Origin of the sequence: Sphingobium sp. EP60837 (assembly GCF_001658005.1) — a bacterium.
Taxonomy (GTDB): domain Bacteria; phylum Pseudomonadota; class Alphaproteobacteria; order Sphingomonadales; family Sphingomonadaceae; genus Sphingobium; species Sphingobium tyrosinilyticum.
This window is the reverse complement of record NZ_CP015989.1, coordinates 1-192,095: the sequence shown is the minus strand read 5'-3', so window position 1 is coordinate 192,095 and position 192,095 is coordinate 1. Positions and strand designations below refer to the sequence as shown.

The 192,095-nt window shown below is 61.3% G+C and carries 187 protein-coding genes and 24 pseudogenes; 113 read left to right on the top strand and 98 right to left on the bottom strand.

The window, feature by feature from the left end:
• Nucleotides 1-342 precede the first annotated feature (342 nt).
• The gene (locus EP837_RS20325; protein ID WP_017501690.1) at nt 343-903 is read left to right on the top strand and encodes a recombinase family protein; all 561 of its coding nucleotides are present in this window, start codon (nt 343-345) and stop codon (nt 901-903) included.
• Nucleotides 904-936: 33 nt separating this feature from the next.
• Here the strand turns inward: EP837_RS20325 and EP837_RS20320 are convergent, their stop codons facing one another.
• From EP837_RS20320 to EP837_RS20310, 3 genes are read right to left on the bottom strand one after another with little or no spacing between them, the layout of a single operon-like run.
• Nucleotides 937-1,557: a histidine phosphatase family protein gene (locus EP837_RS20320; RefSeq protein ID WP_017501689.1), complete on the bottom strand. Its 621-nt coding sequence runs from the start codon at nt 1,555-1,557 to the stop codon at nt 937-939.
• Between the two features lie 2 nt (nt 1,558-1,559).
• Nucleotides 1,560-1,880, bottom strand: a complete 321-nt coding sequence (locus EP837_RS20315; protein WP_026109291.1) for a type II toxin-antitoxin system YafQ family toxin — start codon at nt 1,878-1,880, stop codon at nt 1,560-1,562.
• Nucleotides 1,849-2,130 carry a type II toxin-antitoxin system RelB/DinJ family antitoxin gene (locus EP837_RS20310; RefSeq protein WP_017501687.1) on the bottom strand — a complete coding sequence of 94 codons (282 nt, stop codon included), beginning with the start codon at nt 2,128-2,130 and terminating at the stop codon, nt 1,849-1,851. Before EP837_RS20310 ends, EP837_RS20315 begins: the two co-directional genes overlap by 32 nt.
• Before the next feature lie 415 nt (nt 2,131-2,545).
• On the opposite strand from EP837_RS20310, the pseudogene EP837_RS20305 reads away from it, so the two are divergent.
• From EP837_RS20305 to EP837_RS20295, 3 genes and pseudogenes are all read left to right on the top strand, one after another.
• Nucleotides 2,546-3,177: pseudogene (locus EP837_RS20305) on the top strand (transcription elongation protein SprT).
• A 121-nt stretch (nt 3,178-3,298) separates the two neighbouring features.
• Nucleotides 3,299-3,934, top strand: coding sequence for a nucleotide-binding protein (locus EP837_RS20300; RefSeq protein ID WP_017501684.1), 636 nt, complete (start codon nt 3,299-3,301; stop codon nt 3,932-3,934).
• The gene (locus EP837_RS20295; RefSeq protein ID WP_017501683.1) at nt 3,934-4,218 is read left to right on the top strand and encodes a ribbon-helix-helix domain-containing protein; all 285 of its coding nucleotides are present in this window, start codon (nt 3,934-3,936) and stop codon (nt 4,216-4,218) included. Before EP837_RS20300 ends, EP837_RS20295 begins: the two co-directional genes overlap by 1 nt.
• 44 nt (nt 4,219-4,262) lie before the next feature.
• Here the strand turns inward: EP837_RS20295 and EP837_RS20290 are convergent, their stop codons facing one another.
• The 4 genes and pseudogenes from EP837_RS20290 to EP837_RS20275 form a co-directional block, all read right to left on the bottom strand.
• Entirely contained in the window at nt 4,263-5,366 is a 1,104-nt protein-coding gene (locus tag EP837_RS20290) for a replication initiator protein A (protein WP_004213366.1), read from the bottom strand.
• Between the two features lie 1,071 nt (nt 5,367-6,437).
• Nucleotides 6,438-6,782: a hypothetical protein gene (locus tag EP837_RS20285; RefSeq protein WP_225870703.1), complete on the bottom strand. Its 345-nt coding sequence runs from the start codon at nt 6,780-6,782 to the stop codon at nt 6,438-6,440.
• A gap of 78 nt (nt 6,783-6,860) precedes the next feature.
• A pseudogene (locus EP837_RS20280) lies at nt 6,861-7,076 on the bottom strand (type IV secretory system conjugative DNA transfer family protein); the annotation flags it as partial.
• Nucleotides 7,077-7,109: 33 nt separating this feature from the next.
• Nucleotides 7,110-7,481 (bottom strand): annotated as a pseudogene (locus EP837_RS20275) (recombinase family protein); the annotation flags it as partial.
• A 36-nt stretch (nt 7,482-7,517) separates the two neighbouring features.
• Between EP837_RS20275 and EP837_RS20270 the strand changes: the two are divergent.
• Nucleotides 7,518-8,282, top strand: a complete 765-nt coding sequence (locus tag EP837_RS20270) for an IS6 family transposase (protein WP_006949122.1) — start codon at nt 7,518-7,520, stop codon at nt 8,280-8,282.
• Between the two features lie 80 nt (nt 8,283-8,362).
• On the opposite strand, the gene EP837_RS20265 is transcribed toward EP837_RS20270, so the two are convergent.
• Together EP837_RS20265 and EP837_RS21225 are read right to left on the bottom strand one after the other, a co-directional pair.
• Nucleotides 8,363-9,964: a long-chain fatty acid--CoA ligase gene (locus EP837_RS20265; RefSeq protein ID WP_066532668.1), complete on the bottom strand. Its 1,602-nt coding sequence runs from the start codon at nt 9,962-9,964 to the stop codon at nt 8,363-8,365.
• A 101-nt stretch (nt 9,965-10,065) separates the two neighbouring features.
• A pseudogene (locus EP837_RS21225) lies at nt 10,066-10,158 on the bottom strand (PEP/pyruvate-binding domain-containing protein); the annotation flags it as partial.
• Nucleotides 10,159-10,224: 66 nt separating this feature from the next.
• Here EP837_RS21225 and EP837_RS20260 point away from each other — a divergent pair.
• Together EP837_RS20260 and EP837_RS21750 are read left to right on the top strand one after the other, a co-directional pair.
• The gene (locus EP837_RS20260; RefSeq protein WP_006949122.1) at nt 10,225-10,989 is read left to right on the top strand and encodes an IS6 family transposase; all 765 of its coding nucleotides are present in this window, start codon (nt 10,225-10,227) and stop codon (nt 10,987-10,989) included.
• 54 nt (nt 10,990-11,043) lie between these two features.
• Nucleotides 11,044-11,391: pseudogene (locus tag EP837_RS21750) on the top strand (tyrosine-type recombinase/integrase); the annotation flags it as partial.
• Here the strand turns inward: EP837_RS21750 and EP837_RS20250 are convergent.
• The 3 genes from EP837_RS20250 to EP837_RS20240 are packed head-to-tail and all read right to left on the bottom strand — an operon-like array spanning nt 11,388 to nt 12,715.
• Nucleotides 11,388-12,008, bottom strand: a complete 621-nt coding sequence (locus EP837_RS20250) for a histidine phosphatase family protein (RefSeq protein ID WP_015063474.1) — start codon at nt 12,006-12,008, stop codon at nt 11,388-11,390. The pseudogene EP837_RS21750 and the gene EP837_RS20250 overlap by 4 nt on opposite strands.
• A gap of 6 nt (nt 12,009-12,014) precedes the next feature.
• Nucleotides 12,015-12,293 carry a toxin-antitoxin system HicB family antitoxin gene (locus EP837_RS20245; RefSeq protein WP_020817757.1) on the bottom strand — a complete coding sequence of 93 codons (279 nt, stop codon included), beginning with the start codon at nt 12,291-12,293 and terminating at the stop codon, nt 12,015-12,017.
• A 2-nt stretch (nt 12,294-12,295) separates the two neighbouring features.
• The gene (locus tag EP837_RS20240) at nt 12,296-12,715 is read right to left on the bottom strand and encodes a putative toxin-antitoxin system toxin component, PIN family (RefSeq protein WP_020817758.1); all 420 of its coding nucleotides are present in this window, start codon (nt 12,713-12,715) and stop codon (nt 12,296-12,298) included.
• Between the two features lie 502 nt (nt 12,716-13,217).
• Here EP837_RS20240 and EP837_RS20235 point away from each other — a divergent pair.
• The 3 genes from EP837_RS20235 to EP837_RS20225 all read left to right on the top strand — a co-directional run bounded on the left by EP837_RS20235 (nt 13,218) and on the right by EP837_RS20225 (nt 14,861).
• Nucleotides 13,218-13,853 carry a transcription elongation protein SprT gene (locus tag EP837_RS20235; RefSeq protein WP_020817759.1) on the top strand — a complete coding sequence of 212 codons (636 nt, stop codon included), beginning with the start codon at nt 13,218-13,220 and terminating at the stop codon, nt 13,851-13,853.
• Nucleotides 13,854-13,933: 80 nt separating this feature from the next.
• Nucleotides 13,934-14,569 carry an AAA family ATPase gene (locus tag EP837_RS20230; RefSeq protein ID WP_015063478.1) on the top strand — a complete coding sequence of 212 codons (636 nt, stop codon included), beginning with the start codon at nt 13,934-13,936 and terminating at the stop codon, nt 14,567-14,569.
• Nucleotides 14,570-14,594: 25 nt separating this feature from the next.
• Nucleotides 14,595-14,861: a hypothetical protein gene (locus EP837_RS20225; protein WP_020817760.1), complete on the top strand. Its 267-nt coding sequence runs from the start codon at nt 14,595-14,597 to the stop codon at nt 14,859-14,861.
• A 64-nt stretch (nt 14,862-14,925) separates the two neighbouring features.
• Here the strand turns inward: EP837_RS20225 and EP837_RS20220 are convergent, their stop codons facing one another.
• The 4 genes and pseudogenes from EP837_RS20220 to EP837_RS20205 form a co-directional block, all read right to left on the bottom strand.
• Nucleotides 14,926-15,450 (bottom strand): GNAT family N-acetyltransferase, encoded by a 525-nt coding sequence (locus EP837_RS20220; protein WP_011607966.1) that lies wholly within the window; start codon nt 15,448-15,450, stop codon nt 14,926-14,928.
• A gap of 2 nt (nt 15,451-15,452) precedes the next feature.
• A pseudogene (locus tag EP837_RS20215) lies at nt 15,453-15,800 on the bottom strand (recombinase family protein); the annotation flags it as partial.
• 48 nt (nt 15,801-15,848) lie between these two features.
• Nucleotides 15,849-16,169: pseudogene (locus EP837_RS20210) on the bottom strand (IS6-like element IS6100 family transposase); the annotation flags it as partial.
• A 57-nt stretch (nt 16,170-16,226) separates the two neighbouring features.
• Nucleotides 16,227-19,184: a Tn3 family transposase gene (locus EP837_RS20205; RefSeq protein WP_008829513.1), complete on the bottom strand. Its 2,958-nt coding sequence runs from the start codon at nt 19,182-19,184 to the stop codon at nt 16,227-16,229.
• A gap of 139 nt (nt 19,185-19,323) precedes the next feature.
• On the opposite strand from EP837_RS20205, the gene EP837_RS20200 reads away from it, so the two are divergent.
• Complete coding sequence (locus EP837_RS20200; RefSeq protein WP_013039114.1) at nt 19,324-19,917, top strand: recombinase family protein; 594 nt, start codon at nt 19,324-19,326, stop codon at nt 19,915-19,917.
• 32 nt (nt 19,918-19,949) lie between these two features.
• On the opposite strand, the pseudogene EP837_RS20195 reads toward EP837_RS20200, so the two are convergent.
• A pseudogene (locus tag EP837_RS20195) lies at nt 19,950-20,399 on the bottom strand (IS6-like element IS6100 family transposase); the annotation flags it as partial.
• A 61-nt stretch (nt 20,400-20,460) separates the two neighbouring features.
• On the opposite strand from EP837_RS20195, the pseudogene EP837_RS20190 reads away from it, so the two are divergent.
• Together EP837_RS20190 and EP837_RS20875 are read left to right on the top strand one after the other, a co-directional pair.
• Nucleotides 20,461-20,979: pseudogene (locus EP837_RS20190) on the top strand (helix-turn-helix domain-containing protein); the annotation flags it as partial.
• Between the two features lie 63 nt (nt 20,980-21,042).
• A pseudogene (locus EP837_RS20875) lies at nt 21,043-21,327 on the top strand (Tn3 family transposase); the annotation flags it as partial.
• 104 nt (nt 21,328-21,431) lie between these two features.
• Here the strand turns inward: EP837_RS20875 and EP837_RS20185 are convergent.
• The 5 genes and pseudogenes from EP837_RS20185 to EP837_RS20165 form a co-directional block, all read right to left on the bottom strand.
• Nucleotides 21,432-22,344: pseudogene (locus tag EP837_RS20185) on the bottom strand (replication initiation protein).
• A gap of 920 nt (nt 22,345-23,264) precedes the next feature.
• On the bottom strand, nt 23,265-24,932 hold the full coding sequence (locus EP837_RS20180; RefSeq protein WP_020817742.1) for a type IV secretory system conjugative DNA transfer family protein: 1,668 nt from the start codon (nt 24,930-24,932) through the stop codon (nt 23,265-23,267).
• 1 nt (nt 24,933) lies between these two features.
• Nucleotides 24,934-25,852 (bottom strand): annotated as a pseudogene (locus EP837_RS20175) (HEPN domain-containing protein).
• Nucleotides 25,849-26,076 carry a conjugal transfer protein TraD gene (locus tag EP837_RS20170; protein ID WP_020817744.1) on the bottom strand — a complete coding sequence of 76 codons (228 nt, stop codon included), beginning with the start codon at nt 26,074-26,076 and terminating at the stop codon, nt 25,849-25,851. Before EP837_RS20170 ends, EP837_RS20175 begins: the two are co-directional and overlap by 4 nt.
• A 37-nt stretch (nt 26,077-26,113) precedes the next feature.
• Nucleotides 26,114-26,419, bottom strand: coding sequence for a conjugal transfer protein TraD (locus EP837_RS20165; protein WP_020817745.1), 306 nt, complete (start codon nt 26,417-26,419; stop codon nt 26,114-26,116).
• A 173-nt stretch (nt 26,420-26,592) separates the two neighbouring features.
• Between EP837_RS20165 and traA the strand changes: the two genes are divergently transcribed.
• Nucleotides 26,593-29,646, top strand: coding sequence for a Ti-type conjugative transfer relaxase TraA (gene traA / locus EP837_RS20160; protein WP_066532666.1), 3,054 nt, complete (start codon nt 26,593-26,595; stop codon nt 29,644-29,646).
• Between the two features lie 13 nt (nt 29,647-29,659).
• Complete coding sequence (locus tag EP837_RS20155) at nt 29,660-30,361, top strand: DUF6118 family protein (protein ID WP_020817747.1); 702 nt, start codon at nt 29,660-29,662, stop codon at nt 30,359-30,361.
• 72 nt (nt 30,362-30,433) lie between these two features.
• On the opposite strand, the gene EP837_RS20150 is transcribed toward EP837_RS20155, so the two are convergent.
• From EP837_RS20150 to EP837_RS20140, 3 genes and pseudogenes are all read right to left on the bottom strand, one after another.
• Complete coding sequence (locus tag EP837_RS20150; RefSeq protein WP_020817748.1) at nt 30,434-31,093, bottom strand: TetR/AcrR family transcriptional regulator; 660 nt, start codon at nt 31,091-31,093, stop codon at nt 30,434-30,436.
• 9 nt (nt 31,094-31,102) lie between these two features.
• The gene (locus EP837_RS20145) at nt 31,103-32,626 is read right to left on the bottom strand and encodes a DHA2 family efflux MFS transporter permease subunit (RefSeq protein WP_066532663.1); all 1,524 of its coding nucleotides are present in this window, start codon (nt 32,624-32,626) and stop codon (nt 31,103-31,105) included.
• Nucleotide 32,627: 1 nt separating this feature from the next.
• A pseudogene (locus tag EP837_RS20140) lies at nt 32,628-32,966 on the bottom strand (HlyD family secretion protein); the annotation flags it as partial.
• Between the two features lie 69 nt (nt 32,967-33,035).
• Between EP837_RS20140 and EP837_RS20135 the strand changes: the two are divergent.
• From EP837_RS20135 to EP837_RS20115, 6 genes are all read left to right on the top strand, one after another.
• Entirely contained in the window at nt 33,036-33,800 is a 765-nt protein-coding gene (locus EP837_RS20135; RefSeq protein WP_006949122.1) for an IS6 family transposase, read from the top strand.
• An 87-nt stretch (nt 33,801-33,887) separates the two neighbouring features.
• Entirely contained in the window at nt 33,888-34,397 is a 510-nt protein-coding gene (locus EP837_RS22135) for a hypothetical protein (RefSeq protein ID WP_420228687.1), read from the top strand.
• 476 nt (nt 34,398-34,873) lie between these two features.
• Entirely contained in the window at nt 34,874-35,248 is a 375-nt protein-coding gene (locus tag EP837_RS20130; RefSeq protein ID WP_013041565.1) for a type II toxin-antitoxin system RelE/ParE family toxin, read from the top strand.
• Nucleotides 35,245-35,571, top strand: coding sequence for a helix-turn-helix domain-containing protein (locus EP837_RS20125; RefSeq protein WP_006964370.1), 327 nt, complete (start codon nt 35,245-35,247; stop codon nt 35,569-35,571). Before EP837_RS20130 ends, EP837_RS20125 begins: the two co-directional genes overlap by 4 nt.
• Nucleotides 35,571-35,813 carry a hypothetical protein gene (locus EP837_RS20120; RefSeq protein ID WP_013041566.1) on the top strand — a complete coding sequence of 81 codons (243 nt, stop codon included), beginning with the start codon at nt 35,571-35,573 and terminating at the stop codon, nt 35,811-35,813. Before EP837_RS20125 ends, EP837_RS20120 begins: the two co-directional genes overlap by 1 nt.
• On the top strand, nt 35,806-36,105 hold the full coding sequence (locus tag EP837_RS20115) for a hypothetical protein (protein ID WP_013041567.1): 300 nt from the start codon (nt 35,806-35,808) through the stop codon (nt 36,103-36,105). The genes EP837_RS20120 and EP837_RS20115 overlap by 8 nt, the downstream gene beginning before the upstream one ends.
• Nucleotides 36,106-36,125: 20 nt before the next feature.
• On the opposite strand, the gene EP837_RS21740 is transcribed toward EP837_RS20115, so the two are convergent.
• On the bottom strand, nt 36,126-36,299 hold the full coding sequence (locus EP837_RS21740; RefSeq protein ID WP_019054792.1) for a hypothetical protein: 174 nt from the start codon (nt 36,297-36,299) through the stop codon (nt 36,126-36,128).
• Between the two features lie 206 nt (nt 36,300-36,505).
• On the opposite strand from EP837_RS21740, the gene EP837_RS20110 reads away from it, so the two are divergent.
• Nucleotides 36,506-37,270, top strand: coding sequence for an IS6 family transposase (locus EP837_RS20110; RefSeq protein WP_006949122.1), 765 nt, complete (start codon nt 36,506-36,508; stop codon nt 37,268-37,270).
• A 135-nt stretch (nt 37,271-37,405) separates the two neighbouring features.
• Here the strand turns inward: EP837_RS20110 and EP837_RS20105 are convergent, their stop codons facing one another.
• Nucleotides 37,406-37,636: a hypothetical protein gene (locus EP837_RS20105; RefSeq protein WP_004213230.1), complete on the bottom strand. Its 231-nt coding sequence runs from the start codon at nt 37,634-37,636 to the stop codon at nt 37,406-37,408.
• Between the two features lie 59 nt (nt 37,637-37,695).
• On the bottom strand, nt 37,696-38,106 hold the full coding sequence (locus EP837_RS20100; protein WP_225870701.1) for a hypothetical protein: 411 nt from the start codon (nt 38,104-38,106) through the stop codon (nt 37,696-37,698).
• Between the two features lie 138 nt (nt 38,107-38,244).
• Here EP837_RS20100 and istA (EP837_RS20095) point away from each other — a divergent pair, with 138 nt between their 5' ends.
• The 4 genes from istA (EP837_RS20095) to mobC all read left to right on the top strand — a co-directional run bounded on the left by istA (EP837_RS20095) (nt 38,245) and on the right by mobC (nt 42,362).
• Nucleotides 38,245-39,738: an IS21 family transposase gene (istA, locus tag EP837_RS20095; RefSeq protein WP_011950768.1), complete on the top strand. Its 1,494-nt coding sequence runs from the start codon at nt 38,245-38,247 to the stop codon at nt 39,736-39,738.
• Entirely contained in the window at nt 39,735-40,502 is a 768-nt protein-coding gene (istB, locus tag EP837_RS20090; RefSeq protein WP_007686288.1) for an IS21-like element ISSsp5 family helper ATPase IstB, read from the top strand. The genes istA (EP837_RS20095) and istB (EP837_RS20090) overlap by 4 nt, the downstream gene beginning before the upstream one ends.
• 95 nt (nt 40,503-40,597) lie before the next feature.
• Nucleotides 40,598-41,620 (top strand): ParB/RepB/Spo0J family partition protein, encoded by a 1,023-nt coding sequence (locus EP837_RS20085; RefSeq protein ID WP_066532658.1) that lies wholly within the window; start codon nt 40,598-40,600, stop codon nt 41,618-41,620.
• A gap of 190 nt (nt 41,621-41,810) precedes the next feature.
• Complete coding sequence (gene mobC, locus EP837_RS20080) at nt 41,811-42,362, top strand: plasmid mobilization relaxosome protein MobC (protein ID WP_066532656.1); 552 nt, start codon at nt 41,811-41,813, stop codon at nt 42,360-42,362.
• A 435-nt stretch (nt 42,363-42,797) separates the two neighbouring features.
• On the opposite strand, the gene EP837_RS20075 is transcribed toward mobC, so the two are convergent.
• The gene (locus EP837_RS20075) at nt 42,798-43,562 is read right to left on the bottom strand and encodes an IS6-like element IS6100 family transposase (RefSeq protein ID WP_001389365.1); all 765 of its coding nucleotides are present in this window, start codon (nt 43,560-43,562) and stop codon (nt 42,798-42,800) included.
• A gap of 200 nt (nt 43,563-43,762) precedes the next feature.
• On the opposite strand from EP837_RS20075, the gene EP837_RS20070 reads away from it, so the two are divergent.
• The 7 genes and pseudogenes from EP837_RS20070 to EP837_RS20040 all read left to right on the top strand — a co-directional run bounded on the left by EP837_RS20070 (nt 43,763) and on the right by EP837_RS20040 (nt 54,301).
• Nucleotides 43,763-45,898 (top strand): TonB-dependent receptor, encoded by a 2,136-nt coding sequence (locus EP837_RS20070; protein WP_066532655.1) that lies wholly within the window; start codon nt 43,763-43,765, stop codon nt 45,896-45,898.
• Nucleotides 45,899-46,260: 362 nt separating this feature from the next.
• Entirely contained in the window at nt 46,261-48,276 is a 2,016-nt protein-coding gene (locus tag EP837_RS20065; protein ID WP_225870700.1) for a hypothetical protein, read from the top strand.
• A 298-nt stretch (nt 48,277-48,574) separates the two neighbouring features.
• A complete protein-coding gene (locus tag EP837_RS20060) occupies nt 48,575-49,339 on the top strand; it encodes an IS6-like element IS6100 family transposase (protein ID WP_001389365.1) in 765 nt (254 codons plus the stop codon).
• A gap of 53 nt (nt 49,340-49,392) precedes the next feature.
• A pseudogene (locus EP837_RS20055) lies at nt 49,393-51,423 on the top strand (Tn3 family transposase); the annotation flags it as partial.
• A gap of 142 nt (nt 51,424-51,565) precedes the next feature.
• Nucleotides 51,566-52,432, top strand: a complete 867-nt coding sequence (locus EP837_RS20050; RefSeq protein ID WP_006961816.1) for a recombinase family protein — start codon at nt 51,566-51,568, stop codon at nt 52,430-52,432.
• Complete coding sequence (locus EP837_RS20045; protein ID WP_171010093.1) at nt 52,323-53,048, top strand: phospholipase A; 726 nt, start codon at nt 52,323-52,325, stop codon at nt 53,046-53,048. The genes EP837_RS20050 and EP837_RS20045 overlap by 110 nt, the downstream gene beginning before the upstream one ends.
• 692 nt (nt 53,049-53,740) lie before the next feature.
• The gene (locus tag EP837_RS20040; RefSeq protein ID WP_017501690.1) at nt 53,741-54,301 is read left to right on the top strand and encodes a recombinase family protein; all 561 of its coding nucleotides are present in this window, start codon (nt 53,741-53,743) and stop codon (nt 54,299-54,301) included.
• A 33-nt stretch (nt 54,302-54,334) separates the two neighbouring features.
• Here EP837_RS20040 and EP837_RS20035 read toward each other — a convergent pair whose 3' ends face one another.
• Genes EP837_RS20035 through EP837_RS20025 form a run of 3 tightly spaced genes read right to left on the bottom strand, consistent with a single transcriptional unit; the run spans nt 54,335 to nt 55,528 of the window.
• The gene (locus EP837_RS20035; RefSeq protein ID WP_017501689.1) at nt 54,335-54,955 is read right to left on the bottom strand and encodes a histidine phosphatase family protein; all 621 of its coding nucleotides are present in this window, start codon (nt 54,953-54,955) and stop codon (nt 54,335-54,337) included.
• Nucleotides 54,956-54,957: 2 nt separating this feature from the next.
• The gene (locus EP837_RS20030) at nt 54,958-55,278 is read right to left on the bottom strand and encodes a type II toxin-antitoxin system YafQ family toxin (protein WP_026109291.1); all 321 of its coding nucleotides are present in this window, start codon (nt 55,276-55,278) and stop codon (nt 54,958-54,960) included.
• Nucleotides 55,247-55,528, bottom strand: a complete 282-nt coding sequence (locus EP837_RS20025; RefSeq protein WP_017501687.1) for a type II toxin-antitoxin system RelB/DinJ family antitoxin — start codon at nt 55,526-55,528, stop codon at nt 55,247-55,249. The genes EP837_RS20030 and EP837_RS20025 overlap by 32 nt, the downstream gene beginning before the upstream one ends.
• A gap of 415 nt (nt 55,529-55,943) precedes the next feature.
• On the opposite strand from EP837_RS20025, the pseudogene EP837_RS20020 reads away from it, so the two are divergent.
• From EP837_RS20020 to EP837_RS20010, 3 genes and pseudogenes are all read left to right on the top strand, one after another.
• Nucleotides 55,944-56,575 (top strand): annotated as a pseudogene (locus EP837_RS20020) (transcription elongation protein SprT).
• Between the two features lie 121 nt (nt 56,576-56,696).
• Nucleotides 56,697-57,332 (top strand): nucleotide-binding protein, encoded by a 636-nt coding sequence (locus tag EP837_RS20015; protein WP_017501684.1) that lies wholly within the window; start codon nt 56,697-56,699, stop codon nt 57,330-57,332.
• On the top strand, nt 57,332-57,616 hold the full coding sequence (locus EP837_RS20010; RefSeq protein ID WP_017501683.1) for a ribbon-helix-helix domain-containing protein: 285 nt from the start codon (nt 57,332-57,334) through the stop codon (nt 57,614-57,616). Before EP837_RS20015 ends, EP837_RS20010 begins: the two co-directional genes overlap by 1 nt.
• A gap of 44 nt (nt 57,617-57,660) precedes the next feature.
• Here EP837_RS20010 and EP837_RS20005 read toward each other — a convergent pair whose 3' ends face one another.
• The 4 genes and pseudogenes from EP837_RS20005 to EP837_RS19990 all read right to left on the bottom strand — a co-directional run.
• Nucleotides 57,661-58,764 (bottom strand): replication initiator protein A, encoded by a 1,104-nt coding sequence (locus tag EP837_RS20005; RefSeq protein WP_004213366.1) that lies wholly within the window; start codon nt 58,762-58,764, stop codon nt 57,661-57,663.
• A gap of 984 nt (nt 58,765-59,748) precedes the next feature.
• Entirely contained in the window at nt 59,749-60,180 is a 432-nt protein-coding gene (locus EP837_RS20000) for a hypothetical protein (protein WP_017501681.1), read from the bottom strand.
• 78 nt (nt 60,181-60,258) lie between these two features.
• Nucleotides 60,259-60,474, bottom strand: a pseudogene (locus EP837_RS19995) (type IV secretory system conjugative DNA transfer family protein); the annotation flags it as partial.
• A gap of 33 nt (nt 60,475-60,507) precedes the next feature.
• Nucleotides 60,508-60,879: pseudogene (locus EP837_RS19990) on the bottom strand (recombinase family protein); the annotation flags it as partial.
• A gap of 36 nt (nt 60,880-60,915) precedes the next feature.
• Between EP837_RS19990 and EP837_RS19985 the strand changes: the two are divergent.
• A complete protein-coding gene (locus EP837_RS19985) occupies nt 60,916-61,680 on the top strand; it encodes an IS6 family transposase (protein WP_006949122.1) in 765 nt (254 codons plus the stop codon).
• Between the two features lie 25 nt (nt 61,681-61,705).
• Here the strand turns inward: EP837_RS19985 and EP837_RS19980 are convergent.
• The 9 genes and pseudogenes from EP837_RS19980 to EP837_RS19940 all read right to left on the bottom strand — a co-directional run.
• Nucleotides 61,706-62,623 (bottom strand): annotated as a pseudogene (locus EP837_RS19980) (DHA2 family efflux MFS transporter permease subunit); the annotation flags it as partial.
• A 53-nt stretch (nt 62,624-62,676) separates the two neighbouring features.
• On the bottom strand, nt 62,677-63,825 hold the full coding sequence (locus EP837_RS19975) for an HlyD family secretion protein (RefSeq protein WP_066532650.1): 1,149 nt from the start codon (nt 63,823-63,825) through the stop codon (nt 62,677-62,679).
• A 576-nt stretch (nt 63,826-64,401) separates the two neighbouring features.
• Nucleotides 64,402-64,875 carry a hypothetical protein gene (locus tag EP837_RS19965; protein WP_066532717.1) on the bottom strand — a complete coding sequence of 158 codons (474 nt, stop codon included), beginning with the start codon at nt 64,873-64,875 and terminating at the stop codon, nt 64,402-64,404.
• 149 nt (nt 64,876-65,024) lie between these two features.
• Nucleotides 65,025-65,603, bottom strand: coding sequence for a DUF4142 domain-containing protein (locus EP837_RS19960; protein WP_225870697.1), 579 nt, complete (start codon nt 65,601-65,603; stop codon nt 65,025-65,027).
• Nucleotides 65,604-66,003: 400 nt separating this feature from the next.
• Nucleotides 66,004-66,588: an ABC-type transport auxiliary lipoprotein family protein gene (locus EP837_RS19955; RefSeq protein WP_225870711.1), complete on the bottom strand. Its 585-nt coding sequence runs from the start codon at nt 66,586-66,588 to the stop codon at nt 66,004-66,006.
• Nucleotides 66,589-66,698: 110 nt separating this feature from the next.
• The gene (locus EP837_RS19950; RefSeq protein WP_066532643.1) at nt 66,699-67,628 is read right to left on the bottom strand and encodes an MlaD family protein; all 930 of its coding nucleotides are present in this window, start codon (nt 67,626-67,628) and stop codon (nt 66,699-66,701) included.
• Nucleotides 67,628-67,825 (bottom strand): annotated as a pseudogene (locus EP837_RS22130) (ABC transporter ATP-binding protein); the annotation flags it as partial. The pseudogene EP837_RS22130 and the gene EP837_RS19950, both read right to left, overlap by 1 nt.
• 12 nt (nt 67,826-67,837) lie before the next feature.
• Complete coding sequence (locus tag EP837_RS19945; protein WP_066532640.1) at nt 67,838-68,779, bottom strand: IS110 family transposase; 942 nt, start codon at nt 68,777-68,779, stop codon at nt 67,838-67,840.
• 319 nt (nt 68,780-69,098) lie between these two features.
• A complete protein-coding gene (locus tag EP837_RS19940; protein WP_066532636.1) occupies nt 69,099-70,337 on the bottom strand; it encodes an integrase in 1,239 nt (412 codons plus the stop codon).
• A gap of 148 nt (nt 70,338-70,485) precedes the next feature.
• On the opposite strand from EP837_RS19940, the gene EP837_RS19935 reads away from it, so the two are divergent.
• Nucleotides 70,486-71,508 carry a hypothetical protein gene (locus tag EP837_RS19935; protein WP_082919885.1) on the top strand — a complete coding sequence of 341 codons (1,023 nt, stop codon included), beginning with the start codon at nt 70,486-70,488 and terminating at the stop codon, nt 71,506-71,508.
• Between the two features lie 60 nt (nt 71,509-71,568).
• Here EP837_RS19935 and EP837_RS19930 read toward each other — a convergent pair whose 3' ends face one another.
• From EP837_RS19930 to EP837_RS19920, 3 genes are all read right to left on the bottom strand, one after another.
• On the bottom strand, nt 71,569-72,585 hold the full coding sequence (locus tag EP837_RS19930; protein WP_066532633.1) for a ParB/RepB/Spo0J family partition protein: 1,017 nt from the start codon (nt 72,583-72,585) through the stop codon (nt 71,569-71,571).
• A gap of 46 nt (nt 72,586-72,631) precedes the next feature.
• Complete coding sequence (locus EP837_RS19925) at nt 72,632-73,834, bottom strand: AAA family ATPase (RefSeq protein WP_066532631.1); 1,203 nt, start codon at nt 73,832-73,834, stop codon at nt 72,632-72,634.
• Nucleotides 73,835-74,025: 191 nt separating this feature from the next.
• Entirely contained in the window at nt 74,026-75,120 is a 1,095-nt protein-coding gene (locus tag EP837_RS19920) for a replication initiation protein (protein WP_066532710.1), read from the bottom strand.
• A 753-nt stretch (nt 75,121-75,873) separates the two neighbouring features.
• Between EP837_RS19920 and EP837_RS19915 the strand changes: the two genes are divergently transcribed.
• The 8 genes and pseudogenes from EP837_RS19915 to EP837_RS19885 all read left to right on the top strand — a co-directional run bounded on the left by EP837_RS19915 (nt 75,874) and on the right by EP837_RS19885 (nt 85,996).
• A complete protein-coding gene (locus EP837_RS19915; RefSeq protein WP_066532626.1) occupies nt 75,874-76,194 on the top strand; it encodes a single-stranded DNA-binding protein in 321 nt (106 codons plus the stop codon).
• An 84-nt stretch (nt 76,195-76,278) separates the two neighbouring features.
• Nucleotides 76,279-77,178: a DUF7146 domain-containing protein gene (locus tag EP837_RS19910; RefSeq protein ID WP_066532624.1), complete on the top strand. Its 900-nt coding sequence runs from the start codon at nt 76,279-76,281 to the stop codon at nt 77,176-77,178.
• Between the two features lie 69 nt (nt 77,179-77,247).
• Nucleotides 77,248-81,465, top strand: coding sequence for a strawberry notch-like NTP hydrolase domain-containing protein (locus EP837_RS19905; RefSeq protein WP_066532622.1), 4,218 nt, complete (start codon nt 77,248-77,250; stop codon nt 81,463-81,465).
• Between the two features lie 123 nt (nt 81,466-81,588).
• The gene (locus EP837_RS19900) at nt 81,589-83,643 is read left to right on the top strand and encodes a ParB/RepB/Spo0J family partition protein (RefSeq protein ID WP_066532619.1); all 2,055 of its coding nucleotides are present in this window, start codon (nt 81,589-81,591) and stop codon (nt 83,641-83,643) included.
• A 139-nt stretch (nt 83,644-83,782) separates the two neighbouring features.
• A pseudogene (locus EP837_RS22125) lies at nt 83,783-84,096 on the top strand (ArdC-like ssDNA-binding domain-containing protein); the annotation flags it as partial.
• A gap of 27 nt (nt 84,097-84,123) precedes the next feature.
• Entirely contained in the window at nt 84,124-84,396 is a 273-nt protein-coding gene (locus EP837_RS22120; RefSeq protein WP_443019165.1) for a zincin-like metallopeptidase domain-containing protein, read from the top strand.
• A pseudogene (locus EP837_RS21725) lies at nt 84,386-84,954 on the top strand (integrase); the annotation flags it as partial. The gene EP837_RS22120 and the pseudogene EP837_RS21725, both read left to right, overlap by 11 nt.
• 169 nt (nt 84,955-85,123) lie before the next feature.
• Nucleotides 85,124-85,996, top strand: a complete 873-nt coding sequence (locus tag EP837_RS19885) for an ArdC family protein (RefSeq protein ID WP_066532614.1) — start codon at nt 85,124-85,126, stop codon at nt 85,994-85,996.
• A 3-nt stretch (nt 85,997-85,999) separates the two neighbouring features.
• Here EP837_RS19885 and EP837_RS19880 read toward each other — a convergent pair whose 3' ends face one another.
• On the bottom strand, nt 86,000-86,371 hold the full coding sequence (locus EP837_RS19880) for a hypothetical protein (protein ID WP_225870696.1): 372 nt from the start codon (nt 86,369-86,371) through the stop codon (nt 86,000-86,002).
• Nucleotides 86,372-86,448: 77 nt separating this feature from the next.
• Nucleotides 86,449-87,228: a DUF2243 domain-containing protein gene (locus EP837_RS19875; RefSeq protein WP_225870695.1), complete on the bottom strand. Its 780-nt coding sequence runs from the start codon at nt 87,226-87,228 to the stop codon at nt 86,449-86,451.
• A gap of 443 nt (nt 87,229-87,671) precedes the next feature.
• On the opposite strand from EP837_RS19875, the gene EP837_RS19870 reads away from it, so the two are divergent.
• Complete coding sequence (locus EP837_RS19870) at nt 87,672-87,890, top strand: zincin-like metallopeptidase domain-containing protein (RefSeq protein ID WP_237234909.1); 219 nt, start codon at nt 87,672-87,674, stop codon at nt 87,888-87,890.
• A 362-nt stretch (nt 87,891-88,252) separates the two neighbouring features.
• Here the strand turns inward: EP837_RS19870 and EP837_RS21720 are convergent, their stop codons facing one another.
• Nucleotides 88,253-88,414, bottom strand: a complete 162-nt coding sequence (locus EP837_RS21720; RefSeq protein WP_225870694.1) for a hypothetical protein — start codon at nt 88,412-88,414, stop codon at nt 88,253-88,255.
• Here EP837_RS21720 and EP837_RS21715 point away from each other — a divergent pair.
• The 9 genes from EP837_RS21715 to EP837_RS19825 all read left to right on the top strand — a co-directional run bounded on the left by EP837_RS21715 (nt 88,413) and on the right by EP837_RS19825 (nt 96,178).
• The gene (locus tag EP837_RS21715; protein ID WP_225870693.1) at nt 88,413-88,655 is read left to right on the top strand and encodes a hypothetical protein; all 243 of its coding nucleotides are present in this window, start codon (nt 88,413-88,415) and stop codon (nt 88,653-88,655) included. The two genes, EP837_RS21720 and EP837_RS21715, sit on opposite strands and share 2 nt — an antisense overlap.
• A gap of 25 nt (nt 88,656-88,680) precedes the next feature.
• Nucleotides 88,681-88,947, top strand: coding sequence for a hypothetical protein (locus tag EP837_RS19860; protein ID WP_066532608.1), 267 nt, complete (start codon nt 88,681-88,683; stop codon nt 88,945-88,947).
• A gap of 604 nt (nt 88,948-89,551) precedes the next feature.
• Nucleotides 89,552-91,411, top strand: coding sequence for a reverse transcriptase domain-containing protein (locus EP837_RS19855; protein WP_225870709.1), 1,860 nt, complete (start codon nt 89,552-89,554; stop codon nt 91,409-91,411).
• Between the two features lie 123 nt (nt 91,412-91,534).
• Nucleotides 91,535-91,843 (top strand): DUF6927 domain-containing protein, encoded by a 309-nt coding sequence (locus EP837_RS19850; protein WP_156518809.1) that lies wholly within the window; start codon nt 91,535-91,537, stop codon nt 91,841-91,843.
• Nucleotides 91,836-92,759 (top strand): hypothetical protein, encoded by a 924-nt coding sequence (locus EP837_RS19845; RefSeq protein WP_066532598.1) that lies wholly within the window; start codon nt 91,836-91,838, stop codon nt 92,757-92,759. The genes EP837_RS19850 and EP837_RS19845 overlap by 8 nt, the downstream gene beginning before the upstream one ends.
• Before the next feature lie 27 nt (nt 92,760-92,786).
• On the top strand, nt 92,787-93,233 hold the full coding sequence (locus EP837_RS19840) for a hypothetical protein (RefSeq protein ID WP_066532594.1): 447 nt from the start codon (nt 92,787-92,789) through the stop codon (nt 93,231-93,233).
• 243 nt (nt 93,234-93,476) lie between these two features.
• On the top strand, nt 93,477-94,424 hold the full coding sequence (locus EP837_RS19835; protein WP_066532591.1) for a DUF2493 domain-containing protein: 948 nt from the start codon (nt 93,477-93,479) through the stop codon (nt 94,422-94,424).
• Nucleotides 94,425-94,651: 227 nt separating this feature from the next.
• Complete coding sequence (locus tag EP837_RS19830) at nt 94,652-95,281, top strand: hypothetical protein (RefSeq protein ID WP_066532588.1); 630 nt, start codon at nt 94,652-94,654, stop codon at nt 95,279-95,281.
• 483 nt (nt 95,282-95,764) lie between these two features.
• Entirely contained in the window at nt 95,765-96,178 is a 414-nt protein-coding gene (locus tag EP837_RS19825) for a single-stranded DNA-binding protein (RefSeq protein WP_066532583.1), read from the top strand.
• 129 nt (nt 96,179-96,307) lie between these two features.
• Here the strand turns inward: EP837_RS19825 and EP837_RS19820 are convergent, their stop codons facing one another.
• The 3 genes from EP837_RS19820 to EP837_RS19805 all read right to left on the bottom strand — a co-directional run bounded on the left by EP837_RS19820 (nt 96,308) and on the right by EP837_RS19805 (nt 98,041).
• Nucleotides 96,308-96,736, bottom strand: a complete 429-nt coding sequence (locus tag EP837_RS19820) for a thermonuclease family protein (RefSeq protein ID WP_066532579.1) — start codon at nt 96,734-96,736, stop codon at nt 96,308-96,310.
• Between the two features lie 394 nt (nt 96,737-97,130).
• Complete coding sequence (locus EP837_RS19810; RefSeq protein ID WP_066532575.1) at nt 97,131-97,610, bottom strand: RES family NAD+ phosphorylase; 480 nt, start codon at nt 97,608-97,610, stop codon at nt 97,131-97,133.
• A complete protein-coding gene (locus tag EP837_RS19805; RefSeq protein ID WP_066532706.1) occupies nt 97,607-98,041 on the bottom strand; it encodes an antitoxin Xre-like helix-turn-helix domain-containing protein in 435 nt (144 codons plus the stop codon). Before EP837_RS19805 ends, EP837_RS19810 begins: the two co-directional genes overlap by 4 nt.
• A 290-nt stretch (nt 98,042-98,331) precedes the next feature.
• Here EP837_RS19805 and EP837_RS21470 point away from each other — a divergent pair, with 290 nt between their 5' ends.
• Together EP837_RS21470 and EP837_RS19800 are read left to right on the top strand one after the other, a co-directional pair.
• Nucleotides 98,332-98,496: a hypothetical protein gene (locus EP837_RS21470; protein WP_170271947.1), complete on the top strand. Its 165-nt coding sequence runs from the start codon at nt 98,332-98,334 to the stop codon at nt 98,494-98,496.
• 111 nt (nt 98,497-98,607) lie between these two features.
• Nucleotides 98,608-99,129 (top strand): hypothetical protein, encoded by a 522-nt coding sequence (locus EP837_RS19800; RefSeq protein WP_066532573.1) that lies wholly within the window; start codon nt 98,608-98,610, stop codon nt 99,127-99,129.
• Nucleotides 99,130-99,270: 141 nt separating this feature from the next.
• Here EP837_RS19800 and EP837_RS19795 read toward each other — a convergent pair whose 3' ends face one another.
• Nucleotides 99,271-99,648, bottom strand: a complete 378-nt coding sequence (locus EP837_RS19795; RefSeq protein ID WP_066532703.1) for a hypothetical protein — start codon at nt 99,646-99,648, stop codon at nt 99,271-99,273.
• A gap of 275 nt (nt 99,649-99,923) precedes the next feature.
• Between EP837_RS19795 and EP837_RS19790 the strand changes: the two genes are divergently transcribed.
• The 6 genes from EP837_RS19790 (at nt 99,924) to EP837_RS19765 (ending at nt 104,499) form a co-directional block, all read left to right on the top strand.
• The gene (locus tag EP837_RS19790) at nt 99,924-100,319 is read left to right on the top strand and encodes a DUF3768 domain-containing protein (protein WP_066532700.1); all 396 of its coding nucleotides are present in this window, start codon (nt 99,924-99,926) and stop codon (nt 100,317-100,319) included.
• Between the two features lie 326 nt (nt 100,320-100,645).
• Nucleotides 100,646-100,825: a hypothetical protein gene (locus EP837_RS19785; protein ID WP_066532566.1), complete on the top strand. Its 180-nt coding sequence runs from the start codon at nt 100,646-100,648 to the stop codon at nt 100,823-100,825.
• Nucleotides 100,826-100,838: 13 nt separating this feature from the next.
• Entirely contained in the window at nt 100,839-101,603 is a 765-nt protein-coding gene (locus EP837_RS19780) for a ParA family protein (RefSeq protein WP_066532699.1), read from the top strand.
• A complete protein-coding gene (locus tag EP837_RS19775; RefSeq protein WP_066532561.1) occupies nt 101,603-102,538 on the top strand; it encodes a ParB/RepB/Spo0J family partition protein in 936 nt (311 codons plus the stop codon). Before EP837_RS19780 ends, EP837_RS19775 begins: the two co-directional genes overlap by 1 nt.
• Nucleotides 102,539-102,839: 301 nt before the next feature.
• Nucleotides 102,840-103,376, top strand: a complete 537-nt coding sequence (locus tag EP837_RS19770) for a plasmid mobilization relaxosome protein MobC (RefSeq protein ID WP_066532559.1) — start codon at nt 102,840-102,842, stop codon at nt 103,374-103,376.
• Complete coding sequence (locus EP837_RS19765) at nt 103,369-104,499, top strand: relaxase/mobilization nuclease domain-containing protein (RefSeq protein WP_066532557.1); 1,131 nt, start codon at nt 103,369-103,371, stop codon at nt 104,497-104,499. The genes EP837_RS19770 and EP837_RS19765 overlap by 8 nt, the downstream gene beginning before the upstream one ends.
• Before the next feature lie 495 nt (nt 104,500-104,994).
• On the opposite strand, the gene EP837_RS19760 is transcribed toward EP837_RS19765, so the two are convergent.
• From EP837_RS19760 to EP837_RS19750, 3 genes are read right to left on the bottom strand one after another with little or no spacing between them, the layout of a single operon-like run.
• The gene (locus tag EP837_RS19760; protein ID WP_066532553.1) at nt 104,995-105,492 is read right to left on the bottom strand and encodes a hypothetical protein; all 498 of its coding nucleotides are present in this window, start codon (nt 105,490-105,492) and stop codon (nt 104,995-104,997) included.
• The gene (locus EP837_RS19755; protein ID WP_066532550.1) at nt 105,489-106,475 is read right to left on the bottom strand and encodes a hypothetical protein; all 987 of its coding nucleotides are present in this window, start codon (nt 106,473-106,475) and stop codon (nt 105,489-105,491) included. The genes EP837_RS19760 and EP837_RS19755 overlap by 4 nt, the downstream gene beginning before the upstream one ends.
• A 19-nt stretch (nt 106,476-106,494) precedes the next feature.
• Nucleotides 106,495-106,938 carry a hypothetical protein gene (locus EP837_RS19750; RefSeq protein ID WP_335676428.1) on the bottom strand — a complete coding sequence of 148 codons (444 nt, stop codon included), beginning with the start codon at nt 106,936-106,938 and terminating at the stop codon, nt 106,495-106,497.
• A gap of 155 nt (nt 106,939-107,093) precedes the next feature.
• Here EP837_RS19750 and EP837_RS19745 point away from each other — a divergent pair, with 155 nt between their 5' ends.
• Genes EP837_RS19745 through EP837_RS19730 form a run of 4 tightly spaced genes read left to right on the top strand, consistent with a single transcriptional unit; the run spans nt 107,094 to nt 113,414 of the window.
• Complete coding sequence (locus tag EP837_RS19745; protein WP_066532549.1) at nt 107,094-109,097, top strand: ATP-dependent nuclease; 2,004 nt, start codon at nt 107,094-107,096, stop codon at nt 109,095-109,097.
• Entirely contained in the window at nt 109,094-110,818 is a 1,725-nt protein-coding gene (locus EP837_RS19740) for an ATP-dependent helicase (protein WP_066532546.1), read from the top strand. The genes EP837_RS19745 and EP837_RS19740 overlap by 4 nt, the downstream gene beginning before the upstream one ends.
• Nucleotides 110,819-110,870: 52 nt before the next feature.
• Nucleotides 110,871-111,479, top strand: coding sequence for an abortive infection system antitoxin AbiGi family protein (locus tag EP837_RS19735; protein WP_225870708.1), 609 nt, complete (start codon nt 110,871-110,873; stop codon nt 111,477-111,479).
• A 9-nt stretch (nt 111,480-111,488) separates the two neighbouring features.
• Nucleotides 111,489-113,414, top strand: coding sequence for a hypothetical protein (locus tag EP837_RS19730; protein WP_066532539.1), 1,926 nt, complete (start codon nt 111,489-111,491; stop codon nt 113,412-113,414).
• Nucleotides 113,415-113,448: 34 nt separating this feature from the next.
• Here the strand turns inward: EP837_RS19730 and EP837_RS19725 are convergent, their stop codons facing one another.
• Both EP837_RS19725 and EP837_RS19720 read right to left on the bottom strand, forming a co-directional pair.
• Nucleotides 113,449-116,934 carry a YhaN family protein gene (locus EP837_RS19725; RefSeq protein WP_066532534.1) on the bottom strand — a complete coding sequence of 1,162 codons (3,486 nt, stop codon included), beginning with the start codon at nt 116,932-116,934 and terminating at the stop codon, nt 113,449-113,451.
• Nucleotides 116,921-118,198, bottom strand: a complete 1,278-nt coding sequence (locus tag EP837_RS19720) for a metallophosphoesterase family protein (RefSeq protein ID WP_066532530.1) — start codon at nt 118,196-118,198, stop codon at nt 116,921-116,923. The genes EP837_RS19725 and EP837_RS19720 overlap by 14 nt, the downstream gene beginning before the upstream one ends.
• Nucleotides 118,199-118,637: 439 nt before the next feature.
• Here EP837_RS19720 and EP837_RS19715 point away from each other — a divergent pair, with 439 nt between their 5' ends.
• Nucleotides 118,638-120,893 (top strand): AAA family ATPase, encoded by a 2,256-nt coding sequence (locus EP837_RS19715; RefSeq protein WP_066532527.1) that lies wholly within the window; start codon nt 118,638-118,640, stop codon nt 120,891-120,893.
• A gap of 96 nt (nt 120,894-120,989) precedes the next feature.
• On the opposite strand, the pseudogene EP837_RS21710 reads toward EP837_RS19715, so the two are convergent.
• The 21 genes and pseudogenes from EP837_RS21710 to EP837_RS19615 form a co-directional block, all read right to left on the bottom strand.
• Nucleotides 120,990-121,227: pseudogene (locus EP837_RS21710) on the bottom strand (integrase); the annotation flags it as partial.
• A 156-nt stretch (nt 121,228-121,383) separates the two neighbouring features.
• Nucleotides 121,384-122,217 carry a nucleotidyl transferase AbiEii/AbiGii toxin family protein gene (locus tag EP837_RS19710; protein ID WP_066532525.1) on the bottom strand — a complete coding sequence of 278 codons (834 nt, stop codon included), beginning with the start codon at nt 122,215-122,217 and terminating at the stop codon, nt 121,384-121,386.
• Nucleotides 122,217-123,047 carry a type IV toxin-antitoxin system AbiEi family antitoxin domain-containing protein gene (locus EP837_RS19705; protein WP_066532521.1) on the bottom strand — a complete coding sequence of 277 codons (831 nt, stop codon included), beginning with the start codon at nt 123,045-123,047 and terminating at the stop codon, nt 122,217-122,219. Before EP837_RS19705 ends, EP837_RS19710 begins: the two co-directional genes overlap by 1 nt.
• A 254-nt stretch (nt 123,048-123,301) precedes the next feature.
• Nucleotides 123,302-124,261: an LPD7 domain-containing protein gene (locus EP837_RS19700; protein ID WP_225870707.1), complete on the bottom strand. Its 960-nt coding sequence runs from the start codon at nt 124,259-124,261 to the stop codon at nt 123,302-123,304.
• Nucleotides 124,248-126,206, bottom strand: coding sequence for a type IV secretory system conjugative DNA transfer family protein (locus EP837_RS19695; protein WP_066532696.1), 1,959 nt, complete (start codon nt 126,204-126,206; stop codon nt 124,248-124,250). The genes EP837_RS19700 and EP837_RS19695 overlap by 14 nt, the downstream gene beginning before the upstream one ends.
• A gap of 19 nt (nt 126,207-126,225) precedes the next feature.
• Nucleotides 126,226-127,230, bottom strand: a complete 1,005-nt coding sequence (gene virB11, locus EP837_RS19690) for a P-type DNA transfer ATPase VirB11 (protein ID WP_066532515.1) — start codon at nt 127,228-127,230, stop codon at nt 126,226-126,228.
• 2 nt (nt 127,231-127,232) lie between these two features.
• A complete protein-coding gene (gene virB10 / locus EP837_RS19685) occupies nt 127,233-128,450 on the bottom strand; it encodes a type IV secretion system protein VirB10 (protein ID WP_066532692.1) in 1,218 nt (405 codons plus the stop codon).
• Between the two features lie 5 nt (nt 128,451-128,455).
• Entirely contained in the window at nt 128,456-129,313 is an 858-nt protein-coding gene (gene virB9 / locus EP837_RS19680; protein ID WP_066532513.1) for a P-type conjugative transfer protein VirB9, read from the bottom strand.
• Nucleotides 129,310-129,999: a virB8 family protein gene (locus tag EP837_RS19675; RefSeq protein WP_066532690.1), complete on the bottom strand. Its 690-nt coding sequence runs from the start codon at nt 129,997-129,999 to the stop codon at nt 129,310-129,312. Before EP837_RS19675 ends, virB9 begins: the two co-directional genes overlap by 4 nt.
• Before the next feature lie 322 nt (nt 130,000-130,321).
• Nucleotides 130,322-131,266, bottom strand: a complete 945-nt coding sequence (locus EP837_RS19670) for a type IV secretion system protein (protein WP_066532508.1) — start codon at nt 131,264-131,266, stop codon at nt 130,322-130,324.
• 18 nt (nt 131,267-131,284) lie between these two features.
• The gene (locus EP837_RS20825; protein WP_082919884.1) at nt 131,285-131,512 is read right to left on the bottom strand and encodes an EexN family lipoprotein; all 228 of its coding nucleotides are present in this window, start codon (nt 131,510-131,512) and stop codon (nt 131,285-131,287) included.
• The gene (locus EP837_RS19660) at nt 131,509-132,219 is read right to left on the bottom strand and encodes a type IV secretion system protein (protein ID WP_066532504.1); all 711 of its coding nucleotides are present in this window, start codon (nt 132,217-132,219) and stop codon (nt 131,509-131,511) included. The genes EP837_RS20825 and EP837_RS19660 overlap by 4 nt, the downstream gene beginning before the upstream one ends.
• Nucleotides 132,220-132,223: 4 nt before the next feature.
• The gene (locus EP837_RS19655; RefSeq protein ID WP_066532501.1) at nt 132,224-134,641 is read right to left on the bottom strand and encodes a VirB4 family type IV secretion/conjugal transfer ATPase; all 2,418 of its coding nucleotides are present in this window, start codon (nt 134,639-134,641) and stop codon (nt 132,224-132,226) included.
• On the bottom strand, nt 134,634-134,969 hold the full coding sequence (locus EP837_RS19650; RefSeq protein ID WP_056769051.1) for a type IV secretion system protein VirB3: 336 nt from the start codon (nt 134,967-134,969) through the stop codon (nt 134,634-134,636). Before EP837_RS19650 ends, EP837_RS19655 begins: the two co-directional genes overlap by 8 nt.
• A 10-nt stretch (nt 134,970-134,979) precedes the next feature.
• The gene (locus EP837_RS19645) at nt 134,980-135,321 is read right to left on the bottom strand and encodes a TrbC/VirB2 family protein (protein ID WP_066532498.1); all 342 of its coding nucleotides are present in this window, start codon (nt 135,319-135,321) and stop codon (nt 134,980-134,982) included.
• Nucleotides 135,318-135,992, bottom strand: coding sequence for a lytic transglycosylase domain-containing protein (locus EP837_RS19640; protein WP_066532496.1), 675 nt, complete (start codon nt 135,990-135,992; stop codon nt 135,318-135,320). The genes EP837_RS19645 and EP837_RS19640 overlap by 4 nt, the downstream gene beginning before the upstream one ends.
• Complete coding sequence (locus EP837_RS19635) at nt 135,989-136,351, bottom strand: hypothetical protein (RefSeq protein WP_066532494.1); 363 nt, start codon at nt 136,349-136,351, stop codon at nt 135,989-135,991. Before EP837_RS19635 ends, EP837_RS19640 begins: the two co-directional genes overlap by 4 nt.
• Before the next feature lie 130 nt (nt 136,352-136,481).
• A complete protein-coding gene (locus EP837_RS19630; protein WP_066532687.1) occupies nt 136,482-137,390 on the bottom strand; it encodes a phytanoyl-CoA dioxygenase family protein in 909 nt (302 codons plus the stop codon).
• Between the two features lie 17 nt (nt 137,391-137,407).
• The gene (locus tag EP837_RS19625) at nt 137,408-138,037 is read right to left on the bottom strand and encodes an acyl-homoserine-lactone synthase (RefSeq protein WP_225870706.1); all 630 of its coding nucleotides are present in this window, start codon (nt 138,035-138,037) and stop codon (nt 137,408-137,410) included.
• Nucleotides 138,038-138,102: 65 nt separating this feature from the next.
• Nucleotides 138,103-138,849, bottom strand: a complete 747-nt coding sequence (locus tag EP837_RS19620) for a LuxR family transcriptional regulator (protein ID WP_066532491.1) — start codon at nt 138,847-138,849, stop codon at nt 138,103-138,105.
• An 18-nt stretch (nt 138,850-138,867) separates the two neighbouring features.
• The gene (locus EP837_RS19615) at nt 138,868-139,626 is read right to left on the bottom strand and encodes an autoinducer binding domain-containing protein (RefSeq protein ID WP_066532489.1); all 759 of its coding nucleotides are present in this window, start codon (nt 139,624-139,626) and stop codon (nt 138,868-138,870) included.
• Nucleotides 139,627-139,890: 264 nt separating this feature from the next.
• Here EP837_RS19615 and EP837_RS19610 point away from each other — a divergent pair, with 264 nt between their 5' ends.
• From EP837_RS19610 to EP837_RS19600, 3 genes are all read left to right on the top strand, one after another.
• Entirely contained in the window at nt 139,891-140,457 is a 567-nt protein-coding gene (locus EP837_RS19610; RefSeq protein WP_066532488.1) for a hypothetical protein, read from the top strand.
• 144 nt (nt 140,458-140,601) lie between these two features.
• A complete protein-coding gene (locus tag EP837_RS19605; protein WP_066532485.1) occupies nt 140,602-142,020 on the top strand; it encodes an ISNCY family transposase in 1,419 nt (472 codons plus the stop codon).
• Nucleotides 142,021-142,270: 250 nt separating this feature from the next.
• Entirely contained in the window at nt 142,271-143,275 is a 1,005-nt protein-coding gene (locus EP837_RS19600; protein ID WP_066532482.1) for an IS30 family transposase, read from the top strand.
• A gap of 124 nt (nt 143,276-143,399) precedes the next feature.
• On the opposite strand, the gene EP837_RS22115 is transcribed toward EP837_RS19600, so the two are convergent.
• From EP837_RS22115 to EP837_RS19560, 9 genes are all read right to left on the bottom strand, one after another.
• Complete coding sequence (locus tag EP837_RS22115; RefSeq protein WP_066532480.1) at nt 143,400-143,618, bottom strand: hypothetical protein; 219 nt, start codon at nt 143,616-143,618, stop codon at nt 143,400-143,402.
• Nucleotides 143,537-143,755: a DUF2474 domain-containing protein gene (locus EP837_RS22110; protein WP_443019164.1), complete on the bottom strand. Its 219-nt coding sequence runs from the start codon at nt 143,753-143,755 to the stop codon at nt 143,537-143,539. The genes EP837_RS22115 and EP837_RS22110 overlap by 82 nt, the downstream gene beginning before the upstream one ends.
• Nucleotides 143,650-144,657 (bottom strand): cytochrome d ubiquinol oxidase subunit II, encoded by a 1,008-nt coding sequence (gene cydB, locus EP837_RS19590; protein ID WP_066532479.1) that lies wholly within the window; start codon nt 144,655-144,657, stop codon nt 143,650-143,652. The genes EP837_RS22110 and cydB overlap by 106 nt, the downstream gene beginning before the upstream one ends.
• Nucleotides 144,658-144,662: 5 nt before the next feature.
• On the bottom strand, nt 144,663-146,066 hold the full coding sequence (locus EP837_RS19585; RefSeq protein ID WP_066532476.1) for a cytochrome ubiquinol oxidase subunit I: 1,404 nt from the start codon (nt 146,064-146,066) through the stop codon (nt 144,663-144,665).
• A gap of 157 nt (nt 146,067-146,223) precedes the next feature.
• Nucleotides 146,224-147,000: a sulfite exporter TauE/SafE family protein gene (locus tag EP837_RS19580; RefSeq protein ID WP_066532679.1), complete on the bottom strand. Its 777-nt coding sequence runs from the start codon at nt 146,998-147,000 to the stop codon at nt 146,224-146,226.
• 5 nt (nt 147,001-147,005) lie between these two features.
• A complete protein-coding gene (locus EP837_RS19575; RefSeq protein WP_066532474.1) occupies nt 147,006-148,691 on the bottom strand; it encodes a bifunctional protein tyrosine phosphatase family protein/NAD(P)/FAD-dependent oxidoreductase in 1,686 nt (561 codons plus the stop codon).
• Between the two features lie 21 nt (nt 148,692-148,712).
• Nucleotides 148,713-149,153, bottom strand: a complete 441-nt coding sequence (locus EP837_RS19570; protein ID WP_066532472.1) for a DUF6691 family protein — start codon at nt 149,151-149,153, stop codon at nt 148,713-148,715.
• Nucleotides 149,150-149,581 carry a YeeE/YedE family protein gene (locus EP837_RS19565; RefSeq protein WP_066532677.1) on the bottom strand — a complete coding sequence of 144 codons (432 nt, stop codon included), beginning with the start codon at nt 149,579-149,581 and terminating at the stop codon, nt 149,150-149,152. Before EP837_RS19565 ends, EP837_RS19570 begins: the two co-directional genes overlap by 4 nt.
• Entirely contained in the window at nt 149,581-150,489 is a 909-nt protein-coding gene (locus EP837_RS19560) for an MBL fold metallo-hydrolase (protein ID WP_066532674.1), read from the bottom strand. The genes EP837_RS19565 and EP837_RS19560 overlap by 1 nt, the downstream gene beginning before the upstream one ends.
• A gap of 104 nt (nt 150,490-150,593) precedes the next feature.
• On the opposite strand from EP837_RS19560, the gene EP837_RS19555 reads away from it, so the two are divergent.
• Entirely contained in the window at nt 150,594-151,265 is a 672-nt protein-coding gene (locus EP837_RS19555) for a peroxiredoxin (protein ID WP_156518805.1), read from the top strand.
• Complete coding sequence (locus EP837_RS19550; RefSeq protein ID WP_082919881.1) at nt 151,262-151,642, top strand: ArsR/SmtB family transcription factor; 381 nt, start codon at nt 151,262-151,264, stop codon at nt 151,640-151,642. Before EP837_RS19555 ends, EP837_RS19550 begins: the two co-directional genes overlap by 4 nt.
• A gap of 86 nt (nt 151,643-151,728) precedes the next feature.
• Here the strand turns inward: EP837_RS19550 and EP837_RS19545 are convergent.
• Together EP837_RS19545 and EP837_RS19540 are read right to left on the bottom strand one after the other, a co-directional pair.
• Nucleotides 151,729-151,938 (bottom strand): annotated as a pseudogene (locus EP837_RS19545) (peroxidase); the annotation flags it as partial.
• An 84-nt stretch (nt 151,939-152,022) separates the two neighbouring features.
• The gene (locus EP837_RS19540; RefSeq protein WP_011607925.1) at nt 152,023-152,592 is read right to left on the bottom strand and encodes a recombinase family protein; all 570 of its coding nucleotides are present in this window, start codon (nt 152,590-152,592) and stop codon (nt 152,023-152,025) included.
• A gap of 140 nt (nt 152,593-152,732) precedes the next feature.
• On the opposite strand from EP837_RS19540, the gene EP837_RS19535 reads away from it, so the two are divergent.
• From EP837_RS19535 to EP837_RS19490, 10 genes are all read left to right on the top strand, one after another.
• A complete protein-coding gene (locus EP837_RS19535; RefSeq protein WP_066532466.1) occupies nt 152,733-155,702 on the top strand; it encodes a Tn3 family transposase in 2,970 nt (989 codons plus the stop codon).
• Nucleotides 155,703-156,180: 478 nt separating this feature from the next.
• The gene (locus EP837_RS19530; RefSeq protein ID WP_021319980.1) at nt 156,181-157,956 is read left to right on the top strand and encodes a ParB/RepB/Spo0J family partition protein; all 1,776 of its coding nucleotides are present in this window, start codon (nt 156,181-156,183) and stop codon (nt 157,954-157,956) included.
• 483 nt (nt 157,957-158,439) lie between these two features.
• Entirely contained in the window at nt 158,440-159,312 is an 873-nt protein-coding gene (locus EP837_RS19525; protein ID WP_004213405.1) for an ArdC family protein, read from the top strand.
• A gap of 147 nt (nt 159,313-159,459) precedes the next feature.
• Nucleotides 159,460-159,720: a hypothetical protein gene (locus EP837_RS19520; protein WP_006968047.1), complete on the top strand. Its 261-nt coding sequence runs from the start codon at nt 159,460-159,462 to the stop codon at nt 159,718-159,720.
• Between the two features lie 3 nt (nt 159,721-159,723).
• Nucleotides 159,724-161,004 (top strand): Fic/DOC family protein, encoded by a 1,281-nt coding sequence (locus tag EP837_RS19515; RefSeq protein ID WP_006968049.1) that lies wholly within the window; start codon nt 159,724-159,726, stop codon nt 161,002-161,004.
• 327 nt (nt 161,005-161,331) lie between these two features.
• The gene (locus tag EP837_RS19510) at nt 161,332-161,721 is read left to right on the top strand and encodes a DUF3768 domain-containing protein (protein WP_013054018.1); all 390 of its coding nucleotides are present in this window, start codon (nt 161,332-161,334) and stop codon (nt 161,719-161,721) included.
• Between the two features lie 11 nt (nt 161,722-161,732).
• Complete coding sequence (locus EP837_RS19505; RefSeq protein ID WP_006953883.1) at nt 161,733-162,020, top strand: hypothetical protein; 288 nt, start codon at nt 161,733-161,735, stop codon at nt 162,018-162,020.
• Nucleotides 162,017-162,283 carry a hypothetical protein gene (locus EP837_RS19500; protein ID WP_004213311.1) on the top strand — a complete coding sequence of 89 codons (267 nt, stop codon included), beginning with the start codon at nt 162,017-162,019 and terminating at the stop codon, nt 162,281-162,283. The genes EP837_RS19505 and EP837_RS19500 overlap by 4 nt, the downstream gene beginning before the upstream one ends.
• Before the next feature lie 12 nt (nt 162,284-162,295).
• Nucleotides 162,296-162,505: a hypothetical protein gene (locus tag EP837_RS19495; RefSeq protein WP_004213310.1), complete on the top strand. Its 210-nt coding sequence runs from the start codon at nt 162,296-162,298 to the stop codon at nt 162,503-162,505.
• On the top strand, nt 162,502-163,035 hold the full coding sequence (locus EP837_RS19490; protein WP_007016089.1) for a hypothetical protein: 534 nt from the start codon (nt 162,502-162,504) through the stop codon (nt 163,033-163,035). Before EP837_RS19495 ends, EP837_RS19490 begins: the two co-directional genes overlap by 4 nt.
• Nucleotides 163,036-163,076: 41 nt before the next feature.
• Here EP837_RS19490 and EP837_RS19485 read toward each other — a convergent pair whose 3' ends face one another.
• Nucleotides 163,077-163,295: a hypothetical protein gene (locus tag EP837_RS19485; protein ID WP_225870705.1), complete on the bottom strand. Its 219-nt coding sequence runs from the start codon at nt 163,293-163,295 to the stop codon at nt 163,077-163,079.
• A 537-nt stretch (nt 163,296-163,832) separates the two neighbouring features.
• Between EP837_RS19485 and EP837_RS19480 the strand changes: the two genes are divergently transcribed.
• From EP837_RS19480 to EP837_RS19435, 10 genes are all read left to right on the top strand, one after another.
• Nucleotides 163,833-164,069 carry a hypothetical protein gene (locus tag EP837_RS19480; RefSeq protein ID WP_006953891.1) on the top strand — a complete coding sequence of 79 codons (237 nt, stop codon included), beginning with the start codon at nt 163,833-163,835 and terminating at the stop codon, nt 164,067-164,069.
• A 135-nt stretch (nt 164,070-164,204) separates the two neighbouring features.
• Nucleotides 164,205-164,351: a hypothetical protein gene (locus EP837_RS21465; RefSeq protein WP_006953893.1), complete on the top strand. Its 147-nt coding sequence runs from the start codon at nt 164,205-164,207 to the stop codon at nt 164,349-164,351.
• Between the two features lie 117 nt (nt 164,352-164,468).
• On the top strand, nt 164,469-164,729 hold the full coding sequence (locus EP837_RS19475) for a hypothetical protein (RefSeq protein ID WP_006953895.1): 261 nt from the start codon (nt 164,469-164,471) through the stop codon (nt 164,727-164,729).
• A gap of 496 nt (nt 164,730-165,225) precedes the next feature.
• Nucleotides 165,226-165,474 (top strand): hypothetical protein, encoded by a 249-nt coding sequence (locus EP837_RS19465; RefSeq protein ID WP_006953897.1) that lies wholly within the window; start codon nt 165,226-165,228, stop codon nt 165,472-165,474.
• Nucleotides 165,471-166,280, top strand: a complete 810-nt coding sequence (locus EP837_RS19460) for a hypothetical protein (RefSeq protein WP_006953899.1) — start codon at nt 165,471-165,473, stop codon at nt 166,278-166,280. Before EP837_RS19465 ends, EP837_RS19460 begins: the two co-directional genes overlap by 4 nt.
• An 11-nt stretch (nt 166,281-166,291) precedes the next feature.
• Nucleotides 166,292-166,912: a DUF6884 domain-containing protein gene (locus tag EP837_RS19455; RefSeq protein WP_007016086.1), complete on the top strand. Its 621-nt coding sequence runs from the start codon at nt 166,292-166,294 to the stop codon at nt 166,910-166,912.
• A gap of 256 nt (nt 166,913-167,168) precedes the next feature.
• Nucleotides 167,169-167,426 (top strand): hypothetical protein, encoded by a 258-nt coding sequence (locus EP837_RS19450; protein WP_006953903.1) that lies wholly within the window; start codon nt 167,169-167,171, stop codon nt 167,424-167,426.
• Nucleotides 167,427-167,647: 221 nt separating this feature from the next.
• Entirely contained in the window at nt 167,648-167,965 is a 318-nt protein-coding gene (locus EP837_RS19445) for a hypothetical protein (protein ID WP_006953908.1), read from the top strand.
• Between the two features lie 297 nt (nt 167,966-168,262).
• A complete protein-coding gene (locus tag EP837_RS19440) occupies nt 168,263-168,484 on the top strand; it encodes a hypothetical protein (protein WP_004213291.1) in 222 nt (73 codons plus the stop codon).
• A gap of 62 nt (nt 168,485-168,546) precedes the next feature.
• Entirely contained in the window at nt 168,547-168,786 is a 240-nt protein-coding gene (locus EP837_RS19435; protein WP_006953912.1) for a hypothetical protein, read from the top strand.
• 17 nt (nt 168,787-168,803) lie between these two features.
• On the opposite strand, the gene EP837_RS19430 is transcribed toward EP837_RS19435, so the two are convergent.
• Both EP837_RS19430 and EP837_RS20800 read right to left on the bottom strand, forming a co-directional pair.
• Nucleotides 168,804-169,064 (bottom strand): hypothetical protein, encoded by a 261-nt coding sequence (locus tag EP837_RS19430; protein WP_225870704.1) that lies wholly within the window; start codon nt 169,062-169,064, stop codon nt 168,804-168,806.
• 32 nt (nt 169,065-169,096) lie between these two features.
• Nucleotides 169,097-169,354: a helix-turn-helix domain-containing protein gene (locus EP837_RS20800; protein ID WP_081215339.1), complete on the bottom strand. Its 258-nt coding sequence runs from the start codon at nt 169,352-169,354 to the stop codon at nt 169,097-169,099.
• Nucleotides 169,355-169,480: 126 nt separating this feature from the next.
• Between EP837_RS20800 and EP837_RS19425 the strand changes: the two genes are divergently transcribed.
• From EP837_RS19425 to EP837_RS19360, 16 genes and pseudogenes are all read left to right on the top strand, one after another.
• Nucleotides 169,481-170,164: a recombinase family protein gene (locus EP837_RS19425; protein ID WP_066532672.1), complete on the top strand. Its 684-nt coding sequence runs from the start codon at nt 169,481-169,483 to the stop codon at nt 170,162-170,164.
• A gap of 393 nt (nt 170,165-170,557) precedes the next feature.
• Nucleotides 170,558-170,872, top strand: a complete 315-nt coding sequence (locus EP837_RS19420) for a single-stranded DNA-binding protein (protein WP_066532670.1) — start codon at nt 170,558-170,560, stop codon at nt 170,870-170,872.
• 107 nt (nt 170,873-170,979) lie between these two features.
• Nucleotides 170,980-171,231, top strand: a complete 252-nt coding sequence (locus tag EP837_RS19415) for a helix-turn-helix transcriptional regulator (protein WP_066532463.1) — start codon at nt 170,980-170,982, stop codon at nt 171,229-171,231.
• A 140-nt stretch (nt 171,232-171,371) separates the two neighbouring features.
• Nucleotides 171,372-172,892, top strand: coding sequence for an IS21-like element ISRsp3 family transposase (istA, locus tag EP837_RS19410; RefSeq protein WP_032490240.1), 1,521 nt, complete (start codon nt 171,372-171,374; stop codon nt 172,890-172,892).
• Nucleotides 172,882-173,661: an IS21-like element ISRsp3 family helper ATPase IstB gene (istB, locus tag EP837_RS19405; protein ID WP_006955904.1), complete on the top strand. Its 780-nt coding sequence runs from the start codon at nt 172,882-172,884 to the stop codon at nt 173,659-173,661. Before istA (EP837_RS19410) ends, istB (EP837_RS19405) begins: the two co-directional genes overlap by 11 nt.
• Nucleotides 173,662-173,831: 170 nt before the next feature.
• Entirely contained in the window at nt 173,832-174,260 is a 429-nt protein-coding gene (locus EP837_RS19400; protein ID WP_197486443.1) for a GMC oxidoreductase, read from the top strand.
• A 70-nt stretch (nt 174,261-174,330) separates the two neighbouring features.
• Nucleotides 174,331-174,642, top strand: coding sequence for a YdhR family protein (locus tag EP837_RS20795; protein WP_082919880.1), 312 nt, complete (start codon nt 174,331-174,333; stop codon nt 174,640-174,642).
• Nucleotides 174,643-174,894: 252 nt separating this feature from the next.
• Nucleotides 174,895-176,415: an IS21-like element ISRsp3 family transposase gene (gene istA / locus EP837_RS19395; protein ID WP_032490240.1), complete on the top strand. Its 1,521-nt coding sequence runs from the start codon at nt 174,895-174,897 to the stop codon at nt 176,413-176,415.
• The gene (istB, locus tag EP837_RS19390) at nt 176,405-177,184 is read left to right on the top strand and encodes an IS21-like element ISRsp3 family helper ATPase IstB (RefSeq protein WP_006955904.1); all 780 of its coding nucleotides are present in this window, start codon (nt 176,405-176,407) and stop codon (nt 177,182-177,184) included. The genes istA (EP837_RS19395) and istB (EP837_RS19390) overlap by 11 nt, the downstream gene beginning before the upstream one ends.
• Before the next feature lie 153 nt (nt 177,185-177,337).
• Entirely contained in the window at nt 177,338-178,657 is a 1,320-nt protein-coding gene (locus tag EP837_RS19385) for a metallophosphoesterase (RefSeq protein WP_066532454.1), read from the top strand.
• A gap of 88 nt (nt 178,658-178,745) precedes the next feature.
• Nucleotides 178,746-180,629 carry a CehA/McbA family metallohydrolase gene (locus tag EP837_RS19380; RefSeq protein ID WP_156518803.1) on the top strand — a complete coding sequence of 628 codons (1,884 nt, stop codon included), beginning with the start codon at nt 178,746-178,748 and terminating at the stop codon, nt 180,627-180,629.
• 32 nt (nt 180,630-180,661) lie between these two features.
• Nucleotides 180,662-181,426, top strand: coding sequence for an IS6-like element IS6100 family transposase (locus EP837_RS19375; RefSeq protein WP_001389365.1), 765 nt, complete (start codon nt 180,662-180,664; stop codon nt 181,424-181,426).
• Nucleotides 181,427-181,507: 81 nt separating this feature from the next.
• Nucleotides 181,508-183,034 carry a GMC oxidoreductase gene (locus EP837_RS19370; RefSeq protein ID WP_066532450.1) on the top strand — a complete coding sequence of 509 codons (1,527 nt, stop codon included), beginning with the start codon at nt 181,508-181,510 and terminating at the stop codon, nt 183,032-183,034.
• A 70-nt stretch (nt 183,035-183,104) separates the two neighbouring features.
• Complete coding sequence (locus EP837_RS20790; protein ID WP_082919880.1) at nt 183,105-183,416, top strand: YdhR family protein; 312 nt, start codon at nt 183,105-183,107, stop codon at nt 183,414-183,416.
• A gap of 349 nt (nt 183,417-183,765) precedes the next feature.
• Entirely contained in the window at nt 183,766-185,286 is a 1,521-nt protein-coding gene (gene exaC / locus EP837_RS19365) for an acetaldehyde dehydrogenase ExaC (protein WP_066532447.1), read from the top strand.
• Nucleotides 185,287-185,382: 96 nt separating this feature from the next.
• Nucleotides 185,383-185,754, top strand: a pseudogene (locus EP837_RS19360) (DUF779 domain-containing protein).
• A gap of 25 nt (nt 185,755-185,779) precedes the next feature.
• On the opposite strand, the gene EP837_RS19355 reads toward EP837_RS19360, so the two are convergent.
• The 3 genes from EP837_RS19355 to EP837_RS19345 are packed head-to-tail and all read right to left on the bottom strand — an operon-like array spanning nt 185,780 to nt 187,170.
• Complete coding sequence (locus tag EP837_RS19355) at nt 185,780-186,274, bottom strand: hypothetical protein (RefSeq protein ID WP_066532446.1); 495 nt, start codon at nt 186,272-186,274, stop codon at nt 185,780-185,782.
• Nucleotides 186,271-186,837: a TetR/AcrR family transcriptional regulator gene (locus EP837_RS19350; protein WP_066532444.1), complete on the bottom strand. Its 567-nt coding sequence runs from the start codon at nt 186,835-186,837 to the stop codon at nt 186,271-186,273. The genes EP837_RS19355 and EP837_RS19350 overlap by 4 nt, the downstream gene beginning before the upstream one ends.
• 54 nt (nt 186,838-186,891) lie before the next feature.
• A complete protein-coding gene (locus EP837_RS19345) occupies nt 186,892-187,170 on the bottom strand; it encodes a hypothetical protein (RefSeq protein ID WP_156518801.1) in 279 nt (92 codons plus the stop codon).
• A gap of 39 nt (nt 187,171-187,209) precedes the next feature.
• Here EP837_RS19345 and EP837_RS19340 point away from each other — a divergent pair, with 39 nt between their 5' ends.
• The 3 genes from EP837_RS19340 (at nt 187,210) to EP837_RS19330 (ending at nt 191,745) form a co-directional block, all read left to right on the top strand.
• Nucleotides 187,210-190,119: a Tn3 family transposase gene (locus tag EP837_RS19340; RefSeq protein ID WP_006961814.1), complete on the top strand. Its 2,910-nt coding sequence runs from the start codon at nt 187,210-187,212 to the stop codon at nt 190,117-190,119.
• 142 nt (nt 190,120-190,261) lie between these two features.
• Nucleotides 190,262-191,128 (top strand): recombinase family protein, encoded by an 867-nt coding sequence (locus EP837_RS19335; RefSeq protein ID WP_006961816.1) that lies wholly within the window; start codon nt 190,262-190,264, stop codon nt 191,126-191,128.
• Nucleotides 191,129-191,256: 128 nt separating this feature from the next.
• Nucleotides 191,257-191,745 (top strand): phospholipase A, encoded by a 489-nt coding sequence (locus EP837_RS19330; RefSeq protein WP_335676408.1) that lies wholly within the window; start codon nt 191,257-191,259, stop codon nt 191,743-191,745.
• Nucleotides 191,746-192,095: the final 350 nt, after the last annotated feature.

The following is a 192,095-nucleotide window of genomic DNA, read 5'->3' as shown; positions in this document are numbered from 1 at the left end:
CGCGAAATCATGGAAAGGCAAGGTATCTGTCCCCCACGCGAACCGGCGAATAGCCAAGCCAATTCAGCGCCCCCGCCTCGAGAACAACCGACGAGCAAAAACCGTAAAAAGGGCAAGTGTACCCGTACCGTCTGGCAAACTCGTCATATAGCGAGCGCAGGTGGAGGCCCAATGAATACGATTAGGGTGCCTGTCTGCGTGAACTAAGCGAGCGACAGCAATGCTGGTGTGTTCGGTTATCCCGCCAAAGGGCACACAGGAAAAGCTCTGGTGCGAAGTCAAAAGTTTCGCATCAAACCAAAAGCCGCGCTTTTCCGTGCCCTTCCCTGATGCAAAAATCTGATGCAGAATCGCGCCATGATTTACGGCTATGCGCGCGTCTCCACCAACGGCCAAGATTTGGCCCAGCAGCTCGCCCAGCTTGAGGCGGCGGGCTGCGCGAAGATCTACCGCGAGAAGATCAGCGGCGCGTCGGCCGAGCGGCCCCAGCTCAAGCGCGCGATCGGCGCGCTCGATCCCGGCGACGTGCTGATGGTGACGGCGACCGATCGCCTCGCCCGCAACACGCGCGACCTCTTGAACATCCTCCATGCGGTAAAGGAGGCCGGGGCCGGCTTCCGCTCGATCGCCGAACCGATGGTGGACACGACCTCGCAGCTCGCCGAAGTTGTGATTGCCGTTCTAGGCGTCGCGGCCAGCTACGAGCGCCAGCGGATCGCCGAGCGCACCAGCGCTGGCCGCGCCCAGGCCAAGGCGCGCGGGGTCAAGTTCGGCCGCAAGAGCGCCCTCACCCCGCACCAGCAGGCCGAGGCGCGGCGCAAGCTCGACGCAGGCGACACCCAGCGATCGGTCGCGGCGCTGTTCAACGTCAGCCAAGCGACGATTTCGCGGCTACAGGGGTGATGAGCGACGCCCCCCGCCCTCTCTGGCGTTGATTTAGGCGGCGATCGCCGGCGCACATTCCCAGCGCCTGCCATGCCAGCGGAATCCTACCCGCTGCGCGTTGCTGATCGCTGGCGGCTCGCCCTTGCGCCAGAAGGCGCGCATCTTTGCCTGATCGTCAAGATGAGCGTCGGCCACGATCGCGCGCGCGGCCTGGATGAACTGCCCATGCCCGAACACATAGACCAGCGAGGCGGGCGGCATGGCGGCGAGCCGCGCCAGCGCGGCCTCGCAGCGCCGGAGCAGGGTGGCGAAGCTCTCCGCCCCTTCCCCGTCGCAATAATCAGGATCGGCCGCGCTCCAATAGCGTTCGAGGTGCGGCATCCGCTCCGCGCTGCGCGTGCCGTTCCAGCGCGCCGGTTGCAGATAGGTGAACTCCTCTATCGGCCACACTTCCACCGGCACGCCGGGAAAGCGCGCGATCGTTGGCGCAGCCGTCTGCTGCGTGCGGGTATAGGGCGACGTGACGATGAGCGCGGGCGCTTCTATCCAGCTCGCCGCGACTTCGCGTGCCTGTTCCTGGCCCAGCTCCGTCAGCTCGATCGCGCCGAGATCGTGGCAGGGCACGCCGGCGTTGCCGGTAGATTCGCCGTGGCGAATGAAGATTACGCGCATGGCTATTCAAACAGTTCCGCATGAGTGCCGGCGCGCACGAAGTTCACCAGATTCCCCTCAATCGTATAGATCAGCAGGAAATCGCCGCCGATATGGCACTCGCGATGATCGCTCCAATCGCCTTTCAGCGGATGATCCAGCCATTCCGGGCCTAACGGCGCGTCGTTGGCGATGAGCATCATCATCGCCTCCTTGAGCTGTTTCATGTTGTAGCGCCCGCTGCGCGACAGCCGCTCCCAATCCTTGACGAACCTTTTTTCGTAGGACGCCTCTCTTGGGAACGCCGCCCGCTTACTGCTGGCGGGCTTCTTGGTCGAGGGCATCGAACATTTCCTGGGCATCGGTGAAACGGGCGCGGCGAGCCTTCATCGTCGCGCGGGACGCCTCGATCGCGGCGCGCGTCTCGGCGTTCGGCACCTTCAGCTCGAACGGCAACGCATGATCCTTGGCGACCCGCGTGAGGGTCATGCGGACCACATCCGAGACGGTCAGCCCCAGCTCGGCCAGCACGGCGGCGGCTTCATCCTTCAATGTTTCGTCGATGCGCGCGCGCACGAAAGCGGTAGCGGCCATTGGAACCTCCTTAGTCAAGCCGATAATGTAGCTCAGTTGAGCAACAATTTCAATCCAGGCTAGGGGGCGGCGCCTGCCGCTGGCGCGGCACCGTGGCCCTACTCGCTTCGTTCCCCAAGCCCGCAAGCGGTCTTGGCCCAAGGTGACGACCCACATGGCGGGGGCGAGATCGCAAGCGGGTCTCGCTTCATGGTGCCGGCGTGCGCCGGCGTCGATCCTGTTTGAAGGGGGAAAGGCGGTCCCGGCCGCCTCTCCCCCGCAACGGGATTAGACGGGGCCGTGCCTCGCTGCGCTGCGGCCGCACCACCCCCATCGAATCCCGCTGCCCCCCTCTCTCGCCGGCGTTCTTGGGCGTCCGTGTTCCGGCCGATGGCATGGCCATCGCCGAACAGGCGATTTGAAGGGAGTAAGGACGATGACCCACGAAACCCGCGAAAGCTGGCTCAATGCGGTGGCGGCGGGCATGGCCCCGCTGTTCGAGGTGCTGGACGCCCCCCTGCCCGACCGCGTGCGCGTGGCGATCGGCTTCACCAGCAGAGGCGCGAAGGCCAAGGCGATTGGCGAGTGCTGGGATAATCGGTTGAGCGCGGACGGGCATTTTGAAATCTTCATCCGCCCGGACCTGGCGCACGCGCCCGACGCGATGCCGGCGCAGATCGCAGCCATCCTCGCGCATGAGCTGGTCCATGCCGCTGTCGGCATCCCGGCAGGGCATGGGAAGACGTTTAACGGGTCGCCCTTGGGCTGGGGCTGGTCGGGCCGATGCGCGCCACCACCCCCGGCGAGGCGTTCCTTGCGGCCATCGCGCCGATCCTGGAGTGCGTTGGCCCCCTCCCCCATGCCCGTCTCGACACGGACGGGGAGTCGACCGCGCCCAAGAAGCAGAAAACCCGGATGCTCAAATGCGAGTGCGCGACGTGCGGCTATACCGTGAGGACCGCGCGCAAATGGCTTGAGCAGGCCGGAGCGCCGCTTTGCCCGATCGAGGATCACGGCCAGATGGAGCATGAGCCGCTGGACGATGACGACGCCGAACCGGAGGAATGATGCGGCGCGCTTTCGTCATTTCAGATTCAGCGCCTCCCTATCGTCATTTCGGGAACGACAGGGCTTCCCCTCCCGGTCTATTGTGTATACAAGTATAGGATTATACGTGTAGGAGTGTAGCATGAAGGTTCTCGCCATTCTCTCACAGAAAGGCGGCGTTGGGAAAACGACGCTCGCGACCTGTCTGGCAGTCGCGGCCGAGCAGGCGGGCAAGGTCGCCGCGATCATCGACCTGGACCCGCAGGCGACGGCCTCGTTCTGGAAGGACGTGCGCCAGCTCGACACGCCCGCCGTGGCGTCGATTCAGCCGGTGCGCCTGCCCGCTATGCTCAAAGCCTGCGAGGACGCCGGCACCGATCTTGTCGTGATCGACGGGGCGGCGGTCGCGCGCGACGTGGCCTATGAGGCAGCGCGTCACGCTGATTTCATCCTGATCCCGACTAAGACGGCCGTGTTCGACACGATGAGCATGACGCACACCCTCGACGTGGTGCGCCAGCTCGACCGCGCCTTTGCCGTGGTCCTTACCTTCGTGCCCCCGCAAGGTCAGGAAACTGGCGATGCGATTCAGGCCGTGGCGGAGCTAGGCGCGACGGTTTGCCCGGTGACGATCGGCAACCGCAAAGCCTTTTTCCGCGCCCAAGCCGCAGGCCGGGCCGTGCAGGAGTTCGAGCCGCATGGGCCAGCGGCCGACGAAATCCGCCGACTATACGAGTATACAAATATACGCCTATACAATCAGGCGGAGGTGGCGTGATGGCGAAGGGCGGAAACAGTCTGCAAGCGGTGCTGAACCGCGCCAAGGCGGACGGAGACGCGGCCCCGGCCCCAGCGTCGGCGATCGAGCCGGTAGACGTGACCCGCAAGGCCCCGCCGAGCGGCCGACAGGGGACCAAGCTGATTGGCGGGCATTTCCCTCCCGAGGTCAGCACGCAGCTTCGCATTATCGCGGCCGAGGAAGGGACGACCGTTCAAAGCCTGCTGGGCGAGGCGCTGGACGACCTGTTTGTGAAGAAGGGAAGGGGGCGCATCGCCGGCTAGTATAGATGTATACAATTATACACCTATACATCTATACACCTATACTAGCGCAAGGGGGCAGTCTTGTGCTTGTTGCGACAGAAGCCGATGAAGGCGGCGCGGGGGCTTTTCAGTTCCGGCCGCCCGCTGTCGATCCACCATGACACCCATTGGTCATAGAGCGCGTAAACGTCATAGCCAGGCGCAACGCTCTTGGCGTCGTGGAAGCCTTCGGGGTCGATATAGGGCCGCTCGGGTTCCGCCTCGATCGCCTCGACCGTATCCAGAGCCTCGCGATTGCGGAACGTGACCGTATCGCCGTTCATTTCCACGGCATAGTCGGGCAGATGATCGTGCGCGACGAGATCGCGCAGCATCGAGCGGAACACGCGCAAATGGCTACTCGCGCCGGTCTTTTTCTGTAGCGTTTCGACCGAGATCGACCATTTTTCCTGCGCGCCGCAATGCTTGCGCGCCAGCTCGTAGATACGCCGTTCGAGCGGCTTGCGGAGGCGGAAATAGTCGCGATGGAGCGTCAGGACGCTGCGCCCCTCAACCATCTTGAACAGCCAGTCGGATAGCGTGACCTTGATTTCCGACATTTGGCCGGAGCGGGTTTGCCGCACGATCCGCCATTCATTGATGAGGCCGAAACCTTCGGTGATTTCCTCGCCATCGGCCTTGATATTCGTGGTGATCCGCGTCCCCGACAGCCGCTCGAACGCGCTCCGCAGCCGGTCATAGCCGTCGCCATCGGTTTGCCGGTTGGTCCACACCAGTAGATCGCGAGCAGTGAGGTGCAAGGTGCGGCTCGGTCGCTCCCCCTGGTTCATCTTCCCGATGAGCTGGGAGATGCAGTAGATCAGAATATCCTTGTCGTGGATCGTCGCCAGCCCTTTGACGCTGGGGACGATTTCGAGCTTGTTGCCGTTATGCTCATAGCGGAACACGCGCCGATCGGGCTTGGTCGCGAGCGAGAAAATCGGATGCTCCATCGAGGCCATGTCATCCTTGGGGATGGCGTCGAGAACATCGCAAATGAACAGATCGGGATCGGGGTAGCGAACAGGCAGCAGGGGAGGGCGTCCCTCCGCGCCGTTCGGGGTTTCATTGACGGCAAGCGGGAGTTCGGGGTTTCGTTGACGGTCAGGCTCGATTCGGGGTTTCATTGACGCGCACCGTAGATTCGGGGTTTCATTGACGCAACGGAAAAGTTCGGGGTTTCATTGACGGGTGATCGCGATTCGGGGTTTCGTTGACGCAGATTCGGGGTTCTGGAGTCACCAGATTCGGGGTTCCGTTGACGCCGAGGGCAAAAAAACGCCCGATTATTCTAATATTTTCAGTTGCTTATGAAACCGCCAAAATCCCGTAACACGACTCTTTAACCCATATATTAACACTAGGCCGACCTGTGGATAACTTTAACCGCAGCGCCCACTCGACGCCGGATCATCGTGGTTTCACCCACCAGCGTCCCGCCAGATCGAACAACTTGTCCTGATTTTCGGGACAGAGGCAGCATGATCCACTCGCGCCGCGCTACCGGCACCGGTCAGAGGGAAGAAAAGCGCCGCCTCTTGGGGGCTTCGCCCCCGCCGGCTCGCGGCCTTCGGCCGCCCCGGATCGCTTTGCGATCCTCCCACCCGGCATCCCCATGATGAGCCGGCTTCGCCGGCACGCTTTTTGCTAGATTGAGGATCGTTTAAACGCCCCGCTTCTATCGACACCACAGCGCCAGCGGCACCGTCGCAATTGGCTTTCCAGGAAAGCCAGGCGGATAGGGCGGTGATCGAGCCGAGAGGGCAGGGGAGGCGGAAACGTCGCAGCAGGGGCGATTTCCGGGCCGCTGGGCTTCATTCTGGACGTTTGGCAGGCCGGGGAGGGTCCAAGCGGCAATGGCGCTCTACGGGCTTCCCATGCGGCCGATTTCTGGAAAGCTAGATCCTCGCGAGGTCGGGGATCGAAACGGCGAGCCTCAAGGTTTGTGCGCCAGGCAACGATTTCACGGATTTGGCCCCGAACATTGCTGCGGGAGAGGGCGGAATCCTACGCCAAGAGCCGGCAGGGCAGGGCGCGGAAAGTCCGCTAAACAACGCCAAGGGCGAACAGACGGCGAACATGTATATTTGTATACGCCTATACATTCGCGCCTAGTGGCGCGTCCGCTTCGGTGGCGTCGCGCGGCCATCAGCTCATCAAAGGCGGAGTCATCGCCCAATGCGTAGCGGCGCAGCGGATCATCCTCGGTCATGGCGGCCGGCCTGGACTTCGCGCCATGTCACATATCGCAGCCGGCTCCGGTCCAACGCGCCCATCGACAAGACATTCCGCGCGCAGGAACATCCATATCTGCCCTGCCGGTGCTGGGCGAAGGCTTCAAGATCGCCGTTCGTCTCTTGGAGATGCACCGCCACAAGATCGCAGACGAGATTGAATATCCGCATGAGGCCGAGCCGGCTTTCCTCATCGGTGATCGCTTCGTGCAGCTCCAACACTTCGTCGCGGATCGCCGGAAGAGGTGCGGAACCGCTCTCTCCATAGGCCATGAGCCGGTCCCAAAGATCAATGACGCGTTGGTCCATATTCTATCCTTCCGCCCTTGGCGGCAGTTCTGACACTATACAGCAAACGGCCTTTTTCACTTCGTCGATAGTGTCCGTTCACGCCTTGTCGAACTTCCCGGCGAACTCGCGATCGGCGTAGTAGCGCAGCTTGGCGGCGACGATCGGCCGTTGCCCCGCAAGGAACAGGAGCTGCAAATCCTCGCGCAGCGTGCGGACTTCATCCGGCGTCAGCAACGGCCGCGCTACATGCTGCGATCCGAACGATATGCCGGTTTCCTCCGCGTCGATCGCGCGGCTCATCGTCTCGAACACGGGGTGACTGCACGAAAGTGACTTATCTGCACGCTAAGAGCGAACGGACCGGGAACGCTGGGACTTTGTGTTCTTCTCCGTGGCTTCGAGGGCTTTGTAGAGGGCGGTTTTGCCGATCTTGAGGCGCGCGGCGGCCTCGCGAACTGTGAGGCCGGAAGCGATATGATCGCGCGCCTTGCGGAGCTTGTCAGGTGTGACCACTGGCCGCCGCCCACCGGGGCGACCTCGCTCGCGAGCGGCCTTGAGGCCTGCATGGGTGCGCTCCCGGATCAGATCGCGCTCAAACTGGGCAAGCGAGCCGAAGATGTTGAACACCAGCATCCCGCCCGAAGTGGTGGTGTCGATGTTCTCGGTGAGCGAGCGGAACCCGATACCTGGCTCTGTTGCAAACTCTGACACGGTTTCCAAGATTGGGCTCATGTACTGTCAAGGTCAGTTGCGATGAACGATTTCAAAGGACGGCATTTTACCGGCGAGGTCATCCTATGGGCGGTGCGCTGGTATTGTCGATACGGCATCAGCTACCGTGATCTCGAGGAAATGCTGTCCGAGCGTGGGATCGATGTCGATCATACGACGATCTATCGCTGGGTGCAGCGCTACGCGCCGGAGATGGAGAAGCGTCTCCGCTGGTTCTGGCGGCGCGGCTTTGATCCGAGCTGGCGTCTGGATGAGACCTACGTAAAGGTGCGGGGCAAATGGACCTACCTGTACCGGGCGGTCGACAAACGGGGCGACACGATTGATTTCTATCTGTCATCGACACGCAGCGCCAAAGCGGCGAAGCGCTTTCTGGGCAAAGCTCTTCGTGGCCTGAAGGACTGGGAAAAGCCGGCCAAACTCAATACCGACAAGGCACCCAGCTACGGCGCAGCAATCGCTGAGCTGAAACGCGAAGGCAAACTGGCGGCGGAAACCGAGCACCGGCAGGTGAAATATCTGAACAACGTGCTCGAGGCCGACCACGGCAAGCTGAAGATGCTGATCAAGCCGGTACGTGGCTTCAAGTCGATGCCAACGGCCTACGCCACGATCAAGGGCTTCGAGGTCATGCGCGCCCTACGCAAAGGACAGGCCCAGGCATGGTGCCTGCAGCCAGGTATCATGGGGGAGGTGCGCCTGGTTGAAAGAGCATTCGGAATTGGACCCTCGGCCCTGACCGAAACCATGATTATGCTCAATAAGCATTTCGCCAATGCTGCCTAATCCCCCAACTGGGTGACGCCGCGCGGCCGTGCCCCATGTTTGCAACAGAGCCTGAGAATATAGGATCGCTGCGGCCGGCCTCAGGTCGCCGGTTCGGCCAGTACCTGGCCATATTTGTCGCGGATGGCCTTCTTGTCGATCTTGCCGGTGGCGGTGAGAGGGACGGCGCCCAGGATGATGCGGTCGGGCATCCACCATTTGATGATCCGCGGTTCGAGCCACTCGCGCATGGCATCCTCGGTCACCGATCCTACCTCGAGAGGCTCGACCAGCATGATCGGGCGTTCCTCCCATTTGGAATGATAGACGCCGGCCACCGCCGCCACCTTCACGCCAGGGCATCCTGCCGCGATGTTTTCCAGGTCGATCGAGCTGATCCATTCCCCGCCCGACTTGATGACGTCCTTCTTGCGATCGGTGATCCGCATGAACCCGAACCGGTCGATGGTCGAGATATCGCCGGTATCGAACCAGCCCTCGGCGTCGATCGCGGAGGCATCGGCGCGGTAATAGCGTTCCAGCACCCAGGGACCGCGCACCATCAGCGCGCCGGACTGCTCGCCGTCATGCGGCAGGGCATTGTCGTCATCATCGACGATCTTCATCTCGATACCGAACATCATCCGGCCCTGGCGCGTCCAGATGACCTCGTTCTCATCATCCTTGCCCAGCGCTGCCAGCGCGGGGGTGGGGGTGGAGACGACGCCCAGCGGACTGGTCTCGGTCATGCCCCAGATCTGCTGGACGGCGACGCCGAGCCGGTCGAAGGCCACCGCCATGTCGCGCGGCACAGCCGAACCGCCGATGATCACGCGCTGAAGCTTGCCCGGCGCCTCCCCGGTCTTCGCCAGATGGTCGAGATACATCGTCCAGATCGTCGGGACGCCGCCAGAGAAAGTGACGCCTTCATCGGCGATCATCTGCTGGAGGCTCGCGCCGTCGAACCTGTCGCAAGGGAAGACGAACTTCACTCCGTTGATCGCGCCTGCGAAGGGAAGCCCCCAGGCGGTCGCGTGATAGAGCGACTGGCAGGGCATCACCACATCGAAGGCGGAGAAGTTGAGCGCTCCGGGTAGTCCGGCGGCCAGCGCGTGCAGCACGACCGAACGATGCGAATAGAGTACGCCCTTGGGGTCGCCTGTCGTGCCGGAGGTGTAGCACAGGAATGCGCCTGCATTCTCGTCCAGCTTCGGCCAGGGATAGTCCTCCGCCTCTGCGGCGATAAGACTCTCGTAGCATTCGAAGCCGTCTACCATGCGCTCGGCGTCGCTCAGAACGACATAATGCTGCACCGTCTCCAGCTGGCCTTTGATCCGGTCGACGATCTCGGCCATGTTGCGGTCGAGCAGCAGGACCTTGCTACCCGCGTGGTTGATCGTGAAGACCAGATGATCTTCGGGCAGGCGCGGATTGGCGGTATGCAGCACCGCGCCCATGCCCGGCACCGCGAAGAACAGTTCGAAGTGGCGATGCGTGTTCCACGCCAGCGAACTCACCCGGTCGCCCGGCTCGACGCCGAGTGTGGCTAAAGCATGCGCGGCCTGTGCCGCACGCCTCCAGGCCCGCGCATAATCATAGCGCCAGACCGGCTCGTCGACATTGCGCGAAACAAGCTCCCGGGAACCATGCGCAACCGATGCAAAGCGCAGAATGTCATGAATGTTGAGCGGCGCATCCTGCATCAAACCCTGAAGCAATTGTTACTCTCCTGTCCGTCGTCAGAACATTTGGCACGACTCGCGGCGTAAATTAGCGGAGTGCGGGCCTCGTCAGGGGATGGATGTTAAGCGGCGAGCTTGCGGTGTTGCAAGCGCCGATATTCGATGGTCTGTCGTTTGATCCTTTCACGCTGTTTGATGATGGCTGGTGCCCTGCCGGGCTCTGTTGCAAACTCTGACACGGTTTCCAAGATTGGGCTCATGTACTGTCAAGGTCAGTTGCGATGAACGATTTCAAAGGACGGCATTTTACCGGCGAGGTCATCCTATGGGCGGTGCGCTGGTATTGTCGATACGGCATCAGCTACCGTGATCTCGAGGAAATGCTGTCCGAGCGTGGGATCGATGTCGATCATACGACGATCTATCGCTGGGTGCAGCGCTACGCGCCGGAGATGGAGAAGCGTCTCCGCTGGTTCTGGCGGCGCGGCTTTGATCCGAGCTGGCGTCTGGATGAGACCTACGTAAAGGTGCGGGGCAAATGGACCTACCTGTACCGGGCGGTCGACAAACGGGGCGACACGATTGATTTCTATCTGTCATCGACACGCAGCGCCAAAGCGGCGAAGCGCTTTCTGGGCAAAGCTCTTCGTGGCCTGAAGGACTGGGAAAAGCCGGCCAAACTCAATACCGACAAGGCACCCAGCTACGGCGCAGCAATCGCTGAGCTGAAACGCGAAGGCAAACTGGCGGCGGAAACCGAGCACCGGCAGGTGAAATATCTGAACAACGTGCTCGAGGCCGACCACGGCAAGCTGAAGATGCTGATCAAGCCGGTACGTGGCTTCAAGTCGATGCCAACGGCCTACGCCACGATCAAGGGCTTCGAGGTCATGCGCGCCCTACGCAAAGGACAGGCCCAGGCATGGTGCCTGCAGCCAGGTATCATGGGGGAGGTGCGCCTGGTTGAAAGAGCATTCGGAATTGGACCCTCGGCCCTGACCGAAACCATGATTATGCTCAATAAGCATTTCGCCAATGCTGCCTAATCCCCCAACTGGGTGACGCCGCGCGGCCGTGCCCCATGTTTGCAACAGAGCCATCTTGAGCATTACCTGGTCGAATATATCGACGGGTGCGGTTTGCGCGAGGACCGCAAAGGGCCGCTGTTCCGCACCATCGCGCGCGGCACTAAGCGACTAAGCGATACCCCCCTGCCCCAAGCCAATGCCTTCGCGATGGTGCGGCGGCGCGCGGCGGCGGCCGAGATCGGCACGGCGATCGGCAATCACAGTTTCCGCGCGACCGGGATCACCACCTATTTGAAGAATGGCGGCACGTTGGAGACGGCCGCGACGATGGCGAACCACAGCTCGACGCGCACCACCCAGCTCTACGATCGACGGCCTGATGACGTGACGCTGGACGAGGTGGAGCGGGTGTTGATCTAGGCGGCGACCGCTGGCCCACAGGCCCAGCGGTCGCCCTGCCAATGAAACCCCACCCGCTGCGCGTTGCCGATCGCGGGCGGCTCCCCCTTGCGCCAGAACGCGCGCATCTTGGCCCGGTCATCCATATGAGCGTCGGCGACGATTGCGCGTGCGGCCTGGATGAATTGCCCATGCCCGAACACATAGGCCAGCGAGTCAGCAGGCATGGCGGCGAGACGCGCCAGCGCGGCCTCGCAGCGCCGTAGCAGCGTGCCGAAGCTCTCCGCCCCTTCCCCGTCGCAATAATCAGGATCGGCCGCGCTCCAATAGCGTTCGAGGTGCGGCATCCTTTCGGCGCTGCGCGTGCCGTTCCATCGGGAGGGTTGGAGATAGGTAAATTCTTCGATCGGCCACGTCTCCACCGGCACGCCGGGAAAGCGCGCGATCGTCGGCGCGGCCGTCTGCCGGGTGCGGGTATAAGGCGACGTGACGATAAGCGCGGGCGCTTCCGTCCAGCTCGCCGCGACCGCGCGGGCCTGTTCCTGGCCGCGCTCCGTCAGCTCGATCGTCGCCAGATCGTGACACGGCACGCCGGCGTTGCCGGTGCTTTCGCCGTGCCGGATGAAGATGGCCCTCATGCCGGATTACTGGCGCAGGCGATCGAGCGTCCAGCCTTCCGGCAATTCGTCGCCGGCTTCGGGCGGCCGATTAGGCACCTTGTCGAGAATACGGCCCAGGCCGCTGCCGGTGTGGCCCTTCGCGCGGCGCGTGAAGAACTCGGCCGCCGTCTCGACCGCGCCAATTTTCTGCGCGACCGCCGTTGCGATCCATTGATTGAGGCTAACGCCATCTTCCTTTGCCAGTCGCGCCGCTGCCGCCTTGATCGAGGTTGGCAGCTTGAGCGGGTAGGTCGCCTTGCTCATTGTCATAACTCCTTCAACAGATCGGCGGGCTGCATCAACCGGATTCCGAAGCGCGGGGCTGCGCCCCGGAAATCGCGGATATTATAAGTCACAAGCGCATCGGCCCGCCCGTTAATCGCCGCTTCCAACACCATTTCGTCGTCGGGGTCGCGTAGTTGCGGCCGCCACAGCAAATGCACCTCCACCGGCTCGATCAGCGCCGCCAGCTCGCCAAGCAGTTCGTCCACGGCCTCCAACGTCAGCCCCGACACTTGCCGCTGCTCCGGTCGTTTCAGCACGTCCTCATATTCGAGGAACAGCGACGGCGTGGCGAGTATCTTCAAGCGGCCATACTCGACGGCGCGCAGTAGGGCGAAGCTCGCTCCCGTTTGGCTCCGCAGCGCCGTGGCGATAACCGAGGTATCTAATACGACTCTTTGCATCGCGCTTAATATAACATCCTATGGGATGTTTTTCTAGATGGCTCTAGTCCGCCACTGGCGAAGCGATGAGCCGGCGACAAGGCGAGTAGAAATCAATCATCTGTATATCATAACGCTATCGTTACGCTGTCATATGGACATTAAAAGGCAATATCGGGCGCGACCCTTCGGGCACGGCTCTATCTCCGCGTGACCGCTCCGACCAAGCCCGCAAGCGGTCTTGGCGCATAAGCGTGACGATCCTCGCGTGAGGCAGGGGCCTTGCCCCTGCCCTGTCGTGCCGGCGTGCGCCGGCGTGTCGTTTATTTGCGTGGGGAGAGGGCGTTCCGTCCCCCTCTCCCCAGCAACGGGAATCAGCGGGACCGGGTTGGCGCGAAGCGCCCGCCCGCACCACTCCCGCAGATTCCCGCTGCCCCCCTCTCCTGTCGTCGTTCTTGGGCGTCCGTGTTCCGGCCGATGGCACGGCCATCGCCGGACAGGCGATTTGAAGGGAGTAAAAACGATGACGCAGGACAACCGGGAAAGCTGGCTCAATGCGGTGGCGGCGGGCATGGCCCCGCTGTTCGAGGCGCTGGACGCCCCCCTGCCCGCGCATATCCGCGTGGCGATCGGCTTCACCAGCACGGGCCGCAAGGGCAAGGCGATCGGCGAGTGCTGGGACAACCGGCTTAGTGCAGATGGGCATTTTGAAATCTTTATCCGTCCCGACCTCGCCCACGCGGCCGACGCCATGCCGGCGCAGATCGCGGCGATCCTCGCGCATGAACTGGTCCACGCGGCCGTGGGCATCCCGGCAGGGCATGGGAAGGCGTTTAAACGGGTCGCCCTTGGCCTTGGCCTGGTCGGGCCGATGCGGGCGACGACACCGGGCGAGGCGTTTCTTGTCGCTATCGCGCCGATCCTAAAAGCCGTTGGCCCCCTCCCCCATGCCCGTCTCGATACGGACGGCGAATCCACCGCTCCCAAGAAGCAGAAAACCCGGATGCTCAAATGTGAGTGCGCGACGTGCGGCTATACGGTGAGGACCGCGCGCAAGTGGCTTGAGCTGGCCGGAGCGCCGCTTTGCCCGATCGAGGATCATGGCCAGATGGAGCACGAACCGCTGGACGACGAGGACGAGGGGGAGGGCGGCGAATAATCGCCGCCATCAAATGTATATCGCCTAGCATTACAAACGCTGCTATATAGCGCGCACATTGCCAGCGGAGCGAGAGCGGAATGATATTGGCGGTCGGAAACACCAAGGGCGGCGTCGGCAAGACCACGCTCGCCGTGAACCTCGCGGTCGCGCGCGCGCTTGCGGGCCGCGACCTTCTGCTAGTGGACGGCGACGAGCAGGGAACCGCCCTTACCTTCACGGAGCTGCGCGCCGAGCGGCTTGGCGAGGCTGGCTATACCGCCGTCGCGCTCACTGGCGCGGCTCTTCGCAGCCAGGTCCGCCAGCTCGCCCCCAAATATGATGACATCATCATCGACGTAGGCGGACGCGATACCGGCTCGCTGCGCGCCGCGCTCACCGTGGCCGACACGCTGCTGGTGCCGGTGCAGCCGCGCAGCTTTGACGTGTGGGCGCTCGACCAGGTGGCGGCGCTGGTGGCCGAGGCGCGCGAGATCAACGAGGGGCTGCGCGCCGTCGCGGTCCTCAACGGCGCGGACCCGCAGGGCGGCGACAATGAGGCGGCCTTGCAGATGATCGGCGATATTGAGGGGATCGAGGTGCTGCCCACGTCGATCGTGCGCCGCAAAGCGTTCCCGAACGCGGCGGCCGAGGGCAGGGCGGTGGTCGAGCAATCCCCGCGCGACGCCAAGGCGATAGACGAGCTGGCCGCATTGGTCAGTGCGGTATTTGTATAGCATAATGATAGCGGAGTGAATGAAAATGGCTATCGCTCGTAAACCGAATAGCAAGCCCAAGCCGCCCGTTACCGACGACGCGGCCGACGCCTTCATAGCCGGTGCCGCGAAACCGACAGCGCCGGCGATCACGGAGGCGGCCGAGGACGGGCCGCGCAAGTCGCCGGTCATGTTGCGGTTCGATCGCGCTTTGCTGGCGAAGGTCGATGCGGCGGCGAAGCGGCGCGGGATCAGCCGCAGCGCATGGATTCAGTTCACGGTGAGCCGCGCGCTCGATGCTGGCGAGGGATAGGGGGGCGTTTGCGGGAGGGGGCGGAATCCTACGCCAAGCTCGCCCAGATAGCCGGCGCGAGATCTTACTTGTTGCTGCCTTCTACGGTCGCGCCAGAAAGGCGACGGCTCAGTTCTATCCGGCGATGGCTACGCATTTTGAAGGTGTCTGGCCCAACGCGCCGATACTCAATGAAGCCGAGAGAACGCCAAAATCGCTCTGCCGCTTCATTCGCTTCCAGCACGGCCAACCGAATCTCTGTGGCACCTCTCGCAGCGGCCCAGCTTTCGACCGTCGAGTAAATTGAGCGTCCGACGCCACGACCACGCTGTGCGGCATCTACGATCATGAAGCCGAGATACCATGTGCCATCACGCGGATAATCGCGGAGGATGGCCGCGATTGCATATAGGCCGCCAGGCCCCTTCCATCCCAGGACAGCTTGATTGTGGGCGCTCTTTTCGGGCGGCACATCGGAGAAAAGCTCGCGAGCATCGTCCAGCGTGGGCGCGGCCCCGTCCTGCAACAGGAAATAGTCGCTGCAACGGTTGTACAGGTCTGCAACGTCTGCGGCGTCCGCTTGGGTAAGTTTGATCGGGGCTCCCGTCATCATCATCGCGTTTTGGCAGCAAGCACGCGCTGACCGTAATCCCGGAGTTCCCCGTTGGGACCGACATAGCGGTAGAGAGTGACGCGCTCGATCCCGAGTTCCTTGCAGAGGTCGGAAACGGACGTGTCGCGTTGGGCCATAGCAGCCTGAGCGAGCCGCACCTGGGCCTTGGAGAGGGCGAACTTGCGGCCACCCTTGCGTCCCCGCGCGCGGGCAGCGGCCAGGCCAGCCATGGTGCGCTCGCGGATCATATCCCGCTCAAACTCCGCCAGTGTGGCAAAAATGCCGAACACCATCCGGCCCGATGGCGTCGTGGTGTCGATCTGCGCGCCCTTGCCGGTGAGGGCTCTGTTGCAAAGATTGGCGGCAGTCAGAGGTAGGCTGTCGCTCTGCGCCGATCAGGCGGCTGCTGCGAAATGGTGGTTGAGCATGCCCATGGCCTCCGTCAGCGCCGAGGGCCCAATGCCAAAAGCTCTCTCCACAAGGCGCACCTCGCCCCTGATGCCGGGCTGCAGGCACCAGGGGCGAGCCTGTCCTTTGCGCAGGGCTCGCATGACTTCGAATCCCTTGATCGTGGCATAGGCCGTGGGGATCGATTTGAAACCGCGCACCGGCTTGATCAGTATCTTGAGCTTTCCGTGATCGGCCTCGATCACGTTATTGAGATACTTCACCTGCCGGTGGGCCGTCTCCCGGTCCAGCTTTCCTTCGCGCTTCAAGGGGTGACTACACGAAAGTGACGTATCTGCACGGAAAGGGCGAACGGATAGCGAACGTCACGCGGCAAGTAGGGAGTTGACGGCGCGCAGCGGTCGCAAGGCGTCCGGATCGGGTTGATCTTCAACATTCCAGCTATAGTCACCGGTCAGCGAGATATGCTCCCAGCCCAATGGCGCGATGTGGCGTGCGATTTCGTCGGCTGTGCCGATGTCCGCCAGCGCCATTTCGAGATAGCGAGTGTTCCACAAGATGATGGCGGCGACGAGCAGGTTGAGGCCGGAGGCGCGATAGGTCTGGTTCTCGAACCGACGATCGCGCAGTTCGCCGAGCTGGTTGAAGAAGAGCGCGCGGGCGAGCGCGTTGCGGGCTTCGCCTTTGTTGAGGCCCGCCTGGGTGCGCCGGCGCAGGTCGATGTCGCGCAGCCAGTCGAGCATGAAAATGGAGCGTTCGAGGCGGCCCAGCTCGCGTAGTGCGAGGGCCAGTCCGTTCTGTCGCGGATAGGCGGACAAGCGGCGCAGCATTGCCGAAGCAGTGACGGTGCCGGTGCGGATCGACGTGGCGAACCGCAGCAGTTCGTCCCAATGCGCCGCGACATGACCCAATGCGATCGGTTCGGCCGTCATGCCGGGAAGCAAGGGGCCGGATTCTTGGCCGGGAAGGAGGTGTAAACGACGCTCCTTGATGTCGCGCAGGCGCGGCGCGAAGCGGTAGCCGAAGAAGGGCATGAGGCCGAACACATGGTCCGATGCCCCGCCCGTATCGGTGTAGTGCTCCTCGATCGTCAGGCCGGTCTGGTGATACAGCAAGCCATCCAGCACATAGGGCGCTTCGCCAGCGGTCGCCGCGATCACCCGACTTGCGAAGGGGTCATATCGATCCGAGACATGGGTGTAGAAGGCAACGCCTGGTTCGTTGCCGCTGCGCGCGTTGATGTCGCCGATCGCGGCCCCACGGCCCCCGGCATGAAATTGCTGTCCGTCGCTCGACGAAGTGGTGCCGTCTCCCCACAGCGCGGCGAGCGGCATGGCGCGATGGGCGTCGATCAGCCTTCCCAACGCTTCGCCATAGGCGGCTTCGCTGATGTGCCAGTCGTGAAGATGGGCGAGCTGACGCAGACTTGCGCCCCGGCAGGTTTCCGCCATGCGTGTGAGGCCGAGATTGATGCCATCGGCGAGGATGACCGTGAGCAGCGCATTGCGATCGTCGGCTTCCCGGCCCGAACGACGATGGATGAAGCATTCGCTGAACCCGGTCCAGGCATCGACCTCCAGCAGAAGATCGGTGATCTTCACGCGCGGCAGTCGATCATAGGCGGCGCGACGGGCAATCTCGGTGGCGGGCGGTGTTGCCGCCTTCAGCGGCGAGATGATGAGACCGTTTTCGTCAAGCTTAACCTGGGGCAGCTCCCCTTGCCGTGCAAGGACCGTTACCTGCTCGATCGCCGTGTCGAGCCTGGTGCGCCGTTCCTCGATATGGCGCTCGAAATCCGTTTCGATGGCGAGCGGCAACGGCCCCTTCTCGCGCAGCGCCGCAAAGGTCGCCGGCGGTATGAGATAGCTGTCGAAATCGCGAAACTGCCGGCTTCCCGCGACCCATATATCCCCGGCTCGCAACCGCTCGCGTAGTTGCGACAAGGCGCATAGTTCATAAGCGGCACGATCAACGATGCCATCCCGCAGGACGAACGGGCGCCATGCGGGCGGCACAAAGCGTAGCGGCACGCGATCAGGCAAGCGCCGTTTGCCGGTCCGATATAGCTCCGCGATGATGGCCAGCGCTGACAGGAGCCCCTGAACCGCGCCGGCGCCGCGAAACTCGAAGGCGTTGAGAAAAGCGCCGACAAAGAGCTTCACCGTCCGATGCCGCTCGATCAATTCGGCGGTGCGATCGACGGTTTCCGGTCGCCCGAGCACTTCGGCCTGCTCGACGGCCACGGCGAAGTGCTGCCAGTCCAGCGCCTCGATCTGCGCCAGAGAATCCACGCCCTTGCTGCGCGCGTCGATGAGGAGGCGGCAAGACCCCGTGAGCGTCCGGAGGTGGCCTTGCAACTCGCGCACCGTCTTGAGGGCTTTGTCGCGGGTCCGGTTCTCGGCGCGGCGCGCCATGCTGCCCAACAGCTTGTCGAACATCGTCAGGGTGGCGTCGGTCAGGCTTTCCTCAAGCCGGATGCCGGTTGCCGCCAGCGTCGCATGGCGGCGCAGGGCATTGAGTTCGCCAAGGTGCTGGGGTGTGATGCGGCTGCCTTCGTCCGCCAGCCTGTCAAAAGTCAAAGCCGGGATCATGTCGGCACGGGCGCGATCGAGGCCCAGCGCGCGGATATAGGCGAGCCGTTCGATCAGGCGCAGGATGTTGCGCGCTGCCGGCGATTGTGGCGCATTGCGCATCCAGGATAGCCATGTCGCGACCTGCCCCGGTCGTCGGGCCAGCAAATCGTCCAGGCCCTGAAGGGTGTCAGGCAGCAGGCCATTCGTGAGCACTTCATAGGTAAGCTGTTCGGCTTGCTGGCGCGCCCGCCGCAGCACCGCTTCGAGAATCGACGGAGAAGGCAGGAGGATCTGCAGGCGCCGGAGTTCATCGACGATGACGTCTGCCATCTGGCCGGGGTGTATGATGGTCTGCGCGATTGGGACCGAGAAGGCGACAACTTCACGGAAAGCGTTGCGGTCAAAAATCCTGAACCCGTGCGATCGTCGGATTTCGACGAGATGCTCGCGACGGGTCTGGTCCCGATGGGCATAATCCGCGAAGGCTGCCGGCGCGACGCCGAGTTGCTGCGCCACATAGGCGAGCACAGGAGCGGGCGGGACTTCGCCCGCTTCCAGCGCACGGCCAGGCCATCTCATATATAGCATGAGCATCGCATAGCCGAGCCGGGTGGCATCGCCGCGACGGCGGCCGACAATTTCCAGGTCGTCGCTGGTCAGCGTATAATGACGCGCGATCTCGCGCTCATCGAGCGGCGCGCCATAATGCCTCGCCCAGATTTCCAGGCTCACCAGTCGCCGTCTCGCCAAGCATCATCTCCTTCGCTTTGCGTGTCCGTCAGACGGTCCTCTGGCGGCCAGCAGGAATATGTCCGTTAACTCTGGACCTATAACGGCGATTCGGACAAGATCAGATAATGATGGGAAAACGGACAGGATTGGGCTGCATGTGGCGTTGATCGGCTATGCGCGCGTCTCGACGGCAGACCAGAAGCTCTCACTCCAGCTCGACGCGCTGAACGCGGCCGGGTGCGACCGGATATTCGACGATCACGCATCTGGTGCAAAAGCCGATCGGCCCGGCCTGGCCGAGGCGCTCGCCTATCTGCGCAGCGGCGACACGCTGGTGGTTTGGAAACTCGACCGTCTTGGGCGCTCGATGAGCCATCTGATTGAGAAGGTCGGCGAGCTAGCGACGCGAGGTATCGGGTTCCGCTCGCTCACCGAGAACATCGACACCACCACTTCGGGCGGGATGCTGGTGTTCAACATCTTCGGCTCGCTTGCCCAGTTTGAGCGCGATCTGATCCGGGAGCGCACCCATGCAGGCCTCAAGGCCGCTCGCGAGCGAGGTCGCCCCGGTGGGCGGCGGCCAGTGGTCACACCTGACAAGCTCCGCAAGGCGCGCGAACATATCGCTTCCGGCCTCACAGTTCGCGAGGCCGCCGCGCGCCTCAAGATCGGCAAAACCGCCCTCTACAAAGCCCTCGAAGCCACGGAGAAGAACACAAAGTCCCAGCGTTCCCGGTCCGTTCGCTCTTAGCGTGCAGATAAGTCACTTTCGTGCAGTCACCCCTTCAATTCGGTGATCGCTGCACCATAGCTCGGCGCTTTGTCGGTATTGAGCGTGGCAGGCTTTTCCCAGTGCTTCAGGCCTCGCAGGGCCTTGCCCAGGAACCGCTTCGCTGCCTTGGCGCTGCGGGTCGGCGACAGGTAGAAATCGATCGTGTCGCCCCGCTTGTCGACTGCCCGGTACAGGTAGGTCCACTTGCCCCGCACCTTGACGTAGGTTTCATCCAGGCGCCAGCTCGGATCAAAGCCACGCCGCCAGAACCAGCGCAGCCGCTTCTCCATCTCCGGGGCGTAGCACTGGACCCAGCGATAGATCGTCGTATGGTCGACCGAAATGCCGCGTTCCGCCAGCATTTCCTCAAGGTCGCGATAGCTGATCGGATAGCGACAATACCAGCGCACCGCCCACAGGATCACATCACCCTGGAAATGGCGCCACTTGAAATCCGTCATCGTTCCGTCCGTCCAATCTCCGCCAAGCATGCTCAAGCTTCACGATTTTTGCAACAGAGCCGAACTGACGTTCATCAAGGACCGGCAGCGCGCCGGGATCGAGGCGGCGCGCGCCGAAGGCGTCTACAAAGGCCGGAAGAAAAACATCGATGACGATGAAATCCGACGCCGGATCACCGCCGGCGCGAGCAAGGCCAGCGTCGCGCGCGACCTCAAGATCTCAAGAATGACCGTCTATCGGGCGCTTGACGTCATTCCTTCAAGGATCGGGCTGCCGGAAAAGCCGCCTTCTGTCACCATCGCCCTGCATCTGACCATCGAGAACTTCAACAAGCATGGTCGTGGCAGAAAGCCCGCTCGCGAGCGCATTGAGGCGATGCTGGAGCGGGATTACCAGATGCAAAAGACCGGGAACTGCGATTACACGCTGACCGTCGCCTATGATCAGGGTGCCGATGGCGTCAGCCTCGATGATGAGATCGCATCTCTCCAGACAGAGATGTTCAACATCGCAGAGAGCTACAGGTGCTCGATCGAGACCGATGTTTACGAGATTGGAGGACAAGAGCGAGCCTGGTAGATCGCCATGTTCAATCTTTGTTCTTCAACATGGCCAAAATCGCAGCTTCGGGCCGACTGGGCCAACAAGGGTGAGGCCCACCACGCCCTAAAGCGCGCCATCAGCTTCCACCGCCGAGGTGAAATCCGGGATCGATCCGGCGAAGGCCAGCACTATCGCATCGCCGGAATGAACCTGCTCGCCGCCATCATCATATTCTGGAACACCATGAAGCTCGGCGAGGTCGTCAATACCCGGGCCGCCAGCGGTACCCATATCGAGCCTGATCTACTCGCCCACGTCTCGCCGTTGGGATGGGAACACATCAATCTAACCGGGGAATATCGCTGGCCCAAATCCTTAGCGTAGGATTCCGCCCCCTCCCGCAAACGCCCCCGATAGGGCCGGCGAGGAGATGGGCGTCGCAGGCTAGGCAGGCGCAGCGCGCGAAAAGTGAGTTTTGGGGTAGGGCCTCACCTTTGGGCCGCTGGCGCGCTGAAATCCACCAGCACCGGCATTTCGGGTATGTCTCCGCGCAGCTTCGCCCGCCGCACAATGCTATGCTGGTCGATCAGGTTTTGCGCGTCGCGACGGCCGCTCATGGTCTTGGGAAGCCACATCATCGAAACCCGCTCGACCTTGCGGCCCTTCTTGATCGGGGTGAACTCGACCCAGAAGGGGCAGAGCTTGTTGATTTCCTCTTGAGCGACCTTGAGGCAGTATTTGTTGAAATCGGCGAAGCGTTCCAACTTGCCTTCCGGCACGTTGAGCAGGCCGCGCAGCTCCGCGATAGTGAACTCCTCGCTTTGCTTGTATTCGAGGCCGATACGGCGCTCGATCATTTCATAGAGGCAGAGCGCGTATTTCGACTCGAAACAATACATCACTTGCGTCTTGAGGCGGGCATAGACCTCGCTGTTACGCAAAATCTCAATCAGTTCTTCGGGGATGCGGTAATGCAGGAACCCGTCTTTTTCGAGGCTTTCATCGCTGGGGCCGAGAAGCTGGACGCGGCGCTTAAAGCTCTTGCCGCCCTTGCGGATCGTGACGATCGCGATGGTGCCCATCAGGCGCAGCAGCGAGCTTTCTATGCGCTCATTGCCCTGGTGCGTGCCTTTGAGCGCGCTTTTCGGGATGCGGTGGATGACCGGCTCGCCGATCCGCTCCCAGGCGTTGGCGATCAGCAGGTTATAGATTCGCCGATCGGCGAGGGTGAGGGGGGGACAGCTCGACAATATCGACCAGCTCGCCGGGTTTGACAATTTCTCCATAATTGGCGGGATCAAAGGGATTGCCGCGTCCCTTTTGCGCGAGGGTCAGAGCGGTGTCGCCGTCCAGGGCAACCTTTGCCTTTCCGCCATTTACAGGTGAGGTTGCATGATTCATGCGCTCACCTTAGCAATTAAAGTGAGCTAGGCAATTCTTAAAGCTCGCCGTTCGACCATAGGGAGGGGATACCCCAAAACTCACCGATGAAAATGCCCATACCCCAACACTCACCGGACTCGACCCCAACACTCACCTTTACCGACCCCAAAGCTCACCGAAGGCTACCCGAAAACTCACGCGACTCGACCCCAACACTCACTTTTCGAGGCCATTTCTCTAGGTTTTCTGCGGGTTTGAGGCACCCTGAATCTTGAATCTAAGAAGAATCTTTGAATCAGAACGCGAACGGTGAGCTTTGGGGTAGGTTCGTCTGTGGATAACTCGCCACGCTATCCCGCGCCGCTGCTGAAGAAGAAGAAAAGCGCCGCCTCTTGGGGGCTTCGCCCCCGCCGGCTCGCGGCCTTCGGCCGCCCCGGATGGCTAAAGCCATCCTCCCACCCGGCATCCCCCATGATGAGCCGGCTTCGCCGGCACGCTTTTAATTATAAAGGGAGATTAGTCGCACCGTAGCGCCCAACCTTCCAGCACCGCGCCCAGCTCCACTGTCGCAATTGGCTTTCCAGAAAAGCCAGGCGGATAGGGCAGCGATCTATTCGAGAGGGCAGGGCAGGCGGAAACGTCGCTACTGGTGCGATTTCCGGGCCGCTGGACGGCATTTCGGGCGTTCGATAGGTCGGGGAGAGTCGAACGTGCTAAGCCGCTCTATGGGCGTCCCAGGGCAGGATTTTTCTGAAAGTAGATCCTTGTCGCCTCGCCGCGCCGACCCGCGAAAAGTGAGCCGATACCCCAAAACTCACCTTTCGCGCGGCAGCGGTAGATTTTCAACGCTTTCGGACGATTTCACGGATGCCGATATATGGCGGAACGCCATCGGTTAGATATACAAATGATATTATGATGCTTGCGCTTGAAGCCGTTTAAACGGGCTGCACCGGATCGAACCGTCCCGCGAACTCGCGATCGACATAATAGGCGAGCTTGGTGGCGACGATCGGGCGCTGGCCGGCGAGGAACAGGAGCTGCAAATCGGGCCGCAGGGTGCGGACTTCATCGGGGGTCAGCAGCGGGCGGCCGACATGTTGCACGCCGAACGAGATTCCGGTTTCGTCGGCATCGAGAGCGCGGCTCATCGTCTCGAACATCACCGTTTCCTGGCCGAGCAGATCGGAGACGAGCTTGGCGCTGTCATGGTCGTTGACGCCGAATATCTGTAACGCCCCGGCATTGGAGAAGAAGGTGCCGGCGCGCTCGCGGTAGAGCGTGCGGAGCTGGTGAATATCTTGGCAAATCGGCCAGAGCTGGACGCCGTAGCCGGCCATCAGGCCCATAGCGCGTTCGACCGGATCGAGGCGGCCGAGCGCGGCAAATTCATCGAGCAGGAACAGGACGGGGCGGGCAGGGACCGCGCCGCGCGACAGATCGGTGAGGGCTTGCGCGATCATCAGGCGCAGCCAGCGGGCATAGGCGGCGATGCGATCGGGCGGCAGGACGAGGAAGATTGTCGCCGGCGACGCCTTCATGTCGGCGAACGCGAAATCCGAGCGGCCGAGAACCCGGCCCATGCGTGGGGAATCGAGGAAATGGGTATGGCGCTGCGCGGCCGACAGCACGCCGGAGGCTTCCTTGTCGGACTTGCCGAGATGGCGATTGGCGGCGCGCGCGACCAGGCCGCCGCAGCCTTGCATGTCGGAGAGCAGGGCGGCGAAGGCTTGCGGGGCGAGCGTCAGATGATCGCGCAGCGTGGCGAGGGTGCGGGTCGCGGGCGGCTCGCTGGCGACGATATGGAGGATCAGGCCGGCGATCAGCGCCTTGGCTTCGTCGTTCCAATGCGCCTCGCCCGCTTCGCCGGGAGCGTCATAGACCAGCGCGTCGGCGAGCGTCATGGCGTCGTCGGCGAGATCGAGACCGGCGGGGTCGATCCGATCCAGCGGATTGAAGGCGGCCGAGGGCAGGCCGGTGATGCCGAACGGATCGAGGATATGGACCGGACCGAACCTGGCGCGCTCGCGCGCGGTGACGATGGCGTTCTCGCCCTTGGGGTCGATGCACACGACCGGGCCGGGATAGTCGATCAGGTTGGGAATGATCGTGCCCACCCCCTTGCCGGTGCGCGTCGGCGCGATCGTCAGCAGATGGGCGGGGCCGGGATAGCGCAGCAGCTTGCGGGTTTTCATGTCGCGGCCGATCAGCAGGCCGGTATCGGCGCGGGCGAGGGCGCGCGTCTCGTTCGCCGTGGCGAAGCGGGCCGAGCCGTGCGTGTCGTCGCCGTCAAGGCCACCATAGCGCAGGATTAGCGGTTGAAAGAGGGCGCGCAGGACGATGAGGATGACGACTAGGCCCGTCAGCATCATCAATGCCTGGTAGATCAGGGAATCGCGGGGCAGGCCGAGCAGCTTTTCCGCGATGAGCGGCATCCCCAGCCCCAGCACCAGGGCGACGATCAGGAACAGGGCCGCGACGCGCAGCAGATGGCGAATGAGGGCGATCGGGCTAAGGGTCAGCGCCGTGATCGCCCATATTGGATTGCGGCGCGACAGGCGGGCGACGTTGCGGAGCGCGCGGCCGAGCTGGCGGAACCATTCCATGTCAGGCCGTTCCTTTTCCGTTGCCGGCGAGGTGTTCCGCGCAGATCGCGGCTGCGATCGCGTGGAGATGCTTCACGCGGTAGATGATCCACGCCAGTTCGTCGGGGGTGATTTCATAGGCCGGGGAATAGCGTGCCTCGACATAGGCGCGCTGGAGCTGCGCGAAGGCGCGGCGAGCGGCGCGGGTGTCGCGCGGCCAGGCTTCGATCAGCCGGGGGTCTAGGTTTTCGGCGAGCGAGCGCAGGACGGTCAGGCGGTGCGACTTGGGGCTGTAGAGCGTCAGGACGAGCAGGAGGCCATGATAGGCGCGCTCGACGGCCTGGGTGGAGCATGAAGGCGGCATGGTTGGTCTTGCCGTCGCGGATCGCATATTCGGCGAGCGTCAGGCAGTAAGCGGCATCGGGGAGCCACTTGTCATAGTGCGCCATGGCTTCGGCGTGGCGTTCCTCCGCGTAGAGCTGGCGGGGCGCAGCGAGGCGCTGTCCCGGCGCTTCGTAGAGGGCGATGCCGTCGCGGGCTATGTCGGCGAAGAAGGGACGGCCGCGCGCGAGCTGGTCGTTCACGTCCATCAGCGAATGAACGATGAAATTGACGGGGGTGGCGAGGTGCCTGGTGACGGTCAGCTCGCGCACCAGATGATCGTCAGCGGCCGCCCACCATGTTTGCAGATCGGTGAAGGTGTCGGAGTTGACGACGATGAGCAGGTCATAGTCGGAAATATAGCCGCTGGCGCGATCCTCGACCCAATCGCCGCGCGCATAGGAGCCGAACAGGATCAGCTTGAGGATGCGGCCGCCCTTGCGCTTGTCGGAGAGCTTGGTTTTGACAGCATCCTCAAATTCATCGAACAGGACGCGGGCGACCCGTTCCAGCTCGCGGCGCTTGACGGCGGGAAGATGATCGAGGCCGTCGCGCATCATGTCGGACCCGCCCCGGCGTTCGCCTCCGCGTCAAACGCTCGCTTGCCGCGCCGCTTCCAGAGCGCCAGCATATTGCTGGCGTCGTCACCCTGGACACGCGCGGCGAGGTCGAGCATCGCACCGTAAAGGGTGGCGCGGTCGTCGTCGGTCAGATCGACAAGGCCGGCTTTCTGGACGAGGCCGCCCAGCTCTATGAGATGGCGGGTGCGTTCGCGGCGGGCCACGACCCATCCCCTCGTATCGGTGCGGCGCTGCGCGGCTTCAACGCGGCGTCTCGCCTGCGCCAGTCTCGTGTCCGCCTTGAGTGTTGCCGCCAGCGCGTCGGGAAGCCTTGCGCCCGCGTCCCTGAAAGAAGGCCGCGCCCTTCACGCGCCACGCCTCCCTTTCGTCCGCGTTGGCGCTTTCGGTAGCAGCGAGTAGCGCGCCCGCCAGCGTGTCGGGGTCGAGTGCGTCGGCCCCGGTGGACGTGACTAGCTCGCCGAGCTGCTGAACCTTCTTCGCCTTGAGCGCGCGCGCCTTGTCGTTCAGCGCCCGCAGCTCCGCGTCATAGTCGCGCACCTTCCGCATATCCTCTCCCTCGCGCCCAGGATCAGGGACGCAGCGTAGCACGATCGCGCGCGCGAGGAACGCCCCCGGCAGAAAAAATGCGGCGAAGTCAATCACGCGAACGTCAGAGAGTGTGAGTGCGCGCTTATACGTCGTTGCCGACGTGCGCTAAGAAAGGCAATATAGCGGCCGTCATGGCGATCTACCATTTCTCGGCCAAGGTCATCAGTCGCGCCAACGGATCGAGCGCCGTTGCCAGCGCGGCCTATCGCGCGGCGGAACGGCTGCACGATGACCGACTCGGGCGCGACCATGATTTCTCGAACAAGGCCGGAGTCGTCCATTCGGAAATCATGCTGCCCGAAGGTGCGCCGGAGCGTTTAAACGATCGCGCGACCTTGTGGAACGAGGTCGAGGCGGGAGAGAAACGCAAGGACGCCCAGCTTGCCCGCGAGATCGAGTTTTCGATTCCGCGCGAGTTGAACCAGGCGCAGGGTGTCGCGCTCGCCTGCGAGTTTGTCGAAAAGCAGTTCGTCGAACGCGGCATGGTCGCAGACATGAACGTGCATTGGGACAGGGGGAAGGACGGCCAGCCCAAACCGCACGCGCATGTCATGTTGTCGATGCGCGAGGTTGGCCCCGAGGGCTTCGGCCAGAAGGTGCGCGAGTGGAACTCGACGCAGCTTTTGCAGGAGTGGCGCGAGGCGTGGGCGGACCATGTGAACGAGCGCCTAGCCGAGCTGGATATTGATGCTCGCATAGATCACCGGACCCTGGCGGCGCAGGGCATCGACCTTGAGCCGCAGCACAAGATCGGGCCGGCGGCGTCGCGTATGCCCGAACAGGGGCTTGAGGCCGAACGGGTCGAGGACCATGCCCGGATCGCGCGCGAGAATGGCGAGAAGATCATCGCCAGTCCCGAAATCGCGCTCGACGCCATCACCCGGCAGCAGGCGACGTTCACGCGCCGCGACCTGGCGCAGTTCGCGTTCCGGCACAGCGACGGCAAGGATCAGTTCGACCAGGTGATGAGCGCGGTGCGATCCTCGCCCGAGCTGGTGGCGCTGGGGCCGGACGGGAAGGGCGAGGATCGGTTCACGTCGCGCGACATGATCGCGGCCGAGCAGCGGTTGGAACGCGCCGCCGAAGGGCTGGCGATCGACCGGGGGCATGGCGTCGCCGATGCCCATGTGACCCGCGCGCTGGCGTCGGCCGAGGGCAGGGGGCTGGACCTGTCGGCCGAGCAGCGCGGGGCGTTGGCGCATATCACCGGCGACAAGGGCCTGGCGTCGGTCGTCGGCTATGCCGGCAGCGGCAAGTCGGCGATGCTGGGGGTGGCGCGCGAGGCGTGGGAGGCACAGGGCTACACGGTGCGGGGCGCGGCGCTGTCGGGCATCGCGGCCGAGAATCTGGAAGGCGGGTCCGCCATCGCGTCGCGGACGATCGCCAGCCTTGAATATCAATGGGAGCAGGGCCGCGAGCTGCTAGGCCCCCGCGACGTGCTGGTGATCGACGAGGCCGGCATGATCGGCACGCGCCAGATGGAGCGCGTGCTGTCCCATGCCGAGCAGGCCGGGGCGAAGGTCGTTCTTGTCGGCGACCCCGAGCAGTTGCAGGCGATCGAGGCCGGCGCGGCGTTCCGGGCCGTGACCGAGCGCCACGGTTGGGCCGAGATCACCGAGATACGCCGGCAGCGCGAGGACTGGCAGCGCGACGCGACCAGGGCGCTGGCGACGGGCAGGGCGGGCGAGGCGATCCATGCCTATGAGGCGCATGGAATGGTGCAGGCGGCCGAGACGCGCAGCCAAGCCCGCGCCGACCTTGTGGACCGCTGGGATGCCGAGCGCATCGCCGCGCCGGATCAGTCGCGGATCATCCTCACCCATACCAATGCCGAGGTGCGCGATTTGAACCTAGCCGCGCGCGATCGGCTGCGCGACGGTGGCGAGCTGGGGCCGGACGTGCGCGTGTCGGCCGAGCGGGGCGCGCGGGCGTTCGCGAACGGCGACCGCATCATGTTCCTGAAAAACGAGCGCGGGCTAGGGGTGAAGAACGGCACGCTGGGGAAGGTCGAGCAGGTCAGCCCCGAGCGCATGGCCGTTCGCCTTGATGACGGCCGCAGCGTCGCGTTCGACCTGAAAGATTATGCCCATGTCGATCACGGCTATGCCGCCACCATCCATAAATCGCAGGGCGTGACGGTCGATCGGGCGCATGTGCTGGCGACCCCCGGCATGGACCGTCATTCCGCCTATGTGGCGCTGTCGCGGCACCGCGACGGGGTGCAGCTCCATTATGGCCGCGACGACTTCGCCGATTATCGCCGGCTTGTCCGCACGCTGTCGCGCGAGCGGGCGAAGGATATGGCGTCGGATTATGGCCGTGCCCCTGATAGTCGTGATCGCGACGCCGAAGCGCGGGCCTTCGCCGATCGGCGGGGCCTCTCGGGCGAGATCCGCTTGCCGGATGCGCCCCGCGAGGCAGGGCGAGATCCGCGCGCGGAGATCTCGCCAACAGAGCGAGGATCTTCCGCAGCGCCCGAACGGGGCATGTTCGCGGGTTTCACGCCGCGCCCGATCGAGCGCACGCCCGCGGCCGAACAGACGCCGCGGCGCGGCATGTTCGACGGCTTGAAGCTGTCGGCCGAGCCGGCGAAGCCTGCCCCGGCGCGTGCCGATCGCGGCGAGGACCGCGCTTTCACGCGCGCGGTCGAGCGCGCCTCGCGTTCGGCCGAGGCGGTGTTGCAGGCGCGCGCATCAGGCGGGCCGGTGCTGGAACATCAGAAAGTCGCGCTCGAACGCGCGACGGAGGCGCTGGACCAGATCAGGCCCGGAGCCTCGCGCGATATGGCGTCGGCGTTCCAGCGCGACCCCGCCTTGCTGCGCGAGGCGGCGGCGGGGCGCAGCGGCCCGATGGTCGAGGCGATGCGGCATGAGGCCCGCGTGCGCGCCGATCCTGCCCTGCGCGCCGATCGCTTCGTGGAACGCTGGCAGGCGCTTCGCCAGGACCGCGACCGGCTTTATCGCGCCGGCGACATGACGGGGCGCGAGAAGGCGGGCAAGGAAATGGCGGGCATGGCGAAAAGCCTTGAGCGCGATCCCCAGGTGGAATCGATCCTGCGCGGCCGTGTCCGCGAGCTGGGGCTTGAGATCGGCATGAACCGCAGCCGCGACATGGGGCGGGGCGATTTGGGCCGCCAGTTGACGCAGGATTTGGGGATAGGCCGTGATCGTGGATTGAGCCGGTAAGGAGAAAAGAACGATGGATGAGGATAGCCAGGAGCGCGACGACCCGGCGCTGGCGTTCGAGCGGTTGCGCGGCGAGGTGTCGTTGTTGCGCCATGCGGTCGAGGCGCTGACCACGGCGCGCGAGTCCATCGACATTCCCGATTACGAGCCGACGCTAGAGCGCACCGAAAAGGTGCTGGGTATCCTGGTGCAGCAGATCGACGGCGTGCGGAAAAGCCCCGCCATGACGCTCACCCCGGAGAATATGGGGGGCCGTTTAAACGCTTCCGTTGCCGAGGCGACCCGCGAATTGCAGCATCAGGTCCAATCCACGAAATCGGCCTTGTCGTCCGCGACCTTCGACTTGCAAAAAATGGTCGCGTCTGCGCGGCGCGGCGATGTGCAAAATCGCTGGCTCGCTATCGCCGGGGGCGGTGGCCTGGTGCTGGGGCTGTTGCTCTATGCGCTGCTCGCCGGCCCGATCGCCCGGATGATGCCGGCGAGCTGGCTTTGGCCCGAGAGCATGGCGACGCGGGCGCTTGGCGAAAAGTCGGCATGGGATGCGGGGCAACGGTTGATGCAGACGGCCGCGCCGGAGAGCTGGGGCTTGATCGTCGCGGCCGCCCCGCTCGCCGATGGCAACCGCGAAGCGGTGCAGGCGTGCCGCGAGCAGGCCGAGAAGGCGAAGAAGCCGGTGCGCTGCACGATCGAAGTGAGGCCCGCGACCGCGCAATAGGTGGAGTTTTCAAGCCTGTCGCCGCCGCACCTGCCCCCGTCATGCGGGATTCACGCCCCGTTCCGCAATGGCTCACCTTGCTCTCCGGGGGCGGGAGCCATAGCCATGCAAGAACATGTCCACGGCCTCGGCCGCTTCTCTGGCGATCGCGTCGGCCGAGCTGTCCAGTTCCAGCCCGCACACCCGCCGCACCAGCAACCGGCACATGCATATCTCCAGAAGCTGTTCCGCCGCCCGCAAACTGGACGGCGCGCGCGAGCGGGGCAAGAGTCGGCCTGCGCGGAGCTGTCCTTCCAGAAGCTCGGACAGCATCAGATGATGCGCCAGTAGCACCCGCCGATAATAAGCGCGGCCCAACTCTGGAAAGCGTTGGCCCTCCGCGACGATGAGGCGGAAAATCGTCTCGGCCACCGGCGTCAGCATGGCCGACATGAACGCCGTGCAATAGTCGATCAGCCGTTGCCGCGCGTCGCCCTGCGAAGGGGCGACGCTGCGCGGCTCGATTTCGTCCAGCCAGGCGGAGAGGGCGGCCGCGAACAAATCCTCCTTTGATTGGAAATAGGCCCAAAGCGTGGCTTTGGACCCGCCAATCTCGGCCGCGATGGCGGACATGGAAGCACCGCCGAACCCATGTTCAGCAAAGTGCCGCTGCGCGATCGTCACGATCGCGCAGCGGCGCTCTTCGCGTTTGATCCCGCGCCGGGGTGCCTCGCCATCAAGATTGCGCGGCACGGAACCGCCTCAATGGCTGACTTGTTGGAGCGGTCCTTTGGGTCGTTTCGCGAGCCAGATTACCCCTGCGAACACCAGAATAAGGATCGTCGCCATCGCATAGAAATCGTTGGTGGCGAGCATCACGGCCTGCATGTCCACCATTCGGGAGAAGGCGGCGAGGCCGGAACCGGGCTGCAATCCGGGCAGAGACGCAGGAGCCATTGTCGGGTCAATGATCGCGACCAGCTCGGCGCGATTTCCTTTCGTCGCATTCTCCCAATAGGTCGAAGTCAGCGACGCGCCCACCGCCGTCGCCATGATGCGGATGAAGTTTTGCAACCCCGAACCGTTGACGATCTTTTCGGGGGGAAGCTCCGACACGCCCAGCGACGTGAGCGTGACCAGACAGGCCGGCACACCAGCGCCAAGCACGAACATGGGGATCGCGACCGACATGAAATCAGCCTGCGCGTTCAGCAGCGCGCGCATGAAGAAGGAGATGGCGAGAACCACCATACCATAGGTGACGATCAGGCGCGGGTCGATCTTGCCCATGAGCCGCCCGACGATCGGGGCCGTCACGACCGCCAAAATCCCCATGGGCGCGGTCGCAAAGCCCGCCCAGGTCGCGGTGTAGCCCATCATCTGTTGCAGCCAGAGCGGGGTCAGCACGATATTTCCGAAGAACAGCCCGAACATTAGCCCCAGCGATAGCGTGGAGATGAGCCAGGTCCGGTTTTTGAACACCGAAAGGTCGATCACCGGATCATCGTCGGTCAGCTCCCACAGGATCAGCGCGCCGAGCGCGATCGCCGCGACGATCGCCATCCAGACGATGAAGGAGGATGAGAACCAGTCCAGTTCGCGCCCCTTGTCGATCATGGTCTGGAACGCGCTCACGAACACGACGAGGAGAAGGAGGCCCACTATGTCGATCCGGCTGCGCGAGATCGGCGTTTCGCGGTTGTGCAGCAGCCACCAGGCGACGCCGCTAACGGCAAGCCCGAAGAAGATGTTGATGTAGAAAATCCAGCCCCAATGATAATTGTCGGAGATGTAGCCTCCGAGGATAGGGCCGAAGATCGGGGCCACCACGGTCGTCATGCCCCATATCGCCAAAGCGATGTTGCTCTTGTCCTTGGGAAAGACCGAAATCAGCAGGGTGGCCGATAGCGGGATGATCGGGCCACCCGCGAAACCTTGCAGGATGCGGAACAGCACCAGGAAGCCGAGCGAGCCGGACAGCCCGCAAAGGATCGAGCAAATCACGAAGGCGATGACGCAGGCCGTGAACAGCCGCACTTCCCCGAACCGGCGCGAGAGCCAGCCCGTCAGGGGAACGGTGATGGCTTCGGCGACCGCATAGGCCGTGATGATCCACGTCCCCTCTGTCGTTGAGACACCAAGATCGCCCGAAATCGTCGGCATCGCCACATTGGCGATCGTCGTATCGAGCACCACCACGAAATTGCCGAACGACAGCGCGGCCGCCGCCATGGCGAGTTTCGCGCCTGTCAGCGGCGGATAACCCTCAGCACTATGTGCGGACATTTCAGCGTGCCCCGGAAAGATCGACCGTTGCGTGCATCGACAAGCCGACGCGCAGCGGATGCTCTTTCAGTTCCTTCGGATCGAGCCGGATGCGAACGGGAAGGCGCTGGACGACCTTGATCCAGTTGCCGGTCGCGTTCTGCGCGGGGATCGCGGCAAAGGCCGAGCCGGAACCGCCTGCGAACCCTTCCACGCGGCCATGATACACCACGTCCGAGCCGTAGAGGTCCGAGGTGAGATGCACCGGCTGACCGGGCTTGACGCCGCGAAGCTGGCCTTCCTTGAAGTTGGCATCGACATACATATCCTGCACGGGAACAACGACCATCACCGGCACGCCTGGCGGCTCTGTTGCAAACTCTGACACGGTTTCCAAGATTGGGCTCATGTACTGTCAAGGTCAGTTGCGATGAACGATTTCAAAGGACGGCATTTTACCGGCGAGGTCATCCTATGGGCGGTGCGCTGGTATTGTCGATACGGCATCAGCTACCGTGATCTCGAGGAAATGCTGTCCGAGCGTGGGATCGATGTCGATCATACGACGATCTATCGCTGGGTGCAGCGCTACGCGCCGGAGATGGAGAAGCGTCTCCGCTGGTTCTGGCGGCGCGGCTTTGATCCGAGCTGGCGTCTGGATGAGACCTACGTAAAGGTGCGGGGCAAATGGACCTACCTGTACCGGGCGGTCGACAAACGGGGCGACACGATTGATTTCTATCTGTCATCGACACGCAGCGCCAAAGCGGCGAAGCGCTTTCTGGGCAAAGCTCTTCGTGGCCTGAAGGACTGGGAAAAGCCGGCCAAACTCAATACCGACAAGGCACCCAGCTACGGCGCAGCAATCGCTGAGCTGAAACGCGAAGGCAAACTGGCGGCGGAAACCGAGCACCGGCAGGTGAAATATCTGAACAACGTGCTCGAGGCCGACCACGGCAAGCTGAAGATGCTGATCAAGCCGGTACGTGGCTTCAAGTCGATGCCAACGGCCTACGCCACGATCAAGGGCTTCGAGGTCATGCGCGCCCTACGCAAAGGACAGGCCCAGGCATGGTGCCTGCAGCCAGGTATCATGGGGGAGGTGCGCCTGGTTGAAAGAGCATTCGGAATTGGACCCTCGGCCCTGACCGAAACCATGATTATGCTCAATAAGCATTTCGCCAATGCTGCCTAATCCCCCAACTGGGTGACGCCGCGCGGCCGTGCCCCATGTTTGCAACAGAGCCGCCGATCGGTCTAATTTTGAGAAAGGAGCATTATCATGAGCACATTCCGAGCAGTCGTGATCGAAAAGAACCACACAGGCCAAACCGTCGCGCTGACGGATTTCAGCGAAGCCGATCTGATGGAAGGCGATGTCGAGCTTCGGGTGACGCACACCACGGTCAACTACAAGGACGGTCTGGCGGGACCTGTTGCAACACCTTTCGCCGCTCGGATGGCAGCACATCAACCTCACCGGGGATTATCTTTGGACCGACCCCGATGCGCCATCGTCCGCCCTCAGGCCGCTTCGCCAGATGCACGCCGTCGAAGGTCCGGCGAAACCTTAGCGTATATCTGGGTCCGTTCTATGTACCGACCCCGTTCTGCCGATGCAGGAACAAGACGCGATCGGTCAAATGTGGCAATTCATCAACACAATCCCAAAATTCATCTTCGGGAAATGTCATGCGCGGTGACGCCATGCACGTATCTATTGATTGTTGCAGATAACAATCTGCGGCTGAATCATCGACCTCAACGAGTATCGCAAGAGCTTTTTCCATGAACTCTAGGGCAACCGCTTTCTGTTGCTCTCGATAGATATTGGAAGAATCAACCATAGCCTAGTCCTCCTTTCGGTCGCTGTAGGGAGGACGATGACTCAACAATAGGGAAATTGCACGCGCAACTAGGGCCAGATTGAGCAGTAATTTTATTACAACGGCAAGCAGCCCTCGCCTGCCCGGACAGGGGCGGCGCGTGGCATCGGCTAGATTGTTTGTTGGTCTTCCGACGATGGCTAGTCCTTGCGGGCCATCGTCGGAAGTGGACGGCCGCACAAATTGGGGGGCGTGGGCCGCGCCGGGCCTCTAGCATAAAATTACGGCCCTGCATCCCCGGCGTTGATACATTCGTCGCGCAGGGCGCTCGATTGAGCCGCCCCGATCGCGGTCGCCTCAATCGGCATAGCGAGCTGGCAATATGCACATACGCGCATAATTTCCGCTTGCGGGCTATGTATATTTGTGCATAATAGCCGCGATGGATACGGAACGGCCGGTTCGATGGGTGGCATCGTCAAAGCGCGATTTTCGGGAGTTCCCGGACGATGTGCAGGACGTAATGGGCTATGCCCTGCACCTTGCGCAGCAAGGCGGGCAGCACGCCAGCACTAAGCCGTTGAAGGGCTTTGGCGGCGCTGGCGTGGTCGAGATCATAGACGACCACCAAGGCGATACGTTCCGCACGGTCTATACGGTCAAATTCGCGGAGGCGGTCTATGTCCTGCACGCCTTCCAGAAGAAATCCAAGCAGGGCAAGGCCACGCCGCAGGCCGATATGGATTTGATCCGAACGCGGCTGAAATCCGCCGAGGAGCATCACCGGCAACACCAGACCCCGCGAGGCACAGCATGAGCGCACAGGACGAAATCATTGAGGAAGGCAGCGGCAATGTCTTTGCCGATCTAGGCTTTGCCGACCCCGACACCCACCTTTTGAAAGCCCAGCTCGTTACCCGTGTGGCCGAGGCCATGCAGGAGCGGAAGTTGACGCAGATCGCCGCCGCCAAGGTTACGGGATCTACCCAACCGGAATTGTCGCGCATCCTGCGAGGCCAGTTCCGCAGCGTCTCGGTTGAGCGGCTTCTAGCCATGCTCACCCGGCTTGGCTGCAAGGTCGATATTGTCGTGCGCCCGCAGGGGCGGACCACTGAATCGGCCGTGATCCACTTCGCCTAATGTGCGATGATTTCGCGCAAGCCCGGCTCGATATGTTCGAGGCCGGGCTATTCGGCCAAGGGCCTGCCTTCTGGCGCTGGATCGAAACCGACGCGGCGCAACCCTATCTTGCCGCTTTCGCCGCCGATCGACGGCCGCCCGAACCCGGCGAACCCTTCGCTATCGACCTTGCGGCCGACGACTTGCTTGCTCCCGATCGCCTCGCCCAGCTCGCCCTACAGATCGAGGCCGACCATGCTTGATCCCAATCCGTCCGTAGCCGACCTTGACGCATTGCTAGATCGCCACCGCAATGACGATGCGGCTATGGAAAAGATCGTTCGCGGGTATCTCCGTTGCGCGATCTACAGCTATCAGAAGCATTGCGTTTGGCGCGCCTTGCGCCACATCGGCAAGGACGATTGGAGTTTCAAAGAGGAAGACGTTGCCGCCTTGAGGGCCGAAGGCGCGAAATCCATTTCGGACTTTCGAGACTGGCTCATTGAGGAGCTGGCCGGGATGGGGATCAGCGCCCACACCGGCTTGCCGAATTGAGCGCCTAGCGCGCCGTCGCTTCAATTGCTGGCGGTGATTGTGCGCGGAATAAATCGCGGGTCCGCCGTGGGATCGGTAGGCGAAGGATGCAGCATGTCGCGCCGGAAATTCACCGCAACGGAAATAGGCGCGGCGTTCGGCCGAGCCGCCATGACGCGGGCTTGTGGAGCTGGCGCAGCCTCATAGCTGGCCATCGGCTGCACGGCCGCCGAGGTTAGGCCCCCTACCCCGCGTTCCGCTCTGGCGACGACAATTTGAGCGCGATCGAGCGGCCGAGTCTGATCGCCGGTATAGAAAGCCAGATGCCAATGATCGGCATGGCCCCGGTCCCCCGGGGCTCTGTTGCAAACTCTGACACGGTTTCCAAGATTGGGCTCATGTACTGTCAAGGTCAGTTGCGATGAACGATTTCAAAGGACGGCATTTTACCGGCGAGGTCATCCTATGGGCGGTGCGCTGGTATTGTCGATACGGCATCAGCTACCGTGATCTCGAGGAAATGCTGTCCGAGCGTGGGATCGATGTCGATCATACGACGATCTATCGCTGGGTGCAGCGCTACGCGCCGGAGATGGAGAAGCGTCTCCGCTGGTTCTGGCGGCGCGGCTTTGATCCGAGCTGGCGTCTGGATGAGACCTACGTAAAGGTGCGGGGCAAATGGACCTACCTGTACCGGGCGGTCGACAAACGGGGCGACACGATTGATTTCTATCTGTCATCGACACGCAGCGCCAAAGCGGCGAAGCGCTTTCTGGGCAAAGCTCTTCGTGGCCTGAAGGACTGGGAAAAGCCGGCCAAACTCAATACCGACAAGGCACCCAGCTACGGCGCAGCAATCGCTGAGCTGAAACGCGAAGGCAAACTGGCGGCGGAAACCGAGCACCGGCAGGTGAAATATCTGAACAACGTGCTCGAGGCCGACCACGGCAAGCTGAAGATGCTGATCAAGCCGGTACGTGGCTTCAAGTCGATGCCAACGGCCTACGCCACGATCAAGGGCTTCGAGGTCATGCGCGCCCTACGCAAAGGACAGGCCCAGGCATGGTGCCTGCAGCCAGGTATCATGGGGGAGGTGCGCCTGGTTGAAAGAGCATTCGGAATTGGACCCTCGGCCCTGACCGAAACCATGATTATGCTCAATAAGCATTTCGCCAATGCTGCCTAATCCCCCAACTGGGTGACGCCGCGCGGCCGTGCCCCATGTTTGCAACAGAGCCGCGCGGTTGAAGCGTGTAGCGTAGCCCATGTTCCGCTTATGTCCGAGAAATCGTTGTCTGGCGAACAAACCTTGAGGTGACGCCTACTTGCCGTGCTTGGTCCAACCAACGCTGTTTGCACGTTCCAAAGCGACCAAGGCGTCTGATACCGCCTTCTGCGCGACTAGAAGATAACCTTCGGCAATGCTGGGCCATGTTAGCTCATCGAACGGATTTGTGACGTTGCCGCTGAAATAGTCGAGAGCTTCATGGGCGCGTGCAGCCGCCTCGATTACCTTGGCGGTATGTTTCTTTGCCCTGTCAGATTTCTTCATCGTGCCTCATGAAGCCATAGCCCATCAAGAGATCGCAAGCGGTGGCAGCTGCCACCGCTCTACCTTCCGTCAGTTTTGAGCCTGTCACGATCTACGGACAGCTGGGGTAGGACCGGATACTTTAAGGCTTCACGCTCCCGCGCCCGACCTTCATCTATCCCGTATGATGTGCCAATCATCAAACCTACGAAGAACACGGGGATCAAGAGCAGAAGCATCGAGCCGAAGCGTGTTCTACGGCGAGAGCTTTGGATCGCGAGCGCATCACGTTGCAGCTTGAGAGCTGTTATGATCGTCTCGGTAGCAAGGGTGATTTCATGGGCGTCGTCGCCCACATTTGTAAGCAATTGCTCAACGTCCGTCAGAGGGCGTTCCACCTGTTTACCCACTTCGCTTAGATCAGACCAAGCGAGGTTTCTGGAATGAATCACGCGAAGCAAGGTTTCAATGTGACGATCGAGATCGGACACGCCTCTCGATGGCACCGGTGAGAACGGCGGAGCAATATTCGACCACGGTAGCGGCGGGATAGTCCTGCTGCGGGCGGCGTAAAAGTCGTCCACCTTGAAGCCTTTCTGCCGAGTCAGGGAGGTGTGGGGATCTACAGCGTGGAACTTTATCTTCAGGTCCGTCTGGCTTGCGCGGATGGCATGAGCCAACGGGCGGCGGCGAAGCGTTTCAATGTGTCGCGCGAAACGGTACGCAAGATGCTGTCGTTTTCATCGCCGCCGGGTTACCGGCGCCAGTCCGTACCGCAGCGCCCGAAGCTGGACGGGTTTGTGGCGATCATTGATGGATGGCTTGAGGGTGACCGCAGTGTCCCGCGCAAGCAACGCCATACGGCGAAGCGGGTATTCGACCGTTTGCGCACCGAGCATGGTTTCACCGGCGGCTATACGATCATCAAGGATTACATCCGGGAGCGCGAACAGCGCAGCCGGGAGATGTTCGTGCCGCTGGCGCACCCTGCGGGAGATGCGCAGGCCGATTTCGGGGAAGCGCTGGTGGAGATCGGCGGGGTGGAGCAGAAGGCCTACTTCTTCGCGCTCGATCTGCCGCACAGTGATGCCTGCTATGTGCGGGCCTATCCGGCGGCGGTGGCGGAGGCCTGGGTGGACGGACACGTGCATGCCTTCGCGTTTTTCGGCGCGGTACCGCGCTCGATCGTCTATGACAACGATCGCTGCCTTGTGACGAAGATCCTGCCCGACGGCACGCGGCAGCGTGCCACGCTGTTCAGCGCTTTCCTGTCACATTACGTGATCCGCGACCGCTATGCTCGCCCGGGCAAGGGGAACGAGAAAGGCAATGTGGAGGGGCTGGTAGGCTATTGCCGGCGCAACTTCATGGTGCCGATCCCGAAGTTCCCGACCTGGGAGGCGTTCAACCTGTGGCTGGAGGAGCAATGCCGCAAGCGCCAGCAGGACAAGGTGCGCGGGCAGAGCGAGACGATCGGTGAGCGGCTGCAGCGCGATCTCGCGGCCATGCAGCCTCTGCCCGCTACACCCTTCGAGGCCTGCGATCAGAAAGGCGGGAGGGTCTCCTCGCAATCCCTGGTGCGCTACAGGACCAACGATTATTCGGTTCCGGTGGCCTGGGGCCATCAGGAGGTCTGGATCAGGGCCTATGTCGATGAGGTGGTGATCGGCTGCCGCAGCGAAGTCATCGCCCGTCATCCTCGTTGCTATGCCCGCGAGGAGGTTGTCTTCGACCCGCTCCATTATCTCCCGCTGATCGAGCAGAAGATCAACGCATTCGACCAGGCTGCGCCTTTGCAGGGCTGGGACCTGCCCGAAGCGTTCACGACACTGCAGCGGTTGATGGAAGGGCGCATGCACAAACATGGCAGGCGCGAATATGTGCAGGTACTGCGCCTGCTGGAAACGTTCACCCTCGCCGATCTCCAGGCGGCGGTCGAACAGGCCATCGATCTTGGCGCCATCGGCTTCGATGCCGTCAAGCACCTCGTCCTGTGCCGGATCGAACGCGTACCGCCCAGGCTGGACCTGGACGTCTATCCCTTCCTGCCACGCACCACGGTCGAGAAGACCTTTGCCAGAGCCTATCTGAGCCTGCTCTCCGACCGGCAGGAGGCCGCATGAGCGATCAGGCCCCGGAGATCCTTCTCGCTCACCATCTCAAGGCGCTCAAGCTGCCTACGTGCCTGCGTGAGCATCACAAGCTCGCGCGGCAATGTGCCGCTGAAGGCGTCGATCATATCCGCTTCCTCGCCCGCCTCGTCGAGATGGAAATGATCGACAGGGAGCGTCGCATGGTCGAGCGGCGCATCAAGGCCGCGCGCTTCCCCGCCGTCAAAAGCCTCGACAGCTTCGACTTCGCCGCCATCCCCAGGCTCAACAAGATGCAGGTGCTCGAGATGGCGCGCTGCGAGTGGATCGAGCGGCGTGAGAACGCCATCGCTCTGGGGCCATCAGGCACCGGAAAGACGCACGTAGCGTTGGGGCTCGGACTGGCAGCATGCCAGAAAGGACTGTCGGTGGGCTTCACCACCGCGGCAGCGCTGGTCAGCGAAATGATGGAGGCCCGCGACGAGCGCCGTCTTCTGCGCTTCCAGAAGCAGATGGCCGGATACAAGCTGCTCATCATCGACGAACTGGGCTTTGTGCCGCTCTCCAAGACCGGCGCCGAACTGTTGTTCGAGCTGATCTCCCAGCGTTACGAACGCGGCTCCACCTTCATCACCAGCAACCTGCCCTTCGACGAATGGACCGAAACCTTCGGATCTGAGCGTCTCACAGGCGCGCTCCTCGATCGCCTGACCCATCACGTCAGCATCCTCGAGATGAACGGCGAAAGCTATCGCCTCGCGCACAGCCGGGCCCGCAAGGCCAAAACCAGACCCTGAAAATTACACCAATGCCGGGGGGAGTGGCCCTCGGGCTACGCCCTCACGCCACTCCCCCCGGCATGTAACACGATGGCCTGGTTTTACGCCGCCGAATGGCCGACTTTTGCTCCGCCGTTGACAGCTTCGCCGATTTCAACATGGACGATATGGATTTCTCCGCCGTCCCTGCAAACACTGAGTTCAAGGCGGCAGGACGGTTCCAGCGCTTGCCTATCGCTGACATTGATCCAGACCCTTCGCAGGTTCGTCGCGACTTCGACCAGTCCGAGATTGATGCGTTGGCGACGACGATCAAGGAGCGTGGGCTGTTGCAGCCAATCGTGGTCGCACCGACCCCAAATGGACGCTACATCATTCGATATGGCGAGCGCCGGTATCGCGCTTGTCGCCAGCTCGGTTTCGATCAAATCGACACCGTTCTCGACCAAGCCGATGATGAGCGCGACATTGGGTTGGATCAGTATCTTGAGAATGAGCAACGGCAAGAGCTTAGCCTGGCCGATCGCGTCCACTTCATTGCGGCGCGAGTAAGTGAAGAGCTTTCAACAAAGGATCTAGCTGCGCGAATTGCAAAGCCGCATTCGGAAGTGAAGCGGCTATATTCGCTTCGCACGTTGCCCGACGACATTCTTTCAGCGCTTGCAGGGTGCTCGCCCCGATCAGCTGTTGCCATCAAGCACGCCATGTCACTGGACGAAGAGGCGGCGCGCGGATTTCTGGCTGCGAACGAAAGTCCTACTGCCGCCGAGTGCGAGAAGTTTCTTGCCGGGCTTCAAGGTGGAACGGAAAGGGCAGGGGAGCCGCAGATCGCGCCCGTCACCTCCATGCCCGACCCGCAGGCAGAGGATGAGCAACGGGTGCCGGTGGCAGCTGCCACCAGCGCGCGCATCGGGCAAATGGAGCAGGGCGATCCGAACGAGCATGATGGCGATCGGGAAGGGCAGGGGCAGGCATCGAACCAAGATGCCATGCGGAGGCATCGCGCGACCCGTCAGCCAAAGGAGGCGAATGACGCACCGGCCATCATCATTCAGGGCCGTCGCGGTATTGTCCTAAGCGGCCAGGTCACGGTTCAGTTCGACGGTGAGAGTGCGCCCCAAGCCTTCGACTTTTGATAACATTTACCTGTCAACGGTTGTCCGTTTTCCGGCATCTTGGAAATTTGAAGCGGTGGCAATTGCCACCGCTTTCTTTTTTGGGGGGTAGGTATTCATGTATGGCAGGATAAGCCTTGCGGCGGCGAATGTTAACCGTTAGGCTCAATCCATTCGGATCGCGCTTAACGGTTGGAGATACCTACCCCCCATGGATAAGACGCTGGGCTTCAAGATCGAGGCGGCCAAACTCGCCAAAGTCGATGCCCTCGCTCAGCCGAGGGGAGGGCGCGGACCTTTCATGCGCCAGCTGGTTGATGCCGTGCTCAGGCAGTCGGGTGCCAGCGACGCGGCGGAAGAAATGGTCGACCGGGAGACAGCCGGTGCACACCGCGTTTATCTTCGGCCGACCCAAACGGAGATGGCCGTCATTCGGCATCGCGCGCAAGAGCAGCGGATGACCCCGGCGACCTGGGCCTTGTCGCTTGTGCGGCGGCACCTTGGCATTGCAGCGCCCGTCGATCGCGAGTTGCGTGAAGAGCTATTGAACTGCCGACAGGCGTTGCAGCGTATCGGTCGCAATGTGAACCAGATTGCTAAAGCCGCGAACAAGATGGCGCTCGCGGATAATGCGGCCGAGATCGCGGGTGAACTCAAAAAGGTCAACGAGCTGCGAGAGGCCATCGGCGCAGCGGTTGAAGGCATCGGCGCTGCGACAAAGGCTGATCTTACCTATTGGGAGGTTGCCGGTGAGCGACTTTGACAGCAGCTTTGAAGCGGGTCAGGTCGCGGCGCTTTTCAAGCCCAAGATCACCGCTGACCCGAACGGACGTGGGGCTAACCAGCTGTTGCGCGGCCTGTCATCGGGCAAGGCGCAACGTGCTATTAGTACGCGGGCACGTCTTGCCCGCGTCGTCGGGCGCGCTCCGGAGGTCATGGTCAAAGTGACAGGGCGGCCCAAGGGCAAAAGCCATGCGGCGGCCCATTTCGATTATATCGGTCGCAAAGGCGACGTTCCGCTTGAGACGCGCGACGGCGATATTCTCTCTGAGAAGGACGATCGCGCCGCTCTCGCGCGTGATTGGGGCGATCCTGCCTACTGGCGTGACAGTTCGACCGTTGCCGCCGTGAGCATGGTTTTCTCGGCTCTGTTGCAAAGATTGGCGGCAGTCAGAGGTAGGCTGTCGCTCTGCGCCGATCAGGCGGCTGCTGCGAAATGGTGGTTGAGCATGCCCATGGCCTCCGTCAGCGCCGAGGGCCCAATGCCAAAAGCTCTCTCCACAAGGCGCACCTCGCCCCTGATGCCGGGCTGCAGGCACCAGGGGCGAGCCTGTCCTTTGCGCAGGGCTCGCATGACTTCGAATCCCTTGATCGTGGCATAGGCCGTGGGGATCGATTTGAAACCGCGCACCGGCTTGATCAGTATCTTGAGCTTTCCGTGATCGGCCTCGATCACGTTATTGAGATACTTCACCTGCCGGTGGGCCGTCTCCCGGTCCAGCTTTCCTTCGCGCTTCAATTCGGTGATCGCTGCACCATAGCTCGGCGCTTTGTCGGTATTGAGCGTGGCAGGCTTTTCCCAGTGCTTCAGGCCTCGCAGGGCCTTGCCCAGGAACCGCTTCGCTGCCTTGGCGCTGCGGGTCGGCGACAGGTAGAAATCGATCGTGTCGCCCCGCTTGTCGACTGCCCGGTACAGGTAGGTCCACTTGCCCCGCACCTTGACGTAGGTTTCATCCAGGCGCCAGCTCGGATCAAAGCCACGCCGCCAGAACCAGCGCAGCCGCTTCTCCATCTCCGGGGCGTAGCACTGGACCCAGCGATAGATCGTCGTATGGTCGACCGAAATGCCGCGTTCCGCCAGCATTTCCTCAAGGTCGCGATAGCTGATCGGATAGCGACAATACCAGCGCACCGCCCACAGGATCACATCACCCTGGAAATGGCGCCACTTGAAATCCGTCATCGTTCCGTCCGTCCAATCTCCGCCAAGCATGCTCAAGCTTCACGATTTTTGCAACAGAGCCCGATTGACTATATCCTCAGTGCGGCTAGTGTGTATGGAAACACTGGGAGGATGATATGAATTTTTGGGGTGTGTCGAGCGGCGCGTTTATACTTTTCTCATGTGCGCTGGCAGCGTCTGGTGCAGGGGCTCAGACTCCCGTGGCTGCGGGTGCCGGCGCAACCGAGCCCGGGTCGGCCGCGTCAGAGCCTCAGGCCCCGCCGTCGAGTGGCGGCAATGACGGCTCCGACATCGTCGTGACCGCGCTGAGGCGCAGCGTCAGCGTTCAGGATATTCCCGCTTCGATCACCGCCGTGAGTGGCGACACCCTTCTCAGCCGGGGCGTCACTGATACCATAGCCCTGGCCAATGTGATTCCTGGATTGGTGTTCGTCCCCAACTTCGGCAACACCATTGTGACTATCCGCGGCGTCGGCTCGACCAGTGTGGCTGGTTCGTCCGAACCGACGGTCGCGATCTATTCGGATGGCGCCTATTTGCCCCGGCCTTTCATGGGAACCCTGCGCGCGGTCGACCTCGATCGCGTCGAAGTCCTGCGCGGGCCGCAAGGGACTCTCTATGGCCGCAATGCTACGGGCGGTGCGGTCAACTTCATCTCCGCTAGCCCAACCAAGACGTGGACGGGGCGCATCGACGCTATTGTAGGAGGCCGCAATCAGGTCGGTATAAGCGGGTTTGTCTCAGGGCCACTCTCCGATGGCGTGCAGATCAGGCTCAGCGGCGGACGTGAGAAGCAGGATGGCCCGGTCGAAAACATCCTCAGGCCCCTTAACGTGGTGGAGCGTATTGGCGGCGGAACGGACGCCAAATATGGCCGTGTCGCGCTGCGCCTGACACCTACGTCTAGCCTGACGGTGGACCTGTCGCTCCGCTATGATGAGGACAATGCGGCCAAGACCGACCAGAGCCCGGTTGGGCCGATCAGCCTCGGGGTCGAAGGGGTGGATTGGACGAATGAGCCTTGGAAGACGATCTCGAATCGCCCGCACAGTGCGGTAAACAAGCTGCTCATCGGCCAGGCAGGCGTGACGTGGGAGGCGTCCGATGCGATCACCGTCAAGTCTCTGACGAACTATATCCTTGGGAAGACGCGGGCCGCCAACGACGACGATGGCACCGCATTTCCCTACCTCTATACGGCGATTTACCCGCGTCGATCCGAATCGATAAGCCAGGAGTTCAACCTGTTCGGAAATTTCGATAAATTTAATTTCATCCTCGGGGCCTTCTATTACCACGAGGAATATAAGAGTGTTATAGATTACATCATCGAGAATCCGGATCCGGCGGCGGTCCTGACGCAAAATCTTGGCCAGCAAGCCAAAGTGGACAATTTTGCGGCATACTTCGACGCGACCTATTCGTTCACGGACGCCTTGAGGCTGAATGTGGGTATGCGCCTCAATTACGACAAGAATGAGTATGAGTCGATTTCGGGCCTTGAACCCCTCATCCCTACGGTAGCAGTCGCGGGCGGCACCATCAAAAAAACCAAGTTGCTCCCAAAGGTTGCCCTTCAATATGATTTCACGCCAGAAATCCAGAGCTACATCCAGTGGAGCCGCGGCTACAAGGGCGGCGGCGGCAACGTGCCGGCAAGCGATGGCTCCGCGCCGGCTTTTGGACCGGAGACGCTCGATTCCTACGAGCTTGGCGTGAAGTCCCGCCTGCTCAACGGCAAACTGACTGCTAACTTCGCGGCCTTCTACTATGACTATTCGGGCCTGCAGGTCGAAAAGCTGGTTCCCCCGAACGACGTCCTCACGGACAATGCGCAAGCGAAGGCGTATGGCGCCGAACTTGAGATCCGATACAGCCCAGTCCCCGACCTCACCTTCACCCTTGCGCCCACATACGTGCACACGGAGTTCACGGAGTTCACCTCGACGGAGCCGCTGACGCTCGTCCCCTACGATCTCGCTGGAAAGACGTTGAATTTCGCGCCGAAGTGGACCGTTAACGCGAGTGCATCCAAGCGTTTCGATCTTGGCGGAGAACTGTTGAACGAGCTAGAACTCACCGCAAGTGCGCGGCACAATTCGACCGTCGTCTTCTCCTACTTCAACCTCGACGCCCTTGACCGACAACGGCCTTACACCGTGGTTGACCTAAACGCGACGATCTCCGATGTGGACAGGAAAACCACGCTGTCGCTGTTCGTCAACAATTTGGGCAACAAGGCATACAAGACTATTACGGCTAATTTCGGGTTTGGATATATCGGTCACTGGGGTGCCCCCAGGACGTGGGGCGCGCGCCTCAGCCGCTCCTTCTGATCCGAGCGAGCGCCATGCGGGCAGGGTCGTTCGGATGAGCGATCCTGCAAGCTCAAATCAGTTAGATGTTTGATCGCGGGGTTTGATGGTAAAACACCCACAGAGGTGGGTCGGGAAATTTGACCAGCGGGATGAGTGGGTCGCCGGCCTGACGACAGCCATGGTGGTGGCGGCACAGGAGGCCAGATGAGTAAGCGACCCCGCCGGAATCGCCGTCTGGCGTTCAAGGCGAGGGTTGCATCGTCGCCCGCAGGTACGCGCGCGACCTGGAAGATTACCTCGGACGCCCCTTTTCGCGGTGAAGCGGCGCGCGCAACCCGTATCTGTCCCAGTATATTCAGTTTAGCATCAAGGATCCTCATATGCATCGCTCGGGCATCGAACTCATCAACCTGTACTGGGAAGAAGTCTGGAACAACGGGAACCTGGAACTGATCCGCGAAATCTGTGCGAGTCCTATCGTCCGGCACGACGCTAATGAGGTTACGAGCCTCACGCACGATCAGCAGATCGCGCGCGTCGCGGCGCAGCGGACAAGGCTTCCCTTCTTCACCCATGAGGTGCTGGTCGCCGACGAGCATCATGTCTGCTCAGTCTGGAACATGACGATCCGGGAGGGGGGTGAGTTGAGGACGCGCCAAGCAAAGGAGAGAAAGATGTTGCGGATGTTAAGCGAAGCGCATGGGAATGTTGTTCTTGCCGATGATTTGCCCGCCAAACCGGTCGGCGTCATGAAGCCGGGCATGGTCGAGATCGGGGCGGCGACGCACGATAGAGCATCGCGGCGTTCACCGACGATCCGCACCACAGAGGCTCTTTCGCGCCTGACTGCGGTGACAGCCACCAAGATTCGGAGGCTCGCGGTCGTTGCCCCGCTCGGCCTAGCCTGTCTGTGTAGCGGATGGCCGGCGTCTTCCCAGGTCGTCATTGGTCCCGGCGATCGCCCCGAAACCGGGCTTCAGGGCCAAACCACGATCGAAGACGTGGTGAGCGGCCGGTCCAAACTTCCTTATCATGCTGGCGTTCGCCTCGTCGGTCGCACGGACATCTGGAACCGCGGCGGCAATATACAGCTCTCATGGGTCGATCAATGTGCCTATGTATCCACCGTCAAGCAGACAGGCCCGGCAACCGCCAACAGCCGATCTGCCTTGTTCCTCCGCGAGCCAGCGGGCGTCGCGGTTATCGACGTAAGGGACCCCCGGGCTCCAAAGCCCGTGCGCTTGCTGCGGGACCGGGGCTCGATCGATGCGGTAGAGACGATGCACGCGATTGCGGCACCAGGTCGCAAAGTTCTCGTCGCCGGCGCCTACTCGGGAGGAATTGCTGGCCGGGGCGAGGAGGACGCAGCTTGGCTCAGCATCTACGATGCCTCGAACTGCCTGAATCCCAAATTGCAGAGCGAGTTCAAGTGGCCCGCCAACATCCACATGGTGACAATCTCTCCCAACGGTCGTCGCGTCTACGGTACAGAACTCGTGCCCGGACTCGGTTCGGGGAAGGGTGGCGTGCATGTGCTCGACATCAGCAACATGAAGCGCCCCCGCTATCTCGGCCGCTTCGGCGTCACGCGACCCAATGGATTGACGGCTGGGTTCACGCCACATGAAGTGTCGATCAGCCGTGATGAGCGGCGGATCTACGCGGCTGTCTTCGCCTCCGAAACCGGGGACGTGCCTGTGGAGAACGGCAGCGTCTACATTCTCGATAACAGCGACATCGTCGATGGGCGCTCTCAACCGAAGATGAGGCTCGTCGGCGAAGCCAAGCAAGGCGGTTTGCATTCTGTCGTGCCCGCGTCGATCAACGGAGTTCCACACCTGGTGGGTGCGGCCGAACTGGGCGCCTGTCCTGGAACATGGCCGCGGATCATCAATATCGCGGACGAGAAGAATCCAAAGGTCGTCGGCGAGTTCAAGCTGCAAATGAATATCAAGGAGAACTGCGACGCGATACGATTTACTCCTCGGAAGGAGGATCCCTATGCGAGCTTCCTCATCCCAGACATCACCGAGCGCCTCGGCGCGGTTGCCTCGCATTACAACGATGTCGACGATGCAAGGAACACGAGGCTTGGTCTGTTCCCCTTCTTCGCTGGCGGAGTGAGGATCGTTGATTTGCGCGATCCTACAAAGCCGGTTGAAGTCGGCTACTATAAGCCGGGTGCGAATCCCGATACCCCGCTAAGTGGCAACGGGCTAAGCTGGCTAAACTGGAGGACAGGGTTGAACGACCAGGTAAGCGACGGGTGTGCGTCGCATGTACGCTATGTTCCCGAGTCCGGGCACATCTGGTTCGCCTGCGTCACGACCGGTTTCCACGTTGTCGAACTGAATCCGGACCTTCGCGCTCGCCTCGGCTTCCCGACCGTGAAGTGATAACCTGTGTCGGCCGCTGGCGGCTCGGCTTGAGGGCTGTCGGCGGGGGGTAGATGACGGAGCCCCTTTCGTCGCGGCGAGGCGCAAAACAGTGCGGGAGGCTTGTTCGCGCTCGCCGCGATCATGGCTGGGCGCGTTCTCCGCCTCCCGCCGCACATTGCTGGACCGAGCAACTTGAGCGACCGATCAGGCAATGAGCCAAGGGTCGCTCCAAGGGAGAAGAACATGCGTTACGAAGGCTCTGTTGCAAAAATCGTGAAGCTTGAGCATGCTTGGCGGAGATTGGACGGACGGAACGATGACGGATTTCAAGTGGCGCCATTTCCAGGGTGATGTGATCCTGTGGGCGGTGCGCTGGTATTGTCGCTATCCGATCAGCTATCGCGACCTTGAGGAAATGCTGGCGGAACGCGGCATTTCGGTCGACCATACGACGATCTATCGCTGGGTCCAGTGCTACGCCCCGGAGATGGAGAAGCGGCTGCGCTGGTTCTGGCGGCGTGGCTTTGATCCGAGCTGGCGCCTGGATGAAACCTACGTCAAGGTGCGGGGCAAGTGGACCTACCTGTACCGGGCAGTCGACAAGCGGGGCGACACGATCGATTTCTACCTGTCGCCGACCCGCAGCGCCAAGGCAGCGAAGCGGTTCCTGGGCAAGGCCCTGCGAGGCCTGAAGCACTGGGAAAAGCCTGCCACGCTCAATACCGACAAAGCGCCGAGCTATGGTGCAGCGATCACCGAATTGAAGCGCGAAGGAAAGCTGGACCGGGAGACGGCCCACCGGCAGGTGAAGTATCTCAATAACGTGATCGAGGCCGATCACGGAAAGCTCAAGATACTGATCAAGCCGGTGCGCGGTTTCAAATCGATCCCCACGGCCTATGCCACGATCAAGGGATTCGAAGTCATGCGAGCCCTGCGCAAAGGACAGGCTCGCCCCTGGTGCCTGCAGCCCGGCATCAGGGGCGAGGTGCGCCTTGTGGAGAGAGCTTTTGGCATTGGGCCCTCGGCGCTGACGGAGGCCATGGGCATGCTCAACCACCATTTCGCAGCAGCCGCCTGATCGGCGCAGAGCGACAGCCTACCTCTGACTGCCGCCAATCTTTGCAACAGAGCCAGGTGGTGGGCGATATCGCGAAAGACATCGAGCGGGTCTATGGCAAGGAGCGACTCCTGGTCGAGATTGCCAGCGCTTCGATCGACGATCCATCCGGGCGCATCTGCGATGTCATTTTCCCAATCGCCGGCAAGGACAAACTGGCGGCGATCATCAAGGAAAGCCAGGCAAAGGGCGCCTTGGATCGGCGGATCTACAAGGTGATGCGGAGGTCATGGGCCAATCATTATCGCCGTATGCTGCCAAGCCTGCTTTCGGCACTGGAGTTCCGGTCGAACAACGCCGTGTGGCGTCCGGTGCTGGCGGCCCTGGACTGGATCAGAAGCAAAGTGGATGATGGATGCCGCTACGTGCCGCCGCACGCAGTGCCGGTCGACGAGGTCATTCCGGCGAGATGGCGCAGTTCCGTCATTGATGAAGAGGGGCGCGTAAACCGGATCAGTTATGAGCTTTGTGTCCTCGCGCAACTGCGCGATCGCATCCGTTCTAAGGAAATCTGGGTTGTCGGGGCGGACCGATACCGCAATCCCGATGACGATCTTCCCAAGGACTTCGATGCGCGGCGAGAAGCATATTACACAGGATTGAACCTGACGGCGGATGCGCGTGCATTTTCAAGCGCCATCCGGGAAGAGCTTGCTCAGGAACTGTTGCTCCTCAATGCCAATATTCCCCGGAACGACAAGGTTCGGCTGCTGTGGCGCGGCGAGAACCGTATATCTCTCACCCCGTTCAAACCCTTGCCCGAACCCAGGGGTCTCGCCTCGATCAAGACCGAGATCGGCCAACGCTGGCCGATGACCGGGCTGCTCGACGTACTGAAGGAGGCTGCCCTTGATACGGGACTTCTCGAAGCGTTCGAAACATCGGCCTCGCGTGTTGCACTGCCGAAAACCGCGCTGGATCAACGTCTCCTGCTATGCCTCTACGGCCTGGGAACGAATGCCGGGCTCAAGCGGATCGCCGGCGCCACCCCCGATGTCAGCTATGAAGAGCTGCTGCATGTCCATCGCCGCTTCGTTCATGCCGCGGCGCTCAAGGAGGCGTGTGCCAGGGTTGCGAATGCGACCCTGGCAATCCGCAATGCTGCAGTCTGGGGGGACGCCGGCACGGCCTGTGCGTCAGATTCCACAAAGTTCGGAGCCTGGGATCGCAACCTGATGACGGAATGGCATGCGCGTTATGGTGGACGGGGCGTCATGATCTACTGGCATGTCGAACGACGCGCGACATGCGTCTATTCCCAGCTCAAGCGCTGCTCTTCCTCCGAGGTCGCCTCCATGATCGAGGGCGTGCTGCGCCATTGCACCGACATGGAAATCCAGCGACAATATGTTGATAGTCATGGCCAAAGCGCGGTTGGCTTTGCATTTTGCCGGCTTCTCGGATTTGAGCTTGCACCCCGCCTGAAAGCGATCGCTCGCCAGAAGCTGGCTCTTCCCGATGTCGGCATGCGAACGCGGCTTCCCCACTTGCAGCCGATCCTCTCCAGTCCGATCAACTGGGATGAGATCGAGCAGCAATATGACGAGATGGTCAAATATGCAGCCGCGATGCAGACAAAAACCGCCGACCCGGAGGCGATCCTGCGCCGGTTTAGCCGCTCCGAGGTGATGCACCCGACCTACAAGGCGTTGAGTGAGCTGGGCCGCGCGGTCAAGACGATCTTCCTGTGCCGGTATCTGCGCGAGGAGTCCTTCCGCCGCGAAATTCATGAAGGCCTGAATGTCGTTGAAAACTGGAACAGTGCCAATGGGTTCGTTTTCTTCGGCAAGGGCGGCGAGATCGCCACTAACCGCATCGATGAGCAGCAGCTCTCGGTCCTGGCGCTACATTTGCTGCAAGCGTCGCTTGTCTATGTGAACACCCGAATGCTTCAGAGCGTGCTGGTGGAACCGAAATGGACGGGCCGGATGACGCCGGATGATTATCGCGGCCTCACACCGCTGATTTACAGCCACGTCAATCCTTATGGCCGCTTCGACCTCGATCTGAATAGCCGGATCGATTTTGGGCGGCTTGCTGCCTGACCGGGGCCTTTCCGCTCGCACCATTTGGGTGCACCCGAACGTGACGATCGGAAGTGACATATACGACATGTCACAAAAGGGTGGTTCCGTCACCAATGTTACTGTACGAGGGCAAAGCCACCCTAATGTGACGGATTTGCCCATGACCCGCGTCGGCTACGCCCGCGTCAGCACCATCGACCAGGATCTCGACATCCAGGTTGCCCGGTTGAAGGCAGCGGGCTGTGAAATCCTCCGCTCCGAAACAGGCTCGGGCGCATCGCGCACTGGACGCACGGAGCTTGAGACGATCATGCAGTTCCTGCGCGCCGATGACGAACTCGTCGTCCTGCGTCTCGATCGGCTCGGTCGCTCCACACGCGATGTTCTCAATCTGGTTCATGAACTCGACCAGAAGGGAGCCTCATTGCGGGTGCTTGAGCCGGAGGTGACGACGGCCGGAAGCATGGGGCGGATGGTGATCACCATTCTGGGCATGGTCGCGGACATGGAACTGACGTTCATCAAGGACCGGCAGCGCGCCGGGATCGAGGCGGCGCGCGCCGAAGGCGTCTACAAAGGCCGGAAGAAAAACATCGATGACGATGAAATCCGACGCCGGATCACCGCCGGCGCGAGCAAGGCCAGCGTCGCGCGCGACCTCAAGATCTCAAGAATGACCGTCTATCGGGCGCTTGACGTCATTCCTTCAAGGATCGGGCTGCCGGAAAAGCCGCCTTCTGTCACCATCGCCCTGCATCTGACCATCGAGAACTTCAACAAGCATGGTCGTGGCAGAAAGCCCGCTCGCGAGCGCATTGAGGCGATGCTGGAGCGGGATTACCAGATGCAAAAGACCGGGAACTGCGATTACACGCTGACCGTCGCCTATGATCAGGGTGCCGATGGCGTCAGCCTCGATGATGAGATCGCATCTCTCCAGACAGAGATGTTCAACATCGCAGAGAGCTACAGGTGCTCGATCGAGACCGATGTTTACGAGATTGGAGGACAAGAGCGAGCCTGGTAGATCGCCATGTTCAATCTTTGTTCTTCAACATGGCCAAAATCGCAGCTTCGGGCCGACTGGGCCCTATACCCAGCGCCTGTTCTGGGATCTGGGCGGGGATTCTTCGCCCTTCCGTAACATCGATTTCATGCCCGAACTTTTCTACCTGCTACCGGCCGTATCGAAGGGCACATTGGCGTTCGGCGGACAGGCGGGGCTGCGCCATGAGTCCAACGGCCGCGATGGGTTGGCGTCGCGCAGCCTCAACACCCTCTATGTCCAGCCTGTGGCGACGATACCGATCGGAGACTACAAGCTGTCGCTGGGCCCGCGCTACTCCTTCTATGTCGGTGACCTTGAAGACAATCCGGATGTGAAACGCTATCGCGGCCACACGTCCTTGTTCGCGGAGTTTGGCCGTGACGACGGGCTGCGACTGACTACCAACAGCCGCATTAATTTCTCGTCGGGCAAGGGCGCAATAGACGCTGAGCTTTCCTATCCGCTGGACAAGATCGTTGACACCAACCTCAACGTCTATGTCTTCGGCCAAGCCTTTGCTGGCTATGGCGAAAATCTGCTCGATTATGACCGCAAGGCGACACGACTGCGGCTTGGGGTCGCTATCGTCCGCTAATCCGGAACCGGGCAGAATCTATCGTAAGGTAGCGGGCCCGGCGTTGGACGTCCCCTTACCCTGATGCAAAAGTGATTTATGCATCATCGGAAGGCCAACGGCGTAAGAGTCTGTTTGAGAATTCATGAGATGATCGGGAGATTGCCATGTTACGTATTTTTATTGCTGCCACTACTATGGCAGTCTTGCTTTGGTCGCTGCCTGTATCCGCTGAAGAAATCCCTCGCTGCTCCTCCTCGTCTATTCCCGCAGCAGACAAGGCGCGCCTCACGGCGGAATACAAGCGGCGGTTTCTGGCTGAAGGGAAAACCAAGGCCGATGCCTGGGCCGGTGAGCAGGGAAGGCGCCATCGCGAAATCATGGAAAGGCAAGGTATCTGTCCCCCACGCGAACCGGCGAATAGCCAAGCCAATTCAGCGCCCCCGCCTCGAGAACAACCGACGAGCAAAAACCGTAAAAAGGGCAAGTGTACCCGTACCGTCTGGCAAACTCGTCATATAGCGAGCGCAGGTGGAGGCCCAATGAATACGATTAGGGTGCCTGTCTGCGTGAACTAAGCGAGCGACAGCAATGCTGGTGTGTTCGGTTATCCCGCCAAAGGGCACACAGGAAAAGCTCTGGTGCGAAGTCAAAAGTTTCGCATCAAACCAAAAGCCGCGCTTTTCCGTGCCCTTCCCTGATGCAAAAATCTGATGCAGAATCGCGCCATGATTTACGGCTATGCGCGCGTCTCCACCAACGGCCAAGATTTGGCCCAGCAGCTCGCCCAGCTTGAGGCGGCGGGCTGCGCGAAGATCTACCGCGAGAAGATCAGCGGCGCGTCGGCCGAGCGGCCCCAGCTCAAGCGCGCGATCGGCGCGCTCGATCCCGGCGACGTGCTGATGGTGACGGCGACCGATCGCCTCGCCCGCAACACGCGCGACCTCTTGAACATCCTCCATGCGGTAAAGGAGGCCGGGGCCGGCTTCCGCTCGATCGCCGAACCGATGGTGGACACGACCTCGCAGCTCGCCGAAGTTGTGATTGCCGTTCTAGGCGTCGCGGCCAGCTACGAGCGCCAGCGGATCGCCGAGCGCACCAGCGCTGGCCGCGCCCAGGCCAAGGCGCGCGGGGTCAAGTTCGGCCGCAAGAGCGCCCTCACCCCGCACCAGCAGGCCGAGGCGCGGCGCAAGCTCGACGCAGGCGACACCCAGCGATCGGTCGCGGCGCTGTTCAACGTCAGCCAAGCGACGATTTCGCGGCTACAGGGGTGATGAGCGACGCCCCCCGCCCTCTCTGGCGTTGATTTAGGCGGCGATCGCCGGCGCACATTCCCAGCGCCTGCCATGCCAGCGGAATCCTACCCGCTGCGCGTTGCTGATCGCTGGCGGCTCGCCCTTGCGCCAGAAGGCGCGCATCTTTGCCTGATCGTCAAGATGAGCGTCGGCCACGATCGCGCGCGCGGCCTGGATGAACTGCCCATGCCCGAACACATAGACCAGCGAGGCGGGCGGCATGGCGGCGAGCCGCGCCAGCGCGGCCTCGCAGCGCCGGAGCAGGGTGGCGAAGCTCTCCGCCCCTTCCCCGTCGCAATAATCAGGATCGGCCGCGCTCCAATAGCGTTCGAGGTGCGGCATCCGCTCCGCGCTGCGCGTGCCGTTCCAGCGCGCCGGTTGCAGATAGGTGAACTCCTCTATCGGCCACACTTCCACCGGCACGCCGGGAAAGCGCGCGATCGTTGGCGCAGCCGTCTGCTGCGTGCGGGTATAGGGCGACGTGACGATGAGCGCGGGCGCTTCTATCCAGCTCGCCGCGACTTCGCGTGCCTGTTCCTGGCCCAGCTCCGTCAGCTCGATCGCGCCGAGATCGTGGCAGGGCACGCCGGCGTTGCCGGTAGATTCGCCGTGGCGAATGAAGATTACGCGCATGGCTATTCAAACAGTTCCGCATGAGTGCCGGCGCGCACGAAGTTCACCAGATTCCCCTCAATCGTATAGATCAGCAGGAAATCGCCGCCGATATGGCACTCGCGATGATCGCTCCAATCGCCTTTCAGCGGATGATCCAGCCATTCCGGGCCTAACGGCGCGTCGTTGGCGATGAGCATCATCATCGCCTCCTTGAGCTGTTTCATGTTGTAGCGCCCGCTGCGCGACAGCCGCTCCCAATCCTTGACGAACCTTTTTTCGTAGGACGCCTCTCTTGGGAACGCCGCCCGCTTACTGCTGGCGGGCTTCTTGGTCGAGGGCATCGAACATTTCCTGGGCATCGGTGAAACGGGCGCGGCGAGCCTTCATCGTCGCGCGGGACGCCTCGATCGCGGCGCGCGTCTCGGCGTTCGGCACCTTCAGCTCGAACGGCAACGCATGATCCTTGGCGACCCGCGTGAGGGTCATGCGGACCACATCCGAGACGGTCAGCCCCAGCTCGGCCAGCACGGCGGCGGCTTCATCCTTCAATGTTTCGTCGATGCGCGCGCGCACGAAAGCGGTAGCGGCCATTGGAACCTCCTTAGTCAAGCCGATAATGTAGCTCAGTTGAGCAACAATTTCAATCCAGGCTAGGGGGCGGCGCCTGCCGCTGGCGCGGCACCGTGGCCCTACTCGCTTCGTTCCCCAAGCCCGCAAGCGGTCTTGGCCCAAGGTGACGACCCACATGGCGGGGGCGAGATCGCAAGCGGGTCTCGCTTCATGGTGCCGGCGTGCGCCGGCGTCGATCCTGTTTGAAGGGGGAAAGGCGGTCCCGGCCGCCTCTCCCCCGCAACGGGATTAGACGGGGCCGTGCCTCGCTGCGCTGCGGCCGCACCACCCCCATCGAATCCCGCTGCCCCCCTCTCTCGCCGGCGTTCTTGGGCGTCCGTGTTCCGGCCGATGGCATGGCCATCGCCGAACAGGCGATTTGAAGGGAGTAAGGACGATGACCCACGAAACCCGCGAAAGCTGGCTCAATGCGGTGGCGGCGGGCATGGCCCCGCTGTTCGAGGTGCTGGACGCCCCCCTGCCCGACCGCGTGCGCGTGGCGATCGGCTTCACCAGCAGAGGCGCGAAGGCCAAGGCGATTGGCGAGTGCTGGGATAATCGGTTGAGCGCGGACGGGCATTTTGAAATCTTCATCCGCCCGGACCTGGCGCACGCGCCCGACGCGATGCCGGCGCAGATCGCAGCCATCCTCGCGCATGAGCTGGTCCATGCCGCTGTCGGCATCCCGGCAGGGCATGGGAAGACGTTTAACGGGTCGCCCTTGGGCTGGGGCTGGTCGGGCCGATGCGCGCCACCACCCCCGGCGAGGCGTTCCTTGCGGCCATCGCGCCGATCCTGGAGTGCGTTGGCCCCCTCCCCCATGCCCGTCTCGACACGGACGGGGAGTCGACCGCGCCCAAGAAGCAGAAAACCCGGATGCTCAAATGCGAGTGCGCGACGTGCGGCTATACCGTGAGGACCGCGCGCAAATGGCTTGAGCAGGCCGGAGCGCCGCTTTGCCCGATCGAGGATCACGGCCAGATGGAGCATGAGCCGCTGGACGATGACGACGCCGAACCGGAGGAATGATGCGGCGCGCTTTCGTCATTTCAGATTCAGCGCCTCCCTATCGTCATTTCGGGAACGACAGGGCTTCCCCTCCCGGTCTATTGTGTATACAAGTATAGGATTATACGTGTAGGAGTGTAGCATGAAGGTTCTCGCCATTCTCTCACAGAAAGGCGGCGTTGGGAAAACGACGCTCGCGACCTGTCTGGCAGTCGCGGCCGAGCAGGCGGGCAAGGTCGCCGCGATCATCGACCTGGACCCGCAGGCGACGGCCTCGTTCTGGAAGGACGTGCGCCAGCTCGACACGCCCGCCGTGGCGTCGATTCAGCCGGTGCGCCTGCCCGCTATGCTCAAAGCCTGCGAGGACGCCGGCACCGATCTTGTCGTGATCGACGGGGCGGCGGTCGCGCGCGACGTGGCCTATGAGGCAGCGCGTCACGCTGATTTCATCCTGATCCCGACTAAGACGGCCGTGTTCGACACGATGAGCATGACGCACACCCTCGACGTGGTGCGCCAGCTCGACCGCGCCTTTGCCGTGGTCCTTACCTTCGTGCCCCCGCAAGGTCAGGAAACTGGCGATGCGATTCAGGCCGTGGCGGAGCTAGGCGCGACGGTTTGCCCGGTGACGATCGGCAACCGCAAAGCCTTTTTCCGCGCCCAAGCCGCAGGCCGGGCCGTGCAGGAGTTCGAGCCGCATGGGCCAGCGGCCGACGAAATCCGCCGACTATACGAGTATACAAATATACGCCTATACAATCAGGCGGAGGTGGCGTGATGGCGAAGGGCGGAAACAGTCTGCAAGCGGTGCTGAACCGCGCCAAGGCGGACGGAGACGCGGCCCCGGCCCCAGCGTCGGCGATCGAGCCGGTAGACGTGACCCGCAAGGCCCCGCCGAGCGGCCGACAGGGGACCAAGCTGATTGGCGGGCATTTCCCTCCCGAGGTCAGCACGCAGCTTCGCATTATCGCGGCCGAGGAAGGGACGACCGTTCAAAGCCTGCTGGGCGAGGCGCTGGACGACCTGTTTGTGAAGAAGGGAAGGGGGCGCATCGCCGGCTAGTATAGATGTATACAATTATACACCTATACATCTATACACCTATACTAGCGCAAGGGGGCAGTCTTGTGCTTGTTGCGACAGAAGCCGATGAAGGCGGCGCGGGGGCTTTTCAGTTCCGGCCGCCCGCTGTCGATCCACCATGACACCCATTGGTCATAGAGCGCGTAAACGTCATAGCCAGGCGCAACGCTCTTGGCGTCGTGGAAGCCTTCGGGGTCGATATAGGGCCGCTCGGGTTCCGCCTCGATCGCCTCGACCGTATCCAGAGCCTCGCGATTGCGGAACGTGACCGTATCGCCGTTCATTTCCACGGCATAGTCGGGCAGATGATCGTGCGCGACGAGATCGCGCAGCATCGAGCGGAACACGCGCAAATGGCTACTCGCGCCGGTCTTTTTCTGTAGCGTTTCGACCGAGATCGACCATTTTTCCTGCGCGCCGCAATGCTTGCGCGCCAGCTCGTAGATACGCCGTTCGAGCGGCTTGCGGAGGCGGAAATAGTCGCGATGGAGCGTCAGGACGCTGCGCCCCTCAACCATCTTGAACAGCCAGTCGGATAGCGTGACCTTGATTTCCGACATTTGGCCGGAGCGGGTTTGCCGCACGATCCGCCATTCATTGATGAGGCCGAAACCTTCGGTGATTTCCTCGCCATCGGCCTTGATATTCGTGGTGATCCGCGTCCCCGACAGCCGCTCGAACGCGCTCCGCAGCCGGTCATAGCCGTCGCCATCGGTTTGCCGGTTGGTCCACACCAGTAGATCGCGAGCAGTGAGGTGCAAGGTGCGGCTCGGTCGCTCCCCCTGGTTCATCTTCCCGATGAGCTGGGAGATGCAGTAGATCAGAATATCCTTGTCGTGGATCGTCGCCAGCCCTTTGACGCTGGGGACGATTTCGAGCTTGTTGCCGTTATGCTCATAGCGGAACACGCGCCGATCGGGCTTGGTCGCGAGCGAGAAAATCGGATGCTCCATCGAGGCCATGTCATCCTTGGGGATGGCGTCGAGAACATCGCAAATGAACAGATCGGGATCGGGGTAGCGAACAGGCAGCAGGGGAGGGCGTCCCTCCGCGCCGTTCGGGGTTTCATTGACGGCAAGCGGGAGTTCGGGGTTTCGTTGACGGTCAGGCTCGATTCGGGGTTTCATTGACGCGCACCGTAGATTCGGGGTTTCATTGACGCAACGGAAAAGTTCGGGGTTTCATTGACGGGTGATCGCGATTCGGGGTTTCGTTGACGCAGATTCGGGGTTCTGGAGTCACCAGATTCGGGGTTCCGTTGACGCCGAGGGCAAAAAAACGCCCGATTATTCTAATATTTTCAGTTGCTTATGAAACCGCCAAAATCCCGTAACACGACTCTTTAACCCATATATTAACACTAGGCCGACCTGTGGATAACTTTAACCGCAGCGCCCACTCGACGCCGGATCATCGTGGTTTCACCCACCAGCGTCCCGCCAGATCGAACAACTTGTCCTGATTTTCGGGACAGAGGCAGCATGATCCACTCGCGCCGCGCTACCGGCACCGGTCAGAGGGAAGAAAAGCGCCGCCTCTTGGGGGCTTCGCCCCCGCCGGCTCGCGGCCTTCGGCCGCCCCGGATCGCTTTGCGATCCTCCCACCCGGCATCCCCATGATGAGCCGGCTTCGCCGGCACGCTTTTTGCTAGATTGAGGATCGTTTAAACGCCCCGCTTCTATCGACACCACAGCGCCAGCGGCACCGTCGCAATTGGCTTTCCAGGAAAGCCAGGCGGATAGGGCGGTGATCGAGCCGAGAGGGCAGGGGAGGCGGAAACGTCGCAGCAGGGGCGATTTCCGGGCCGCTGGGCTTCATTCTGGACGTTTGGCAGGCCGGGGAGGGTCCAAGCGGCAATGGCGCTCTACGGGCTTCCCATGCGGCCGATTTCTGGAAAGCTAGATCCTCGCGAGGTCGGGGATCGAAACGGCGAGCCTCAAGGTTTGTGCGCCAGGCAACGATTTCACGGATTTGGCCCCGAACATTGCTGCGGGAGAGGGCGGAATCCTACGCCAAGAGCCGGCAGGGCAGGGCGCGGAAAGTCCGCTAAACAACGCCAAGGGCGAACAGACGGCGAACATGTATATTTGTATACGCCTATACATTCGCGCCTAGTGGCGCGTCCGCTTCGGTGGCGTCGGCGCGGCCATCAGCTCATCAAAGGCGGAGTCATCGCCCAATGCGTAGCGGCGCAGCGGATCATCCTCGGTCATGCGGCCGGCCTGGACTTCGCGCCATGTCACATATCGCAGCCGGCTCCGGTCCAACGCGCCATCGACAAGACATTCCGCGCGCAGGAACATCCATATCTGGCCCTGCCGGTGCTGGGCGAAGGCTTCAAGATCGCCGTTCGTCTCTTGGAGATGCACCGCCACAAGATCGCAGACGAGATTGAATATCCGCATGAGGCCGAGCCGGCTTTCCTCATCGGTGATCGCTTCGTGCAGCTCCAACACTTCGTCGCGGATCGCCGGAAGAGGTGCGGAACCGCTCTCTCCATAGGCCATGAGCCGGTCCCAAAGATCAATGACGCGTTGGTCCATATTCTATCCTTCCGCCCTTGGCGGCAGTTCTGACACTATACAGCAAACGGCCTTTTTCACTTCGTCGATAGTGTCCGTTCACGCCTTGTCGAACTTCCCGGCGAACTCGCGATCGGCGTAGTAGCGCAGCTTGGCGGCGACGATCGGCCGTTGCCCCGCAAGGAACAGGAGCTGCAAATCCTCGCGCAGCGTGCGGACTTCATCCGGCGTCAGCAACGGCCGCGCTACATGCTGCGATCCGAACGATATGCCGGTTTCCTCCGCGTCGATCGCGCGGCTCATCGTCTCGAACACGGGGTGACTGCACGAAAGTGACTTATCTGCACGCTAAGAGCGAACGGACCGGGAACGCTGGGACTTTGTGTTCTTCTCCGTGGCTTCGAGGGCTTTGTAGAGGGCGGTTTTGCCGATCTTGAGGCGCGCGGCGGCCTCGCGAACTGTGAGGCCGGAAGCGATATGATCGCGCGCCTTGCGGAGCTTGTCAGGTGTGACCACTGGCCGCCGCCCACCGGGGCGACCTCGCTCGCGAGCGGCCTTGAGGCCTGCATGGGTGCGCTCCCGGATCAGATCGCGCTCAAACTGGGCAAGCGAGCCGAAGATGTTGAACACCAGCATCCCGCCCGAAGTGGTGGTGTCGATGTTCTCGGTGAGCGAGCGGAACCCGATACCTGGCTCTGTTGCAAACTCTGACACGGTTTCCAAGATTGGGCTCATGTACTGTCAAGGTCAGTTGCGATGAACGATTTCAAAGGACGGCATTTTACCGGCGAGGTCATCCTATGGGCGGTGCGCTGGTATTGTCGATACGGCATCAGCTACCGTGATCTCGAGGAAATGCTGTCCGAGCGTGGGATCGATGTCGATCATACGACGATCTATCGCTGGGTGCAGCGCTACGCGCCGGAGATGGAGAAGCGTCTCCGCTGGTTCTGGCGGCGCGGCTTTGATCCGAGCTGGCGTCTGGATGAGACCTACGTAAAGGTGCGGGGCAAATGGACCTACCTGTACCGGGCGGTCGACAAACGGGGCGACACGATTGATTTCTATCTGTCATCGACACGCAGCGCCAAAGCGGCGAAGCGCTTTCTGGGCAAAGCTCTTCGTGGCCTGAAGGACTGGGAAAAGCCGGCCAAACTCAATACCGACAAGGCACCCAGCTACGGCGCAGCAATCGCTGAGCTGAAACGCGAAGGCAAACTGGCGGCGGAAACCGAGCACCGGCAGGTGAAATATCTGAACAACGTGCTCGAGGCCGACCACGGCAAGCTGAAGATGCTGATCAAGCCGGTACGTGGCTTCAAGTCGATGCCAACGGCCTACGCCACGATCAAGGGCTTCGAGGTCATGCGCGCCCTACGCAAAGGACAGGCCCAGGCATGGTGCCTGCAGCCAGGTATCATGGGGGAGGTGCGCCTGGTTGAAAGAGCATTCGGAATTGGACCCTCGGCCCTGACCGAAACCATGATTATGCTCAATAAGCATTTCGCCAATGCTGCCTAATCCCCCAACTGGGTGACGCCGCGCGGCCGTGCCCCATGTTTGCAACAGAGCCCTCGAGGGCATTATAGTCGGCGATAAGCGACAGGAATTGCGGGATGACGAAGGTCGATCCGTACATCACCATGCCCAGCGCTAGCGCCATTATAACGACGCTGCCGAACTGTCTGCTCATGACGATTCGCAACTTAAGGACGGGCTTTGTTGCCCGGATCTGTCCGATCCCCAACATCACAAACCCTGCTACGGTTATAAACGTCAGCCGGATGATAAGCGTCGATTCGAACCAGTCTTCACGGTGCCCCTCCTCGAGCACGATCGTCAGTCCTCCAAGGCCAAGGATCAGGCCTATAATACCCAACCAGTCGGCCTCGCGAAGATAGACCCAATTCGTACGTTCGTGCGGCAGGCCGAGCAACAGGAGCAAGAGGAGTATCCCGCAGACCGGCACATTGACGAAGAAGGCATAATGCCAGCTCAAATTTTCCGTCAGCCAGCCGCCGAGCAAGGGGCCAAGAACGGGGCCCAAGATTACGGTCATTCCGAAAAGCGCCATCCCGATAGGCTGCTGGGGTGGCGGGAGTCGCTTTGCGACAATCGTCATGGCGGTCGGTATCAGCAGCCCTCCCATAAGGCCCTGCCCGGTTCGTCCGATGATCATAGTCGTAAGATCTGTGGCGATGCCGCATAGGATGGAGAACCCGGTAAAGGCGGTCACGGAAATGAGGAGGAGGGTTCTCAGTCCCAAAAGCCGCTCCAGCCAAGCGCTCAGCGGAATGACGACGATCTCGGCAACGAGAAAGGCGGTGGCGATCCACGTTCCCTCAGTGCCGGTTGCTCCGATTTCGCCTTGGATCGTTGGCAGTGCCGAGTTGACGATCGAGATGTCGAGGGTCGCCAGCAGTGCGCCGAGCGAGCCGGCAGCCACAGCGATCCAAGCGGTCAAGTCCGCACGCGCGGAACGAGCTGCGTCTGGAGATGCTGTGACCGTGACCACTGTCAACGCTTCCGGCTTACGGCCTGACGGAGTCGATCCATCTCTCCTCTGGCTGAACGCGTATCGACCGTTACTCCAACCGACATTCCCGGCACGAGGAGCGTACGCACTTCGAGAGGAGCATCGATTGCAATGCGTACAGGCACGCGCTGTACGATCTTTGTGAAGTTTCCGGTCGCATTCTGGGGGGGGAGCACCGAGAACTGGGCGCCCGTGCCAGGAGCGACACTGGCAATACGCCCGGTCAGTTCGACGCCAGGGAGCGCATCGATTTCGATGCCAACAGGCTGGCCGACGCGCATAAGCCCCAGTTGAGTCTCTTTGAAATTCGCCTCTATGAACAATCGATCGACAGGAACCAGTGTCATCAGGCGCGTACCGGGCTGCACGAATTGCCCGACACGGACAGCCAGGTCGCCCACACGGCCATTGATGGCAGCCTTAAGCACTGTCGATTCGACGTTGACGCGCGCCACCTTGAGTTGGGCACGCGCGGCCTCTGCTTGCGACTGGGCCTGACGTACCTGCGCGCTCAGTGTACCGACACGCCGTTGCGCGGCGATCAACGCGGCCTGCGCAGCATTGGTTCGCTCGCGAGCTTGCCGTGCCTGCGTCTGAAGCTGCGCGAAACGCTCCCCTGGCTCGGCGCCGGATGCGGCAAGCGGCTGATATCGCGTAACCTGCTGTGCGGCGAAAGCAGCCTCGGCGCGCGCCGCGTCGAGCTGGGCTTGCGCTTGCGCTATGGTTGCCTGTTGTTCGGAAATCTGAGAGCGCGTCGTATCCCCCGCAGCCGTTGCCGTTTCGATCTGGCTGGTAATCTGTTCAGTCTGCGCCCGATATTCGCGGGGATCGAGTTCAGCTAGAGACTGCCCCTGCCGAACCGTCTGATTCTCGATAACGAACACCCGTTCAACATATCCGGCGATCTTGGGCGCTGTGATGACGGAATCCGCCGCAACATAGGCGTTGTCGGTCACCTGCATGTATCGGCCCCGGTTCTGATGATCCAAGTACCAGACAAGGCCACCAATGAGCAGCAAGATCGCGCCAATGAGCATCGCCAGGCGAACGCGTGGCGAGTTAAGCGGGGACGCTGCGGACTCGCCGAGGCCCTCAGGATCCGCCGAAGCAGTGGCCGACTTGTCAGCCATATAAATTACAATCCTCCATGATGCGCGGTGCGGTTCTGCTCTTGCAGCATTAAAGGGCGCTCGGCAATTGCATATTATATGGAACCTCAGCGTTTACGCCCCTATCATTCGCTCTTGCCCGACGCCGCTGGACCGGTACTAACCATCAGCCGCCCTATCAGGCTGTAGCTCCCCCCACTTCACGTCAGAATCAGAATATACCGAGGAACGATTTGTTAAGCTGGGGCACAAATTCAGAAGCTGAACGCGCATGATGCCCACCATTTCGGCGAGAAGATTACTGGTGCCTACAGGACGGTCGATAAAAACTGAGCCGAGATCCGATGTCCAGGTTCAATCCGCGCAATGATGGGCTATCGTGATATGAGCAGCGCCATCCGAAAATTGCCGCGCCACTTTGATTGGATGGGTGCCGTCACCTTCTCCGACAGCGATATTATGGGCGGTCTCGACCGCTAGTACTTTCTTGTTAGTCTCGCCGGAGTTATTGCCCTGCAATGCCAAGCTCACGAGATAATGCGCAGCCTCACACAGCGGCATTGAATTCAATAGCGTCAGCAGCGTCAGCTTTCGTCGTTAATTTTTACTGCCCGGACAGCGCCGTGCGAGCGCTGTTCCACGAAGAAAGCCGCGGCGCGCGAAGCCGGCGTCGATTGCTGACGCCAGGCGTCTTTCGGCCGGAGCTGCGCCCGAAATCTCCCGAACTAAGCCCCGAAACGGTATGATTGTGTTAACAATAGTTTTCCCTCCAGCCTCGGCTAGCCGACCAGCCCTGTTCTCTTTTTTGTTGTTGCCGACGGCAAAATCAGGTCCGAGGACGCTATCGAGCTCCGTGGTTGCGGCCTTGATCTGCGCACAGGATTTCAAACCGGAGAGGCCATATGGATTTTCTTGCGCTCTTTCCAGAATAACTGGAATTTCAGTCTTGGCCGCGCCAATATCTTTCGCCGGCTGAGTGACGATTTCCCGACCGCGGTCAACTGTCTCATCTTTTCTGGCGGGTTGCTCGGGGCTTTGTCCAAGAGCCGCCATGGCAAAAATAAGTATCATCATCCGCCCAATATCCTGAAGACAAGGTTGAAAGCATAAACACGACCGCTGTGGGGTTCACTGTTGCCGCGCTTGAAATAACAGCAGTTGCCCACAAGGGCATGACGATCACATTGAGTGGCGCCCGTGAAGAACGGGCGCCACTATGATCATTGACCGCCGGTCAATGCTGAAGGAAGAAGTGCCTTCCCGTTGGTGAGTTCTTGCTCAAGTGTGGGAACGGCGGTGCCCGCGACTTGCTTCAAGGCTGGGTCGGTGCCGTCTTGCGCATAGCCTTTGTTGATGGCCCATGCCGCCTGCAGTACCTGGGCGGACTGGGATAGATAAAGATTATCGAAGCTGCCGCGCGGCGTCTTCTGGAGCAGCTTCACGAGTGCGGCTCTGTCGGAGGAAAGCGATGACGATGGCGCTTTTATCGTCCGCTGATCGTTGCGCAGCGCGGCCATGAGAGCTTTCTGGGCGATTTGCGCTTCTGTCTGAACACGTTTGGCATAAGCCTTCACATCGTCACGCTGGGCCTTGGTCACGGCGAGCTGCGCCGCTTTTATTTGATAGAGGTTCGCATCCGATGCAGCCATCACAAACGCTGGCTCATTCTGTCCAGCTATCGGTGTCGTGCCGGTATCCATACTCGACATTGAACCTGTGTTCGTTGGCGAAACAGCTTGGGCAAGAGCCCCTGAACCTGAAAGCGCTAGCGCGCCCGCGGCCATAATGACTTTCAGCATAGTACCTTCTCCGTAGAATAGATTGCGAGCGGTCAAGTGGCCGCATCACGTTAAACGTGACCACGTCGTAACGATGCTGTTGGATAATCGTTTCACCATCACTCGCATTGCATAAATTGAATTTTCAATTCAATAGCAATTGAATCGGCAGCAGATTCCATTGGCTAATCGGATAGCAATATTACGAATTGCGAGATTTGACTTATCACATGGTCGATATGCTGTCGCTTATTAAGACCTGGAACCCGATATTACACTATCTTACTTGATTTGGCTCCGATCGGGTCGGTCCTTCAAATAAAAACAAAACTCGGAGATACCTACGAAGGTATCCGGCGCATGGCGATTTTGTACATGCAATTACGCCCGAAAGTTGCTGAGATCGGCGACAGGCTCATGATCAATTTATCTCCTGCTTGCGATCCATCCGATCCTTGGATGTATCTAGCGCGCGCTCTGTGGAATGCTTCCGCGCTGTATCCGCGGACCAATCCGTCAATTCTGTGGTTGAGCGAGCTACTGCACGATCGAAAGCGGCGACTATCCCACTTGTTGTATTTGCGGAAGCTGGCTCCTGCACCAAGAAGCGCTTGGCCTCGACGGGACGACGATCAGAAAGATCAAACAGGGTTGCATCGCCTTCGATAATGACAGTGGGCGGTGCTTTTTCATCCCCATCTAGGCCATACCGTGCTTCGAATCGCTCGATATCAATCTGCAGCGCATGCGATGCCCCGGTGGCGTTTCTCACGCCCGTCAGGCGCACGTCAGGTGCCCGCGCCGCATATTGACGCATCAGCGCCTGGGTGAAAAGATCGGGGACCGGCGCCACCCAACGAACGCCCTTGAGGTAGAGCGCACGCTCCCCCCGCGTGGTGAGCATGCGATCGCCCTCCACCTCCTGCGAGAACCGGGGGCGAAGCAGAGATACAGAGCGAGTCGGGAGCGCACCCTGCATCCCGGTGACGGGCGTGGGGGCAACCACGCCAAACCTGAAAAGGTCAGCGCGCTCGCCGCCGCCTAGCAGGTTTCCACAGCTACCCAGCAGCAAGGCGCTCGACAGAAGTGCAAAAGTCCGATTCCTGGTTGATAATGTCACTTAGGCAACTCCAGTTCAGTACCCCGGCTTTTGGCCAGAGCTTCGCGGGGACTTTGTCGGATCCCGCGAATTAGCCCGTCCAGCGATTCAGCTGTTTCTTGCAATGCCAGCATAGTCGCATTGATATTAGGGATCGTGGTCGTGCCGATATCGGCGCTTTGCGTGTCGAGTTTGGCAATCACGCCGCGAGCCTCATGAACTGCTGATTTGAGCTCGTTTGCCGCTTGGGAGATGTCGGCGAAGGCGCGCTTGCCATCGCCATCGGCAATCTGCCGAACGGACGAGGCCGCGCCCTGAATATCGTCAGCCGCCCGATCCAGTTTGGCGAGCGCAGAACCGGCATGGGCGAACATGGTCCGATTGGCCGCCAGTTCCGCCGTAGTCATTCGGACATCGCGAATGGCGCCGCCGATGTTGGCGATATTACGGTCAGACAGGACCTTGTTCACACGGCTCAGTGCCTCGGTCGCGCTTGCCACCACCTGTCCGCCGCCTTGCAGCAACGAAGACATAGCGTTGGGCTTGCTGGGGATGACAGGTCGCTTACCGTGATCATTGGTCTTGAGAAGGGGCTTGCTCGGCGTGCCCGCGCTGATTTGAACGATGCTGACCCCTGAGATGCCCTGACTTTCAGAGGATGCGACCGAATCTTCGCGGACCGGTGTCCCGCGCGTCAGTTCGATATCCGTGATAACACGGTTGGGGTCGCGTTGGTCGAGGCGGATTCCGCCGATTTCCCCGACCTTGATGCCGTTGAACTGCACTTCGCCTCCAACGCTTAAGCCTCTGACCGGCCCATGAAACACGATCTGGTAAGAATCACTTCCTTTGGCCGAACCGCCGAGCCAGACAACAAAAACAAGCGTGGCGATAAGCAACGCGATGGAGGCGGCGCCTACCAGAGCATAGTTGGCATGGCGTTCCATCAGCTTTCTTTCTCTTTTTTGGCGGCACGGCCTCGCGGTCCCAGAAGATAGCTCCGGATCCACGGGTGATCTGACCGTTCAAGTTCTTTGATCGTTGCAACAGCGGCGATTTTCTTGTCAGCGACAACCGCAACGCGGTCGCAAATCGCGTACAGAGTATCGAGGTCGTGGGTGATTATGAACACGGTGAAGCCAAGTTTCCGTTGTGATCAAGCTCGTTTTTCGACCCATAGGCGATCGGCCCTGAGGAGCGCGTTGGCCATCACGATGAGCTTGCGCATGAGCGTGACCACAGCGACTTTTGCCGGCTTCCCGGCGGTGATCAGGCTTTGGTACTTGGCCTTGAGTTCTGGATTGTAGCGGGCTGCGACGAGTGCCGGCATGTACAGGGCTCGTCGTACATTGGCCCTTCCGCCCTGGATGAAGCTGCGTCCTTTCCATTGGCCGGACTGGCGTGTGACGGGAGCTAGTCCGGCGAGCGACGCAGCTTGTTTGGAGTCGAGCGCTCCTAGCTCTGGCATGGTGGCCACCAGCTGATCGGCGGTACGTATGCCTACTCCGGCGATGCTGGAGATGATCTCGTGGCGACGTGCCAATGCGGGATCAGCTGCAATGATCGCCGCTATCGCGGCATCGACCTGATCGATATGCCGCTCGATCTGATCAAGACGCGTTTTGTGCTGACGCTTGAGGAGAGGCAGGGTGAGGTTCTTCGCTTGATTTTGAAGCGCGATCTTATCGCGGACCAAGCCATCGCGAGCGCTGATCATCTCGGAAAGCTTTACCTGTTGAGGCGTACTTGCCGCGCGGACCGGAGGCTGAAGTGTCACTGCCATGCGGGCCAGGATGATTGCATCGATCTTGTCCGTCTTGGCGAGAGTGCCTGCTGCTTGAGCAAACCGTCGAGCGCGAGCTGGATTGAGCTTGACGCATGGTAGATCGGACAAAGCCTGCTCGAGCTGCCGGTGGTAAGCACCGGTGGCTTCATAGGCGATACGATCAATCGGCCATTGGCTGAGCCATTCTATCAGCTCCCCGTGGCCTTTTGAGGAATTGGCGAACTTGCGCTCGCAGTCCGCAGGATGGGCATATACATCAAGAGTCGCTTTTGAGACGTCGATGCCGACAGTCTGGGCTATAGGATTAGTCATCTTCTCCGCTGTCCTACTCTTGTCATCCGGGCCCGAAGCCCTGGTTTCCGTACAGGTCACGTGGAAAAAGAAAGGGGTGATCACACTAATCGACGGTCCGCCACGACCGAGACGACTTCGATCCATCCCCTTCCGCCCGATCCGGGGTGGCCACCCCGGATCGGGTATCTCTCAATGCCCGCAATCGGCAGAGAAGTCATAAGACAAGACAACACCTTGGGGCACAATCTAAGAAAGCCGTTGCACCGCCCCGTGCTGGCACCAAAGAAGGCCTCGAAATACAAAGGGGCTAGGGAGCAGCTGTCGATACCGGGCGCGGTCATTTCAACCTGTCCATCAGGCGGCCGACGGCGCCCGCTTCGGCGGCCAAATTACGGTTGTAGCTCAGGGGCATACGGGGACTCTTCCAGCGCAAAGCATCCATAATTCCGGCAAGATCCTCACCACTCGCGAAGAGGTCCTGGTTGAGGCCGATCCGCGTCGAGTGCGCGCTGATCCCCTTGAGCAGCCGCGCCAGATCCTCGGCTGTAAGATCGGGCAACGCGCCGAGATCGAACGCCCGCTGGATTATCGACCGGAAGATCGGCCCGATCGAGCCGGAATGTAGCGCCACGTTGCCGATGTCGTATTCAATCCGCGCCTTCACGGCTGGCTTGGAGAGTGTCTTGCGCAAATCCCAGGTCTCGCGGCTCGAAATGCTGTCGATCGCCCGACCGCGCACGGCGGCGCGCGCCTTGTAACGCCGCACTTGCACCCGCCGGAACAGCGGCCCCGTCGTGATCCCGGCTGCCTCGGTCCAGGCTGCGATCGCCGCGACGGTGCGCGGGCTGAGATAGGCAGTTGCCCCCTCCCCGTCCTGATCGCCCTTGCTGCGCAGGATCTGGAGCAGCCGCGCTTCGGGATCGATCGCCTCCTCGATATGCTCGACCGCGACCGCCACCAACTCGGACGCGCGCAGCCCGGTGTCATAGGCGGCCGACAGCAGCGCCCGATCGCGCAGCCCCGGCAGATCATCGCCGCAGCTCTCGAGCAGCGCGCGGATATTGAGCCCGCGCGCCTTGTCGCGCTCGACGTCGCGCACCGGCCCCTTGAACCGCAATGGCCGGGCCTGCTGCTGCGCCGCCCCCTTCTCGCGTCGCACCGCCTGCAGCCGCAGCTTGACCAACGGGGCCGGCGTCGGATCCTTGAGATCGAGCAGCTGGTGGATCTTGGCGATCGACGCTTTGTACCGTGAGAGCGACGCCGGCCGGCTCCCCTTCCCTGCCCGCGCGTCGAGATAATCGGCCACCGTCTCTGCGGTCGCTGGCAGCGCGATCCGGTTCGTGCGGCGGCACCAAGCGTCGAACGCCTCGATGTCGGATTTCAGCGCGCGAATGCTGTGGGGCGATGAGGCGGCCTCATAGGCGGCAATCAGCGCCTCGTTGACGGGAATCCGCTCGCCGGCGCGCATCTGCACGATCGTCCACGAAAGGTCGGCCGGCGCCCTGATGGCCGGCAGGGACGCCTCAGACGCGGCTATGGCGGCTTTTGGCCCCTCCTGGGCTGTTTCGGTGCCCATCCTGCGCCACGCTCCTCAGCGGCGCTTGTAGCTCACCTAATAAAGAGAGGTCAATTCCGCTCATGCAATAACTGCAATTATCATAGGTCCATGTTTAACGAGCACAGCATGGTAGACGCTACGGCTACTTTGGGGATATGTTCACGCCATGCCCGTTGCCATCGCAGACCTCTCAGAGCCAATCTGGACCTCCAGGCTCGTCGCCCGTCTAGAGCGGGCGGCAGCGGCGATAGGCCGCCTCGATGCCCGTGTTTCTGCCAGTCCTGCCGCAACGCCGTGGCAGCGACGTGCCACCTGGACCGGCTATACCACGGCGCTGCGGGCGCAGGGCGCTGAGATTGACGAAATTGATATTTTCGGACGGGAATGCGCCGTCAATCTGCCCGGTCGCCGGCAGATGCCGACCAATTTGGACGATCGTGATGCGCTTCCGATTTGGCAGCGGCAATTGGCCCAGCGCGAATCCCGTTATTGGCGAGACGAGCTCGCGATCTCAACGGACGCCCCAGAAGATTGGAGCCAGCGGCCAGCCCTCCTCCGCGCGCTTGAGATTACGGCCCGGCGCTCCCGCGCAGACAGCACGATCACGCCGTGGCTTGCCGTCCCCGGGCTCCTGCGATCGCTGAAAATCACTCAGGCCGTGCTGCCGTGCCTGACCATTGGCGACAAGGCGCTTCGCCTCTCGCCGCGCGACACGCAGGCCATCGTCCTGCGTAACCTCCGGTCGCTCACCGATCGGGCAGAAGAGGGGCTGGTGAGGCTCCAGGCGCTCGAGGAAGACCGCTTACGCGCCGCCGCAGCCCTCCATGGCACGCACCGTCCTGGCAAGCTCCTGGAGTTGCTCAGCCTTGTCCAGTTTGTCCCCGTCGTCAGTCCTCGGATGCTCGCCCGGCGATTGGACGTAACGATCTCTGGTGCCGGCAAGCTGCTTTCTCGCGCGGCAGAGCTGGACCTTCTAGTGGAGGTGAGCGGTCGTCAGGCCTGGCGGACCTATATGACGCGCGATCTGGCTATCGCCTTCGGGTTTGGTGTCCGTCCGGTAGGGCGTCCCCCTGCCCCGCCTCAGGCGCTCCCAGATTTTGTACCCGCGCTCGCAGAGTTTGATCGGGAAATGGCAGAACTCGATTCGATGCTAGCTGGCCTCGGTATCGATGTCTCGGCTCACCACTGATTGAGTTGTAGCGGGGCGTGACCGCTCGATGTCACGCCTCCCGTTCTTGCTTCGCCCACTTCAGGCCCAGTGAGCGTCAAGCACCTCGCGAATGGCCTTCTCGACATCCTCCCGAGAGGCCCCACCCCTATTGAGAAGTGTCAGGCGAATTCCCTTGCGATCGGTGCCCTCGATGCGAAGCACCGCTTTCCCCGTCTCGCTCGATACAATCTGCGCCATTCCTGACTTCTTGGGGGATCCTGACCTTTTGGGGGGATCGGCCGCCAGCGCCAGCGCACGGACGATCTCCGACACAGCCATGGGAGTGTGCTCCCCTCCCGATCGAGCACTGAGCGCGGCCGCTTCGGCAAATACGCGTTGGCGACGATCGTCCGGCTTCAGCAATGGCTTGATCGTTGTGACGTGCTTGATCCGCAAATCCTGAGGATTGGGAAAGGCGACCATCAATTCCACCGGGAGACGCGCGAGATCAAGATAGCGGCTCAACCAGCTTTCCGTGACGTTGATCCGCTCCGCCATGACCTTTTGGCGGCCCTCATAATAGGCATCAAGCGCACGGAGATAGTCGCGTGCCCGCTCCAGGTCGCTGAGGTCTTCGCGGGCTCTGTTTTCGATGTCCGCTATGCGAAACGCTTCTTCATCCGACAGTTCGCGGATATCGACCAGGAACCGGAAGTCAGGGTAATTGTGGCTACGCAGCCAGCTGATCGACCAATGACGCCGCGCGCCGCAGATTACCTCAAAATCATATTCGGGTTCGCCGCGCACGCGACGGACGATCGCGGGCATCTCCTGGCGCCCTTGTGCCTTTATGCTTTCGATAAGATCGGCGCACCGCTCTTCGTTGAGCAAGGCATATTCCCGGTTATGCCCCGCCCACATCCGGCAACGCGCGGGATCCACCAGTTCATGGGTGCGGCTGACGACTGTCCCCGCTGCCAGTTCGGCCAATCGATTTTCCCTACCGGTGAGAACATTGGCGCCCAGCCCAGGCCGACGCGGCGCGGGAGCGCCGTCTTCCGGCGGATTGATGCCCGCTGCCAGCTCTGCTGCGAAACTCGCGTTTTTCCTACTCATGAAGCCGTTCCTTCACCCGGAATTGCACCGGTGCAATTTTCCCGATTCACGCCAAACCTTCCTTGCGCAAACGGCTCAAATGGCTGGGCCACATCGCTCGAATATCCAGCTCGAGTTCGGCATTCACACCGTCGAGATAGGTGAGGCAGCGGTTGCGCACCGCACTGCTGGTCACCGGGCCGTCGAGTTCATAAACCGTCATAAGACGAGCCGTCGCATTGTCGATCTCAGCAGAATCCTTGAGCGGCGTGCGCACCATCGCGTGGCCAAAGAGCGTCCGCATCAGATTGAGCAGTTCCTTCTGCATCGATTTGTTCTCGTCGACCTTCGAGGCAACAAAGCGCAGAAATTTTAGAGTTGGCGCAAAGCCGCGCTCGGCCAGCGTCTCGATCGTCTCGTCAAGCATCGCCAAAAACGCCGCAGTCGAAGAAAAGTCCATGACGGTGGGAGGCACCGGCACGACGAGAGCATTCGCCGCGCGCAAAACCGACAAGGATATAGCACCAAGGGCCGGCGGCGGATCGAGGACGATGACATCGAACCGGTCGGCGATGCTGGCGATACCTTGGGAAAGACGATCGATAAGCCCCCCCTGCCCTCGTGCCATTCGGGCCGCGATCTCATATTCCGACTGGAACAACCGCAAATTGGCAGGAATGAGTTCGAGGCCATCAAAGTGCGTCTTGCGCAACGCATAGTCCAGTGACGTCATCTCCTCTTGGCGAAGAAATGGATAAAGCGTGTCGTCCTCAGTCAGATCGAGATCCGGAACATAGCCGAACAGCGTCGTCGCGGAGGCTTGGCTGTCGCAGTCGATAAGGGCGACGCGGTAGCCCTGGATCGCGAGATATTGGGCAAGGTGGACCGACAAGGTTGATTTGCCGACGCCTCCTTTGAAATTCTGGACAGCCACGACACAACAGGGGTCTTCGGCCGCCCTCCAGGGTCGCGTGCCAAACAGGCCGCGCATATCGTTGAGTTGGGCAAGCGTGTAACCCACTCTACGATTATTCTCGGTTCGCGGGGGAGGCGGAAGACGGCCATCTTTTTCTGCGTCGCGGATTGCAGCGGGCGTTCGCCCGACCAAATCGGCGGCCTTGCCAATCGGAAAGGTCGGCTCCCGACGATCATCCGCTCGGGCGCTGCGCGCAGAATCGCGAAGGCGCTCCAGTACCGATGATGTTCGCTGGGCAAGCGTCGCCACCGACAGAAGATCATGAGTGTCGTCGATGTCTAGTGATGCTGCCACAGGGCGCCCCTTTTTGAAACCAGGGGTATAGTAGCGCTACTTGCGCTTTTTCGTCAAACATAAGCGTTATTTCGAAAGTTACACCTCGCTGTAGAGGCGGATCGTGGCGTTAGGGGCGATCAGCGGCCCTCAAAAGCGACCCATCCTGACTCGGTGGGGGCGCGTAAAAAATTGCACCGGTGCAATTCCCTCTATGGCCGCCCCCTTCGAGCAACGAAACTCTCGCAAAAGCCGGTCCACGAGCTGAGCAATTTGGCACCCTTGAGCTTTGCCAGACGGTCGCCCATCTGCTGGCGATAGGCGTCAGCAATGAGATCGATATCCCAACCGCCCCCATGTGATCGGGCAACCGCAGCCAGGGTCTCTGTGTTGAACCGGATCGTTCCCTGAGGGAAGACGATCTCAGAACTCTTCTCAGGTGCGATCAGCCCGCTGATCGCCGCTTTCACGAATGCTCCGACCTCCACCATCTCGGCGACCGTCTCCACTGCGCCCTCGCGCCGCGCCTTTCGTCCAGTCGCATGCCTCTCAATCTCATCGACGGTTGCGATCTGCGCGGGCGCATCCTTTGGCTCGAAGCGGAATTCTATCTCGGTCACCGTTCGACCCTGCCGTATCTCCTTCCACTCGACGCGGAAGTGAGCCAGCTGATCAATTTCTGCCTTCGCCTTTTCAAGCACCTTGCGGCGGAGTTGCGCGAAATCCTTATACACGTCCGGCGATATGCCCAGCGCTGCGCGCAGCGCTGCCATATCGCCCTTCCAGGTCGACTGGCGACGATGGAGCCGCAGCGATCCAATCTCATAGAGCTTGAGCGCATAGCTCGATCGGAAGCCCAGCACCGCCTGCCGATTAAGGACGGCATAGCTCTCGGATTCCTGGATGAGTTTGCGCGCATCAGGCGTAAACTCCCATTCGATCCAACCCGCATCGGCGCCGTCTGTATCTTCCGCCTCTTCGCGAGACGACGAGATCAGGGAAAAGCGCAGCGTCGCTTTCTTGCCGCGCCAAGACCGGTCGTCGATCGCAAACAAGGTCCGGTGAAGCTCCTCCAACATGTCGGAGATGCGTTCATTACCCTTATGACCGCGGCGAATATCAGCCTTGCGCATGCGATGCGGCCGATCTTGCCAGGCATCGCCGCCTGCGGTTAGGATCATCAACGCGAGCAATCGCGACGCCGTCAGGCTGAGCGACTGGCCTTTCACAAATTTGATCTCAACGATGCTGCCGGGTTTGGCGAATTCTTCGCCACCCTTCGCCTGCAGAGCCGCTGCGACACGCATGGCGCGGCCAGGCGCCGAATCGGCTTGCGCCTCTTGCGCTGCATCGGCGCTTAGATTTTCCGCATGTTCCATGTCATATAGGCCGAACGCATATTGGGCAGATTCGTCTATTTGCTGCCTGACCTGTCCTCGCTCGTCAAGTCAGGGCAGGCTGAAACACTTTCTGTCGCCCCCGTCCGGTCAGGTTAGAACCGTGTGGCACTCCCGCAAAAGCACTGGGATCCTGCCGAGTCGCAATGCGATTCGCGTTCTCTTCATTTTCGACTCGCTCACGCTCGATAAACGCCGCAGAATGACATCATTCCCAGGCGCAAGGCTGCCAAAGACCATCGCCCCCAATCGGTCAGGATAGCCCCAATAGGTCAGCTATCTGCCCCCGATCGGTCAGGTTGATGCCCCCGCGGGGTCAGGCAAAGTCCCCCGTGCGGTCAGGATAAATGCGATAGATCATTGAAATTGCAGAGCTTTTCGGCACTGAATCTGAATCACTTAGAATCATGAATCCTTCCGCTGCGAGCAGCGGCGTTGTTTTAGAATGATTCTAAAGGACCAAGCAGCCGATTCGCTGAGCCCTTGAGGTCGGACAGCGTAACCGACTTCCCCCTAGTTGGGGGGATATCTTCAGACCGGGGTTCCACGATAGGATCACGGTCTCGATCCTCGGCAGCTCCGCCCTGCGACGAGACCCTCAGCGACCCGACAGCAGCTGAATCACCGCTCGTCGCCGCTGGGTAGACGCAGTGAGGAGGTCGTATGATCAATTTTGCCAAATTCGAGATTATCGGACGGATCGGTGAGATCGACGCCAAGCCCAAGGTCACGAGCATCTCAGTATGCGCGAACTATCGCCGCCGGGCAGAAGGCGACCAGTGGATCGAGGATAGCTACTGGAACCGCGTCGTCATTTTCAGCGACGGCCAGCGGAAATATATCGATGAGAAGGCCCAGATTGGCGATCTCGTGCGGATCGCTGGACGGCTCCGTGACACCTCCTACGAGCGCGACGGCACCACCCACTACACAACCGACCGGATCGTCGAAGAGTTCGGTGTGCTCGCGGCAAAGGCCGTCTAGGCCGTAGGAGGCAAGCGCCGATCGGCTAAGAGGGGAGGGGGCATGCGCGGAGCGGACCTAAATCTTCGACAGGAGTTTCGCTTTATGCCAGCCACCATCGACGCAGCGGTTCGCGCCAAGCAGATCGTTGAGAGCCTGGGCGGACGCTGGTCCGGATCGCGCGGCGAGTGCCGCTGCCCCGCCCATGACGATCATTCCCCCAGTCTTTCAGTCCGTCTCGGCACCAAGGCGATCCTGTTCAAATGCTTTGCGGGATGCACATCGACCGATATCCTCAAGGCTCTCGATCGTCAGGGTTTGCACGATCGAGAGCCGGTCCATGTCGAACCGCGCGCGCCGTCACGCAATCTGAGCGGTTTGGCGAAGTCATTGTGGCAGCACAGCATCCCCATCGCCGGCACACCGGCTGAAGCCTATCTTCATGCTCGGGGCCTTTATGCGCCGACGCCCGACCTTCGCTTCAATCCGCAAACAATCATAGGGAAGGGGAAGGATCGGCGCAGCCTTCCCGCAATGATCGCCGCAGTGAGAAATGAGCTGGGCTTGGTCGCGGTCCACCGGACTTTTCTTGATCCCACCGACATTTTGCGACGCCCCTTCCGCAAGCCCAAGCTCGCGCTGGGTCTGCTCGGTTCGGGCAGCGTGCGATTTAGTGAGCCGGATGACGTTCTGGGCATTGCCGAGGGAATCGAAGACGCCCTGTCCGCCATCGATTGGTTCCAATTGCCGGTTTGGGCCGTGCTTGGTGCCGAGCGCTACGCCCATGTCGGCATACCGTCCCATGTGAAGCGCGTCATAGTTTTCGGTCAGCGCAACGAGGCGGCCAAGATCTGCCTGAAGAGGGCAGGGGAGCATCTCAGCGCCAACGGGCGAAGGGTCGAGGAGTGGCTCCCATCCGAGCATGACGACTGGAATGATGCTCTGCGCGATCGGCTTGCCCGCAACGCCGTTCCTCGCACCGTGATCCAGACACACGCCCACTGAAGAGAGGAGAGGGGGCCTCCGGCTTGTTGATCCGGTGATGGGCACCGGACGATACGATGGAGGCCTACAATGCGCACCTCAGCCGCTGCTCTCGAACTCGATTTCACCGAACCATCCATTACCGCCGCGAACGCCGTCTACGCCATGCTGCGCAAAGGCGGCGGCGTGGACCGGCCTGGCCTGCTCCGCGCGATGGAAACCGCCTATCGCTCAACCGCTGCCGATGGGCATTGGTCACTCCGCGATGCTTATGATGTGCTGGAGCTGGCCCAGGTTCTGCACCTCGCCACGCTTGACCTGTCGCAAGAGCCCGCCGAGTGCCTTGCGGCCCTGACCGCGCTCACCGCATCCCTGCCGACGCATACTGTGCGCAGCGAAGAACAGATCGCGCTCCAGCAATTTTCGACACCGGCCGCGATTGGCTACCTTGCCGCACTCGCCGTCCGCATCACCACAGCCGATACCGTACTGGAGCCCTCCGCCGGCACCGGGCTCCTCGCCGTTTTCGCCGCGCGCGCTGGCGCCAAGCTTGTCCTCAACGAGATCGATCCGGCGCGCGCTGACATGCTCCAGGCAGCATTCCCCGCCGCACCGGTCAGTCGCCACGATGGCGAACTCATCAACGATCTGCTGCCGCTGTCGATCCGACCGACCGCCGTGCTCATCAACCCGCCCTTTTCCCGCAGCATCGGTCGACATGCCGACCCGCTTGCCGCGTTCCGCCACTTGCGCGCCGCCCTGAAACGGCTTGATGCCGGGGGGCGCTGCGCCGCTATCCTTCCCGATCGCGTGGATACATCGAGCCGCGCCTGGGCGAAGGCGACCGAGGGCTGTGCGATCACGCTCCACGTCGAACTGCCCGCCAATGCCTATGCCAAACATGGCACCAGCCAGATCGTGAAGCTCATCGTTCTGGAAAAGAGCTTCCAGGATGACATCGCCATCGTTCGGTGCAACTCACTCCCTGAAGCGCTCGCGACGATCATCGCTTCTGCCGCGAGCGTTACGGAAACCCCGCGACTCTCCCCAGCGCGCCTTGCACCAACCCGTGCGCGCGCATCCCTGCTCGGCGGTCTCTCGAGCAGACCCCGGCTTTCGGCCCCGACCAGCAAGGCCGCCCAGTCTCTCAGCGCGCTTGATATCGGTTACGACGTCTTTGCCGAACCTGTACCGACCGGCGAGGCGGTCGGTGTTTACTTGCCATACAGGCCGAGCCGCATCGCCATTTCCTGTGCATCCCCGCATCCGACCGCTCTGGTGGAATCGATCGCCATGGGCTCGATTACGGCACCGCGGCCGTCTTACGTTCCGAAGCTGCCGGCCAGTGTAGTCGACGACCGGGTGCTGTCCGACGCTCAGCTCGAAACGCTGATCTACGCCGGCGACGCTTTCGAGCGCGACATCTCCGGTCTGTTCAAGGCGGCCGAGGAAGGGTTGTCGCTCGCGCTGGACCAGGACGGCCGCCCTTACCGAACCGGATTCTTCCTTGGCGACGGCACGGGTGCCGGCAAGGGCCGTCAGGTTGCCGCCATCATCCTCGACCAGTGGCTACGCGGGCGCCGCAAGCACATCTGGATATCCAAGACCGAAACTCTACTGGAGGATGCACGTCGCGACTGGACCGCGGTCGGCGGTCTCGCGCTCGACATCCAGCATCTCAACCAGTGGAAGCTGGGAACGCCGATCGGCGCGGCCGAGGGTGTGCTCTTCCTCACCTATGCGACGCTTCGCTCCAACCGGGGCGACAAGGGCACTCGCCTTCAGCAGATCCTCGACTGGGTCGGTGATGATTTCGACGGTATGATGGTGTTCGACGAGGCGCACGAGATGGCGGGTGTCGCCGGCGGCGAAGGCCGTTTCGGCACCAAGGACGGCTCCGATCAAGGCATCGCCGGCGTGCGCTTGCAAAACCTGCTGCCCCGCGCCCGCGTCCTTTACGTTTCGGCAACCGGCGCGTCGGACGTCAACAATCTCGCTTATGCCACCCGACTTGGCCTGTGGGGACCGACGACTGCCTTTGCCGATCGCCGCGCATTCGTTGACAGTTTGCGGCGTGGCGGGATCTCGGCGATGGAATTGATCGCCCGCGACCTGAAGATGCAGGGCCTCTATGTCGCCAGGGCGCTCAGTTTCGCCGGTGTCGAATATGACATTCTCGAACATCGCCTGACGCCCGATCAGGTCGAGGTCTATGACGCCTATGCCGATGCGTGGGCGATCATCCACGCCAATTTGCGCACAGCGCTCGATGCCACCCGGGTGACGGACAGCTTCTCCAACGACACCTACAACAGCGGTGCGAAGGCCGCAGCGCTGTCGATCTTCGAATCCACCAAGCAGCGGTTCTTTGGCCAGATCCTGATCGGCATGAAGCTGCCCTCGCTGATCCCGGCGATCCGCGCTGATCTGGCCCGCGGCGAGAGCGTCGTGATCCAGCTCGTCTCGACGTCAGAGGCGATGCTCAACCGGGCACTTGCCGCGCTGAACGCCGAGGACCGGGCGAATCTCGACATCGAGCTTTCACCCAAAGAGTTCGTCATGTCCTATCTCACGGCCGCCTTTCCCGTCCGTCAGATGAAGACCTTCGTCGATGACACCGGCAAGACGCGGTCGGAGCCGATGTCCGACGAGGACGGGCGTCCCATCTTCAGCCAGGAAGCGCTCGAGATGCGCGACAATCTCGTCGAGCGGTTCTGCTCCCTGCCGATCGTGGGGTCCGCCCTTGATCATATCATCGGACATTTCGGGACCGATGCGGTCGCCGAGGTGACGGGACGCAGCCGGCGCATCGTCATCGACGCGCACGGTCGCCAGCGTATCGAGAGCCGTTCGCCGCGAACAAACCTTGCCGAGACCGACGCCTTCATGCGGAACGAGAAGAAGATCCTGATCTTCTCCGATGCAGGCGGCACCGGGCGCAGCTATCACGCGAGTCTCACCGCCGAGAACCAGTCACGCCGCAACCACTATCTGCTCGAGCCCGGTTGGCGCGCTGACGCGGCCATCCAGGGTCTCGGCCGCACCCATCGCACGCATCAGGTAACCGCGCCGCTGTTCCGTCCGGTATCGACCGACTGCCGCGGCGAGCGGCGCTTCATCTCGACGATTGCCCGCCGCCTCGACAGCCTTGGTGCCCTGACACGGGGCCAGCGTCAGACAGGCGGCCAAGGTCTGTTCGACCCGCGGGACAATCTCGAAAGCGACTATGCCAAGGAATCCCTCGAAACATGGTTCCGCCTGCTTGCCGACGGTAAACTGCGCTCGACCACACTTGGCGAATTTCAGACCCTGACCGGACTTGAGCTGGAGGGCGAAGGCGGAGGGCTGAAGGAGGAGCTGCCGCCCATCCAGCGCTGGCTCAATCGTATTCTCGCGCTGCGCATCGCGTTGCAGAATGTGATCTTCGATGAATATCTCGGCCTGATCGAGGCCCGGATCGAGGCGGCGCGCGAAGCTGGCACGCTCGATCTTGGCGTCGAGAGCATCAATGCCGAACGCATCACGATCCTCGATCGCACGGTCATCCGGCGCGACCAGACCAGCGGGGCAGAAACGGAGATTCTGCGCCTCGAAACGGAAGAGCGCTACAAGCCGATGCCGCTCGACCGTGCGTTGCGTATCCTGGGCGATGACGCGCGCCCGATCGTCAATCGCAAGTCCGGCAGGGCCGCGATCCGGTGCAGCACCTATTCGCTCACCGATGACGATGGTGAGATCGTTCGCCGCTACGAGCTGGTTCGGCCGACCCGTTCCGAGCGGATGCGGCAGGATTTGCTGCTCGAAACAATGTGGGAAGAGACCAGCGAGGAGGAATTTTCGGCGCTGTGGCAGGCCGAGGTCGAGGAGATGCGGGACAAGACCCGCACCAGCACGCTCTATTTGGTCGCGGGCCTGCTCCTGCCGGTCTGGGACCGCTTGCCCGACGATCATGTCCAGGTCTGGCGCTTGAACACCGATGACGGCCAATCTTTCCTCGGCCGGCTTGTTCCTGCACCGCTGGTGTCAAAGCTTGCGGACGCCTTTGGGATCAACGCCGCCATCACCGTGTCAGGCGACGATACCGCAAAGCATGTAATGACCAGCGGCGAGATATCGTCCGTCGGAGCCTACCGGCTCAAGCGCAGCCTGGTCGCCGGCCAGCAGCGCCTCGAACTGCTCGATTGGCCGCACACGCGGCTTGCCGAACTCAAGGCGGCCGGCTGTTTCACCGACATCATGCAGCACAGGACGCGGATGTTCGTTCCCGTCACAAATGCCGCTGCCGTTATCGAGCGCATCACCGCCTGACTATGCAGCTCCTCTATCCGCGCCCAGCGCAGGAGAGGGGAGGGGGCCTTCGGCTTTGTGGGCCTGATGAGCAGGCTCGCGTGACCGTCGAGACGGCACGCCAGTTCCAGATGGAGACGAAAGATGATCCAGTCCGTTAAGGTCAAGAACCTCTCGTTGTCGAAGGACAATGTCCGCAAATCGAGCCGTGAGGCCGGTATCGACGCCCTAGCCGCCAGCATCGCAACGCAAGGCTTGTTGCAGAATCTCATCGTTACCCCGCTCAAGAAAGCGGGCCATTTCACCGTCAAGGCGGGCGGGCGCCGGCTGCGCGCACTCCAGAGCCTGATCGAACAAGGCACTCTGCCCGTCGACTATGTCGTGCCCGTCCTCGTCCTTATCGACGACGACAACTCGGTCGAAGCGAGCCTCACCGAGAACTTCCAGCGCGTTCCGATGAACCCGGCGGATGAAAGTACCGCGTTCAACTTCCTCATCCAGAAGGGAATGACCGCCGAGGACGTTGCCAAGCGACAGGGCGTTACCACCCGCTTCGTCGAGCAGCGGGTGCGGCTTGCCGAGCTTGCACCGAGCGTGTTCCAGGCTCTCGCCGCCGGCGAAATCACGCTGGGTGTCGCCCAGGCCTATGCCGTGACGAGCGACATCGATCGCCAGGCTCGCGTCTTCGCACAGATGAGCACCTCCTATTATGGCGATCAGCCCGACAACATCCGGCGTGCGATCCTCAACGGCACGATGAAGGCGAACGATGCCAAGGCGCGGTTCATCGGTCGCGATGCCTATGTCGCCGCAGGCGGCCGCATCGAGGGGGACCTGTTTGCCGCCGAGGGGGACGAGAACTGGATCGACGTCGATCTTCTCGAAGATCTTGCCGGCAAGAAGCTGGAGGCGGCCGCAGCCGAACTCGCACAGGCCGAGGGCCTCGCCTTCGTGACGCCGATCGTGGCCACCCACGTTCCCTATGATCTCGAGCGTCAGCTTCACGAGTTTCACGCGCCCGCGCGGCCGCTCAGCGAAGCGGAAAGCGCGCGCGTCGAAGCGCTTTCGGCCGAAAATGACCATCTCGTCGAACAGCTTGAGGGCGAACTGACAGAGGGGACGCCGGAGGCCGAGGTGGCGAACGATCGCCTCGACGAAATAGAACGGGAGCTTGAGAGTATCGAGGGATCCCGTCGCGAGATCGATCCGGCGGTCCGAGCGCAGATCGGGACGTTCGTTTATATCGGTGGTGATGGCGAAGCCCGCGTTCACACCCGCATGTTCAGTGAGAAGCCGGTTGTCGATCCGAATGCTCCGCCCAAGGTGACGGGCGGTGGCAATGGTGACGACGGCGCCGGCGACATCGACCATGGACCCAAACTCAGTGCTACGCTGATCGACGAGCTGGCGACCCAGCGGCGACAGATCCTCGTCGCCCACATCGCCAGCGATCCGGCGCTGGCGCTGGATCTCACCATCTTCCTGATGGCGCAGAATGTCGTCTTCGAGCAGAACTACGTCCGCAATCACTCGACGCTCAAGTCCAGCGGCGCTCAATTCCCGATCTTCGGCTTCCGCGATGAAGGATCGATGGCGTCGCAGACCATCGAGGACCAGCGCCAGCGTCTCGATACGAGCTGGGCCGGTCACGACACCATGACCGAACGTTTTGACGCCTTTCGCGCGCTCGACGACGAGGCCCGTGGCAGTTGGGTGGCCTTCTCGATCGCACGCACGCTGGAGCCGAGCCTGAATGTTGCCGAAGGCGGACGCTCCAACGGGTTCCATGACCATCTTGGTCGCGCGCTCGACATTCAGGTCGAGCGTTGGTGGCGCCCCACGGCCGAGAACTTCTTCGGCCGCGTCAAAAAGGATGTCATGCTCGACGCGCTTGAGGGCATCGGCGGGCCGATCCTGCGCGGCCGTTACAAGGACGCCAAGAAGGGCGACCTTGCCGCAACCTGCGCCGCGCTGTGCAACGGGCAGGGGATCGTCGAGGCTGAAGTCCGCGAAAAGGCGGCAGCCTGGCTGCCGGATGCGATGCGCTTCGATGCCATCGAAAAGCCCGAGACCATCGCGCTGCGCTCGACCTTCATCGACGAGGGCGATGATGTCGATCCCGGCGATGATGGTGATGGTGAGTCGGACCCCGATGACGCGACGCACGACGGTCAGGAGGGTTTGAGCGAGGCGGCCTGACGCCTGTTTGCACGGTTCGAGGCGACTGGGGGCGGCACTCTTCGCGGAGTGTCGCCCCTCCTTTTATGCCCCGACGGCAGGCTTTCTGAGGAGAGGATGCTGGTCCGGGCTTGCCTCTTCCAGATCAGGAGAACTTGCCGTGGCAAAGACCGCCGATAAATCGTTGCCCGCCGAGCCCATCACAAACGCGATTATCGACAAACTCGAATCCGGCATAAGTCCTTGGGTGAAGCCGCGGCGACCTGGCCTTGGCGGCCGTCCCCTTCGCGCGACCGGTGACCGGTACAAGGGCATCAATTGCTTCTGGCTTGGCTCTGCGCGGAAGGCGCCGGTTATCAGTCGCGCACCTGGACGACTTATAAGCAGGCACAGGCGTTGGGCGGCCAGGTCCGCGAAGGCGAGCGGTCGCAAATCGCCATCTTCTACAAATCTTACAGCAAGACCGTGGAGTCGTCCGTTACCGGGGATGCCACGGACGAAATGCGCCGCGTGCTGCGATCCTACGCCGTCTTCAATGCCGATCAGATTGAGGGGCTGCCGGAGAAGTTTTATCTGTGCCCCGTCAGCGTCGTCGCCCCCCACGACAAGCTGTCGGATCGCGCACAGCGCTTCCTCGATGCCCTTCCGGCGACGGTTCACCAGCGCGGCGATCGCGCCTTCTACGACCGCGTTGCCGACAGTATCACGATGCCCCCCGTCGAGTTGTTCTCCACCCGCGCGTATTTCGCTTCGACGTTGGCGCATCCAGTATAAGCACGCCTCGGTCGCCGCGTTCGAAGGCTATGCCGGGAGCAGCGCATCCGGGTTTCACGCCGAGGTCGAAGCGCAGCGCCGGCTCGGTCAGATTGACGATCTGCTGGACTATTTCGACCGGCGGCAATGCGGCGCATCGCTCGGCGGTCCGGCGGGACCGCGCATCGCGCGGACGCTCGACGATGCCGCCGTCAAGCTCGGGCCCTTGCCCGCTATGATCGCCGATCGGGCCCGTCTGCGCGTCATGCTCGCCAGCGTCGCGCGCACCTTCCATGTCGGCCCGCTCGCGGATTGCTTCTTTGATCCCGCGACTGCGCACTGCCTCAAGCGCGTGACGACCGCCGATCCTGCGCAGCGCTCACCGCGCTGTGCGAACCGACCCGCTGTCCCAACGCCTGCATCACCGCCCGCCACAGGTCGGCATGGGAACGCGCGGCTGCCGATACCAAGGCGCATTTGCGCGAACGGCGCATCTCCAATCTCCATCGTCAGTCGCTCCAGCGCGGGCTTGATCGCCTGACCACGGTGATTGCCGGGATAGATCCTCCCGCGACGTAGACCACCCCGGCTGCTGGCGGAGTCCTGCGCCGGTCGGCGCGCCCGCGCAACGGCTTCGCCGTCCTCCGCTTCGCTGCGGCTCTCACGGGTGCGCGAGCCCCCCTGTGCCCGGCACGAAGTGGCCTCCGCCGCCGGGGATAGTCCCCGGCGCGAGAGCGGAGATCAGATCATGTCAGCATCACCACGTTCAGACGTCTATGCGCGTGTCACCGACGCGATCATCGTCGCGATCAAGGCTGGGACCGGCACCTGGCGCATGCCGTGGCATCATTCCGGCGCCGACGTCACCCGCCCAACCAACGTCTCCAGCGGCAAGCCTTATCGCGGCATAAATACGGTCTCGCTCTGGGCGACTGCCTATGGCAGCGGCTATGCGAGCGGGGTCTGGGGTACCTATCGTCAGTGGCAGGCGCTCGGCGCGCAGGTCCGCAAGGGCGAACATGCCAGCCTCGGCGTCCTCTGGAAGGAGTTTCGCGCGAAGAGCGACGACGCCGACGCCGATGACGATCACCGACGGCTTTTCGCAAAGGCCTTTAGCCTGTTCAACGCCGATCAGGTCGACGGCTATGCGCCCGAACAGGGACCGGTCCTGCCCGAGAGCGAGCGCCTCGCCGCCGCCGAAGCCTTCATCGCCGCGCTCGGCATCGATACCGTCTACGGCTCGGCCAGCGCCTATTATCACGTCGCCGAAGACCGCATCCACATGCCGGATTTCAGCTCGTTCCACGACGCGCACGGATTCTACGCCACCCATATTCATGAGGCGGCCCATGCCAGTGGCGCAGCCCATCGGCTCGACCGGGATTTCAGCGCCAAGTGGACGAGGCACGCACTCGCCATGGAGGAAGCGACGGCCGAGTTGGCCGCATCTTTCCTGCTTGCCGACCTCGGGATCGCGCATGAACCGCGATCCGACCACGCGGCGTACATTGCCTCGTGGCTGCAACTCCTGAAGGACGAACCGCGCGCGATATTCACTGCGGCCAGCAAGGCGCAGGCAGCGGCTGACTGGATGCATTCTCGTCAGCCCAGGACAGGCTGAGCCTTATCCCGACACGGCGGCATACGATCGATCTGGCGCTCCCTCCACGCCGGTGAAGTCGCCTCGCATTGCCTTGAGCGCCATTCTCTCCTCCTCGATCTCGCGCGCGGTTCGAAAGCCCAGCTTGCGCAATATCGGGACGGGCGGGCACCAGCCCTGCAGCGCATGCTGCATGAGGAACCCCGCGACGATCGCCGGCAGGGCGAAGAACCAGGGATTGACGGAGGCCCCCAGAGCCAAGCCCAGCAACGCGATGCCGGCAGCATTCGCTTCTAAGGTCCGCTCGATATCCCACTCCCTGTCGAGCGTTTGAAACCGAAGTGGGATCTTGCTCAAGTCGCTTGCGCAGCCGTGCAAGCGATCGAGAGTCTTCATTCTGATTGCCCGATTATCCTTGGGTGAGGTGTGCGCGGGAACGCGTTCCTCGGTTGCCGGTAGCATCGGCGCCTCCTCTAAGCTCGGCTCCAACTGAAGCACCCGCTTGGCAACCCAGAACCGCCCACGAGAAGCGCCCCGCGCCGGTAAAAGCTCATCCGTTTGTCGGCATCGACCTCCACGACCACGACAGCCATCTTCGGATCGGCCCAGGCGAGACGAGCGTCTGCCGCGACGATCGCATTCATCGCATCCGCTGGTCGTACTCCGGGCGCAAACACCACGGTGGTATACTTTTGGCCGGGAGGTGGTCGAAGCGACCAGGCGCCTAGCCCGGCCGTAGCAAGCCCGACAAGAAGCACGGCCATCGTCGCTCCACCCATGCGGGCCGGCGGAGCACCGCGATTGCGAAGCAACAGCCAGCCCACGATCAGCGGCACAAGGCCAAAGACGGTGAACCAGATCAGATCCCACATGAGCGGGTTTGGACTGTCGAGCTTGATCCTGTGGATGCCAAGCAGCCAATGCGAGAGCACGCTATCGACTATGTGCCACAAGCCGAAGCCTATCAGCAATGCGCCGATCAGCGCTCGACCCCACTGTTCCTGCACCTGAGTTCGAGCGCGCCACAGCCCCCATAGCCCGACGACGGCGATGACGTACATCAACGCGTGAAAGTATCCATCCCACAGTACCTGTCCCCGGATCGTTTCGACACCGGGCACGAGACTTAGCAGATGGTGCCATTGAAGTATCTGATGGAGCAGGATGCCGTCGAAGAAGCCGCCCAAGGCAAATCCCAGGACGATGCCCCATCGGGACCACGAACGGTTCGGCTTCGGCATCGGCTTCGGCACCGGCGTTGCTCCTTTCTGGTGCAAACACCCAATTGCCGGAAAGGCTCCCGTTACTTTGCGAATGATGAGTGGATCGTCACGAGAATTTCATTCTCGGAACGGCGGTGACGCCGCTTTGCACTGGCGCGGGCTATCGCCCGCTTGAACGCGGTCGCCGCTGACGCGGCGGCGCGATTGTTGGACCTCCCAACCATGCGAGGTCTGGTCGGCGCTCCCTGTTAGGCCCGCCACGGCGCGCCGCAAGCCCGGCCTCGCCGGGCTGCTCCATTTCATTCTGCCCCTTCGGGCGCGGCGCGGCGCTTCTGCGGGCCTCTCCGGGCGTTCTCACCGCCCACCCCCCGCCTCGGGGGAGTCATGGGCTTTTTGAGGCAGTGCTGGAAACAATGATAAATTTCTTCTTCCAACCGCCGTTTTGGGCTGGACGGTCACGATATGTCGCCGAGATGACATCCGCCCTGCTTGGCGCGGATCTTGACCTCCCGACCGCCCATATCGACGATCATGCAGCGTATATCGGCTCGTGGCTCGCGGTGCTGCGCAAAGATTCCCGCGCAATCATGACGGCTGCGGCAAAAGCCGAAGCGGCGGCCGTCTTTCTGCTCCGCGCAACTGGCCTTGCCACGTCGGACGAAGCCAAGGAACAGATCCGTGAAGCAGCATGATCGCGGCGATCGCCCGCCACGACCCGGCGCCTACCGCCGGTTCGCCAGAGCGTTCGGCCGCCGCAAGGACAGGGGAGGGGAGGACGCCTTCGGCCTTTTGAGCGCGCCAGAGCGCTCGGAAGGAGGCTCTCATGTTTTACGATACGCTCTACCGCCACAATCAGGCCCTTTCTCCCGCCGGTCTGGACCACCTGCCGGCGGCGCTCCATGCCCTCAACGCCGCCGTCGATGACTGTCAGCGTGCTGGCAAGCCAGTCGCCAGCGACGCAGCAATCCTTCTCCTCATCCGCCATCTGGCAGACGTTGCTGCACGCGATGCGCCCAGCGTGAACGTCCTTCGCCTTCGTTGCAAAGCGGATCGCCTAGCGGTCGAGGCCGCGCCAGCGCTGCTCGACATTGCCGGAAAGAGCGTCGGCGGAAACTACTACGCCAAACGTACCTTCCACTATCAGGCGCGCCGCGCGCTGACGCCTCGCGACGGCAATCGGCCTCGACGCGGACGACGCCAGTATCAACACCATCATGGGTACCGATCACGAAGACGGCACGACGGAACTGCGCCACGCGGATATCGCTGTTCGCGTGGTCCCGCGCGACTTTCTTCCAGACAGCGAGGTATCGATCAGCCGCTGTCGCGACGGGCAGGAGATCGGCACGCCCCACAGCGCGCCGATCTCCGAATTACTCGACGTGGCCGCGTTCCAGCGCCGGCTTGCCGGCATGCTCGGCGACATTGGCGCGGTGCATTTCGCGGCTGCCGCCTGAACCCCGCAATCGCAGGAGATCTCTCATGGGTTGGCTCTTCATGCGCGATATGGGTGGCTACGCCACTCCGCGCTCCTATCTCGACAACCAGTTCACCTATGCGCACGCGAACCATCGTCTCACGGTTCTCGCGTCTTCGATGGTCGGTTCGACCTATTACGCGGCGTGCGAACGGATCGAGGCGTCCGGCGCTCGGGCCGTCTTCGCTGTCGTGTGCCTGACCAGACAAAGCACCGGCGCGCGCGACGGCTGCACGTTCGGCTATAAAGACAGTGCGCCGTTGTGGCGCTGAAAGGAGTGTCAGTAATGATGAGGTAAGTTGAGGAAACCTCTGCCCGCCGAGCTAACCTCGGGTCCAAAAGACCTGAAATCCGGAAACGGACGGGGGACAATAGCATGCTTGGAGTAAGGCCGAATGCGTCCCAGTCGTGAAGGGGCGATGCCGGTCAGGGCAAGACGCGCATGGTGAAGGCTATACTGCTTAAATCTCAGTCTGCAGCGATCTATATAGCGATTCTGGCGAAAGCGACTGACACGCCAGTTCCGGACGATGGCAAGGGTCTCATGTCTTGGCCCTTTGCTCCTCAGCCCGTCCGGCGCGCCTCTCGTCGAGGGGTTCAGTGGATGAACGGGACACCTAACCGCGTCGTATCTCCGATCAGTGTAACTACGGGATGCCCTAAACAGGCGGCTTCGGCCGACCTGCATGGGTACGGAGCCGCCATAGTATTCAAATGCTCGGGGTAATGCCCGGGACAGCTCCCCGCTCGGGGAGACGGTGCATCCGCATAAGGAACGGGCGACCGGACCGAAAACGGGGACCACCGGGAGAAGGGCGGCAGTTGCGATACTTCAACCGCAAATCATGGGGTGTGCTGATGCTACCTGAAACTGTGATGGCCCGGTTGGAGGCCATTCCGACGCTGGCAGCGTCGGGCAAACGGGTGAATGGGCTTCATCGTCTGATGGGGTCTCGGCTTCTTTGGGAGCAGGGGCTCAGCAAGATCGCCTCCAATCGGGGGGCTATGACGCCGGGCATCGATGGAGAGACCTTCGCGGACTTTGGTCCCGATGACCTCGATCCATTGATCGCCAGCGTGACGACCGGAGCCTATAAGCCGAAACCAGTGCGTCGGGTGTTCATCCCGAAAGGTAAAGGAAAGCGGCGTCCGCTGGGCATACCCACGCGCGACGACCGACTCGTCCAGGAGGTGGCGCGCCAGCTCCTCGAAAAGATCTATGAGCCGGTGTTTTCGAACGCCTCGCATGGATTTCGACCGGGGAGATCGTGTCACACGGCACTTGAACATGTGAAAGCCGTATGGACGGGGGTGAAGTGGCTTGTTGATGTGGACGTCGCTGGGTTCTTCGAGAACATCGACCACGATGTCCTGCTCACGCTGTTGCGGAAACGGATCGACGACGAAAAGTTCGTTGGCCTGATCGGCGACATGCTGAAGGCGGGCGTCATGGAAGGACGGGTGAACAACCCGACCTACAGTGGCACTCCGCAAGGTGGGATCGTCTCCCCGATCTTGGCGAACATCTACCTGCATGAGCTTGATGAGTTCGTCGCAGGCCGGATCGCCGCCTTCGAGAAGGGCAAGACCCGCGCCATGAATCCGGAGTACCGGAGATTGGCGGGCCGCCTCGTTAGAGAGCGAAAACGGCTCAAACGTCTTCAGGCCTGCGACAACGCTGACGAAGGCGCGGTGAAGGCCATATTGGCTGACATCGAAGCCACGTCGAAACAGATGCGTAGCTTGCCGTCGCGAGACGGCATGGACGCCGGATACCGCCGACTCCGTTACTGCCGCTACGCCGATGACTTCCTCATCGGTGTGATCGGTAGCAAGGAGGATGCGCGACGCATTTTCGCCGAGGTTGGGACCTTCCTGACTGACGCGCTGGCGCTGAGCGTATCCGAGGAAAAAAGCGGTATTCGCAAGGCGAGCGATGGGGCCGCCTTCTTGGGCTATGAGGTCAGAACCTACACCGGTCGCCAGTGGACGGTGCGGAGCCAGCTTGGCTCGCAGCACTTCAGCCGAAGGCCTCCATCGGAGGTTATGCAACTCAACGTGCCTTGGGAGAAGGTTTTCGGGTTCGCCTCGAAGAAGGGATATGGTGACATGGCCGTGTTGAAGGCCAGCCACCGGAACGCTCTTCTAAGCTGTAGCGATGTCGAGATCGTCCTTGCCTATAACGCCGAACTGCGGGGGTTCGCGAACTACTACGCTCTTGCGAGGGACGTGAAATTCAAGCTCAACCGGCTTGAGTTCATTCAACGTTGGAGCATGTTCAAGACCTTGGCGAGCAAGCACAAAAGTAGCGTGCGTGTCGTCGCCGCCCGCATGAGGTCGGGGCGGGAATATAGCGTCGGCTACGTCGTCGACGGCCAGCCTCGGTCGGTCAAAGTCTGGAAGCTGATGGATCTAAAACGTGATCGGGTGGACCCGGCCAAGGTGGATATCCCGCCTTGGACGCAAATCTACTCGCACTCACGCACGGACTGGGTCGACCGCCAGAACGCCAAGCAATGCGCGGCGTGCGGGCGGACGGACCGGCCTTGTCATGTTCATCACGTCGAAGGGCTTGCCGATGTTGCGCATAATGGGTTCGTCACGATGATGAAGGCCGCACGGGCGCGCAGGACGAAAGTCCTATGCGATCTGTGTCACGCCGACACCCATCGGGGACGCCTGCCCGATAGCCGGAACACGGATGGTATTGTCGCAGCGGAGAGCCGCATGCAGTGAAAGCTGCACGTGCGGTTCGGCGGGGGGATCAGGGCTGACTCTCTGAGCAGCACCAATCCTACCCGACTGACGGAAGCCATGGGACCGTGCGAAAGCGACTGCCCTGCTGCAATTCTCGATGAATTGACCGAGACCGACAGCGCCTACGCCTCCGAATGGCGCGCACGCTGCCGTGCTAACCTGGTTCGCCGCAAGCTCGAACGCGCGAAGCCGGTCCCGAAGCCGGGACAGACCATCGTCTTTGACGAGCCCATCCGTTTCAATGACGGCGAGGATCGCAACCGCTTCACGGTCATTGCCAATCCGAAGGGCAAGGCCCCGCTATTTCGCAATCCCATAACCGGCGCCGTGTGCCGGATTGCAAAGCTCAGGACGCGCGCATACCGGCTTATCAACCCGGCCATTGTCCCGAAGGACTCGACCGATGGTTGAGCGCGCGCCGGTGATCGCGGCCTGGGGCGCGGGCGTCGATTCTACCGCCATGATCGTCGAGCTCGTCGAACGAGGCGAGCCGATCGATATGGTGTTGTTCGCCGATACCGGTTCCGAGAAGACCGATACCTACGCCTTCATCCCGGTCTTTCGTCGTTGGATGGATCGTCACGATGTCGCGTCCGACATCGTCCGCTACGAACCGCGAAATTTCAAGCATTGGCCGCCCTATGATAGCTTGGGCACCAACATGCTGACCAACGCTACCCTGCCGTCCAAAGCATTTGGGCGAGGGTCGTGCTCGCTCAAATGGAAGGTGGCGCCGCAGAACAAATGGACGGCGCAATGGACGCCCGCGATACGGTGCTGGGGAGAAGGCGGACGTGTCGTCAAACTGATCGGCTATGACTGTTCCGGTGCCTATCAGCGTCGCTACGCACATGCCGAGGGATATGCCGACCCACGCTATGACTATCGTTATCCCCTTCGCGAACTGGGCTGGACCCGGGCGGATTGTATTGCACGTATTGAGCGTGCGGGCCTGCCTGTACCGCCCAAATCCTCCTGTTTCTTCTGTCCCGCGATGCGGCCGCACGAAGTGGATGCGCTTTCTAAGGATGAACTTCGCACCATCGTTCTGATGGAAGCTCGCGCAAAACCTCGCTTGCGCACGATCGATGGTCTTTGGCGCAAGCCCGTTGTCGGGCGAGGCGGGGCGACACCGAGACCGGGCAATATCACCGCCTATATCCGTCAGCACGGCCTTCTGTCGCCGAGCGAGGTTGATCGGATCGTTGCGGATGCACCGCTCGCGCTGGTCGCGTTCCAGGCGGCGCAAGCCCGCAAGCCCGTCGAGCAGCGCATGTCGATGGCGCGCTGGCTCGACGCATTCCACCGTGGTCAGTCCGCAGGCTGACCCCCCTCACTAGCTACGGAGACTCTCATGGCCGATCGCACTTCTGTCGCGATTCGTATTGGCGGATCGCTGTCCCCTGACCTCCTTCCCGGCTTCTGTGCTGCCGTCGAGAGCGATGGCGCCTTCACGGATTGGGAGGGCGCTGCGTTCGACCCGGACGATCTCGATACGAGCCTTCCCCTGTACCTGGCCGACCATGAGGTCGCCTGGGGCCGGTTCGAAGCGATCGAGACTTTCTGTGTCGACCATGGCCTTGTCTTCGCCCGCTGGGCTGGCGGCGCTCCTGGGGCGTTCGGCCCGGAGCGGGTGGTCTTTGATGGCACGACTGTTCGGAGTTTCAGCGCGTCGAACGATGACGAGATCCTGATCTCGGCGGAAACGGTGCGCGGTCTCGGCAGCTATGCGGCAGTGCTGTCGCATCTCGCAGCGGCGGAATTGGAGATACCTCCGTTCCGGATCGACGGCAGAGTCTGAGGACAGAGCGAAGCCGGTCTGTACCGACACCTCCCCGCCAGAGGATGCTGCATATGGGCGCCCGCGAGACGCTGGCAACCCACGAACGGCGGGCCGAGTTGCCGTGTGCCACGGCTGCCCGCACCACCCCTTGTTCGCGAGTTCCCCTCGGCTGCGCCTCGGTGCCAGCCCCTCTTTTGCGAGCGCCCGGAGGATGCGCATCCGGCGGAGAGGCCGCCGGCACAGACAGAAAGGCTCGCTATCATGTCCACATCGCTTGCAGCCGCACTCGCGGCACTGGAGCTAGGGCACCTCGAACCCCGCGCTGAAGACCTCAGTGGCATGGCACCTCCACCAACCGAGGCGCTGGAGCAGACCGTTACCGCAATCTGGAGCGATCTCTTCACGACGATGGGAAACACCTCGATAGAGCGCGACATCGAAGACCTGGGCTGGGGCCTGGTGAACCTCTTCCACCGCGCCGCCGCCAAGAAACACGGGCTGGTCGATCGGTTGACCGACGACATCCGCCTTCTCCTCGCGGAACAGGACGGCTCCGAAATCAGCACGGCCAATCTGGAAGAAAAGATCGATCTCGCCAAGAAGGTCGAGGAATCCGCGGGTGCCTTCGAAATCATGCGCGATGTCGCCGCCGCGCACTATATCCGGGAAACCGGGAGATCGTGGGTGCCATCGTCCGGCAACCGCATCTCGCTAGGTGTTACCGCCGGGATCGTCGATGGCCACGCCTTCCTGCGGGCGCGCCGCGAGCGGGCTTTGAACGCCAACACTGCGCAGGGTACGCCCGTTGTGTTCGCCGGTGGCCGCCTCACCTTCGCCAATGACGAAGATATGAAGACGTTCGCCGACAACCTGCTGGCCACCCTCAACAAGGTTCGCGCCCGTGTCGGCGACATGTATCTCGTACATGGCGGCGATATGAAGGGTATCGAACGGCTTGCAGCGTCCTGGGCCGAGCAGAACGGCATCCAGCAGGTGCGGTTCGGCCTTGATCGCAAACTCGGAGATCGCGCGGGCTTCCGTCGCAACGAGCAGATGCTCTCGCTCAAACCGAGGTTCGTGGTTGCCTTCCAGGGCAATGGTGTGACGGAGCGGCTTGTCATCGAAGCCAAGGCCCGGGGGCTCCGCGTCGTTGATCGCCGCGGCCCATTGGGAAGCCCTCCTTCAGCTGCTCGTCGCGGTGCGGGCTGAAGCTGCGGGCCGCCGGTTTTCCGGCGGCCCTTTTTTTTTACTCCGCATACGGTTGCCCCCTCGGAATTCCCGCCAGCGAGAGGGGAGGGTGCCTAGGCGTGTTGGTTTGGCTGAATAGCGCCGGAATCCGTCGGCCGTGTCCGCAGCGTGGATCCATTTCAGTGTCCACCAGCCATCCGCGTTGCTCACGCCGCGCCGGCCGTCGCCTTGCCACAAATGAGAGAGAGATGATGATGCGCGATTTGCATGATGGGGAACTGCGCGCTCTGCTTGCATTCCGACAGCGCCATGGGCGCTGCTGGAAGGCCGCGTTGCTGTTGCGCTGGTCGGCCGGCACCGACGCCGATGAACCCGGTTCGGCGCATTTGCGCCATCTGCGCAATATCGGAGGACCGCGCTGGCTGATCGGGCTATCGGCCGCCACGCTCGATGACGCTGCGCGGCGTTTCGCCGGAAATGTCGATCCGGTGCTGATCGACATTTTCATGGAGAATGCCACGGGCTTTGCCCGCGGCGCGTCGGCAAGCGTCGGGATCGCTCCGGCGAGCGCTGCGCATTCGCTGGCCATCGCGATCGAACTCAGCCTCAAAGCCTATCTGATGAAGGCGGGCTATGCCGACGACTGGAACCGCGTCCATATTCGGCATGACCTCGAAAAGGCCCTGGCGCTTGCGACGGAAGCAGGCCTGTCCGGCCTGCCTCTGGAATTGCCGGATCTCACAGCGATCCTTTCGCCGGCCTATAGTCACCACGAGATCGACGCGTTGTTTCGGGTCGGGGCGTCACCCTTCGATGTGGCCGACGCCTGTCTCTGCGTCGACCGTCTCCTTGCCGTGATCCGGGTGCAGATCGCGTAACCGGCCCCGCAACATCATCCGTGCGCGCACCACTCGAAAGGGATTTGCCAACCCGATTGAAGCCAGAGACGGTTTTCCGACTAAACCCGCCGGACGGCCATCATGTCTTCTTGTCGTAGGGGCCGCCGCTGCTTCGCTGCGAACGACAAGTCGAACTGGAAAATGGGCTGACCAACGGTGGTGGGGCTATCGGGCGTAGATTGCTGCGGTGATAGGGCAATGCTTCTGCAGCGGTTCCTGGGTTCATAGAACCAAAGCCACCATCCCTTCTTTTTGACCTGATCCCTAAGTCGGTCGTTCGGTGCTTCCAACCCGCTCCCCTTCGGGCCGAGTTGCCGTGTTCCACGGCTGCCCGCACCACCCCTTGTGTCGGGGTTCCCCTACGCCGCTTGCGCGCTCCGGTGGAAGCACCGCCCATGCCCGCCTTTTGCGGGGGTCAGTCGAAGGGACGGTCCCTTTGGCACCCAAAAAAGGAACCTCGACATGCAGAACCTCGTCATCCTTGCCGGTAATGTCGGCGCCACACCGGAAGCCCGCACCACGCAGGGCGGCACCAAGATCACCCACTTCAGCCTCGCGACTTCGCGGCCCAAGCGAGACAGCAACGGCAAGGTCGTCAAGGACGACAATGGCCGCCGGATCGAAGATACCGAATGGCACCGGATCACCTGCTTCAACGGCGTCGGCAAGACCGTCGAGCAATATGTCGGCAAGGGGATGAAGGTGATGGTGCGCGGTCGCATCCACTACACCCGCTGGACCGACAACGAGAATATCGAGCGGTACGGCGTCGAGATCATCGCCGACGAGGTGACCTTCCTCACCCGCGCCAAGCCCGCCAGTGGCGACCAGGGCGGCAATGACAGCTCGGTGGATGACGACGAAATTCCCTTCTGAGACCGGCGAAGCCCGGCGGCTCACGCCGCCGGGCCTTTTTGCTGTTTTCCGCAGCACGGTTCGGAATCGAGGAAAGTTCGGGAAATGGATCTGAACGAGCGCGACTAGGATATTGCCCTCCGCGTCCTCTCAGCGGCAGTGGCCCGCCGCATATCGGCTCCATCGCAGCACTGTGCCGCTCGCAATCATGGCGCAGCTGATATCGCCGATCGCTGGCGCGGCGCACCAGGCACCGGTGCGATCCCCTTTTGCACTGCCAGTCGATCGGCATTGGAGTCTTGGACCTGTGACAAGGATATGGCCTGTGGCGTTGCGCCCCTTCGCGCCGCCCAGCAACCGCACCAGCGTGTCGCGCGCGACAATCCCGCTGGCGCGCGGGCAGGGGTGTCCCGTGCGGCACGAGCCATCGATCTCCCGCGCCGCTATCCCAGCGAGCCGGATCCGTGGTCCCTCGCGACACCAGATCGGGCCATCGCCGTCCCAAACCCTGATCGGTGTGCAGGTGAACGACTGGCCGCCCTGCACGACCGCGACGGCAAGCAGAAATACAGCGAGCATCAGCGCTCAACCCGGACAGGGGTGTAAGTCATGCTTCAGGGAAGAGCGGCAATGTATCCGACCTCGTGGTGGGCTCGTCGGCGAGGATGTCGTAGCAGCGCAACCGCATTGCCAGGTGTCGCGCCAACTCCGCCGTTGCACGGCGTCGTGCAACGGTATCGCCACACCCAATATCGGTGACGAGGGCCGGTTCGGCCGTGGCAAGCGACACCTCGAGGTGGAGGGCCAGACTGTCTTCATCGACTCGGAGCATGGCTGCAGAATAGAACAAATAAAGAACATTTATCAAGTGTCGAGATCCAGCGAGCCATCCATTATTGCTTGGGTGACGCCAGGCATGACTGGACATCGCCCAGCGTCCCCAACAGCGTGCTGATCGCCAAGCCCTTCGCGATCAGCCGTAGAGCCGGTCATCCCACCAGATTGGTTCGGGGAGCTCGAAGCTGATTGCTTGCGCGTCGGGATGTGCTGGATTGATCAGGATGTTGCGTTCCACCCGTGCCGGGATCGAAGGCACCAGCAACAGCGCCGAGCGCCCTGCCGCGAACCACGCCTCGCCAAAGGTCTTGCAGATGTCTTCGCGCTTGCCGTCCCACCCGGAGAATTTGGCGGTCGGGAAGACTTCATAGCTGACGCCGTTGGGGATCGTGATGCGGATATAATGCTGGTTGGGCGGCATCACCGTGTTCGCGTGGACGAGCTTTTCGAGCATCGCCGTCGAATAATGTTCTGACGTGTAGATGATCGGGCTGGCCGCGGTGTTCCACCGTCCCGGATAGAGCCGAGCGCCTTCGCTGTCATAGATGGGATGCGCGCCATCGGGATCGCCGATCCGAAAACAGGTCAGCACGCGGTCGGTGATCTGGGCGCTCACGCCCCGCCGCCGTAAGCCGCCCGTCCCAGCAGGTTGATGACGACATCGGCTCCCGGACCCGTCGCCAGCGCCACGTCGAGCGGTGGCTTGTTGTCGAGCATAGGGTGCGCGCGGCCGAAAAAGTCGCGGACCTTGGCGGGATCCTTATAGATATCGAGCGCGAAGCTGAACACCTTGGCGATCCGCGCCAGCTTGTCGCCTTCCTCGCTGGTCAGGCGCTTGGACGCGGATTTCTTGCGGCGATCAAGCGTCGCCTTGGGAATCAGGCGGAACTTGAAGCGGCTGTCATTGGGCGCGACCGTGTCTGCGAGATGATCGAGCGCGCCGACCGGCAGGCCTTCGAGAATCGAATAGCTCAGCCCCAGGCGCGTGTCACCTTTCCGGGGCGCAACCCCAAGCAGGGTCTCGATCGTCACCGGCTGGCTCGCCATCTGCTGCTCCTGTCTCATCTGATGCAGATATATGTCTCACATGAGGCAAACACAAGCAACCGGTGATATCCCTCCGGTGGGCCATGACCTCTTCGGGCCAACAGCTTCACCCCGCTCTTTGAGGCGCAATCCTTGGTCCGGCGGGCGGCCTAATGCGATCAACCCGTAAAGGGTCCGGTCGCTTCGCTACGGCTTTTGGCCTGCGGCAAAAAGTGATCGCGGCCACCCTCCGAACACTTCGGGCGCCAGTCGAGCGGGGATGAACCCGCCGGCTTTCAAGGAGCCTCGACATGTTCACCGACATCAAGATCGCCCGCCTCAATGCGCTCGGCCTCTCCAAGACCCTCATGATCGCGACGATGGTCATCGGGATCGGCAACCAGTTCGCCGTCATCACCGCCGACGACTTTGACGGCGACCTGGTCGTCATCAACGAATATGATCCGTTCGCGTGACACTTGCCGGGAGCCCCAGGGCTCCCGGCTCTGTCCAACATCAACGGGCATCGCGCGCTGTTTGCGCTCTCGAGCAACCGATTATCAACATGCGCGCGATACAAAGTTGGGATGAATGCCGAAACAAAGATTCTACCCCAAAGTGATGACGCATTGTGGAGCCGGGTGGTCCATGATGTGAACGCATGGCGCGGGGCCTGTCTGCAGTGTTTCTCCGCGGCCGAGGCTGGCGTGACCGAAACCTTGCTATCTTTGAGTACGGTGCCGGAGAAAGGTGCGGCCGTCCGTCTGCGTCATCTGACCGGGCAGCGGTTCGACGATATCGCGGCGGTACTTGGTACGGAAGGGGCCTTTGCCGCTGAGGGGAAAGCGGCGTTCAAAGCGATTGACGCTTTTCGTGTCCATGAGCGCCTTCGAACATTTCTGGCGCATGGAGTGGCAAAGATTGCGGTTGAGCGCACGGACAAGTGGATCGTGGTTTACCGTCAGGTCTCTATCCGTGCGCGGCAGCCCGAACGCACCATGCTTCTGGTCGAGGAAGCGGAAGGCCTTGAGATGCTTGCTGATATACGGCGGAAAAGCCAACAGCTCTGCTCAATTCTGGCAAACCTGCGACACCAGTTGTTGAAATAGATGCAGCACGCATCGCATATTGGAAATGAAGCAAGGACGTCGGCGGCTCCGGTTGCACCGGACCGGGCTCTAGGCTTGCGCCCCGAGCCCCGTGCCGGGTCTCGGCCCATGCGGGTAACGATCCCTGCCGTGGTCGCACTGTCAACAGCGCTCGGTTACGAGCGGCGCTGCGCCGTCGCTGCAAGGGGCTGGTCGACCAAGCGCAAGGTGGGCTGGCGGGCATAGGCTCAGCCCGTCGCGCAGCGCCGCATCGTCGACCAGGATCCGCCACGGTCCACCATAGCGTCGGGCTGCCAGGTAGAAAGTCGCGCCATCGCACGCGACCATGCGGCATCGCTCCTGGCGATCGATCAACGACGCACTCCCGCCATAGCGAGCGACCAGTTCGTCCAGGTCGGCGCGCATCAGGGCGCCGCAGCGGCGGCACTGGGTACGAACCTGAATCTGCAGCTGCTGCATTGCGCCGACGCTCGATGTCCAGCGCGGCCAAAGGGCAATGATCCGGGCGGTGTCTGTCATGATCGGAAGGATAGCGAAGCCCTCGCTCGCGCGTCCAGCAGCACGTCTGAAAAGTCGGCCATGCCGTTCCTTATTCCCTCTGACCGCCGCATCGACGGTCCCTTCCTGGCTTGGCGTCCTCGCCGCGGCACTTGCCAGCGCAAGCCCGGTGCCGGGCTTCTCCACATCCGTTGCGACCCTGCCGGGTGCGCGGGCGCGCTATGCCCCGGCGGTCCGGTCGCCTGTCGGAAGGCCCCGATCGGCGGGGTCTGACACAGCTTGGAAAGTCGAACGTCATGGCCGACCCCCAGAATGACAAAGTCCTATCCGCAGACCAGCGCATCGCGACCATCGCGCGGCTCAATGATGCTCTGCGCCAATCCATCCATAACCCGGGCGTCAACCAGGTGGTCATGACCGCCGGGGTCGCCGACTTGATCGGCGATACCAGCCTGTTTCGCGGGTTTCAGCGCCGCGCGGAACTGCTGCGCACGGTGCGCGACTATGATGCCTTTGGTCCCGATGTCGATCCGCATGGGGAGCGTGATTTCGGTCGCTTCGAGTTCGCGGGCGAGGCCCTGTACTGGAAGGTCGATTATTATGATCGCGCGCTGACATATGGATCCCCTGACCCGACAGATCCCGATGTCACCATCCGCGTGCTGACGCTGCTTCTCACCCACGAATATTGAGCCATCATGGCCCCGACTCTGTCGGGGGCCACCTTTTTACGGAAAGGATTCGCCGGTGCCGCGAGCGCGGATCGCCTTGCGCCACCCGGTTGCGCCCGGGGTCGGCCTGTCCAGATTTCCCATCTCTGGCGAGTGAACCCGGCCATCCCCCTGACCGGGGGGATAGCCGAAAAGTCTGCTTGAGCAGACTGTCGGCGGTGCCGCCTGACGTCCATTGGACCTTGTTCCCCGGCACGAGAGGGGAGGCTGCGCGGCATGAGGGCCGCGTCTTGCTGCGCGGTCAGGGGACCGATCGGTGTCCCTGGAACATGCCAAGGAGACCCGCAGTGGCCGACTATTTTTCCCGCCATCCCGACCATGCGTTCGTATTCGCGTTCGTCTGCTTCGCGATCACCGTTTACCTGTTTCGCTATGTCGGACCGGGTATCGGCGGGGGCGGCGACTGGTCGTCGCGCGACCATTATGAGCGCAACCTGCGCGATGGTCCCCACGACTATGAATCGTGAGGGTCCGGCGATCATGAAGACGATCGTCGTTAGCCTGCTGAAGGGCGGGGTCGGCAAGACCTTCCTCGCCACGCACCTCGCCTGGTATCTGGCCGAGCAAGGCGGCAATCGCGTCGCCTTTCTCGACCTTGATCCGCAGGGCAGTTCCACGCGGCGGCTCGCCAGCGAGCGGACCGGGTGGTTCGCCGCGGACCTGTTCGATCCCGAGGCGCGGCTCGACCTTACCGATGCGCCCGGCATCACGGTCTTCGCCGCCGATCCGCGCCTGCAGATGGTCAAGGCGGCTGCGGATGTCCGCGATTTCCTCGGCCGGTTCCCTGCGCTTGGTGCCCATTTCGAACATATTGTCATCGACACCGGTCCCAAATGGGACGAGCTGACCTTGAGCGCGATGGCGGTGGCCGACGCAGTCATCGCGCCGGTCCAGGTCGCCGAGGATTCGATCGAGTGCGCCAAGATGCTGCTCACCGCGCTCAAAAAAGCGGAGGGTGCGCGCGGCGGGCGCAAGGTCGATTTTCTCGGGCTGTTGCCCTCGATGGTCAATCCTTTCGACCGACGCGAAATGGACAATGCGGTCAAGCTTGCCCGCGCGGTTGGCGAGAAGCTGATGTTTCCCGCCTTCATCAAGGCGCGGCCGACCTACAAGCATTCGGCCGAACAGCATCATCCGGTCTGGCGCGAAACCGGCAGCGGCGCCAAGGCGGCCGCTGACGAAATCCGGCCGATCCTGGCGGAGATCGTTCGCCGGATGGACGTCCGCCATCTGAGTGCGGCGTGATGGGCAAGTTCGATCAGCGCGCCGAAGAGTTCGGACTGCTCGTCGGTCTACACGACAGCGCGCGGCGCGTCGAGGATCTGCCGCTCGACTGGATCATGGCCGATCCGGAAAATCCGCGGCGCGTGTTCGACGAGACGGAGCTCAAGGATCTTGCTGCCTCGATCGCCGCGCGCGGCGTCCTGCAGCCTATCATCGTCGCCCCGAAAAATGGCGACGGCCTTCACGTCATCCGCGTCGGCGAGCGGCGCTTTCGGGCATCGCGCCTTGCCGGGCGCGAGACCATCCCGGCGATCGTGATGGCGGTGGTGAACCGCGCCGACACGCTCGCCGATCAGATTGTCGAGAATGACCAGCGCGCAGGCCTCACCCCCCATGATCTGGCGACCGGGATCGAACGCATGCTGGGTGCCGGCGTCACCCAGGCGGAGATCGCCCGCGCGCTCGGCCGATCGAAGCAGTTCGTATCGCTCTATGCCGCCTGTGCCGACATGGCGCCCTGGCTGCGGGCCGCGATCGATCAGATGCCGATCCGCTTGCTCTACGACCTCCACCGGGCTGCCCGTACTCATGGCGACGCAGTGCGCGCCTATGTTGAGCGGCTTGGGGATGAAAACGTGACCCTGGCCGAGGGCGGCCGGTTCATTGCGGGACTTAAGGCATCCGAGACTCTGCCGGATGCCCGTCTCCGCGATGTGCCCGCGCTCTCGGACGGGCAGGGCGCCGAGCGCGCCGCACCGAGCCGGCCGGTTCGTGCCGGTGCCGGTTTGCGGTCGATGTTCGAAACGGAGGTGCCGCCGCAGCCTCGGCCGCTCGATGCGGTTCGGGTGACGGTGGGTGGGCGGACAGGACGTTTGATCCTGCCCGAGCGCGTTCGGGTGGCGTTCGACGACGGCCAGGAGGTTGAAGCGCCTGTTGCCGAGATCGCCATGGAGTAAACCATCGGCGGGGCAGGTCGGGGCGCATCCAATCACCCCTCACTCCGCGTCGAAACGATCGAGCTTTTTCAGACAATTTTGACAGCCGCGCCCCTTTCTTCAGGGGTGCGGCTGTCTTCATTTTTCCAGGGCAGAGGGGATTGTCTTGTTCGGACATTCTTCTTTCTGGAGATGCCAGGCCAGGTTGGAACGCTTGGCGTGAAGAGGGCCGGAGTCTGTTCAAGCAGACTATAAGACGAGTGGTTTTAGGTGAGGGCCGGATAGGCTTGGCGCCGTCATTGTTAAACAATAGCAATGGTGTGTGGCGTTTTTTGGTCTCCGTCTGCCCGATGATGTCGCGGCGCGCTTCGATGCTAAGGCGACTGTCGCCGGCGGACGCTCAGCGCTCCTGCGCAAGCTGATCGACGCTGCGCTTGAAGACGCCGGGGATGCGTCGAGCGCGGCGGCTCTGCCTCGGACGCGCACCACTGACCGGCTGCAGCTTCGGCTCATGCGCGAGGATATCGTCCAACTCGATGCGGCGGCCGACGCGCGTGGCCTCAAACGGACCGAATGGCTGGTGATGCTGTTGCGCAGACGGTTGCATGCGACGTCGCCGCCGCCCCGCGCGGACCGGGTGCTGATCGCGCAGTCCTGGCGCGAGCTCAACCGGATCGGCATCAATCTCAACCAGGCGGTCCATGCGCTGCATGCAGCGACCATGGTGGATTCCCGTCTCGACCTGGCGCGCGAGGCCGCGCGGGTCGCTTCCTTCCGGGATGAGGTGGTCGATCAGTTGCGCGTGCTTGGCCGCGCTCTCAAGGGTGACATGGCCTATTGGGATACGGCCGATGAATGAGGATGACGACGGTGTCCTGCCGCTCCCCAGTTTGATGGAAGCGTGGCGACCGCCGACCGGGGGCAAGCGCACCCTGCGCGGGGGCACGCTGCGGATCCGTTCGGGCGGCAAGGGCAGGGGCGGGAGCAATGCCGCGCCGGCGCTGTCGGCGGCCGAGGCGCGGGCCAAGCTCGAGCGGATCGTGCGCAAGGCCCCCGAGGTCATGGTCAAGATCTCGGGCAAACAGCGTGGCGCCAGGCATCTTGCTGAGCATTTCGGTTACATCTCGCGGCACGGGAAGCTCGAAATCCGCAGCAGCGAGGGCGAGATTATCACCGACGAAAAGCGCCTGAGGGCGATCGCGGACGATTGGGACATGCTCGATCAGGCTATGAACCCTTATGGTAAGGACCGCCCGACCTCGATGTCGATGGTGTTGTCGATGCCCGGCGGTACGACCGATGCCGCGACCATCCATGACGCCGTCCAGGCGTTCGCGCGCGTCGAGTTCGAGGGGCAGTTCAGCTATATGGTGGCGCTCCACACCGACACCGCCCACCCCCATGTCCATTTGACGGTTGCGACCCAAGGTGCGGACGGGATGCGGTTCAATCCGCGCAAGGCCGACCTTCATCATTGGCGCGAGAGCTTCGCCCATGAATTGCGCCAGCGCGGCATCGCCGCCGAAGCGACGCCGCGCCGCGCGCGCGGCCATGTCCAGAAGCGGGTGCGTTCGCCGGCGCACCATCTGGAGGCGCGGACAGCGGGGCAGGGGAGGGAGTTGGATCTCAACCGGCTGATCGAAGAGCGCGCGCAGGCGTTCGCACGGTCACAGAACCCGGAGCGTCGGGTGGAAGATGTGCTGGCGCTGGGCCGACAGAAGCAGATCCGGGGCGCTTACGCAGATGCCGCAGCCGCGCTGGCGGCGACTGGGAAAGACGAGGATCGCGCGCTGGCTGAGGATATCGCAGGGTTCGTGGCCGATATGCCGGCAGCGGTGTCTCGGCGATTGGAGCGGGCGCGGGAAATCATGATCGCCGATCGGAAAGCAGCGGATCTTCGCAGTCGAGAAAAGAAGGGCGAAGGGGCGCAACGACCTGACATTGATCGGGGTACCCGTAAGCCACGGGATCGCGAGCGTTAGCAAATGCCATGGCGAACAGATGGCGAGGCGAAGGCAGCAAGTTCTGGCGGGATAATAATTTGCGCGGGCGACAAGCCTATTGCGAGGCAGTTGTCGACCAACACAAGACATACAGCGTCGTAGATGTGATCGTCAGCTTTAATAAGGAAGCTGCCATTCGTGTCGCTTAACCCGCCCGTCGGCTATGCGCCCTAGTTACGGTAATCAAGCCCCCCCTGGCGCTGCGCCCGACCGACGACGTCTGCTTATGTCGCCGCGACTGACATGCTCGGTGGAAATCGGACCTGATTAAGAATGGCCCATTTCCCATCATTTGCGGTGCCCGAAGCTTTACAGCTGGCTGAACTGTCTTTGAGCATTAGAGTTGCGCCTGATGAGGAGGGGCGCGCGAGTTTGCAGAAGGGCGATTTGCACAACACTGCGCCGATCTAAACGACGATTAAGTTCAATGGCATGGCGTGGTTCGGGCCTGCTGCGGCAGGGGGGCTGTCCTTCTCAACCAAAACCAGCGTGACGCTCCAAGACTCTCATCAGCACTGCGTTGGCGCAGCTAAAATTGGCGAGTTGACCTTGCAGTTCGTAAGCCCATTTCTCGCCGTGGAAGAGGTTGTTACGGTACCGCCACACGATGATCAAGGCGATCAGGACATGATCGCGGGGAGAGCCGGCGTCCCCCCTGATGCATGCCGCGACGAGTTCAGGCATGTCCTGCCTCCGCAGTTGCAGATTATCGAAGCGGAACGTGAACTCCCCGTTCTGGAAATAGCGTTCCCGGAAATAGGCGACCTCGGCATCGTAGAGTTCGGCGCAGAGCACACCTTCCGCTTCCCACCGCTCAACCGCCTGCGCGATCTTGCGGGCGTTGGCATCGTTCCCCATTAACTTGGATTCGAATAGGCTCCATAGGAGGGCGAAGGCTTTGATCGCGTCGCGGTCAGGGCCTGGTAGCGCAGCGTAGCCCGGCACCTTCTCCTCCAGCCATTTCTCACTCATGTCTCGCTGGCCTTCCGTGCCGTCGCGACGTCCTCCGCGAGGCGATTGCCAAACCCGATCCGGCGCGAAGTGACCCGCTCTTCGTCGGCCAGTAGCTCCACGACCGCGTTGTTCGGGGAGTTGACCAGCACGCGGTTGAAGATCGTCGGGAACTTGCGGTGTGTGAACATCAGTTGCGGGAGCTTGATGTCCGCGAGCGTTCCGGCAAGAAAGTCGGGCATCCTCACGAACTCGGCGTATTCCGTCTTGCCGTCCATGCCAGGTGTTGCGAACGTGATCTGCGGGCGACGTAGATCGATGACGCCGCCCCGGCGTCGCCTCATGAACTGAAATAGTAACCAGGCGAGGTCGAAAGCCACGCCTTCGTGTCGATCGAACATGGCGTCCCGGTCGCTGATCCAACGAATGTTGATCGGCGATTTCGCATCGTTGAGCATGCCGAGAACGACAGCCGCGAATGACGCTACGAGAAATATCCGTCGGAGTAGGTTGAGCGAAGGCTGCTTCCGGGCGAGTTCCGATTCAAGCAACCGCAGGCGGCGATCGAGCTGGCCGTAATACTCGGCGTTCGGTGGCTCGGCCGCCGTCCATTCGGCGACGATCTCCCGGAGTGAAGCGACGATCGACGACATGGCTTCCTGAGTGATGGCTGCGCGCAGACTGGCGCTTTCGCGTGAGACGACGAAGCTGAGGCTGAAGGTCACGGGGCAGCAGAGATAGTCGAGCAGACCCCTAGGTGGCGTGCGGGAGGCTTTCAGGTCGCTCGGCGAGGTGGCCGCAATGTAGGACGCGATGTTTTCGTCGGTGTCGTGCTTGAGGATAATGACGAAAGAGTAGGCGTCGTTCTGCTTGCCCGAGTCGCCCACGCTGAAATCCGATACCACGCTCCACGACGCGGCGGCCGAGTATTCGCCGAACCAGACTCGTAGGTCCGCATGGATCGTCGCACTCGATCTCTCGATCAGGTCGATCAACTCCAGCATCTTCGCCTTCCTCCCGGGCTCAATTCAGTCTGATCCATGCCGTATCTTCATTAGCCTGCAGGCGAGCATCTGATCGCCCCAGCGCGTGGCGAAGGTCTCGGAGATTTCGAACCAGCTCCCGTCGTTTCCGGCGCCATGATTCCCTCCCATGCATGAGCACTGAGGAAGCGTTGAGGCACGCGGGCGAACACTTCTCCTGCTCCCGATAGGGTTGGATCACGTAGATCTGCTCGTAGGTCCTAAGCGCGCGCTCCACGACGTCGTTGAACCAGGCCTTCGGAATCTCCCAATAGCGCTTCGAGGCGATCCATGTCGGGGAGATGCGGCGGCCGTCCTGAAGCCAGGTGCGGTTGCTGTCCGCGTATGGCAGGCGCATGCGTAGTAGCTGGCCCTTGCCCGTCCGGCGGACGATCACCGGGATTTCATGCTGGTTCCAGACACGCGTCAGTTCCTTGTCGTCCATTTCACCGCCCGTGCCCGCATCAGTCTGCTCAACGCGAAGATGATGTCGTAAAACTGTGGAACAATAAATCGCGATTTATCTGAATTTGGCTCCTTATTACCCTCGCTGCCCTTATTGGCTTCCACTATGCTGTCGCCGGAGGAGAAGGGGGCTCGATGTATCTTCAGAGTGTCAGGCTGGGTAACTTCCGATCGTTCGACGAAGCGCGACTTGAGCTGCAGAGCGATCTGACAGTCTTTGTGGGAGAGAACAACGGTGGCAAGAGCAACGCGATCGATGCGATCCGGCTGCTGACCGCGCCGCTTGGTGGACGCCGCGAGATATATTGCGAGCCGACCGACGTGCGCTTCCAATGCGGCACGGCCCAGTTTGAATTGGAGGCGCACTTCGCCGGACTCTCCGCCGGACAGCAGGGACGACTGATTTCGGCTGCCACCGACGCAAGCCTGACGAGGGCTTGCTTCGGCTTGCGCTATGATGCGACCACCGGCGGGGCGAGGCCGCATCTGTGGGCGGGCAGGGATGGCAATATTGCGGAGCCGAATTGCCGCGACATGGTTCGTCATGTCTATCTACCGACTCTACGGGACGCGAAGCGGTCGCTCGCATCTGGGAATCCGACGCGCATCATGGCGCTGCTCAACCACTTTCTGGAAGGTACGAGTGCAACGGACCTAGCCAGGGAACTTGGCCGTAAGAGCCGGCACGATGTGCTGATGAAGGTCGAAGATGCTGTGGGGAAGGGGCTGACCGCATTGACGGGTGGTGTGCGGAAGCAGGCTGCGACGCTGGGCTTTGCCTCCGACGAGGCCCTGATCGACATAGCCCGGGACCTTCGGTTCAAATTGGCGGACCACGGCATCGATCCCGAGGACCTTCGCTACTCCGGGCACGGCTACGCGAACCTGCTGTTCATGGCGATCATAGCCGTCGAGTTGGAGAAGGTTCGGAACACCGATTTGACCCTCTTCCTGGTCGAGGAGCCGGAAGCGCACCTGCATCCCCAGCTGCAGGCGGCGGTGCTGTCTTTTCTGCGCGATCAGGCCGAACAGTCCCGGAATGCTCCACCCACCGATCACGGGCCGGCCGGCGAGCTGCAGGTGGTTGTCGCCACGCATTCGCCGAACCTGTCGGCATGGGTCAGCAGCGACCGGCTGGTCGTCTTCAAGTCCGTGATCGCGTCGGTCGGAACGGGTGAGAGGGATGAGCATCCGAAGCCGGCTACGCTCGACGCCAGCCTGATCGAAGAGGTGCTGACCTCGGAATCGGGGGCGGGGAACGAATCGGCGGTGGAGTCCGTCGCAGAGGCGATCTCCGCAGCTTCGCCGCGCCGTTCCACGAGATGCCTGCCGCTTGCCAGAATGGCGCTGAAGCCGTTGGATCGCAGGAAGGTCGATCGGTACCTCGACGTGACGAAGGCGGCGCTGTTGTTCGGCGGGAGGGCGCTGTTGGTCGAAGGGATCGCAGAGGCGCTCCTGCTTCCAGCAATCGCCAAGCACCACGTTCTCAAGGGACAGAAGGATAAGCTTCGACTCTTCCGATCCGCCGTCTTCATCCCAATCGATGGGGTCGATTTCGCTCCCTATGTGTCTCTTCTCCTAACCGAGGTCGATGGAGCGCGCATTGCCGATCGGGTCGTGGTCATGACCGATGGCGACAAGGGCACGAAATACGAGGACGAGGATGAGGAGGACACGGCGAACGATGGCGAAGCGGAGACTAGGGATGCATCGCCAGACGAAACCGAGCAGAGCAGCGACGACACGTGCGCGGCACCAGAAGAAGAGGTGGTGGACGACGGACTTATACCCGGCGAGCGGCGAAAGCTCGCGCTGGATCGGCTGGTCGGTGAGCTGGGCGCAACCGACTATTTCGCTGCAATCACGAGCACCTACTCACTCGAATCCGAACTGATAGAGGTTGGAAACGCCGATCTACTCGGGAAGGCCTACCTGGAACTGCATCCGCGATCGAAGACCAAGTGGCGCAATGCCCTCAAGAAAGAGGGAGACGAGCGCGCCAAAGCGATCAACAAGGTATTCAAGAGCGCGCGCAAGGGCGACTTCGCTCAGATTCTCGCTCGCCGGATCGAGGATGGCGAGGAGCTGAAGGTGCCGGCCTACATCGCCCGCGCCATTGAGCAGTTGGTCGGTACGTGACGGCGGCCTACAGGCCGACGCTCGAGCAGGAGGCGGTCGTAGTTCACGATGGCTGCGCGTTCGTCACCGCGTGTCCTGGAGCAGGGAAGACTCGGACGCTTGTCGAACGCGCACGACTTCTGCTGGCCGATCGCAGCGATCGTCGTGGCGTTGCGTTTCTCTCTTTCACCAACGCAGCCGTCGATGAGCTGGAGGCGCGTCTGCGGAGCTTCGGTGTGCTTCCGGCCCAGCTCTTCCCCAGCTTCATTGGTACCTTCGACCGCTTTCTCTGGCAGTTCTTCGTCGCGCCGTTCGGGATCGACGGGTGCAGTGAGATGCCCCGGCTAATTCCGGACAAGGCGAAATGGCCAGTGCAGCCGCATGAAACGATGCAGGCCATCCCGCTCCGGGGGTTCGATAGGAAAACGGGCGCAATGGACCCGGCTGTTGCAACCGAATTTCGGTTCGATCGGGATCCCGCCAGGCACCAAGCCCGAGCACTAGCCATGCTGGCCGCTGCCCGCACCAAGGGGCATGTCGACTTCGAGGATGTGCGGGCGAGCGTACGTGTTCGGCTAGCTGACAGGCAGTTCGCGCAGAGGCTCGGGAGGGCGCTGGCCGCGCGGTTTCGCGAGATCGTCGTTGACGAGGCGCAGGACTGCAACCCGGCCGATCTCGAAATCGTCCAGTGGCTCCGCGATTCCGAGCTGAGCGTGAAGGTAATTTGCGACCCTAACCAGTCGATCTACAAATTTAGGGGTGGCGTAACGGACGAGCTCCATAGGTTCGCCGAACGGTTCGGTAAGACCGAGCGCCTTCCGATGAGCGGCAACTTCCGGTCGACCCCTGCGATCTGCTCCGCCATCGTCGCCTTGAGACCGCCGGCCGCCCGGTCTGCAGTCGATCAGGCCTTGGGGCATCTGAAGGGCGACACGACGCCCGTCCATGTGATCGCATACGGTGGGACGTCGGTGCCTGCGGCGATCGGTACGAAGTTCGGGGAGTTGGCGGGCTCGTTGGAGATCCCGCATGCGGACGCGCCTATTCTCGCGTCGCGGCTTCCCACCGCAGGCAAGGCAATCGGGCATCCGGCGCCGAAGGAGTCGGCGCACATGACGCTGATTCTCGCCCGGGCCGTCACCGACTTCCACTTCTCCTTCGGCCTCGGCAACCGGCGGGAGGCACTCGTCGCCCTCCACCGCGCTGTCCTCCAGGTACAGGGTCACATCCAGGCACCTGGAGAATACCATCGGCACGTTTCCGGCACTGAGGCAGACGATGCAACGTGGCGGCCCGGGATCATCGAGATCGCATCGCAGTTGAAGTTCGTCCCTGGCATGACTGCCGAAACGTGGCTCGTGAGGGCTCGCGCCGTTCTAGACCCCGGTCTCGTGTCTTCCGTAACCATCGGGCAGCGCCTGCGATCGACCTCCGACCTTGAGGCGGCGCTGGCCAGCCCGCCGCTGGATTCGCATCCCGCGCGCACGATCCACTCGGCGAAGGGGTTGGAGTTCGCGGCGGTGTGCGTGGTCATGACGAGCAACAAGACCAGCAAGATACTCGCACACCTCGAGACGGGAGCGGGGACACCGGACGATGCTGAGGATGCCCGGAAGATCTATGTGGCGGCGTCAAGGGCGAAGCGGCTGCTGGTCATTGCGGTTCCGAAGAATTCGGCACCCAAACTGGAGGCGCTCCTCTCCACTCATGGCTGCACGACGCAGCGACATGACGTCGTCTGATCGAGGGCGAGATATGACGCTAATCGGAAACATCGCCCCCTCATGGAAGGACATGTCGAAATACGTGGTGCACTTCGCGAAGGCTGAACCGCCGAGGACCGCGTACGACAATGCGATCTCGATCCTTTACGACCGGCGCATCGTCGCTGCGAAGGCCTTCGGCGCCGGGCGCAAGCTCGCTCCCGCGCGCAGGTCTGTGTGCTTCAGTGAGGTGCCGCTTCACCATCTGAAGCGGTTGGCGGACGTCCGAGGTCCGCACGGGATCGGCTTCCGGAAGGAGTTCATCGTCGAGCGTGGTGGCGGTCCAATCCTCTACGCCTACAAGGACACGCCCCACGCGCAGGCGATCAAGGCGATGGTGAATGCGGCGGTGTATGACCCGAACGCGTCCGTCTGGGACATTGCGCCTTTCGTGGATTTGCCGGGCACTTATGGCAACTTGCAGTACCTCTACGAATGGGAGCGGGAATGGCGGCATGTCGGCGATCTCGAGTTCTCGGAGTCGGATCCGGCGTTTCTGATAATTCCGGAGGACCTCCATGAAGCAGCCCGTGCCTTCTTCCACTCTGCAAAAGTCGACCATGTGGGGCCGAGCTACGAATGTCCCTTCATCGATCCATACTGGGGAGAGGACCAGATTGTCGCTGCACTGTGTTCCTGAGATCGTCCGATGACCGCCAACTTCGAAACTTGTCCGGCCATTTATGCCATCCTGTATCGCTACAATCCGACCCGGAAGCATGGTCGGCGTGCGATCAGGATCGAGATGCCAGATTCCGTCGACCTAAAAGAGATCGAAGATGTAGCGCGAGAGCTGCAACTCCCTGAGGTGATGGCGCAGCTGGACGCTGCAGAGGTCGCAACATTGGCTGCGGCAGCGGCCACCTCCCTAGAACGGTACGGTGATGATGCGGGTGCTTCGATCGCGCTTCAGACGCTCCTCTCGTCGCGCCCGGGCGAACTCGATGCCGACATCGCGCTGGTGGCGATAACCAGGCACGGTCTCCATCGCGACATCCTGAAGGTCTTCCCCGAAATGGCGAAGTCCGGTGCCATGATCGAGGCGATCATTGAGGCAGCGTCGCAAGGGGCGCTTGCCGGCTGGCATCGCAACGTTGACGTGAACGCCTTGGTGATCCGAGATCTGAACCAGGCCAGGCGGGCGTTCCCCGCCGTGGAGGGACTCCCCGACGACCTAGTGCCGACCGTCCTTGTCGCTGCGGCGGCTCAAGGGCTCGGTTGGACGCCGTGGGTCAAGCTCTTCGCGATCCTGTGCGATGAGGTCGAGCTTGCCGACGTGACCAAGACAGCCGTTCCCGAGAAGCGTGAATGGGATACCGAAGACACGCTGGCGATGCGGCACGCGGCGTGGGAGGAGATACTGTCCGACGGCCCGGTCAGAGGGGTCGCGCGGCTGATCCTCGACCTCGGCGGAGCGCTTTCCACCTCAGGTCCCGACGTGCGGGCGGTCTACGTCCAGCGTCTGCGCAAGGCCATCGGCGATGACGCCGATTTGCGCCGGGCGGCCGTCGAGGCGCTGCTCAGCCGCAGCCCGCCGCAGCAGCAAGATCTTGCGCTCTTCGCGGCCACGCGACTGGTGGAGGCGGATGATGTGGCTTTCGTCGAGGCGCTCGTCGACCACATAGACCGAGAAGTCGGGTACCGGGCCGACATGGTGCGTCTTGCGGTCTTCGACAAATCGGCTGGTGACGACGTCTGGCCCGCGCCGGGTGTGAGCACCATCGCTGACGGGCTTTTCAGCATCGGTCTCAGCCCAACTCCGTCTGAACAACCGCACACCTGGATCGGTGACCGGCTCCTCGAACTGCTCATCGAGCAGACAGTGGCCTGTGAGGAGAGGAGGTTCGCGCAGCAGTATCGAGATCACAGCGAGGAGGGAGAGGAGGGACTGCTTCGCAGCTTCTTCTCCGACCTCGCCTCCCGCATTCGGGACTTGGGGGACAGTCTTCGGGCGACGGCGAGGGCCACCGGCTCGGCGCGAAGCACGAGCATCGAACTGAACTATCGGCCGGTCGACAAGTCGGAGGAGGGGAAGCCGGGGGTGAACCCGAAGGGCGACGCGGTGCTACCCTCGTTTTCCGCCGATCTCTGCCTGATCGTGGACCCGTATCTCGATGGCCGTCCGCTCGGCAAGCGCGCCACGCTCGTGCAGGCGAAGCGGCTGCGGCTCAAGGATACCACCCACCCGGAGAAAGGCCTCGCCAATTCCTTCAAGCTGGACCCTGCGCAGATGAGGGACCTAATCCGCCAGACCGGGTCGTCCTTCTATCTGTTCCAGTGCCCCGGGCTACTCGGCAGGGGAGTGCCGATGATCCCGACGCAACTGGTCGAGGATTTGGCGCGGTATCACGCTGCGAGCGCCGCCCAGATCCCGGCGGACCTGGTCGGTCCTGCGTCTCGCCCGTTCGCAGAATGGCTCACGTACATGGTGCTCGGGTTGCGGACCGGTGACCCGCTGGCGGAGCTCGTGGCGAAGGCCGAGGGTGGTGACGGACGGCGCCCTCGCCCCTTGGCGAGGTTCGGCACTGTCGAGATCGCGCTGCGCGTGAGTCATATCAAGCCAAGGGACGGCTGAGGCGAGTCACGGTCGGCCTTCGTTCGCCCAGACCTCATGCCGCACGATCCAGATCGATGATATTGGCAAGGCCTTGTCGAGCCAATGGTTCAGCAAGCGCCCGGACACTGCGATGGTGTGTGAACAGCAGAACCTGGTTGCTCTTGCCGAACTCGGCAAGCAGGTCGAGCGTTGACCGGCTGCGCTCATCATCGAAATGCACCAGAATGTCGTCCGCGATGAAGGGCAGCGGCTCCGTCGCACTGGCATAATTCTCAAGACTTGCCAGCCGGAAGGCGAGGAAAAGCTGGTCGCGTGTGCCGTCGCTCATGGTCGCGACCGCAGCAATACCGCCATTGGCTCGCCGTCCAACCACGACCGGATGGCCTTTGTCATCGATATCGGTCTCGATTCCGGCGAATTCACCGAGTGTCGTTGCCGTGAACAGTTCGCCTGCCCGCGCAATGAGCGGATCTTGCTGTTCTGCGCGGATCGTTGCCATCGCCGACGTCACCAATTCTCGCGCAACTGATAACTCGAGATAGCGCTCGAGGGCGAGATGCATCTGCGCTGCCGCCGCTTCGCGTTCGGCAACGGCGTGATTGACCTCGCTCTGGCTCAGATAGGCAGCAAGGTCGTCCTTTGCGGCTTTCTCGGCGAGAATGGCTGCCTCAATTTCGCTCTCGATCTCGCTAGCACGCGATGTCTGCTCGGTTAGTTCCGCGCGAACCTCATCGAGGTCGCGTTCATCCCATTCCGCCCGAAAGGCAGCGAGATCAAGCTTGTCGCCCACGTCCGTCGCGGTCCGTTCCGCCAGAGCGATCTCATCGCACAAAGCCGTGCGTGCTTCACACCGTGAAGCTGCGTCCAGAAGGGCCCCATCATCGCCGCCATCAAGTTTTGCCGAAGCCGCAAGCGTAGCCAGCTCCTCCCGAGCGGTGCCGAGGGCCTCTTCCGCTTGGTCGGCCTCGACCTTCGCCTCCTCAAAGTCGGGCAGTACACCATCATATTGGGTTTGCGCTGTGGCGTTGTCGGTAAACCGGGCCAGCAGCATCTGCGCTGCAACGACACAGTCTTCGCCGATCTCGATGGCGAGTTCGGTCGCGAGGCTGCGGACATCCTTCGCAAGGCTCGTCTCGTCTTCGTCCATGCGCTTGAGCCGCTGGCGGGCCTGCCCTATTGCCGAAAGCACACCGCGTGCGCCAACCCATTCGGTGACCGCACTGTTGGCGTCTGTCGGCGAAATGTCGGGTTTGAGACCCAGCGCACCTGTTGCCGCAGGCCATGCCGCATCCCAGGCGGCCTGTGCGTCGGACAAATGTTGCACTTCCGCCTCAACCAGCTTGTGCTGCCGCGCCAAGTCCTCCCGGTCCCGCGTGTCCCTGCGATATTCGGCATGTGCTTGTTCGTGCCGGGAAATGGCGTTTTGCACCGCGCTGACCCGGGCCGCGAACGACAGTGTGGTATCGAGCTTGCGGCTCTGTTCGATGCGTTCGAGCAACTCTGCGGCCGGCGCAAGCTGGGCCTCCTCCAATGCCAGCGCATTTGCCGAATTCCGCAAGCGTTCCGATTCTTCCAGCACCAGTTGGCGGGCTTGACCAAATTGGAGCAGCGACGCCAGTTCCGGGTGTTTGACCAGAACTTGCGGAAAACTGTTCCCCCATTGCGCGATGCGCACTTCGCCTTGTGCGACAAGCGCGGCCATCTCGGCCTCTGCCGCCGTGACCGCAGTCCGTGCCTCTGCGACGCGCCGCAACGCGAGTGCGAGCGATGCAGCCCGTTCTGCCTCTGCCGCGCGGCGATCGGCAAGCTCGTCCGCAGACACGATTGCCGTTTCCAGACCGTCAGCAACGGCTAGGCGAGCAGTGGCGTCATCGGGCAGCTGTCCCGCGACATATGCCGACTTTACTGGCCTCCAGGCATCGGCGCGCAGGCTGCGCGCTTCGGCAAGTGACGCATCACTTGCAATGGTCCCGGATGCCTGAAGCGAGCCAATCTCAGCCTCACCGGCTGAAATGTCGCGCTCGGCTTGCCGCCTCAGTTTGGCCTGATCCTCGATCTGCGAAGTCAATGTCCCGCGCGCGGCCTGCTCACTGCGAATATCGTCAACGCTGGGGCATGCCAGGGTGGCAAGCGCATCGATGGTATCGAAGCCAAGCGCCTTGAGCCGTCCGATCAATGTTGCGCTGTCCGTATCCAGCGCTTGCTGACGTGCCTGGTGTGCTGACTTCTGGGCCGCAAGGCTGGCAAAGGCGGATGATGACGCCTCGGGCGGAGCATTATGCCCTGCCTGGCGTGCCGCTTCCAAACGAACGTCAATCGCCGCAAGCGAAGCCGCCAGTTCGCCAAGGCGCTTTCTGGCAGAGGCTAGGCCTGGACGGCGCTCCACCATCTCGTCGGCAGCCGAGCGCACAAGATTGAGGGCAGACTGGTCCGGGATCAGTGGCGCAAGGTCCGCATCGGCTGGCAGACCAAGCATCCGGCGCAGCGCCGCCAGTTGAGCCTCGCCGCCATCAATCTCGCGCTGACGATTGGCACGATCGGACCGGGCCTTGCTGACGTGAATGGCGCGTTCAGCCAGATCACGCACCCGCTGTTCGGCGGCTTTGAGGCCCGGGTTCACCACCAGCGCATCAAGCCGTGCCTTCAGGCGGTCCCGCCGCTCGATCGCACCCTCGAGCCGCGTTTCAGCCCCGTTGCGCTGGTCCAGAGCAGTCCGCATCTTGGCCGCGAAATCACCCGGGAAGGACGCGACATCGTCGTAGCCGACCAGATCCTGTGTCAGGCCGGCCAGCTGACGCAAGTGGGGCGCGACGCGAAGGACGCGCTCCAGCCGGGACGTCGATGCGCCGAGGCTGCGCCTCTCAAGGCGCAGGGCCTCGAGCTTTTCCCCGGCTGCGAGCGATGCCTTGCGCGTCTGCTCAAAGGTTTCCCGGGTCAGTTGCGCGCCGCGTGCTGTCTTTTCGGCTGCCTCGAATGCGGTCAGCTGCTGGTAGAAAACACGATTTGCCGACCGCCTCGTATCGAAAAGCTTGTCCGCTTCGCCGTCGATACCTTCAAGGCGAGATACCAGCGTGCGCAAGCCGCCGCCTGCTTCGACGATCAGACGCCCGATGTCGCCATCGGCGTGAAGCAATCGCTCCCCGCCATTGCGCAAGGTTTCGTGGTTGAGACCGAAGAGTGTTTCGAACCGCTCCCGTGTGATGGCACCCAGCACCGGCGCAAGGACGGTGTCATCGAGCGCCGTTCCAGACAGGTCAGCCAGTGTCTTGCCGTTGCCCTTGCGGCGCTTGAGCGTCACCGTGCTACCATCTGCCATCAACATCGTGGCCCCGATGCGCATGCCATCGTAGCCGAACAAACTGCCGCGCTGAGTATTCTTGGGGATCGAGAACAGGAAGTCGCTAATCGCCTCGAGACAGGTGCTCTTGCCCGCTTCATTGGCACCGTAGACCACCGTGAGGCCCGCTGTTTCAGGAATGGCGAGCTCGCGACTGGCGCAGCCGCCATATTTCTCAAGGCTGAGTTCAGTCAGGCGCATGACCAGCCTCGCTAACTAGACTGCGCGCAAGGGCTGCGGCGCGTTCGGGTATCTCGGCGCGCATCTGCTCAATGAATGCATCGGCATGTGCGCCAGCGGGCAGTTTCGTCCGAATTTCGGCAAGCCGCGCTTCGAGAACTTGCGCAATTGCGCTGTCCTGGCTGAGGCGGGTCACTTCCTGATCAAGCTTTCCAGCCACCGTTGGATCGACAGCGTCCGGGGCTTCAGGATGGGCCGTTTCCAACCTCAGCTTTTCGAGCCACACGTCATCCGAGAGCGTTGCCAGCAGTGTTTCCACGTCCTCCCGGAAAGCGGTGCGCTCGAGGATCAATCTGGAATGGAGCGGTGTCGTTCCAGTCACTGTGAGGCGCAGGGCAATAGGCCGTCCGTCGGCCTGCTCTGCGCCTTGGGCGATATGGCTGCGAATGAGATCCAGTAGTTCGGGGTGTTCGCTCGTTCCCGACACATCAACTGTGATCGACGCCCAGCGCACCACATCCAGCGCGCGATGCTCGAGGCTGGTGACTCTGCCGTCATTGACTTTGACCAGGACGGCGCCCTTGGGCCCCGTCTCTCGTGGGTGTCGGCCCTGAAGATTGCCGGGATAGACGATGTGCGGGTGCTCGCCAAGCACGGCATGGGCGTGGACGTGGCCTAACGCCCAATAGTCATAGCCATGATTGGTAAGCTGCTCTGGCGTGCAGGGCGCATAGCGGGCGTGATGACCTTCGCTGCCCGCACAGGCCGTATGGAGAACGCCGATATTGAACAGCGCCCCGGTCGCCGGAGGATATGCCCGCGCGATGTCCTCGGAGACATCAGGACGCGGAAAGCTGCGGCCGTGGATCGCGACCCTGACATCGTCGAGAACGTGCGTTGCTGGCTTCGCCTTCGGGAATACATGGACATTGCCTGACAGGGCCAGCTTGTCGGCGAAGCGATTGGCGGAGTCGTGGTTTCCCAGCACCATGAAGACATCAATGCCAGCCTCTTCGAGGCTGCGCATGCCATCGACGAAGTAGAGGCCTGTCTGGAAGTTGCGCAGGTCGCCGTCAAAGATATCACCTGCCAGCACCATGAACCTGCAGCGTTCGTCGATAGCGAGTGCAATTAGATTGTCGAACGCCTGGCGCGATGCCGCTTCCACCCGCGCGGCATATTCAGCCGATTTGCCCGCCAGCCCTAGAAGAGGACTATCGAGATGAAGATCAGCCGCATGAACAAAAGAAAATTCAGTCAATCTGTTGCCTCCGAGGCTCCACATCGCACAAACTAGGTGAGAATGTCTCAATTAAAGCGGCATTAGCGCGTACCAGATGCGATACGATGGCATGCTTTAAAAGGGCCTTCCCCTGCCGGTGGTTCAGGCACAAATTCGCGGTTTTCAACGAAGGGAGGCCGTCGATCGTTAGTCGCCGTTCAGCCGACTGTGTCCGCCGGCGTAGTGTAGCTTAAAGCGGGGGCGGATGCCCGCGACGGGAGACACTTGGACCCTCCTGGGCTTTGCTTGCACCGCCTTCCAGAATACCGTGCACCCAAACGATGCCTGTCTGGTAGACAGACCGAGTCGCGTGGGGGGAACGAATGCATATTTCCGAGGTCATCGCCGGCGGCTGCCGCCGGTTCGCGCCGTCACAGTCGCTTTGCCTTGGGTCATCTCCTGACGTCAACGTTCCGGTCGGGCTAAACGACGCTGACGCAATATGCTAACCGCGATAAAGCGCATCCAGGGGCTGGGTGTATTTGGCGACTTCACACCGACGGCTGAGCTGCCCGAATTTGGCCGATATAACATCGTCTACGGCGAGAACGGATCAGGAAAGACGACGCTTTCCCGTCTGTTCGGCTGCCTGGAAACTGGCGAACATGCCGAATATGCCGACCTCCAATTCTCGATCGATAGCCAGTCCGGGGTGCTCGCGAAGGGACAGCGATACGCGCGCAAGGTCCGCGTATTCAACTCGGACTATGTCGAGGCGAATATCGGCCAATTCCACGCTCCGCTTCGTCACATCCTCATCATCGGCGAAGACAACAAGGCGTTGGCGGACGACGTCGTCGCCGAGAAGAAACTGCATGGCGAGCGGCGCGCGGCGATTGATGTCGCGCAGAAAGCGATCACCAAGCTCGATAGTGACAAAGGTAAGGTCTTCTCGGCGATTGCCAAGACCATTGGCGAGGCAACGAGCGGCAGCACCCTGCGCAGCTATCGCAAACCCGACGCCGAGGCCGCCTACGCCAATGAGCGGGGTCTGGCGCCTCTGAGCGATGCTCTGCTCGAAGTGCATCGCGCGACGGTCCATCAGGAGCAGCTCGATGTGATCACGTCCCCGACGCTTGCCAGCTACGGCGGCGGGCCGGTCCTTCCGGCGGGCCCATTCGTCGACATCGCTGCAGCTCTGCCCGGATTGGTCTCGGCCCTACTCGCCCGCACCGCCCAAGCGGGCGTGCTGCGCCGCTTGGTCGAGGAACCCGCGATCGCGGTTTGGGTCGAACAGGGCGTCGCCCTCCACCGGGACCACGGCTCTGCACATTGCGAATTCTGCGATCAGCAACTGCCGCCGGCCCGGATGGCCGCGCTTGCTGAGCATTTCGGTGTCGAGGATCAGCACCTGAAATCCGATATCCTGGCGGCGCTGAATGTCGTGCATGCGCTCCGGGATGCGCTCGGGGTGCTTGAGCTTCCTGCCAGAACGGCGCTCTATGCTGAACTTCGCGATGAATATGAGACGGCGTGCCAAGTTATCACGCGGCGTCGTGACGAGGTCGTCGGCCAACTGGACGCCGTCGCGGCGCTTCTCAAGGACAAGCTGCTCAATCGGTCCACCGCGAGCTCGGCAACGATCCTGATCGACCTGTCTTTATTGGTAGCGGCAATCGCCATGCTCGCAGCGCTCGTCGAGCGGCACAATCGCAAGTCGGCAGAGTTCGATGCCGCGAAAGCCGACGCCCGCGCGCAAATCCAACGTCATTATCTGTCGACGATCGATGTACAGGTGCGTGATCTGGATCAGCGGATCGCAGCCCAAAAGGCGATCGTCTCGAACCTGACCGATGGTGCTTCCGACCTGCCGGACCCGCGCAGCCTTGCGGCGATCAGAGTCTCCTACGAAACCAAGCAGGCGCAGGTCTCGAGCGAACATGCTGGCGGCGCGCAGATGACTGAGCGGCTCCGCGATTTTCTGGGACGCACCGACCTGCGCTTCGAATCCAGCAACGAGGGATATCGCGTGCTGCGGCGGGGCAAGGCTGCCAAACGCCTGTCCGAGGGTGAAAAGACCGCGATCGCCTTTCTCTATTTCATCGTACAGCTCGGCGATCAGGATTTCGATCTCGTCGAGGGCATCGTAGTAATCGACGATCCGATTTCTAGCATGGATGCCGCGTCAATCTACCAGGCCTTCGCGTTTCTCAAGAACGCGGTGAAGGATGCCAAGCAGATTTTCCTGCTGACCCACAATTTCGACTTTCTTAAACTGCTGCTCAACTGGCTGAAAAGCGTTCCCAGATCGGTTGGCACGAAATCCTATTACATGATCGTCTGTAGCGAGTCGGAGACCAGTCGCGAGGCGTGCCTGCAGCCGCTCGACAAACTGCTACTCGATCATCCGAGCGAATATAATTTTCTGTTTAAGCTGCTGCATGACTTCAAGTCCGACGGGACCATTCTCGCAGCCTATCATATTCCGAACGTGGCGCGGAAAGTGCTGGAGACGTTCCTCGAATTTCACAGACCTTTCGAGAATAGCGTCTATGCCAAGCTGGAAAGCACCACATTCGATCCGCATAAAAAGACCGCTATCTATAAATTCTCCAACGACCTCTCTCATCCGACCGGCAAGGGCTTCGATCCGGCCTTGGTCGCCGAGACACAGAAGAACGTTACTTTTCTGCTCGAGATGATCAAAACCCTCGAACCGCTTCATTACGAGGGACTTGAGAAGCTCGCCACCTCCTAGTCGGCACCGTGGTCGCCAATTAGGTCCGTTTCGCCGTCCGGCGACGTCGGCTCCAAACTAACCAATCTTTGCCATAATGCGCCCTGCAGCACCATGTTAGGCAGCAAGGTTAAGGTTGTACGCGAGCGGCATCCGCGGACTCTTCCAGCGCAACGCATCCATGATGCCGACAGGATCCTCACCGCTCGTAAACAAATCCTGGTTGAACCCCATTGGCGTGGAATGCGCGCTGATCCCCTCGAGCAAGCGCGCCGCGATCAGCTGCTCGCTGGATCATCGCCTGATAATCAAGACCAACCGAAAGGGGATGGATAGCGCCCTCCCACATCGTGTAGGAACGGCAGGGTTCGCCATCGGACGCTCCCGAAGCCGACTGTCTCAAATGTCCCATCATCGGTCCGTCGCCGTTAGGCACACGCCAATATCCATAATCGCCAGTGCATAATCTCGAGGGGCGGCATTGCGGGGCCAGGTAGCGGGACTCTCAATCCTATTCTGGAAGATCGGCTTCGCGCAGAACGCGCATAACCTCCCGAAACACCCCTTCGAACTGCGGCAGATCGCTCATCTGGTGCTGTAAGCGCTTAGTCCATAGCGTGCCCAGTCGCTTCTCCTTGGCGGCGATCGCTGCGGTCACCCCATTGGGTGCGCGCTCCCGCAGAGTGAGCTTCTGGGTGAACTCGCCAAGATATTCCGCTGGTCGGATGTCCCGTTCCCCGAGCAGATTCCAAAGGTCGTAGAGATCACGCGGCTCGGTGCGCGCCTTGTCCGACAGGGCCGCCAGCTTCTCGACGAAAATCTCCGCCAGGCTATAGGCCAGAACGGTCGGGCCTTCGGGCAGGTCGGCAAACTCCTCGAAGGTCCGCAGGATCGGGCGCTCGGCCAGCGGGAAGCAGAACACCTCGTTAATCGTGATATCGACTTTCACGTCGCTGCGCGCGGGCAGGGGGCCTTTATAGCTCAGATAGAAGGTGTGGGTGTTCTGATGACCGTGCCGGTCGGGTCGATCATAGGCCATGTTGATGCTCGACGCCGCCTCGACGATGGCAAAGATCTCGTTCAGGCCGGAGAGGATCGCGTCTAGTTCGATCGGCTTGGTCAGCGAAAAATCGAGATCCTCGGAAAAGCGGTAATTCTCGAACCAGCAGCGGCGCAGTGCTGTCCCGCCCTTGAAGGCGAGAAATTCACGCAAAGGATGCTGGGCCAGACCGGTCAGGAACCAGGCCAGGCAATAGTCGCGTTCGATCACCGCCTCGGGCACGCGGCGGCCGCGAGGCTTGAGAAGGCCGTTGGCGATACGGGAGAGATCGCGCTGGGGAATCATCAACTGCTCCGGATTATATCGAGTTCGTCGGGCTCGACGTTGAGTCGGATGCGCCATCGGGCCAGCATCCGGCCCTCATTGGGAAACAGGGGGTCGAGGCGCTGATAGGTCGGCGTCAGCCGCGCGCACAATGGCTCCAATGCGGCTGCATCGGCCAGCCCGTAAAATTCCAGCAGATAACCCAAGCGGCGGATTACCGCGCCAACGCCGAGGCGAAGCGCGTAGTCGATAATCAGTTCGACCCGCAGCGTATCGCGCTTCATCCAGAGCCCCTTGGCGACCTCCGTGACGCCGCCGACATATTGCGGATGGTCCAGACCATCGATGATAGTCCGCTCGGGATCGCTGATCCGGACCTGCTCTTCGGGTGTGATCCAGATCTCGGTCAGGCCGAAGAAATCCTTTGGTTTGACGTCGACGAAGCGGAACTCATACCCGTGGATGTGCTGCGGGCGCAGGCGTTTGGCGCAGGAGACGACGATAGCCAATTGCGGTTGGGTGACCATGCGATGCAGCTCGAGAGCGCTGCCGTGGGAGATGAAGTAGTCCGCGTCGCCAACCAGCGTTCTTGCGATGAGGTAAGGATCGCTCACATGCTCGGTGTCCCGGCCCCGCTCGAAAGGCACCAGATTGTATAGGCCAGGCTTGAGGCGCGTGACGATCCCGCGCGCTTCGGTGTTTGCAACGAGGCTGCGTGCCGACGACGGGCTCAGACCTGTGATATCGGTGACGTCCGCGAGCGAAAAGATCGGCTGACGGCGTTCGTTGAGTTCGACGATCAACTGGGCAGCCCGAGGTCCAAGCGTCTTGAGATTATATCCTTCGCGCAATTTGAGCCTCTGTGAGCGATGTCCGGCGCGTTCGATATAACGGTAATTATATTATATGGCAAGACTGTTGCGACTCGCGGGACGGTTCGCGCGCATAGTATATATTAGGCAGGCTCGAGTTGCACCGCTTGTGGTTTATCAATCACGATAATTGTTCAGCAAAGCCGAACAAAGGTGGCGGTTCTTAAACCAGGAGCGATTCGGCTTACCCATCTGCGCAGTGGCGATTGCGGCCCAAAGGACCCGATTCCCGATCACCGAGACCGGCTACGTTCTTGGGGCTTGGGCTCGCGACCCGGACGAGGGATGGGGGGTGTGGCTGGGTCACGGCCGCGGACCACATCCTGCCTGACGCTGGGGGCGGCATCCTTGACCATTGCCGGTCGGATGTTCCTTCCCGACGCGATATGCGCATCGAGCTGTGTGCGGGCGACTGTCATCACCCGCGCAACCGCCTCGGGATTGTCGAACAACGTCCGTCGGATCACCGCTTCCATCACGCGCATCTGGCTGTCGGCCGCGCGATCATTCGGGGTGGTGCCACGATCGCCGCGCCGCGCACCCGGCCGCTCCAAACCACTGGCGTCGCTCTCGCGGCCCATCCCAGTTGAACCACGGACGACATCGACGTCGCGGGCTGCCATGGGCGCAATCGTATTGCGGCTCGTTTCCCCGCGCAGCCGGTCGAGCTCCTGGAGATCGCGATCGTTGGGCTTGTAGCCACGTACCTCCAGCCCCTTTTGACTGGCCTCGATCCAGACCGATCGCCGAAATTCTTCCGAGCCCGTTACGTGAATTCGATCCCAATTGCGGTGTTGTGCGATCGCCACCAGATCCTTGACGACCTCCTGGCTCTCCGTTGCTGTGATCAGGCGCCGCCCCTGATCGCGAAACGCGGGATCCTTTGCTTGCGCCGTCGTGAAAAAGGCGGGTTCGCCCGACCATTTCGCCTTGTCGGCGTAATAGCGCTTCCGCACGCTGTCCGGCACATCGCCCGCCTCGGTGGAATGCACCTTGGGCGCACGTCGTGACGCACCGACAGCGCCGGTATGACCAAGCGCTTCAGTGGGACCGTCCTTAGGTCCTCCGGGCGCAGATTTTTCCGGCGCAGCCGCCCCAGGCGCCGGCGTCTTGCGCCGTTCGGCGTCGTCGATGCCAATACTGTTGGCAATGGTCCGGATCGTACCGGATTGCTTGGAATCATTCTTTGCCATGGTCATGCCTCTCGGTCGCAAATTCTGGAGATTGGGCACCGGCACCCACGGGATCGAGAACGGCCCGGGCCGTCATCGCCGTGACAAAGGCAATAGCCGCCTTTTCGTCGCCGGGCGGTGGTAGATCCACCATGTCGCCGAGTACCAACATGTCATCGGTGATTTCGGCAAAGCCCGCCAACTCGTCACCAGTGAGCGCGCGCATAACAGGATCCGCCCGCTCTGCCGGCGCGGTCGCCTCACCGTCGCTCAACAAAACAGCCTTTTTCGCACTAAGGGCTTGCGCCAACGGATCACGGGTGTTCGCCTCGCCTGCCAATTTGGCGGCGGACGACACTGCGTTGATCGCGATCGGACGGGGCGCGACTTTGGGCGGGTCACTGATCCGGCTCGTGAAGCGCTTGGAGCGGAAATACTCGATCTTGCGGCCCCTGACGGGCGGAATGCCGCCGCGCATCAGCAGAAGGTCGCTCTTGGGCATCTGCATCAGTTCCTGGGGCATCATCAGCGCGCGGCGCTGGTCCGACTCCGATACGCTGCGGTTGGCGAGCAGGCCATGAATGGTGCGGCTCTTCGATTTGACGTTCATCGTGAAGAAGCCGAGCCGCTCGGAGAGTTCGTTGGCGACCTTCAGCTCCTTGGGAGTGAATACGACCTCCAGTCCGCAATTGGCGATGATCTCGTCGGTAACGTCCGCGCCATAGATACCGCGGGGCTGGGACCGGCTCTGGATGACGGGCAACAGGCGAAGTCCGTAGCCTGCCACGTAGGAAAAAGCTGACGCGATAACCGGCGCCTTGCCGAGGCGGGCGAACTCGTCGAGCAGAATGAGCACCGGCACGCGGCCGCCATTCTCGGGCAGTTCCCGCGTATTGAGATCGATCAGCTGCTGGAGGAAGAGATTATAGACCGGTGCGATGCGGTCGATATTGTCCGGTGACACCCCAAGATAGATCGATATCCGCTCACGCCGGACCTGACGCAGATCGAAATCGGTCTCCGACGTCGCCGCATCGACATAGGGGTTGAGCCACAGATTGAGCTTCGATGTGATCGTCTGTTTGATACCGGAGAAGGTGTTATCTGACGCGGAGGTGAAGTCGCTCAACGCCGATACGCAGGCCTGGCTCAGCCGTTGCCCGCGCTTCTGCGCCTCTTCGACGACCTTCGGGAGTTCGATCTTGGGATCGCCCGTCGTCAGTCGCCGATAGATTTCGCCAATCGTGAAGGGGAGGGCGGGATTGGCCGCGACAAGGGCGCCGACACCAACAAAGGCCGCGCGCGCCGCTTCCGCCCAGAACGGGTCGGCCTTTTCAGGGGCCGGGAACAGCATGCCGCCGATCTTCTGGAGCTCGTTGATCACATCGGTGTCGTCGAGCCGGTCGATAAAGCTCAACGGATTGTAGCGGGCGCTTCGCCCTTCGGGATCGAGCGGATCGAACAGATAGACCGCCTGGCCATGCCGCGCGCGAAAACCCGCGGTGATGTCCCAATTCTCGCGCTTCACGTCGAGCACCACCACCGAGTCTGCCCAGCTCAGCAGATTGGGGATCACCACCCCGACGCCTTTGCCGGCGCGCGTCGGCGCCTCGAGCAAGACATGTTCGGTGCCGCCGAAAAGGAGATAGCGCCCGCCTTTCTGCCCGACGATGATCCCACTGTTGCTGCGCAGATGTTCGCGCCGGATTTCGCTTTCATGCGCGAACCTGGCCTCGCCGTGGAGCGAGCGCCCTTGCTTCAGGATGACGAGCAGGATGACGAAAGCGATGGCGCCGCTGACCAACGCACCGCGCTCCAGCCACAGATGAAGCAGCGGATCGCCGCGATAATACCAGAGCCAGGCGGGTATCGCCGAGATCTGCATGTGCGGGCCGATCTGGTTCAGGCCGACCAGTGCGACCAGCACCGCGCACAGGGCGCATGCCAAAATGGTCGCCGCGAGCATCACCGCGACAATCGCAACCTTAGTGAGCGGTCGTGCGTCCGACAGCCGGATCAAAATACACCTCCTCGACTTCGAATTTTCCGCCGCGCTTGCGGGTCTGGACGACGACGTCGACGAGCATGTGCAACAGCCCACGGATATCGTCCCGGGCCAGATCGCGTCCGCCTTCGGATTCCTTGACCAGCAACGTTAGCTGCTCGAAGGCGCCCATCGCCGAGCCGGCATGGACGGTCGTGATCGAACCTGGATGGCCCGAGTTGACGTTGCGCAGATAGAAAAACGCGGTGCCGTCGCGCAGCTCCTGCAAGAGGATGCGATCGGGCCTCATGCGGAGCGCACTTTCGAGCAATTGCTTGGGGCCGACCTTCGCCAAACCCTGACGTTCGCTCGAATAGACCATATGAACGACATTGCGATGCTCGACGACGAGCTCACGCGTGTCCTCGATCGTGAGCAGCCGCTCGTCAGGCGGGATCAACTGGATCAGCGCCTTGGCGAAGGTGGTCTTGCCCGAGCCGGTCGCGCCGCTCACCAGGATGTTCTTGCGGGCGGCAACGGCGGTCTTGAAGAAGGCCGGCCAGTCACCCGCATCGCGCTGCGCAACCAATTGCGCATCGACTTCGCCGAGACCGCGGGCAGCCGAGCGAGTTCCGTTGAACAAACCGGTCTGCGCGAGTTGATCGATCGCCAGATTGACGCGCGAGGGCTTGCGCACCGTGAACGATGGCGACCCGTTCGGGGTTACCGATGGAATGACGATCTGGCACCGCTCTCCGCCCGGCAAGATCGTCGAGCAGATCGGCGTCTCGGCGTTGACGTCCTGCCGGGTGAAGCTTGCTGCTGCGACGGCCAGCGTCGCCAGCCAGTCGCTGTCGAGTTCGGCGACGCTATGCCAATGCCAACCGCGATGATCCTCGATGCCAACCTCGCCGGGCTTGTTGATGACAAGCTCCGTCACCTCGACCGGCTCCAGCAGCGGCAGGATCGGTGCGAGATAATGGCGCAGGACAGCGGTATCGCTCATCCTCAGCGCCGCAATTCGAGGTTGTAGACATCCGCGAAATTGAAGTCCTTGGCGACGAAGATGCCGACTTCCTCGCCCTGGTTCTTTTTCAGGACCGGACGGATGTTGATACTGTTCTGGAGCGCGATGCTCGCCCCCTCGCTCGGGGTCCGCGTCGTGTTGTTGAAATTGTTGCTCCCGCCGGAGACGGATTGTCCGGCGATATAGGCTGCATCGTCGACCAGCGAGAGCAGCAGAGCACTGCCAAACCGCGCCCAAAAGAAGGTGTCTACGGACCCGGCAATGCCAGCGCGCCCGAGCGCATCGGACCCCGGAGAGGCCAGATCGATGCGCACGCCCTGCGGCGTGACGGCTCGGGTCCAGAGCACAAAGAGCCGGTTCTGCCCCTGCTGGATGCCACCATGATATTCGCCGAGGACTTTGGTGCCCTTCTCCATCAGCACGACGCGGCCATTCTCTGAATAGACGTCCCGCGGAATGAGGCAGGAGGTGTAACCCGGCTGCGCCGAATTCATGGCGGTCTGAAGGATGCAGGGGATCAGCGTGCCGGCGGTGACGAGATAGTTGCGATTGGGCAGCATTGAGGCGCGTGCCTCGCCAACGGCCGAACTCTGGCGAAGCGCATCGAGCGCATTGGGCGCGCTGCGGACAGCCGGGTCGGTCGAGCCATCGCCAGATGTGCCCGCATTGCCGGTGTCGGAGCCAGCACCGTTAGAACCTCCCGGAGCCTGCAGCGCGTCGCGGCCGCCATAGGCGATCAATGTTGAACGACGAGCCTGATCGGCCAGGTTCTGGCGCGTGTTCTGCGCTGCCGCCGCTGGCTGCGCTCCGGGCTGTATTGCCGGCACGATCTGTCCGTCAGGGCCAACGGTCGGTGGAGGATTGAGGATAGGCGCGTTAGGATCGGCGCTTACGGTGCCGAGCGGCTTGGGTTTCACTGCGACAGCATCATAAGCGACGGTTTCGCGCGCCGCGAGATCCGGCCGCTTGGCCATTGCCTCTGGCTTCCCCATCAAACTCGAGCCGGTCTTGCTCGGTCCCGAATTCACCCACAAAATGCCGAGCACCATCGCCGTCCCGGCGAAAATCAGGGCTGTATTCCGCTTGGCAGGGGTCATCCCCCCGATTGGGTCGATGCCGCGTTCGCGGATGATTTCGTCGCGTTCAGGCGTTGGATCGCCCTGCGGGCGGCGAGGGGCCTCGGCCGACGTCTCGTCCATCGCACTCACTCCTTCGGGTCTTGTATGGTGCGCTCGACATGCGGCGATGCGGTGTTGGTGCCATGATCGACACCGTAAGGTGTCGGCGCGAGATTATAGATGCACAGCACCTCCCGGTTCCGGCGCAGGCGCAGTTGAGCCGCCACGGCGTGGACGACCACGAACTCGTCCCGGACATCGAATGGGACCAAGGACTCCGAGCCGTCCGGTCGCACGAGATAGATCGCCGGGATTTCATGGTTGCCGGGGAAACGCAGGACCGTGAACTGGCCGTTGTCAGAGATCTCAGACGGCTGAAGATCGCTCGAACCCTGGACCTTGTAGTTCAGGTTGCGCGGTCCATCGATGACGCCGTGGTCAAGGGCTCCCCGAACGGCGCTCGCCTGCAGCGCGGCAATGCGCTGCGCTTCCTGGGTGGCGCGCATGCGGGCGGCACGATCGGCTTCATCGCGCGGGTAGCGAAACCGAACTTGGAAGAATGTATCGCGGCTCCCGCTGCCGATCGGTCCCCGGCGTGCGGTCAGCTCAAAGGCGTAGTTGCGCAGCTCGCCTCCGCGATTGGTCGTCACGATGAGATTGGTCGGTCCCGCCCGCTCGCGGGGTTTCAGAAACAGGATATGACCAGCAACCGCCACTTCCCATGAGACAGTATCGCCGAGCGCGACATGTTCGATCGTCTCATCGGCGCCGAGAACCACCTGGGTCGCCGTCCGAAATGTGCCGACGATCCGGTAGACTTGGGTCTCCTGATATTCGACGAATTTCACGCGCGGATCTGCCGGCCCACCGCGCGGGGTGTCCTCCGCGAGGGCGGGTGTCGCTATAATGGCGAGAAGACTCGCTATGGAAAGAAGGCGCTTCACCGCACCACCTCCGGATCAGCGCGGTAATTCTCGACCTGGAACCCCAAAGGGTTGCGATAGCGATCGCCCTCCGCCATCGGCGCATTCGTGTACCGGAAGGTGACGGTCGCGATCCAGTCGCTGCTCTGCGTATCAGTGTCGGTCTGCACCGTCCGCGTGAAGCGGACGTTGGCGACACGATCGTTGATGAAGGCGATATTGCGGACACGGGCTTGGACGACCGCGCCCTTACCCCAGACGACCTGAGGGCTCGCAGCGTTGTTCGAGCTGAAAAACCGGCCCCAGCGCTGCTGCTCGCCTGGTTCGGACAGGATGGTGACAGCGCGAAAATTCTCCTCGGCCGCCGCCGGCAACCAGCTTTCCCGTGCCCGGACATATTGCGCGAGGAAGAATTTCGTGACCGCCTCGTCATAGCGCATCGGCTTCTGGGTGAGGGTGGTCTGCACATCGACCGCGCCTGTCGTCTGATTGACGCGAATAATGTACGGCATGACCGTCTTCAGCGGTGCCAGGCCCGCGAGTGCGAAGCCCTCCGCGGTCGCGGCAAGCAGCCCCAGGCCGGCCACGACCCAGGCGATACGTTCGGTTCGTAACGATTTGCGCTGACGGTCCTGATCCCAGGATCGGGCATGCCCGAAATAGAGTTCGGCGTCCTTGGCCGGCACGCCTTCGGTCTGATTCCGCATGATCAGCAACTCCCAAAGGTGACAGGGGTCGCTCGCGCGGACGTTTTCTCGGGAACGGGCGGGGGCGGCGTGCCGGCATCAACTGGTTGTTTGATCTGCGGCACGGGCGGCGGGGCAGGGGGTGCCACAATTGCCGGGAGCGGCGAGCCTGGCAGCACGCTCCCGTATATGTTCACCTCCCGCAGGTGCTTGCCGTTGCAGACGGGCAGCTTCTTCGGCCCGGACGCACCTTGGGCGAGCGTCGGGATAAGGATGATGATGACTGCCGATCGACGGAGCGCGCGGATTATGGTGGATGGCCTCGTCAAAGATTCTTCCTTCTTCATGCGCGGCTCACCGAACCGCCCTGCTGAGCGGCCTTTTCGAGATTGCGACTGTTGCGCGAGATACGACGTTGCTGGAACGGCGCCGCCACGGTCCCCCATGCCGAGCCGGCGAAAGCGCCGACACCGGCCGAAGCCCCTCCGGCTATGCCGGTTGCGATCGAGGGGGCCTGAAAGAAGAAGATCGTCCCCAGAAAGATATAGACGGCGAACAGTACCGCACCCAGCGCCGCATCTCCGACACCTTCCGACGCAGTGATCGCGGTCGCACCAAGGTCGGTAATCAGGGCCGTAATGGCGATGATCACGGCCATCAGAACGATGAAGTTGAACGCCTGCCCGAGCCAACCGTGGAACAGTCTGCGCGTGGTCTCAAAGAGAGAAAGCGCGATAAAGATCGGTCCGAGCGCTATGATGATGGCGAGCGCGACCTTGGCAAAAACCGTAATCGAGAACCCGATCGCCGCAGACAAACCGGCAAGTGCTTTTAGGCCGAGGCTCAGGACGTACAGAACCAACTTATAGGGATTAATATCGCTGTACGTCGCAGCTTCGGTCTCAATCCTTGCGATGATGACGTCGCACTGACTGAAATAGTCATCGAACACATTGCCAACGCTCGTGACGGTGTGCCCCGCCAAAGCCTGCGAGATCGCATCGGGCATGCCGTGGAAAAGCGGATTGGTCACCCACTCCGTGTAGGCGACCGTCGTGGCCGCTACATAAAGCAGACAGAGTTTCACCATCCGGTAGACAAGCTCGCCCCAAGGCTCGCTGACGATGCCCCGCATTACCATGTAGCCGAACAGCGCGATGTAGATGACCAAACCAAGCGCGAGTGGGCCGCGCACGACCTCGATGACATTGTTCAGGCGCTCGTTGAGGAACATGTCGAGCTTGCCGTCGATGTTCGTGTAGAGAGTGGTGAAGAGCCCGTCGGCCATCTCATCTTCCCATCACGGTCAATGGGCCGCCGACAGCGAGCGCAGCTTTTGATTGAGCGTCTTGACACTCTCTGCGTTCGAGCATTCCTGTGCGTCACGATGCGTGCCATCGGCGCACGCCTTCAGGACTTCCACGAGCTCTTGAGGGTGAGCTTTGAGGTAATCCTTTCCGCGGGCGGGAGGTTGGCACGCAACCAGAAACGCCGGGACGAAAAACGCGCAGGTTTTTAAGATGGTTGCCTTCATTGATGGAGGCTCCCAAGCTTTCTCGCTAAGATTTGCTCGCTCTCCTGCTGCGATCGAATCCGCTGCTCCGCCTGCTGCCTCATTGTGAGAGCCTGAAGCTGCACCGCGTCGTTCTGGATATGAGCATTCTCCACGCCAACACGGGCTTGGATATCCATCACGTCCTTCGCGTCCGACGCGGTGTTCAGCGACGAACGCAGTTCCTCGAGACCCGTCGTTCTCTGGGCGGTGACGCCATATGCTGCCTCGGCGATGGCCGCGTCGCGCGCCGCCATGTCGCCATTGCGAGAAATGGCATCGCGGTTCGAGCGCTCGAAAGCGGTGGCGTCCGGGCGAAGCTCGGGAAGCTCGACACGGTTGCTGCTGCGGATCCGGTCTGCGGCCGTGCCAAGGCTGCCGAGCCCCGTCGTGTTAGAGGACATGAGGCGCTGAATGTCCCGTGCCTCGCTCGGCAAGAGGTGGCGAACGGCGTCGGTGTTCAGGGAAGAGGCAATCTGATTGACGTTCGTCAGCTTGTTGACGCTGTTGAACATCTCGGTGGCCTGGGAAATCTGCTGCTTCCCCTGTTCGATCATCGACAGGGTGTTTTTCACCGTCGAGAGGGTCTGCAAGAACGTGCTGGAATCATAGACCGGGATGCCCTGCGCGAAGGCCGGCACGGAGATCGCCAATCCGCCTACAACCGCAAGCGCTCGTGATGCTTTCATGACCTTATCCTTTCCTTCTGGTGGTGGCACGGCGGCGCTCGTGAAAGACGGGCAGCCAGTGGCTAGGATCGTCGCCATGTTCGCGGCGAACCTGATCGAGGATTCCGACGGTTTCGGTGGTGCCCGAGAGGACGGCCAGCTCGTCGGACAGACCGCCGAGATCGAGTTCCACCACGATGGAATCGTGACCCTGCTTGACCAGAAACCGCCGACTTTCGGGAATCAGATCGTTTCTGATGAGCTTGAACTCGGCACGGGTGAGGCCGAGTCCGTCGATATAATCGACCTCTCGGCCGTGCGGGTTGGGTAAGAGGATCTTGGTGGCGACCTGCTCCATGATGCTATGCGAGATGTCCGATCGCAGAGCGTCAGCCGGGCTTTGCGTCCCGAACACCAGAAAGGCATTCTGCTTCCGGTAAGTCTTCAGGCCGTCCTGCGCGAAGGCGCGGAAGGCATCATCGCCCAGCGCCTTCCAGAACTCGTCGATGTCGATCACGAGGCGGCGGCCATCGAGCAGGGCATCGATCCGGTGGAACATGTACATCATGAGCGGCGTGCGGATCTCGGGATTGTCGAGGAAATCCGTCATGTCGAAGCCGATGAAGCGGGCCTCGAGGGTCAACTCGTCCCGGTCATTGTCGAACACCCAGCCAAGTGCGCCGCCGCGCGACCATTTCTCAAGCCGCGCGCCTATCCCTTCCGGATCGCGCTGTCCGAGTAATTGACGAAGCGCGAGGATGGACCGCTCCTCCGGGGGAAGGCGTCCGATCGAGAGGATGGCCTCGTCGATCATCCGCTCCTGCGTGACGCCGAGCTGGGTGCCAGAGGGGGTCACCAGATGACGGATCAGCCTGCCGAGGAAGACGATGTTGCCTGGGGTCTGCTCGAGCGCGCGGAGTGGCGCAAACCCGGTCGGCACCCCATTGCGCAGTGCCAGATAGGTGCCGCCGGATGACCGCACATAGATCTCGGCCCCTCGGTCCTTGTCGATGAAGATCTGCTGCGCGCCGGTTTTCTCCAGCTGTGCCATCAGGAAATTCTGGACGACGGTTTTGCCGCCGCCCGACGGGCCGATGATCAGCGTGTGGCCAAGATCGTTCACATGAAAGTTGAAATAGAAGGGAGACTGGGCCGCGGTCTTCATCAACGCGATCGCGGCGCCCCAATGATTGCCATCGGGCTTGCCTGCGGGGAAAGTGTGAAACGGCGAGAGCGCGGCAAAATTGCGTGACGTGATCGCCGCTGGCCGCGCACGCCACGCGAAATTGCCCGGAAGCTGCGACCAGAAGGCGGCCTCCAGTGCCGGACCCTCCCGAGCGGCGACCAGACCTGCGTCCGCGAGCGCGGCCCGTGCAGTCGAGAGATTTTCGGCCAGGCGCTTTTGATTTTCACCGAAAACCGCGAGCGAGAAATGATGTTCGCCCAGGACAAAGCGATTGCTCTGCAGATCGTCGGCCGCGTCGGCCAGTTCGAGCGCCTGGCTTGCGGCGGCATCCTCGGTGGAGGCCATCTGGTTCTGGCGACGGCGCAAGCGCTCCGAGGCCCGAGCCTTGCCCATGAACGCAAAGGACTGCGTCACGACGAACGCAAAATCTTGGCTGAGAAGCGCGTTCATCTGGCCCGGCCGCGTCATGGCCGGATATTCACGGATACCGAAAAGGCCGACGAACCGGCTCGCATCATGCGCCCGCACCTCGACCGTCTCCCGGCCGAAGATCACCCGTTCCCCGTAGATGGCGGAGCCGAGATGGCCGCGGACCAGGGGCACCCTGCCGGCGCGGCCCATCATCACCAGTTCGAGCACCTCAAGCGGCTGCGAGAACATCAGGCCGTTATGCTCGTACAAGTGGAGGCGTTGGGGCCGGCAGCGTGCGAGCAGCTTCTCAATGTCACGCGCCTTGTCCTCAAAGCGCGCAAGCTCGTCCTCATCGACCTCGGTCCCCTCTTTGCGCGCCGATGCCAGGCGTCGAAGCAGCACGCCGGTACGATCAGCCGATCCGACCGATGGTCGCATGATGAGGGTCAGGTAGAGCTCGTTGACGAACATCCGCTTGGCGGTCACCCGCGCGCGGTATTTTGCATCGAGATCGGCCGCAAAGGCCGAGCGAAACTCGCCTTCGGGATAGTCCGTGATTGGCCGACGGACGATATGGGTCCAGATCGCCAGACGGTCGTCGGCGATGTTGCGCAGCGTGCCGTTGAGCTTTTCGTGCCAGTCGTTGAGGTGGATTGGGTCGGCGGTCTCGAATGCGAGGCCATCGAGCTTGAACATCATCATGAGGTCGCGCCCGTCGAGCGCGATGACGTTGTCGTCGATATGACGCGCATAGGGGAGGTAGCGCGCGGGGTCCGCCTCTTGTCTGAGGATCCGCCACGGCGTCCGGGCGGCAGCGCCGCCCAACGAGCTGGCCCGGCTAGCCATGCGCAAAGCCCCGGCGTTTCGCCCCATCGATCGGCAGGGGCGAGTAGGAGCTACCGCCCCACCATCCCCGATTGCGGCAGCGTGCCTTTGTCATTGTCCAGAGCCAGAGGAGGCGGAAGGCGTTCGCGTCGTGCCGCACGATCAGCCGGGCTATGGCCAGAAAGGCCCCGGCTAGCGCAAAGGCATAAAGCGGGTTGCCGGTGATGATGAGCGTCAAGCACGCGGCCAGCGCGATTGGCAGCGACGCTTCGATCGGAACGCCCAACCACATCGTCGGCCGGGTCACGGCCAGGAAGAGCGTCTCCTCCCTGAGTTTTTCGTCGTCCATCCTAAGGCACTCACGCGCCGCCAGTGATGGTATCGACGATCCACTGCGCGCTGAACACGATGAAGATGCCGACGATGACGGTGACCAGGAGCCCCAGGCTCGCTCGTCCGGTGAAGAACATGAAACCCACGATGACGACCGCGATCACGGCGATGGTCTTCGCAAAAGTGCCGGTCAGCCAGGTCTTTATGTTCTCCGCCATCGACGTGATGCCGTCGGCTGATTGGGCATGGGCCGGATCGGTGAGCAGGAGCGACACCACAACGACCGCGACAAACAGTGCCAGATATTGCGCGAACGTGCGCCAGCGCGGTGTCAACCATATCTTGGAATTGGTCGCTAATGCAGTCATTCGGCTTGTCCTTTCGGTGAACTGTCGGGTGCTCCCCCAAAGACCATCAATGATGCCGTCTGCGCTCCCGCAGTGGTGTCCCATCCGTTTTGGACGCGCGGCGAACGGACGCCCGCGGGCGGCTGTGTAAATTTGGGTTCAGGCGTCACTGCCGTTGGCGAAGCGGCAGGTTCTGGCATCGCTCCACGCCTGATCGCTGGCAGGACGACACTCGACGACGCGTAGACACGGCCGACATAGCCGTTTCGGAACCCGCGCGAACGACTACCCGTGTTGTACATCGACAGGGCGGTCGCGATGGCCGCTTCTGTAGAAGGGCTGGAGCGCGCGACGCTAAGATAGTTGGAAGCCAGCACGCGCGCGGCTGCGGCGAGATTGCGGCAGGGATCGAAGGCGTCCTCGACCGACAGGCCAAGCCACCTGAGATTTGCGCTGTTGATCTGTCCCAGACCCAGGTCGATGTTGTAGCCGCGGGCGATCAGCGATCGAGCGACTGCGGCGGCCGACACCCGATCGCCGGGATTGGGTGCGGCAACCCCCTTCGCATTCACGCCGATCGCGTAGGGGTTGAAATGACTCTCGGTGTGGACGACCGACACAAGCGTTTCGACCGCAACCGATGGTGCGCATTGCTGCGCCAGTCCGACCACGGTTACGAGCTCGAGGATCACTGTGGCGTGGTCCCGGGTTCGCTGGGAGACGTTGGCAAGCTTTCAATATTCGCAAGCGAATAGGATTGCTGTTGCCCGTCGATGAAAGTCATTACCACCCGGCGCCGCGAAGCGGAATCGCGATCATAGACCTTGGTCTTCGTAACGCCGCCACCGGAGCAGCCGGGGAACGAACCGCCCAATGCCAGACGCTCCCAGAGCTTCACCATAGGCGGCACGCAGGCTGGGTACTGGGTCGCACCGCCCGGGTTCGAGAGGCAAAGCAAAACCTGGCAACCCAGATCGTTGGCGACCGCAGGAGCCGCCTGGGCAGACATCGCCACGATCGGAACGGCAAGGGCAAGGCGCACGCGCTGCATCTGATTTCTCCGCTTTTCAGCGCCGCTGCATTAAAAATGCGCCGACTACTCTCCGTTGAAAATCACCTCTCTTTTGAACCTGGTCCGGCGTTTTCGGGCAATCCCCCCACAAGGGGGGAGCGCGCTGGAATCAGTTTTCGCTCGATGCGGCTCGGACCCGGCGTTGTTCTTCAATAAATTCCTCAAGTGCTGCCGTTTGATCTGGACGTAAGGCATCGATCGCGCCGAGATGCTCGGAGCGTTCCTCGCCCAGCAGAAGAGATGGGCATCGCCCCTCGTAGTTCCCCAAATTGGGCCGATGTTGCTGGTATCCAACCAATGCGGCCAAATCTGGAGAGAACGTTCGTGCTACTTCGGGTGGATAGACCAACCACTGGTTTTCATATGGCCTCAGCCATCCGAGGCAATAGCTCACGATCATGCCTTGACGCACACCCAGTGACTGGTTGCCGCCAGCACCATGAAGGGTCGAGCCGAGGAAGATGATCGCAGATCCTGGATTGCATTCCACGGCCACCGGATCCTCAGGAGGCTCGGGGTTGAGCGCATTTGCGGCGTGACTATGCGGCCAGATCAGGGTCGTACCATTATTCGCCCGATACTCGGTGAACGGCCACATGACGTTGATGAGATATTCGACCTCGCCAGTCTGGCCCCGCCACATATCCTGATCGCGATGGGGAAATTGCGGCAGTGCGCCGGGATGCAGCTCGAGAGCTTGAGCGAGATTGAGCTGGATTGTGTCGCACCAAGGCCCGAGCACGGCTTGCGCGATCGCCATGATCTGGGGATGCTGGATGAACGCCGACACATGGTTCGATCGTTTGAGCAGACTGCCGAACCTCTTGGTGCGGCTGCCGTAGAAACCGCCTTCGCAAAACGGCGTTGCCTCGAAGTGCGGAGCCAGATCTCTCGCCAGCAACTGGACAATATCGGGGGGCATGATGTCTTGAAGCACGCAGAAGCCTTCGCGCATCAGTGTTTCGTAAATTGACCCGTGGGCCTCGATCTCGGCTACAGGTAGCGGCTTGGTAGCCATGCGATGTCCCCCGAATTTCATGCCGCGGCGCGATCAAGATTCATCAGATGGATCTGCGCGAAGATGCCGGATTGACGCAGCAGGTGCGGGGTATCCGGGGCAATATTGATCCGCATGGCCGACAGGCCGCGGGGATCGTTGTTGTCCGGCAATCCAAGCGGAAGACATTCCCATCCGAACGCGAGGATCTGTTGGAACCAGGCCCATTCGGCAACGCCAGTATAGGTCGTGATGCCATTGCTAAGGGCGTATTCAACCAGGGCAGAGACGAGGCGATTGCGCGTGGCGAGCCGCTCATGAGCCTTCAGTCGGCGCGCCAGGCAGAAGCGGGTTATTTCGCGAACTGTCGGGCCGGTGGGCGGTACGCCATCGCACAGATTGGGGAAGATGGTATCAAGGATGTGCGGCCGGTCGGTCTGGAGCAGACGGGCAGAGCCGGCATGCTCGCCGGTTTCATCGGTGATGACGATATAGACAGCTTCATCATCATCGAACTGATCGATCTCGTAGCGACGGGCCAGAACGGGGATGTCCCAGCCAAGTAGATCGACGAACACGCGCTTGCGCTCTTCAAACATCGATCTGAATACACGGCCACTCAGCGCCTGCTCGATGCCATTTCCTGTAACAACCATGATCACCTCCATTTGTGAGGCGATCGTTCGATCAGCTTGTCATGATCTGCGTTATCCCCAGAACTGGGGATGGATGGTCAGCGCAGGATATCGGTGAAGCTAATGGCGCCATCGAAAAGCGCGCGAATGGCGAGCATCGTGCGTTTGGTTACGCCGTAGCGATCGCGAGCATCTTTGAGATGCTGCGTTACAGTTTCGGTGCCGACCCCGAGAATTTTGGCGATTTCCCAATCGGTCTTACCCCGTGCGACCAGCGCGACGCATTCGATTTGACGATCGGTGAGTTGTGGCGCGGCCGCGATGGGGTCGATCGTGGCGCGTGCTATCTTGCGGGCGGCTTCGAACGCGAAGCTGCCGACAAGCTGGACGAGCGGTAATTGCTCTTCATTGAGTTCCTCGCCGTCGCGCATGGCAAAGGAACAGGAACCGTTGACCTCGCCGGGTACATGCGCAGGGATCGTGAATCCGTCGCCAAGGCCCGCAGATCGAGCCGCTGCCAATACCGCGTGGTCCCGCGGATGGAGTGAGATCATGGCCTCAACCTTCGACCAGGCGAAACCTATGGTCGTCGTATGGCTTGCACGATGGATCGGGTCAGCAGCGTACAGTCGGCCCTCCTCGAACGCATCAACCCAATCTCTTGGATACCTGACAAGGCGAACGACTGTGCTTCCAGGGTTCAGTAAGTCGATGTGATGCACGAGCGCGAAATACCGGAAACCCATCGCTGCAGTGATCTCTTCGACAGCCTGTAGGAGAGCGTGAGGTGTCGAAGCGGCGCGGGCCACAGTGCAGAACGCCTGCACTTCGGCGAAGGTGATCATAAGCCGCCGATCTACTTGCTACACGAGAGCCTCAATATTGAGATGTCCGTCGCGCACAGCGCGTAGCACGAGTTGGGTCCGACGGCGGACGCCATAACGTCGGCGCGCACCTTCGACATATTCGTGCACAGTGTCGCGGCTTAGACCCAGAATCTGTCCAATTTCCCAGTCGCTTTTGCCCTGTGCCACCAGATCAATGCAGTCGATCTGGCGTGGGCTGAGCGCTATCGGCACGTTTACCAGTTCATCGGGACCGAGAAGGGTTCGGGCCTGGTCGAACGCGACCGTGCCAATCAATCGAGCAGAGAGAAGGTCCGGTCTTGAAATCTTGTCATCGCCTTGGCGCGCTATGGTGAACATCGCGTCGGGCTCGTCGTGCATCCTGATCGGCATGGTGAACCCAGATGCCAGTCCATGTGCGCGACCCCGTTCAAGGATCGAACGCTGGCGAGCATTGGGCGAGATATAATCGCCGATATGATCCCAAGTGAGCCCGGAGACGGTCTTGGCGCAGGCGACGTGGACCGGATCGTCAAGATGGAGGCGCGCGTCTATTACCTCCTCGACCCAGCGCGCCGGATAGGTGGTTATCAGCAGGGCTTTGCGGGTGGTGCGTTTCAGGTCGACATTGTGCACCAATGCGAACCAGCGGAATCCGAACTGGCGCACAATCGCATCGAGCAAGGATTTGAGTTGTTCGAGCGTGGTCGCCTGGCGGCATTCGGCTTCAAATGCGGTGATATCGCCCAAGCGGCCGGCATCTTCGAGATTGCTCATAGTGCGAACGATTCGCATTTCGATTGCTGTTTCGTCCAGTCACCCTTCGGCGAAACCATTGAAAAACAAGACCGGACGCGTCCTGTTGGCAGCTCCCCGCAACAAATGCACATGTCGTCCTAGGCGGGAGTTGCCCGGTCCCATGATGAAAGGGCACGCGTGACACTTTACCTCCGGGCAAAGTGTCACAGCCGACAAAATGATGAAATCTGCGGCCAAAGGGGATTCACTTCACCCCCCATATGTGCTTGATTCAATCCTGTTATGTTGCACGCTCCGATCATTGGCGACGGCCGCCCGCAGCTGGATATGCCGTCCTTGTTGGAGATGCTTGCGCGGTCCTCGTCTCGGCCGCGCTATGCCTTCATGGTGCTCAACCTGATTGCCCAAGTTTCCCGTTCAGACGGCAGCGCCGGGCCGGTGGTAGCCAAGGGCGGCGGCCTCATTCCGTTGCGCGACTGGCTTTGCGATGCGCTCACCCCGATGGGGCAGCGGGACCCCCGGCGCATTACTCTGGAAGAGCGGATACGCAGCGATTTGGAAATATCAGGCGCATTGCCGGCAGATGCCGATCAGGCCACGGCGGTCGTTGACGACGCCATACGTGAGCAAGTGCGGGCGTCGGGCAAAACGAATGTCAGCCGGGCGGTATCCGAACTCGTACGCGCTGGCTTGCTCAAGCGGCACTATCAGGGCTATTGTGTCGATCATCACAATCGCGGTGCGCAGCGCCAAGCCGTCTATGTTCTGGCAGGGTGCGCGCGCGGCTTGATTCGCGGCCGACAAGAACAGCCAAGGGCCGTTCCGAGACAGGCAGAACTGGCGTTCTGACCGCGCCAGAATTGGCAAAATTTAACATAACTGTTATTATCAAACCGGTCGATTGTAGCAGCAACGTTCAAATGTCACAGTCGCGCAAAGTAGAGATGTCTCACTTGGGCTACCGTGCCCTCCGGCTGTTCGGAGGTATTGAGCATGGCGGTGTTGCGTATGAGTACCGAGGAGCTTTCGCGGGTCGAGACGCTGATGCATGTGGTTTCAGGTCGCATGACCGTCACCGAGGCCGCAAGGCTGATGAGCGTCAGCCGCCGCCACGCCCATCGACTGCTGACGCGTTACCTTGACGATGGATCATCCGGGCTTTTGTCACGCCGCCGTGGTCGACCAAGCAACCGGCGCTTGGATGATGCCATCAGAGATCAGATTGTTGCACTGGTTCGGACCCATTATTATGATTTTGGGCCTACATTGGCTGCGGAGTATTTGGCCGAGCGGCATGATCTCCGGATCTCGCGTGAGAAGCTGCGGCAGATGATGATCGAGGCCGGAATTTGGAAGGATCGTCAGGCTCGCCGTCCTCGCCCCTATCAGCCGCGCTACCGCCGGGATTGTCGGGGCGAACTGATCCAGATCGACGGCTCAAAACATTGGTGGTTCGAAGACCGCGGCCCGCAATGCACATTGCTGGTTTATATTGACGACGCGACCAGCGAACTGATGCACCTCAGGATGGTCGAGAGCGAGAGCACCTTCGCCTATATGGAGGCGACCCGCGCGTACATCGAGCGACACGGCAAGCCGGTGGCGTTCTATTCCGACAAGCACAGTGTTTTCCGTAATGCCAAGGCCAGTGCGGCGCGCGGAGACGGTATGACGCATTTTGGCCGCGCACTCGATGCACTGAACATCGAGATCATCTGCGCCAACTCTCCGCAGGCCAAGGGCCGGGTCGAACGGGCCAATGCCACCTTGCAAGATCGCCTGGTGAAAGCGATGCGCCTGGAAGGCATTTCATCGATCGAGGACGCTAACGCTTTCCTCGACAGTTATATGGCCAGGCACAACGAGCGGTTCGCCCGACCCGCCTTCGATGCCCGCGATCTGCACCGCCCGCTTGCACCGCATGACGATCTGCGCTCGATCATGGTCTGGCGTGAGCAGCGGACCGTGACGGCGGCGCTGACGCTGCACTACAACAAGGCGATGTTCATCCTGGAGCCGAACGATGTCAGCGAAAAGCTGGCGCGCAAGCGGGTGACGGTCTGTGAATATCCCGACGGCCGACTGGAGATCGAGCATGAGGGCCATGTCCTGCCCTATCGTCAGTTCGACAAGATGCGGCAGGTGAACCAGCCTGCCATTGTCGAGAACAAGCATCTGGACGCAGCGTTGCTGCTGGCCCGGCAGATGCAAGCGATCATGCCGCATCATCGCAAACGCAACAATGACGCCCCTGCCCGCCGTGACCAACCCATGCATCTGTTCCCCGAGCCAGAACCGCCACCAAAGATCGACCGTCGCAAACTGGGCGGCTCGAAGCTCAAGCGCGGTCCCAGGCTCAGTGATGAGGCGTTGCGCGAACGCCGCACGCTCGCCTTCGTGCAGAGGAAATGACCGGGCCCACTGCAGGGCAGCGGGTCCATGGGTTCTCTACACCATGGTCAGCGCAGCAGCAGGGTCTGCGCTGCGCTGTGTCGATGGCTCCACGCAGCCCCTGCTGTTCCCCACCCTGTGACATTTCTATATGGCGGAAATAGGGACTTCTCTAAATGGCAGGAACATATCGATTGTAGAGGGGCGGATTCTAGATTGAAGTGCGAATTCCTTGGATTTCTATGGGGTTTCCCCTTTTCAAGGAATGCGAATGATGGGCAGATATCATCGACTCGGATTGGACGAGCGGCGAATATTATATCGACTGGTGCAGACTGGGCGAAGCGTAAAGGAGGCGGCGATGGAACTGGGGCGCCACCCCTCGACGCTTTATCGCGAGATCAAACGCAACCGACATCTCGACGAGGAGCCGCTGTTCCGCGGCTATTTCCCTACGATCGCGCAGACCAAGGCTATGGGTCGCCGTGTGCGCGGCGCCAAAGTTGCGCGCCATCCTGAACTGGCCATCTATATCATGGATCGTCTGACAGTGGCCTGGTCACCCGAACAGATCGCTGGTTATGTTCGCCGGCATCGCCTGGCCGGTCTTTCGATATGCCACGAAACGATCTATCAATATGTCTATGGCGGCGAAGGTCGTGACCAGGGATTGTGGCGTTTCCTGCCTCGCGCTCGCCGGTCACAACGTCCGCGCTATGCCCGCAAGCCGCGCGGCGTTCATATCCCGCTGGCCAACACGATCAAGGCGCGGCCTGCGGAAATCGGTCGCCAGACCAGCTTTGGGCATTGGGAAGGCGACCTGGTGGCTTCCCGGCAGGAATTTGGCAAAGCGAACCTGACGTCGCTGGTCGAACGGCGTAGCCGATTTACGATCCTGACGCACAATCCGAGCCGTCACTCGGCCGGTGTCATGGCGGGTATGGACAGGCAGTTGAAGGCCCTGCCCCCTTCCCTTCGCCAAAGCATAACTTTCGACAGGGGCAAGGAATTTGCCGCCTTTCTAACCCTGCGAGAGAAACTCGGCATGACCAGCTATTTTTGTATGCCATCGGCGCCATGGCAAAAGGGCAGCGTCGAAAACAGCAACGGCCGGATACGGCGCTTTCTGCCGCTCGATACGGACATTGCGCTGGTGTCGGACAAAGAGCTTCAGGAGTTGGTCGACCGGCTCAATAACACGCCCCGCAAATGCCTCGATTATCGAACGCCGCAGGAGGTGCTGGGCGAGCAGATGGCCATCCTTCGGGCAGGGTAAATTTGGTCAGCCAGGGTTGGGGCTCGCCCCAACCCTGGCTGAAGTGTTATGCTTGCCAAGGAAGTCGCCCTTCAAATGGAAAGCGCAGCGCAACTAAGGGATGTCACTTCCCGCAAGTTAGAGATCATTCGACGTGAGGAAAGCCGACGATCTCGCCGTTGTCGATGAAGATCGACGGATTTTGGGTATGCTGACGAGATCGATCGTTCGCAGCGCGACCTTTATGGCGAAAACTGACGCCTGTCGATGTCACGCTGGCAATCAGGTCTTCAGCCAGAAGCGCAGAATCATCGATACTGCACCGAGCGCAACAACGCTCCCGGTCCAGATCAGCGCCATCCATCCCAGCCGCTTCCAAAAGGGCGTATACTTCATCAGTGATAGCCGTGCGTGCCAACTTTGCCACGAAAGACCCAATAGGCCCATCCAGTATAGGCAAGGATGACCGGCATGATGATCGCGGTCCCTACCAACATGAATATCTGGCTCCGCTCGGGCGCGGCGGCATCCCATATGGTGATGCTGTCGGGCACGATGTAAGGAAATAGGCTGATGCCAAGACCTACAAACCCTAACGCGAACAGGGCCAGCGCGAGCAGGAACGGTGCAGCGGTGGCCCCGCCGCGCAGTTTGTGGAAAAACAGGAAAGCGACGATCGCGGTAAGCAGCGGCACCTGCGCTGTTGCCAGAACTCCGGGCATGTCGAACCAGCGCTTCCAATATTCGAACTGCAGGAACGGGGTGGCGGCGCTGACGGCCGCCATCGCGACCAGCGTGCCTGCCCCCGCCCACAGCGCCAGCCGGCGGGCATGCGCTTCTGCGCTACCTTCGACTTTCCAGATCAGCCAGGCAGCACCGAGCAGCGCGTAGCCGATAACCACCCCAGCGCCGGTCAACAGGCTGAACGGAGTCAACCAGTCGAGCCAGCCACCGGCATAGGCCTGGTTTTCGACCTGAACGCCTTGGAGGATCGCGCCTAGCGTCACGCCCTGCGCCAAAGCGGCAATGAACGAGCCCAGGCTGAACGCGATGTCCCATAACGCACGGTGCCGCGGATCGCGCCAGCGGAATTCAAACGCCACGCCACGAAAAACGAGCCCCAAAAGCATCGCGATGATAAGTGGGTAAGTCGCAGTCAGGACGACACCATAGGCGAGCGGGAAAGCAGCAAACAGCCCGCCGCCGCCCAGCACCAGCCATGTTTCGTTGCCGTCCCACACCGGCGCGATCGAATTCATCGCCTGATCGCGCTCCTCCCCCACTTTGAAGCTCGGAAACAGGATGCCGATGCCCAGATCGAACCCGTCCATGACAACGTACATGAATACGGCAAAGGCGATGATGAAAGCCCAGACGACCGTCAAATCGACGTTGATACCCATCTTGTTTACTCCGTCCCGGTCGCGATGGCAGACGCAGGCGTAATACCCGCAGTGCGTACCGGCACATGCTCAGGCTCGGGCTCATGCGGCCCGGCCGGCTTGTGCATCAGATGCAAAATGTACCATGCGCCCGCACCGAAGACTGCGAAATACACGATGACGAACGCGATCAGCGAGGCAGCGACCGCAGGCGCGGCGAGAGGCGACGCGCTTTGGGCCGTGAGCATGTGGCCATAGACGGTATAGGGTTGGCGCCCCACCTCCGTTGTGATCCACCCGGCGATCACTGCCACGAAGCCCGATGGCCCCATGAGCACGGCGACGCGATGCAGCCACGACCAGTCGTAAAGACGTTTGCGCATCCGCGCGACCAAGCTCCACAGACCAAGGCCCAGCATGGCGAAGCCGATGCCGACCATCACGCGGAACGACCAGAAGATGACCGGCACGGGAGGTTCGCGGTCATCGGGGATCGTGTCCAGGCCGGCGAGCGGTGCGTTCAGATCATGCTTCAGGATCAGCGACGAAGCCTTGGGAACCTCCACGGCATAATCGATGCGCTTCTCCGCACTGTTGGGAATGCCGAACAGGATCAGGGGCGCACCTTCCGGGTGGCTCTCATAATGCCCCTCCATGGCCATGACCTTGGCGGGCTGGTGCTCCAGCGTGTTGAGGCCGTGCATGTCGCCAGCGAAAATCTGGATCGGCGCGACGATCGCTGCCATCCACATTGCCATGCTGAACATCTTTCTCGCATGCAGGTTTGCGCGGTCGCGCAGCAGATGCCAGGCGCCGACCGCACCAACTACAAAGGCAGTGGTGAGATAGGCGGCGATTACCGTATGGACGAGCCGGTAGGGGAAGCTGGGGTTGAAGATGATCGCCAGCCAGGATTCTCCCGGCAGGAAACGGCCATCGGGTGCCATCTCGAAGCCGGTCGGCGTCTGCATCCAGCTGTTTACCGAAAGGATCCAGAAGGCGGAGATGAAAGTGCCCAATGCCACCATGCAGGTGGCGGCAAAATGCAGCCCTTTGCCCACCTTGGACATGCCGAACAGCATGACGCCCAGGAAGCCGGCCTCCAGGAAGAAGGCGGTGAGCACTTCATAGGCCATCAGCGGCCCGATCACCGGGCCTGCCTTTGTCGAGAAGACAGACCAGTTGGTGCCGAACTGATAAGACATGACAATGCCCGAGACGACGCCCATGGCGAAAGCGATGGCAAAGATCTTCACCCAGTAGCGAAACAGGTCGAGATAGATGTCCCGCCCGGTTTTCAGCCACAGTCCCTCCAGGACCATCAGATAGCTGGCCAGGCCGATCGAAAAGGCCGGAAAGATGAAGTGGAAGCTGACCGTGAACCCGAACTGGATTCGGGCGAGCAGCAGGGCATCGAGTCCGTCGAACATCTTTAGTCTTCCGGTAAGGCTGCGCGCTGTGCGCGCCGCCAGCGATTAAATGTCTTTTCGGATATACCAATTTGTCGGCAACTAGCGCAAACGCCTTGCCCTGATGCGATCAGCGCGGCGATCGCCTGACAGCGACGTTCCTTATCGGGGATCGCAGTCACAGGGCCGCCGCGCTCTTCCAGAGCATATAAGCCGCGACGACGAAGATCAGCACCGCGAACACCGTTGTCAACGTCCCGGTGCCAGACAGCCGCTTGGCGACGATTGTGCCAATGAAACCGCCAGCGATGCCGCCAGTGATGAATACGCCAGCCAGCGCCCAGTCGATCAGCCCGGAAAATGCATAGTTGGCAGCTGTCGTCAGGCCGAATGCCGTCACCGCGACCAGACTGGTTCCGACCGCGTTGATGATTGGCATGCTGGTCGATGCGACGAGGCCAGGGACGATCAGGAAACCGCCACCGATGCCGAAAAAGCCCGAGAAGATACCGGTGCCCAGGCCATAGCCCAGCACCTTGGGCGCATTCTCACGATTGCATTGGGCGCCCGGTATGCCGAGCGCCTTGCGCCCGCGCAGCATCAGTAGCCCGACCACGATCATTACGAGAGCGAACAGGAACAGCAGTTTCTGCCCGTCGAACGCCTTGCCGACCGTCGAACCGCCCAGCGCCCCAAGGATGCCTGCCGCAGCATACATCCCGCCGCAGCGCCATTTGACAGTATGCTCCCGTGCATGGCTGGCCAGTCCCGTTGCAGCGTTGACCGCAACTGCCAGCGCCGACGTGCCGATGGCGACGTGCGGGCTGGAAACGCCGACCAGATAGACCATCAGCGGCACGGCCAGGATCGAACCGCCCCCCCCGACCAGTCCCAGCGAGAAGCCGACCAGCGAACCGGACAGCAAGCCCAGCACATATTGCAGGGGTTCGAGCATGACGATCACGCCGCCTGACGGACGCGTTCGATCGGTTGCGGCTCCACCAGCCACTCGTGACCCTTGAGCATGCCGTTCCAGTAAATCCAGGGCAGCGCTTCGGATTTGAGGAGCCACGATAACCTGGCCGGCTGCGTCCCATCGATCAGCCATTTTGGGAAGCTGGGCATGAGCTTGCCACCATAGCCGAACTCGGCAAGCACGATCTTGCCCTTCTCCACAGTGAGGGGGCACGAGCCGTAGCCATCATAGCCGGCAACCGGCTCGCCACCCTTCAGCATGGCGAGCAGATTGACCGCCACGATCGGCGCCTGCTTGCGCACCGCGGCGGCAGTCTTGGCATTGGGCGTGGAGCCACCATCGCCAAGGCCGAAGATATTGGAGTAGCGGACGTGACGCATCGTCACCTGATCAACCTCGACATAGCCTGCTTTGTCCGCCAGCGGGCTGTCGGCAACGAAGCGCGGCGCGATCTGGGGCGGGGTTACATGCATCATGTCGAACGCGCGCGTCACTTCGCCCGCCTTTTCGCGGAAGGTCGCAGTTTTCGCCCCGCCGTCGACCGCGATCAGGGTAGATTCGAAATTGAGGTCGATGCCGTACCGCTCGACATAGCCCATCAGTGCGGGCACATAGTCCTTCACGCCGAACAGCACGCCGCCTGCATTGTGGAAGGCAACATCGATGTTGTTCAGGACACCGCGTTCAAGCCAGTTGTCGCACGACAGGTACATCGCCTTCTGCGGCGCACCAGCGCATTTGATGGGCATCGGCGGCTGGGTGAACAGCGCCACGCCTTCCCGCAGATTGCGCACCAGGTTCCAGGTGTAGGGCGCTGTGTCGTAGCGATAATTGGAGGTCACGCCATTCTGGCCCAATGTTGCCGCCAGCCCGTCGATCGCATCCCAATCCAGCACATTGCCCGGCGCAATGACCAGCGCGCGGTAGCCGATCGCGCTGCCATTTGCGGTCGTCACCTGATCCTGTTCGGGTTGAAAACTTTGAGCAGCTTCCCTGATCCAGGTGACACCCTTGGGCATCACCGACGCCATCGAATGGCAGGTCGACTTCGGTTCGAACACGCCTGCACCGACCATCGTCCAGCCGGGCTGGTAATAATGTTCGGTACGCGGTTCGATGATCGCCACCGAAAGCTTGGGATCCCGCTTGAGGATCGATGCCGCCGTTGCGATGCCGCCTGCGCCGCCGCCGACAATGACAACGTCATAGGTGGCCGCAGGGCGATCAGTCGCGGGGCCATCCGGACTGCTGGCCGATGCGGTCTCGATCCGACCGCGCAATTGCGACAGGTCATAGCCAGCCGCATTTGCCGCGCTCAGGATGGCGGCGGTCGGGCGCGATCCGGCCTGGGACAATGCCCAAAGCGTCGTGGCGCGGGTGCCTGTCCGGCAGAAAGCGAGGGTCAGACCATCGGCATATGCTAGCGCATCGCCAAAGTCCGTAACGGATGCCTCGTCAAAATTGCCACCGCTGATGGGAATATGACGATAGGCAATGCCGAGCGCTTCAGCCTGTGCCTTCAGGTCGGCCGAGAAGGGTTGGCCGGGCTCTTCGCCATCAGGCCGGTTGTTGATGATCTGACGGACGCCAGCAGATGCGACCTGGTCAATATCTTCCGGCGTAATCTGGGCGCAAACGAGTAGTTTCTCGTCGAGCTTATGGGGGATCATCGAACCTCTCCTTTTCTGAGTTCAGGCATGGACCGGCGTTCGCGGTCCCGACGGGCGATCAAGCGCCCAGACGATCGCGAAGCCGACCGCCATCGCAGCAGTGAAAACGGCGGCTGCCGGAGGATTGATGGCAAATGCGGCCAGCGCCGGGCCTGGGCAAAGGCCACCGAGCCCCCATCCGATGCCGAACAAGGCAGACCCCCCGAGCAGGCGCGGCGTGACCGGATCGGTGTCGGGCAGATGAAAATCGGCATCGGCAACAGGCGCCGCCATCCGCCGCTGGATCAGCCAGGCGATTGCCATGGGGGTCATCGCGCCGCCCATGACGAAGGCAAGGGTGGGATCCCAGGCACCGAACAGGTCGAGGAAGCTGCGGACCCGCACGGGGTCCAGCATGCCCGACACGGCGAGGCCCGCGCCGAACAGCAGGCCGGAGGCAAGGCCGATCATGCCGCGGATCACCAGCCGCCCCCGACCGCATTGACGATTGCCACCGTCGCGAAGCCGGTCGCCATGAAGGTAAAGGTCGCAACGATGGATCGCCTAGACAGGCGCGACATGCCGCATACGCCATGACCGGACGTGCAGCCCGAGCCAAGCCGCGTGCCGATGCCGACGATGAGCCCTGCTACCGCGAGCGTTGCCATGCTCATGGGGAAGCGTGACAGGATCGGTCCCGCCGCCCATGCGACAAGTGCCGCGCCGAGAGGCAGGCCGATGATGAATGCCAGCGCGAGCGTGCGCGGTGCGCCGCCGCCCAGCCCGATCGCCCGCGCTGCCATGCCGCTGACGCCAGCGATGCGGCCCGCGCCCAGCAGCATGATAGCAGCCGCCGTGCCGATCATCAGGCCGCCGATCAGCCCCTGCACTGGCATCGCATAATCAGGCATCACAGCACATCCAGCGGGAGCTTGAGGTAGCGCGTGCCATTCTCTTCTGGCTCAGGCAGATGCCCGCCGCGCATATTCACCTGTATCGAGGGAAGGATGAGCCGCGGCATCCCTAGCGTCGCGTCACGCCGGGTGCGCATCTCGACAAATTCGTCCTCGCCTACGCCTTCGTGGACATGGACATTGGAAGCGCGTTCCTGGCCGATGGTGGTTTCCCACACAAAGTCGTCGCGGCCCGGCGCTTTGTAGTCATGGCAAAGGAAAGTGCGCGTCTCACGCGGCAAATCCATCAGGCGGCGGATCGAGCGATAAAGCATTCGCGCATCGCCGCCCGGAAAATCCGCGCGAGCGGTGCCATAGTCCGGCATGAACAGCGTATCGCCGGTGAACACCGCATCGCCGATCACATAGGCCAAGTCGGCGGGCGTATGCCCTGGCACATGCAGCGCGACCGCAGGAATCGAACCGATCGAGAACCCGTCGCCGTCATCGAACAGATTGTCGAATTGCGACCCGTCACGCTCGAACTGCGTGCCTTCGTTGAAGATCTTGCCGAACACGCTCTGGACTGTCGTGATCGCGCGACCGATCGCGAGCTTGCCGCCGAGCCTTTCCTGGAGGAACGGCGCGGCAGACAGATGATCTGCATGGGCATGCGTTTCCAGCAGCCATTCGACTTTGAGCCCTTCCGCCTGGACATAATCGATGATCGCCTGCGCAGAACTATTTTTGGTTCGGCCTGATGCAGGATCAAAATCCATCACGCTGTCGATAATCGCTGCGGCGCAAGTCACTGGATCATGAACCACATAGCTGGCGGTAAATGTCGGCTCGTCAAAAAACGAGCGCACGACCGGCGCGGGCACTTCGCCGGCCCGGGTGTCCGTCACAATCTGCGTTGCGAGCATGAGCGGCTCATCAGGGTGGTCCATCTCGACTCTCCAAACTTTCTCAGTTACACGTTTCAAATAATCGAGCATTATCGTTGCGTCAACCGACGAGATTGATGACAATGTCGATCAGCATGAATGAAAGGTTCGATTTGGCTCCTGAACTCCCCTCCTGTTCCGCGTTGCGCCTTGGCGAGGAAGCGCCGGATTTCACCGCCCGCTCGACCCGTGGCCCGGTGTCACTTTCGGATTTCCGAGGGCGCTGGCTTGCGCTCTTTTCGCATCCCGCGGATTTCACGCCGGTCTGCACCAGTGAGTTTGTGTCGATCGCGCGCGCGCATGACCGGTTTGCGGCGTTGGGATGCGAACTGATGGCGCTGTCGGTCGACAGCCTGTTTTCCCACCTCGCCTGGATCCGCGCGATCCGCGATCGGTTCGATGTCGTCGTGGACTTCCCGATCATTGAGGACCCAACGCTGGAGATCGCGCGCGCCTATGGCATGGTCGGCCCAAACGCGATGGACGCCAGCGCGGTGCGGACGACCTATTTCCTCGATCCGGATGGAATTTTGCGGGCCTCGACCTGCTACCCGGCGAGCGTCGGGCGCTCCGTAGAGGAGATGTTGCGCCTCGTCGCCGCGCTTCAGCGTGTGCATGACGGATCGGCGCTGGCGCCGGAAGGCTGGATGCCGGGCGGCGATCTGCTCGCGGTCCCGAGCCACGATGTCGCCGACGTGCTGGCCGCGCCCGCCGGCACCGACTGGTTCTATACGCCGATCAAGGATCAGGCATGATGGCGGACATCGCGACGCTTGATCTCGATGCCGCAGCGGAATTGCTCCGGGCGCTAGCGCATCCGGTGCGCCTCTCCCTGTTGCGCACGCTCATTGATGGCGAGCGCTCGGTCGGCGAGATCGAGCAGTTAGCCAATGTCGTGCAGCCCGGCCTTAGCCAGCAGCTCGGTGTTCTGCGAAAGGCCGACCTTGTCCATACGCGACGCGAGGCGAAGCTGGTTTTCTATCGCATCAACCAGGCCCGTATCGCTGAAGTTAGCGCCTTGCTTGATGCCTTTGCGGGAACGGTGGCGATCTCCCGTGCCGACAGCGTGGCAGCTCGGATGCAGGCCGGGGGCGGTGCCGCGATGTTCGCCCGCATCACGCCGCGCAAGTGACGCTGCGAGGCTCGAAAGCCTCGCAGTTGCAGTGTTTCAAAGCAGTTCCAACCAGATGGACTCATCTGATCAACTGGAGTTTTGCCTTAGTCGACCAGCACGGTCCGTAGATATGGCCGGTGCTCGGTCCAGCCTTGCGGGAAGAGCGTGCGGGCTTCCTCGTCCTTGATCGAGGGAGGGATGATCACTTCCTTGCCTTTTTGCCAGTCCGCAGGGGTCGCGATCCGTTTCGCATCGCCAAGCTGGAGCGCGTCGATCACGCGCAATATCTCGTCAAAATTGCGCCCGACGCTCATCGAGGGCATAGCGTGGAAAGTACGCTAAACAACGCTAAGCGAGAACGCATGGCGAACGCTCGATGCGAACGGACGGACGCTTAATCAGGCGGGCCGTTCGATTCCCATCCTACGCATTTCGCGATAAATGGTCGATCGGCCGATGCCGAGTTGCCGCGCTGCTTCGGTAGGCGAGATACGAGCTTCGACCAGCTTGATGGCCGCATCCACTTTGGACATGTCCAGCGGCTGACGGCCAGGCTGTTTGCCCTTAGCACGGGCGGCGGCAATACCATCTCTGGTTCGCTCAGAAATCAGCCGTCGCTCAAAATGGGCGATGGCCCCAAACACATGGAAGATGAGCTCGCCGGCAGCTGACGAAGTGTCGATCTTTTCTTCAAGGCTCAGGAGCGCGATGCCCTGACCGCGTAGCGTCTCAACCGTGGTGAGAAGTTCGGCAAGCGAGCGCCCAAGCCGATCGAGGCGGACCACCGCCAGCGTGTCACCCTTGCGGGCATAGGCGATTAGCTCAGCCAGACCGGGCCGTTCCATGCTCTTACCTGAAATGACATCGGTGAAGATTTTGATGGCGCCAGCCTTCTCCAGACGCATGGTCTGGCCCGCAACGTCCTGATCGCCGGTGCTGACGCGGGCATAGCCCAGAATATCACCCATGCCGCACGTCTCCCAAACGGTCGTTCTGTGGACGCTATGGAGGGCAGCCGCTGCGCCCCACCCATATCCGTCCACATACTATGTCTCTTTACTCCTCGCTGTCCATAGGCCCAGATGACCTTTTGTGGACAGGAAACGGCATGACGAAGCGCAAGCATCAACTCCTGACCGAGAGCGAACGCGATCAGATACTCGCCATCCCGACCGATCGCGACCATTTGGCCCGGCTCTATACCTTCGAGCCTTCCGATATCGAGATCATCGGCGCGCGACGGGAGCGACGGAACCAGTTGGGCGTGGCGCTGCAACTCGCGCTCCTGCGGCACCCGGGCATCACGCTTGCGCAGTTGATACAGGACAGGGGAGCAATACCCCATGATCTCGCCGCTTTCGTCGCGGAGCAACTTGGTCTGCACGTAACCGAGCTGGCCAACTATGCGGCGCGGGATCAGACAATGACGGATCATGCCCGTGAGCTGGCGGCGCGTTTGGGGCTTCGGGGGCCAACCCGCGCCGATATTCCCTTCATGGTCGAGGCGGCCGCGAGAACGGCATGGGCGACCGACAAGGGGATGACGATTGCGATGGGCGTGGTCACCGCCCTGCGCGAGGCCCGGATTTTGCTGCCGTCCATCTCCACCATCGAACGCGCCAGCAGCGCGGGACGTGCCCGCGCGCGCAAGCAGGCCGCCCACGCCCTGATCGCCGATCTCAGCGCCGAACAGGTCCAGGCCCTCGATCAGCTCTTCGACGCCGCCGGCGGCATGAGCCATCTCGCCTTGCTTAAGACCATCCCCGTCGCGGCCAAGCCCGATCACGTCCGCCAGATCCTCGACCGTCTGAGGCAGGTGCGGAAGATCGGCATTTCCCCCGACGTCGCGGGCCGCATCCACGCGGACCGATTTCGGCAATATGTCAGGGAAGGCCGTGCGTCGCCTGCCTATATGATCGAGCGCTATATTCCCTCCCGGCGACGCGCCACGCTCGTTGCCTTCCTGCTCGATCTTGAAGAACGGCTGACGGACAGCGCCCTGGAGATGGCGGACAAGCTGATCGGCGGCATCTTCACCCGCGCGAAGAACGCCCAGGCGCGCAGCTATGCCGCCACGTCGAAGAACGTGGCCCGGCTGATGCTGATCTTCCGCAGGACGATCGACGCGCTCACCGATGCAGTCGATACTGGCGAAGATCCTATGGAGGTCCTGGATGCCTCAGTAGGATGGCACACCCTCCTGAAGGCCAGACCGGAAGTGGCGACGATCGCGGAAACCGCCAATCTTGATCCGCTGAGGGTCGCGGCCGACCGCTATGCGACGTTGCGCAAGTTCGCCCCTGATCTGCTTGAAGCGCTACAGTTCAGGGCCGGAAAGGGCAGCGCGAAAACGATTGCCGCTATCGAGATGCTGCGCGACCTCAATAGGTCGGGCAAGCGCGATCTGCCTGCCGACGCTCCGATGCCCTTCCGCAAGGAATGGCAGAAAATCGTCATGGGCGATGACGGCAAGATCAATCGGCGGCTCTGGGAAATCGCGACTATCGCGCATCTGCGCAACAAGCTGCGCTCCGGTGATGTCTGGGTGGAACGATCGACGGGATACCGCCAGTTCGACAGCTACCTGCTAAGCGAACCGAAGGCCAAGCCGATCGTGTCGGCTCTTGGTCTGCCACCCACAGCCGGCGAATGGCTCGAACAGCGGGGCCGCGAACTGGACTGGCGGCTGAAGAAATTCGCCCGGAGCCTGAAGCGCGACGCTCTGGAGGGTGTGCGATACCGCGACGGCCGCCTCCAGATATCCCCCGTTCGCACGATCGCAACGCCCGACGCCGAAGCCCTGGCCGACCGGCTCGATGCGATGATGCCACGCATCCGTATCACCGAACTGCTACATGAGGTGGCGCAGGAAACTGGCTTTCTTTCGGCGTTCACCAACCTGCGCACCGGCGAGCTATGTCCCAATGAAAATGCGCTGCTCGCCACGATCCTCGCCGACGCCACCAATCTCGGCCTGTCGCGCATGGCCGCCGCGAGCCAGGGCGTCACGCGCGATCAACTCCTATGGACCCATGACGCCTATATCCGCGACGAGAGCTACCGCGCGGCGCTCGCCGTCCTCATCAACGCGCACCACCGCCTGCCATTCTCGCGGGTATGGGGCGACGGCACAACGTCCAGTTCCGATGGTCAGTTCTTCAGGGGCGCGAAGCGCGGCGCATCGGGCGGCGACATCAACGCGCGCTATGGCGTCGATCATGGCTTCAGCTTCTACACCCATGTTTCCGATCAGCGCGGGCCCTACCACGTCAATGTGATCTCGGCCGCCACGCATGAAGCGCCCTATGTCCTCGACGGCCTCATCAGCCATGGCACCGATCTCAGGATCGTCGAGCATTACACCGACACCGGCGGAGCGACGGATCATGTCTTCGCCCTGTGCGCGATGCTGGGATTTCGCTTCTGCCCGCGCCTGCGCGACTTTCCGGACAGGCGGCTTGCGCCGATCGCGCCGGTTTCGGCCTATCCGTCCATCGCCCCGTTGTTGGGCAAGCGTATCCGCACCGACATCATCAATGAACAATGGGACGACGTGCTGCGCCTCGTGGGGTCGATCAAGGCTGGCCACGTCGCGCCGTCGGTCATGCTGCGAAAGCTCGCCGCCTACGAACGGCAGAACCAGCTCGACGTCGCACTACAGGAGATCGGCAAGATCGAACGGACCCTGTTCATGCTGGACTGGCTTGAAAATCCCGATCTGCGCCGGCGATGCCATGCCGGCCTTAACAACAGCGAGCAGCGCCATGCCCTGACGCAAGCGATCTACACCTTCCGCCAGGGCCGCATCATCGACCGCAGCCATGAAGCTCAACAATATCGGGCATCAGGCCTCAACCTAGTCATCGCGGCGATCGTCTATTGGAACACGATCTACATGGCCGACGCCCTCCAGCATCTGCGATCGGCAGCGGCCCCGGTCCCCGATGATCTGCTTGTCCATACGTCGCCGGTTGGCTGGGAGCATATTGCCTTTTCCGGCGATTTCCTCTGGGATCGAGCCGCCGCTTCCGCTGGCCGCAAGGCCCTCAATCTTCCGCCGGACAGCCGCGCCGCCTAAGCGTTCCTCGGTTGTTCTCCCTTAGCGTTGTTTAGCGTACCTTCCACGCTATGCCCTCTTGATGAGCGCGCCGCAGCTCTCCGCGCTGAATCAGAACGCTGGCAAGCCTTCTGGAATGAAGCTGGCGGAGATCAGATCGATCCTCCCATTGTCGCAAAGCCCCCACGCCGCCGCTGGTTCTCCTTCTTAAAGCGACCGCAATAGTTTGAGCGGCCCAGGGCCGCGCTCCGTCAGTGGTGGCAGCTGCCACCGGGGGAACACCAAGGGCACCCGCCCTTTCGTTCCCGAAGCATAATCGACAGGACCGGGTTGCCCGACAAGTTCGGCCAGTTCCGGCGCGCTCGCGCGCGCCGGGGCCTCCCTAGTCGCGCCGCCCGCACCACTCCCATCGATTTTGCTCCCCCCTCCCCATCCCGCGCTTCGCCAGCGGGTCAGAGCCGCAGGCCGCAGGCAGCGGCTTCGCCTAAAGGAGTGAAAAATGACCATCCAGACCATCCAACTGAACAAGCTGGCGCTTTCCGACCTCAACGTGCGGAAGGTGAAGCCCAAGGAAATCGAAGCCCTCGCCGCCGACATTCAGGCGCGGGGCGTGCTGCAAAACCTGATCGGCTATGATGAAGACGGCAAAATCAGGATTTGCGCCGGAGGGCGGCGCTATCGGGCCTTGAAGCTGTTGCAGAAGGCAAAGGCCATCCCCGGCACTTTCGAGGTTCCCGTTGAAATCCGCAGCAAGGACGAGGCGCTGGAAATCTCGCTTGCCGAGAACGCGCAGCGCGAGGACATGCACCCCGCCGATGCCATCGCAGCCTATCGGGCGATCATCGACAGCGGCAAGGACGTTGACGATGTTGCAGCATCGTTCGGCGTCTCCCCGGCCTATGTCCGCCGCGTGTTGAAGCTGGCGGCGCTGCACCCGACCATTCTCAAAGCCTTCCAGAAAGACGAAATCGGCATGGGCGCGGCGCAGGCTTTCGCGCTGACCGACGATCAGGACCGCCAGCTTGAGGTTTTCAAGCGCACCGGCGACAACGCCCACCAAATCCGCGCCATGCTCACCCAGGAGAAGGTTGCCGATACCGACAAGCATTTTCGCATTGTAGGCGAGGAAGCCTATTGCGCCGCAGGCGGCACCTTCACCACCGATCTTTTCGGAGAACGTCGCTATTGCGATGATGCGGGCCTTGTCATGGACCTTGTGCAAGATCGGCTCGACGCCATCGCCAAGGCGGCGCGCGAAGATGGCTGGCGCGATGCAGAAGGGCAGCTCTACCGGCCTGATTCCTACTGGATGCGCGGCCATCTGGAACCCGCTGGCGAGCGCGATCCGACCGAGGAAGAAACCGCGCAGCTGGTCGAGATCGAGGCGGCAATCGCCAAGCGGGAAAGCGAGGTGGACGAGGACGATCACGACTATGACGACGAGTTGCGCGCCCTGACCCGCAAACAGGACGCTATCGTATCGGCTTGCCGCGTTTTCACCGCCGAGCAGAAGGCCGAGCACTCGCTTATCGTCTTCATCGGCCATGACGGTATCGAACAGGTCGCGTTCACCCGCACCGCCAAGGGCACCGCCGCCGATGGCCCCAAGCCTCCTCGCCCCGACTACTCGCAGAAAGTCATGGATCAGCTGGGCGGCATCCGCACGATGGCGGTTCGGGAAGCCCTTGCCAGCGACCCGGAGCTGGCGCTGGACGTGCTCTTAACGGGCCTCTTGGGGCAGGTTCGCGGCAACGCTTATTCGTGGCAACAAGCCGCCGAAATCACCGCCGAGAAGAACCGCTTCCATGTTGACGATGCGGTCATGGGCCATTCCACGATTGCCGACATTGACGAGATCGCAAGGGCCGATCTTGACCGCTTGGCCGAAACACCCACGCTGGACGACATGCGCCAGATGGACAGCGAAGCGAAATTGCGGCTGCTGGCCTACTGCGTTGCCTCGCAGATCACGAGCCTTTCGTTCCACAGCGACCGCGACCGCCAGCTGGCGCAGATCGTCGGAGCCGCGCAGATCAACATGGCCGACAAGTGGGAACCTAATCAGGTATTCTATGACCAGCTTAGCAAGGCCACGCTCTTGAAGCTGCTGGCCGAAGGTTGCGGCAACGACGCTGTAGAGAATTGCCAGACCATGAAGCGCTCTGACCTTGCCGTGACGGTCAACGAGCGCCTTGCGGGGCGGCGCATCCTGCCCCCCGCCCTTCGACCCTCTGCCTTGCCCGATGCCGCCGATAGCGAAAGCCAAGCGGCATGACGGCACGGGGAGCGCGCTTCACTCCCGCGCTCCCCGCAAACTTGGGGGCGGTGGCAGCTGCCACCGCCCGGCCTTTGCGATTAGCGAATGCGCCTGTTGAGGAAGAAAATCCCGATGGGTGCGACGAACAGCACAAAATCATGCAAGCCGCCGCCAAAATGAGCGGCCAGGGCCGCGCGCTTCGTAGTCTGTCAGCTGCCACATAGGATCGAGCGGCCCAGGGCCGCGCTCCGTCAGTGGTGGCAGCTGCCACCGGGGGAACACCAAGGGCACCCGCCCTTTCGTTCCCGAAGCATAATCGACAGGACCGGGTTGCCCGACAAGTTCGGCCAGTTCCGGCGCGCTCGCGCGCGCCGGGGCCTCCCTAGTCGCGCCGCCCGCACCACTCCCATCGATTTTGCTCCCCCCTCCCCATCCCGCGCTTCGCCAGCGGGTCAGAGCCGCAGGCCGCAGGCAGCGGCTTCGCCTAAAGGAGTGAGGAAAATGGCTAAGGAAACGAACCGGATCGACATTTATCAGGCCGTCACCGACGACATTCTTGCGATGCTCGAAGCGGGCACCAAGCCTTGGGTGAAGCCGTGGAGCGGTGGGCCGACCATTCCGCTCCGGCACAATGGGGTCGCCTATCGTGGGATCAACGTCCTCAGCCTTTGGGCCAGCGCCATGCGTCAGGGCTTCGCCTCCCCCTATTGGCTGACCTTCAAACAGGCATTGGAGCTTGGCGGCAATGTCCGGAAGGGCAGCAAGGGGACCACCGTTGTCTATGCTAACAAGCTTGTCGTGAAGGACTCCGAGACGGACGACGAGCGCGCCATTCCGTTTCTGAAACGATACACGGTTTTCAATGCCGATCAGGTCGAGGGACTGGACGGCAAATATCCCGCGCCCGCCCCGATCATTACCAATCCCGAAACCCGCGACGTTGAGCTTGAAGTGATGTTCTCTCGCATCGACGCAACCGTTCGCATCGGCGGATCGCAAGCCTATTACCACACCCGCGACGACTATATCCAAATGCCTGCTTTTGAAGCGTTCCATTCCGCCGACGACTACTATGCCACGCTTGCGCACGAGGCCGTGCATCATGCAGGGCATGAAAGCCGCCTCAACCGGAAAACCCTGATTTCAACGAGCCGCGCCGACTATGCGAGGGACGAGCTCGTAGCCGAGCTGGGCGCATCCTTCATCGGCGCGATTGTCGGTTTCAAGGTCGAGGAACGCGAAGACCATGCCGCGTATATCGAGCACTGGTTGACCGCGCTCCGCAACGACAAGCGCGCGATTTTCGAGGCTGCCCGTGAGGCTCAGAACGCCGCCGACTACCTGTTGGCGATGATGACCGACCAAGCGGATTGAATGACCCGCCCTGCTAAATGCACGAGACGCCGCGCAAGCGCGGCGTCCCATTTCAGGAAAGTGAAATATGGGGGCTACTCAATGTGGTTTATATACAAATCCCGACATGTTAACTATGGGCGGGAGCAGGTCGTTTTTAGGTGCAAAATGGAAAATATCATCGACACCTACAGGAATCGCATCAAGGCGATGGGGTATGAGCCGCGTCGGCAGGAAGAGATTCCTGACGTGATGGCAGCTTATTGCGAAGCAATCGCAAATTGCAAGATTGAAGGACTTGAATTGGTTTCGGATGACCACTCTTTTTGTTTGCTGTTGGTCGAAACCCAAATTCCCGTCGATGTGGCGATTGGTCTGGCGCAGGACTACAACCGTGATGTTCTGTCCCGCCAGAAACTCGCTGCATGACAGGTGAGCGACCCTTACACCTGGCGTAACAGCGACGTTCTTCGGAACAAGCTGGGAATCCGCGACGATAATATCCTCAAGGAGCGAGAAGCTTTCTTCTCGGTTGTCCGACATGGCGAGCTGGTTGTGCAGCGCGCCGCGCCGGCGACGAACGCGCGCGAGTATCGCGAACTGCACAATCATCTGTTTCAGGACGTATATGATTGGGCGGGGCGCTTTCGGACTGTGGACATAAGCAAACCCGGCAGCACTTTTGCCCGAGCGCACTTCATTGCCCGCAGCATGGAGCACGAATTTAAGCAGCTGCCCGACCTCCAAACCCTCAAGTCGATGGATCGTGATCGCTTTGCGGATACCATGGGGCGGCATATTTCCGAATTAAATGCCGTTCATCCGTTCCGTGAGGGCAATGGTCGCACCATGCGGCTGCACTTGCAGCTACATTCCCTTGCGGCCGAGAAATTCGTCTCGATCCAGGCAATGGGGCCGAAGGACTGGATGGAGGCGAGCCGCGACAGCTTCCATACTGGAAATCACGCCTCCCTCGCCAAAGTCATCCGTGATGCCATGCCCCTCGAACAGAACCGCGTCGAGCCAGCGCGTGGGCCAGCGGGCATCGCGTTTCCACCCTCGATGGAATCTCTCATGCCAGTTGGCGAACGACGCGCAATGAGTATCGAGCAGGCCAAGGATCAAATCAGCCGTTACCTACCTACTGCGCAAACCGTTGCGTCGCGGCAGCATGAGCAGCTTAATCGGATCGCGGAAACGTCCGCTGACATGCGCCAGCTGGCCGCGCGTTCAGCGCAGGAGCTTGCCTTTTTCCGCGATCCCAAAGGGCCGATGCACCACCTTCAGCTGATTGAGCAACGCCGCTATCATCAGATCGAAGTCAATTGGTCCGAGGGTATGGACCCGCTGCAAAGAGTCCGCGCCATCAGCGCGGGCGCCGCAGATTTCCTTTCGAAAATGACCGACCGCGACATTCAGGCCGCCGATCGCGCGCTACGTCTGCAAGTCATGCCTCCCGGCGTCAGTCAGGTTGATCTACGCCTTGCCGCGCAATTCGAGAAAAACTCGCCTGAGCAGAACCGCGCCGATGCCAGGTTCGCGCAATTCCAGCTCGCCATTGATAAGCGCGTCGCGACAGCTACCGAGCGCGGCGCATCGAAGGAACAGCTGGCGCAGATCGTCGAAAGCGCAAAGGCCCATGTCGCCGCAACATTGCGCGAAGGCAAATCACCGACGCCGACCGCCGAGAAATCAAAGGACCGCGAGCGCTGAAAATGAGCGGCCAGGGCCGCGCGCTTCGTAGTCTGTCAGCTGCCACATAGGATCGAGCGGCCCAGGGCCGCGCTCCGTCAGTGGTGGCAGCTGCCACCGGGGGAACACCAAGGGCACCCGCCCTTTCGTTCCCGAAGCATAATCGACAGGACCGGGTTGCCCGACAAGTTCGGCCAGTTCCGGCGCGCTCGCGCGCGCCGGGGCCTCCCTAGTCGCGCCGCCCGCACCACTCCCATCGATTTTGCTCCCCCCTCCCCATCCCGCGCTTCGCCAGCGGGTCAGAGCCGCAGGCCGCAGGCAGCGGCTTCGCCTAAAGGAGTGAGGAAAATGGAAGCGACAACTGACCAGATCGCCACCGTTGCGGCGCTGAACGACATTGCGCGGCGAACGATGGGCGTGACTTGTCGCACCGTGATTACGCAAGGCATCGCGGCGCTGGACGAGAATACGCAGTCCGACATTCTCAAGATGATCGAGGGCTTTGAGGATTTCACACCCGACAACGATCCTCACGGCGAGCATGACGCCGGTTTCCTTTATCGCGATGTGATCGGCCAATGGCATACCCGCTGGACTGACGACAGCACGCGCCCAGCCCTCTCGGTCATGTGGAAGTTCGACTATTACGACCGCGATCTTGAATTTGGCAGCGCCGAACCATGGAATCCCGATGCCACAACCCGCGTGCTCACCATTCTCCTAACCAGCGAATATTGAGGGAGGCCACCATGACCAAATCGCCCCCCGTGATCGAGCTTAGCTGGCGTGATGAGAATTACGGTTCCGTCTGCGCTGTCGCCGCCTTCCGCAACTATGCGGGCACACTGGATTGGAGCGACCGCACCCACCAGCGGTTTCGCGGATGCCTGAAACGCGCAGGCTTCGCCTTCCACGATGGCCGGTGCAGCTACATCGCCACCAGCGGCACCCGCGAGGATCGGCAGCGCGCCCTTTGTGACGAGCTGGCCCGCGCAGGCTTCCAGATCGACAGCGGCGACGTGAGGGCAGAGGCATGAACCGCGAACGCCGCAAGCAGATCGCCGCCGCCCGCGTGCTGATCGACAAGGGCAAGGCCCTGTTGGATGAGGCGCGCGACATGCTCGAAACCGTCAAGGATGACGAGCAGGCCGCCCGCGAAAATCTGCCACCCAGTCTTGAGGACAGCGAACGCGCGCAGGCGATGGACGCCGCAGTTTCCGAACTGGAAAGCGCGATTTCAGCCCTTGAAGACTTCGACGCCGACGAGATCGGCACGCAACTCGACACCGCCAGCGAATAGGAAGGATTGACCATGCAACCCATGCGCCACCTAGATCGAGACACGCGCCGCGCCCGCCTTCTGGCGGCGCGCACGCGCCCCGTCGGCGGCATCAACCGGCGCGGCATCTTCACCGGCCATTGGGACGGTGGCGATGTTGTGCGCCAGTTTCGCGGCGATAACGGATCGTGGATCGGCCTTGCCGCCTACAAGGCGAAGGAAGAGCCGGAGCCGCAGCCATGAAAATCAGCAACACGGCGAGCGCCGTTCGCGTCACCCTCTCCCCCACCGAGATCAGCGATTTGCAATTTGTGATCGAGGCGGCCGAGCGCGCGGGGCATTATATGCCCGCGCGCGTCCTCAACATCATGGCGGCGCTGACGCGCAGCGCCGACGATGTTCGGATGAAACAGGCCATGAAGCGGGCGGAAAAAGATCGCGTGACGCGGATCGAGCAGGACCGACGCGCGCGCGAACGCCAATTCATGCTAGGCGACCGATACAGCGTCATGGCGAGCCGCGCCGACTACGCCGATGCGTCTTCTGATCCGGACGCGCGCCAATGGGTTGACCTGGTGTTTCATGAAATCATGCAGAGGCCGCTTCCCGATCAATACGAACTCCGGCGCGACGTGTGGCGTGTCCACGTTGTCCAACTGGACGGCGGCACGCTCGGCGCTGTTGTAGGCGGCGATTGCACTCAAACCGCCGACCCCGCCGAAATTACTTCCGTAGCGGAACAGCTGATCGCCCGCTTCGAGGCCAGAGCTTGACGCGCGTGGAGCGGTGGCAGCTGCCACCGCTCCAGAGAGATCTAGAATCTGGCGATGAGAGGCAGCAGCGCCGCCGCTTGGCTTCCCAGGACCGGCACCCAATAATTCGCGGCGCGGTAATCAGGGCCGTGATCGACCGCCATCACCCCAAAGACATATCCGATCATTGGCAGCGTCCACAGCAGACGCCCGCCCAGGTCCACGCCCATCAGCACCAGCGCAACGCCAAGCACAGCCCAAAGCGGAATCAGTCGTTCCATGATTTCGCGATGACGGATTATTCGCCATGCACTTTCCCGGTCATCGGCGCTAACCTGCGATACGAGGCCCATAGCTTCCCCTTTTCATCAACGGTCGCCGGCGATCATCCAACGGCTTCACGAAAATGTGAAGCGCGTTTCGCGCGCATTCTCGCCAATCCGTTGTATAGCCCCCATCGAGCGAGGGCGAGGGACTGTGACAGCGGCCCTTCGCAAATCCTCTCGCTCAAAGGAGGTGATGTGATTTGACAGCATATGAAGCAGCTCAATTGACGATCGCAGCCGTCGCGCTCGTGATCGCAATTGTGAAGCTGGGGAAGTCCGATAAGGGCTGATCTAGCGGGGCGGGTGGTCTGACAGGGCCGCCCGCCCTAAATGTTTGAACCCGCCGTGTGACAGCACGGCGGGTTCAGGTAGGTGCGTGAAATGAATCAGCACACGAAGCATTGCCTATATAGCCCTTTTCCCTTGCCAATCCAATAACCGACGCGCGCGCGAGGTGTTCCCCGTCTGTTCCCTTTGGCGCATAAGCGCCCAATGGCCGCGAACTACAACCGCCCCAAGCCCATTGATCCTATCTGGTATCGGCAAGGCTGCTATCTGCGCATCTATTGCGCTTGCGGTCGCCGCGTTGTCGCCCCGCTGGGCGACTTCGCCCGCTCGCGCCGCATTTCTTTCGATACCCGCATTTACGAGCTGATCGCGCGGCTTCGGTGCAGCCAGTGCCGCCGCAAGCCTTATGCGGACGTGTCGCGCAACCGCTCGGGCAATTAAAATGACGGAGGATCCGATTGCTCGGATGCTTCCGGCGCTATCCGTTGGGCATGTCGCCGGCGACATGCCGCAGCGTCCTCTAGGTCACCGCTATGCTATGACCTGGCGGGCGCTTTTCCCTAGATTGAGGCGGCAATGCCGCCGCGTCCGCTGTTCGACTTTGGGGCCTGTTCCTGCCCCCTGCCGCAAGGGCTGGACCGTCTCGGCCGCTGTGCGGCCTCGCTTGGCGATCAGGCGGGTTTCCCCGCCCTTCCTTCGCTACGCTCCGTGCAGGACGGGTGATCCCCCTCCCCCCTGATCGGCCCTGATTTGCGGCATTCCCCGGCCCTGCTCGCCGCTGGGCAGAAGTCGATGACCCGTCATCGCCTTCGGCTCCATTCTAGGCAGGGAAAACAGCACATGACCGACATTCCGTTGGCAACGATTCTTCGGATCAACGCCGCCCGCACCATTCCGCTCGCTCGCTATGAGGAAGAGGGCAATTTTGACCGCTTCGGCTACATCAAAGACCTTGCCGAAAATCATGGCGCTGACCTTCCCGCCGTCATCGAGATTGCCGACCTACTAGGACCGGATGAAGATTTTGACGGCCTTGTGACCACCATCGAGGACGCCGCCGAGGGCTTCGGCTTTGGTGCTCTTATCCTCGGGGGGGCGTGAGCATGGGCCAGGAGCTTATGACGCCCGCGCAGATTGCGGATATTTGCGACGGCCGAGACAAGGCCATAGCCCTTTGGCTCGGCCTCTATGACACCTACCATGCAACCCGCGACGAGGCGGCGCGCCTGACCCTTGGCGGCCCACTATCGCTGTCATGTGGCCGCGACTGGACCGAGGACACGTTGACTCGCGCTTTCAGCTGCCACCGCCTGTCCTGGCGCAGATTGAGGCGGCAAGCCGCCGCGCTGATTTGTCGCGTTTGGGGCCTGTTCCTGCCCCCTGCCGCAAGGGCTAGACCGTCTCCGCCGCTGCGCGGCTCCGCTTGGCGATCAGGCGGGTTTCCCCGCCCTTCCTTCGCTGCGCTCCGTGCAGGGCGGGTGATCCCCCTCCCCCCTGATCGGCCCCGTTTGCGGCATTCCCCGGCCCAGCGTCGCCCGCTTTCGGCAGAAGTCGATGACCCGTCATCGCCTTCGGCTCAATTAGGAAGGGAAAGCCCATGAAAATCCGTATCTACCGCCAGACCGAGCAGGACTTTGACCGAATCGAGATCGAGGGCGCGACCTTTGAAACCATCGTCAGCCGGGCAGCGGTCGAGGGGCTTCAATGCAGCGGTTACAACAGCAATCCGAGCCAGCGGCTTGAGTTGCAGGGCGCACCGAAATTCAAGGGCGTTTGCGGTCCTATGTGGGATGGCGATGCGATCCGCTACGAGTGCAGCGCCACCTATGCGGAGTTGAGCGCATGAGCGCCGCCGCCGCGATACGCACCGCGCAGGCCGACCAGCTGGGCGACCAGATCATTGCCGCAGGCTTCGCGCCAAACGGCTTTGTGCTGGATATTAACGAGGCGCTTGATGTGCCCCGTGACTTTCCCCTTTCCGCGCCGTGGAATCTGCCGTCGCGCCTGTTTCAGTTCCCCATAGAGGTTATCCGTGCAGAGCAGGACGAGCCGCGCAAGATCGGCCTTCGCCATCCTTTGCTTGCCGCCCATCCTTTCGTGCAGCACGTCGAGCGCGCGCTAGGGATCGAGATCGCCCGCGATGGCGTGACGAACCGCCACGGCTACAGCAACCGCGTTCATTCGCTCTGGCATCATGCGGTGGACCTTATCAGCGCCGGGAAATGGCGCGAATTGCTCGAAACGCAGGAGTTCACCGAGCCGCGCAATATCTTCAATGCCGTTGTCTATGGCCTTCGCTATTCGGACCACGCCGACAGGAAGGCGAGCGGTCACATCAGCACCGTCGAGGCCCGCCAGATCATGGGGGAAATGGGAGCTACCGAGCCGACCGAACGCGCCGCGTTGCTTCGCAGCTTTTCCGCGCCGTCGCCCTGCCAGCAGGAACGCGGGGCCGAGCATTGGCCGATCAATCTTCACGGACCTTGCGCCGAGGATAAGGCATGGTCCTTCATCATCGGGATCGAGGATGGTTGGTTTTCCTATGATCGTTCCGGGCATCTGCAATGGTCCCCCATGGGCCGCGACCGTTACGCGGCAGGCGATAGCGCCAGCTTCACCGAGGCGAGCGGCCAGACCGCTTTCGCCTTTTGAGGGGATCGAGCATGGCCCGCCATTGCATCCGCGAACCTCGCTACGTTCCCCCGGTGCAGCGCATCGGGGAGCAACCCGACTTGTTCGGTGGACCGACCCTTAGCCACGTTGCCGAGCGCCAAGGACCGCCGAAAGGATGGCAGCGCCAATTGCAGAAATGGGGCCGCTGCACCGTCATTGCCGATCTTGAGGCAGCGCCGCCGTCTGTCATCGACCCTCCCCCGTCCCCGTCTCCGGTTTTCCTTGTCGCTTGCGTTGCTGCGAAGCTGGACCGCCCCGCCCCGGCGCGCGATCTTTACGCATCGCCATGGTTCCAGAAGGCCCGTGCCTATGTCGAACGACAGGGCGGCGCATGGTTCATCCTGTCAGCAAAGCATGGCCTGATCGCCCCGGAAACCGTCATCGCGCGCTATGACGAAACGCTAGGCGCGATGAAGGCAGGCGCGCGCCGCCTTTGGGGCGCGCGCGTGATCGAAGCAATGGCCGAGCAGATCGACGCCGCCGCGCCGCTGATCGTTCTCGCAGGCCGCAACTATCGCGATCCCCTTTGGCCGCAGATCGAACGGCGCGCATCGGTTCCGATGGAGGGGCTTGGAATCGGTCAGCAGCTCGCTTGGTTAAGCGACAACTGAAAGCGAGAATTGTCGCGGTCCATGCGCAACTTCGCGCGATGCGCTTCGAGGGGGCATCTGTTTGTCGCGCCGCCCTTTCAATCTATCCAACGCCATTTGGCGTTGTGAGTTTGAGGATTATAGGCCCATCAACGGCCCAAGCCCCCCGGTAGGGCCGCCCACTCTCGGCAAGCGCAAATGGCGTAGTTTGCGCTTGCCGGGAGACCAGTTGCCCTCTCTATATGGCAAGGTGACTGCCCCCACACCGACAGCGCCCTTGTGGACCCAAGATCAGGCCATTGCCTATGAGGCAGCCCTTGAGGCCATCAACGATGTTATCGCCGGTTACAGCGAGCAGATCGCGCTTGAGCATGGTCGCGTTGTGCCGAACACGGCGCGGATCGCTTGGCTCGAAATGCGGACGGATCAGGCATCGGCCACCGGCCATGCGCTCAATGTGATGGATGATGAGAATGTCCGACAAACGCTGCTGGAATACAGCGCGATCGTTCGGGCGCGAGACGGCGCAGGGTGAAGGTCCGCCCGATGGGCGGGCGTTAGTTCGTTAAATCCCCCCGTCAGTGTCTTCCTAGCATGAGGGCTGCACCAGGCCGCATCAAGGATCGGCGGTTCCCCCAATTTGCTGCGCAAATCGGCTCCCCCACCGCCCGCTAGCGCGGCCGCTTCGCGGTCCCTGACCCGACCCGGCGCTGCCCTCCCCTTGGCCTCGCCAATTCCGGCAACAAGGAGGTTGTTATGTCTCATCGTCTGTTCGCTCAGCTGGCTTTCGAGCGTGCGCTTGGAAATGCTGCGATCGAGGCGCTGGCGACCGCGTTGAACGATAAGGATCATTTCGACGCGGAAAGCATGTGGCCGAAAGACCCGATGTTTATCGGCAAGACGAGTGCTGACATCGAGGCGGTTGCGGCCGAGCTGGGCCAGATCATCGAGGACCGTATCAAGGACGTGCTCGACGGCCCCGGCATCCGCAACATCGAGCGCGGCGAATGCGTCTATCCGCAAGTCGTCGCGGTCGTGCTGGCGGCCAAGGCGAAGCGCGGCCAATCCGGCTGACGCCGGAGGGGCGGGCTTAGCCCGCCCCTTTTCGCCCGCTGGGCGAAACCGATGATCTCGGTGCCATGCAGAGCGCGGGACGGGGCATCGAACCCCGCCCCGCGCAATCTCTTCTCTCTGTGTGTCGTGGCATTTTGGCATGGGTGCGCGCCAGCTTTCAAGGATCGGCGGTTCCCCCAATTTGCTGCGCAAATCGGCTCCCCCACCGCCCGCTACCGCGGCCGCTTCGCGGTCCCTGACAGCCGGCGCCGGTGCCCATGCCGGGTGTCTCCCGTCACCAACGAGAAGGAGAACCGGATGCACATCAAATTGTTTAGAGCACTGAAAGCGGCTAATCTGTCCGACGACGCCGCAGCGGAAGTTGTAGAGGCTATTGAGGAGTATATCGCCGTGAAGGTTCAGGAGGCGAACAAGGGAATCGAAAGCAAGCTGACGGCACAAACTTGGGTCATCGGCAGCGTCGGTTTCGTCCTCGCAGTCATCGGCCTCGCGCCCGCTTTCATCAAACTGTTCCAGTAAGACAAAGGGAGGCTTCGGCCTCCCTTTTTTTGCCGAACCGACTGATTGTCAGGAGACGCAAATTGACCGACTTCGCACAAGCACGGCTCGATATGTTCGAGAGCGGTTTATTCGGCCAGGGCAATGCTTTCTGGCGCTGGATCGCCACGGACGAGGCGCGGCCCTATCTGGCCGCTTTCGCCGCCGATCGCGCGCCACCCAGCGGAAGCGAGTTTTTCGCGGCCGATCTTACCGCCGAGGATCTACTTGATTCCGATCACCTGGCCGAGCTTGCCCAGAAGATCGAAGCGGCTCACGGCTAGCGCCGTGCGCGCCGGGGCTATTTGCGAGCAGATGTGCGCTGTTGCTCCGCCACGTCGCGGATCATAGCTGCCCAGCATCCCAAGATCATGCCCTCTTCATTATCGACTTCGCTTGTGGCGACCGCATAGATACCCAGCAAGTTTGCAACCTCGCTCGCCTCGACAATGCCTTGACGCGCAAGCAGCGTGGCAAACATCGAGAGTGCTCCCCCCATTGCCCGCACCAGCGGCGCATCTTGTAGCAGTCGGTCAAATTCGCGGGGCGGGTTACTGGACATAGATTGTTCCGATCAAATAAAGCGACTGCCTTTCAGGACTTGTCGCGGGAAGTGCTATCCGCTGCCAATAATTCGACAGCCGATAATCCGAAAGCATCGGCAAGGCTCTCCAAGGTAGCAAGCGTTGGATTACCATGTCCGCGCACCATGTATGAAATATGTGACGCCGCAACGCCCGAGCGTTCGGACAACTCCCCTTGAGTTATGCCTAGTTTCTTTAGTTCGCGAGCGATGTTGGCCCCGAGCTGGGCCATCAACGGCGATGTTCGTTTCAGGTATATGGTTGGCATCGTGTTCGCGTCCTTCTGGCTAGGCGCAGAATGTCGGCACGGGCAGCATGGCGCAATAGGGTTGCTCTAGAAGCTATTTGCGCCATGGCTTTCGCGCCTAGCGCAGATGGTATAGGTTATGCGCCCATGACCCCCCCCTCCCCCAAGATCGCGCGCGTCTATCTGCGCGTCAGCACCGACGCGCAGGACTTGCGCCGACAGGATTCGATCGTCACCGACGCAAAGGCCGCAGGATACTATGTTGCGGCTGTCTATCGGGAGAAGGCATCGGGCGCGCGCGCTGATCGTCCCGAGCTGCTACGCATGATTGCCGATCTTCAACCCGGTGAAGTTGTCATTGCAGAAAAGATTGATCGGATCAGCCGCTTACCGCTGCCCGAAGCCGAGCAGCTGGTTGAGACAATTCGCGCGCGTGGCGCGCGCATAGCTGTTCCCGGCGTCGTGGACCTATCCGACCTCGCGGCCGATGCCGAAGGCATCGCCCGCATCGTTCTTGAATCTGTTCAGGACATGCTGTTGAAGATCGCGTTGCAGATGGCGCACGATGACTATGCCGATCGCCGCGAACGTCAGCGTCAGGGGATAGCCTTGGCGAAGGTGGAGGGGCGCAGCGGAGGCCGCAAAGGCGACTATGCGAAGCACGCTCGCATCGTCGCATTGCGCGAGGCGGGAAAGAGCATCGCCCAAACCGCAGAGCTTGCCGAATGCGACCGTAGCACCGTCAAGAGGGCGTGGGCCGCGCATCGAGCCTCCCAGGGGCCAAAGCAGGAATCCAGCCCCGCGAAAAAGCACCATGAGCGGAAACGCTGATCGCTCAAACTATCATGATCGCAGCCGGTGGCAGCTGCCACCGGCCACCCTTTTGCCGTGCAAGCGAAATGCCAACGCTCAAACGATCAACGGCCCTACAGCTGTAGTTTCCATATTCAACATTGCAGATCGAGGGCAGCGACGAGGGGAGGACCAAGGCCGGTGGCAGCTGCCACCACCGTCAGCACGAATTGCTGCATCTACTTGGCACGCTTCCTTTGGGCGTTACTGTCTGCCGGATACGAACTGCGCATCGCCACTAATGCGGGCAAGCAGAAAACCGGCCTTTGGCCTTGGGTTTCCACAAGTGGACCCTCCCATTTTCAGCTTGCCCGCGTGGCTCAGCTTCGCCGCAAAAAATCCGTCAGCAACGCTTATCCAAAGGAGACTACCATGCAGAACATCGCTGAATTTCGGATCATCGGTCGCGTTGGCAACGTCGAACGGACCGATAAGGTCACTCACGTTTCCGTCGCTGCGAACTACAATCGCAAGGATGGCGACGAGTGGAAGACCGACACGCTTTGGAACCGCGTCACGTTCTTCCGCCAGCTGGCGGAACGCGCTGGCGAGCTGGGCAAGGGCGACTTGGTGCATATCACCGGACGGGTGCGCCAGAGCAGTTACGAGAGCAACGGCGAAACCCGCTACTCGGTTGACCTGATCGCAGAGGGAATGGGTATTTTGGCGCGGGGCGGGGCCGAATAGCCCCAACTCCTCGCCAAACGACGGGCGGCCGCAGGGCCGCCCTTTTTTGTGGACACAAGTCCCCGCTAACCCTAATATGATTAGGGTTTAATTTTGCGAGGCGTTTTGTGGCTGCCAAATTGTTCAATCGTGTTGCGAGCTTGCGGGCCGCAGCTGGACTTACGCAAGCCGAGCTTGCGGCACAGATTCTTGTCTCGCCTGAGACAATCGCGGCCATTGAGAACGGTCGACAGGATGCAACCCTGCTAACGGCGTTGCGAATGTCGCGCGCGTTGCAAACCCAAGTGCCGAACATCTTTAGGGAGCAGCCTTTCCCTAAGTTGATCGGCTCCGATCGAGGCGAGAGCCGAACAGCTTAGGAGGCCGCTATGCGCCGACAGATTGCCAACTGTTGAGTTGCACTGAGAAGTGACCCGGGAGGGTTATAAGTTTTCACTGAGAATTGACCCATGTTTTCCTCGCCCCTGGCTGACAGTCAGGAGGCATCGGAGTGATCGACATGGACCTACTCAGTGTGATCCGCCGCTGGCATTTTCGGCAAGGCATCCCCATTCGCGAGATCCGGCGGCGGACTGGATTATCGCGCAACACGATCCGCAAATATCTGCGCGATGACGCGGTGGAGCCGACGTTCAAGGTTCCCAAACGGCCGAGCAAGCTTGATCAGTTTGCAGAAAAACTGACGACGTGGCTGCGGGTGGAATCTGGCAAGTCGCGCAAACAGAAGCGAACAGCCAAGCAGCTACATGCAGATCTGGTTAAGCTGGGCTACGAGGGATCATACAGCCGTGTTGCCGCCTTCGCCCGCTCGTGGAAGACCGAACGCCAATATGAAAAGCAAACCAGTGGGCGCGGCACATTCGTACCGCTGATCTTCCAGCCCGGTGAGGCCTTTCAGTTCGATTGGAGTGAAGATTACGCCCTTCTGAATGGCCGGCCTACCAAGCTGCAGGTGGCCCATACCAAGCTCTCCCACAGTCGGGCGTTCATCACGCGAGCCTATCTGCTGCAAACGCACGAGATGTTGTTCGACGCACTGACGCAGGCCTTCCGGGTGCTGGGCGGCGTGCCTCAGCGTGGAATATTCGACAATATGAAGACGGCTGTAGACCGGATCGGCCAGGGCAAAGTCCGACAGGTCAATGCGCGGTTCGCTGCCATGGCCAGCCACTACCTGTTCGAAACGGATTTTTGCAATCCGGCCTCAGGCTGGGAGAAAGGTCAGGTCGAGAAAAACGTTCAGGATGCGCGTCGACGGTTATGGCAGCCAATGCCCAACTTCCCAGATCTTGATGCCCTCAATGCCTGGTTGGAAGAGCGGTGCATCGCACAATGGGGAGAAATCCAGCATGGCGTCCTCCCCGGCACAGTTGCCGATGTGCACGCCGTTGAGATTATCAGCCTGATGCCGATGGGGCGGGCCTTCGATGGCTTTGTCGAACATACCAAGCGCGTGTCGCCGACCTGCCTGATCGCGTTCGAGCGCAATCGCTATAGCGTTCCTGCATCCTTTGCGAACCGGCCAGTGAGCCTGCGGGTCTATCCTGATCGGTTGGTCATCGCGGCCGAGGGGCAAATCTTGTGCGAGCACAACCGGATTATCGACCGTTCTCACCAGAAGCCGGGGCAGACGATCTATGACTGGCGGCACTATCTGGCAGTTGTTCAGCGCAAGCCTGGCGCTTTGCGCAATGGGGCGCCATTCCTCGAAATGCCCGAAGCCTTCCGGCAACTGCAGGGGCATCTGCTCAAGCGGCTCGGTGGTGACAGGGAGATGGTCGAAATCCTCGCCCTTGTTCTACAGCATAACGAACAGGCTGTGCTCAGCGCCGTCGAACTGGCCCTCGAAGCTGGGGTGCCGACCAAAACCCACATCCTCAATGTTCTGCACCGCCTGATCGATGGCAAGGCTCCACCGGCATCCCCAATCGATGCCCCGCAGGCCCTGCGCCTCGCCCAGGAGCCTGTTGCCGATGTCGAACGCTACGACACGCTGAGGGCGTTACGCCATGCGTCATGATCCGGCCAGCGCCGCTGTGGTTGTCATGCTACGTGGCCTCAAAATGTATGGCATGGCGCAAGCCGCTGGTGATCTGATCGAGCAGGGCGCGCCAGCCTTTGATGCTGCCGTTCCGATCCTCTCACAGCTTCTCAAGGCGGAGATGTCCGAGCGGGAGGTCAGGTCCATTGCTTACCAGATCAAGGCAGCCCGGTTCCCGGCCTACAAGGATCTGGCAGGCTTCGACTTTGCCGTCAGTGAGGTCAACGAGGCGCTCGTGCGTCAACTTCACCGTGGTGACTTTATGGATAGCGCCGACAACGTCGTACTGATCGGCGGACCAGGCACCGGCAAAAGCCACATCGCGACGGCTTTGGGCGTCCAGGCGGTTGAGCATCACCGCAAAAAGATCCGCTTCTTCTCCACCGTCGATCTGGTCAATGCGTTGGAGCAGGAAAAGGCCGCAAACAGAGCGGGCCAGTTGGCCGAGCGTCTGTTGCGCCTCGACCTCGTCATCCTTGATGAGCTGGGATATCTACCCTTCAGCCCTTCAGGCGGGGCCATGCTGTTCCATCTGCTCAGCAAACTCTATGAGCGGACCAGCGTTGTTATCACCACCAACCTGAGCTTCAGCGAGTGGTCCAGTATCTTTGGCGATGCCAAAATGACCACCGCCCTGCTGGATCGCCTCACGCATCATTGCCATATCCTTGAAACCGGCAATGACAGCTTCCGCTTCAGAGCCAGTTCCGCCGCCCCAAAATCCAGAAAGGACAAATCACCCGCTTGACCCTGCTCGTCGCAGGCAGTACATCATCCACGCCCACCCGGGTCACTTCTCAATGAAAATCCCGGGTCACTTCTCAGTGCAACTCAACAGCGGGACTATTTAAGGTCAGCGGCAGTGACAATAAAGCCAACATCATGCGAGCCGGGTGGCAGGGGGTCGAGGGCTTCCCATTGCCACAATTTCTCAAGAACAAACTCAGGCATCAATCGATCATCGTAGGCATGGGTGCAGATGTGGGGAATGGGCATCTTCAAATGAAAGGGAAAGGCTTTCACTTGAGGTATGACAAATGCAAGAATCCGATCTATGGCGAAATCGATTCGGCCTTCAAAGATATCGAGAGGGTGACCGATTCGAGAATTTACTCGCTCAACACGCCAATTACAGTTCATCCCATCGGTGGTGCCAGATTGGGGGCATCCATTGAGAACGGGGTTGTCGGCGCTAATGGAGAAGTCTTCGATCATCCAGGACTGTACGTTGCCGATGCCGCCGCCCTTCCTGCAGCGCCGGGAGGGCCGCCGTCAATGACGATCTCGGTGTGGGCTGCCAATGTGGCTGACCGGTTAATTCAACGAAAAAAAGGGGAGGTGACCTAAAAAGGAAACTGATTTTCCCCAGCACGCCTAGCAATTTTCAAACAACGCTTTATCAAATAGGAGTAAAACCATGTACGTCACTCATGTCACATTTAACCTCAGCGGAATTGATGAGAACGCCTACAGTGAGGCCGTGAAGTCTCTCGCACCAGGCTATGCGAAAGTTCCAGGATTGGTATCCAAGGTCTGGATCAAAGAAAGCAATATTGGCGCTTACGGTGGTATGTATTTTTGGGCGTCAAAGGGCGATTATGAAAATTACCTGAAATCAGATTTGTATAAAGCGGTTAGTACTCATCCAAATTTGGTGAATTTCAATACAGTTTGTTATGAAGATATGCCGGAAGGTACGTCAGTAACTGCAGGTGTTTGCCGCTTCTAAATAGGGCAACTCTCGATATTAAGTCCGCGCTTCAAATCACCGGAGCGTGGATTATTGTGGGACAGTGCCTCGCGACTGAAAAAGTCAAAGAGATTGCCGCGGCGGAATATGTATCAGCGCTTTCGTCGCCTATTCGGCAGTGTGTTGAGTTGCACTGAGAAGTGACCCGGGAGGGTTATAAGTTTTCACTGAGAATTGACCCATGTTTTCCTCGCCCCTGGCTGACAGTCAGGAGGCATCGGAGTGATCGACATGGACCTACTCAGTGTGATCCGCCGCTGGCATTTTCGGCAAGGCATCCCCATTCGCGAGATCCGGCGGCGGACTGGATTATCGCGCAACACGATCCGCAAATATCTGCGCGATGACGCGGTGGAGCCGACGTTCAAGGTTCCCAAACGGCCGAGCAAGCTTGATCAGTTTGCAGAAAAACTGACGACGTGGCTGCGGGTGGAATCTGGCAAGTCGCGCAAACAGAAGCGAACAGCCAAGCAGCTACATGCAGATCTGGTTAAGCTGGGCTACGAGGGATCATACAGCCGTGTTGCCGCCTTCGCCCGCTCGTGGAAGACCGAACGCCAATATGAAAAGCAAACCAGTGGGCGCGGCACATTCGTACCGCTGATCTTCCAGCCCGGTGAGGCCTTTCAGTTCGATTGGAGTGAAGATTACGCCCTTCTGAATGGCCGGCCTACCAAGCTGCAGGTGGCCCATACCAAGCTCTCCCACAGTCGGGCGTTCATCACGCGAGCCTATCTGCTGCAAACGCACGAGATGTTGTTCGACGCACTGACGCAGGCCTTCCGGGTGCTGGGCGGCGTGCCTCAGCGTGGAATATTCGACAATATGAAGACGGCTGTAGACCGGATCGGCCAGGGCAAAGTCCGACAGGTCAATGCGCGGTTCGCTGCCATGGCCAGCCACTACCTGTTCGAAACGGATTTTTGCAATCCGGCCTCAGGCTGGGAGAAAGGTCAGGTCGAGAAAAACGTTCAGGATGCGCGTCGACGGTTATGGCAGCCAATGCCCAACTTCCCAGATCTTGATGCCCTCAATGCCTGGTTGGAAGAGCGGTGCATCGCACAATGGGGAGAAATCCAGCATGGCGTCCTCCCCGGCACAGTTGCCGATGTGCACGCCGTTGAGATTATCAGCCTGATGCCGATGGGGCGGGCCTTCGATGGCTTTGTCGAACATACCAAGCGCGTGTCGCCGACCTGCCTGATCGCGTTCGAGCGCAATCGCTATAGCGTTCCTGCATCCTTTGCGAACCGGCCAGTGAGCCTGCGGGTCTATCCTGATCGGTTGGTCATCGCGGCCGAGGGGCAAATCTTGTGCGAGCACAACCGGATTATCGACCGTTCTCACCAGAAGCCGGGGCAGACGATCTATGACTGGCGGCACTATCTGGCAGTTGTTCAGCGCAAGCCTGGCGCTTTGCGCAATGGGGCGCCATTCCTCGAAATGCCCGAAGCCTTCCGGCAACTGCAGGGGCATCTGCTCAAGCGGCTCGGTGGTGACAGGGAGATGGTCGAAATCCTCGCCCTTGTTCTACAGCATAACGAACAGGCTGTGCTCAGCGCCGTCGAACTGGCCCTCGAAGCTGGGGTGCCGACCAAAACCCACATCCTCAATGTTCTGCACCGCCTGATCGATGGCAAGGCTCCACCGGCATCCCCAATCGATGCCCCGCAGGCCCTGCGCCTCGCCCAGGAGCCTGTTGCCGATGTCGAACGCTACGACACGCTGAGGGCGTTACGCCATGCGTCATGATCCGGCCAGCGCCGCTGTGGTTGTCATGCTACGTGGCCTCAAAATGTATGGCATGGCGCAAGCCGCTGGTGATCTGATCGAGCAGGGCGCGCCAGCCTTTGATGCTGCCGTTCCGATCCTCTCACAGCTTCTCAAGGCGGAGATGTCCGAGCGGGAGGTCAGGTCCATTGCTTACCAGATCAAGGCAGCCCGGTTCCCGGCCTACAAGGATCTGGCAGGCTTCGACTTTGCCGTCAGTGAGGTCAACGAGGCGCTCGTGCGTCAACTTCACCGTGGTGACTTTATGGATAGCGCCGACAACGTCGTACTGATCGGCGGACCAGGCACCGGCAAAAGCCACATCGCGACGGCTTTGGGCGTCCAGGCGGTTGAGCATCACCGCAAAAAGATCCGCTTCTTCTCCACCGTCGATCTGGTCAATGCGTTGGAGCAGGAAAAGGCCGCAAACAGAGCGGGCCAGTTGGCCGAGCGTCTGTTGCGCCTCGACCTCGTCATCCTTGATGAGCTGGGATATCTACCCTTCAGCCCTTCAGGCGGGGCCATGCTGTTCCATCTGCTCAGCAAACTCTATGAGCGGACCAGCGTTGTTATCACCACCAACCTGAGCTTCAGCGAGTGGTCCAGTATCTTTGGCGATGCCAAAATGACCACCGCCCTGCTGGATCGCCTCACGCATCATTGCCATATCCTTGAAACCGGCAATGACAGCTTCCGCTTCAGAGCCAGTTCCGCCGCCCCAAAATCCAGAAAGGACAAATCACCCGCTTGACCCTGCTCGTCGCAGGCAGTACATCATCCACGCCCACCCGGGTCACTTCTCAATGAAAATCCCGGGTCACTTCTCAGTGCAACTCAACAATCTGAGGTCCAAGGGAGCCGCGCCACGCGGGCTCCGCGCAAGAACAGATAGGAAAGGGCCGTAATGTTCTGGTCTCAAACGAACCGCCGATTTGTTCTCGGCATGCTTGGGTCGGCTGCCCTCGCGATCGCTTCCGGCGTCCAGGCGCGCGATCAGGCGAAAAAGGGCGATACTGCGTTCACGATCGCGGTCATACCCGATACGCAGAATTATCTCGATTTCACGCATCAGGCGAAAGACGGTTTTCCGTTCGATGCCGCCAAGATGTTCATGGATCAGATGCGCTACGTAGCCGACAATGTCGAAGCCAAGGGTGGCGACATCGCGTTCGTCACTGCCTTGGGCGACATATGGCAGCATCAATCCAAGCCGATCGATCCCGAGCATGAGAAGCGGGGGTTCCGGCGTGTTCCAAACCCTTTGCTCGATCATCATCTATCGCCGTCGAATCGCGTGATCAGCGAGGAAATGCCGATGGCCCGGGAAGGCTATAAGCTGCTGGCGGGGCTCGTTCCCTTCTCCGTTGTGCCGGGCAACCATGATTATGACGCCATGTGGACCGACGCTCGGCAGCCGCCTTCGGCAAATGCAACATTGAGCGATTTCAAGACGCTCGGACAACTGCATCTCGGCGGATTGGACAACTTCCGATCAGTGTTCGGAAATGACTCCGATTTTTTTAAGGGCAAGCCCTGGTACGTCGCTTCGCATGACGGCGGTGCCGACAGCGCGCAGATCTTCACGGCCGGCGGTTTGCGCTTTCTTCACATCGGGCTACAGTTTGACGCACCGGACGCCAGTCTGGAGTGGGCAGCGCAGGTGATCCGGGATCATCCTGGCCTCCCAACGATCATCGCGACCCACGATTATATGAATAATCGGGCCGAGCGCAGGCCTCTTCCGCTTCTCGATGCCAACTCCCTCGATCCGGGAGACAACAGCCCCCAGGAAGTGTGGGACAAGCTGATCAGCAAGCACGACCAGATCTTTTTGGTGCTATGCGGACATCAGCTCGGTCAATCCATAAGGACAGACAAGAACGATGCCGGTCACGACGTGCTCCAGCTGCTCTCGGATTATCAGGATCGACGCCAGACATTCCTGGATGCCGGTGGCAAGCCGGACTTTTGGAGCGGCATAGGTGATGGATGGTTTCGCCTGATGCGCTTCGACCTAGGAAAAGAAGAACCAACGATCGCGGTTCGGACCTATTCGACGCATTACAAGAAATTCAGTCGCGACGAAGGGAAATACCCCGCCTGGTATCGCGATCATGAGCAGCCTGGGATGGCCGACGACAAGTTCCACGACATGGACGACTTTGTCATCGTCCTGAAGGATTTTCGGGCGAGATTTATGGAGGGCAGGCGCTTCGCGCAATAGCACTGGACGGGGCGTCGATGAGCTCAAATTAAGGCTCGGATTGGTTCAAGAAGGTATAAAATCGTACCATCGTGAGGAAGGCGAAACGTTGGACCAACCATTCAAACCAGATCGTCGCCAACTTCTGGCAGGCGCAACATTGCTGCTGGGCGCCAGCCATTGGCCTGTCTTCGCCTCGACTGACGCAATTGAGCCGCAGCCGTACTTCGCGAGCGTGAAACGCGCGGTCGAGCAACTGGCCGCAATGGGGCAGCCGATTGCCGATGCGGATATGGCCAGGCTGGCGAGTCTGTTCTCGAGGGAAGATGCTGAGGCAGTTATTGCCGCCGAGGCGCTTCTCGAGCGCTATACACTCGCTAGGGTCACGCTCGACAAAGGCGGCATGGGCGCCGCTGCGTTAGGCGGAGCGAAGCGCCATTTGGTCGAGCAGGGATGGACCGCGTTCTTGGTGAGGGTCTCTAACCCATCATCGCTAACGCAGGCATTCGAAATTTACAGCGGCAGTGCGATGCCTGCGCGGATGTTCCCACAGGCCTCGAAGATCGCCGCTGAGCAGAAGGCCTATCTTGCCGATACCGTTCGAAAGGAAGCCCTCATCGAACGAATGTGGCTGATGTCGCAAATCGAAGCTTCGCCAGTGCTGAGCGGCAATGTCGTGGAGTACAAGATCGCCACGATTTACAGCAGGGACCGGGGAAGAAAGACGGGCAGGTTGGGCTTTGGGGCAGGAATTTTGCAGGACAATCCTTCCTGGGGGGCCGTAAGTCGCGCATCGGTAGCTAACCCGCTCGTAACCGATTTTGTCTCTCAACCATCTCGCGATATTCAGCTGCAGATCCTCGATGATGATGGTGTCGGCTGCATGGCATCGCTGATGATCCATGACGCCAATAAGCATATCTATCCGCCCCAGGTGATGCGCCTAGCACCCGACCTTGCGTTTCAACCCCACATATATCGAGCCGATGGCGAGACCGTCCGCCTGCCAGACGGCGAGTATCATATAATGGTCCGTAGGGGGCCTGAGTATCTGGTGCAGCGCGCCACCGTTCGCGTTTCGGCGAGCGACGCACGAATAGCGGTGCGGCTCAAACGATGGATCGATCCGGCGAAATGGGGCTGGTACTCTGGCGACACGCATCTCCACGCCGCAGGTTGTGCTCATTATATGTTGCCTACCGAAGGGGTAGCACCTGAAACGATGATCCGTCACATAAGAGGCGAAGCTCTCTCCGTTGGCGAGGTCTTAACCTGGGCTGGAGGTTATTCCTACCAGAAGCAGTTCTTTTCCGGTGCTGCGATCAGTCCCGAGGCGCGGCTCGAACATCCTCAACTGCAGGCTGCTAACAACGCAGACTGGAAGCCCATGCCCACGCCGAAAGATCGAGAGAGCATGCTCCGCTACGATCTCGAGATCTCGGGTTTTCCGTCAAGTCTTTCCGGGCATTTGATCCTGATGAGACTTAAGGAGCTTAGCTACCCTGGTACGCACGCGGTGGAGGACTGGCCATCTTGGAATCTCCCGGTGGCGAAATGGGCGAAAGCCCAAGGAGCACTGGTAGGATACACCCATTGTTCATTGGGTATGATAGTCGGCACCAACGCTCTACCAAATTACGAAATTCCAACTTTCAACAGCATCCGCACGAACGAAGCGATTGTTGGCGTGACCCACGGCGCGGTCGATTTCTTGGCAGGTTGCAATGGTCCCCCTGCTGCTGAGCTCAATGCGTGGTATCATCTGCTCAACTGCGGTTACACGCTGATGATGGCAGGCGAGACGGATTATCCGTGTATCGTGCCTTCGGTCGACTCTCGGCCGGGGATCGGACGCACCTACGTGAAGTTGCCACAAAGGCCAGTGGACGATGCGGGTTACAGCGCCTGGGTGGACGGTCTTGAGAATGGCCACCTCTACTGGGGTGACGGCAGAACGCATTTTCGGCTCTGTTGCAAAAATCGTGAAGCTTGAGCATGCTTGGCGGAGATTGGACGGACGGAACGATGACGGATTTCAAGTGGCGCCATTTCCAGGGTGATGTGATCCTGTGGGCGGTGCGCTGGTATTGTCGCTATCCGATCAGCTATCGCGACCTTGAGGAAATGCTGGCGGAACGCGGCATTTCGGTCGACCATACGACGATCTATCGCTGGGTCCAGTGCTACGCCCCGGAGATGGAGAAGCGGCTGCGCTGGTTCTGGCGGCGTGGCTTTGATCCGAGCTGGCGCCTGGATGAAACCTACGTCAAGGTGCGGGGCAAGTGGACCTACCTGTACCGGGCAGTCGACAAGCGGGGCGACACGATCGATTTCTACCTGTCGCCGACCCGCAGCGCCAAGGCAGCGAAGCGGTTCCTGGGCAAGGCCCTGCGAGGCCTGAAGCACTGGGAAAAGCCTGCCACGCTCAATACCGACAAAGCGCCGAGCTATGGTGCAGCGATCACCGAATTGAAGCGCGAAGGAAAGCTGGACCGGGAGACGGCCCACCGGCAGGTGAAGTATCTCAATAACGTGATCGAGGCCGATCACGGAAAGCTCAAGATACTGATCAAGCCGGTGCGCGGTTTCAAATCGATCCCCACGGCCTATGCCACGATCAAGGGATTCGAAGTCATGCGAGCCCTGCGCAAAGGACAGGCTCGCCCCTGGTGCCTGCAGCCCGGCATCAGGGGCGAGGTGCGCCTTGTGGAGAGAGCTTTTGGCATTGGGCCCTCGGCGCTGACGGAGGCCATGGGCATGCTCAACCACCATTTCGCAGCAGCCGCCTGATCGGCGCAGAGCGACAGCCTACCTCTGACTGCCGCCAATCTTTGCAACAGAGCCCCAATTACAACTTGAAGGAGACAAAATATGAATATCGCAAAAAAAAGCGAGGTTTTGATTATTGGTAGCGGATTTGGAGGTTCGATATCCGCTTCCAGATTAGTAAATGCTGGGTTTGAGGTCACGCTGCTGGAGAGGGGGCCGTGGCGGGATACGGTTCCAGTGAGATCAATGGGAATATCTAACCGGGCGCCATTACCACAAGGTATGCGTCTCATTACGCATGGGTTTAGATCAATTCGCATGCCATTGTTCAGAAAGAAGCCTCTCTTAATAAATAACAAAGGTTTCTTCGAAGCGGTCTTTGGGGACGGACTGTGGGTATTCTGTACTTCAAATGTCGGCGGAGGGAGTCACGCATATTCCGGATTACATGGTCGTCCTGACAATCCGTATTACTGGAACGGCCACTGTGCGGGGATCAGCAGCGCGCAAATGGATGCTTATTACGATGAAATTATGGACCAACTGGGATCCCGTCGTAGCAAGCCTGAAGACAGGATTCCGTGTCACACGATGTTCCTTCGAGATGATGAGCCGCTGACCTCCAGCGGGGTGCCAGACTACCGCGTAGGGATTCTGCATCCTCGTGAGCGTGGCAATCCTCGAAGGATCGTGGATAGCAATGGAACCATCAGATGGGAATCCTCACTATCCAATGACAGTTTCCTGGGGTCTGAGTCTGGCGCGAAAACCACTCTCGATTTTGCGCTCCTCGGTCCGGCCATAAAGAAGGGCTTGGTAGTAAAGGACATGTGCGAAGTGCTATCGATCAGAAAGCTAGGGCAACCACAATCTGCAGGAATGCGGTATGCGGTGGAATATAAAAATCACAATACCGGTTCTCTCGAAACCCATGCCGCCAAGCATCTAATTCTCGCGGCGGGAGGAGCAAATACGGCAAGACTTCTGCTACACAGCAGAGATGTCACCAAAGGGTTAGATGGAATGCCTCAACTCGGGAAATGGTTTGGAGGAAATGGGGATTTCTTTGCATTCTGGGCAGAGAATAATCCAGAAGACCTAACCAAGAGCCTTCCTATCGCGGGACTATTTAAGGTCAGCGGCAGTGACAATAAAGCCAACATCATGCGAGCCGGGTGGCAGGGGGTCGAGGGCTTCCCATTGCCACAATTTCTCAAGAACAAACTCAGGCATCAATCGATCATCGTAGGCATGGGTGCAGATGTGGGGAATGGGCATCTTCAAATGAAAGGGAAAGGCTTTCACTTGAGGTATGACAAATGCAAGAATCCGATCTATGGCGAAATCGATTCGGCCTTCAAAGATATCGAGAGGGTGACCGATTCGAGAATTTACTCGCTCAACACGCCAATTACAGTTCATCCCATCGGTGGTGCCAGATTGGGGGCATCCATTGAGAACGGGGTTGTCGGCGCTAATGGAGAAGTCTTCGATCATCCAGGACTGTACGTTGCCGATGCCGCCGCCCTTCCTGCAGCGCCGGGAGGGCCGCCGTCAATGACGATCTCGGTGTGGGCTGCCAATGTGGCTGACCGGTTAATTCAACGAAAAAAAGGGGAGGTGACCTAAAAAGGAAACTGATTTTCCCCAGCACGCCTAGCAATTTTCAAACAACGCTTTATCAAATAGGAGTAAAACCATGTACGTCACTCATGTCACATTTAACCTCAGCGGAATTGATGAGAACGCCTACAGTGAGGCCGTGAAGTCTCTCGCACCAGGCTATGCGAAAGTTCCAGGATTGGTATCCAAGGTCTGGATCAAAGAAAGCAATATTGGCGCTTACGGTGGTATGTATTTTTGGGCGTCAAAGGGCGATTATGAAAATTACCTGAAATCAGATTTGTATAAAGCGGTTAGTACTCATCCAAATTTGGTGAATTTCAATACAGTTTGTTATGAAGATATGCCGGAAGGTACGTCAGTAACTGCAGGTGTTTGCCGCTTCTAAATAGGGCAACTCTCGATATTAAGTCCGCGCTTCAAATCACCGGAGCGTGGATTATTGTGGGACAGTGCCTCGCGACTGAAAAAGTCAAAGAGATTGCCGCGGCGGAATATGTATCAGCGCTTTCGTCGCCTATTCGGCAGTGCACAAAATGGATCAGGAATTTCCCTGTTGCCATATGCACAATTTCAACATGCGGATATATATGGATTTTTTGTAACAACTATCCGCAATATCAGGATTTGCACGGGATATGCGTTTATCAGACAACAAGTGTTAGCCGATGCCATCAGGATTAGCCAGCCTTGAACTCAACTACCCGCAAATCCAGCAGAAATTTCAGGAGACAAACATGATTTATGCAGCTCCCGGCGCCGCAGGCGCTAAAATCGAATTCAAGGCCAAGTACAACAATTTCATCGGCGGCAAATGGGTCGCCCCGGTCAAGGGCGAATACTTTGACGTGATCACCCCGACGACCGGCAAGGTCTACACCAAGGCTGCCCGCTCCTCCACCGAAGACATCGAGTTGGCTCTCGACGCTGCTCACGCTGCTGCTGATGCCTGGGGCAAGACCAGCGTAGCCGAACGTTCCAACCTGCTGCTCAAGATCGCCGACCGCCTCGAAGGCAACCTGGAAATGCTGGCTTACGCCGAAACCGTCGATAACGGCAAGGCCATTCGCGAAAACCTGGCGGCCGACATCCCGCTCACCGTTGACCACTTCCGTTACTTCGCCGGCTGCGTGCGTGCCCAGGAAGGCGCCCTCTCCGATATCGACGAAAACACCGTTGCTTACCACTACCACGAGCCGCTCGGCGTCGTCGCCCAGATCATCCCCTGGAACTTCCCGATCCTGATGGCCGCCTGGAAGCTAGCCCCGGCCCTCGGCGCTGGCAACTGCGTTGTCTTGAAGCCGGCCGAATCGACCCCGATCTCCATTCTGATCTTGATGGAGTTGATCGCCGACATCCTGCCGCCGGGTGTGCTAAACATCGTCAACGGTTTCGGTCGCGAAGCCGGCATGCCACTCGCCACCAGCAAGCGCATCGCCAAGATCGCCTTCACCGGTTCGACCTCCACCGGCCGCGTTATCGCTCAGGCCGCTGCCAACAACCTGATCCCGGCGACACTGGAACTGGGCGGCAAGTCGCCCAATATCTTCTTCGCCGACATCATGGACAAGGATGACAGCTTCCTCGACAAGGCCATCGAAGGTCTGGTGCTGTTCGCCTTCAACCAGGGCGAAGTCTGTACCTGCCCGAGCCGTGCGCTGATCCAGGAATCGATCTACGACAAGTTCATGGAACGCGTCCTCAAGCGTGTTGCAGCTATCAAGCAGGGCAACCCGCTCGACACCGACTGCATGATGGGTGCCCAGGCATCGCAAGAACAGATGACCAAGATCATGTCTTACCTCGAACTTGGCAAGCAGGAAGGGGCAGAATGCCTGATCGGCGGAGCTCGCGCTGTCCTCGAAGGCGATCTGGCCGGTGGTTACTACATCCAGCCGACCCTGTTCAAGGGCCACAACAAGATGCGCATCTTCCAGGAAGAAATCTTCGGGCCGGTCCTGGCCGTGACGACCTTCAAGGATGAAGCCGAAGCCTTGGCCATCGCCAACGACACCCTGTACGGTCTCGGCGCCGGCGTCTGGAGCCGCAACGGCAACGTCGCCTACCGCATGGGTCGCGCCATCAAGGCCGGCCGCGTGTGGACCAACTGCTACCACGCCTACCCGGCGCACGCAGCGTTCGGCGGCTACAAGGAATCCGGCTTCGGCCGCGAAAACCACAAGGTCATGCTGGACCACTACCAACAGACGAAGAACCTGCTTGTCAGCTACGCTGAACAAAAACTGGGCTTCTTCTAACCGCGCATCTCCTCCACTGGTCGCATAGATTTGCGGGCAACTCTTGGGGGCGGGCAACCGTCCCTATTTGTTACCCCCCAATTTTGGGAGAAAAACATGGTCGACCGTGTCACTGCCACCCCGGCAACGCTTGAACTGATCGCGCTCCTGAAACAGCAATACGGCTCGGAACTTATGTTCCACCAGTCCAGCGGCTGTTGCGACAACAGCGCTGCCAACTGCTACCTGCCCGGCGACCTGACCATCGGCCCCTACGACGTGCACCTCGGCAACATCGGCGACGTCCCTTTCTACATGGGTGCCTCGCAGTACGAATACTGGAAGCACACGTAACTAATCATCGACGTTATCGACGGCTCCGGCGGCACCTTTTCGCTCGAAGGAAACTCCGGCAAGGCCTTCCATACCCGTTCACGGCTCTTCACGGACGCCGAATGGGCCGAACTTCAGGTGGCAGGCCTCGTTTAAGTGGTTCGCTCATTATGCAGTCCGTCTATCGCCTACGCCAGCCGGCCAGTACCGCTGCGCGTTCTACGAGCTCCCGTAGAAGTTGCTCCCCCCGTTGCCTGCCGAGGGTCCCCTCTCCCAGTGAACGATAGGCAAGCCGGACTAGCTTCGGCTCGGCGGTAGTTGCGTAGATCGAAATCGACATGGGGCACAGAGCTAGCTGACCGGGATCTTCCGTCACCAGTTGCCACGCCAAGCGGGCGCTGCAGAACTGCACTGTCTCTGCATCGACGTAGGGAACCGAACTGTACTCCAGCGCCTTGCCAGTGCGTTCGAGCATACGGTTGAAGGGGATGGTAGCGCTGACCACCAGGCCCGCCGACTCGATGGCTTCGATCACTGCTTCGCGGACGTCAGCGACGCTGGCGTCGATCACCGCCAGGGTCCGAACGTCGTCCCCCCTGGCCGTTCCGGCCGGAAGCACGAGGAAACCCAAAACGATAAAAAGCCACCGCAGGGGCGCACAATCCAAAAAGTTCATCCCCTCGCCAACTCCAGCACCTGCGCAAACCCCGCCAACACGTCGGACCGAGATTGCTTGGCCCGCCCCACCAGACTACCGCCTTCGAGAGTCGTCAGAATCAGGCTGGCCAGCCTAGCGGCGTCTCCTTTCCAGCAGAGCGCACCGGCCAGCCTTCCGGACTCGATAATCCGAGTCAGCCATTCCAGGTGGAGGTCAAAGTAGGCGCGTACCTTGGCGTGCATCGATGGGGGCAAGGCCGCCAGTTCACTTGCCAACGCGCAACACAACGGGCGCAACTGCTCTTCGAAGCCGTCGAGAAAGAGTTCGCCGTACTTCTGCAGGCGGGACGCGGCATCGGGATGAGCGGCTTCGATCTTCGCCAGCGCCTCGACGAAACGGGACATCGCAAGTTCGGCAACCTCCTCGGCGAGGCGTTGCTTGGTCGGAAAGTGGTAGTGGATGCTTGCCTTGGTGATGCCGATTTTCTCGGCGAGGTGGGCATAGGAGAAGGCCGCGTAGCCACCGCGACGGATCAGATACTCGGTTTCGGCAAGCAACTGGCAACGGGTAGGGTTATTCATTCGGCGAACGCTCCCGTTTCCGGTCTGGGACAAGTAAGTCGTAGGTGACGCGCCTTAGCGGGCGGGTGGCTTGTTCAGGGCTTCTGCTTCGATTTTGGGAAACAGGTGTCCGACCGAACGACGATATTCGTCACGTGCGACCGACAACGACCGGTACTGCGTGGGCAGTGGCTGGGCGACCGTTTCGTTCATATCCAACCCCAGGTCCATCGCCTGGCGCATGGAGTCGGTCAGCCAGACCAACCAATCAGGCCCAGTCGGCCCGAAGCTGCGATTTTGGTCATCTTGGAGAACACGTCGGGAACGGGCTGGTTGTTGTTGACGATCGCCCATGCGAGGAACGACGTTCCGCTCCGATAAGGGAGCGGCGTTATGAGCCTTGGCGTTTCGAGTGGGGATCTGATCGGCTCCTGGAGCCTGAGTTTTTCGGACATCGCGTTCGTGACCGGCAAAGCGGAGACGGCACGACTGGGATTGGCGGTTCAGCTTAGATTTTTCGCCGGGCATGGCTTCTTTGTGCCGGATCATGCGTCGATACCCTCCGACGGTGTCTTGTATCTGGCGGAGCAACTTGGTCTCGATGCCAAATCCGTGAACCACTATGATTTTTCCGGGCGCACCGCCCGCCGGCATTGCGCGGAGATTTTGCGGCATCTCGGGTTCCGCCGTATGACGCAGACGGATCGCAGGGCGTTGTCGAGGTGGATTTCCGACGATCTTTGTGCGGGCGGGCAGCCGATCAATGCCATGCTCGAGCATGTTTTCCTGTGGTGCCGCGACCGCCGTATCTATGGGCCGTCGCGCAAGGAGCTGGAACGCCTCGTCCGTTCGCAACGACACCTCTATCTGGAGGCCCTGTTGGCCCGAGTCCGCGATCGGCTTGCGCCGGATGCGGTCGCCTTGCTGGAAGCCTCGCTCGCCGATCCCGATGGCCCGACCGGCTTCAACACGATGAAGGGGGATGCAGGTCAGGCGACGCTCGAAAACATTCTTGGCGTGACCGCCAAACTCGCCTTTATCCAACGGCTTGCTCTTCCCCGAGATTTCCTATCGGTCACGGGCAAGGCATGGGTCGATCAGATCGTTCGCCGGGTTGCCGGCGAGAAAGCCTCGGAGATGCGCCGGCATGTACCGGCGCGCCAGCTCGGGCTCTATGCCGTTTATCTGATGGCGCGGGAAGCTCAGCTTACGGATGCGATGGTCGACCTGCTGATCGAGACGGTCCATAAGATCGGATCGCGCTCGAAACGCAAGGTGGTGGGCGATATCGCGAAAGACATCGAGCGGGTCTATGGCAAGGAGCGACTCCTGGTCGAGATTGCCAGCGCTTCGATCGACGATCCATCCGGGCGCATCTGCGATGTCATTTTCCCAATCGCCGGCAAGGACAAACTGGCGGCGATCATCAAGGAAAGCCAGGCAAAGGGCGCCTTGGATCGGCGGATCTACAAGGTGATGCGGAGGTCATGGGCCAATCATTATCGCCGTATGCTGCCAAGCCTGCTTTCGGCACTGGAGTTCCGGTCGAACAACGCCGTGTGGCGTCCGGTGCTGGCGGCCCTGGACTGGATCAGAAGCAAAGTGGATGATGGATGCCGCTACGTGCCGCCGCACGCAGTGCCGGTCGACGAGGTCATTCCGGCGAGATGGCGCAGTTCCGTCATTGATGAAGAGGGGCGCGTAAACCGGATCAGTTATGAGCTTTGTGTCCTCGCGCAACTGCGCGATCGCATCCGTTCTAAGGAAATCTGGGTTGTCGGGGCGGACCGATACCGCAATCCCGATGACGATCTTCCCAAGGACTTCGATGCGCGGCGAGAAGCATATTACACAGGATTGAACCTGACGGCGGATGCGCGTGCATTTTCAAGCGCCATCCGGGAAGAGCTTGCTCAGGAACTGTTGCTCCTCAATGCCAATATTCCCCGGAACGACAAGGTTCGGCTGCTGTGGCGCGGCGAGAACCGTATATCTCTCACCCCGTTCAAACCCTTGCCCGAACCCAGGGGTCTCGCCTCGATCAAGACCGAGATCGGCCAACGCTGGCCGATGACCGGGCTGCTCGACGTACTGAAGGAGGCTGCCCTTGATACGGGACTTCTCGAAGCGTTCGAAACATCGGCCTCGCGTGTTGCACTGCCGAAAACCGCGCTGGATCAACGTCTCCTGCTATGCCTCTACGGCCTGGGAACGAATGCCGGGCTCAAGCGGATCGCCGGCGCCACCCCCGATGTCAGCTATGAAGAGCTGCTGCATGTCCATCGCCGCTTCGTTCATGCCGCGGCGCTCAAGGAGGCGTGTGCCAGGGTTGCGAATGCGACCCTGGCAATCCGCAATGCTGCAGTCTGGGGGGACGCCGGCACGGCCTGTGCGTCAGATTCCACAAAGTTCGGAGCCTGGGATCGCAACCTGATGACGGAATGGCATGCGCGTTATGGTGGACGGGGCGTCATGATCTACTGGCATGTCGAACGACGCGCGACATGCGTCTATTCCCAGCTCAAGCGCTGCTCTTCCTCCGAGGTCGCCTCCATGATCGAGGGCGTGCTGCGCCATTGCACCGACATGGAAATCCAGCGACAATATGTTGATAGTCATGGCCAAAGCGCGGTTGGCTTTGCATTTTGCCGGCTTCTCGGATTTGAGCTTGCACCCCGCCTGAAAGCGATCGCTCGCCAGAAGCTGGCTCTTCCCGATGTCGGCATGCGAACGCGGCTTCCCCACTTGCAGCCGATCCTCTCCAGTCCGATCAACTGGGATGAGATCGAGCAGCAATATGACGAGATGGTCAAATATGCAGCCGCGATGCAGACAAAAACCGCCGACCCGGAGGCGATCCTGCGCCGGTTTAGCCGCTCCGAGGTGATGCACCCGACCTACAAGGCGTTGAGTGAGCTGGGCCGCGCGGTCAAGACGATCTTCCTGTGCCGGTATCTGCGCGAGGAGTCCTTCCGCCGCGAAATTCATGAAGGCCTGAATGTCGTTGAAAACTGGAACAGTGCCAATGGGTTCGTTTTCTTCGGCAAGGGCGGCGAGATCGCCACTAACCGCATCGATGAGCAGCAGCTCTCGGTCCTGGCGCTACATTTGCTGCAAGCGTCGCTTGTCTATGTGAACACCCGAATGCTTCAGAGCGTGCTGGTGGAACCGAAATGGACGGGCCGGATGACGCCGGATGATTATCGCGGCCTCACACCGCTGATTTACAGCCACGTCAATCCTTATGGCCGCTTCGACCTCGATCTGAATAGCCGGATCGATTTTGGGCGGCTTGCTGCCTGACCGGGGCCTTTCCGCTCGCACCATTTGGGTGCACCCGAACGTGACGATCGGAAGTGACATATACGACATGTCACAAAAGGGTGGTTCCGTCACCAATGTTACTGTACGAGGGCAAAGCCACCCTAATGTGACGGATTTGCCCATGACCCGCGTCGGCTACGCCCGCGTCAGCACCATCGACCAGGATCTCGACATCCAGGTTGCCCGGTTGAAGGCAGCGGGCTGTGAAATCCTCCGCTCCGAAACAGGCTCGGGCGCATCGCGCACTGGACGCACGGAGCTTGAGACGATCATGCAGTTCCTGCGCGCCGATGACGAACTCGTCGTCCTGCGTCTCGATCGGCTCGGTCGCTCCACACGCGATGTTCTCAATCTGGTTCATGAACTCGACCAGAAGGGAGCCTCATTGCGGGTGCTTGAGCCGGAGGTGACGACGGCCGGAAGCATGGGGCGGATGGTGATCACCATTCTGGGCATGGTCGCGGACATGGAACTGACGTTCATCAAGGACCGGCAGCGCGCCGGGATCGAGGCGGCGCGCGCCGAAGGCGTCTACAAAGGCCGGAAGAAAAACATCGATGACGATGAAATCCGACGCCGGATCACCGCCGGCGCGAGCAAGGCCAGCGTCGCGCGCGACCTCAAGATCTCAAGAATGACCGTCTATCGGGCGCTTGACGTCATTCCTTCAAGGATCGGGCTGCCGGAAAAGCCGCCTTCTGTCACCATCGCCCTGCATCTGACCATCGAGAACTTCAACAAGCATGGTCGTGGCAGAAAGCCCGCTCGCGAGCGCATTGAGGCGATGCTGGAGCGGGATTACCAGATGCAAAAGACCGGGAACTGCGATTACACGCTGACCGTCGCCTATGATCAGGGTGCCGATGGCGTCAGCCTCGATGATGAGATCGCATCTCTCCAGACAGAGATGTTCAACATCGCAGAGAGCTACAGGTGCTCGATCGAGACCGATGTTTACGAGATTGGAGGACAAGAGCGAGCCTGGTAGATCGCCATGTTCAATCTTTGTTCTTCAACATGGCCAAAATCGCAGCTTCGGGCCGACTGGGCCCTATACCCAGCGCCTGTTCTGGGATCTGGGCGGGGGATTCTTCGCCCTTCCGTAACATCGATTTCATGCCCGAACTTTTCTACCTGCTACCGGCCGTATCGAAGGGCACATTGGCGTTCGGCGGACAGGCGGGGCTGCGCCATGAGTCCAACGGCCGCGATGGGTTGGCGTCGCGCAGCCTCAACACCCTCTATGTCCAGCCTGTGGCGACGATACCGATCGGAGACTACAAGCTGTCGCTGGGCCCGCGCTACTCCTTCTATGTCGGTGACCTTGAAGACAATCCGGATGTGAAACGCTATCGCGGCCACACGTCCTTGTTCGCGGAGTTTGGCCGTGACGACGGGCTGCGACTGACTACCAACAGCCGCATTAATTTCTCGTCGGGCAAGGGCGCAATAGACGCTGAGCTTTCCTATCCGCTGGACAAGATCGTTGACACCAACCTCAACGTCTATGTCTTCGGCCAAGCCTTTGCTGGCTATGGCGAAAATCTGCTCGATTATGACCGCAAGGCGACACGACTGCGGCTTGGGGTCGCTATCGTCCGCTAATCCGGAACCGGGCAGAATCTATCGTAAGGTAGCGGGCCCGGCGTTGGACGTCCCCTTACCCTGATGCAAAAGTGATTTATGCATCATCGGAAGGCCAACGGCGTAAGAGTCTGTTTGAGAATTCATGAGATGATCGGGAGATTGCCATGTTACGTATTTTTATTGCTGCCACTACTATGGCAGTCTTGCTTTGGTCGCTGCCTGTATCCGCTGAAGAAATCCCTCGCTGCTCCTCCTCGTCTATTCCCGCAGCAGACAAGGCGCGCCTCACGGCGGAATACAAGCGGCGGTTTCTGGCTGAAGGGAAAACCAAGGCCGATGCCTGGGCCGGTGAGCAGGGAAGGCGCCAT

Bases quoted from the DNA above. Each gene is read 5' to 3' on its own strand.
- EP837_RS20325 (WP_017501690.1), top strand. From the start codon at position 343: ATGCAGAATCGCGCCATGATTTACGGCTATGCGCGCGTCTCCACCAAC.
- EP837_RS20320 (WP_017501689.1), bottom strand. From the start codon at position 1,557: ATGCGCGTAATCTTCATTCGCCACGGCGAATCTACCGGCAACGCCGGC.
- EP837_RS20315 (WP_026109291.1), bottom strand. From the start codon at position 1,880: ATGCCCTCGACCAAGAAGCCCGCCAGCAGTAAGCGGGCGGCGTTCCCA.
- EP837_RS20310 (WP_017501687.1), bottom strand. From the start codon at position 2,130: ATGGCCGCTACCGCTTTCGTGCGCGCGCGCATCGACGAAACATTGAAG.
- EP837_RS20300 (WP_017501684.1), top strand. From the start codon at position 3,299: ATGAAGGTTCTCGCCATTCTCTCACAGAAAGGCGGCGTTGGGAAAACG.
- EP837_RS20295 (WP_017501683.1), top strand. From the start codon at position 3,934: ATGGCGAAGGGCGGAAACAGTCTGCAAGCGGTGCTGAACCGCGCCAAG.
- EP837_RS20290 (WP_004213366.1), bottom strand. From the start codon at position 5,366: ATGAAACCCCGAATCGAGCCTGACCGTCAACGAAACCCCGAACTCCCG.
- EP837_RS20285 (WP_225870703.1), bottom strand. From the start codon at position 6,782: ATGGACCAACGCGTCATTGATCTTTGGGACCGGCTCATGGCCTATGGA.
- EP837_RS20270 (WP_006949122.1), top strand. From the start codon at position 7,518: ATGAACGATTTCAAAGGACGGCATTTTACCGGCGAGGTCATCCTATGG.
- EP837_RS20265 (WP_066532668.1), bottom strand. From the start codon at position 9,964: ATGCAGGATGCGCCGCTCAACATTCATGACATTCTGCGCTTTGCATCG.
- EP837_RS20260 (WP_006949122.1), top strand. From the start codon at position 10,225: ATGAACGATTTCAAAGGACGGCATTTTACCGGCGAGGTCATCCTATGG.
- EP837_RS20250 (WP_015063474.1), bottom strand. From the start codon at position 12,008: ATGAGGGCCATCTTCATCCGGCACGGCGAAAGCACCGGCAACGCCGGC.
- EP837_RS20245 (WP_020817757.1), bottom strand. From the start codon at position 12,293: ATGAGCAAGGCGACCTACCCGCTCAAGCTGCCAACCTCGATCAAGGCG.
- EP837_RS20240 (WP_020817758.1), bottom strand. From the start codon at position 12,715: ATGCAAAGAGTCGTATTAGATACCTCGGTTATCGCCACGGCGCTGCGG.
- EP837_RS20235 (WP_020817759.1), top strand. From the start codon at position 13,218: ATGACGCAGGACAACCGGGAAAGCTGGCTCAATGCGGTGGCGGCGGGC.
- EP837_RS20230 (WP_015063478.1), top strand. From the start codon at position 13,934: ATGATATTGGCGGTCGGAAACACCAAGGGCGGCGTCGGCAAGACCACG.
- EP837_RS20225 (WP_020817760.1), top strand. From the start codon at position 14,595: ATGGCTATCGCTCGTAAACCGAATAGCAAGCCCAAGCCGCCCGTTACC.
- EP837_RS20220 (WP_011607966.1), bottom strand. From the start codon at position 15,450: ATGACGGGAGCCCCGATCAAACTTACCCAAGCGGACGCCGCAGACGTT.
- EP837_RS20180 (WP_020817742.1), bottom strand. From the start codon at position 24,932: ATGGAATGGTTCCGCCAGCTCGGCCGCGCGCTCCGCAACGTCGCCCGC.
- EP837_RS20165 (WP_020817745.1), bottom strand. From the start codon at position 26,419: ATGCGGAAGGTGCGCGACTATGACGCGGAGCTGCGGGCGCTGAACGAC.
- traA (WP_066532666.1), top strand. From the start codon at position 26,593: ATGGCGATCTACCATTTCTCGGCCAAGGTCATCAGTCGCGCCAACGGA.
- EP837_RS20155 (WP_020817747.1), top strand. From the start codon at position 29,660: ATGGATGAGGATAGCCAGGAGCGCGACGACCCGGCGCTGGCGTTCGAG.
- EP837_RS20145 (WP_066532663.1), bottom strand. From the start codon at position 32,626: ATGTCCGCACATAGTGCTGAGGGTTATCCGCCGCTGACAGGCGCGAAA.
- EP837_RS20135 (WP_006949122.1), top strand. From the start codon at position 33,036: ATGAACGATTTCAAAGGACGGCATTTTACCGGCGAGGTCATCCTATGG.
- EP837_RS22135 (WP_420228687.1), top strand. From the start codon at position 33,888: ATGAGCACATTCCGAGCAGTCGTGATCGAAAAGAACCACACAGGCCAA.
- EP837_RS20130 (WP_013041565.1), top strand. From the start codon at position 34,874: ATGGATACGGAACGGCCGGTTCGATGGGTGGCATCGTCAAAGCGCGAT.
- EP837_RS20125 (WP_006964370.1), top strand. From the start codon at position 35,245: ATGAGCGCACAGGACGAAATCATTGAGGAAGGCAGCGGCAATGTCTTT.
- EP837_RS20120 (WP_013041566.1), top strand. From the start codon at position 35,571: ATGTGCGATGATTTCGCGCAAGCCCGGCTCGATATGTTCGAGGCCGGG.
- EP837_RS20115 (WP_013041567.1), top strand. From the start codon at position 35,806: ATGCTTGATCCCAATCCGTCCGTAGCCGACCTTGACGCATTGCTAGAT.
- EP837_RS21740 (WP_019054792.1), bottom strand. From the start codon at position 36,299: ATGGCCAGCTATGAGGCTGCGCCAGCTCCACAAGCCCGCGTCATGGCG.
- EP837_RS20110 (WP_006949122.1), top strand. From the start codon at position 36,506: ATGAACGATTTCAAAGGACGGCATTTTACCGGCGAGGTCATCCTATGG.
- EP837_RS20105 (WP_004213230.1), bottom strand. From the start codon at position 37,636: ATGAAGAAATCTGACAGGGCAAAGAAACATACCGCCAAGGTAATCGAG.
- istB (WP_007686288.1), top strand. From the start codon at position 39,735: ATGAGCGATCAGGCCCCGGAGATCCTTCTCGCTCACCATCTCAAGGCG.
- EP837_RS20085 (WP_066532658.1), top strand. From the start codon at position 40,598: ATGGCCGACTTTTGCTCCGCCGTTGACAGCTTCGCCGATTTCAACATG.
- mobC (WP_066532656.1), top strand. From the start codon at position 41,811: ATGGATAAGACGCTGGGCTTCAAGATCGAGGCGGCCAAACTCGCCAAA.
- EP837_RS20075 (WP_001389365.1), bottom strand. From the start codon at position 43,562: ATGACGGATTTCAAGTGGCGCCATTTCCAGGGTGATGTGATCCTGTGG.
- EP837_RS20065 (WP_225870700.1), top strand. From the start codon at position 46,261: ATGCATCGCTCGGGCATCGAACTCATCAACCTGTACTGGGAAGAAGTC.
- EP837_RS20060 (WP_001389365.1), top strand. From the start codon at position 48,575: ATGACGGATTTCAAGTGGCGCCATTTCCAGGGTGATGTGATCCTGTGG.
- EP837_RS20050 (WP_006961816.1), top strand. From the start codon at position 51,566: ATGACCCGCGTCGGCTACGCCCGCGTCAGCACCATCGACCAGGATCTC.
- EP837_RS20045 (WP_171010093.1), top strand. From the start codon at position 52,323: ATGATGAGATCGCATCTCTCCAGACAGAGATGTTCAACATCGCAGAGA.
- EP837_RS20040 (WP_017501690.1), top strand. From the start codon at position 53,741: ATGCAGAATCGCGCCATGATTTACGGCTATGCGCGCGTCTCCACCAAC.
- EP837_RS20035 (WP_017501689.1), bottom strand. From the start codon at position 54,955: ATGCGCGTAATCTTCATTCGCCACGGCGAATCTACCGGCAACGCCGGC.
- EP837_RS20030 (WP_026109291.1), bottom strand. From the start codon at position 55,278: ATGCCCTCGACCAAGAAGCCCGCCAGCAGTAAGCGGGCGGCGTTCCCA.
- EP837_RS20025 (WP_017501687.1), bottom strand. From the start codon at position 55,528: ATGGCCGCTACCGCTTTCGTGCGCGCGCGCATCGACGAAACATTGAAG.
- EP837_RS20015 (WP_017501684.1), top strand. From the start codon at position 56,697: ATGAAGGTTCTCGCCATTCTCTCACAGAAAGGCGGCGTTGGGAAAACG.
- EP837_RS20010 (WP_017501683.1), top strand. From the start codon at position 57,332: ATGGCGAAGGGCGGAAACAGTCTGCAAGCGGTGCTGAACCGCGCCAAG.
- EP837_RS20005 (WP_004213366.1), bottom strand. From the start codon at position 58,764: ATGAAACCCCGAATCGAGCCTGACCGTCAACGAAACCCCGAACTCCCG.
- EP837_RS20000 (WP_017501681.1), bottom strand. From the start codon at position 60,180: ATGGACCAACGCGTCATTGATCTTTGGGACCGGCTCATGGCCTATGGA.
- EP837_RS19985 (WP_006949122.1), top strand. From the start codon at position 60,916: ATGAACGATTTCAAAGGACGGCATTTTACCGGCGAGGTCATCCTATGG.
- EP837_RS19975 (WP_066532650.1), bottom strand. From the start codon at position 63,825: ATGGCTGACAAGTCGGCCACTGCTTCGGCGGATCCTGAGGGCCTCGGC.
- EP837_RS19965 (WP_066532717.1), bottom strand. From the start codon at position 64,875: ATGATACTTATTTTTGCCATGGCGGCTCTTGGACAAAGCCCCGAGCAA.
- EP837_RS19960 (WP_225870697.1), bottom strand. From the start codon at position 65,603: ATGCTGAAAGTCATTATGGCCGCGGGCGCGCTAGCGCTTTCAGGTTCA.
- EP837_RS19950 (WP_066532643.1), bottom strand. From the start codon at position 67,628: ATGGAACGCCATGCCAACTATGCTCTGGTAGGCGCCGCCTCCATCGCG.
- EP837_RS19945 (WP_066532640.1), bottom strand. From the start codon at position 68,779: ATGACTAATCCTATAGCCCAGACTGTCGGCATCGACGTCTCAAAAGCG.
- EP837_RS19940 (WP_066532636.1), bottom strand. From the start codon at position 70,337: ATGGGCACCGAAACAGCCCAGGAGGGGCCAAAAGCCGCCATAGCCGCG.
- EP837_RS19935 (WP_082919885.1), top strand. From the start codon at position 70,486: ATGCCCGTTGCCATCGCAGACCTCTCAGAGCCAATCTGGACCTCCAGG.
- EP837_RS19930 (WP_066532633.1), bottom strand. From the start codon at position 72,585: ATGAGTAGGAAAAACGCGAGTTTCGCAGCAGAGCTGGCAGCGGGCATC.
- EP837_RS19920 (WP_066532710.1), bottom strand. From the start codon at position 75,120: ATGCGTGTCGCAGCGGCTCTGCAGGCGAAGGGTGGCGAAGAATTCGCC.
- EP837_RS19915 (WP_066532626.1), top strand. From the start codon at position 75,874: ATGATCAATTTTGCCAAATTCGAGATTATCGGACGGATCGGTGAGATC.
- EP837_RS19910 (WP_066532624.1), top strand. From the start codon at position 76,279: ATGCCAGCCACCATCGACGCAGCGGTTCGCGCCAAGCAGATCGTTGAG.
- EP837_RS19905 (WP_066532622.1), top strand. From the start codon at position 77,248: ATGCGCACCTCAGCCGCTGCTCTCGAACTCGATTTCACCGAACCATCC.
- EP837_RS19900 (WP_066532619.1), top strand. From the start codon at position 81,589: ATGATCCAGTCCGTTAAGGTCAAGAACCTCTCGTTGTCGAAGGACAAT.
- EP837_RS22120 (WP_443019165.1), top strand. From the start codon at position 84,124: ATGCGCCGCGTGCTGCGATCCTACGCCGTCTTCAATGCCGATCAGATT.
- EP837_RS19885 (WP_066532614.1), top strand. From the start codon at position 85,124: ATGTCAGCATCACCACGTTCAGACGTCTATGCGCGTGTCACCGACGCG.
- EP837_RS19880 (WP_225870696.1), bottom strand. From the start codon at position 86,371: ATGAAGACTCTCGATCGCTTGCACGGCTGCGCAAGCGACTTGAGCAAG.
- EP837_RS19870 (WP_237234909.1), top strand. From the start codon at position 87,672: ATGACATCCGCCCTGCTTGGCGCGGATCTTGACCTCCCGACCGCCCAT.
- EP837_RS21715 (WP_225870693.1), top strand. From the start codon at position 88,413: ATGGGTACCGATCACGAAGACGGCACGACGGAACTGCGCCACGCGGAT.
- EP837_RS21720 (WP_225870694.1), bottom strand. From the start codon at position 88,414: ATGATGGTGTTGATACTGGCGTCGTCCGCGTCGAGGCCGATTGCCGTC.
- EP837_RS19860 (WP_066532608.1), top strand. From the start codon at position 88,681: ATGGGTTGGCTCTTCATGCGCGATATGGGTGGCTACGCCACTCCGCGC.
- EP837_RS19855 (WP_225870709.1), top strand. From the start codon at position 89,552: ATGGCCCGGTTGGAGGCCATTCCGACGCTGGCAGCGTCGGGCAAACGG.
- EP837_RS19845 (WP_066532598.1), top strand. From the start codon at position 91,836: ATGGTTGAGCGCGCGCCGGTGATCGCGGCCTGGGGCGCGGGCGTCGAT.
- EP837_RS19840 (WP_066532594.1), top strand. From the start codon at position 92,787: ATGGCCGATCGCACTTCTGTCGCGATTCGTATTGGCGGATCGCTGTCC.
- EP837_RS19835 (WP_066532591.1), top strand. From the start codon at position 93,477: ATGTCCACATCGCTTGCAGCCGCACTCGCGGCACTGGAGCTAGGGCAC.
- EP837_RS19830 (WP_066532588.1), top strand. From the start codon at position 94,652: ATGATGATGCGCGATTTGCATGATGGGGAACTGCGCGCTCTGCTTGCA.
- EP837_RS19825 (WP_066532583.1), top strand. From the start codon at position 95,765: ATGCAGAACCTCGTCATCCTTGCCGGTAATGTCGGCGCCACACCGGAA.
- EP837_RS19820 (WP_066532579.1), bottom strand. From the start codon at position 96,736: ATGCTCGCTGTATTTCTGCTTGCCGTCGCGGTCGTGCAGGGCGGCCAG.
- EP837_RS19805 (WP_066532706.1), bottom strand. From the start codon at position 98,041: ATGGCGAGCCAGCCGGTGACGATCGAGACCCTGCTTGGGGTTGCGCCC.
- EP837_RS21470 (WP_170271947.1), top strand. From the start codon at position 98,332: ATGTTCACCGACATCAAGATCGCCCGCCTCAATGCGCTCGGCCTCTCC.
- EP837_RS19800 (WP_066532573.1), top strand. From the start codon at position 98,608: ATGAATGCCGAAACAAAGATTCTACCCCAAAGTGATGACGCATTGTGG.
- EP837_RS19795 (WP_066532703.1), bottom strand. From the start codon at position 99,648: ATGACAGACACCGCCCGGATCATTGCCCTTTGGCCGCGCTGGACATCG.
- EP837_RS19790 (WP_066532700.1), top strand. From the start codon at position 99,924: ATGGCCGACCCCCAGAATGACAAAGTCCTATCCGCAGACCAGCGCATC.
- EP837_RS19780 (WP_066532699.1), top strand. From the start codon at position 100,839: ATGAAGACGATCGTCGTTAGCCTGCTGAAGGGCGGGGTCGGCAAGACC.
- EP837_RS19775 (WP_066532561.1), top strand. From the start codon at position 101,603: ATGGGCAAGTTCGATCAGCGCGCCGAAGAGTTCGGACTGCTCGTCGGT.
- EP837_RS19765 (WP_066532557.1), top strand. From the start codon at position 103,369: ATGAATGAGGATGACGACGGTGTCCTGCCGCTCCCCAGTTTGATGGAA.
- EP837_RS19760 (WP_066532553.1), bottom strand. From the start codon at position 105,492: ATGAGTGAGAAATGGCTGGAGGAGAAGGTGCCGGGCTACGCTGCGCTA.
- EP837_RS19755 (WP_066532550.1), bottom strand. From the start codon at position 106,475: ATGCTGGAGTTGATCGACCTGATCGAGAGATCGAGTGCGACGATCCAT.
- EP837_RS19750 (WP_335676428.1), bottom strand. From the start codon at position 106,938: ATGGACGACAAGGAACTGACGCGTGTCTGGAACCAGCATGAAATCCCG.
- EP837_RS19745 (WP_066532549.1), top strand. From the start codon at position 107,094: ATGTATCTTCAGAGTGTCAGGCTGGGTAACTTCCGATCGTTCGACGAA.
- EP837_RS19735 (WP_225870708.1), top strand. From the start codon at position 110,871: ATGTCGAAATACGTGGTGCACTTCGCGAAGGCTGAACCGCCGAGGACC.
- EP837_RS19730 (WP_066532539.1), top strand. From the start codon at position 111,489: ATGACCGCCAACTTCGAAACTTGTCCGGCCATTTATGCCATCCTGTAT.
- EP837_RS19725 (WP_066532534.1), bottom strand. From the start codon at position 116,934: ATGCGCCTGACTGAACTCAGCCTTGAGAAATATGGCGGCTGCGCCAGT.
- EP837_RS19720 (WP_066532530.1), bottom strand. From the start codon at position 118,198: ATGTGGAGCCTCGGAGGCAACAGATTGACTGAATTTTCTTTTGTTCAT.
- EP837_RS19715 (WP_066532527.1), top strand. From the start codon at position 118,638: ATGCTAACCGCGATAAAGCGCATCCAGGGGCTGGGTGTATTTGGCGAC.
- EP837_RS19710 (WP_066532525.1), bottom strand. From the start codon at position 122,217: ATGATTCCCCAGCGCGATCTCTCCCGTATCGCCAACGGCCTTCTCAAG.
- EP837_RS19700 (WP_225870707.1), bottom strand. From the start codon at position 124,261: ATGGCAAAGAATGATTCCAAGCAATCCGGTACGATCCGGACCATTGCC.
- EP837_RS19695 (WP_066532696.1), bottom strand. From the start codon at position 126,206: ATGCTCGCGGCGACCATTTTGGCATGCGCCCTGTGCGCGGTGCTGGTC.
- virB11 (WP_066532515.1), bottom strand. From the start codon at position 127,230: ATGAGCGATACCGCTGTCCTGCGCCATTATCTCGCACCGATCCTGCCG.
- virB10 (WP_066532692.1), bottom strand. From the start codon at position 128,450: ATGGACGAGACGTCGGCCGAGGCCCCTCGCCGCCCGCAGGGCGATCCA.
- EP837_RS19675 (WP_066532690.1), bottom strand. From the start codon at position 129,999: ATGCGGAATCAGACCGAAGGCGTGCCGGCCAAGGACGCCGAACTCTAT.
- EP837_RS19670 (WP_066532508.1), bottom strand. From the start codon at position 131,266: ATGGCCGACGGGCTCTTCACCACTCTCTACACGAACATCGACGGCAAG.
- EP837_RS20825 (WP_082919884.1), bottom strand. From the start codon at position 131,512: ATGAAGGCAACCATCTTAAAAACCTGCGCGTTTTTCGTCCCGGCGTTT.
- EP837_RS19660 (WP_066532504.1), bottom strand. From the start codon at position 132,219: ATGAAAGCATCACGAGCGCTTGCGGTTGTAGGCGGATTGGCGATCTCC.
- EP837_RS19655 (WP_066532501.1), bottom strand. From the start codon at position 134,641: ATGGCTAGCCGGGCCAGCTCGTTGGGCGGCGCTGCCGCCCGGACGCCG.
- EP837_RS19650 (WP_056769051.1), bottom strand. From the start codon at position 134,969: ATGGACGACGAAAAACTCAGGGAGGAGACGCTCTTCCTGGCCGTGACC.
- EP837_RS19645 (WP_066532498.1), bottom strand. From the start codon at position 135,321: ATGACTGCATTAGCGACCAATTCCAAGATATGGTTGACACCGCGCTGG.
- EP837_RS19635 (WP_066532494.1), bottom strand. From the start codon at position 136,351: ATGCAGCGCGTGCGCCTTGCCCTTGCCGTTCCGATCGTGGCGATGTCT.
- EP837_RS19630 (WP_066532687.1), bottom strand. From the start codon at position 137,390: ATGGCTACCAAGCCGCTACCTGTAGCCGAGATCGAGGCCCACGGGTCA.
- EP837_RS19625 (WP_225870706.1), bottom strand. From the start codon at position 138,037: ATGGAGGTGATCATGGTTGTTACAGGAAATGGCATCGAGCAGGCGCTG.
- EP837_RS19620 (WP_066532491.1), bottom strand. From the start codon at position 138,849: ATGATCACCTTCGCCGAAGTGCAGGCGTTCTGCACTGTGGCCCGCGCC.
- EP837_RS19615 (WP_066532489.1), bottom strand. From the start codon at position 139,626: ATGAGCAATCTCGAAGATGCCGGCCGCTTGGGCGATATCACCGCATTT.
- EP837_RS19610 (WP_066532488.1), top strand. From the start codon at position 139,891: ATGTTGCACGCTCCGATCATTGGCGACGGCCGCCCGCAGCTGGATATG.
- EP837_RS19605 (WP_066532485.1), top strand. From the start codon at position 140,602: ATGGCGGTGTTGCGTATGAGTACCGAGGAGCTTTCGCGGGTCGAGACG.
- EP837_RS19600 (WP_066532482.1), top strand. From the start codon at position 142,271: ATGATGGGCAGATATCATCGACTCGGATTGGACGAGCGGCGAATATTA.
- EP837_RS22115 (WP_066532480.1), bottom strand. From the start codon at position 143,618: ATGGATGGCGCTGATCTGGACCGGGAGCGTTGTTGCGCTCGGTGCAGT.
- cydB (WP_066532479.1), bottom strand. From the start codon at position 144,657: ATGGGTATCAACGTCGATTTGACGGTCGTCTGGGCTTTCATCATCGCC.
- EP837_RS19585 (WP_066532476.1), bottom strand. From the start codon at position 146,066: ATGTTCGACGGACTCGATGCCCTGCTGCTCGCCCGAATCCAGTTCGGG.
- EP837_RS19580 (WP_066532679.1), bottom strand. From the start codon at position 147,000: ATGCTCGAACCCCTGCAATATGTGCTGGGCTTGCTGTCCGGTTCGCTG.
- EP837_RS19575 (WP_066532474.1), bottom strand. From the start codon at position 148,691: ATGATCCCCCATAAGCTCGACGAGAAACTACTCGTTTGCGCCCAGATT.
- EP837_RS19565 (WP_066532677.1), bottom strand. From the start codon at position 149,581: ATGCCTGATTATGCGATGCCAGTGCAGGGGCTGATCGGCGGCCTGATG.
- EP837_RS19560 (WP_066532674.1), bottom strand. From the start codon at position 150,489: ATGCTCGCAACGCAGATTGTGACGGACACCCGGGCCGGCGAAGTGCCC.
- EP837_RS19555 (WP_156518805.1), top strand. From the start codon at position 150,594: ATGTCGATCAGCATGAATGAAAGGTTCGATTTGGCTCCTGAACTCCCC.
- EP837_RS19550 (WP_082919881.1), top strand. From the start codon at position 151,262: ATGATGGCGGACATCGCGACGCTTGATCTCGATGCCGCAGCGGAATTG.
- EP837_RS19540 (WP_011607925.1), bottom strand. From the start codon at position 152,592: ATGGGTGATATTCTGGGCTATGCCCGCGTCAGCACCGGCGATCAGGAC.
- EP837_RS19535 (WP_066532466.1), top strand. From the start codon at position 152,733: ATGACGAAGCGCAAGCATCAACTCCTGACCGAGAGCGAACGCGATCAG.
- EP837_RS19530 (WP_021319980.1), top strand. From the start codon at position 156,181: ATGACCATCCAGACCATCCAACTGAACAAGCTGGCGCTTTCCGACCTC.
- EP837_RS19525 (WP_004213405.1), top strand. From the start codon at position 158,440: ATGGCTAAGGAAACGAACCGGATCGACATTTATCAGGCCGTCACCGAC.
- EP837_RS19520 (WP_006968047.1), top strand. From the start codon at position 159,460: ATGGAAAATATCATCGACACCTACAGGAATCGCATCAAGGCGATGGGG.
- EP837_RS19510 (WP_013054018.1), top strand. From the start codon at position 161,332: ATGGAAGCGACAACTGACCAGATCGCCACCGTTGCGGCGCTGAACGAC.
- EP837_RS19505 (WP_006953883.1), top strand. From the start codon at position 161,733: ATGACCAAATCGCCCCCCGTGATCGAGCTTAGCTGGCGTGATGAGAAT.
- EP837_RS19500 (WP_004213311.1), top strand. From the start codon at position 162,017: ATGAACCGCGAACGCCGCAAGCAGATCGCCGCCGCCCGCGTGCTGATC.
- EP837_RS19495 (WP_004213310.1), top strand. From the start codon at position 162,296: ATGCAACCCATGCGCCACCTAGATCGAGACACGCGCCGCGCCCGCCTT.
- EP837_RS19490 (WP_007016089.1), top strand. From the start codon at position 162,502: ATGAAAATCAGCAACACGGCGAGCGCCGTTCGCGTCACCCTCTCCCCC.
- EP837_RS19485 (WP_225870705.1), bottom strand. From the start codon at position 163,295: ATGGAACGACTGATTCCGCTTTGGGCTGTGCTTGGCGTTGCGCTGGTG.
- EP837_RS19480 (WP_006953891.1), top strand. From the start codon at position 163,833: ATGGCCGCGAACTACAACCGCCCCAAGCCCATTGATCCTATCTGGTAT.
- EP837_RS21465 (WP_006953893.1), top strand. From the start codon at position 164,205: ATGCCGCCGCGTCCGCTGTTCGACTTTGGGGCCTGTTCCTGCCCCCTG.
- EP837_RS19475 (WP_006953895.1), top strand. From the start codon at position 164,469: ATGACCGACATTCCGTTGGCAACGATTCTTCGGATCAACGCCGCCCGC.
- EP837_RS19465 (WP_006953897.1), top strand. From the start codon at position 165,226: ATGAAAATCCGTATCTACCGCCAGACCGAGCAGGACTTTGACCGAATC.
- EP837_RS19460 (WP_006953899.1), top strand. From the start codon at position 165,471: ATGAGCGCCGCCGCCGCGATACGCACCGCGCAGGCCGACCAGCTGGGC.
- EP837_RS19455 (WP_007016086.1), top strand. From the start codon at position 166,292: ATGGCCCGCCATTGCATCCGCGAACCTCGCTACGTTCCCCCGGTGCAG.
- EP837_RS19445 (WP_006953908.1), top strand. From the start codon at position 167,648: ATGTCTCATCGTCTGTTCGCTCAGCTGGCTTTCGAGCGTGCGCTTGGA.
- EP837_RS19440 (WP_004213291.1), top strand. From the start codon at position 168,263: ATGCACATCAAATTGTTTAGAGCACTGAAAGCGGCTAATCTGTCCGAC.
- EP837_RS19430 (WP_225870704.1), bottom strand. From the start codon at position 169,064: ATGTCCAGTAACCCGCCCCGCGAATTTGACCGACTGCTACAAGATGCG.
- EP837_RS20800 (WP_081215339.1), bottom strand. From the start codon at position 169,354: ATGCCAACCATATACCTGAAACGAACATCGCCGTTGATGGCCCAGCTC.
- EP837_RS19425 (WP_066532672.1), top strand. From the start codon at position 169,481: ATGACCCCCCCCTCCCCCAAGATCGCGCGCGTCTATCTGCGCGTCAGC.
- EP837_RS19420 (WP_066532670.1), top strand. From the start codon at position 170,558: ATGCAGAACATCGCTGAATTTCGGATCATCGGTCGCGTTGGCAACGTC.
- istA (WP_032490240.1), top strand. From the start codon at position 171,372: ATGGACCTACTCAGTGTGATCCGCCGCTGGCATTTTCGGCAAGGCATC.
- istB (WP_006955904.1), top strand. From the start codon at position 172,882: ATGCGTCATGATCCGGCCAGCGCCGCTGTGGTTGTCATGCTACGTGGC.
- EP837_RS20795 (WP_082919880.1), top strand. From the start codon at position 174,331: ATGTACGTCACTCATGTCACATTTAACCTCAGCGGAATTGATGAGAAC.
- istA (WP_032490240.1), top strand. From the start codon at position 174,895: ATGGACCTACTCAGTGTGATCCGCCGCTGGCATTTTCGGCAAGGCATC.
- istB (WP_006955904.1), top strand. From the start codon at position 176,405: ATGCGTCATGATCCGGCCAGCGCCGCTGTGGTTGTCATGCTACGTGGC.
- EP837_RS19385 (WP_066532454.1), top strand. From the start codon at position 177,338: ATGTTCTGGTCTCAAACGAACCGCCGATTTGTTCTCGGCATGCTTGGG.
- EP837_RS19375 (WP_001389365.1), top strand. From the start codon at position 180,662: ATGACGGATTTCAAGTGGCGCCATTTCCAGGGTGATGTGATCCTGTGG.
- EP837_RS19370 (WP_066532450.1), top strand. From the start codon at position 181,508: ATGAATATCGCAAAAAAAAGCGAGGTTTTGATTATTGGTAGCGGATTT.
- EP837_RS20790 (WP_082919880.1), top strand. From the start codon at position 183,105: ATGTACGTCACTCATGTCACATTTAACCTCAGCGGAATTGATGAGAAC.
- exaC (WP_066532447.1), top strand. From the start codon at position 183,766: ATGATTTATGCAGCTCCCGGCGCCGCAGGCGCTAAAATCGAATTCAAG.
- EP837_RS19355 (WP_066532446.1), bottom strand. From the start codon at position 186,274: ATGAACTTTTTGGATTGTGCGCCCCTGCGGTGGCTTTTTATCGTTTTG.
- EP837_RS19350 (WP_066532444.1), bottom strand. From the start codon at position 186,837: ATGAATAACCCTACCCGTTGCCAGTTGCTTGCCGAAACCGAGTATCTG.
- EP837_RS19345 (WP_156518801.1), bottom strand. From the start codon at position 187,170: ATGGGCGATCGTCAACAACAACCAGCCCGTTCCCGACGTGTTCTCCAA.
- EP837_RS19340 (WP_006961814.1), top strand. From the start codon at position 187,210: ATGAGCCTTGGCGTTTCGAGTGGGGATCTGATCGGCTCCTGGAGCCTG.
- EP837_RS19335 (WP_006961816.1), top strand. From the start codon at position 190,262: ATGACCCGCGTCGGCTACGCCCGCGTCAGCACCATCGACCAGGATCTC.
- EP837_RS19330 (WP_335676408.1), top strand. From the start codon at position 191,257: ATGCCCGAACTTTTCTACCTGCTACCGGCCGTATCGAAGGGCACATTG.